The organism is Arcanobacterium buesumense, from assembly GCF_012563545.1.
In the GTDB taxonomy this organism is placed as follows: domain Bacteria; phylum Actinomycetota; class Actinomycetes; order Actinomycetales; family Actinomycetaceae; genus Arcanobacterium; species Arcanobacterium buesumense.
The window spans coordinates 1-230,686 of the sequence record NZ_CP050804.1; the positions used below are offsets into that span (position 1 = coordinate 1).

202 protein-coding genes, 3 tRNA genes, 1 pseudogene and 1 riboswitch (1 of these 207 cut by a window edge) are annotated in these 230,686 nt (G+C 48.7%); of the genes and pseudogenes, 118 read left to right on the forward strand and 88 right to left on the reverse strand.

All coding sequences use genetic code 11. The features are described 5' to 3' along the window. Window positions 1-54: 54 nt before the first annotated feature. The 11 genes from dnaA (at window position 55) to HC352_RS00050 (ending at window position 11,960) form a co-directional block, all read left to right on the forward strand. Complete coding sequence (gene dnaA, locus HC352_RS00005) at window positions 55-1,623, forward strand: chromosomal replication initiator protein DnaA (RefSeq protein WP_168917000.1); 1,569 nt, start codon at window positions 55-57, stop codon at window positions 1,621-1,623. 421 nt (window positions 1,624-2,044) lie between these two features. Further along, the gene (gene dnaN / locus HC352_RS00010) at window positions 2,045-3,163 is read left to right on the forward strand and encodes a DNA polymerase III subunit beta (RefSeq protein WP_168917001.1); all 1,119 of its coding nucleotides are present in this window, start codon (window positions 2,045-2,047) and stop codon (window positions 3,161-3,163) included. Window positions 3,164-3,168: 5 nt separating this feature from the next. Next, window positions 3,169-4,416 (forward strand): DNA replication/repair protein RecF, encoded by a 1,248-nt coding sequence (gene recF / locus HC352_RS00015; RefSeq protein WP_168917002.1) that lies wholly within the window; start codon window positions 3,169-3,171, stop codon window positions 4,414-4,416. Then, window positions 4,409-5,008 carry a DciA family protein gene (locus tag HC352_RS00020; protein WP_168917003.1) on the forward strand — a complete coding sequence of 200 codons (600 nt, stop codon included), beginning with the start codon at window positions 4,409-4,411 and terminating at the stop codon, window positions 5,006-5,008. Before recF ends, HC352_RS00020 begins: the two co-directional genes overlap by 8 nt. 259 nt (window positions 5,009-5,267) lie before the next feature. Next, on the forward strand, window positions 5,268-7,328 hold the full coding sequence (gyrB, locus tag HC352_RS00025; RefSeq protein WP_369801244.1) for a DNA topoisomerase (ATP-hydrolyzing) subunit B: 2,061 nt from the start codon (window positions 5,268-5,270) through the stop codon (window positions 7,326-7,328). 23 nt (window positions 7,329-7,351) lie between these two features. Further along, window positions 7,352-9,913, forward strand: a complete 2,562-nt coding sequence (gyrA, locus tag HC352_RS00030; RefSeq protein WP_168917005.1) for a DNA gyrase subunit A — start codon at window positions 7,352-7,354, stop codon at window positions 9,911-9,913. Window positions 9,914-9,955: 42 nt separating this feature from the next. Further along, entirely contained in the window at window positions 9,956-10,393 is a 438-nt protein-coding gene (locus tag HC352_RS00035; protein WP_168917006.1) for a DUF3566 domain-containing protein, read from the forward strand. Between the two features lie 107 nt (window positions 10,394-10,500). Then, window positions 10,501-10,574 (forward strand) — tRNA-Ile (locus HC352_RS00040). A gap of 23 nt (window positions 10,575-10,597) precedes the next feature. Further along, the gene (locus HC352_RS08945; protein WP_211080672.1) at window positions 10,598-10,717 is read left to right on the forward strand and encodes a DLW-39 family protein; all 120 of its coding nucleotides are present in this window, start codon (window positions 10,598-10,600) and stop codon (window positions 10,715-10,717) included. 22 nt (window positions 10,718-10,739) lie between these two features. Beyond that, window positions 10,740-10,812, forward strand: a tRNA-Ala gene (locus HC352_RS00045). 203 nt (window positions 10,813-11,015) lie between these two features. After that, the gene (locus HC352_RS00050) at window positions 11,016-11,960 is read left to right on the forward strand and encodes a DUF5996 family protein (protein WP_168917007.1); all 945 of its coding nucleotides are present in this window, start codon (window positions 11,016-11,018) and stop codon (window positions 11,958-11,960) included. A 130-nt stretch (window positions 11,961-12,090) separates the two neighbouring features. Here HC352_RS00050 and gltS read toward each other — a convergent pair whose 3' ends face one another. Next, window positions 12,091-13,326: a sodium/glutamate symporter gene (gene gltS / locus HC352_RS00055; protein WP_168917008.1), complete on the reverse strand. Its 1,236-nt coding sequence runs from the start codon at window positions 13,324-13,326 to the stop codon at window positions 12,091-12,093. Window positions 13,327-13,542: 216 nt separating this feature from the next. Here gltS and HC352_RS00060 point away from each other — a divergent pair, with 216 nt between their 5' ends. Further along, on the forward strand, window positions 13,543-14,115 hold the full coding sequence (locus tag HC352_RS00060; protein WP_168917009.1) for a GNAT family N-acetyltransferase: 573 nt from the start codon (window positions 13,543-13,545) through the stop codon (window positions 14,113-14,115). Between the two features lie 5 nt (window positions 14,116-14,120). Here HC352_RS00060 and HC352_RS00065 read toward each other — a convergent pair whose 3' ends face one another. Next, a complete protein-coding gene (locus HC352_RS00065) occupies window positions 14,121-14,810 on the reverse strand; it encodes a TetR/AcrR family transcriptional regulator (protein ID WP_168917010.1) in 690 nt (229 codons plus the stop codon). 117 nt (window positions 14,811-14,927) lie between these two features. Between HC352_RS00065 and HC352_RS00070 the strand changes: the two genes are divergently transcribed. Beyond that, window positions 14,928-17,852, forward strand: coding sequence for a YhgE/Pip domain-containing protein (locus HC352_RS00070; protein ID WP_168917011.1), 2,925 nt, complete (start codon window positions 14,928-14,930; stop codon window positions 17,850-17,852). A 102-nt stretch (window positions 17,853-17,954) separates the two neighbouring features. Here the strand turns inward: HC352_RS00070 and HC352_RS00075 are convergent, their stop codons facing one another. Continuing rightward, window positions 17,955-18,752, reverse strand: a complete 798-nt coding sequence (locus HC352_RS00075) for a CAMP factor family pore-forming toxin (protein ID WP_168917012.1) — start codon at window positions 18,750-18,752, stop codon at window positions 17,955-17,957. 357 nt (window positions 18,753-19,109) lie between these two features. On the opposite strand from HC352_RS00075, the gene HC352_RS00080 reads away from it, so the two are divergent. The 4 genes from HC352_RS00080 to HC352_RS00095 are packed head-to-tail and all read left to right on the forward strand — an operon-like array spanning window position 19,110 to window position 23,776. Beyond that, entirely contained in the window at window positions 19,110-20,768 is a 1,659-nt protein-coding gene (locus tag HC352_RS00080) for an L-lactate permease (protein ID WP_168917013.1), read from the forward strand. A 40-nt stretch (window positions 20,769-20,808) separates the two neighbouring features. Then, complete coding sequence (locus tag HC352_RS00085) at window positions 20,809-21,597, forward strand: (Fe-S)-binding protein (protein ID WP_168917014.1); 789 nt, start codon at window positions 20,809-20,811, stop codon at window positions 21,595-21,597. Continuing rightward, on the forward strand, window positions 21,597-23,129 hold the full coding sequence (locus HC352_RS00090; protein WP_168917015.1) for a LutB/LldF family L-lactate oxidation iron-sulfur protein: 1,533 nt from the start codon (window positions 21,597-21,599) through the stop codon (window positions 23,127-23,129). The genes HC352_RS00085 and HC352_RS00090 overlap by 1 nt, the downstream gene beginning before the upstream one ends. After that, window positions 23,126-23,776, forward strand: coding sequence for a LutC/YkgG family protein (locus tag HC352_RS00095; protein ID WP_168917016.1), 651 nt, complete (start codon window positions 23,126-23,128; stop codon window positions 23,774-23,776). The genes HC352_RS00090 and HC352_RS00095 overlap by 4 nt, the downstream gene beginning before the upstream one ends. 59 nt (window positions 23,777-23,835) lie before the next feature. Here the strand turns inward: HC352_RS00095 and HC352_RS00100 are convergent, their stop codons facing one another. Further along, a complete protein-coding gene (locus tag HC352_RS00100; protein WP_168917017.1) occupies window positions 23,836-25,137 on the reverse strand; it encodes an ROK family transcriptional regulator in 1,302 nt (433 codons plus the stop codon). A 178-nt stretch (window positions 25,138-25,315) separates the two neighbouring features. On the opposite strand from HC352_RS00100, the gene HC352_RS00105 reads away from it, so the two are divergent. The 4 genes from HC352_RS00105 to HC352_RS00120 are packed head-to-tail and all read left to right on the forward strand — an operon-like array spanning window position 25,316 to window position 30,387. Continuing rightward, complete coding sequence (locus HC352_RS00105; protein ID WP_168918535.1) at window positions 25,316-26,776, forward strand: xylulokinase; 1,461 nt, start codon at window positions 25,316-25,318, stop codon at window positions 26,774-26,776. 9 nt (window positions 26,777-26,785) lie between these two features. Beyond that, window positions 26,786-27,775, forward strand: coding sequence for an ABC transporter permease (locus tag HC352_RS00110; protein WP_168917018.1), 990 nt, complete (start codon window positions 26,786-26,788; stop codon window positions 27,773-27,775). A 60-nt stretch (window positions 27,776-27,835) separates the two neighbouring features. Continuing rightward, window positions 27,836-28,837, forward strand: a complete 1,002-nt coding sequence (locus HC352_RS00115; RefSeq protein ID WP_168917019.1) for a substrate-binding domain-containing protein — start codon at window positions 27,836-27,838, stop codon at window positions 28,835-28,837. Between the two features lie 5 nt (window positions 28,838-28,842). Further along, the gene (locus HC352_RS00120; RefSeq protein ID WP_247645197.1) at window positions 28,843-30,387 is read left to right on the forward strand and encodes a sugar ABC transporter ATP-binding protein; all 1,545 of its coding nucleotides are present in this window, start codon (window positions 28,843-28,845) and stop codon (window positions 30,385-30,387) included. A gap of 611 nt (window positions 30,388-30,998) precedes the next feature. Here the strand turns inward: HC352_RS00120 and HC352_RS00125 are convergent. The 8 genes from HC352_RS00125 to HC352_RS00155 form a co-directional block, all read right to left on the reverse strand. Further along, on the reverse strand, window positions 30,999-31,151 hold the full coding sequence (locus HC352_RS00125; protein ID WP_168917020.1) for a hypothetical protein: 153 nt from the start codon (window positions 31,149-31,151) through the stop codon (window positions 30,999-31,001). A gap of 50 nt (window positions 31,152-31,201) precedes the next feature. Next, window positions 31,202-31,411 (reverse strand): hypothetical protein, encoded by a 210-nt coding sequence (locus HC352_RS08950; RefSeq protein WP_211080674.1) that lies wholly within the window; start codon window positions 31,409-31,411, stop codon window positions 31,202-31,204. Between the two features lie 488 nt (window positions 31,412-31,899). Continuing rightward, the gene (locus tag HC352_RS00130; RefSeq protein ID WP_168917021.1) at window positions 31,900-32,322 is read right to left on the reverse strand and encodes a hypothetical protein; all 423 of its coding nucleotides are present in this window, start codon (window positions 32,320-32,322) and stop codon (window positions 31,900-31,902) included. A gap of 145 nt (window positions 32,323-32,467) precedes the next feature. Next, the gene (locus tag HC352_RS00135; protein WP_168917022.1) at window positions 32,468-32,830 is read right to left on the reverse strand and encodes a hypothetical protein; all 363 of its coding nucleotides are present in this window, start codon (window positions 32,828-32,830) and stop codon (window positions 32,468-32,470) included. A 51-nt stretch (window positions 32,831-32,881) separates the two neighbouring features. Further along, the gene (locus HC352_RS00140) at window positions 32,882-33,463 is read right to left on the reverse strand and encodes a hypothetical protein (RefSeq protein ID WP_168917023.1); all 582 of its coding nucleotides are present in this window, start codon (window positions 33,461-33,463) and stop codon (window positions 32,882-32,884) included. 272 nt (window positions 33,464-33,735) lie between these two features. Continuing rightward, window positions 33,736-34,734 carry an EamA family transporter RarD gene (gene rarD / locus HC352_RS00145; RefSeq protein ID WP_168917024.1) on the reverse strand — a complete coding sequence of 333 codons (999 nt, stop codon included), beginning with the start codon at window positions 34,732-34,734 and terminating at the stop codon, window positions 33,736-33,738. Window positions 34,735-34,853: 119 nt separating this feature from the next. Next, complete coding sequence (locus HC352_RS00150; RefSeq protein WP_168917025.1) at window positions 34,854-36,677, reverse strand: BCCT family transporter; 1,824 nt, start codon at window positions 36,675-36,677, stop codon at window positions 34,854-34,856. A gap of 143 nt (window positions 36,678-36,820) precedes the next feature. Further along, entirely contained in the window at window positions 36,821-36,958 is a 138-nt protein-coding gene (locus HC352_RS00155; protein ID WP_168917026.1) for a hypothetical protein, read from the reverse strand. A 704-nt stretch (window positions 36,959-37,662) separates the two neighbouring features. Between HC352_RS00155 and HC352_RS08955 the strand changes: the two genes are divergently transcribed. The 4 genes from HC352_RS08955 to HC352_RS00165 all read left to right on the forward strand — a co-directional run bounded on the left by HC352_RS08955 (window position 37,663) and on the right by HC352_RS00165 (window position 39,337). Continuing rightward, a complete protein-coding gene (locus HC352_RS08955; RefSeq protein ID WP_211080674.1) occupies window positions 37,663-37,872 on the forward strand; it encodes a hypothetical protein in 210 nt (69 codons plus the stop codon). 50 nt (window positions 37,873-37,922) lie between these two features. Next, complete coding sequence (locus tag HC352_RS00160) at window positions 37,923-38,075, forward strand: hypothetical protein (RefSeq protein WP_168917020.1); 153 nt, start codon at window positions 37,923-37,925, stop codon at window positions 38,073-38,075. A gap of 528 nt (window positions 38,076-38,603) precedes the next feature. After that, entirely contained in the window at window positions 38,604-38,771 is a 168-nt protein-coding gene (locus HC352_RS08960) for a hypothetical protein (protein WP_211080675.1), read from the forward strand. A gap of 17 nt (window positions 38,772-38,788) precedes the next feature. Further along, window positions 38,789-39,337, forward strand: coding sequence for a class C sortase (locus HC352_RS00165; RefSeq protein WP_247645254.1), 549 nt, complete (start codon window positions 38,789-38,791; stop codon window positions 39,335-39,337). Window positions 39,338-39,369: 32 nt separating this feature from the next. On the opposite strand, the gene HC352_RS00170 is transcribed toward HC352_RS00165, so the two are convergent. Next, entirely contained in the window at window positions 39,370-40,551 is a 1,182-nt protein-coding gene (locus tag HC352_RS00170) for a glycoside hydrolase 5 family protein (RefSeq protein WP_168917027.1), read from the reverse strand. Between the two features lie 2 nt (window positions 40,552-40,553). Then, entirely contained in the window at window positions 40,554-43,583 is a 3,030-nt protein-coding gene (locus HC352_RS00175; RefSeq protein ID WP_168917028.1) for an alpha-mannosidase, read from the reverse strand. A 171-nt stretch (window positions 43,584-43,754) separates the two neighbouring features. Between HC352_RS00175 and HC352_RS00180 the strand changes: the two genes are divergently transcribed. Beyond that, entirely contained in the window at window positions 43,755-44,768 is a 1,014-nt protein-coding gene (locus HC352_RS00180) for a LacI family DNA-binding transcriptional regulator (protein ID WP_168917029.1), read from the forward strand. A 27-nt stretch (window positions 44,769-44,795) separates the two neighbouring features. Further along, window positions 44,796-45,728 carry a carbohydrate kinase family protein gene (locus HC352_RS00185; protein ID WP_168917030.1) on the forward strand — a complete coding sequence of 311 codons (933 nt, stop codon included), beginning with the start codon at window positions 44,796-44,798 and terminating at the stop codon, window positions 45,726-45,728. A 104-nt stretch (window positions 45,729-45,832) separates the two neighbouring features. Here HC352_RS00185 and HC352_RS00190 read toward each other — a convergent pair whose 3' ends face one another. Next, complete coding sequence (locus HC352_RS00190; RefSeq protein WP_168917031.1) at window positions 45,833-47,107, reverse strand: AGE family epimerase/isomerase; 1,275 nt, start codon at window positions 47,105-47,107, stop codon at window positions 45,833-45,835. Between the two features lie 221 nt (window positions 47,108-47,328). Between HC352_RS00190 and HC352_RS00195 the strand changes: the two genes are divergently transcribed. Further along, window positions 47,329-47,670, forward strand: coding sequence for a hypothetical protein (locus tag HC352_RS00195; protein ID WP_168917032.1), 342 nt, complete (start codon window positions 47,329-47,331; stop codon window positions 47,668-47,670). Window positions 47,671-47,786: 116 nt separating this feature from the next. Beyond that, window positions 47,787-48,128: a hypothetical protein gene (locus HC352_RS00200; protein ID WP_168917033.1), complete on the forward strand. Its 342-nt coding sequence runs from the start codon at window positions 47,787-47,789 to the stop codon at window positions 48,126-48,128. An 84-nt stretch (window positions 48,129-48,212) separates the two neighbouring features. On the opposite strand, the gene HC352_RS00205 is transcribed toward HC352_RS00200, so the two are convergent. After that, window positions 48,213-48,953: a sulfite exporter TauE/SafE family protein gene (locus HC352_RS00205; protein WP_168917034.1), complete on the reverse strand. Its 741-nt coding sequence runs from the start codon at window positions 48,951-48,953 to the stop codon at window positions 48,213-48,215. A 183-nt stretch (window positions 48,954-49,136) separates the two neighbouring features. On the opposite strand from HC352_RS00205, the gene HC352_RS00210 reads away from it, so the two are divergent. From HC352_RS00210 to HC352_RS00220, 3 genes are all read left to right on the forward strand, one after another. After that, window positions 49,137-50,270 (forward strand): zinc-binding dehydrogenase, encoded by a 1,134-nt coding sequence (locus HC352_RS00210; RefSeq protein WP_211080676.1) that lies wholly within the window; start codon window positions 49,137-49,139, stop codon window positions 50,268-50,270. Between the two features lie 229 nt (window positions 50,271-50,499). After that, window positions 50,500-51,696, forward strand: coding sequence for a Gfo/Idh/MocA family protein (locus tag HC352_RS00215; RefSeq protein ID WP_168917035.1), 1,197 nt, complete (start codon window positions 50,500-50,502; stop codon window positions 51,694-51,696). Between the two features lie 96 nt (window positions 51,697-51,792). After that, entirely contained in the window at window positions 51,793-53,460 is a 1,668-nt protein-coding gene (locus HC352_RS00220) for an MFS transporter (RefSeq protein WP_168917036.1), read from the forward strand. Window positions 53,461-53,536: 76 nt separating this feature from the next. Here the strand turns inward: HC352_RS00220 and HC352_RS00225 are convergent, their stop codons facing one another. From HC352_RS00225 to HC352_RS00245, 5 genes are all read right to left on the reverse strand, one after another. Beyond that, a complete protein-coding gene (locus HC352_RS00225; RefSeq protein WP_168917037.1) occupies window positions 53,537-53,803 on the reverse strand; it encodes a hypothetical protein in 267 nt (88 codons plus the stop codon). A gap of 409 nt (window positions 53,804-54,212) precedes the next feature. Further along, window positions 54,213-55,109, reverse strand: a complete 897-nt coding sequence (locus HC352_RS00230) for a sugar phosphate isomerase/epimerase family protein (protein ID WP_440130162.1) — start codon at window positions 55,107-55,109, stop codon at window positions 54,213-54,215. 25 nt (window positions 55,110-55,134) lie between these two features. Then, window positions 55,135-56,121, reverse strand: coding sequence for an inositol 2-dehydrogenase (gene iolG / locus HC352_RS00235; RefSeq protein ID WP_168917039.1), 987 nt, complete (start codon window positions 56,119-56,121; stop codon window positions 55,135-55,137). Window positions 56,122-56,164: 43 nt separating this feature from the next. Continuing rightward, on the reverse strand, window positions 56,165-57,244 hold the full coding sequence (locus tag HC352_RS00240; protein ID WP_168917040.1) for a transaldolase family protein: 1,080 nt from the start codon (window positions 57,242-57,244) through the stop codon (window positions 56,165-56,167). A 189-nt stretch (window positions 57,245-57,433) separates the two neighbouring features. Further along, window positions 57,434-58,210: a GntR family transcriptional regulator gene (locus HC352_RS00245; protein ID WP_168917041.1), complete on the reverse strand. Its 777-nt coding sequence runs from the start codon at window positions 58,208-58,210 to the stop codon at window positions 57,434-57,436. A gap of 170 nt (window positions 58,211-58,380) precedes the next feature. On the opposite strand from HC352_RS00245, the gene iolC reads away from it, so the two are divergent. The 5 genes from iolC (at window position 58,381) to HC352_RS00270 (ending at window position 64,661) form a co-directional block, all read left to right on the forward strand. Next, window positions 58,381-59,367: a 5-dehydro-2-deoxygluconokinase gene (iolC, locus tag HC352_RS00250; protein ID WP_168917042.1), complete on the forward strand. Its 987-nt coding sequence runs from the start codon at window positions 58,381-58,383 to the stop codon at window positions 59,365-59,367. Further along, on the forward strand, window positions 59,367-60,233 hold the full coding sequence (locus tag HC352_RS00255) for a Cgl0159 family (beta/alpha)8-fold protein (RefSeq protein WP_168918539.1): 867 nt from the start codon (window positions 59,367-59,369) through the stop codon (window positions 60,231-60,233). Before iolC ends, HC352_RS00255 begins: the two co-directional genes overlap by 1 nt. Next, complete coding sequence (gene iolB, locus HC352_RS00260) at window positions 60,230-61,126, forward strand: 5-deoxy-glucuronate isomerase (RefSeq protein WP_168917043.1); 897 nt, start codon at window positions 60,230-60,232, stop codon at window positions 61,124-61,126. Before HC352_RS00255 ends, iolB begins: the two co-directional genes overlap by 4 nt. After that, a complete protein-coding gene (gene iolD / locus HC352_RS00265) occupies window positions 61,123-63,012 on the forward strand; it encodes a 3D-(3,5/4)-trihydroxycyclohexane-1,2-dione acylhydrolase (decyclizing) (protein ID WP_168917044.1) in 1,890 nt (629 codons plus the stop codon). The genes iolB and iolD overlap by 4 nt, the downstream gene beginning before the upstream one ends. 155 nt (window positions 63,013-63,167) lie before the next feature. Continuing rightward, on the forward strand, window positions 63,168-64,661 hold the full coding sequence (locus tag HC352_RS00270; RefSeq protein ID WP_168917045.1) for a CoA-acylating methylmalonate-semialdehyde dehydrogenase: 1,494 nt from the start codon (window positions 63,168-63,170) through the stop codon (window positions 64,659-64,661). Between the two features lie 81 nt (window positions 64,662-64,742). Here the strand turns inward: HC352_RS00270 and HC352_RS00275 are convergent, their stop codons facing one another. Further along, window positions 64,743-66,269: a M81 family metallopeptidase gene (locus tag HC352_RS00275; protein ID WP_168917046.1), complete on the reverse strand. Its 1,527-nt coding sequence runs from the start codon at window positions 66,267-66,269 to the stop codon at window positions 64,743-64,745. Window positions 66,270-66,302: 33 nt separating this feature from the next. Then, on the reverse strand, window positions 66,303-67,490 hold the full coding sequence (locus HC352_RS00280) for an ROK family transcriptional regulator (protein WP_168917047.1): 1,188 nt from the start codon (window positions 67,488-67,490) through the stop codon (window positions 66,303-66,305). A 189-nt stretch (window positions 67,491-67,679) separates the two neighbouring features. Here HC352_RS00280 and HC352_RS00285 point away from each other — a divergent pair, with 189 nt between their 5' ends. From HC352_RS00285 to HC352_RS00325, 9 genes are all read left to right on the forward strand, one after another. Then, window positions 67,680-69,485 (forward strand): peptide ABC transporter substrate-binding protein, encoded by a 1,806-nt coding sequence (locus tag HC352_RS00285; protein ID WP_168917048.1) that lies wholly within the window; start codon window positions 67,680-67,682, stop codon window positions 69,483-69,485. Window positions 69,486-69,584: 99 nt separating this feature from the next. Continuing rightward, window positions 69,585-70,544 carry an ABC transporter permease gene (locus HC352_RS00290; protein ID WP_168917049.1) on the forward strand — a complete coding sequence of 320 codons (960 nt, stop codon included), beginning with the start codon at window positions 69,585-69,587 and terminating at the stop codon, window positions 70,542-70,544. Then, window positions 70,544-71,407: an ABC transporter permease gene (locus HC352_RS00295; RefSeq protein ID WP_168917050.1), complete on the forward strand. Its 864-nt coding sequence runs from the start codon at window positions 70,544-70,546 to the stop codon at window positions 71,405-71,407. The genes HC352_RS00290 and HC352_RS00295 overlap by 1 nt, the downstream gene beginning before the upstream one ends. An 8-nt stretch (window positions 71,408-71,415) precedes the next feature. Further along, window positions 71,416-73,416, forward strand: coding sequence for an ABC transporter ATP-binding protein (locus HC352_RS00300; protein WP_168917051.1), 2,001 nt, complete (start codon window positions 71,416-71,418; stop codon window positions 73,414-73,416). A 5-nt stretch (window positions 73,417-73,421) separates the two neighbouring features. Beyond that, window positions 73,422-74,327: an ROK family protein gene (locus HC352_RS00305; protein ID WP_168917052.1), complete on the forward strand. Its 906-nt coding sequence runs from the start codon at window positions 73,422-73,424 to the stop codon at window positions 74,325-74,327. Next, window positions 74,321-75,598, forward strand: a complete 1,278-nt coding sequence (locus HC352_RS00310) for an alpha-L-fucosidase (protein WP_168917053.1) — start codon at window positions 74,321-74,323, stop codon at window positions 75,596-75,598. Before HC352_RS00305 ends, HC352_RS00310 begins: the two co-directional genes overlap by 7 nt. A 38-nt stretch (window positions 75,599-75,636) precedes the next feature. Then, window positions 75,637-76,296: a copper homeostasis protein CutC gene (locus HC352_RS00315; protein WP_168917054.1), complete on the forward strand. Its 660-nt coding sequence runs from the start codon at window positions 75,637-75,639 to the stop codon at window positions 76,294-76,296. A 24-nt stretch (window positions 76,297-76,320) separates the two neighbouring features. Continuing rightward, entirely contained in the window at window positions 76,321-77,202 is an 882-nt protein-coding gene (locus tag HC352_RS00320) for a glycosyltransferase family 2 protein (RefSeq protein WP_168917055.1), read from the forward strand. Between the two features lie 54 nt (window positions 77,203-77,256). After that, a complete protein-coding gene (locus tag HC352_RS00325) occupies window positions 77,257-77,994 on the forward strand; it encodes a glycerophosphodiester phosphodiesterase family protein (RefSeq protein WP_168917056.1) in 738 nt (245 codons plus the stop codon). A gap of 102 nt (window positions 77,995-78,096) precedes the next feature. Here HC352_RS00325 and rfbB read toward each other — a convergent pair whose 3' ends face one another. The 3 genes from rfbB to HC352_RS00340 are packed head-to-tail and all read right to left on the reverse strand — an operon-like array spanning window position 78,097 to window position 81,284. Continuing rightward, window positions 78,097-79,089: a dTDP-glucose 4,6-dehydratase gene (gene rfbB, locus HC352_RS00330; RefSeq protein ID WP_168917057.1), complete on the reverse strand. Its 993-nt coding sequence runs from the start codon at window positions 79,087-79,089 to the stop codon at window positions 78,097-78,099. Window positions 79,090-79,116: 27 nt separating this feature from the next. Then, window positions 79,117-80,349 (reverse strand): ABC transporter ATP-binding protein, encoded by a 1,233-nt coding sequence (locus HC352_RS00335; protein ID WP_168917058.1) that lies wholly within the window; start codon window positions 80,347-80,349, stop codon window positions 79,117-79,119. Then, the gene (locus HC352_RS00340; protein ID WP_211080677.1) at window positions 80,349-81,284 is read right to left on the reverse strand and encodes an ABC transporter permease; all 936 of its coding nucleotides are present in this window, start codon (window positions 81,282-81,284) and stop codon (window positions 80,349-80,351) included. Before HC352_RS00340 ends, HC352_RS00335 begins: the two co-directional genes overlap by 1 nt. A 169-nt stretch (window positions 81,285-81,453) precedes the next feature. Here HC352_RS00340 and HC352_RS00345 point away from each other — a divergent pair, with 169 nt between their 5' ends. The 3 genes from HC352_RS00345 to HC352_RS00355 are packed head-to-tail and all read left to right on the forward strand — an operon-like array spanning window position 81,454 to window position 87,025. After that, window positions 81,454-82,980 carry a hypothetical protein gene (locus tag HC352_RS00345; protein WP_168917059.1) on the forward strand — a complete coding sequence of 509 codons (1,527 nt, stop codon included), beginning with the start codon at window positions 81,454-81,456 and terminating at the stop codon, window positions 82,978-82,980. Further along, window positions 82,977-85,418, forward strand: coding sequence for a glycosyltransferase (locus tag HC352_RS00350; protein WP_168917060.1), 2,442 nt, complete (start codon window positions 82,977-82,979; stop codon window positions 85,416-85,418). Before HC352_RS00345 ends, HC352_RS00350 begins: the two co-directional genes overlap by 4 nt. A gap of 29 nt (window positions 85,419-85,447) precedes the next feature. Continuing rightward, window positions 85,448-87,025, forward strand: coding sequence for a DUF2142 domain-containing protein (locus tag HC352_RS00355; protein ID WP_168917061.1), 1,578 nt, complete (start codon window positions 85,448-85,450; stop codon window positions 87,023-87,025). A 20-nt stretch (window positions 87,026-87,045) separates the two neighbouring features. On the opposite strand, the gene HC352_RS00360 is transcribed toward HC352_RS00355, so the two are convergent. Beyond that, window positions 87,046-88,296 (reverse strand): lipopolysaccharide biosynthesis protein, encoded by a 1,251-nt coding sequence (locus tag HC352_RS00360; protein WP_168917062.1) that lies wholly within the window; start codon window positions 88,294-88,296, stop codon window positions 87,046-87,048. Between the two features lie 177 nt (window positions 88,297-88,473). On the opposite strand from HC352_RS00360, the gene HC352_RS00365 reads away from it, so the two are divergent. Further along, complete coding sequence (locus HC352_RS00365; RefSeq protein ID WP_168917063.1) at window positions 88,474-89,610, forward strand: glycosyltransferase; 1,137 nt, start codon at window positions 88,474-88,476, stop codon at window positions 89,608-89,610. 3 nt (window positions 89,611-89,613) lie between these two features. On the opposite strand, the gene HC352_RS00370 is transcribed toward HC352_RS00365, so the two are convergent. Together HC352_RS00370 and HC352_RS00375 are read right to left on the reverse strand one after the other, a co-directional pair. Beyond that, window positions 89,614-90,432 (reverse strand): LicD family protein, encoded by an 819-nt coding sequence (locus HC352_RS00370; RefSeq protein WP_247645198.1) that lies wholly within the window; start codon window positions 90,430-90,432, stop codon window positions 89,614-89,616. 132 nt (window positions 90,433-90,564) lie between these two features. Beyond that, window positions 90,565-92,352, reverse strand: coding sequence for an NTP transferase domain-containing protein (locus tag HC352_RS00375; protein ID WP_168917065.1), 1,788 nt, complete (start codon window positions 92,350-92,352; stop codon window positions 90,565-90,567). Between the two features lie 231 nt (window positions 92,353-92,583). Between HC352_RS00375 and HC352_RS00380 the strand changes: the two genes are divergently transcribed. From HC352_RS00380 to HC352_RS00395, 4 genes and pseudogenes are all read left to right on the forward strand, one after another. Next, complete coding sequence (locus tag HC352_RS00380; RefSeq protein ID WP_247645255.1) at window positions 92,584-93,288, forward strand: glycosyltransferase family 2 protein; 705 nt, start codon at window positions 92,584-92,586, stop codon at window positions 93,286-93,288. Window positions 93,289-93,291: 3 nt separating this feature from the next. Continuing rightward, a complete protein-coding gene (locus HC352_RS00385) occupies window positions 93,292-93,684 on the forward strand; it encodes a DUF2304 domain-containing protein (RefSeq protein WP_168917066.1) in 393 nt (130 codons plus the stop codon). 590 nt (window positions 93,685-94,274) lie between these two features. Then, a pseudogene (locus HC352_RS09155) lies at window positions 94,275-94,514 on the forward strand (N-acetylmuramoyl-L-alanine amidase family protein); the annotation flags it as partial. Next, a complete protein-coding gene (locus HC352_RS00395) occupies window positions 94,466-94,900 on the forward strand; it encodes a sunset domain-containing protein (protein ID WP_168917067.1) in 435 nt (144 codons plus the stop codon). The pseudogene HC352_RS09155 and the gene HC352_RS00395, both read left to right, overlap by 49 nt. 189 nt (window positions 94,901-95,089) lie before the next feature. On the opposite strand, the gene HC352_RS00400 is transcribed toward HC352_RS00395, so the two are convergent. Genes HC352_RS00400 through rfbD form a run of 5 tightly spaced genes read right to left on the reverse strand, consistent with a single transcriptional unit; the run spans window position 95,090 to window position 98,471 of the window. Further along, window positions 95,090-96,202, reverse strand: a complete 1,113-nt coding sequence (locus HC352_RS00400) for a glycosyltransferase family 4 protein (protein ID WP_168917068.1) — start codon at window positions 96,200-96,202, stop codon at window positions 95,090-95,092. A gap of 4 nt (window positions 96,203-96,206) precedes the next feature. Then, the gene (locus HC352_RS00405; protein WP_168917069.1) at window positions 96,207-96,632 is read right to left on the reverse strand and encodes a hypothetical protein; all 426 of its coding nucleotides are present in this window, start codon (window positions 96,630-96,632) and stop codon (window positions 96,207-96,209) included. A 13-nt stretch (window positions 96,633-96,645) separates the two neighbouring features. Beyond that, on the reverse strand, window positions 96,646-97,056 hold the full coding sequence (locus tag HC352_RS00410) for a helix-turn-helix domain-containing protein (RefSeq protein ID WP_168917070.1): 411 nt from the start codon (window positions 97,054-97,056) through the stop codon (window positions 96,646-96,648). A gap of 48 nt (window positions 97,057-97,104) precedes the next feature. Beyond that, the gene (locus HC352_RS00415; protein ID WP_211080678.1) at window positions 97,105-97,614 is read right to left on the reverse strand and encodes a hypothetical protein; all 510 of its coding nucleotides are present in this window, start codon (window positions 97,612-97,614) and stop codon (window positions 97,105-97,107) included. A gap of 8 nt (window positions 97,615-97,622) precedes the next feature. Next, entirely contained in the window at window positions 97,623-98,471 is an 849-nt protein-coding gene (rfbD, locus tag HC352_RS00420; protein WP_168917072.1) for a dTDP-4-dehydrorhamnose reductase, read from the reverse strand. Between the two features lie 131 nt (window positions 98,472-98,602). On the opposite strand from rfbD, the gene HC352_RS00425 reads away from it, so the two are divergent. Continuing rightward, complete coding sequence (locus HC352_RS00425; RefSeq protein ID WP_168917073.1) at window positions 98,603-99,220, forward strand: dTDP-4-dehydrorhamnose 3,5-epimerase family protein; 618 nt, start codon at window positions 98,603-98,605, stop codon at window positions 99,218-99,220. Here HC352_RS00425 and HC352_RS00430 read toward each other — a convergent pair. The 6 genes from HC352_RS00430 to HC352_RS00455 form a co-directional block, all read right to left on the reverse strand. Next, window positions 99,201-99,425: a serine hydrolase gene (locus tag HC352_RS00430; RefSeq protein ID WP_501981549.1), complete on the reverse strand. Its 225-nt coding sequence runs from the start codon at window positions 99,423-99,425 to the stop codon at window positions 99,201-99,203. The two genes, HC352_RS00425 and HC352_RS00430, sit on opposite strands and share 20 nt — an antisense overlap. Next, window positions 99,365-99,793, reverse strand: a complete 429-nt coding sequence (locus HC352_RS00435) for a serine hydrolase (protein WP_168917075.1) — start codon at window positions 99,791-99,793, stop codon at window positions 99,365-99,367. The genes HC352_RS00430 and HC352_RS00435 overlap by 61 nt, the downstream gene beginning before the upstream one ends. Before the next feature lie 262 nt (window positions 99,794-100,055). Beyond that, on the reverse strand, window positions 100,056-100,925 hold the full coding sequence (locus HC352_RS00440; RefSeq protein WP_168917076.1) for a glycosyltransferase family 2 protein: 870 nt from the start codon (window positions 100,923-100,925) through the stop codon (window positions 100,056-100,058). Window positions 100,926-100,931: 6 nt separating this feature from the next. Further along, window positions 100,932-101,807 (reverse strand): glucose-1-phosphate thymidylyltransferase RfbA, encoded by an 876-nt coding sequence (rfbA, locus tag HC352_RS00445; RefSeq protein ID WP_168917077.1) that lies wholly within the window; start codon window positions 101,805-101,807, stop codon window positions 100,932-100,934. A gap of 55 nt (window positions 101,808-101,862) precedes the next feature. Continuing rightward, complete coding sequence (locus tag HC352_RS00450) at window positions 101,863-102,816, reverse strand: DMT family transporter (RefSeq protein WP_168917078.1); 954 nt, start codon at window positions 102,814-102,816, stop codon at window positions 101,863-101,865. 176 nt (window positions 102,817-102,992) lie between these two features. Then, window positions 102,993-103,823: a hypothetical protein gene (locus HC352_RS00455; RefSeq protein ID WP_168917079.1), complete on the reverse strand. Its 831-nt coding sequence runs from the start codon at window positions 103,821-103,823 to the stop codon at window positions 102,993-102,995. Window positions 103,824-104,048: 225 nt separating this feature from the next. On the opposite strand from HC352_RS00455, the gene HC352_RS00460 reads away from it, so the two are divergent. Both HC352_RS00460 and HC352_RS00465 read left to right on the forward strand, forming a co-directional pair. Further along, a complete protein-coding gene (locus tag HC352_RS00460) occupies window positions 104,049-104,570 on the forward strand; it encodes a peptidylprolyl isomerase (RefSeq protein ID WP_168917080.1) in 522 nt (173 codons plus the stop codon). A 76-nt stretch (window positions 104,571-104,646) separates the two neighbouring features. Then, window positions 104,647-105,225, forward strand: a complete 579-nt coding sequence (locus tag HC352_RS00465) for a rhomboid family intramembrane serine protease (protein WP_168917081.1) — start codon at window positions 104,647-104,649, stop codon at window positions 105,223-105,225. 50 nt (window positions 105,226-105,275) lie between these two features. Here HC352_RS00465 and HC352_RS00470 read toward each other — a convergent pair whose 3' ends face one another. Then, on the reverse strand, window positions 105,276-105,545 hold the full coding sequence (locus HC352_RS00470; RefSeq protein ID WP_168917082.1) for a cell division protein CrgA: 270 nt from the start codon (window positions 105,543-105,545) through the stop codon (window positions 105,276-105,278). Between the two features lie 123 nt (window positions 105,546-105,668). Between HC352_RS00470 and HC352_RS00475 the strand changes: the two genes are divergently transcribed. Further along, window positions 105,669-106,598 (forward strand): class E sortase, encoded by a 930-nt coding sequence (locus HC352_RS00475; RefSeq protein WP_168917083.1) that lies wholly within the window; start codon window positions 105,669-105,671, stop codon window positions 106,596-106,598. Window positions 106,599-106,835: 237 nt separating this feature from the next. Here the strand turns inward: HC352_RS00475 and pknB are convergent, their stop codons facing one another. The 6 genes from pknB to HC352_RS00505 form a co-directional block, all read right to left on the reverse strand. Next, the gene (pknB, locus tag HC352_RS00480; RefSeq protein WP_168917084.1) at window positions 106,836-108,698 is read right to left on the reverse strand and encodes a Stk1 family PASTA domain-containing Ser/Thr kinase; all 1,863 of its coding nucleotides are present in this window, start codon (window positions 108,696-108,698) and stop codon (window positions 106,836-106,838) included. An 83-nt stretch (window positions 108,699-108,781) separates the two neighbouring features. Continuing rightward, on the reverse strand, window positions 108,782-110,227 hold the full coding sequence (locus HC352_RS00485; RefSeq protein ID WP_168917085.1) for a penicillin-binding transpeptidase domain-containing protein: 1,446 nt from the start codon (window positions 110,225-110,227) through the stop codon (window positions 108,782-108,784). Next, the gene (locus HC352_RS00490; RefSeq protein ID WP_168917086.1) at window positions 110,224-111,717 is read right to left on the reverse strand and encodes an FtsW/RodA/SpoVE family cell cycle protein; all 1,494 of its coding nucleotides are present in this window, start codon (window positions 111,715-111,717) and stop codon (window positions 110,224-110,226) included. Before HC352_RS00490 ends, HC352_RS00485 begins: the two co-directional genes overlap by 4 nt. Further along, window positions 111,714-113,000 carry a PP2C family protein-serine/threonine phosphatase gene (locus HC352_RS00495; RefSeq protein WP_168917087.1) on the reverse strand — a complete coding sequence of 429 codons (1,287 nt, stop codon included), beginning with the start codon at window positions 112,998-113,000 and terminating at the stop codon, window positions 111,714-111,716. The genes HC352_RS00490 and HC352_RS00495 overlap by 4 nt, the downstream gene beginning before the upstream one ends. Further along, on the reverse strand, window positions 113,000-113,458 hold the full coding sequence (locus HC352_RS00500) for an FHA domain-containing protein FhaB/FipA (protein WP_168917088.1): 459 nt from the start codon (window positions 113,456-113,458) through the stop codon (window positions 113,000-113,002). Before HC352_RS00500 ends, HC352_RS00495 begins: the two co-directional genes overlap by 1 nt. After that, window positions 113,455-114,153 (reverse strand): FHA domain-containing protein, encoded by a 699-nt coding sequence (locus HC352_RS00505; RefSeq protein WP_168917089.1) that lies wholly within the window; start codon window positions 114,151-114,153, stop codon window positions 113,455-113,457. Before HC352_RS00505 ends, HC352_RS00500 begins: the two co-directional genes overlap by 4 nt. Window positions 114,154-114,378: 225 nt before the next feature. Here HC352_RS00505 and HC352_RS00510 point away from each other — a divergent pair. From HC352_RS00510 to HC352_RS00525, 4 genes are all read left to right on the forward strand, one after another. Continuing rightward, window positions 114,379-114,462, forward strand: a tRNA-Leu gene (locus tag HC352_RS00510). 688 nt (window positions 114,463-115,150) lie between these two features. Beyond that, a complete protein-coding gene (locus HC352_RS00515; protein ID WP_168917090.1) occupies window positions 115,151-117,898 on the forward strand; it encodes an MSCRAMM family protein in 2,748 nt (915 codons plus the stop codon). 48 nt (window positions 117,899-117,946) lie between these two features. After that, window positions 117,947-119,440: a SpaH/EbpB family LPXTG-anchored major pilin gene (locus HC352_RS00520; RefSeq protein WP_168917091.1), complete on the forward strand. Its 1,494-nt coding sequence runs from the start codon at window positions 117,947-117,949 to the stop codon at window positions 119,438-119,440. Between the two features lie 110 nt (window positions 119,441-119,550). Continuing rightward, on the forward strand, window positions 119,551-120,513 hold the full coding sequence (locus HC352_RS00525) for a class C sortase (RefSeq protein ID WP_168917092.1): 963 nt from the start codon (window positions 119,551-119,553) through the stop codon (window positions 120,511-120,513). A 2-nt stretch (window positions 120,514-120,515) separates the two neighbouring features. On the opposite strand, the gene HC352_RS00530 is transcribed toward HC352_RS00525, so the two are convergent. Together HC352_RS00530 and HC352_RS00535 are read right to left on the reverse strand one after the other, a co-directional pair. After that, a complete protein-coding gene (locus HC352_RS00530) occupies window positions 120,516-121,346 on the reverse strand; it encodes a trimeric intracellular cation channel family protein (RefSeq protein WP_168917093.1) in 831 nt (276 codons plus the stop codon). 49 nt (window positions 121,347-121,395) lie between these two features. Further along, the gene (locus tag HC352_RS00535; protein ID WP_168917094.1) at window positions 121,396-122,304 is read right to left on the reverse strand and encodes a macro domain-containing protein; all 909 of its coding nucleotides are present in this window, start codon (window positions 122,302-122,304) and stop codon (window positions 121,396-121,398) included. 70 nt (window positions 122,305-122,374) lie between these two features. On the opposite strand from HC352_RS00535, the gene HC352_RS00540 reads away from it, so the two are divergent. Then, window positions 122,375-122,971 carry a ribonuclease H family protein gene (locus tag HC352_RS00540; RefSeq protein WP_168917095.1) on the forward strand — a complete coding sequence of 199 codons (597 nt, stop codon included), beginning with the start codon at window positions 122,375-122,377 and terminating at the stop codon, window positions 122,969-122,971. 54 nt (window positions 122,972-123,025) lie between these two features. Continuing rightward, window positions 123,026-125,137 (forward strand): S9 family peptidase, encoded by a 2,112-nt coding sequence (locus HC352_RS00545; RefSeq protein WP_168917096.1) that lies wholly within the window; start codon window positions 123,026-123,028, stop codon window positions 125,135-125,137. Between the two features lie 66 nt (window positions 125,138-125,203). Here the strand turns inward: HC352_RS00545 and mtnN are convergent, their stop codons facing one another. Continuing rightward, window positions 125,204-126,538 carry a 5'-methylthioadenosine/S-adenosylhomocysteine nucleosidase gene (gene mtnN / locus HC352_RS00550; RefSeq protein ID WP_168917097.1) on the reverse strand — a complete coding sequence of 445 codons (1,335 nt, stop codon included), beginning with the start codon at window positions 126,536-126,538 and terminating at the stop codon, window positions 125,204-125,206. Further along, entirely contained in the window at window positions 126,535-126,996 is a 462-nt protein-coding gene (locus tag HC352_RS00555) for an S-ribosylhomocysteine lyase (protein ID WP_168917098.1), read from the reverse strand. The genes mtnN and HC352_RS00555 overlap by 4 nt, the downstream gene beginning before the upstream one ends. 370 nt (window positions 126,997-127,366) lie before the next feature. On the opposite strand from HC352_RS00555, the gene nrdH reads away from it, so the two are divergent. The 3 genes from nrdH to nrdE are packed head-to-tail and all read left to right on the forward strand — an operon-like array spanning window position 127,367 to window position 130,174. Further along, the gene (gene nrdH / locus HC352_RS00560; protein ID WP_168917099.1) at window positions 127,367-127,618 is read left to right on the forward strand and encodes a glutaredoxin-like protein NrdH; all 252 of its coding nucleotides are present in this window, start codon (window positions 127,367-127,369) and stop codon (window positions 127,616-127,618) included. A gap of 22 nt (window positions 127,619-127,640) precedes the next feature. Beyond that, a complete protein-coding gene (nrdI, locus tag HC352_RS00565) occupies window positions 127,641-128,042 on the forward strand; it encodes a class Ib ribonucleoside-diphosphate reductase assembly flavoprotein NrdI (RefSeq protein WP_168917100.1) in 402 nt (133 codons plus the stop codon). After that, entirely contained in the window at window positions 128,039-130,174 is a 2,136-nt protein-coding gene (gene nrdE / locus HC352_RS00570) for a class 1b ribonucleoside-diphosphate reductase subunit alpha (RefSeq protein ID WP_369801246.1), read from the forward strand. Before nrdI ends, nrdE begins: the two co-directional genes overlap by 4 nt. Window positions 130,175-130,193: 19 nt before the next feature. Here the strand turns inward: nrdE and HC352_RS00575 are convergent, their stop codons facing one another. Then, window positions 130,194-131,351 carry a DUF418 domain-containing protein gene (locus HC352_RS00575; RefSeq protein ID WP_168917102.1) on the reverse strand — a complete coding sequence of 386 codons (1,158 nt, stop codon included), beginning with the start codon at window positions 131,349-131,351 and terminating at the stop codon, window positions 130,194-130,196. 87 nt (window positions 131,352-131,438) lie between these two features. On the opposite strand from HC352_RS00575, the gene nrdF reads away from it, so the two are divergent. Together nrdF and HC352_RS00585 are read left to right on the forward strand one after the other, a co-directional pair. Further along, the gene (gene nrdF, locus HC352_RS00580; RefSeq protein ID WP_168917103.1) at window positions 131,439-132,413 is read left to right on the forward strand and encodes a class 1b ribonucleoside-diphosphate reductase subunit beta; all 975 of its coding nucleotides are present in this window, start codon (window positions 131,439-131,441) and stop codon (window positions 132,411-132,413) included. A 123-nt stretch (window positions 132,414-132,536) separates the two neighbouring features. Further along, a complete protein-coding gene (locus tag HC352_RS00585) occupies window positions 132,537-133,106 on the forward strand; it encodes a low molecular weight protein-tyrosine-phosphatase (protein ID WP_168917104.1) in 570 nt (189 codons plus the stop codon). Between the two features lie 41 nt (window positions 133,107-133,147). Here the strand turns inward: HC352_RS00585 and HC352_RS00590 are convergent, their stop codons facing one another. Further along, on the reverse strand, window positions 133,148-133,603 hold the full coding sequence (locus HC352_RS00590) for a SprT-like domain-containing protein (RefSeq protein WP_168917105.1): 456 nt from the start codon (window positions 133,601-133,603) through the stop codon (window positions 133,148-133,150). Window positions 133,604-133,652: 49 nt separating this feature from the next. On the opposite strand from HC352_RS00590, the gene HC352_RS00595 reads away from it, so the two are divergent. Both HC352_RS00595 and HC352_RS00600 read left to right on the forward strand, forming a co-directional pair. Beyond that, window positions 133,653-134,597 (forward strand): GNAT family N-acetyltransferase, encoded by a 945-nt coding sequence (locus HC352_RS00595; RefSeq protein ID WP_168917106.1) that lies wholly within the window; start codon window positions 133,653-133,655, stop codon window positions 134,595-134,597. Window positions 134,598-134,648: 51 nt separating this feature from the next. Then, window positions 134,649-135,335 (forward strand): hypothetical protein, encoded by a 687-nt coding sequence (locus HC352_RS00600; protein WP_168917107.1) that lies wholly within the window; start codon window positions 134,649-134,651, stop codon window positions 135,333-135,335. Between the two features lie 3 nt (window positions 135,336-135,338). On the opposite strand, the gene HC352_RS00605 is transcribed toward HC352_RS00600, so the two are convergent. The 4 genes from HC352_RS00605 to hrpA all read right to left on the reverse strand — a co-directional run bounded on the left by HC352_RS00605 (window position 135,339) and on the right by hrpA (window position 142,500). Beyond that, entirely contained in the window at window positions 135,339-136,118 is a 780-nt protein-coding gene (locus HC352_RS00605; RefSeq protein WP_168918543.1) for an amino acid ABC transporter ATP-binding protein, read from the reverse strand. 15 nt (window positions 136,119-136,133) lie between these two features. After that, the gene (locus HC352_RS00610) at window positions 136,134-137,108 is read right to left on the reverse strand and encodes an amino acid ABC transporter permease (RefSeq protein ID WP_168917108.1); all 975 of its coding nucleotides are present in this window, start codon (window positions 137,106-137,108) and stop codon (window positions 136,134-136,136) included. Window positions 137,109-137,130: 22 nt separating this feature from the next. Next, window positions 137,131-138,045: a transporter substrate-binding domain-containing protein gene (locus HC352_RS00615; RefSeq protein ID WP_168917109.1), complete on the reverse strand. Its 915-nt coding sequence runs from the start codon at window positions 138,043-138,045 to the stop codon at window positions 137,131-137,133. 312 nt (window positions 138,046-138,357) lie between these two features. Further along, on the reverse strand, window positions 138,358-142,500 hold the full coding sequence (hrpA, locus tag HC352_RS00620) for an ATP-dependent RNA helicase HrpA (protein ID WP_168917110.1): 4,143 nt from the start codon (window positions 142,498-142,500) through the stop codon (window positions 138,358-138,360). Window positions 142,501-142,661: 161 nt separating this feature from the next. Here hrpA and HC352_RS00625 point away from each other — a divergent pair, with 161 nt between their 5' ends. Together HC352_RS00625 and HC352_RS00630 are read left to right on the forward strand one after the other, a co-directional pair. Continuing rightward, window positions 142,662-143,687 carry an endonuclease/exonuclease/phosphatase family protein gene (locus tag HC352_RS00625; protein WP_168917111.1) on the forward strand — a complete coding sequence of 342 codons (1,026 nt, stop codon included), beginning with the start codon at window positions 142,662-142,664 and terminating at the stop codon, window positions 143,685-143,687. 60 nt (window positions 143,688-143,747) lie between these two features. After that, window positions 143,748-143,936, forward strand: a complete 189-nt coding sequence (locus tag HC352_RS00630; RefSeq protein ID WP_168917112.1) for a hypothetical protein — start codon at window positions 143,748-143,750, stop codon at window positions 143,934-143,936. Here the strand turns inward: HC352_RS00630 and HC352_RS00635 are convergent. The 12 genes from HC352_RS00635 to HC352_RS00690 all read right to left on the reverse strand — a co-directional run bounded on the left by HC352_RS00635 (window position 143,933) and on the right by HC352_RS00690 (window position 158,322). After that, on the reverse strand, window positions 143,933-145,045 hold the full coding sequence (locus tag HC352_RS00635) for an App1 family protein phosphatidate phosphatase (protein WP_168917113.1): 1,113 nt from the start codon (window positions 145,043-145,045) through the stop codon (window positions 143,933-143,935). The two genes, HC352_RS00630 and HC352_RS00635, sit on opposite strands and share 4 nt — an antisense overlap. 28 nt (window positions 145,046-145,073) lie before the next feature. Further along, entirely contained in the window at window positions 145,074-146,312 is a 1,239-nt protein-coding gene (locus tag HC352_RS00640; protein ID WP_168917114.1) for an MFS transporter, read from the reverse strand. A gap of 29 nt (window positions 146,313-146,341) precedes the next feature. Further along, on the reverse strand, window positions 146,342-147,097 hold the full coding sequence (locus HC352_RS00645) for a GntR family transcriptional regulator (RefSeq protein WP_168917115.1): 756 nt from the start codon (window positions 147,095-147,097) through the stop codon (window positions 146,342-146,344). 9 nt (window positions 147,098-147,106) lie between these two features. Continuing rightward, the gene (gene pgm, locus HC352_RS00650) at window positions 147,107-148,789 is read right to left on the reverse strand and encodes a phosphoglucomutase (alpha-D-glucose-1,6-bisphosphate-dependent) (RefSeq protein ID WP_168917116.1); all 1,683 of its coding nucleotides are present in this window, start codon (window positions 148,787-148,789) and stop codon (window positions 147,107-147,109) included. A gap of 12 nt (window positions 148,790-148,801) precedes the next feature. After that, window positions 148,802-151,420, reverse strand: a complete 2,619-nt coding sequence (locus HC352_RS00655; RefSeq protein WP_168917117.1) for a lysylphosphatidylglycerol synthase transmembrane domain-containing protein — start codon at window positions 151,418-151,420, stop codon at window positions 148,802-148,804. Window positions 151,421-151,456: 36 nt separating this feature from the next. Then, window positions 151,457-153,640, reverse strand: a complete 2,184-nt coding sequence (locus HC352_RS00660) for a heavy metal translocating P-type ATPase (RefSeq protein WP_247645200.1) — start codon at window positions 153,638-153,640, stop codon at window positions 151,457-151,459. Then, complete coding sequence (locus HC352_RS00665; protein ID WP_168917118.1) at window positions 153,637-153,867, reverse strand: heavy-metal-associated domain-containing protein; 231 nt, start codon at window positions 153,865-153,867, stop codon at window positions 153,637-153,639. The genes HC352_RS00660 and HC352_RS00665 overlap by 4 nt, the downstream gene beginning before the upstream one ends. A gap of 85 nt (window positions 153,868-153,952) precedes the next feature. Then, window positions 153,953-155,416, reverse strand: coding sequence for a hypothetical protein (locus HC352_RS00670; RefSeq protein ID WP_168917119.1), 1,464 nt, complete (start codon window positions 155,414-155,416; stop codon window positions 153,953-153,955). A gap of 84 nt (window positions 155,417-155,500) precedes the next feature. Further along, window positions 155,501-156,187, reverse strand: a complete 687-nt coding sequence (locus HC352_RS00675; protein ID WP_168917120.1) for a DedA family protein — start codon at window positions 156,185-156,187, stop codon at window positions 155,501-155,503. Between the two features lie 13 nt (window positions 156,188-156,200). Then, the gene (locus HC352_RS00680) at window positions 156,201-156,605 is read right to left on the reverse strand and encodes a phage holin family protein (protein WP_168917121.1); all 405 of its coding nucleotides are present in this window, start codon (window positions 156,603-156,605) and stop codon (window positions 156,201-156,203) included. A 38-nt stretch (window positions 156,606-156,643) separates the two neighbouring features. Next, the gene (locus HC352_RS00685) at window positions 156,644-157,426 is read right to left on the reverse strand and encodes a YwiC-like family protein (protein WP_256367952.1); all 783 of its coding nucleotides are present in this window, start codon (window positions 157,424-157,426) and stop codon (window positions 156,644-156,646) included. 2 nt (window positions 157,427-157,428) lie between these two features. Then, window positions 157,429-158,322: a hypothetical protein gene (locus tag HC352_RS00690; RefSeq protein WP_168917123.1), complete on the reverse strand. Its 894-nt coding sequence runs from the start codon at window positions 158,320-158,322 to the stop codon at window positions 157,429-157,431. A 90-nt stretch (window positions 158,323-158,412) separates the two neighbouring features. On the opposite strand from HC352_RS00690, the gene aroD reads away from it, so the two are divergent. After that, window positions 158,413-159,189 (forward strand): type I 3-dehydroquinate dehydratase, encoded by a 777-nt coding sequence (gene aroD, locus HC352_RS00695; RefSeq protein ID WP_211080679.1) that lies wholly within the window; start codon window positions 158,413-158,415, stop codon window positions 159,187-159,189. A gap of 108 nt (window positions 159,190-159,297) precedes the next feature. Here the strand turns inward: aroD and HC352_RS00700 are convergent, their stop codons facing one another. Next, window positions 159,298-159,801 carry a phosphoribosyltransferase gene (locus HC352_RS00700; RefSeq protein WP_168917125.1) on the reverse strand — a complete coding sequence of 168 codons (504 nt, stop codon included), beginning with the start codon at window positions 159,799-159,801 and terminating at the stop codon, window positions 159,298-159,300. A 268-nt stretch (window positions 159,802-160,069) separates the two neighbouring features. Between HC352_RS00700 and HC352_RS00705 the strand changes: the two genes are divergently transcribed. The 4 genes from HC352_RS00705 to HC352_RS00720 are packed head-to-tail and all read left to right on the forward strand — an operon-like array spanning window position 160,070 to window position 163,552. Next, window positions 160,070-161,008 (forward strand): metal ABC transporter substrate-binding protein, encoded by a 939-nt coding sequence (locus HC352_RS00705; protein ID WP_168917126.1) that lies wholly within the window; start codon window positions 160,070-160,072, stop codon window positions 161,006-161,008. Next, window positions 161,005-161,763 (forward strand): metal ABC transporter ATP-binding protein, encoded by a 759-nt coding sequence (locus tag HC352_RS00710; protein ID WP_247645201.1) that lies wholly within the window; start codon window positions 161,005-161,007, stop codon window positions 161,761-161,763. The genes HC352_RS00705 and HC352_RS00710 overlap by 4 nt, the downstream gene beginning before the upstream one ends. Beyond that, window positions 161,745-162,689: a metal ABC transporter permease gene (locus tag HC352_RS00715; RefSeq protein ID WP_247645202.1), complete on the forward strand. Its 945-nt coding sequence runs from the start codon at window positions 161,745-161,747 to the stop codon at window positions 162,687-162,689. Before HC352_RS00710 ends, HC352_RS00715 begins: the two co-directional genes overlap by 19 nt. Further along, window positions 162,686-163,552: a metal ABC transporter permease gene (locus tag HC352_RS00720; protein ID WP_168917127.1), complete on the forward strand. Its 867-nt coding sequence runs from the start codon at window positions 162,686-162,688 to the stop codon at window positions 163,550-163,552. The genes HC352_RS00715 and HC352_RS00720 overlap by 4 nt, the downstream gene beginning before the upstream one ends. On the opposite strand, the gene HC352_RS00725 is transcribed toward HC352_RS00720, so the two are convergent. After that, the gene (locus HC352_RS00725; RefSeq protein WP_168917128.1) at window positions 163,549-164,220 is read right to left on the reverse strand and encodes a metal-dependent transcriptional regulator; all 672 of its coding nucleotides are present in this window, start codon (window positions 164,218-164,220) and stop codon (window positions 163,549-163,551) included. The genes HC352_RS00720 and HC352_RS00725 overlap by 4 nt on opposite strands. Window positions 164,221-164,316: 96 nt before the next feature. On the opposite strand from HC352_RS00725, the gene dcd reads away from it, so the two are divergent. From dcd to HC352_RS00750, 5 genes are all read left to right on the forward strand, one after another. Then, window positions 164,317-164,898: a dCTP deaminase gene (gene dcd, locus HC352_RS00730; protein ID WP_168917129.1), complete on the forward strand. Its 582-nt coding sequence runs from the start codon at window positions 164,317-164,319 to the stop codon at window positions 164,896-164,898. Between the two features lie 124 nt (window positions 164,899-165,022). Then, window positions 165,023-165,271 carry a DUF4235 domain-containing protein gene (locus HC352_RS00735; protein WP_168917130.1) on the forward strand — a complete coding sequence of 83 codons (249 nt, stop codon included), beginning with the start codon at window positions 165,023-165,025 and terminating at the stop codon, window positions 165,269-165,271. Between the two features lie 52 nt (window positions 165,272-165,323). Beyond that, a riboswitch (TPP riboswitch) is annotated at window positions 165,324-165,430 on the forward strand. Between the two features lie 63 nt (window positions 165,431-165,493). Continuing rightward, on the forward strand, window positions 165,494-166,570 hold the full coding sequence (locus HC352_RS00740) for a thiamine ABC transporter substrate-binding protein (protein WP_168917131.1): 1,077 nt from the start codon (window positions 165,494-165,496) through the stop codon (window positions 166,568-166,570). A gap of 29 nt (window positions 166,571-166,599) precedes the next feature. Beyond that, complete coding sequence (locus HC352_RS00745; RefSeq protein ID WP_168917132.1) at window positions 166,600-168,309, forward strand: ABC transporter permease; 1,710 nt, start codon at window positions 166,600-166,602, stop codon at window positions 168,307-168,309. Between the two features lie 13 nt (window positions 168,310-168,322). Beyond that, window positions 168,323-168,976: an ABC transporter ATP-binding protein gene (locus HC352_RS00750; RefSeq protein WP_168917133.1), complete on the forward strand. Its 654-nt coding sequence runs from the start codon at window positions 168,323-168,325 to the stop codon at window positions 168,974-168,976. Between the two features lie 4 nt (window positions 168,977-168,980). Here HC352_RS00750 and HC352_RS00755 read toward each other — a convergent pair whose 3' ends face one another. From HC352_RS00755 to HC352_RS00775, 5 genes are all read right to left on the reverse strand, one after another. Beyond that, window positions 168,981-170,375 (reverse strand): family 20 glycosylhydrolase, encoded by a 1,395-nt coding sequence (locus tag HC352_RS00755; RefSeq protein WP_168917134.1) that lies wholly within the window; start codon window positions 170,373-170,375, stop codon window positions 168,981-168,983. Further along, window positions 170,375-171,268 carry a carbohydrate ABC transporter permease gene (locus tag HC352_RS00760; RefSeq protein ID WP_168917135.1) on the reverse strand — a complete coding sequence of 298 codons (894 nt, stop codon included), beginning with the start codon at window positions 171,266-171,268 and terminating at the stop codon, window positions 170,375-170,377. Before HC352_RS00760 ends, HC352_RS00755 begins: the two co-directional genes overlap by 1 nt. Then, on the reverse strand, window positions 171,265-172,254 hold the full coding sequence (locus HC352_RS00765; RefSeq protein WP_168917136.1) for a carbohydrate ABC transporter permease: 990 nt from the start codon (window positions 172,252-172,254) through the stop codon (window positions 171,265-171,267). Before HC352_RS00765 ends, HC352_RS00760 begins: the two co-directional genes overlap by 4 nt. Before the next feature lie 32 nt (window positions 172,255-172,286). Beyond that, window positions 172,287-173,579 (reverse strand): ABC transporter substrate-binding protein, encoded by a 1,293-nt coding sequence (locus HC352_RS00770; RefSeq protein WP_168917137.1) that lies wholly within the window; start codon window positions 173,577-173,579, stop codon window positions 172,287-172,289. Window positions 173,580-173,903: 324 nt separating this feature from the next. Further along, window positions 173,904-175,229 (reverse strand): DUF4921 family protein, encoded by a 1,326-nt coding sequence (locus tag HC352_RS00775; RefSeq protein ID WP_168917138.1) that lies wholly within the window; start codon window positions 175,227-175,229, stop codon window positions 173,904-173,906. 76 nt (window positions 175,230-175,305) lie between these two features. On the opposite strand from HC352_RS00775, the gene HC352_RS00780 reads away from it, so the two are divergent. From HC352_RS00780 to HC352_RS00795, 4 genes are all read left to right on the forward strand, one after another. Continuing rightward, entirely contained in the window at window positions 175,306-176,628 is a 1,323-nt protein-coding gene (locus tag HC352_RS00780; protein ID WP_211080680.1) for an MFS transporter, read from the forward strand. A gap of 94 nt (window positions 176,629-176,722) precedes the next feature. After that, window positions 176,723-177,724 carry a lipid II:glycine glycyltransferase FemX gene (locus HC352_RS00785; protein WP_211080681.1) on the forward strand — a complete coding sequence of 334 codons (1,002 nt, stop codon included), beginning with the start codon at window positions 176,723-176,725 and terminating at the stop codon, window positions 177,722-177,724. Further along, on the forward strand, window positions 177,724-178,902 hold the full coding sequence (locus HC352_RS00790) for a carboxylate--amine ligase (RefSeq protein WP_168917140.1): 1,179 nt from the start codon (window positions 177,724-177,726) through the stop codon (window positions 178,900-178,902). The genes HC352_RS00785 and HC352_RS00790 overlap by 1 nt, the downstream gene beginning before the upstream one ends. A 99-nt stretch (window positions 178,903-179,001) precedes the next feature. Continuing rightward, entirely contained in the window at window positions 179,002-179,436 is a 435-nt protein-coding gene (locus tag HC352_RS00795) for a cupin domain-containing protein (RefSeq protein WP_247645203.1), read from the forward strand. A gap of 162 nt (window positions 179,437-179,598) precedes the next feature. Here HC352_RS00795 and HC352_RS00800 read toward each other — a convergent pair whose 3' ends face one another. Next, on the reverse strand, window positions 179,599-181,671 hold the full coding sequence (locus tag HC352_RS00800) for a prolyl oligopeptidase family serine peptidase (RefSeq protein ID WP_168917141.1): 2,073 nt from the start codon (window positions 181,669-181,671) through the stop codon (window positions 179,599-179,601). 323 nt (window positions 181,672-181,994) lie between these two features. On the opposite strand from HC352_RS00800, the gene dnaK reads away from it, so the two are divergent. The 5 genes from dnaK to HC352_RS00825 all read left to right on the forward strand — a co-directional run bounded on the left by dnaK (window position 181,995) and on the right by HC352_RS00825 (window position 186,855). Continuing rightward, entirely contained in the window at window positions 181,995-183,848 is a 1,854-nt protein-coding gene (dnaK, locus tag HC352_RS00805) for a molecular chaperone DnaK (RefSeq protein ID WP_168917142.1), read from the forward strand. Between the two features lie 75 nt (window positions 183,849-183,923). Beyond that, window positions 183,924-184,544, forward strand: a complete 621-nt coding sequence (locus HC352_RS00810) for a nucleotide exchange factor GrpE (RefSeq protein WP_168917143.1) — start codon at window positions 183,924-183,926, stop codon at window positions 184,542-184,544. Between the two features lie 41 nt (window positions 184,545-184,585). Continuing rightward, entirely contained in the window at window positions 184,586-185,584 is a 999-nt protein-coding gene (locus tag HC352_RS00815; protein ID WP_168917144.1) for a DnaJ C-terminal domain-containing protein, read from the forward strand. Window positions 185,585-185,641: 57 nt separating this feature from the next. Continuing rightward, window positions 185,642-186,310, forward strand: a complete 669-nt coding sequence (locus HC352_RS09145; RefSeq protein ID WP_168917145.1) for a heat shock protein transcriptional repressor HspR — start codon at window positions 185,642-185,644, stop codon at window positions 186,308-186,310. After that, window positions 186,307-186,855, forward strand: coding sequence for an NUDIX hydrolase (locus HC352_RS00825; RefSeq protein WP_168917146.1), 549 nt, complete (start codon window positions 186,307-186,309; stop codon window positions 186,853-186,855). Before HC352_RS09145 ends, HC352_RS00825 begins: the two co-directional genes overlap by 4 nt. On the opposite strand, the gene HC352_RS00830 is transcribed toward HC352_RS00825, so the two are convergent. After that, the gene (locus HC352_RS00830; RefSeq protein WP_168917147.1) at window positions 186,812-187,255 is read right to left on the reverse strand and encodes a DUF3806 domain-containing protein; all 444 of its coding nucleotides are present in this window, start codon (window positions 187,253-187,255) and stop codon (window positions 186,812-186,814) included. The genes HC352_RS00825 and HC352_RS00830 overlap by 44 nt on opposite strands. 196 nt (window positions 187,256-187,451) lie before the next feature. Between HC352_RS00830 and HC352_RS00835 the strand changes: the two genes are divergently transcribed. Further along, window positions 187,452-190,721, forward strand: coding sequence for an ExeM/NucH family extracellular endonuclease (locus HC352_RS00835; protein WP_168917148.1), 3,270 nt, complete (start codon window positions 187,452-187,454; stop codon window positions 190,719-190,721). A gap of 91 nt (window positions 190,722-190,812) precedes the next feature. On the opposite strand, the gene ybaK is transcribed toward HC352_RS00835, so the two are convergent. Further along, entirely contained in the window at window positions 190,813-191,328 is a 516-nt protein-coding gene (gene ybaK, locus HC352_RS00840; protein WP_168917149.1) for a Cys-tRNA(Pro) deacylase, read from the reverse strand. 14 nt (window positions 191,329-191,342) lie between these two features. Here ybaK and HC352_RS00845 point away from each other — a divergent pair, with 14 nt between their 5' ends. Both HC352_RS00845 and gluQRS read left to right on the forward strand, forming a co-directional pair. Then, window positions 191,343-191,837: a GNAT family N-acetyltransferase gene (locus HC352_RS00845; RefSeq protein WP_168917150.1), complete on the forward strand. Its 495-nt coding sequence runs from the start codon at window positions 191,343-191,345 to the stop codon at window positions 191,835-191,837. A gap of 53 nt (window positions 191,838-191,890) precedes the next feature. Continuing rightward, entirely contained in the window at window positions 191,891-193,045 is a 1,155-nt protein-coding gene (gene gluQRS / locus HC352_RS00850) for a tRNA glutamyl-Q(34) synthetase GluQRS (protein ID WP_168917151.1), read from the forward strand. Window positions 193,046-193,433: 388 nt separating this feature from the next. Here the strand turns inward: gluQRS and HC352_RS00855 are convergent, their stop codons facing one another. Next, entirely contained in the window at window positions 193,434-193,628 is a 195-nt protein-coding gene (locus HC352_RS00855; protein ID WP_168917152.1) for an antitoxin, read from the reverse strand. Window positions 193,629-195,167: 1,539 nt separating this feature from the next. Between HC352_RS00855 and clpB the strand changes: the two genes are divergently transcribed. Together clpB and HC352_RS00870 are read left to right on the forward strand one after the other, a co-directional pair. After that, a complete protein-coding gene (gene clpB / locus HC352_RS00865; RefSeq protein ID WP_168917154.1) occupies window positions 195,168-197,843 on the forward strand; it encodes an ATP-dependent chaperone ClpB in 2,676 nt (891 codons plus the stop codon). Window positions 197,844-197,918: 75 nt separating this feature from the next. Then, window positions 197,919-199,388, forward strand: coding sequence for an amino acid permease (locus HC352_RS00870; protein ID WP_168917155.1), 1,470 nt, complete (start codon window positions 197,919-197,921; stop codon window positions 199,386-199,388). Between the two features lie 73 nt (window positions 199,389-199,461). Here HC352_RS00870 and HC352_RS00875 read toward each other — a convergent pair whose 3' ends face one another. Together HC352_RS00875 and HC352_RS00880 are read right to left on the reverse strand one after the other, a co-directional pair. Next, on the reverse strand, window positions 199,462-201,303 hold the full coding sequence (locus tag HC352_RS00875; protein WP_168917156.1) for a coiled-coil domain-containing protein: 1,842 nt from the start codon (window positions 201,301-201,303) through the stop codon (window positions 199,462-199,464). Window positions 201,304-201,479: 176 nt separating this feature from the next. Continuing rightward, entirely contained in the window at window positions 201,480-202,559 is a 1,080-nt protein-coding gene (locus tag HC352_RS00880) for an inositol-3-phosphate synthase (protein ID WP_168917157.1), read from the reverse strand. Window positions 202,560-202,717: 158 nt separating this feature from the next. Between HC352_RS00880 and HC352_RS00885 the strand changes: the two genes are divergently transcribed. Further along, window positions 202,718-203,539, forward strand: a complete 822-nt coding sequence (locus tag HC352_RS00885; protein WP_168917158.1) for a serine hydrolase domain-containing protein — start codon at window positions 202,718-202,720, stop codon at window positions 203,537-203,539. Window positions 203,540-203,545: 6 nt separating this feature from the next. Here the strand turns inward: HC352_RS00885 and HC352_RS00890 are convergent, their stop codons facing one another. After that, window positions 203,546-204,349 (reverse strand): exodeoxyribonuclease III, encoded by an 804-nt coding sequence (locus tag HC352_RS00890; RefSeq protein WP_168917159.1) that lies wholly within the window; start codon window positions 204,347-204,349, stop codon window positions 203,546-203,548. A gap of 36 nt (window positions 204,350-204,385) precedes the next feature. Here HC352_RS00890 and HC352_RS00895 point away from each other — a divergent pair, with 36 nt between their 5' ends. The 8 genes from HC352_RS00895 (at window position 204,386) to HC352_RS00930 (ending at window position 211,663) form a co-directional block, all read left to right on the forward strand. Then, complete coding sequence (locus tag HC352_RS00895) at window positions 204,386-205,153, forward strand: SDR family NAD(P)-dependent oxidoreductase (protein ID WP_168917160.1); 768 nt, start codon at window positions 204,386-204,388, stop codon at window positions 205,151-205,153. 175 nt (window positions 205,154-205,328) lie between these two features. Beyond that, on the forward strand, window positions 205,329-206,180 hold the full coding sequence (locus HC352_RS00900) for a hypothetical protein (protein WP_211080682.1): 852 nt from the start codon (window positions 205,329-205,331) through the stop codon (window positions 206,178-206,180). A 116-nt stretch (window positions 206,181-206,296) separates the two neighbouring features. Beyond that, on the forward strand, window positions 206,297-206,695 hold the full coding sequence (locus tag HC352_RS00905; protein ID WP_168917162.1) for a (deoxy)nucleoside triphosphate pyrophosphohydrolase: 399 nt from the start codon (window positions 206,297-206,299) through the stop codon (window positions 206,693-206,695). A 40-nt stretch (window positions 206,696-206,735) separates the two neighbouring features. Further along, a complete protein-coding gene (locus tag HC352_RS00910; RefSeq protein ID WP_168917163.1) occupies window positions 206,736-208,367 on the forward strand; it encodes a DUF6119 family protein in 1,632 nt (543 codons plus the stop codon). Between the two features lie 50 nt (window positions 208,368-208,417). Beyond that, the gene (locus HC352_RS00915; RefSeq protein WP_168917164.1) at window positions 208,418-209,122 is read left to right on the forward strand and encodes an Eco47II family restriction endonuclease; all 705 of its coding nucleotides are present in this window, start codon (window positions 208,418-208,420) and stop codon (window positions 209,120-209,122) included. A 54-nt stretch (window positions 209,123-209,176) separates the two neighbouring features. After that, entirely contained in the window at window positions 209,177-210,439 is a 1,263-nt protein-coding gene (gene dcm / locus HC352_RS00920; RefSeq protein WP_168917165.1) for a DNA (cytosine-5-)-methyltransferase, read from the forward strand. A gap of 11 nt (window positions 210,440-210,450) precedes the next feature. Beyond that, window positions 210,451-210,954, forward strand: a complete 504-nt coding sequence (locus HC352_RS00925; RefSeq protein ID WP_168917166.1) for a hypothetical protein — start codon at window positions 210,451-210,453, stop codon at window positions 210,952-210,954. Continuing rightward, on the forward strand, window positions 210,947-211,663 hold the full coding sequence (locus HC352_RS00930) for a TrmH family RNA methyltransferase (protein ID WP_168917167.1): 717 nt from the start codon (window positions 210,947-210,949) through the stop codon (window positions 211,661-211,663). Before HC352_RS00925 ends, HC352_RS00930 begins: the two co-directional genes overlap by 8 nt. 89 nt (window positions 211,664-211,752) lie before the next feature. Here HC352_RS00930 and HC352_RS09160 read toward each other — a convergent pair whose 3' ends face one another. Beyond that, a complete protein-coding gene (locus tag HC352_RS09160; RefSeq protein ID WP_369801249.1) occupies window positions 211,753-212,547 on the reverse strand; it encodes a type IV toxin-antitoxin system AbiEi family antitoxin domain-containing protein in 795 nt (264 codons plus the stop codon). 333 nt (window positions 212,548-212,880) lie between these two features. Between HC352_RS09160 and fbaA the strand changes: the two genes are divergently transcribed. The 6 genes from fbaA (at window position 212,881) to HC352_RS00970 (ending at window position 222,192) form a co-directional block, all read left to right on the forward strand. Next, window positions 212,881-213,903 carry a class II fructose-bisphosphate aldolase gene (fbaA, locus tag HC352_RS00945; protein WP_168917168.1) on the forward strand — a complete coding sequence of 341 codons (1,023 nt, stop codon included), beginning with the start codon at window positions 212,881-212,883 and terminating at the stop codon, window positions 213,901-213,903. Between the two features lie 240 nt (window positions 213,904-214,143). Beyond that, window positions 214,144-215,802 carry a DUF4091 domain-containing protein gene (locus HC352_RS00950; protein ID WP_168917169.1) on the forward strand — a complete coding sequence of 553 codons (1,659 nt, stop codon included), beginning with the start codon at window positions 214,144-214,146 and terminating at the stop codon, window positions 215,800-215,802. After that, window positions 215,799-218,813, forward strand: a complete 3,015-nt coding sequence (locus HC352_RS00955) for a glycoside hydrolase family 2 TIM barrel-domain containing protein (RefSeq protein WP_168917170.1) — start codon at window positions 215,799-215,801, stop codon at window positions 218,811-218,813. The genes HC352_RS00950 and HC352_RS00955 overlap by 4 nt, the downstream gene beginning before the upstream one ends. A 129-nt stretch (window positions 218,814-218,942) precedes the next feature. Next, window positions 218,943-220,265 carry an ABC transporter substrate-binding protein gene (locus tag HC352_RS00960; RefSeq protein WP_168917171.1) on the forward strand — a complete coding sequence of 441 codons (1,323 nt, stop codon included), beginning with the start codon at window positions 218,943-218,945 and terminating at the stop codon, window positions 220,263-220,265. A gap of 65 nt (window positions 220,266-220,330) precedes the next feature. Continuing rightward, window positions 220,331-221,281, forward strand: a complete 951-nt coding sequence (locus HC352_RS00965; RefSeq protein WP_168917172.1) for a carbohydrate ABC transporter permease — start codon at window positions 220,331-220,333, stop codon at window positions 221,279-221,281. Further along, a complete protein-coding gene (locus HC352_RS00970) occupies window positions 221,281-222,192 on the forward strand; it encodes a carbohydrate ABC transporter permease (RefSeq protein WP_168917173.1) in 912 nt (303 codons plus the stop codon). The genes HC352_RS00965 and HC352_RS00970 overlap by 1 nt, the downstream gene beginning before the upstream one ends. Window positions 222,193-222,280: 88 nt before the next feature. Here HC352_RS00970 and HC352_RS00975 read toward each other — a convergent pair whose 3' ends face one another. Together HC352_RS00975 and HC352_RS00980 are read right to left on the reverse strand one after the other, a co-directional pair. Further along, complete coding sequence (locus HC352_RS00975) at window positions 222,281-222,739, reverse strand: hypothetical protein (RefSeq protein ID WP_168917174.1); 459 nt, start codon at window positions 222,737-222,739, stop codon at window positions 222,281-222,283. Beyond that, a complete protein-coding gene (locus tag HC352_RS00980) occupies window positions 222,723-223,733 on the reverse strand; it encodes a hypothetical protein (RefSeq protein WP_168917175.1) in 1,011 nt (336 codons plus the stop codon). Before HC352_RS00980 ends, HC352_RS00975 begins: the two co-directional genes overlap by 17 nt. A gap of 80 nt (window positions 223,734-223,813) precedes the next feature. On the opposite strand from HC352_RS00980, the gene HC352_RS00985 reads away from it, so the two are divergent. After that, window positions 223,814-223,951 carry a hypothetical protein gene (locus HC352_RS00985; RefSeq protein ID WP_168917176.1) on the forward strand — a complete coding sequence of 46 codons (138 nt, stop codon included), beginning with the start codon at window positions 223,814-223,816 and terminating at the stop codon, window positions 223,949-223,951. Window positions 223,952-224,066: 115 nt separating this feature from the next. Here the strand turns inward: HC352_RS00985 and HC352_RS00990 are convergent, their stop codons facing one another. Next, window positions 224,067-224,612, reverse strand: coding sequence for a hypothetical protein (locus HC352_RS00990; protein WP_168917177.1), 546 nt, complete (start codon window positions 224,610-224,612; stop codon window positions 224,067-224,069). Between the two features lie 372 nt (window positions 224,613-224,984). On the opposite strand from HC352_RS00990, the gene HC352_RS00995 reads away from it, so the two are divergent. The 4 genes from HC352_RS00995 to HC352_RS01010 all read left to right on the forward strand — a co-directional run bounded on the left by HC352_RS00995 (window position 224,985) and on the right by HC352_RS01010 (window position 229,854). Beyond that, on the forward strand, window positions 224,985-226,835 hold the full coding sequence (locus HC352_RS00995; RefSeq protein WP_211080684.1) for a phosphoenolpyruvate carboxykinase (GTP): 1,851 nt from the start codon (window positions 224,985-224,987) through the stop codon (window positions 226,833-226,835). Window positions 226,836-227,005: 170 nt separating this feature from the next. Further along, window positions 227,006-227,905: a phosphoribosylaminoimidazolesuccinocarboxamide synthase gene (locus tag HC352_RS01000; RefSeq protein ID WP_168917178.1), complete on the forward strand. Its 900-nt coding sequence runs from the start codon at window positions 227,006-227,008 to the stop codon at window positions 227,903-227,905. Between the two features lie 138 nt (window positions 227,906-228,043). After that, window positions 228,044-229,381, forward strand: a complete 1,338-nt coding sequence (gdhA, locus tag HC352_RS01005; RefSeq protein ID WP_168917179.1) for an NADP-specific glutamate dehydrogenase — start codon at window positions 228,044-228,046, stop codon at window positions 229,379-229,381. 104 nt (window positions 229,382-229,485) lie between these two features. After that, window positions 229,486-229,854, forward strand: coding sequence for a sterol carrier family protein (locus HC352_RS01010; RefSeq protein WP_168917180.1), 369 nt, complete (start codon window positions 229,486-229,488; stop codon window positions 229,852-229,854). Window positions 229,855-229,976: 122 nt separating this feature from the next. Here HC352_RS01010 and HC352_RS01015 read toward each other — a convergent pair whose 3' ends face one another. Then, the gene (locus HC352_RS01015; RefSeq protein WP_168917181.1) at window positions 229,977-230,210 is read right to left on the reverse strand and encodes a DUF3073 domain-containing protein; all 234 of its coding nucleotides are present in this window, start codon (window positions 230,208-230,210) and stop codon (window positions 229,977-229,979) included. A gap of 359 nt (window positions 230,211-230,569) precedes the next feature. Between HC352_RS01015 and HC352_RS01020 the strand changes: the two genes are divergently transcribed. Beyond that, on the forward strand, window positions 230,570-230,686 hold the 5' portion of the coding sequence (locus tag HC352_RS01020; protein ID WP_168917182.1) for a BldC family transcriptional regulator. Its footprint extends 75 nt past the window's final position; the window shows 117 of its 192 coding nt (coding positions 1-117); its start codon is at window positions 230,570-230,572; its stop codon lies beyond the right edge, outside the window.

The following is a 230,686-nucleotide window of genomic DNA, read 5'->3' on the forward strand; positions in this document are numbered from 1 at the left end:
ATGATTGATACAGACCAAAGGATATCTTTGGAAAACTATGCACAAGGGGAGACAATGTCAGACGGATCATTTGCACAGGATGCTTGGACAGCGGCCATTGAACTTTCTCGAGCTGAAGGACGCCTGTCTGAATCCCAAACTGCATTTGTTCGCCTAGCTACTCCACTTGCAATTGTCGAAGATCGATTCCTTATCGGCGTCGCTACTGAATTTACTCGTAACCTCATTAACACGAATGTTGCACAATCTTTAACGGAACAACTGTCTGCCATCGTTGGCCGGGAACTCACACTTGATATTTCTGTTGATCCAGCTTTATCAGAATCATCAGGCATGGCAACATCGACCTCGTCTACAGCTCCCCGGAAGACACAACCGGAACCGATATTACATTCTGTTCCTCAATCGCCTTCTGTCGATATTTCCCCTGCAGCCCAACCAGTTACACCACCGTCAGCTCCCGAACCAACGGAATTTTTCCCTACTCCGAACTACGATGCAACACCGTCGTCGCCAACTCCTTTACGTCGTCTCGATCCACGAACCCAAGAAACCCGTGATTCTGCGCGCCTGAACCCGCGCTACACATTCGAAACATTCGTGACTGGAGAATCAAACCGTTTTGCACACGCCACTGCGCTTGCCGTCTCGGAATTACCTGGCTCCACATATAATCCACTTTTCCTCTATTCAGATTCTGGAATGGGGAAAACCCACCTTCTGCACTCTATTGGCAATTCAGTCCAAGAAATGTTCCCCACGAAAAAGATTCTCTACGTTTCAGCTGAAGAATTTACCAACGCTTTTATTAACGCCTTGGCCAATGGTCAAATGCATAACTTTAAAGATCAATTTCGCACTGTTGATGTGCTTCTCATTGACGATATTCAATTCCTATCGGGACGTGATCGTTCCCGAACACTTGAAGAGTTTTTCCACACCTTCAACGCGCTCATTAACGCCAATAAACAAATCGTGATTACCTCCGATGTGGCTCCTAACCTTCTTGTCGATTTTGAAGATCGGATGATTTCACGCTTCAAATCAGGAATTACTGCAGCTATTGATTTGCCCAACCTCGAAACGCGTATTGCTATCTTGAACCGAAAAGCCATGGCAGAAGGTCTTGAAGTTCCACGTGATGTTATCGAATTTATTGCATCTCGCATCACCAGCAATGTGCGCGAAATGGAAGGTGCCTTACGCAGAATCCGCGCATTTGCCGATCTGACAAAGCAACAGATCACCCTTGAACTAGCCGAATCACAGCTCAAGGATATGATTTCTGATCCCAGTTCGATTCAAGTGACAGCTGGAATGATTGTGGCCCAAGTGTCGAACTATTTCGGAGTTCCGCTTGCTGATTTGAAATCCCCAACTCGTACTCGCACATTAACATTGCCTCGCCACGTCGCAATGTATTTGTGTCGAGAGCTCACTGATCTTTCTCTACCGAAAATCGCTGAAGAGTTTAACCGGCGCGATCACACTACCGTGATGAATGCAGTGCGAAAAGTTGAAGCACTGATGGCCGAAAAGCAAACAATTTTTACCCAAGTCTCAGAATTAACAACAATTATTAAAAACGCAGCGAAAGACCACGCACAGTTAGCTACCGAATAAATGAACCTAGCTAATAAACACCCGAAGACACACGAAAAAATCTAAGTTCAAAAGATAACGCTTCATAAAAACATCTTCTTGTGTGTTTTCATGTGGATAACTGTGGATAAAACCTGTGAATCTGTGGATAAAAACTACTCTCTTTTGTCTCATCCACATAATCACATGTTTTACTCGCAGAATATTCACGAATAATCCACGGTATGAAATAGCTATTTACCAACGAATAGTCAACTTATCCACAGTATCCACAGAGCCTATTACTACTACTACTTAAAGAGTTAATGACAACAATGGGCCGCCACCGACTGCGAGTAACTATCGAAAAAAAGAAACTGTCCACAAAATAGCATTTAAATTCCAGGCTTTGGCAAGTATCGCGTACAGTAATAAGTAGTAATTATGAGGAAAGTAGGTTGCGGTGAAAATAATCGTCGAACATGACGTCTTCACAGAAGCTGTTACATGGGTTGCACGTACCATTCCAAATCGGCCAGCAATTCCAGTACTTGCCGGTCTGAAAATTCAGTCGTCACAAAACGGTATTGTGTCCCTAGGCTCACGAGATTCTGATATTTCATCTCATGTTGATATTGAAGCAGATGTACTTTCTGCCGGAGAAGTCTTAATCAACGGACGGCTACTTGCTGATATTTGCCGGGCTTTGCCACGTAAACCAATCGAACTAACGCTAGATGGAACAAAGCTTGAGATTGAATGTGGATCTTCGCATTTCTCAATGAAAACCATGGCTAGTGAAGATTACGCAGACAGCACAGATATGCCACCAGTTGTTGGTACTGTTGACGGTTCTCAGTGGCTCGAAGCTATCAGCCAAGTCTCCATCGCTGCCTCAAATGATGATACTTTGCCACTACTTGTCTCCGTATGTCTGGAAATCAACGGCGATTCCATTGCTCTTATGGCAACTGATCGCTACCGCCTAGCTGTGCGAGAACTATCGTGGGCTCCGCAAGACACCACGATGTCGAAGCGAATTTTAGTTCGCGCCTCACGCCTTTTAGACATCGCCAAAGCACTCGGATCAGCAGGGCCAATCGAAATTTCCCTCTCTGATTCACTTATTGGATTTGCTGCTGGTGGAAAACAAAACACCGTCCAACTTATCGACGGCGAATATCCACAAGTTCTTTCCCTTTTCCCATCTGAAACAGCCGGATATATGGTGATGAACCGAGTCGATATGCTTGATGCAATTAAACGCTCACGCCTCGTCGTCGAAAAAAATGCTGCCGTGCGGCTTTCATTTACCGAAGGCGAAGTGACCATCGAAGCAGGCCAAGGCGATCAAGCCCAAGCTTCCGAAGCACTCGCGGCAGAAGTTGTGGGAGAAGATCTCAAGATGGCGTTCAACCCGATCTTCCTTCAAGAAGGATTTGCCGTCATGAACGGCGAAAAGGTCCGGCTATCAGTTACCCATCCAACGAAACCAGCAGTCATGACGGCTGAAAAAGACGGCGAATCTGATGAAGAATTCCGCCTTTTACTCATGCCGGTTCGCACGTTTGGTAATAACTAAGCGCCGTGTATATCTCCGACCTCGCGTTAAACGATTTTCGTTCTTATCGCGACGTTGTTATTTCCTTCAACCCCGGAGTGACCGTATTCATCGGTGAAAACGGGCAAGGAAAAACCAATCTGGTTGAAGCTATTGGCTATTTAGCAACTTTTTCCTCACATCGAGTCAATGGCGATACCAGTTTGGTTCGGCAAGGAGCATCCGCGGCAGTTGTGCGCGCCAAAGTTATGCACGGCCAATCACCAACCACTGTGGAAATCGAAATATTGGCCGGCAGAGCCAACCGGGCACGCATTAACCGAGGCAACGCCAAACCAACCGACGTCCTGGGAATCGTACGAACAGTCATGTTCGCGCCCGAAGATCTTGACCTCATCAAAGGAGATCCAGCCGCTCGTCGTCGATTCCTTGACGAGATCATGATTCAGCTACGTCCACGTATGGCACAAATAAAAGCTGATTATGCCAAAGTTGCCAAACAACGTGCCGCACTCTTAAAGACGTTGTGGAAAACTCGTCGTCGAACCGGAATCGTCGATGACACCACCCTCATTATTTTCAACCAACAGTTGGCCCAACTTGGTGCACGTATCATCGCAGAACGCGCACGTATCATCGCTGCGTTGCGGCCCCACGTCGAATCCTATTATCACGAAGTCTCTGGTGGAAAGGGCGTAGCGCGAATCGATTATGTTGCCAACGTCGACGAACGAACTGGTTGGCAACTCCCAGCCATCACTGCGCTCGAAAGTGATGACACCGGACAACTCGCCACAGATATAGCTACTCACGAAATCGATTTACAAGATGAAGCAGCAACTGAGCAACGTCTGCTAGCTGCGATGGATGAGTGGCGCGATCAAGAAATTGAGCGCGGCGTCAATCTTGTTGGACCACACCGAGATGACCTCGCACTATCACTGGGAACGTTGCCTGCTAAAGGTTTCGCTTCGCATGGTGAATCATGGTCCTATGCGCTCGCGTTAAGACTTGCCTCGTGGCAAGTCTTGCGTGACGATTCATCTGGAAATTGGGCCGACGACGGCGAACCGATTCTTATTCTTGACGACGTTTTTGCTGAACTTGATGCCCGGCGCCGCCAACGGCTCGCCACAATTGTTGGTCAGGGATCTCAAGTATTTGTCACTGCAGCAGTTGGTGATGATCTCCCAGAAGAACTCATCGGGCACAAATTCGTTGTCCATAACGGAGTTGTCCATAACGGAACAGTGAAAGAAGTAGCTGATGAGTGAGACAACATCGAGTCGCGTAACTCAAGCACGCCGGGAAGCTGCGCGTAAACACGGCGACATTTTGCCACTACAAATTTTGCACCGAGTCCGCCGTATGGCAGCCGATCAAGGATACGTGCGTCGCCGTAACACTTCTCGAGCAACACTGGCAGCTACTCAGCCAGAACCGATAGGTGACAAGCCATTAGTTCCTAGCCCAGGACAAGATGTTGGCTCGGGGGCACGTCCGTCCTATCGAGATCCACAACCTTTGTTTGTGTTGATAGAAAAAGCTATCGAGGAACGCGGTTGGAAAACTCACGTTGATGTGGCCTCTGTTGTGACGCGGTGGCCGGAGATTGTTGGCCCGGCTGTGGCTGCTAACTGCTCAGTTGTTGATTTCAGTGACGACGGCGTTTTGACCTTACAAGCGAAAACCGTGGCGTGGGAAACTCAGATTAGATCCTTGTTACACCATTTGGATGCTCGACTAGCTCAAGAACTTGGTGAAGGCGTAGTTAAAGAAATTCTACTCAACGGCCCTTATGTTCCTTCCTGGAAACATGGGCGATTATCGGTTCCGGGGCGTGGCCCACGCGATACGTACAGCTAGGTAGCTGACCAAAAACATGGTGCGCCGATAAAAATACAGGATCTCGCACCTAGCGTTGTGTATAAGCATGTTGTGCCGTATATCGAGATTTTATGCACCCGATGTTTTGCCAGTAAAAACGCGCTATAATGAGATAGGTTGGTTTGAGGTAGGTCCCTACCTTTTTAGGGGAGAAATCAAGCAGAGACGTTTTTACGCATGTTCTATGAAGTAGCACACAGTTCACTCGTGTGTGGTACTGGACATGTCATCACGAAGAATGAGGGGAAGTCTACGCGTGTCAGAAGAAAATAAGACCGAGACTACACACCATGCGGGTACGGTAGCTAAAGGTACCGAATACAACGCAGCAAATATTACTGTCCTAGAAGGTCTTGAAGCTGTTCGCAAACGCCCAGGCATGTACATTGGTTCTACTGGTGAACGCGGACTCCACCATCTCGTCTACGAAGTTGTGGACAACTCAGTGGACGAAGCCTTAGCTGGGTACGCATCCGAAATCACCGTCACCCTTCTTGATAATGGTGGCGTCAAAGTTGAAGATGACGGGCGTGGAATTCCAGTAGATATTCACCCAACGGAAGGCGTAGCAGCTGTTCAAGTTGTTATGACTGTACTACACGCTGGCGGTAAATTCGGTAATGGATCCTATGCCGTTTCTGGTGGTCTACACGGTGTGGGTATTTCCGTTGTCAATGCTTTGTCGGTACGGATGGATACTGAAGTTCGACGTGATGGATATGTATGGCGAATCTCGTATGAAAACGGTGTGCCCGTTGCTCCACTGGAAAAAGGTGAACCGACGGATAAGACTGGAACAACCCAAACATTTTGGCCAAATCCAGAAATATTTGAAACAGTTGATTTTGATTTTGATACGTTACGCCAACGTTTCCATCAGATGGCATTCTTAAACAAGAGCCTGAAGATTACCCTTGTTGATGAACGTGAAACAGCAGTGGTTGAGGGCGATGAAGTTACCGGGGAAGATAACGACGTCGAAAAGAAGCACACTTCTGTCACCTACCGTTACGATAACGGCCTTCACGATTACGTTACTTACCTGATCAAAACTAAGAAGGCTGAGCCAGTACACGCCGAACCTATCTATTTCGAAGCTGAAGATACCGAGCGGGTAATCTCCGTCGAAGTAGCAATGCAATGGACTAACGGATACTCGGAATCGCTACACACCTTCGCCAATACGATTAACACCACTGAAGGTGGAACTCACGAAGAAGGCTTCCGCACTGCACTGACCTCAGTCATCAACAAGTATGCGCGCGATAAGAACATTCTTAAAGAAAAAGACGCCAACTTGACTGGTGATGACATCCGTGAAGGGCTCACAGCCGTTATCTCCATTAAACTCGGTGAACCACAGTTCGAAGGTCAAACAAAAACCAAGCTGGGAAACACTGAAGCACGAACCTTCGTCCAGCAGACAACATACGCCCAGCTCACTGACTGGCTCGACATGCATCCTAATGAAGGCAAAGAAATTATTCGCAAAGCCCTTCAAGCACAAAGCGCTCGCCTTGCAGCCCGTAAAGCACGTGAAGCTACCCGGCGTAAGTCCGTCCTTGAATCAGCTGCGATGCCTGGAAAACTTAAGGACTGCACATCGAATAATCCAGAAGAGTGCGAAATCTTCATCGTCGAGGGTGATTCCGCAGGTGGTTCGGCAGTCAACGGACGCGATCCGAACCATCAGGCAATTATGCCGATCCGTGGAAAGATCCTCAACGTTGAAAAAGCTCGCCTCGATCGGGCGCTGTCTTCCGAATCAATCCAAAGCCTTATTACCGCATTTGGTACTGGTGTTGGTGAAGAATTCGATATTAACAAACTGCGCTATCACAAGATCGTCTTCATGGCCGATGCGGACGTGGACGGTCAGCATATCGCTACGTTGCTCTTGACCATGGTGTACCGCTACATGCGGCCACTCATTGAACATGGCTATATTTACCTTGCTATGCCACCGCTTTATCGCATCAAATGGACAAACGCCGATCATGAATACGTTTTCTCCGATAAAGAACGCGATATCAGACTCGAAGAAGGCCTTGCCGCTGGCAAGCGTTTACCTAAAGCTGAAGGCCAAGGAATTCAGCGATACAAAGGTCTTGGTGAAATGAACGATTCAGAGCTTTGGGACACCACCATGAACCCAGAAACTCGCACCCTCAAACGAGTCAGCATTGGCGAAGCAGCCGCAACAGACGAATCTTTCTCCATCCTCATGGGTGAAGACGTGGCCTCACGCCGGTCCTTCATCCAACGCAATGCCCACGACGTCCGCTTCCTCGACATTTAAGAATGGCTGGTTAAGAACAACCCATGACTGAAGAAATAGCAGAATACAACCACGGTCTCATCAAGGACGTCGATCTCCAACGGGAAATGGAAACGTCCTATCTGGACTATGCCATGTCCGTTATCGTCGGCCGTGCACTTCCAGACGTTCGTGACGGTATGAAACCTGTTCACCGACGCGTTATCTACGCTATGTGGGATGGCGGTTACCGGCCAGATTCCTCGTTTTCCAAGTCGGTGAAAATCGTTGGTGATGTGATGGGTAATTTCCACCCACACGGTGATGCCGCGATTTACGAAACTATGGTTCGTATGGTTCAGCCATGGAACCTGCGCTACCCACTGGTTGCTGGCCAAGGAAACTTCGGTACTGCCGGTGATCTTGGCGCCGCAGCTCCGCGTTACACCGAAGCCCGAATGGCACAACTTGCCGTTGAGATGGTCCGTGATATTAACGAAGATACCGTCGATTTCATCCCAAACTTTGATGGCTCTGTTCAAGAACCAACCGTGCTTACCGCCCGTTTCCCAAATCTCCTTGTGAACGGATCAGAGGGTATCGCAGTCGGTATGGCTACCCGTATTCCGCCACACAATTTACGTGAAGTAGCCGAAGGTGTTCAATGGTTCCTCGATCATCCAGAAGCGACCCGCGAAGAACTCCTCGAAGCTCTTATTGAACGAATCAAAGGTCCAGATTTCCCTACCGGGGCAACAATTCTTGGATCTAAAGGCATCGAATCGATGTACCGGACTGGTAACGGTTCAATCACCCAGCGTGCCGTTGTTGAGGTTGATGAAATCAATGGCCGTCAATCTCTTGTTATCACCGATCTGCCATACCAAGTCAACCCAGACCGCTTGTTGGACAAGATGGTTGAAGGTATTAAAGACGGTCGCCTGCCAGGTATCGCCGATATTCGAGATGAAACATCTGGGCGTGCCGGCCAACGCATCGTCGTTGTACTCAAGAAGGACGCCGTCGCTAAGGTTGTGCTCAACAACTTGTATAAGCACACGCAGATGCAAAACAACTTCCCGGCAAATATGTTGGCGTTGGTTGACGGTGTGCCGCGTACTCTTTCACTCGATGGCTTCGTACGTCACTGGGTTGATCATCAGATTGAAGTGATCCGCCGCCGTACCGAATTCCGCTTGCGGAAAGTTCTTGAGCGATTGATGATTTTGGAGGGCCTGGTTAAGGCTCTTGATGCGCTCGACGAAGTAATTGCGTTGATTCGTCGCTCACCAACTGTGGATGAGGCCCGCGAAGGCCTTATGACACTCTTGGATATTAACGAGATTCAAGCAGATCATATTCTCGCTATGCAGTTGCGCCGCCTAGCTGCTCTCGAACGTCAAAAGATTCTCGACGAGCGTGACGAAAAGATGGCAATGCGTGACGACTATCAAGATATTTTGGCTAAGCCAGAACGTCAACGCACTATCGTATCGGACGAACTCGGGGAAATTGTTGCCAAGTTCGGTGATGAACGCCGTACTAAGATCCTCCCATTTGACGGCGAAATGTCCGATGAGGATTTGATTCCAGAAGACGACGTGGTCATCACCATTACCCGCTCTGGTTTCGTCAAGCGCACCAAGGTTAGTGAATACCGCGCCCAACATCGTGGTGGTAAAGGAATCAAGGGAACTTCGTTGCGAGAAGACGATATCGTTGAACATTTCGGTATCACCTCCACCCACGACTGGCAACTATTCTTTACTAACCAGGGCCGGGTGTACCGCATCAAGGGTTACGATTTACCAGAAGGCGCTCGCGATGCTAAGGGACAACATATCGCCAACATGCTGGCATTCCAGCCAGGTGAATCGATTGCCTCGATGGTGTCGATCCGCAGCTATGACCAAGCAGATTACCTTGTGCTCGCTACGGAAGACGGTCTGGTGAAGAAGACCCGTTTGAGTGATTATGATTCGGCACGTACTGGCGGTTTGATTGCCGTTAAGCTACGTGAGCGCGAAGATGGAACCACTGATCGTTTGGTGGCTGCTCGTCTCTTAAATGAGGGCGACGACGTCATCCTCGTCTCACGCGGCGGACAGTCCTTGCGTTTCACGGCCGACGACGAAACCTTACGTCCGATGGGTCGTGCAACATCTGGTGTAACCGGTATGAAGTTCCGCGGTGATGATTGCTTGCTCGCAATGGATGTTGTTGACGAAGGCGCGGAAGTCTTCGTCGTCACTGAAGGTGGCTTTGCTAAGCGTACTGATATTGAACAGTATCGTGTTCAAGGACGTGCGGGTCTTGGTATCAAGGTTGCTAATGTGGTTGAGTCGCGTGGTGACCTCGTCGGAGCGCTTATCACTCATCCAGGTGATGAAGTGATGGTCATTATGGAATCTGGCAAGGTTGTGCGTTCTGCAGTCGAGGAAGTATCGCTGACTGGACGTAACACTCAAGGCGTTAAGTTTGCTACCCCGGATAAGGGTGACAAGATCATCTCCATCGCGCTCAATATGGAAAAAGACGAAGAAGATGAGGATGCGGACGATATCACCGTCGTCGAACCGGAATCTGCTACGGAAGATGACGCACAAGCCGTTACCGAAGTAGAATAAGCCTAATCGTGAAATACTCACACCTGGTCAATGGAGAACAACATGACAACCACAACTGACGAATCGACCTCGCAGCCAACAATGGTGCAAGAAGTCGTACCACATGAAAAGCACGAAGTCGGTATTCGCCGGGTCAAAATGACAATTTCACGGGTTGATCCGTGGTCGGCGCTGAAACTGTCATTCTTAGTGTCGGTAGCAATCGGCGTTATGATCGTGATCGCAACCGCCGTATTGTGGTTTGTGCTCGATTCAATGCACGTGTGGTCCCAGGTTGATGGTCTACTTAAAACATTGAACTCTGAGGCGTTGTTACAACTCGGGCAATTCATGGAGTTTGGCCGTGTTATTTCATTCTCAGTAGTTGTTGGCGTCATTGAAATTGTTCTCATGACTGCTTTTGGGGCGCTTATGGCTTTGATCTATAACGTTGTTGCCATGCTTGTTGGCGGGTTACACGTTACCGTTACGGACGAATAATCCGAGTAGCTCTGATAGAAAATGTGATGTGCATTGCTTGGAGCCGTTGTGGTTTGATTCTGGACTTAAAATTGAGTTAATCTAATTCGGCACGAAGAAATGCATAAGGGCCTATAGCTCAGTCGGTTAGAGCGCTACACTGATAATGTAGAGGTCGATGGTTCGAGTCCATCTAGGCCCACGCTAACGTAAGAAGGAGGAGAAATGAAGAAGTTCGTTCTCGTCACTCTTGCAGTAGTTGGGGGATATGCATTATTCCTCAAAGCATCGGAAACGATGCAAACTCAGGCGATGTGGCAGTCAGTCACAGATCCTGTAGACTAGCTTCGAACAGTAAGTTAGAAACGGGGCTATGGCGCAGCTGGTAGCGCATCTGCTTTGCAAGCAGAGGGTCAGGGGTTCGAGTCCCCTTAGCTCCACAGATAAAATCCCGGTAGGAAACTTCCTACCGGGATTTTTGTTGTATTGATATTCTGCAAATATTGCTAAGGTTTGCTGTTCTTCATGTTGTCTTGATTCTGCTGAAAGCTAGTTTGGACTAATATCTGCTTTCAAGGATGGCGGAGATTGATATGGTAGCTATTAATAGTTTGTGACACTGATTTAATGGAGATGACTTCTTATGACTACCTCGATTGCGCCTTCTGCTTGGCCAGAACTCCGGATTGATGATTGGACTGATACCCGCGATACATTGCATATGTGGACGCAGATTGTTGGCAAGATACGTATGCAGTATGCGCCACTAGTTAATCATTGGTGGCAAGTGACATTGTATGTATCGCCGGTTGGCTTAACAACGTCCTCAATCCCATTCGCGGGAGACGTTTTTGATATCGAGTTTGATTTTATTAATCATGAGTTGAATTTCCGCCGCTCTAATGGGCTACATACGAAGTTTGCGTTGGAAGCGATGACGGTAGCTGATTTTTATGCAAAGGTGCAGCAGTCTATGGCGGACATTGAAGTGCCGATGGATATTAGTGTTCTCCCGAATGAGGTTGATCCGGCAATTCCGTTCCCGGAGGATACTGTTCATAAGAGTTATGACAAGGATGCTGTTCAGCGTTTCTGGTTGCAGCTATCGAAGGCTCATATCGCGTTGGATGATTTCCGTGCTGGGTTCTTAGGCAAGGTAAGTCCGGTGCATTTCTTCTGGGGTTCTTTCGATATGGCATGTACTCGTTTTGTGGATAAGGAAGCTCCTGAGCATCCTGGTGGTATGCCAAATTGTGCTGATTGGGTGATGGTGGAAGGTTATTCGCATCATCTTACGAGTGCTGGTTTTTGGCCTGGGGGTGAGGGTGAAGGCCTGTTCTACTCTTATGCTTATCCTGTTCCAGAGGGTTATGCTCGCCAGAAGATTGAGCCTGCGGAAGCTTATTACAGTGAAGATTTCCATGAGTATGTTTTGCCTTACGAGGCAGTTCGTAAGTCTGATAATCCAGAAGAGATGGTTCGTCAGTTCTTGGAAAGCACGTATGCTTTGGCAGCTGATCTAGATGGTTGGGATCGGGACAAGCTTGACGCTGATCCGCATCGCCTAACCACATACATGAATCGGTAATTGTTTCAGATTGACTCTATCTATTTGGGTTGATTAAGTCTTTCGTAGCGCGTAAAACCGGGGCCTCCATAGTGCATTGCATATGAAGGCCCCGGAATGCGTTACTGTAAAAATGGGTATGAAGTAGTGGCTAGAAAATCGCTAAAAAGCCGATAATTGCCATAATGTTGAAGAAGTCAATAAACATTCCACCAACTACTGGCAGGACGAAGAAGGCTGTTGGGGATGGGCCAAACTTGGCTGTCACAGATTCCATATTAGCCATACCGTTCGGAGTTGCTCCCATTGCGAAACCAATATTTCCTGCTACGAGCACGGCAGCGTCGTATGTGGATCCCATTGCTTTGAAGGTAATAAAGCGTGTGTAAAGTACTGTCAAAATAACCTGAGCAGCCAACAGTACCACCAAGGCAAATGCTAAGGAGCCTAGCTCCCATAATCGTACTGACATGAGAGCCATCGCTAAGAAAACACTTAAGGTGACAGTTCCTAACATGTCGATTTCTTGATGTGGAACAAGCTCTTGAACACCGTTATCTTCTCCACCGGCCCGCGCGAAACGAAAATCGGAATACCAGCGCGCCAAGATACCACAGATCATCGGACCTAAATAGGCAGGGAATTGTGCCATCGAGGTCCATCCGCTGACTAACATATTTAATCCGTCAGTAACATAGCTACCGATAAACATGGCAACGAGTAACGCCATAAAACCAGTTAATACTCGTTCGGCATTTAACGGATGAACCTTTTCGTGGAGGAATGAATCATCAAATGTCGCATTGTCGTGCACATTGACTAGATCATGACGGCGAATAAGTCGTAACGCTACTGGCCCACCAAGTAAAGAACCGGCTACTAAACCGAATGTTGCAGCAGTATAAGCAATAGATTCCGCACCTTGGAATCCAGCTTCTTGAATAAGAGGAGCAATACCAGCAGAAGTACCGTGTCCACCTGTCATCGACGTCGAACCGACCATTAATGCTAAAGGTGCCGGGAGGTCAAGGAAGGGTGCTAAGCCAACAACAACCAGATTTTGGGCGATGACTAAGCCAATCGTTACGAGTAAAAATAGCGCAACTTTTGGACCAGCCTGCCGTAAAATCATTGGGCTTGCACCGAAACCGATCGAGGTGAAGAACAAGATCATGAAAAAGCTTTGAAGCGTGGTATCGAACTGGAAGTTTACGCTTTGAGTGAGGTGGAAAATGAGATTAACGATAGCGAAGAGGAATCCGCCAATCACTGGTGAAGGAATGGCGAAACGTTCGAATAGGGATACTCGCCGTCGAAGAAACCTGCCAAAAAACAGTAGTAGCACGGCGAATCCGATCGTTTGAACCATCGAAAACTCAATCGTCATATATACCTCATGGAAAATAGGGGATAATATCGGCAAGCCAGTAGGCTTGGAAAAAATCACTATGTTGAAAAATTAATAACTGTTGAAAATTACCATATATTATGAGGGTTTTCTATAACGTGTGAAATTCAGAGTCGGTCAGATGTAGATATCGATAATCTGTAATCAACTTCGCGAGTGACGAATTTGGTTGATGATTCGACTAAGATAAAGCTCATGTCTGATGTGTCTTTTCAAACTCTTACGTCAATACCATCACCGCAGTTGCGTGCCGATATGCTTGAGATGTGGCAGCGCAATACTGAGCTGGGTGCGGCGATCGGCGCACGCCCGGGCGATCCACGTAGTAGATATGAGGAGCTTCTTGCTGGGCATGAGCGAGAGATGGCCGAAGGTCGTGGTTGGCTTTATGTGATGTATGAGGCGGGCACGGAGCAACTTCTTGGTTTTGCGTGGTGGATTCTTGGTATTCCGGAAGGAAATCCGGCGCATATTGCGACGATTAAGCGACTACAGGTTAGCCCAGATTTTCATGGGCGCGGTTTGGGGCGCTTGCTGATGGACCATTTACATTCTGACGAGGTGTTGAATGGTTTAGGCGAAGGTGTTGATTTTTTGCATTTACAGTTCCGCGCTGGCCTAGGCTTGGGGCATTTATATGCTCGTTATGGGTATGAGATGAATGTTCGGTGGGATATGATTCGACGCAACGACGACGGATCCTACGATGGTTGGCTGGAAATGGTTCGACGCCGTGATGGCAAGCCGATGCCAGAGCCGCGTTGGTGATTGGCCTAGTTATCTTCTGGAACGGTGAGTTTGACGAGTACGTTTGGTAAGGTGCGCACAAGGTATGCTGTTAAGTCCTCGTCGTGATGTGTCAGTGCTAGGATCATAGATCGTTCGGCAAGCGCGAGAATCATATTGGCTAAATCCGGGCCGGATAAGATGCTGCGTCTGCCGATCTGTGCCAGTTTAGATTCGATACAGGCAGCGAGTTGTTTTTTGAAGGCTTCAGAGCCGGCAAATAGTGGGTTTTCGTTATCGCGAGCTCGCGCGAGATATGTTGAAAACTCGGTGAGAAGAAGATAGAAGTCGCGAGAAATTGGTAGTGCGGCGAGGATTTTTGATGCCAGTAGTTTTGTGCTGGTAAGAGTTTTGTCATCTGATGTTCCGTCAATGAGTGGGATGTCTTCGGTTGCGAAGGCGTCTATTGTGGTGGTGAGGATTCGTCCCCATTGATCGTCTGCTAGGGCTTGGATGAAGTGTTCCATGTCAGTGAAGTTTGAATAGAAAGCTCCGCGGGAAAATCCTGCTTCTTCACAGATATCGCCGACGGAGGTGCCGAGGATTCCTTTTTTAACGAAGAGTAGTGAGCCGGCTTGGAGAAGTTTTGCACGGGTGCGCTGGCGGCGAGCAGATAGCGGCATCGCAGCTAGTTTTTCTATTGTTTCGCGCCTAATCGAGCGGGCAGGGATTGCCATAGATACTCCTTCGTTTTCTGGAAATAGTCTACCCCATCACTGGATACAGGTGTGTATTGATAAATTTGGATACACACGTGTATCGTGTTTTGTGGTTAGGTTATAAGGAGAACAAATATGCTGACACGTCTCAAAGGACCACGGTTAGGAACCGCCATCGTTATTTTGGCAGTTGCGTTAATCCCGTTGCTTTATGCGGGGTTACTGACAATGACTTATCAAAACCCAACGAACCGGCTAGCAGATATGAAAGCTGCTATCGTCAACGAAGATCAGCCTTACACCGGCACTCTCGTGACTGGGAAAACGGAAACATTTTCGTTAGGTTCCGAATTAACTGATGCTCTTGTAAACCCCGAAAGTGGGGAAGACGTCGGCTTTACCTGGAAAGAAATGGACGAAAAAGACGCCAAAGTTCAACTTAACGACGAACGTATCCGCGCAATTCTCTATATTCCACACGATTTTTCCAAGAATGTCGCAAAAATCGGCACTGATATCGGATCATCAGCAACCCAAGAATTACGGTTAGTTACCGACGACGGCGTGAACTACCTATCGGGAACTATGGCGAAAACCGTCTCAGAAGCAATGACGAACCGTATCAACGAACGTGGCTCTACGCGCATCACCGAAAAACTCCTTATCTCCATTGAAAAAGTACGAGAAGGTCTTGTTGACGCATCCAACGGATCATCCACACTCGCCGAAGGAACAACCGCACTTACTGATGGCGTAGCGCAGTTTACTGACGGAATCAATAAATTAGCTAATGGAACTGGAGAATTAACAACCGGAACAGAGCGCCTCGTCGTCGGAATGAATGATCTTCTCAACGGAACTGTACGCCTCGATAACGGATTAACCGAGCTCAATTCGGGTGCTACCCGGGCAACAGACGGATCCCAAAAACTATCCCTAGGTTTGTCCCAACTCGATACCGGATTAAGCCAAGCTGCTACCGGTTCAACTACTGTCCACAACGGAGCTAACGAACTAGCAGCCGGCATGAGTGTCCTGGCCACCAATGCTGATAAACTCGGAACTGGAGTTCATCAACTATCTCAAGGCGCTAACCAACTTCTCCCAGCAATCAACTCCTACACGACTGGTGTTGACCAAGCATACGCCGGAAGCACACAACTACAGCAAGCCGCCGGTGCGCTACCATCAGCACTGAGTAAGCTACAGGCAGGATTAGGAAATCCAGGAGACTTCAATCCACAAAATCCACAATCTGCCACCACATCACTAACAGCAGGAGCAGAAGCACTCCACGCCGGATTAGGGCAATTACATGACGGATTAACCCAAGCTAATGGACAACAACCATCTGTGCAACAAGGTGCAAGCAAACTTGCCGATGCTAGCCAATTCTTGGCAACCTCCCTCGACTCAGTTGATGTTAGTAATGTGCCACAACTCGCTGCTGGTGCGAAGAAACTAGATACCTCACTTAGCCAATACACCGGAGGCGTAGATCAGCTTGCCGCTACATGTTTACCTAAGAATTCCCCACTCTGTCAAGGATTAGCGCAACTTTCTGCATCCTCAAAGCAGCTGCGCGAAGGAAGTAACATGCTTGCAGAGGGCACCGAAACCGTTGCAAATAAAGTTGAGACAATCGCACAATTCAAAGGTGCTATGCACGCTGTTGCTGACGGTGCACAGAACCTGAAAAACGGCGTCGATCAAGTAGCTGCAGGCAGTGAACAGCTCAATCAGGCAAGCGGTCTCTTGACGGCGAACCTCACCAAAGCCAGTACCGGAGTTAATGAATTAGCAACTAAGGTAGGTACATCGTCGTCAACACAGGACGGAACCTTAATGGGGGCAATTAATGATCTTCACAGTGGACTGGGGCAAATTAGTGGTCAGAATTCCACTAACTCAGCTCAACTGCGTGCCGGAGCAGCCAGCCTAGGTAATGGCATCGGAGAACTGAACGGTAAAGTTCCAGAACTCACCGGCGGTATCACTCAGCTTGACGCCGGCGCACAACAACTCGCTGACGGCACCAGCACGCTAAACTCGGGACTTAGCCAATTATCTTCCGGGGCTACTACAGCAGTCAGTTCGTCACAAGAACTAGCCCAAGGAATCGGAGTGCTGAAGGACGGTCTAGGTACAGCAGCGAACGGATCAAGCCAGCTACTTTCTGGCCTACAAACAGCTAACAACGGTGTAGCAACACTCAACACCGGAGCACACCAGCTCAATGACGGCACCCGCACAGCAAACCAAAAAGTTGGTGAACTAAGCCAAGGCGCAACGAAACTTGACCAGGGTGCTCACGAATTACGTGATGGTTTACAAGAAGGTGCTGACAAGATCCCATACCTGAACAATGTTGAACAAAAGAATGTTTCAGCAACCGCTGGGCAGGTAGCTAAAGTAACTCCAATGCGTGAACACGCGGTGGCAAATAATGGTGCCGGTTTCACCCCAATGTTCATGTCACTTGCTTTATGGATCGGCACTATTGCCTTGTTCTTAGTGCTCCCAGCTCTTGACCATGACGAACGCGCTCGGGGCCGGTGGGTACAAGCGGTGACGAAACCAGCCGTAACAGCTACTATTCTGGCTATTATTCAGGCAATCATTATGATGGTAGTTGTTAATGCCATGGGTGAGTTACAGGCAGCGAATATCGTTGGTTTGTGTGCGCTCGCGGTACTGACAAGTATTTGTTTCATGGCGATTAACCAAGCTTGTGTGGCAGCCTTTGCCTTCCGTGGCCGGTTCTTGTCAATCGTGTTGTTGAGTTTGCAGATTACATCTATGGGAGCAACATTCCCGATTGAAACGGCACCGAGGTTCTTCCAGTGGATTCACAACTTCTTACCAATGAGCGATACGCAGTTAGCGTTCCGATCTCTCATTGCTGGTGGCGGTGTTGATGGAATTATTGGCAAGACGGTGGCTGTTTTGATTATGTGGACGGTTATCTCGATAGCTATCAGTTTCTTTGCATCGAAGGTACGTATTGCAAAGAACAGTCCAGTTGTTCTTGATGAAGCATTAGCTCCAACAGCCGGGTGATACACGGGACGATAACAGTCAGTGCCTGGTGTGAGTAAAAAGGTCTCCCGCGACGTCATATTCGCGGGAGACCTTTTAGTTTATGAGGTTATAGAAAGACGTTCACTCGCCATCAAGTGCGGTAGCGTAAGCAACATCGAGTGATTCGATTGCGTCGCGTACTTGCTGAACGGTTGCACGGGCATTGAATTCAACGCCGACGGCGGCGGTGATCTTCTTATTGAGTGCGTGGTAGGTTGCGAACGACTTCTTGCCAAGAATGTTCTTGTCACGGTTCCAGCGAGTATCCCAGATCTTCTTGGTGAGATCAGACTTGACGTAGACGGTTGCGATATCGGTTGGTAAAACGTCTGGGTACTGTGAAACACGGTTGAGGACAGTCTCGAGATCTGCAATCGAATCCTTGAGCTGTGCGTCAGTTGCCGTGATGTTGGTTAGCCGGAGAACTGCACGAGTAATAGCGAAACCGAGTTCTGCGTGGGCAGCTTGAACCTTATTGTTGAGCTTGTTGACAGCCGTATCAATAGTGACGCCGATATTCGTGGCGAGTTCGGCGCGGGTGAGGATGGTTTCAGTATCGAAAGCTGCAATGTTTCCGGTTGAGAGGGCAATCAATTCACTCTTGAGTTCTGCCAAGGTAGCAAAGAGTTGCTTGAATTCTTTACTCCAAGCGACTTCAGGGCGCACCTCGCTGACTGCTTCGTTGATGGTAGTCATCGTTTCCGCAACTTCGGCAGCCTTTTCCTTAGCTTCCTCACGGACATTTTGTACGGAGGAATCATCGGTTGCTGCCATTGCGATATGAGCATTGGTTACTGGAGTGGTAGCGTATGCCGTGGTACCTGCCATTGGAAGGATCAATGAGGCCGATAGTGCTACTGAGATGATGGGCTTGAGCATCTGTATCTCCCTTGATGTGAAAATGCGGCTTCCAGTATTTCGATAATGAAATTCTGGGATGAAAGTATCATATAAAAAAACTGGCCAATAATTGAAGACCATTCTCATTTATCTCATGTTTTTGTCCATATACTGTGCTCTCTTAGTTATGTTTACGTCAATTTGCTAGTAAAGATGAATTAAAGAATGAAAGTCTTACGATTTTAATATCGTTGGTATATCAACGATTTGACGGGGTCGATAAATAAAATAAAAGAAAAACGGTCAAATAGGGGTTTTGCCGTTTGTCATAATCGCTAAGTTATCTGACAATGGAAGTAATCTATTACTTTTGTCCTAGGAGCGCATTTGTATTCAATGGCGATACAGACGGCCACTTTTGTCCCGTCCACAGAGTCCATAGCTGGCTCAACTGTTCTATCTGCACTAGTAGGAATTTTGCCCCTCGTGGCATTCTTCATCATGCTTGGCGTATTTAAGATGAAGACGCACTGGTGTGCTCTCGGCTCGTTAATCATTGCACTCGTTATTGCTGTGCTTGGTTTCCACATGCCGACCGCAATGGCTGCCAATTCTGCTCTTTTCGGTATCGCTTTTGGCATCATGCCAATCCTTTATATCGTTATTGCTGCAGTATGGCTCTATAACCTCACCGTTGATTCGGGTCGTGATGAAGATGTCCGAGCTGTCTTCGCAGCAGTTGGAAAAGGCGACATTCGCATCCAAGCCCTCCTATTAGGTTTCTCTTTTTGTGGTCTTCTCGAAGGGCTTGCTGGGTTTGGTGCGCCCGTTGCTATTGTGGCAGCAATGCTCGTTTCGTTGCGAATCAACCCAATTAAAGCCGCCTTAGTCACTATGGTCGGCAACGCAATTAACGTAGGCTTCGGCGCTATGGCTATCCCGATTACCACCGCCGGTAAAATCGGTGGCGTATCTGGAGGTGCCGTAGCAAACACGGCGTCGTCAATGACCCCATGGATCATTATCATGATCCCATTCTTACTACTACTGATTCTTGACGGTGCTCGCGGCGTTCGTCAGCTTTGGCATCTCGCTTTGCTACAAGGTGTAGTTACCGCCTGCGGTCATTTTGTGGCAGCCCATTTCGTTTCCTACGAATTAACAGCGGTGTTCGCTTCTTTGCTCGGTTTCGCGGTTATTGCTGGCGCGCTTGTTGTTTTGAATCCAACAACCCCAGAAGAGTGGCGTTCTGAAGCCTCTGAAGAAGGTATCCCAAGCGCTGGCCGGATCACACTGGCCCTCATGCCATACTGGCTCGTCGTCGTCATCTTCTCCGTAGCAAAGCTCTGGACTTTCGGCGTCAACATTCCACAAGCCCTAGCCAGTACAACAATTCCAGTGAAGTGGCCAGGGCTCTACGGATCTTTATTGAACTCAGCGGGTGAACCGTCGTCGGGCGCAATCCTCAGTATCCAAACGCTTGCCAGCCCCGGAACCATGATCGTCATGACTGCGCTCATCGTTTCGGTAGTCTACGGAATCTGCTCTTCTAGCCGATTCACATTCAGCTTCGGACGTGGCATTGCTGTTCTCGCCAATACCATTCATTCCTTGCGCTGGTCACTATTGACTATCGCATTGGTCATGGCCCTAGCGTATGTTATGAACTTCTCCGGCCAAACAGCTGCAATTGGTGCCGCCTTGGCAGCAACTGGCTCGGCTTTCGCTTTCCTTTCCCCAATTCTTGGCTGGATCGGAACTGCGGTAACCGGCTCGGCAACATCGGCAAACGCCCTCTTTGCGTCACTGCAGTCTACGGCAGCAACTGGCGCTAACCTTGATCCTCATATTCTTTTATCCGCCAATAGTATTGGTGGTGGCCTAGGTAAGATCGTTTCTCCGCAAAACCTTGCTATTGCTGCGACTGCAATCAATAAGCCGGGATCGGAAGCCGAAATTTTACGCAAGGCAGCCCCGTTCTCTATTGGCCTCCTGTTGGTCTTGTGCTTGCTCACGTTCCTTGCAACTCAAGGTATCGTGCCGATTGTACAGTGACCTCCGTCCACCTTTGATGCATCGATAAGAAAGAAAAGAAATGAAAGTAGCACTATTTGCAACCTGTATTGCGGATGCCATGTTCCCACAGGCACCGCAGGCAACTATGCATCTACTCAAGCGCCTTGGAATCGACGTGGACTTCCCCGAACGTCAAGCTTGCTGTGGTCAGATGCATATCAACACCGGTTATTACCCAGAAGCAATGCCCTTGATTAAGAATCATGTGGAAACTTTTGAACCAGTTCTTGATGGTGAATGGGACGCCATTGTGGTGCCTTCCGGTTCTTGTACTGGGTCAATTCGTGAACAGCAGCAGATGGTTGCCGATAAACTAGGTGATCACTCACTGGGTGTTAAAGCAGCAGCGATTGCCGCAAAGACGTATGAACTTTCAGAGTTCTTAATTGACGTCTTAGGAACTGACGACGTCGGTGCATACTTTGCACACCGCGTCACCTATCATCCAACCTGCCATTCACTACGCGTTGCAAAAGTTGGCGATAAGCCACTCCAGTTGCTACGTAAAGTGGGCGGTATTGATTTAGTTGATCTACCAAGTGCTGAATCATGCTGTGGATTCGGTGGAACCTTCTCACTGAAGAATCATGAAACATCGGCGTCGATGTTAACTGACAAGATGAACAATATTCTCGCCACCAAGGCTGATGTTCTGGTTGCTGGAGATTACTCCTGCTTGATGAATATCGGTGGTGGCCTGTCTCGTAACCGTGCAGGCGTACGGGCAATGCACCTCGCTGAAGTCCTTGCCGGTACCCAAGACGAGCCATGGGTGGCTCCTGAATCAACCACGAAAGCTGGTGTGTAATGGCTACGTTTTTAGGTTTACCTAAGATTTTTTCGAAAGAGGCTGAGCAGTGGGTTCAAGGCGATCCGCTTCCGGACCACACTCTAGAATGGGGATCATCGTTCCCTAAGGGTGCTGCAGTAACGCTGCGTGATAATCAGCTGCGCAAGAATCTGCGTCACGCAACAACTGTTATTCGTAACAAGCGTGCACAGCGTGTTGCGGAAATGCCAGATTGGCAAGCGTTGCGGGATTCGGCTTCGGCTATCAAACACAAGACGATGAGTAATCTTCCAGAACTCCTTGTCCAACTTGAAGAAAACGTTACAAAGCGTGGCGGTATTGTTCACTGGGCTCGAGATAAGAAGGAAGCCAACGAAATTATTCTCGGCATTTTACGGGAAAAGAACGCTACTGAAGTTGTCAAAGTTAAGTCGATGGCAACTCAGGAAATTAACCTGAACGAAGAGTTGGAAAAAGAAGGCATTATTGCCCACGAAACCGACTTGGCGGAAATGATCGTTCAGCTAGGTAAAGACATGCCATCGCATATTGTGGTACCAGCTATTCACCGTAACCGTGCGGAAATTCGAGAAATTTTCAACCGGGAAATGACTGATCTTGACGAGCCAATTGATACTACAGAACCGCGAGTATTGGCAATGGCTGCCCGTGCTCATTTGCGGGAATTGTTCTTAAAGACGAAGGTTGCTATTTCCGGATCAAATATGATGATCGCGGAAACTGGTACGCTTTCCGTTTACGAATCGGAAGGCAACGGCCGGATGTGTCTGACCTTGCCAGAAACTTTGATTTCGTTGGTAGGTATCGAAAAGCTTGTGCCTACCTTTAAGGACGCTGAAGTCTTCTCCCAGCTACTTCCACGTTCGGCAACCGGTGAGCGGATGAATCCGTATACCTCGATGTGGACAGGTGTTACTCCTGGTGATGGACCACAAGAGTTCCATTTGGTTCTCCTTGATAATGGCCGTACTAAGGTGTTGGCTGATGAAGTTGGCCGCCAGGCATTGCACTGCATCCGTTGTGCAGCATGTATGAATGCTTGCCCAGTTTACGAACATGTTGGTGGACACGCATATAACTCCGTTTATCCTGGACCAATCGGAGCTATTTTGACACCGCAGCTGTTAGGGGCAATGGATCATGATGATCCGGCGTCATCGTTGCCATATGCGTCGTCATTGTGCGGTGCCTGCTACGAAGTTTGCCCAGTCAAGATTAATATTCCAGAAGTTCTCGTTGATCTTCGTCATCGTATTACTGAGGCTAACCGTGGCGGAATTCCTGACGTATGGGATATTTCCATGAAGGCTAGCTCGAAGATTATGGGCAATGCGAAGGCTTGGACTGCTGCAACGAAGGGTGTTAAGGCTGGCCGTGTGATTGCCGGTAAGGATCGTAAGATTCATAATGTTCCTATCCCATTAGCAAACCGGTGGACCATGGTACGTGACGTTCCGGCTCCACCAGCGCGGACGTTCCGGGAATGGCTCAAGGAAGAAGAAAAGAACGCAAAGGAGAATGAGAAGTGAGTGCACGTGAAGAAATTTTGCAGCGTATTAAAGATGCGCTTGCTCTCTCCCAGCAGGGACCGGCACCAGAACCGCCACGGGACTACATCCAAGAAGGCGAGTTCCCACCGGGATCCCCAGAGGTTATTGACGATCTGATTGAAAAACTCGTCGATTACACGGCCGTGGTGGAAACCACGAACGAAGCAGGTATTCCGGATGCGATCGATAAGTTCCTTGAGGATGCTAGCTCTGTTGTTGTTCCACACGGTTTACCGGAATCGTGGAAGAAAGCTGCTGGGCGTCACGATCGTAACGTTCAAGAAGATTCTCGTGAAAAGGCACTCGGAAATTACGATTTGGATAAAATCGATGCGGTTGTCACCGCTTCCCGGGTAGCTATTTCGATGTCGGGCACCATTGTGCTGGATGGAGAGCCAGATCAGGGACGCCGAGCGATCACTCTGGTTCCAGATACGCATGTGATTGTGTTGCGGGCGAAGGATGTTTATCCAACAGTTCCACAGGCTGTGTCGATTTTGGATAAAAATCCAACTCGGCCGATCACGTGGATCGCTGGCCCATCAGCTACGTCGGACATCGAGCTTGTTCGTGTTGATGGCGTTCACGGACCACGTAATTTGCGAGTCATTATTGTTACTGACTGAGTCTTACTAGACCACAATCTCTGGCGGGGCACGATGAATCCATCATGCCCCGCCAGATTTTAAATCATTACTTCAGGAGTTTGGTCGACATCGTAATAGGTTAGTGCGTAAGAATCTGGAACGGTCCATGTATCTGGAGAATCGATAAAATTAAGCAACATTCGCCATGCTCCGCCTTCTGATGCTGCTCGTTCATCGCCTAAAGATTTTGAAACCTGTATTTGTTTAAGCGTGCTTGTTAGTACGCGTTCATCAATTTCTGCTTGTAGTTCTTTTTTCATATGAGGGAATAAGTCAGCAAATATTCCACCAAGGCGTACTTCAGGTAGGTCAAAAAGATTTAGGCTTGCGGCAATCGCTTTTCCTAGAATCGTTCCAACGTTACTCATTGCTGTTAAGGCTTGTGGATCTTTTCTATGTAAAGCGGCATATAAGTGGGCTATTGGTGCATCACCAGGAAAGCCAGCTTGTCTCATGATATAGCGGCGTCCAGCGACAGTTTCAAGACAGCCGGTAGAGCCACAAGAGCAAATAACGTCATTTTCAGTGACAGCTATATGTCCAATTTCTCCCGCAAATCCACGAGCACCAGTATAGATAACACCGTCACGGACTATTGCTGATCCGATACCGGAGGAACCGGAAATATATAGAAAGCTATTTTTTGAATCGTTATGACGTCGCAAGTGGATTAGTTCATTAAATCCCTCGAGATTTATAGAGTTTTCAAAATGAACTCTATATGGGTTTGAGTTGGTGAACTCATTAAGCATGTCCGGAAGAGAAATGTTTTTCCATGACATTGAAGGAGCAGAAAATAGTACTCCGTCGTTTTCCGAGACGAGGCCAGGAAATCCGCAAGTTATGCCTACAAGATTCATGTGGCTCGAACGGATTTGTTTTTCATGCTTTTTTAGGCTGTTGACCAAGAGTGGAAAAACGTTTTCCGGTAAGGGCTGGTCAATAAATTCGTGAATATGTTCCGATAAGATTTTTCCGCGTAAATCGACGATACACGTTCGAACGGAAGAGTCTGAAATTTCGGCTCCTATTGCGACGTGGGTGTGTGCGGCTGCGCTTAGAGGTACAGAAGGACGGCCTGCGCTAGTTGTACGCTCTGTTGGTTGTTCGACAAGAATTCCATAGTGAATCAATGTGTCGACGAGACGTGTGACAGTGGACTTATTGAGTTTTGTTGTAGCGGCAAGATCGGCACGAGATAAGGGAGTGTTTGATGTAATAGCCGCTCGAGCTAGGAGCGATAGGTTGTAGTTCCTAACTTTTTCAATGCCAGTACCGACAGGGGAACGCATAGAGTGTGTGAAGTGGTTTATTGTCATATTTTTTAAGCTCTTTTCCAATCTAATTATGCCACCACTATTTAATTGTTACATGATTTTATTTAATGTGATTATGGGTGCTCAGCTGACAAAAATAGCGTAACTGTGGATGAAATATAGCGTGTTTTGTTAAATCGTTGCATTTAATGTGACCCACGTCTATACTATTTATTGCAAGGAGCAACTAATGGAGGTTGTTATGCGTGAGCTAGTTGCAGGTGTTGATTCCTCAACCCAGTCATGTAAGGTCATGATCAGAGATGCACATACTGGCGCACTCGTGCGCTCTGGTGTGGCACATCATCAAACGGGAACAGAGGTATCTCCTGAAGTTTGGGAAAGAGCTTTACATGAAGCGATTTATCAAGCAGGTGGATTAGAAGACGTCAAGTCACTTGCTGTTGCGGGGCAACAGCATGGAATGGTCACTCTTGATGAACATGGTGAAGTGGTGCGAAATGCGATCTTGTGGAACGATACTCGTTCGGCTCAAGATGCGGATGATCTTATTTCTGAATTAGGTGATGGTGACTATTCAGAAGGAAAGAAAAAGTTTGTTGAACGCACGGGGATAGTTCCGGTTGCTTCTTTTACGATAACTAAGTTGCGTTGGTTGGCAAGAGAAGAACCTCAATCGTTAGCCCGAACAAGAGCTGTCTGCTTACCGCATGATTGGCTTACCTGGAAATTACGGAACACGACAGATCTAGACTTGTTAGCAACTGATCGGTCAGATGTTTCAGGTACTGGCTATGCTTCATCTTCGGCAGAGAATTATGATCGTCAGCTCTTAGGTTTAGCCTTAAAATCACAAGAGTCTGCCAACGATCTGATATTGCCAAACATTGGAAAACCCAATGAGATCATCGGAACGATGAGGAATGGCAAAAAGAAAATAAGCTTGGCTGCTGGGTGTGGTGACAATGCTGGAGCCGCACTGGGTCTTTCGATTGGCACTGGAGAAGCAGTGCTTTCAATTGGTACATCAGGAGTAGTGTCTTTAGTAAGCGATAAACCGGTTAAAGATATTACGGGTGCGGTTGCTGGATTTGCTGATGCTTCAGGCAGATATTTGCCACTGGTGGCTACATTGAACGCATCTCGAGTTGTAGATGCATATGCGAATTTATTAGGTGTTAGTCATCGTGAGTTTGATCGATTGGCCTTGAGTGCTCCACCGGGAGCAGAAGGATTAGTTTGTATACCGTATTTAGAAGGAGAGCGGACGCCGAATTTACCTCATGCGAGTGGTGAGCTTTACGGTATAAGGAATAATAATCTTTCACCATCAAATGTTGCTCGCGCAGCTATTGAAGGAATGCTCTGCGGGGTGAGCGAAGGCATCCATGCAATGCGGAGTTTGGGTGTGGATATTTCCCAAGTTACTCTCATTGGTGGTGGGGCAAGATCAGAAGCGGTGCGTCGCATTGCGCCAATTGTTCTTGGAATGCCGGTAAAAGTCCCGGAACGCGGTGAATATGTAGCAGACGGAGCTGCTTTGCAGGCTGCATGGGCATATTTTGGGCAGAAACATCCGCCAGTTTGGACACCACGTCTTTCCTCGGAGTTTTCGGGAACATACCATCCATTCATATTAGAGCGCTATCGCAATATTGCGCTGTCGGTACAAGAAAGAAAGCTGAAATATTTTCATGGTTAAGGAACCAAAATGAAAAATAAAAGAATTCCACAAGAAGTTGGCATTATTGCGGTCGTAATAATTGTTGGTGCGGTGCTGTCATTCGTAGCACCCGCATTCCGTACGGTCGACAATATGATGGTCTTGCTTTTGAACGGAACAGTTGTTTTATTCTTAGCTTTAGGACAATCTTTCGTTCTCTTAACAGGAGGAATCGACTTATCTGTTGGTTCTAATATTGCACTGACTGGAGTTATCGCCGCATTAACTATGCAAGCTGGTGTTCCGTGGTGGGGTGCGGCGATTGTTGCTCTTATAGTGGGGGCAGGAGTGGGCCTCTTTAATGGTGTTTTAGTCCACTGGGGTAATATGCCACCATTCATCGTAACGTTTGCAACATTTGGGATATCTGCATCAATCCCAAAAATTCTTACCAATGGGTCATCTGTGCCGATCGCAGATAAAATGTTTGCATTTTTTGGCCGAGGGTCAATCTTTGGAATCCCAGTTCCGGTAATTTTAGTAGCAATTGCTGCAATCATGCTGGGCCTGTATTTGAAGAAAGCCGCTCAAGGTGTGCATATTTATGCTGTTGGTGGCAATCGTGAAACAGCGAGGTTGTCAGGCATAAACGTTGGGAAAACGACGGTACTTGTATATGTGGTTTCTGGAATTTGTTCGGCTTTTGGTGGAATCATAACTGCATCACGGTTAATGGTCGGTTATCCAACAGCTGGAGCAGGTACGGAACAGTTTTATTCGATTGCATCTGCCGTCGTCGGCGGTGTAAGCCTATTTGGTGGTGTGGGAACGATTTTAGGTGCCGTGTTTGGTGCAATTCTTATTGCGGAAGTTTCCAACGGTATGAATGTTATTGGAGTTAGTGCATACTGGCAACCACTTGTTATTGGAGTAATTATTCTCCTTGGTGTTCTTATAGATTCGAATCGACGAAATATTTCAATTTTTTCACTTTTCAAAAAACGAAAAGGAACTGTTTCCGATGGCATAACTCATTAGAACTCAGGTCAATCAGTCAAACCAAATCAAAACAACGTTGTTTTTACTAAGGAGAAACCAATGAAGCGAAAAGTTATTCTCGCTGTTGTAGCTGCAGGAGCATTATCAATGAGCGCCTGTGGAGCTATCGATACAGGATCAGGAGAGGTAAAACCCGCAAAAGCTGGTGATGAAGCTACTTCCTTACCAGAGAGCTGTACGTCAGATTCGCCAATTTTAGGAGTCTTACTGCCAAATCTAACAAATCCATATTATGTTGCTATGCAGGAAGGATTTGAAGAACAGGGTAAAGAACAAGGCTTTACTGTTGATGTTTCTATCGCCAATGACGATGATTCAAATCAGTTAGCGCAAGCACAGGCTTTACTCCAGAAAAAGCCATGTGCTATTGCATTAAATCCAGTCAATTCAGATCCATCAGCGGCAATCGTCAAACTTGCTAATGACGCAGGTGTTCCTGTGTTTAATGTGAATGTGGGTGTTTCTGAAACTGCTATGAGTAATCAAGATGCTTCAATCGTGCAATATCTTGGTGCTGATAATGCAGGTGGTGGAACAGTTATTGGTGAACAAGTACTCAAAGACTTTGGGGATGATGCTGAGCTGCATGTTGGCTTAGTAACTGCGCCAGATCAAACTATTGTAGTCGAAAGAGATGATGCCTTTAAGAAAGCACTCGAAAAGAACAGTCATGCAACAGTTGATGCGACTGTTGATGGAAAAGTTCAGCTAGATACAGCACTTAATGTGACATCATCTATGCTTCAAGGAAATCCCGACATGAATGTAATTTTTGCTTCTACGGGACCTGCTGCACAGGGGGCACTTGAAGCAGTGAAAGCGTCCGGACGAGATGTTAAAGTCTATGGTTTCTGCGCTTCAGAACTACCACTGACAGAAACATACCCTGGTTGTGTTGCGCAAGAACCAAAGGATTACGGAAAACGTGTTGTTGATCAGATCAAGACGTTTATCAGTGACGGAAAAGTTGATGCTGAAATTTTACGTCCGTTGAAGTTGTTCGTAACCGGAGAAACTCCTGCGCCAGGTGAGGTTGGCTGATCAATATGAGTGAGAAGAAGATGCCCGTTTCTAAAGTTGGATTTCAGGCGGTGAATTTAACAAAACATTTCGCAGGCGTGCCAGCCTTGGCGGGCATCTCCTTCGATCTAAAGCCTGGTGAAATTGTTGGTTTGGTAGGGCATAATGGTGCTGGCAAGTCTACGTTATTGAAAGTTCTGGCAGGAGCTCATAAGTATGACGGAGGCGAGCTTTATCTTGATGGAAAGTCAGTGGTTTTTAATAGTCCCGCTGAAGCTATTAGTCACGGTGTGAGCACTGTCTATCAAGAACTATCGCTGATACCTAATTTAACGGTTCAAGAAAATATTTGGCTTGGAAGGGAACTATCTGGCATAGCTGGGTTACGAAAAGCAGAGATGCGCAAGTTTGCCCAACAAATGTTGGATGAGTTTCACCTAGAAATGGATGTTGATCGTTCGTTAGGTTCTTATCCAGTTGCAGCTCGACAAATGCTAGAAATAGCTATTGCAGCGACCAAAAATACTAAGTATCTGTTACTGGATGAACCTACGACTTCCCTTGAAGGCGAGCAGATCGGTAGGTTACTTGATTACGTCAAAGATATTGCGAAGCGTAAGAATGTTGGCGTATTGCTTGTTGATCATAAGTTAGATGAGTTGTATGAAGTCGCACACCGGATTGTAGCTTTAGTAGATGGCAAAGTAATCCTTGATGCTGACGCTGAATCAATTTCGCATGAAGAAGTAGTTCGGGCGATCGTTGGTGATGATATTGCAGATGCACAAGAAAAAGGTATGGATACTACACGAATAGGGAAAACTAGTGGTGAAGTAATCTTATCTGTTTCAGATGTTCATGGCCCTCATTTGCAGGGTGTCTCATTCGATGCGCGAGAAGGGCAGATCGTTGGGCTATACGGCTTAGTTGGTGCGGGACGTACTGAACTATTGCGCTCGCTTATCGGTGTTGAGCCGGTATATTCGGGTGAAGTTGAACTTTTCCGGGAGCGGTATATTCCTAAAAATCCGGCAGATGCGATGAAATGTGGTTTTGCGTATCTTACTGAGGAACGAAAAATCGATGGCATAGTTCCAGGAATGTCAAGCCCTCAAAATATTGCATTGCCAATTGTAACTCAGTTTTCAACAGGGGGGTGGATCAATAATGCCCGTTTATCAAAAATGACATCAGAATTTTTGAACCGATTACACGTTCGAGGTAATACGCAGGGGCCGATTGTTGCTCTGTCTGGAGGGAACCAACAAAAGGTCTTAATTGCGCGAACATTAGCTCAGCAACCTAAAATTTTGTTATTAGACGAGCCGACAAAAGGTGTAGATATTGGAGTAAAGTCGGAAATCCATTCGCTACTCAAATCAATGGTTGCTGATGAGGGAATGACACTCATCGTATCGTCTTCTGAAGAGGAAGAAATCCTTGAATTAGCAGATGTAGTGACAGTTTTTGCGCACGGTAAAACGGTTGCAAGTGAGATTCCTGTTGAGGACCTAACTGTTGCAAAACTTCGTGAGTTGGCCTGGATTGCAACAACAGAGTCAATAAGTTGATGAAACGCGAGGTCCCTCAGTATCGAGCTAATAGTTGACTCTCATCGTGCTTCGTAGAGTTTCATTTAGTTCTGATCTGGGTTAATGGAGGGGTTGCTATTAGAAAATCTGATAGCAACCCCTCCTTTGGATGGTGTTGAAACTATGCCAAATATGGAAGAATCTGAAATGCTCCGGGTTTGCTTCTTAGGTGTTTATCCTGTTTTCTATTGTTGCTGACATTTTTTGTTGTTGCCAGTATTTGTTCTCGATCTCGACTGGCGTGTGGTAATTAAGTGTTTGGTGTAGGTGCTTAGTGTTTCACTAATTCACCCACTCGAAGGTAGCGATCTCGACCTCGAGAGCATCAGCCCACCGGTGAGTATGGATGATTTCATTCTTGTATGAACCATTAACGTTTTGGGCTAAAGCATTATCGTAGCTATCACCCACGCTTCTAAGTAGATTCCACAATTCCTGTATCTATTAAATGCTGATGATAGGCCAGTGACACATATTATGAACCGTGATCTCAGTGGTGAACCAGCCCAGCAGTTGATTTCGCATTCCAGATTGCTTGCTTGAGTGCCTGTAACAGCAATGCTTTAAGTACGCATAGAATCTGATAACGCTCAACCAGCAATACGACGGGAAACCACGTTAGTAACAAACGCCGCATAAACAAAGCCCCTACTAGTTCGCACATAAGTAATATCAGCAACCCATAGCTGGTTCGGAGCAGTTGCACTAAAATTACGCTGTAGTAGGTCTGGGCGAATATCCACACTCTTGCTCTTTGTCGTAAGTTACCACCCTCTTGCCTTTACGCTTGCCCCTACCCTTGGCAAGAGCCATGATCGGGTTGGGTTTGCTCACGTCCAATAAAGATCCCACGGCGTTTGCGGACATGCCACATTTTCCTTACCCCATAGACCCCGTAGTTTTCAGCGTGAATCTGACTAACAATCTTGGTTCGCTCTTTATCTCGAACGCGGTGAGCTGAAGGCTTACGTGTCTTCGTATCACGGTAACCACGAGAAGACAAAAAGCCCCCTCCCTCACGCTCCCTATTCAACATCCGCAAATGAACTCGACTGTGAAACGATCACGATAGGTATCAATAACCGCGATCATTTCCGACGTTGGGGGCGAGTTCTGAGGCGAAAAAAGCTGACGCGGCTTATCTGAACTCATTCGTGTCACAAAGCTCGTGAACCTCTCGAAGTTGTCTGGAGTTATGCGTTATCAGGTCTTCCTCAGCACGTAAGGCCCGATCAATCTTGCGGGCTTCTTCCAACCATATACGGGCGGTGTGCCAGGAAACCCCAAGCTTTGGAGCCACAACCTGACACGCAGCATTAACCGATAGAACCTCTAGCCAAGGATCCTGTCCTCGATTAACCGGACAACCCTGTCCTTAGCCTCTTGATCAAATTTCTTCTGCCTACCCAAATCCTCCCATCTACTCAAACGGAAGGAAACCTAGACCATTTCAGTTTGACGGATTCCACCCATCCGAAAAGTGCGAAGTCATCAATAGATTTCCATCCTTACCGAGGATAGAAGATTCACTGGAAGGATTTGTACCAGGATATTGATCTTCAAACCCTGAAATACCGGATCCGATGCAATAGAACGTGAATTTCTCTGAAACACACTATCTGCTGAAGACAATCCAAACGGTCTTCCTGCAGACGGGCCAACTATTCCCTTTGAAATCCACTCACCACGATTGGTTTTAGACGGACCCCATTGAGCTAACGGACTATTCAAGGAAACCTGGAAATTATCTTTACTCACAACTCGCAAATATTTATGCGTTTCCGGATTCTGACCGATAGGTTGAGCTGATCCTTGACGTTGCCCGTACTGAACGAGCATATTGCCGTAATCGTCAAACTGGATATCCACATCTTTAAAAACCGGACGATCTTTCAAATTTGGCAATACTGGCATATCAACATGCCTAGATAGACGATAGTTCCATCTGGCTTATGGGCGAATAATTTAAGCTCATTGCCCCCTTGTGGATGATTAGCAACACCCTTACTAGGACGTGGACCACCGAAAATATACGAACCGTCAGGCGCCATTGCGCCAACTAAAATGCGGTACCGGCCTTCGAAATTGTGTATGCGCGCTCCGGATCTGTGTAGGAACCATTCGTTCCAGGGTAGCTTAGCTGACTTGTACCTGCTACCGAAGGATATATTGTTCCGCCGGTATTCTCTGAGACTGCTGTTGGCATTACATATGAACCCCCGTGGGTTGGATGTGATTGCCATTCAGCTTTTATTTCGCCTTTTCGTCCATCAACCGCATGCCAGTAGGCTTCATTTGGCGTTCCATCTGCAACACGATAATGCCACAAAAGCACATTGCCGTCATAATTCGAAGTATCGTTAACACTACCCGTTTCTAGCGCCCACATCTCTGGAGTGCCGTTAGATGAATATGTTGCCAAGCTATTAAAATGGCCTAGTCTGTTAGATATCTGGAAGTTTTGATACCGTTCTCAGTAGGTTTGCCCTTGGTCTCCTCTACGAAATGCCCAAGATAATGAATCGTGAGGAATATCGTAGGTGTTAACTACTCTACCGTCACATACTTCTTGAACCATTCCTTCGACAGCCATCAAAAATAGCGTATTTGGCGCACACTGATCGAAACTATCTAAAGTATTTCCACCCTTACCCCATAAAGCAGTTTTATCTGAAGCAAGAACGGGGAGAATATCATCTGCAAAAGAGTCCAGCAACAAAAGCTCATCATCTTCACTGGCGAAGGTCTTCTTCGGAATCCTGAACAACTTCTTCGGTGTCAGGGGTGATGTTTCGTCAGTCTTATTTAACTCTTCTTCTTGCTCAGGTTTAGTAGATTGAGAATCCTCATTATCGACACTAGGTACCTCTTGAGGCTGATCAACAGTTGGCGCCTCTTCATCTTGAGCCTGACTTGTCGCAACCTCATCACCGTGTTCATCACTATGCTCAATTGAGGCCAAGGCGTCTTGAGTCATCGGAACGATCGTCATGGAACCACTAACCAATAAGGCTAGTCCCATACCTACAAGTCGTTTCCAGCTTAATTCAGCCATCGTCAGTCCATCCAAAACACGTTAAAACATCAAATACGGATAATCTGATGTTATTTTTCAGTCACGACACTTGTGCCGTATTTCGGAAATACTACAGCTTCGGGGGGAGTCAATATATTTTAGAATGTTAGTCCCAAAAAATATTTAAATGAAGCATTGATGCTACAATGGTGAATACTCTTTTCGCGACATACCAGTAAACACACCCAATGCAACCACAAAACGTGATTCGCACTGCATAGTGGCTATGTTTATTTTTCACCCACCACGTATTAGCGGGACTTCTCCACAATCTTCCCTTTACGATTACGGAACAACCTAGCCCACGAATCCGGTTCCGTACGAGGCTTGCGCGGTCCTCGTCGTCGCCAAGGACGAACCGCCGGAACGGACCACCGCACCCGCTTAGACAACGCAATAACGCCGTCAACGCCAAGCAAGAAAACAGCCAACCAGATCCCCAAGTATGTCCACCACTGGGTTGGATCAATCCGCTCACCCAAAACCAACGCCACCACAATAACTAACACTGGCTCCACATAGGACAACAACCCAAAAATCCCATACGGGAGCCACTTAACCGCCAAAACATAAGAGATAACGCCAAAAACTGACAGGGCACCCAAGAACAATAAAACCGCCACGAGCGTCACTGACGAAAACACCGCCTGAATCGAATGACCACTCAACGCAACCCATAATGATATCGGTAACGCCAACGTCATTTCCCACGCAAGCGCCCCAACACCATCAGTCTCAAAATGACGGCGAACCACAAAATATGCCGGATAGCCAAAAGCAATAAAAGACGCGACCGGACCAATACCACCGGAACGCCACGCCTCATACGCCACCGCCATCGTAGCAATAACAGTCGCCACAACCATGAGCCGAGTCATGCGCTCACCGTAGAAAACTTTGCCAATAACCACCATCACCAGTGGCATCAGAAAATAGCCCATACCAACTTCTAGCGTTCGCCCCACCTGCGGCGCCCAACCAAAAAGCCACATTTGTGCAGCTAGCATCGGAGCACAAAAAGCGTAGGCAAGAAGCTTCTTGGGTTCTTCACGCACCCGTCGAACCTCATTAGTGAACCACGAAAAACGATGTGTCATCACCAAAACAATAAGGACACCTGGGACAGTCATAATCATGCGCCAGGCCCATAACTCCACACCGGTGAGCGGGGCAGTAAACGCTGCGAAAAATGAAAACATCGCAAAAGCGACGGAGGACAACAATGAGATGACGACGCCGCGACTAGACATGGGAAACCCCGCAATACAGTGGTGGAAAGGAGAAAATGTGGGCGGGACCCATAAGGTCCCGCCCATCACATTAGCGCGAATTATTCGTAACTACGCCAGTAACTCGCTGTGAGTTTGCACTACTTGCGTCCAGCTTTCGTTGCTACCTTATCAGCTGCTTTCGCAGCAGACTTAGCTGCTCCCTTTCCAGTTGGATGCTTCATCCGAGCCATCCGCTTCTTAGCCTGCTGGATTTCCTCACGCTCGCGCACATGGCGACGCTCAATTGCCAACTGGCGATTGAATCGCTCTTGCTCGCGCTGGTCCAGATAAATAACATCTGAACGCAGATCCTTAACGATAGAGAACATCAACGCAAACACCACGAAAAGGAATGGAGTTGCGGCCACAATCGTCACGCTTTGAATAGAATGTAACGCTTGGTCACCACCGGAAACCAACAAAGTCAAGCCAATCATCGCAGTAACCAGACCCCATGCTCCGGTCAACCATGGCGTAGCGTTCGCCCGGCCACCTTGGGAAAGTGACCCCATCACCGTCGACGCTGAATCAGCTGACGTGATAAAGAATGTGGCAAGCAAAAGCACAGCAACAATACCCATCACGAAACCGCCAGGGAGCGAATGAAGCAAGTTGAACAGTTGCGACTCGGGAACGCCGTCGGCATAAATACTTTGTCCCGCCTGCTCCATCGAAATAGCACTGCCACCAAAAATAGCAAACCATACGGTAGAAAGACCGGCAGGTACGAGCAAAACTCCAGTACAGAACTCACGGATCGTACGCCCACGAGAAATACGGGCAATAAACATACCTACGAATGGTGACCAAGAAACCCACCATGCCCAATAGAAGATCGTCCATGCCGAAATCCAGTCACCGGCAGTGCCGTCTGCAGCCGAAGCGGTTCGACCAGCCATCTCGAAGAACTGGGAAGCGTATGCACCTAGTGAGCCAGGAAGAAGGTTGAGCTGGATGATTGTTGGGCCAAGAACAAACACGAAGATCGCGAGCGCAGCCGCAAAAACCATGTTGACATTCGACAAGATACGAATACCCTTGCCAACACCGGACATCGCCGAAAGTAGGAAAGCGAGGGTGAGGACGACGACGATCGTGATGATCATGCCGGTACCCGGATCCTCGATAAAACCAGAGGCAGTAAGACCTGCTCGGATCTGCAGAGCACCCAAACCTAGGGAACATGCGGTTCCGAAAACGGTCGCGAAAATTGATAGCGAATCAATTGCTTTACCAACAAAACCATTGGCGTGCTTTTCCCCAATAAGCGGGGTGAAGGTGGCGGAGATAAGCTGACGGCGACCTACTCGGTAAGTCGAATAACCGATAGCAAGACCAACAATGGCATACATTGCCCACGGGTGGAGGGTCCAGTGGAACATGGCTGTTGCCATAGCTGTTCCAACTTCGTGAGCATTATGCCCGGGAACGCCGTCACGATAGAACGCGAGTGGTTCCGAAGCTCCGTAGAACATCAAGCCGATACCCATACCGGCAGCGAACATCATTGCGATCCACGAAGAATTGGAGAATTCGGGCTGTTCATCAGCCGCGCCTAATCGGATTGTTCCAAATTTCGACGCCGCGATAATGACGACGAACGCCACGAAAATGGTGGTGAACAAAACGAATGCCCAACCTAGATTATTGAGTACCCAGGAGAAGGCGACGCTAGACGCATTCGAAAAGGTTTCGGGTGCAGCCAAACCCCATACGACCACGCCGAGCACGAGGATCATGGCCGGGATAACCACGGACCACGCGATGGTGGTGTCGTCCGTTTCGGACGCTAATTCGATTGGTTTTTCTTGTATATCTGCAGCATTGATTTCATGCTCAACAGATAGAATTGCAGCTAGTTCCGACGTCGCACTCGACGTTGGATCTATTGGTTTCATATCATTGTTATCTTCACTATCCATATTGCCATTCTTCCGGAGTGCGCCTCCTTTTCCTAAGAATTAAGCCAAAAACGGCGCTTTTTCTGTCGTAACTCACAGATTTACTACCCAAAAAGGACAAACCGTCATTTGCGGTTTGCCCCTTTTAGGTAGTAATTTTCTTGTTAACTGTGCTTCCGTCGGCCAATAATACCCACTCCGCCCGCAAGGGCGAGCACTGTCGCAAAATTCTCGATCGAAGTAACTGGAGTTAGCGGAATAAGTGGCATATTAATCTTTAACTTTCCTTGTGCGTTTTCCAAGTTCTTTTCCTACTCTGACCTCTATGCCTGCGAGCTTCAATTACTACTCAGTTCCACTCAATTTGTTTTGCAGTTCAGCTAGTTTGTTAGCCTTATTCATTTTGATTAGCGCCACTTGAAAGCAACATTCCAATCCAGTCATGATGCTGGATATAACTAGTACATATTCAGTTGATTGTCATTATTTTAACCACTCACATCACAGTTAACGATTCGTTGAGTGTAGGTGTACAGCAAAATCCGAGAATATGGATTGAAATGGTCTAGGTTTCCTTCCGTTTGAGTAGATGGGAGGATTTGGGTAGGCAGAAGAAATTTGATCAAGAGGCTAAGGACAGGGTTGTCCGGTTAATCGAGGACAGGATCCTTGGCTAGAGGTTCTATCGGTTAATGCTGCGTGTCAGGTTGTGGCTCCAAAGCTTGGGGTTTCCTGGCACACCGCCCGTATATGGTTGGAAGAAGCCCGCAAGATTGATCGGGCCTTACGTGCTGAGGAAGACCTGATAACGCATAACTCCAGACAACTTCGAGAGGTTCACGAGCTTTGTGACACGAATGAGTTCAGATAAGCCGCGTCAGCTTTTTTCGCCTCAGAACTCGCCCCCAACGTCGGAAATGATCGCGGTTATTGATACCTATCGTGATCGTTTCACAGTCGAGTTCATTTGCGGATGTTGAATAGGGAGCGTGAGGGAGGGGGCTTTTTGTCTTCTCGTGGTTACCGTGATACGAAGACACGTAAGCCTTCAGCTCACCGCGTTCGAGATAAAGAGCGAACCAAGATTGTTAGTCAGATTCACGCTGAAAACTACGGGGTCTATGGGGTAAGGAAAATGTGGCATGTCCGCAAACGCCGTGGGATCTTTATTGGACGTGAGCAAACCCAACCCGATCATGGCTCTTGCCAAGGGTAGGGGCAAGCGTAAAGGCAAGAGGGTGGTAACTTACGACAAAGAGCAAGAGTGTGGATATTCGCCCAGACCTACTACAGCGTAATTTTAGTGCAACTGCTCCGAACCAGCTATGGGTTGCTGATATTACTTATGTGCGAACTAGTAGGGGCTTTGTTTATGCGGCGTTTGTTACTAACGTGGTTTCCCGTCGTATTGCTGGTTGAGCGTTATCAGATTCTATGCGTACTTAAAGCATTGCTGTTACAGGCACTCAAGCAAGCAATCTGGAATGCGAAATCAACTGCTGGGCTGGTTCACCACTGAGATCACGGTTCATAATATGTGTCACTGGCCTATCATCAGCATTTAATAGATACAGGAATTGTGGAATCTACTTAGAAGCGTGGGTGATAGCTACGATAATGCTTTAGCCCAAAACGTTAATGGTTCATACAAGAATGAAATCATCCATACTCACCGGTGGGCTGATGCTCTCGAGGTCGAGATCGCTACCTTCGAGTGGGTGAATTAGTGAAACACTAAGCACCTACACCAAACACTTAATTACCACACGCCAGTCGAGATCGAGAACAAATACTGGCAACAACAAAAAATGTCAGCAACAATAGAAAACAGGATAAACACCTAAGAAGCAAACCCGGAGCATTTCAACCAGTGGACTATATCCCACACTCGCAAGTTGGATATATCAATACAATCAATCGAAAGTATTTGACATATACTCTGAAGAAGTGGATCACATTTCCCCTTCAGCCGACGATCAAACCGAAGAAGCACACCGGTACAATGTGCTCTACAGTCAGGAGCGGATCTACGCTCCAACGCAAACAAGCCCACCGGCGTCGGAACATTCGATGACACAAGTACACGCAATTTTCGTGGATATCATGAACTACTGAGCATCAATGACACTGGCATCATGGGTCGAATCATCGTAGACAAAGCAGACCTTGATCTACCCATCTATCACGGTGCAACAACACAAAACTTACTTAAAGGTTCTGCCCATCTTGAAGGCACATCACTACCAATTGGCGGAATAGGCACCCGAACAGTTATTATTGGACATCGCGGTTTAGCTAGTGCCGAAATGTTTACCCACCTTGACCGGCTAGAAGAAGGTGACTTATTTTCCATAAATATTTTAGGAAGAGTGTATTCCTATAAAGTTATCGACATACAAGTCGTTTCCCCAGAAGAATCAGATTCAATCCGTCCGGTAGAAGGAAAAGATCTGGCAACACTCATCACATGCAAACCGCTGGGCATTAACAGCCACCGAATCCTTGTTACTGGTGAACGAGTAGACCCCACTCCGGCAGTTGAAGAGGGCCGAGCAACCAGTGCCTCGTACCTGCCACGATTCCCGTGGTTGCTCCTTGGTGGAGCAGTCCTGATTCTCATGTCGCTAGGAAGCATCACCCACTCAGCTATTGGAATATGGAAAGAAAAAAAGAAACAATAGCGACGAAGAATCGTAGAAATCAACGTAAATAATTAGCCCGATATTGATATTGCCGGTACTTCTCCCATCAAGGCACAGTCAATCCACTGATCGAAAAAATCATGGCACGCATCGGCGTGGTTGCGTGTTTGTGGTGTTAAATCAAGGGTTAAAGTCGGACGCTGGGCAGTGATCGGTTCTGCGTTGCGCCAAGTCGCAATAGCTTCACGATATGCCGAACCGATTGGCTTAATACGGCCATCTGCATCAAATAGTCCAAGAGTATGTTCTATCTCTGGGAAATCCGCCAATGATCGAGATACGTCATGGGAACACCACCAAGTAATCGCATTCAAATTCGGGGCAGTTCCACCACCATGAACACCCATAAGTCGCTCAATATTAGCAGTCAAAAACTGAGCCGAATCGCTAGGATCAACATAGTTTGACGGGGAGCCAATCTCTTGCAACCACACGGGGCGCTGAATATGCCCATAAGCCCGGCCCCAGGCATCCGCCAACTCGCACAAATACCGCGAAAACCACTCTAACTGGCTACTCCCACGTCCAAAACGTGGACCCACCTTACCAAACACCCACGAATGAACAGTAGTAGCATCACCAAAATTAACGGCCGACTCCGGATCGAACGGATGCCCAGTATCAAACCAAATATCGTCGTCATGAGTATGAACATGAGTAGCCTCCGGCCACACGTCACGAGCCACACCTAGCAAACGAGAAAGCCAGTCATGCGCCTGTACAGACGTTATCTTATGCTGCTCTGGATGGCGATCAGCTGCGAACTGAATAAACTCATTACCCAAACTCAAGCCACGCGCCCCAGGAACATCACGCAACCGAGACGCAAGCGCCTCAACAAGAGCCATCTCACCTGAAACCACATCCGGATCAGTAAAAATATTACGCCGATGCCACGAATTCACCCACGACGGCAAATAATCAAAAGACGACAGGTGCCCCTGCAACACATCCACATACGTATCCATACCACGCTCATGAGCAAGCTGGACAACCGTAGCAACGTCGTCGAGAGCCCGCTGGCGAATCAACGTACGGTTTGGTTGCAGCACTGGCCACAACGGAAAAATCCGAACATGATCCACGCCCAGTGACGCGATAGTATCAAAATCAGCCCGCACATGATCCGGATCAAAATCCAGCCAAGAATGAAACCAGCCGATCCGGGGCGTGTAGTTAACGCCAAATTTCATGTCTAATTCCTTTCTGCTGGAGTAATACGCAACGTGGCGATCTGGAACGGAGCAAGATCAAAACTATGCTTCCCCGCATGTGAAGATACCGTTGGTGCATCACCACTAGGGCGATAACACAAGTCAGTGGCCATCACCTGAACATCTGGCCAGGTCAGCGTCACATGCGCCGGGCCGCCAAGCCCCTCATAAAGTCGGACGACGACGTCACCACTCTTATCCGGCGCCATAGCAACCGATTCAACAATTGCGCCCGAAACACTAAACGGTGGCGTAATGTCCACAGGGACTTCACGCAATGGCAAATTCAGTTGCTGACCGTCAGCAATCGCTTGAGCCACCGAAGCCTGCGGGCGAATCCGGAAATTCCACGAGAACCTGCCTTGATCTTGGTTCGGATCAGGATAAACAGCAGACTTAACCAAAGTGGCACGCACAAGGCTCCATGTTCCGCGCCGGCCGGCACTATGCCGGGTAATATCCCACCCATACGTGGCATCATTAGCAATCGACCACGAAGTTTGCTCGTTACCCAGCCGAATCCAACGATGCGTAGAGACTTCAAACTTGGCACTATCCCACGAGGTATTCGTGTGGGTAGGCCGCTCGATATAGCCCATCTGGGTTTCGTACTGAGCCTTGCTGGTGTGGATGTTCACGGGGAAACCGAGTTTAAGAAGCTTTTCATGTTCATGCCAGTTAGCTTCAACATGGACGTCAATATAGTCTGCTCTCGGAGCTAGTCGCCATTCAATACTCATATCAGAATTACTGAATGAGGTGTGAGCACGGGCGCAAGCCACGCCGTCGTCGTCAATTCTGGTCCCATCAAACTCTAGTGGCAGAACCTGTTCGGAGCCTTGATAGAACGGATCAATATCCCACGCGTCCCACATATTCGGAAAGTCTTGGAATACGGAGAATTGGCCAGCTTTTTCTCCGGCTGGAAGGAAAGTGTGCCCGGTGGCGTCAGTGATTTGGGTGCACGCGCCGTCGTTGGCGAAATCGATGGTGAGAACACCATTGTTGATACACAATTCGCCTGCGTGGGCGCGATCACCAACGCCACCGGTGGTTTTGGTCGGTACTGCTGCACCTAACGGGGTAACGCCACGAGAGGAGAAAGAGGTGGCGTTAGCTAAGGCGTGGGCAGTAGGGCGACCCTCAGATAAGTAAGTGAATGCGTTAGCAATGAGTCGTTCGCAGGTTTCTTTAACTGAAGCGTATATGTCAGCGACTTCGCGGTAGACCCAGGCAACAGATGTGCCAGGAAGGATGTCATGGAACTGGCACAGCAAAACATTGCGCCAGAGCGCGCGCAATTCATCATGTGGATAGCTAGCGCCGGCAAGGGCAGCAACAGTACACCACAATTCAGTTTCACGCAGTAGCGCTTCACTACGGCGATTACCTTGTTTCGCAGCGATCTGAGAAGTAAACGTGCCACGATGTAGTTCGAGGTAAAGTTCGCCCACCCATACTGGGGGCTGTGGGAATTCAGCTTCGGCGCGTTCGAAGAAGTCGTGCGGGGATTCGCGTACGACGCGCGGAGCACCGCGGAAATCTTCGAGGCGGTCAAGGCGTTCCATCATTTCGCGGGTGGGGCCGCCACCGCCGTCGCCATATCCGTAGGGGAGGAGGGAGCAGTTTGCCTCGCCTTTATTCTTAAAATTCTCAACCGCATGGCGGATTTGCTCACCAGTGATTTCCGAACCGTACGTATCTGCCGGCGGGAAATGGGTGAAGATTCGTGAACCATCAATACCTTCCCACTGCAATGTGTGATGCGGGAAGACGTTGGTTTGGTTCCACGAAATTTTTTGTGTTAAGAAGCGGGTGATACCAGCTTCGCGAGCTAATTGTGGAAGGGCACCAGAGTATCCGAAAGAATCTGGGAGCCAGATTTCTTGACATTCGTAGTTGAAGGCTTCCCGGAAGAAACTGATTCCTTCTACTAGTTGGCGGGCCATGGCTTCGCCCCCGGGCAGTACGGCATCAGGTTCTACCCACATGGACCCAACGGGAACAATCGAGCCATCGTGTACGCATTTCTTGACGCGTTCAAATAATTCCGGGTCTTCTTCGGCTAGCCAGGCAACGTGTTGGGCGGCGGGGAGGGCGAACACTAGCCCTGTTCCGTCTTCGATGAGGCGGACGACGTTGGCGATCGTGCGGTTTACTTTGCGTTTGGTTTCCCGGATGGGCCACAGCCAAGCAGAATCAATATGTGCGTGGCCTACCGCCGAAAGACGATGAGCACCGGGCAGTGCTGGGCGTGCCAGAATCGGTGCGATTTCGGCGCGTGCGGCAGCCGCTGTGCCCGGAATATTATGAAGATCAAGACGGTCAAGAGCGGAGTTGAGAGCGTAGAGCGTTTCGTAATCATCATTGGTGAACGCAGCCACTCCCTTCGCCTCGAGTAGTTCGGATAGAACAGTGATATCGGTGGTGAGGTTGACGACGTCGGTATGGCGAATAACAACATCTGCTTGAGTGAGCCGGTAGCTATCGTGTTCAGAAGACGTGAGTTTATCGCCGTCGTAAGTAACTTGAAATGGCAGGACTTCAAGTAGTAGCGGGTTAGCGGCCGCTTCGATACTGAAATCAAAAGAGGTGTGTGGGGTTTGGGGGAGTGGAATCCATTGGTTGCGTGGGTTGAGAGCTTTTACGGTATGCCCGTGGCTGTCACGTACAAGCCCTTCGCTTTGGAAGCCAGCAGAGTGGTCTGCCCACCCGAGGTTGATTCGTGCTTCAACAGTATCCCCAGCAGGAATGTTATTGGGGGTGGTTCCGTGGATGTTAAACCAGACGGTTTGCCAGGGTTTTCCCCATGTCTGACCAACGTGTAGTGGGGTGAAGTGAGCCGACGACGACGGGTTTGCCGGTTCGCCGATAACTGTTTGGCCATCTACTGTTTCATCAGGGACGCGCCACGTTTCGATCTGTAACTGTGAAACTGGAGTGTATTGTGCTCGCGCGATTCGCTCGTTCAGTGTGCGCTTGATACGAGTGAGAAGTAGTTCGGCGTCCATGTCGACCTTTCAGTTGAGAGCATCATTGTTCCCGATGTATATTCAGATTAGTGACTAAACCGATTTAGAGCAAGTTTATTTGACCTAATAAGGAAAACGCTGATGTTTAAGCCTGATAATACTATGATAGAGGAAGTCGTAAAACCGTGTTAGAAAGCCAAAAGGTGGGTTATGAGTAGGAAAACAATCAAGGATATTGCCCAAGAAGCTGGAGTCTCTATCACAGCCGTATCCTTCGCCCTCAATAACCGCCCAGGTATCTCTGAACAAACCCGCGAACGCATCCTTGACATCGCAAACAAAATGGATTGGGTTCCTAACTCTCGCGCCCAATCTCTTTCCCTAGCGAAAGCAGACGCCGTAGGACTTTTTATCGCCCGCCAACCAGATTCCTATACAGCTGAGCGATTCTTCTTCAACTTTATTATTGGCTTACAAGAAACCCTCACCGCATACAATTACGATCTCGTATTCCATACCGGGCCGGACCTAGAAGCAGAAATAGCCACATATCGCACGTGGTGGGCACAAGGACGAGTTGACGGCGTCATCGTCGTTGATCCGATTGACGGCGATCCGCGAATCGAGATTCTCAACGAAATTGGGCTACCCGCCGTCGTCGTCGGAAATGATGTCCCAGACACGGCGTCAATTATCGGTGACGAAGCAGCAATCGTGACAACACTTGCCGATCACTTATCCGCCCAAGGCGCTCGAACTATCGGATATGTTACTGGTATACCAAGCCTTATTCACACCCAAGAACGTATCCGAGCCCTCGAAAACTATGCGCAAAAGCATGGCATGACTGCCGTTATTGCAAGTGGAACAAATGCAACCGAAGAAGCAGGTCGCAACGCGATTGCGGAACTCCTGGGGGCGCAAACCGAACCAGATGCCATTATTTTCGACAACGAAATCCTCACCCTTGGTGGTTTCAATGCGTTACGTGATGCCGGAAAAGACGTTGGTGAGGACGTACTGATCTGTTCGTGTGAAGACTCCCCGCTATGCCGAATTGTTACGCCATCAATTACCGTTATCAATCGAGAACCGGCAGGCATTGGACGTCGCGCTGCCACATTGCTACTCGAAGTTCTCAACGGTGCCACCCCACGCACAGAAAAACAAGAACCAGCGCAACTTATTGTTCGCGAATCGACACATAAACATATACCCCAGTAAAACCCTCTAGCTAAAAGGAAGAACGCCATGAGCATCCTTATTGTTGGCGAAGCAGTTATCGACATCATCAAATGCACAGATGGAAGCAGTGAAGAACATCCTGGCGGAAGTCCGGCAAATGTTGCCATCGGCGTGAGTCGGCTTGGTCTTCCTTCCCACCTATTGACGATGATTGGCAAGGATGCCCGCGGAAATACAGTTCGCCAATGGCTAGTAGCCGACGACGTTGCCACCACCGTAGTAGAAACAGAACGCACCGCCACCGCCGTTGCTACCTTAGACGAACACGGTGCTAGTACCTATACCTTCGATATGACGTGGGATTTACACGGATATGAGCCTGATCTTCAGGACGTTGATCATATTCATACCGGTTCTATCGCTGCTTTTATTAACCCGGGCGCCCAAGACGTGGCGCGGATTGTGTCGAGTGCACGGGAGCATGCCACGATTAGTTACGATCCAAATATTCGACCTGCACTCATTGACGATATGGCGACAGTGCGAGAACAAGTGCTGAGCTTGATAGCGCAGGCCGATGTAGTTAAATGTTCCGACGAAGATCTCGGCTATATGTTTGAACGTGAGGCGTTGAGCCAAACTGACGCTATTGAGCTGGCACGTACCTGGATTGAGCAAGGACGCACATCTGGGCATGGGCCACTGTTGGTAGCCGTGACTGCCGGAAAAGATGGTGTTATTGCGGTCAACGCTGCCGGCGAGCATGTTCATGTGCCGGCAGATCCGCAGGTGAAAGTTGTGGATACGGTAGGTGCGGGAGATTCCTTCATGGGCGCACTCGTCTATCAGTTAGCTAACTGTGGGTTGACTGGGAATAGGAATAAAATTGCCGAACTTGATCGAGAAACCATGCGAGAGATTGCAGTATTCGCGGCGCGGGTTGCTGATATTACCGTCTCGCGCGCTGGTGCCAATCCGCCTCGATTCGAAGAACTCTAGCTCTGTGGCCACCGTGGGATGGACCCACGGTGGCCACAGAGTTGAGGTTATAAGACGCTAGTAACAGACGTTAGTGGTAGCTGTTAATGGCTGTTGGGGAGGCCTTAATTTTGATTGGCCTCAGACAAGGCACCAGCAAAGCATGGGGTTAACCCTAATTCCGGCATAAGCACGCACTGAGCGGCATGGTACACGTCTGGTTTTCCTGGCCAGGTAATACCTGATGGGGTATTGGTACGATCAAGTTCGTGAATCCACCGGCCGGGAGACTCAATAAGGTATTCCTTGGCGTAGTCGAGGAATGTATCAAACCATAGCTGCATGTCAGCACGGAGATCACTATCACCTGCATGTTCGGCATAAGTAGCGAAAGCCGCCGCAGCTCCCAAGCCCTCACACACTGTCCAATGCATCCGTTCATGAACCACTGGCTTGCCATCAAAGTCTGTTGTATAAACAATTCCCGGAGCATCATCGGCGTCCCAGCCATCAGCCAACGCCGTCGTAAACAACGAATAAGCAGCTTGCGGAAGGCGCTCAACAAATTCTTGTAACTCAGGAGCAATATCGCCAGCAAGACGATTAATAGCAGCCCAAAAATGCAGAGCTAACCGTGCCCATTCAATACCGTGGCCCGGAGTTAAGCCAAAAGGACGGAACGGATCCGCTGGTTGATCTCGATTAAAATCCGGAAGGAGCTGCCATGATGAATCGAAATGTTCTGGAATACGCCAGCCGATCTTTTCAGCTTCACCCAACACAAAAGAGAGAATCGACGCCGACTTTTCTAGCCAACGTACGTCTGATGTGGCGTCCCAAGCAGCTAACGAAGCTTCCAATGTGTGCATATTAGCGTTAGCACCACGATAGTCTTCAGTTTCAGTAAAATCACGGTTCCACGATTCACGAGCCAACCCATATTCAGGCTCCCAAAAATAGGTTTCGTGCGCAGTTAGCGCAAGATCGTAGAGCTCTCGTGCGCCGGTTAAGCCTGCCTGGATGCCGGAACTGGCAGCGAGCAGAACGAAGGCGTGCGCGTAGGCTGCCTTACGTTCGCCGTCGTCCCCGAGAGGTTCGTTAGTGTCATAACGCAATGTTGTGAAAAAGCCACCGTGCTGTGAGTCGTAAAAATGGTGACGCAAGCAGTCAATGCCGTGCTGGGCGTAGGCACGGGCTGATTCGTCACCCGCTAACGTTGCAAGGCAAAAAACGTGCGTCATTCGGCAATTGATCCATAACTGAAGACCGGTAGCCCGATCAGCTTCGCCATTGGCGTCGAGAGTAGAAAAACCATGCTCACAACGTGATCTGCGAGCGAAATCGACTAATGCATCGAACTCTTGGGCGAGCCAGGCTTGGGTGGTTTCATCGGTGATCATAAGACTTCCTTGTCATATAAACGGTTTTACCGTCAGTAGATAGAACGCGTAGCTGTATTCTATCCGCTAATGAAAGCTTAACAAAAACGGTTTAGTTAAGCTAGGTGGAAAGACTGACTTATCTGATTTTGTGATAGTGTGAATTTGAAATACTGTCAAACTTAAAACGGTGTTGGTGCATGCTTAGACTCTGGGTAACGTTCCGGCATTAGAGGAGAAATATGAAGAAGCTTGTTGCTGGAGCATGTGTGCTAGCGTTTTCCATTGCCGGATTGGCTGGATGTTCTCAAGGCGTGGATAAAGAAGCTGTTAAGGAAAAGTTCTACACCAAATTTATTGAAGAAGTGCCTTCTGGTGAATTGAGTGACGAAAAGATTGAAGAGTTCGGTCATTGTTTAGTTGATGGAATATTTGACGAAATCAGTGACGAGCAAATTCAAGACTTCAGCAAAGCCCTAGATAAGGACAAAATCGAAGCAGGTGATCTTCCAGAAGGCGTGGAAGATACCGTTATGAAGGTTTCTAATGGTTGCGCTCAGAAGATTCTTATGGGAGATAATTAATCCCTCATAATCAGGTGGTAGCGTATTAGCCTGCCAATTAAAACCTAATACCTAATAAAAACTGTGCTGGTGCATGCTTAGACTCTGGGTAAAAGCTCCGGCATTAGAGGAGAAATATGAAGAAGTTTATTGCTGGAGCATGTGTACTAGCATTTTCCATCGCTGGCCTAGCTGGATGTTCCCAAGGCGTCGATCGGCAAGCGTTTAAGGATGAATTCTACAATGAGTCCGTCGCAAACGTTCCAGAAGGCGTTATGGATGATGACCAAGTTGAGAAGTACGGACACTGTTTAGCTGATGGAGTCGGTGATGAACTCAGCGATAAGCAACTTGAAGAATTAGCGAAAATCATTGATAACGGAAAGCTTGAACTAGCCGACCTTCCAGAAGGTGTTGAAGATGTTCTTGTGGAGCACACAACCAAGTGTGCTCAGACTGTTCTTACGGAAGACAAGTAATCCTTAGTGCTTCATTAAAAACTCTGGCTAATGGGTGTGCGCCGAAGCTGAGCTTCGGCACACACCCATTAGCTGCAGATATGCTTAAACAACTAAGTAAACTGAAGAAATAAGCGTCAGAATAATGATGCTTTGATTAAAGACTCTCTGACTGAAATAGGTGATAATTTTTCTGCCTAGTAGAGCACCGATAATAACAAAAGGAATTAAGTAGGGAAGAATGCTTAATATCGGTACGGTGAGAAGCCCCAGTCCGATGGTAAAGGGCAATTTCGTGAGATTTACGAGGAAAAAGAACCATGCCTGAGTTCCCAAAAACTGTGCTATAGGATAACCGGAGGCAAGGAAGTACAAGGACGTCACTGGTCCGCCGGAATTTGCAGTCATTGTGGTGAACCCAGCGAGCGAGCCGTAGAACCAACGGGCGATGGGTGAGGTCATATGGTTAGTAAATTTCTTGGTGTTATAAAAGCTAGATAAGACTGACATAAGTGTTAGTGAGATTAACATAATCCCGATATATTGACGAAGAACGTTTCCCGGGACAACAGTAAGGAAAACTGCTCCTATCGCTACCCCGATCAGCACTCCGGAAATGAGCTTCCGTAATATCACCCAATCGGCATATTTGTACCAGGTTTTGATAGCGAAGACGTCACCAACTAACAGCAGGATCAGTAGGGCTGCTGTTGATTCCTTTGGTGGAAGTATCACTGCAAAAATAACGACTGAAAGTGTGGTTAAGCCAGGTAAAGCTGTTTTTGATAAGCCAACAAAAAAGCTACCAATAATAAGCAAGCATAAGCCGGTTGTAGAAATACTCATGAAAATATAATACTATTTGTATGTAACAAATATTGCATTGTTAGAGTGATAGGGGAACGCTTTTCGCTACTGTATTTTATTCAGTAATTCCAACGAAAGGTGGAAATAGAGTACGCTCTATAGTTAGACTGAAATCGCTGTAATAAGCAATTAGTTCAGATTAATATTCCAACGGAGGGCATTATGTCTGTACAAATATCCGCAACGATGCGGGCCGCTGTTTTACGTGATCCGGCTATTGGGTTACAGGTCGAAACAATTAAAACTCCACGACCACGTGATGGTGAAGTCCTTATTAAGGTGACTGCTTGTGGAATGTGTCATTCAGATCTCCATGTTATTGGTGGAAAGATTGCTTTTCCAATGCCATGTGTCTTGGGACATGAGGTAACGGGGCAGATTGTTGAAGTCGGTCCTGGTAATGATCAGACTGGTCTTCGTGTTGGGCAAAATGTTGCTGGAGCATTTTTGATGCCGTGTGGCAAGTGTGAATATTGCGCACAGGGACGAGATGACTTGTGTGTGTTGTTTTTTGATATGAACCGCATTAAAGGCCAACTTTACGATGGTCAGACACGGCTTTTCGGTCTCGACGATGAACCAATTGCGATGTATTCTATGGGAGCTTTATCTGAGTACTGTGTTATTCCTTCGACCTCGGTGACTGTGCTTGAAGACGGAATGGATATGGTGGCAGGTTCAATTCTGGGGTGTGCAGCACTTACCGGGTATGGGGCAGTGCGTCGTGGCGCAAATCTGCAATATGGCGAAACTATTGCTGTTGTGGCTACTGGGGGTATTGGCTCGAATATCATTCAGGTAGCTAAAGCCTTCGGTGCGGCGCAAATCATTGCGATAGATGTCGATGATGAAAAACTTGAGGCGGCCCGTAAATTAGGTGCGACTGATGTTGTTAATTCGATGAAGCAAGATGTTCGGGAAGAAGTGTTTGCCCTTACCAATGGTCGTGGTGTGGATGTTGCTTTCGAAGCTCTGGGGCGGCCAGAAACATGGAAGTCTGCGCTTGATGCTCTTCGTGATGGTGGGCGTATGGTGCCAATTGGGTTGGGAGCAGGTGTTCAGACTGCTGCGGTGGAGATTAACCGGACGGTTCGGCGTTCGCAATCAATTTTGGGATCGTATGGTGCTCGTACCCGACAGGATTTGCCGACAGTAGTGAAGATGGCTTCACAAGGATACATTGATTACCGGCATATTGTGACCAGAAAGTTCTCATTAGAAGAAGCCGGCGAAGGTTACAAGTTACTTTCGCAGGGTAAGATTCAAGGTCGCGCAGTTGTTGACATGTCTTTGTGATTGCGCAAAGAATATCGGGTTGTGACCCCGTTAAGCAGGCTATGTATTAGCTATGGCGGAGTTTAACTTACATATAACACTTATTCTGCTTAACAATTAGATATTTGTTTGGTTAATGTTATAGACAATATTCGTAAATAAGCATACAATTAATCCTATTAACTCAGTGGCAATGACGCTATGAGGGAAAGTTTGCTTGTGATAAAGCGTGCATAGGAAGATTAGTAATATGGGTAAGAAAACCATTGGAGTGGGCGTAATATCTCTTGGTTGGATGGGACGCTTGCATACACGTAGTTACAAATCTATGGCTGAACGTTATCCAGAGTTGGATGCAGACATTCGACTGGTTTCAATGTGCGACCCAGTAGCGGAAAACAGGGATTTTGCACGTCATTCTCTCGGTTTTGAAAAAGCTGTTGAAGATTATAATGATGTCATTAATGATCCCGAGGTTGATGTAGTCTCAATTTGTTCTCCTAATTATCTACATCATGAAATTGCGTTAGCCGCATGTGCTGCCGGGAAACCGTTTTGGATTGAAAAGCCGATGGGTGTTTCAAGTAAGCAATCTGCGGAAATTGCGCAAGCTGCTCATGAGGCACAGCTCGTTACCTCGGTTGGATTTAATTATCGCCATACTCCTGCAGTGGAAGAGACAAGGAAACTTATTGGCGAAGGTAAGTTAGGCAAAATTACAAATGTGAGATGCTGGCTGATTGCTGACTATGCTTCTGCGCCAGAGGGACCATACACTTGGCGGTATGATCGTGCGCGAGCTGGGGCTGGTGTGATCGGCGATCTTATGAGTCATGGCGCAGATCTTATCCAGTATGTACTGCAAGACCGGATCAGTTATGTTTCGGCCTTGACCGGAACTTTTATTGATAAGCGGCCAATCCCAACTAAAGCAGGTGTAGGGCACTCGGGTTGGGAAGTTTCCGATGAACTCCACGATGTGGAAAATGAAGACTATGTTGCCACGTTAATCAAGACTGATAATGGCGTGGTTGGAACAGTTGAGTCGAGTAGAGTTGCAGTTGGACCACGGGCGGAATATGTTCTTGAAGTTTATGGGACAAATGGTTCTGTTCGCTGGAATTTTGAAACAATGAATGAACTTGAGGTCTGCTTGGGCCGTGAAGATAACGGCGTTCATGGGTATGTTCGCTCATTGGCAAGCCCGCACTATCCTCATTTTTCTCGTTTCCAACCAGGTGCTGGAACATCGATGGGATTCGATGACATGAAGGCGGTTGAGTGTTTTAAGTTTTTAGACGGTGTTTTATCTGGACGACAGATTGGGCCATCAGTTGCTGACGGATGGTCAGCAGCAGAAGTTGATGAAGCAGTTGTACAGTCAGCGGCAGATGGTTGCTGGCATGAAGTTGCACGAGTAGTTGGAAAGACAACATATAGCGGGTGATTTCCCGATATAAAAATACAGTTAAGTGCGGTTATATCGTAGTTGCAATGTGGGAACTAACTGAATTACCGCTTTACCATCACCAAAGGAGATCTGATGGTTAATCAACAAAGAAAACACGTCCCGATACAGGGACTAACTAAAAATGAGTTGCACGGCATGGTCAAGGAGACTCCTCCGTCTGGCAAGCATAGAGGAATAATTGCTATTGCAGGAATTGCAACTTTAGGTTCCTTGCTATTTGGTTATGATACCGGTGTCATCTCGGGTGCGCTTCCATATATGCACATGCCGTCAGGCGCTGGTGGCTTGGGATTGACGACGACGGAAGAAGGCGCAATTGGTGGCATTCTAACAATTGGTGCTGCTTTTGGTGCGTTGTTAGGCGGACGGTTGTCTGACCGTTATGGCCGTCGGTACAACATTATTGTTCTAGCGATTCTCTTTTTCATCGGCGCAATTGGAAACACTTTTGCGCCTAACGTTTGGGTAATGTATCCATTCCGGTTAATTCTTGGTTTAGCAGTTGGTGGAGCTTCGGCTACAGTTCCGGTTTATCTCGCTGAAACTGCTCCTAAGAGAATTAGAGGAACAATTGTTGCCCTCGATCAGTTAATGATTGTTACCGGACAACTTCTTGCATTTTCGATGAATGCTGCCATTAATTCCATGCATGGTGGTCCACAGTTGACTGTGACAGCAGATCCTACCGGACAAATTGCGGCCGGAGCATACACTTGGGAGTCACTCCAGAAAATGATTGAGCAGGTGACACATTCGACTGATATGAATATTATCCGTGACTTCGCCATGCAGTTGACAATTCAAGAGGGCAGTGGAAATGGTGCCGCTTGGCGGTGGATGATTGTTCTATGTTCCGTTCCTGCCGTTTTGCTGTGGCTAGGTATGCATTTTATGCCGGAATCGTCACGGTGGTACGTCTTGCGTACTGATGTATACGCCGCTATTGGTTCGTTGAAGAGAGTTCGTGAAGGTGAATCAGATCGTGCTGTGACTGAAGAAATATACGAGATGGTGGAAAATAGGCAAAAGGATCTTGCTTATTCTCGGGATAAAGGATTACGCGAAGTGTGGCGAACACCATGGTTGCGTAAGTTGTTGCTAGTGGGTATTTTCTTGGCGATAGTCAACCAGACAACGGGTGTTAATACGGTTATGTATTATGCGCCAAAGGTTCTTGGTTACGCTGGAATGGGGACTTCGGCTGCTATTACTGCACAGGTGGCTAATGGTGTGACGTCTGTTATTGGGGCAAGCATTGGTCTTATTTTGATTACTAAATTTACTCGACGCAACATCTTGATTTGGGACGTCAGCTTGGTAGGTGTCTCGTTGTTGACTATCGCGGGAATTTTCCACTTTGCTATCGCTCCTTATATGGATGCTGGTGAGATTCCACCGGCTTGGGCAGCCTATGCAATTCTTGGGACAATGGCATTCTTCATGCTTGTTGTACAGTCTTCTAATGGAACTGTTGTCTGGACGATGTTGGGTGAAATGTTCCCAGCTTCAGTACGTGGAGTTATGAATGGAACTGCAGTTTTCTGTATGTGGATAGTTAACGCAACTATTACATGGACATTCCCAGATATGATGAATAGCTTCGGTGGCGGTATAACATACACAATATATGGTGTTCTTAACCTGATCATTGCAATTGTGCTGTGGAAGATTATGCCAGAGACATCAGGTAAATCACTAGAAGAAATCGAAGTTTACATGGAGGAAAGGTACTCCAAGTAAAAGTACTCCAAGTAAGTAGCGATATATAGTTGTGCCCCTAGTCAAAGGACTAGGGGCACAACTATATGTCTTGAGATCAGTTCTGATGTAACCGGATATATAGATCCAAGAAAGCAAAGACAGATGTTACTAGTGCAGCGGTAATACCTGCGGCACATGCGATGAATGGAGTGCTTGTAGCAGTGCCAAGTACCACTGTAGCGAAGAGCATGATAAGAACGAGAACTGCCGGAATCGTGTTGAGATTAGGGGTATTTTTTAGGGTTGGCTCATCGGTAAAGGGGATCAACTCGATCGAGATGTCAGTTGATTGAATTGGTGTTTGTGTGAATAATGCTGTCATTTCCTTCTCCTGCGTCATTTGCGTCATTGTGAAAACCTGGGCGTTTATTGTGATTGCGACAATATTAGTGATAGTTACATATTGCAGTGTTGCCAATGTGGAACGATGAATCGTTAAATACTGCTTCCTGTCGTCAGATGTACAATTGTCAGGCCTGAATAGTTTTTCTGAAACTTTCCATCCCAGCGCCTCTTTTAGTTTAGTTGACGAGGTTATTGCGTTCAAGAAATAATCATGTTTGTTAGCTCACCCTCCGCATTTGTGACTAACATATTCAGAGGGTGGTTTCTCGGCATAAAAATGGAGGGAGAATCTCAGATTCTCCCTCCATTGGAGCTACTGACGAAACAAATCACCCAACCTATAGGAAAAGCTTCCTAGTGTCCGAGGGGGATGATGTGTATGTAGCTCAGTGTGCTAGAGCACGTAGGGCTTCGAATGACTTACGTGCATCGAGTACCGGACCTTCGCCAGGCGCCGGCTCGCCGTCGATCATAATGTCCTGTTCTAGAACGTAGTAGCCGTCAAACCCAACCTTATCCAGCTCAGCAACAATAGCAGTGAAGTCAATATCTCCTTCGCCGATTGGCGCGAACATACCAGCTTTAACTCCCTGGCCCCAGGTAAGGGTGCCTGGCAGAAGTTGGTCGGTCATGTCTTTGTGAATGTCCTTTGCGTGTACGATCTTGACTCGATCGGCATACTTCTTCACAAGCTCTACAACATCAGCACCGCCACATGCGAGGTGTCCAGTATCAAGGCAAAGACCAACTTGCGAGTTATCTAGAACGCGTTCGACTTCGTCGAGATTTTGTACCATTGTTCCCCAGTGAGGATGCAAAGACGCTGTTACTCCGCGTGCCGCAGCAACTTCGGTAATCCGCGATAGGTTGGTAAATAGGGTGTTCCAGCCGACCTCATCCAACACCGGACGAGAGTCATACCCATCTTGTCCTGAGTCGGCAGCAAGAATCAGATTAGTTCCGCCAGCAACTTCGAAAGCATCTAGTTCCCGCTCTACTGCAGGCATCGGGTCTAGATCAGGATCGTGCATGATTGCCAAAAAGAAAGATCCGACTGGCTCAAGACCGTATCCAGATACTGCTTCTGCTCGTGCTTGTGGCTCTTGTGGGAGCCAACCTTGTGGACCAAACTCGGTGGCAGTTAGACCCATCTCTTTCATTTCCGTAAGTACGCGCTCTGGAGATAGCTGATAACCCCAGTTTGGAACTTCGCATACTCCCCAGCTAATAGGTGCTCCGGCAATTTTCATATCAAATTCTCCTTTGAATTTTGTCAAGGACATGCCTTATATATGGTTTTGGTTGGTATTACAGGTAAACGATTTTTCCTGTTCGAGCAGACTCTTCAGCAGCTTCTGCGATGCGCAGAGCTTTAGCTCCATCTTCAATAGACGTAGCAGGCTTACGATTTTCTGAAATCGCGGCGAAGAACTCGTTCAGTTCGTGAGCATATGCTTCTTCATACCTCTCCAAGAAGAAGTCGAGGTAAACATCCTTAGCGTCAGTATGCTCACCGTTTGACACGCGAACTTGGGTGGAGCGCAAATTGTCTCCGTTGATCGTTGCCTTATCACCGAAAACTTCTAAACGCTGGTCGTATCCAGATGAACAGTGCCGAGAGTTAGTGATTGTTGCTATCGCGCCTTCGGAGTTGGTGAGGGTAATAACTGCTCCGTCGAAATCGCCGGTATCGGCTAGTTCGGGATCCAAGTTTTGTCCCACAGCATAAACTGAAACGATATCTCCTAAGAAGAAACGTGCAGTATCGAAGTCGTGGATAGTCATATCTTTGAAGATGCCACCAGAGACGGCAATGTATTCTTTTGGCGGAGCGGCCGGGTCACGAGAAATGATTGTCACCTGCTCTACCTTGCCGACAACACCGTCTTCAACCATCTTATGCATCCGAGCGAATGTTGGATCGAAGCGACGATTGAAGCCGATCATCGTGGTGTAGTCCAGGCCCTTGAGAGATTCCATAAGTTCTTCAACTTTGGCTGTCTCCATAGCAACTGGCTTTTCACATAGCGCAGGTTTACCTGCTTTGGCAGCTTTGAGAATATGCTCGACGTGGAGTGGTGTTGGCGAACAGATAATTACCGCGTCAACTTCGGAATCAGTAAACACGTCATCTGGATTGAGTGAATAGCGTACGCCATATTTCTCCGCCAGAGGTTTGACGGCAGCTTCCATCGGATCTGCGATAAATGTTAATTCTGCAGTTGGGTGTGCTTCGACAGTACGAGCATGGACTTGAGCAATACGGCCAGCACCAACTAGTCCGATTCGAATCATGATTTTTTCCTAACGTCTTTGTAAGGGATAGAGATTGTAGAAATTACTGTGCTGGAATGAGGATGTCTCGGATGAGAATATCGAGATCATTATCAGCGTTGAGGAATTGTCGTAACGTACGGACTGTTGGACCAAACGTTTCAAATTCTTCGAGTGACATTCCATCCGGCTCATAAGCGCGGTTGAAATCAGGAATTCGGCGTAGCTGCGTGAGGTAGTGCTCGGCTACTTCTTGGCTCATCTTCTCAACTGGTTCGTAGTCAGAATCATTGATGAGCTTTTGCCAGGAGAAAGGTGGGGAGACGACGAGATCGCCACCTTGGAACTCACTCCACTGAAGTACATTACGGAAAGCAGCAACCAGAACGCGCGCGCGATATCCGCGTTCATTGAAGATCTTGTATGCGCGTTTGACAGCAGCGACTCCGGCCCATTCTAGTGCTGAGGGGTCAAGGAAGATCTTGTCTCGCTTAACCACATGCTTGAGCCAATCATCTAGGCGGCCAACCATGATGGTGACCACTGGGCTCATCTGGGATACATCGTGTCCGGCTGCTTCGCGCTTTTCGAGTCCTCGTTGTATTGCCGCGGCGGCTTCAACTGCTTGCGGAACAGAGAAGGAAACTGTGACATTAATAGAGACGCCACGTTCTGTTGCCACCTCGATTGCTTCGATACCAGTTTTTGTTGCTGGAATTTTGACAATAATATTCTTGGCGAGGTTGTGGAACAACTCTGCTTGATCCGCTAGAGCGTGAGCATCGCGATGCAAACGAGGATCTGTTTGCACCGAGAGGCGGCCATCGTGACCGTTGGTCTTCTCGAATGTCGGCTCTAGTAACTTAGCTGCCTCAACTGACATATCCATCACAGCTTGCCAGCCGATCTGAGATTCTCCCCAGGTGGGGTGATCGGCAGCAATTTTCCGAATACGATCAGTCCAAATTTCTGGATGCTTCGCAATGGTTGTGTATGCGATAACAGGGTTACAGGTAGCTCCTACGCCACCGTAGGAAATTGACGTGCGCAGTTCTTCAAGATCAGAAGAATCATTCCACAGAACTGTATCGAAAGCTCTGGTAGCAGTTAATAATGGACCTGGTGTGTATTTAATATCTGACATAGGTTGCTCCTAAACTACTTAACGTAGGTCACGCAAAATGAGTCAACTCATAGTCACCCTCGTTGGTGACATCTCGTGTGAGATATACGTTACTGACATGGAGCGGTTATGTCAAGGCTTTGTTTGGTCATGTCATATTGAATTTATGATAACGGAGCATGTAGGTAGCGGAGAAGTGTGGAAACTTGCCTAGTTTATGGAGTTAACAAGTGGAAATGTCATCTTGTACTGCTGTGAGTCATAAACATGATTTCCGTGCTCAATAACCTTTCCCTGCGTATCGTATGCTGTTCTTTGCATGGTGAATAAGGCAGTGTGAGGCTCTATTTGGAGCATGTCAGCTTCGAGTTTGTTAGCATTCTTTGCACCTAAAGTCTGCGTTGCCGACACTGGGACGATGCCTTTGTGCCCAAAAGATTCGTAAAGCCCACAGCGGGACAGCTCAGTTAGTGAAGGGGCTATGCGGCTTGGGATTGTGTTGTTCAAAATTGCTAACGGATGATCGTCAATCCACCGTAGTCGTTGAATGGTTACTAGTTCCTCGTCTGGTTCGCAGTTAAGGAATTCGACTTCCTCTGGGGTGGCAAGGTGAATCTGGTATTTGAGGACTTCGGTGCGGGTGGCGTGTCCGGCTTTGACAAGATCATCATTGAGAGATGTTAATGCAAGTTGCCGATGGACATGAGAAGGAGTGACTCGTGTTCCAACGCCACGACGGCGAATAAGGAGTCCAGAATCGACCAGCTCTTGAAGTGCGCGGCGCGCTGTTGGGCGGGAGATATTGAGTCTCTTAGCCATCGAGATTTCATCTTCGAGTAGTTGATTGGGGGCAAGAGTCCCGTTTTTAATGAGCTGAGAGATAGGGGTGAGGATCTGTTGATAAAGAGGCTCGGCTGAATTTCTATCAAGTACAATATCTAGACTGTAGGGCGTATCGAGATGCGCATCCTTTGCATTATCTGACATGGGGATCTCCTTGGCTATAAATATATATTATGTAAAGCTTAACCCATTTTATGTAAAATACTGATTTCTAAAGGAAAAATCTATATTTGTAACATTTATGTTAGGATAATGACTTGACATATGCGGTCTTCCTGATTAAAAATGTGAAGTACGTGAGAAAGGAATCCGCAATGGCGCGTGAAATTCAATATCCCGAAGTAATTACCATGGGGCGATCCGGAGTAGATATATATCCTCTTCAGTCCGGGTTGGGATTAGAAGATGTTGAAACATTCGGAAAATTTCTTGGTGGCTCGCCAACAAATGTTGCTGTAGCAGCAGCACGGATGGGGCACACAGCAGCAGTTATTACCGGAGTTGGCGATGATCCCTTTGGGAAATTCGTTCGCAAGGAAATGTGCCGACTAGGGGTATCTGATCAGTTCGTGATTACCACCAAGAACTATAAGACACCAGTGACTTTCTGTGAAATTTTCCCCCCAGATACATTCCCGCTTTATTTTTATCGAGAGCCTTCTGCTCCAGATCTTCAACTGCGTCCTAGTGACGTTCCTATTGATGTAGTTAAACATGCCAAAGTGTTCTTAGTTTCCGGCACTGGGCTATCAGATGAGCCTTCCCGATCTGCCCACTGGGAAGCTTTGCGAGCACGCAAAGATGTTTCTGGCTGGACGGTTGCCGACCTCGACTACCGCCCAATGTTCTGGGAAAGCGAAGAAGTAGCGCAACGAGAGATCGGCTCCTTACTTGAGTACGTCAACGTTGCTGTAGGTAACAAAGAGGAATGTCGAGTAGCCGTTGGGGAAACAGAACCAGACAGGGCAGCCGATGCGCTACTAGAGTGCGGCGTTCAGTTAGCCATTGTTAAGCAAGGACCTAAAGGTACGCTTGCCAAAACCCGAGATTTACGGATTGAAGTTCCAGTAACAAAAGTAGACACACTCAATGGATTAGGTGCCGGGGACGCTTTCGGTGGCGCACTAGTGCACGCGTTGATTTCCGGTTGGGATATTCCTACCGCAATTCATTTCGCCTCAACATCGGGAGCCATCGTCTCTTCACGGTTAGAGTGCTCCACTGCAATGCCTTCAGAAGATGAGGTTCGTAAGCTCATGGTTCAGCGCAGTGAAACGGCACCAATAGTAAAGGAAATATGATGGTTCGGATACAAGATATTCCGGAAATTAGACTCCACTATCCACAAGAAATAGCAAAAAGATTAGCTTCACGTGCGCCGGGAACATTACCTAAAGATGGCCGCAAGATCATGATAATCGCATGTGACCACGCGGCTCGAGGCGCTTTAGGTGCTGGTCGCGATCCGATGTCAATGGCGAATCGAACCGAGCTACTGGAACGATGCGTTGCTGCACTTTCGCGTCCGGGAGTGGATGGTTTTCTGGGAACCGCTGATTTAGTTGAAGATCTAACGCTTTTAGGCGCCCTTGAAAATAAGCTTGTTTTCGGCTCAATGAATCGTACAGGTCTCCAAGGAGCCACCTTTGAAATAGATGATCGATTTGGATGCTATACGCCAGAAGCAATTGCCGAGAGCAATTTAGACGGCGGAAAGACTTTGACAAGAATCTGTTTTGAGGATCCAAGCACCCCACGCACCCTAGCTGCTACCGCACAAGCAATTAACAGCCTATCGATACGGAAGAAAATCGCGATGGTCGAACCATTTATTTCCCGATGGAAAGATGGCAAAATCGTCAACGATTTAACTCCGGACGCTGTTATCAAGTCAATTACTATTGCCTCAGCACTAGGAGAGACGAGTGCATACACCTGGCTCAAACTACCATGTGTTTCAGACATGGAACGGGTTATGGAAAGCACGACGTTGCCATCGCTGATTTTAGGAGGCGAAGTTTCAAAGGATCCGGAAAATACATTGAATAGTTGGGCTAAAGCAGTGGCTTTACCAAATGTGTGCGGTCTGGTTATTGGCCGTTCCCTTCTTTTCCCTCCTGATGGAGATGTTCAAACGGCAGTTGACAATGCAGTGGAGTTACTATGAGCGACAACAATAAATATGTTCTTCCCGCTGGAAGTACGGCGAATGGAAAATTTGATACGTATATTACTCCTGAAAAGGCTGGATGGGAGTTTTCCAGTTTGCGGATCGCCCAGCTTAACCAGGGCGAAACAATGACATATGAAACTGGTGACGAGGAAATCCTTGTTCTTCCATTAGTTGGAAGAGTAGATGTGGAAAGTGGCGAGAAGAAGTATTCGCTAGCTGGACGCGATTCAGTATTTACCGCGGTTACTGACTACATATACATTCCACGTCAGACAACTTTGACGTTGACGGCAACAAAATCTGGCCGCTTTGCACTTCCGGGTGCAAAAGCGACAAAAGATCTACCAATACGATACTGCCCGGCAAGCGAAGTCAATTCAGGCATCAGAGGCGCCGGAGTATGTTCTCGGCAAGTAAATAATTATGCGTTAGGGAACGACGTCGAAACCTCGCATCTTCTTGTTACGGAAGTTCTTACGCCAGGTGGAAATTGGTCTTCCTATCCGCCGCATAAGCACGATGAACATTCAGCTGAAGAACGGATCTTAGAAGAGATCTACTATTTTGAATTACGGCCAGGAGGCCCAGGCCGGGCAACGGACGGCTTTGGCCTTCAGCGGGTGTACTCTTCACCTGGAAAGAATATTGATGTTTGTACGGAAGTTCGTTCGGGTGACACCGTCGTCGTCCCATACGGATATCATGGTCCGTCCGTCGCAGCCCCGGGACATGACATGTACTATCTCAATGTTATGGCCGGGCCTGCAGAAGATTCAGTATGGATGATGACTGACGATCCAGTCCATACTTGGCAACGTCAAGCCTGGGAAGGCGACGACGTCGATCCGCGATTACCATTCATGCCTTTAACAAAGGAGAAGCTATGACGAACACTGTGCGATTAACAGTAGGCCAAGCAACGATCCGATTTTTAGTTAATCAATACGTAGAAGCTGATGGTGTTGAGGAACGTCTCATCGCTGGTGCTTTCGGTATTTTCGGACATGGAAATGTTGCTGGTCTAGGGCAAGCATTATTACAGAACGAAATTGATCCACAACCTGACGGTGGTTCGATGCCATACTACATGCCGCGAAATGAGCAGGGTATGGTCAATGCAGCCGCGGCATATGCCAAAGCGAAGAATCGTACCCAAACGTTGATGTGTACCTCGTCGATTGGCCCTGGTGCACTTAACATGGTCACGGGTGCTGCGTTAGCAACGACAAATCGGCTACCGGTTCTGCTGTTCCCTTCCGATCAGTTTGCTACTCGGGTACCAGACCCAGTTCTACAACAGATCGAAAATGCGCAGACTCTTGATACCTCAGTAAATGATGCATTCCGGCCGGTATCGGTGTTCTTTGATCGGATTAATCGGCCAGAACAGTTGCTTCCATCCTTGATGCAAGCAATGCGTGCCCTGACCGATCCGGCAGATACTGGTGCGGTAACTATCGCGATGCCACAAGATGTTCAAGCTGAAGCGTTTGACTTCCCTAAGGAGGCATTTGCGAAACGTGTCTGGCATATTCGTCGTCCTCCGGCAGAAGTCTCCCAGCTCGAACGGGCTGCTGAATTAATTCGGTGTGCGAAGGCTCCGATGGTGATTGCCGGCGGTGGCGTAATTTATTCGAAGGCTTCCGAAGAATTGCGAGAGTTTGCCCGAGTCACTGGAATTCCGGTAGCAGATACCCAAGCTGGCAAAGGTGCTATTAACTGCGATCATCCGCAAGCCGTTGGTGGTGTTGGGTCAACTGGTGGTGATTCGGCAAATCATTTGGCTGATGAAGCAGATCTCATTATTGGTATCGGTACCCGCTACTCAGATTTCACTACGGCATCGCGAACCCAGTTTAAGAATCCAGACGTTAAGTTTGTAAACATTAATGTCAAACCATTTGATGCGGTGAAGAATGGTGCCGAAATGGTTGTCGCAGATGCTCGTGAAGCATTGCGCGGATTAACTGATCTGTTGAGCGACTATCATGTTTCAGCAGAGTATGAGAAGCGTGTTGCTGACGAACGCCAGGCGTGGCTGAAGATTGTGGATGAGCTATATCATCTGGGGCATGGTCCACTTCCTGCGCAGATTGAGGTATTCGGTGCTCTTAATGAGATGATGAAGGATACTGACGTGCTGATCAATGCTGCCGGTTCGATGCCTGGTGATTTGCAGGCCTTGTGGCAAGCAAAAACCCCATCGCAGTATCACGTCGAATATGCTTTCTCAACGATGGGATATGAGATACCTGCTGGTATGGGTGTCAAGATGGCATGTCCAGATTCTGAAGTTGTTTCCATTGTTGGCGATGGAACTTATCAGATGCTTCCAATGGAATTAGCAACGGTAGCACAAGAAGGCCTGAAGGTCATTTATGTTCTTCTGGAAAATCATGGGTTTGCTTCCATTGGTGCGCTTTCTGAGTCGCGGGGATCGCAACGTTTTGGTACTCGATACCGCATGGGTGGCGGCAATCCGCACAACCAAGAAGGTGAGCTTATCCCGGTTGATATTGCAAAGAATGCAGAGTCTTGGGGTCTCACAGTTCTGCGGGTTTCCTCCATTGATGAATTTAAGGAAGCGTATCGTCAAGCTACGCAGATGACCACTGCAGTAATGATCTATATTGAGACGGATTTGTATGGTCCGAACCCGCCGTCGTCATCCTATTGGGATGTGCCGGTTGCACAAGTGTCACGTCTTGAATCGACTCAGCGAGCTTACCAAGAATACCGCGAAGGAGTGAAGCATCAACGGCACTATTTTTAAGCTTTAGTCACTGATTCTTCTCCTAATAGGTAAGGGGCCCGTGGAAAACCACGAGCCCCTTACCTATTAGCAATAAGAGACTAGGTTAAATGTCCTAACAAGTTACAATATTGTGATATATTTGTATTGAATGTTCGGCAATCAAAGGAGATGTCATGGAAATTATCAAACACTGGATAGACGGAAAGCCATATAGCGCAAACTCAGAGAACTATGCTGAGATAGAAAATCCAGCCACTGGCGAGATAATCCGTTCTGTTGCGTTAGCTACTGAGCAAGATCTTGACTACGCAGTGGAAATCGCGCGAAAAGCACAGAAAAAATGGGCTCAGACATCGCTAGCAAAACGTGTTGAAATCATGTTTAAGATGCGGCAACTTGTATTAGACCACCAAGACGAAATTGCCCGCGCCATCGTCGAAGAACACGGAAAAGATTATTCTGACGCCATAGGTGAGATTCAACGAGGACGCGAAACACTAGACTTCGCTTGTTCAATCAATGCCGCACTCAAAGGAGAATACTCTTTCGACGTCTCACGCGGGGTAGACGTCCACACAATTCACCAACCTGTTGGCGTTGTTGCCGGAATTTGCCCATTTAACTTTCCCGTCATGGTTCCCATGTGGATGCACCCAATCGCCCTAGCAACAGGAAATGCTTTTATCCTCAAACCAGCAACCCCAACACCTACTGCCTCACTCATCATTGCCCGACTTTATCAAGAAGCCGGACTTCCAGACGGACTGTTTAACGTAGTGGCCGGAACGCGCGACCTCGTCACCGACATCCTCAAACACCCCGGAATCGATGCAATCTCCTTCGTTGGATCAACGCCAGTAGCACACATTATTCAAGAAACTGGAACTAAATACGGCAAGCGAGTACAAGCACTCGGCGGAGCCAACAATCATGCAATCGTCCTACCCGATGCAGACTTAGACTTCGTTGCCCAACATATCTCGGCAGCCGCTTTCGGTGCAGCCGGTGAACGATGCATGGCACTTCCGGCAGTTATCGCCGTCGGTGGTATCGGTGACAAGCTTGCGATGAAAGTCAAAGAGCACGCCGAAAAAATTCGAGTCGGCATGGGACTTGACGAAGGTGTACAGATGGGACCAGTCATTAGCAAGGCAGCCAAAGAGCGCATCGTCAAACTCATTACAGACGCAGAAAATCACGGAGCCACGATTGTTCTAGACGGACGAAACATCAACGTTCCCGGATATGAAAACGGACATTTTGTTGGTCCGACGATTATCACCGATGTTACCTACGATATGGCCGTGTATAACGAAGAAATCTTCGGCCCAGTCTTGACCATCAATGACGTCGATAGCTATGAAGAAGCAATCGGAATAGTTAACGCCCAACCATTTGGAAATGGTTCTGCCATATTCACCAACGATGGTGGAATGGCCCGCCGGTTCCAATTAGACGTTGAAGCCGGAATGGTTGGCGTAAATGTTCCAATTCCAACCCCAGTAGCATACTACTCCTTCGGCGGATGGAAAGAATCCCTGCTCGGTGACCACCATATCCACGGCCCAGAAGGAGTTAACTTCTACACCAAGTCGAAAGTAATCACCACTCGCTGGCCATCGGAGCAAACATACTCTGCAACCATGTCATTCCAGCGAGAAGAATAATACCTACTAAAAACACTGGCTAATGGGTGTGCGCCGAAGCTTAGCTTCGGCGCACACAACATTTTCACCACCGATGAGATGTCAGTTACGGATAACCGTTAGCGAGACTTCTTCTGGATCATCAAAAGGGAACATTGGCCGGGCAATATGTGAATGACCTAAACGCGCCAAATTTTGATCCACCCCGCCCGGCGTCAACGCCAAAATCCAACCAGCATGAATATCATGCAAATACGGCTCCAAATAGCCAATCTTCACAATCACAATATCGGTTGTCTCCGGGTCAAGCCCCAATCGAGTAAACTGCTCACGCATCGTGTACTGGTTACGACGAGTTGTGACAATCAACCGCACCCCGCCAACAGCCAAAACCGCAGTAAGTAACCCAGCCGGATCATCTACCACATTCTCCACCACCGCAGTAAGGTCAACCGGTCCAGGCTCACGGGTATCAACCTTACCGCCAACACGCACACTCACCTCATTGCCGATCCCAGCCTCAGCAGCAACCGCCACCGTTTCCGGATCAAAAATAGAGGCAACAATAACGGACACCTTGCCGTCGATAGTCTCCCGGCGGGACAACACCTCAGCCAACGCCACAGTAACATCATCAGCGCCACCAGCCCCCGGATTATCACCCGAATCAGAAATGAAAAACGGTCGCAGATCAGAACCAATAGCCTTATCTAGCGCCACATCGATCTCATCAACAGGCGCCACAAACTCAAACTCATGACGAGCATCCCATGCCGCTTGCGCCAGCCGAGCCACGCCGTCGTCAAGAACATCCTGATCGTCACCATACGCAGCAAAAGCAGCGCAACAACGTGGCTGATCCGCCCACGCAAAACCAATCCAAAAACTTGCGTCGATCACCCCGTCAGTATGATCAGCGAACTCCGCAACCGCGTCATACAACCGCGCCGCTGGTTGCATACGCGTAGATGTCTTCTCCCCAGGCAACAAAATCGGCACATGAACCAACGCCTTCTTCGGCCGGCCCTTCCCAGAACGCACCCGTTCAACCAAGGTTCGTGCTGCGCGCTCGCGAGTCACCCACGCATCCTCATGCGGAGCCATTCGATAACATGTCAACATATCTGTTTGGGTAAACAATGTATGCGAGACATTACCGTGTAAATCCATACACGCCCCAACAAGAATATCGGACCCGATAGCCATGCGGATACCGTTGATGAGGTAGCCCTCGGCGTCGTCGAACCCCGGAACACTCATCGCGCCGTGAATATCAAAGAAAATCGCATCCAACGGGCCAGCTTCCGCTAACCGTTCACAAATCTCCCGGCGCCACGCCAAAAAAGTCGAAGACTCAAGAGGTCCACCTGGTAAGGCGGAGGCGTGCAAAACCGGTACCCATTCCACCCCTTCAGTCCACGGCCGATGCCCGGTAACCTGCCAGTCGTCGCCAGCCAAATGTTGTGGAACGTGACCCATCAGCGGGATGTCAGATTCGGTGATAAATGGGTAACGCTTGAGAAGTTCTTCGCCTCGGCGCACCGTGAAATCAGATTCAACGGATAGGTAGGGAGTAAATGTTGAGGATTCGATGTGAATCCCGCAGATAGCAATACGCATTGTTGTCATCTCCTTTGATTGGAATACGTATGGGTGGGCTGGTTAGGGCTGGTTAGGGGTAGTTTTTGTTTGGCGGGCGAGGATAGCCATGCCGATTAACGGTGCGTCTTTGCCAGAGATTGCGGTATCGACGGTCAGGTTTGCAGTAGACATAGGGAGGCATCGTTGGTAGAGCTCGGAGCGAATTCCGGCTATGAGTGTGCGTGTTTGCGAAAAAGATCCGCCAATAATAATGTGTTGCGGATTGAGGAAGTTTACTAATCCGGATAGTGCTTCGCCGATATATCCGCCGGCATTGCGCACCAGAGGAGCGGCAGTGACGTCTCCGCTTTGGGTGGCTTCAATAAGTTCATTGACGGTGGTGATCGGGGAATCAATTTGTGCAAGGTGGCGTAAGAGTGCAGCGCCGGAGGCGACGGTTTCGAGGCAGCCAGTGTTTCCACAACTGCAGATTGTTGGATTGGGTGATTGGACGCGGGTATGTGTTAGTTCTCCGCCGAATCCTTGATGGCCGCGAAAGACGATACCGTCAGCGATCCAGCTAGCTCCAATACCGGAACCTACTTTGACATAGATAGAAGATTCAGTGGTTTCGCCACGTTTTGTCCATTCGCCGATGGCGCCTGCACGGGCATCGTTTTCAACGATGGTGGGTAGGCCAGTGGCTTTTTTTAACAGTTGGGGAAAGTTCGTTTTGTTCCAGCCGGGCATGCGTGCAGCGCCGACGATGGTTCCATGGATGTCGACTGGGCCAGGAACTGCCACTCCGATAATTGTTGCTCGAGGCAATGTGGGGTTGTCTTGGTGGAGTTTTTTCCATGCGTGATGCAGGAGTGTGATGATAGCTTCTGGGCCGTCGTCGATCGAGAGTGGGAGATCGGCAGTGGCGAGGATTTTTCCGGTAAGTTTGGCGATTCCCACACGCGCGTGATGGGAACCGAGTTCGACGACGTCGGCAACATCGTGGAGCGGAGAAATGCGCAGGAGTGCTGCGCGACGGCCACCTGTGGATGTGGCGAGGCGGTATTCTTCGATGTCGTTTTGTTCGAGGAGGCGCCTTACACTTGCGTGGACTGTTGATCGTGGAAAGTGTGTTTTGTTGATGAGGTCTGTTCGAGATAGGGGCCCGTGGAGTAGTTCGCTCAAGATTGTTGAGTCGGTTGTGTTATTTGCGTCAGATAATGATGCTGAGTAGCTAGCTGTTATTGGTTTTAGTGTGATGCTTTCCAAAACACTCGCCTCGTTTTCTAGCGGTCAATCGTAACGAATACTCTTCGGTGTGTTTCAAGCCTAGCCTAAGTTTCCAAAGTTTGGAATATTTTTGTAAAAAGTCTACGAAGTTAGTAGGCAGATGGTATCGTGTAGATCACAGGCGGTTGGAGAGCCCGCCTACATATTTCTCAATGAGGAGAGACGACTATGCGACCATTATCGAGAGTAGCTAAGGTAGCTGCTTTTGCCAGTGCGATGCTCATGATCGCGTCATGTTCTGGCCAAACCGCTGAAAACAAGCCGGATAACGGCAACACTCAAGCCACTGGAGAAATCCAAGAAGGTGGCGATGTCACAGTAGCTTTACGAACCCCAACCTGGATTTTCCCAATTTCTGCGCCAGGAAAAACTCAAGGTGAAAACGGTATTTTCATCAACATGCTTTACAAGGGCTTTTACGAGTACAAGCTTGATGCAGATAACCAATTCAATCTTGATGACCGTTCTTTGGCTGAAGAACCAAAGGTCTCGGAAGACGGCCTGACATACGAATTGACGATGAAGCCATCGAAGTGGTCTGACGGGCAAGAAGTCACCACTCGTGACGTCGAATTCTGGTGGAATATCCTCAACGCTAACAAAGAAGAATGGTCTGGGTACCGCAAGGGCAACTTCCCAGATAATGTTGCCGAATTCAAGATCATCGACGATCACACTGTTTCTTTCACAACCACCGAAGCCTTCAACCCTGGTTGGTTTGTTGACAACCAGCTAGCTTCGGTTCGTCCACTCCCACAACATGTTTGGGGCAAGACGTCGGAGAGCGGAGAAATCGGTGACTTCGATCGGGATACTGAAGGCGCACAAGCCATCTTCGCCATGCTCACCGAAGCATCGAAAGATCTACAATCGTATGCAACCAATCCGCTATGGAAGGTTGTTAACGGACCATTCCAGCTTGAATCCTTCGTACCAAACGGAGAAGTCAAGCTCGTCGCAAACAAGAACTACACCGGTAGTGATAAGCCAAAGCTGGATTCGGTAACCTTGCGCCCATTCACCTCAGACGACTCCCAGTTCAACGTCCTACGTTCGGGAGGTATCGACTTCGGTTACATCCCAGCAGGATCAATCAACCAACGGACGACGATCGAGTCCCAGGGTTACACAGTTGAACCATGGGCAGGATGGTCAATCACCTACATGCCATTCAACTTTGCTAACCCGAAGTCCGGTCCGATCTTCAAGCAAAAGTACATCCGCCAAGCGATGCAGATGCTGATCGATCAAGAGTCGATTTCCAAAACTGTTTGGGCAGATACTGCAACCCCGACCTGTGGTCCAGTTCCACAAAAGCCTGGAACTGCTGGTTCTATGGAAGGCTGTGCCTACAAGTTTGACCCTGAAGGCGCAAAGAAGCTTCTCGAATCGCACGGTTGGAAGATCAACGCCGGTGATGTGAGCGTTTGTGAAAATCCAGGAACAGGCGACGACCAATGCGGTGAAGGCGTTGACAAGGGTGCAGAGCTGCGCTTCAAGTTAATTTCTCAGTCTGGCTTCCCAGCCACCACCCGGATGATGACAGAAATCAATTCTCGCTTCTCCGAAGTTGGTATCAAGCTCGATATTCAAGAAGTTCCAGATTCAGTAGCAGTTTCACAAAAGTGTAAGCCAGGTGAAGCATGCGATTGGGATCTGTCCTTCTTCGGATCGCAGTCCTCGTGGTACTACCCGGTCTATGCCTCCGGCGATCGGTTGTTCCAAACTGATGCACCAGTCAACCTCGGTTCATACTCCAACCCTGAGGCAGACAAGCTCATTGAAGCAACACTGCGTGCAAAGGACACATCCGCACTCGAAGCCTACAACGACTACCTCGCCGAAGATCTCCCAGTTCTTTGGATGCCAAACCCGGTAGCTCAAATCTCGGCATGGAAGAAGGATCTGGTTGGCGTTGGCCCACAAGATCCAATGCTGAACTTGTATCCACAAGATTGGGCACACACAAAGTAATCAATGCCATCTAAATCCATCAGGTACGTGTTGCACCGTCAGAACGGGTTTCACGTCTGGCGTGCAACACGTACCTGACTATGCTGTGAAGGAGAGGTTATGGTCCGCTACATTTCACGGCGACTGGTGCAATCGCTGGTTGTTGTCGTGCTCGTAACGATCATTACGTTCACAATTTTGCATATGCTACCTGGTGGGGCAGCACGATCTGCGCTCGGACTCCAAGCTACTCAAGAACAGCTCGATGCATATTCGCGCCAAATGGGATACGACCGTCCGCTTTACGAGCAATATTTCACCTATATTAATCAGCTTATTCACGGCGAACTCGGTACCTCTTTCGCTCTGAATATGGATGTTGCTGATGCGATTGCCCAACGACTTCCCAAAACAATGTTGCTGAGCTTCTTTGGACTGGTGCTCGCCGTCGTCATCGCAATCCCGTTGGGCATGCTACAAGCCTGGAAACGAAACCGGTGGCCGGACTACCTGATCACCGCTATCGCGCTACTGATGTATTCCACTCCGTTGTTCTTTATGGGCTTGCTTTTAATCGTTCTTTTCTCTCAAGTATGGGGAGTACTTCCACCAGAAGCACCACAAGGTTTCACGGTTTCGGAAATGCTATCCCAATGGCAAGGACTCATCTTGCCAGCCGTCACACTAGCAATCGTTTCGTTGGCTGCCTACACCCGTTACGTACGTTCATCGATGGTGGACAATCTTGAAGAAAACTATATTCGTACCGCTCGGGCTAAGGGATTATCGGAATCTCGTGTGGTTATCAAACACGCTATGCGCAATTCGCTTTTCCCGGTTATTACCTTGCTCGGTATGTCCCTCCCAGGTTTATTCTCTGGCGGCCTCGTGGTGGAGTCACTGTTTAACTATCCCGGCATGGGGTTGATGTATTGGCAGGCAGCTCAAGGTCGTGACTACCCGATTCTGCTTGCCGTAACCACAATTATTTCTATTGCGACGGTGATCGGTGCGTTATTGGCAGACATCATGTATGCCATCGCTGATCCACGTGTCCGTTACGGAGGAGGTGAAGCCTGATGAGTGGTAAGAATCCGAAAGGCATATTCCGGCAAAGTGTAGAAGTTTTTGTTTCTAACCGGTTAGCTGTTGTTGGGCTATCGATTCTCATTGTGTTTACACTATTTTCGTTCGTCGGCCCCTATATTTGGGTAACGGAACAGCAATATTCGTCGCTTTCAGATGCCTATCTGCCGTTGTCTGCTGAGCATCCACTGGGTACTGACGGTGTAGGTTTCGACGAACTGGGTCGCTTAATGGAAGGTGGTAAAACTTCTATCATTATTGGTTTAGCTGCCGGTATTTTGGCGACGACGATCGGCACAATTTGGGGAGCTATTGCTGGTTTCGTTGGCGGCTGGGTTGATTCAGCAATGATGCGTATCGTTGATGCGATGATGGCAGTGCCAGCTCTCTTCCTCTTCATTCTGATCGCCTCAGTTATCACGCCGAATGTTCCACTTTTGGTGTTAACTATTGGTGCGTTTGCGTGGTTGAATCCGGCCCGTCTGATCCGTGGTGAATCGTTGGCGTTGCGCTCGCGTGAGTATATTACGGCGATGCGTGGCATGGGTGGTTCTCCATTGCGGGCTGTTCGAACTCATATTGTGCGAAACGCTATCGGAACGGTGATTGTTAATGCTACGTTCCAGGTTGCTGACGCTATCTTGTATGTTGCCTACCTGTCCTTCCTCGGACTTGGTGTGCCGCCACCGGCAGCGAACTGGGGAGGCATGCTTTCTACCGGTATGAATGAGGTATACAACGGTCACTGGTGGTTGTTGTATCCGCCAGGAATCATGATTATTTTGCTGGTTGTTGCGTTTAACTTCGTTGGTGATGGGTTACGTGACGCGTTTGAAGTACGTTTGCGAAGCCGTTAGGAGAGATCATGACAAGTAAACCATTGCTCTCGATTGAAGATCTTCATGTGACTATTAAGCTTCGTAAAGGTCAAGTAGAGCCGTTGCGAGGTGTCAACCTGGAGGTTATGCCTGGTGAAACTCTCGGTATTGTGGGTGAATCCGGGTGCGGAAAGACCATGACTGCACTTTCGGTGATGGGCTTGTTACCGCATATGGGTAGTGTTTCTGGTGGGAAATTGACTTTCCAGGGACGTAACTTGCTCGACTTATCCGATAAGGATGCGCGGCGTGTGCGGGGTATGGAAATCGGAATGATTTTCCAAGATCCGCTCACCTCACTTAATCCGACAATGAAAATTGGTGACCAGGTTGCCGAACCGTTACGTGTTCACCGTGGCGTGTCGAAAGCTGAAGGCCGGCAGGCCGCTATTGACGTGTTGCGTAAAGTTGGTATGCCACGACCCGAAGCGATCGTTAATGATTATCCACATCAGCTTTCGGGCGGTATGCGCCAGCGTGTGATGATTGCGATGGCGTTGATTTGTCAGCCTGCATTGTTAATTGCTGATGAGCCGACGACGGCGTTGGACGTCACTATTCAACGTCAGATTCTTGATCTTCTTGACGAGTTGAAGAAAGAGTTTGATACGTCGGTTATTTTAGTGACCCACGATCTTGGTGTGGTTGCTGGGCGTGCTGATCGGGTAGCTGTTATGTATGCCGGGCGGGTAGTTGAAGTGGGAACAACGGATGAAATATTCACTAACCCGCAACATCAATACACACGTTCGTTGATGGCTGCGTTGCCGGAGAATACGAAAGATACTCGCCAGGAGCTGTATGCGATTCCGGGAATGCCGCCGTCGTTACGCGAAGAAATTGTGGGGTGTCCGTTCGCTCCGCGATGCCCGCGCGCACTCGACGTCTGCCACTCCGATACGCCAGAATTAGTTACGGTGACTGATAAAGACGGCCAAGTTCATTCGCATGCGTGTTGGAATCCGGCCGGTCCAGAACTCGAGCGACCGATTTCGATCCGAGAAAAGCGCGATCTGACACAGCGTCCAGTTATTTGTTCGGTTCAAAGCCTTTCGAAGCTGTATCCAGCGATGGGTGGCAAGATTGTTCGACGTCGAATCGGATCTGTACATGCTGTATCTGATGTTTCACTTGATGTTTACGAAGGTGAAACTCTCGGTATTGTGGGCGAATCCGGGTGTGGAAAATCAACGTTGGGTCGGGTCATTACAGCTCTTGAGCCTGCCTCCGAAGGCCATGTGTTGATTGGCGGAAAAGATATTGCGCAAGCTTCGCGACGGGATTTGAAGAAGATACGTCGCGATGTGCAGATGATGTTCCAAGATTCGTTTGCGGCAATGGATCCGCGCATGCGGGTTGACGAAATTTTGACTGAACCGCTCAAGATTCAAAAAATTGGCAACCGTGAAGACCAGCAGGATCGTGCCAATACGTTAGTGGGTAAGATCGGTATCGAACACGGGGCAATGTGGAAGTATCCGCACGAGTTTTCCGGCGGTCAGCTACAGCGTATTGGTTTGGCGCGTTCCTTAGTGCTCGAACCAAAACTGATCGTATGCGACGAACCTGTCTCGGCACTCGACGTATCTGTTCAAGCGCAAGTTTTGAACGTGATGCGCCGATTGCAAGAAGAACAATCATTGACCTATATTTTCATCTCCCACGATCTTTCCGTGGTCAAATATATTTCTGACCGGATCGCAGTGATGTATCTTGGCAAGATTGTTGAGATTGGTCCAGCGGCAGAAATCGTAGATAATCCGCGCCATCCCTACACTCAGGCACTTATTGAAGCGATCCCGGTTGCTGATCCACGGCATAAGCGCAAAGAAATCGTCCACCTGACTGGTGAACCAGCTTCAGCTATCAATCCTCCGGAAGGGTGCCGGTTTAAGAATCGTTGTCCGTTTGCTACTGAGCTGTGTAACACCGAACCTGTTTTGGTCGGTGGAGGACGTCAGGTTGCCTGCCACTATCCGTTGGGATGAGCAGCATGGACACATTCGATAGTTCAGTGCGCATCGGTGTTGATATTGGTGGCACGTCGATGAGTGTGGCTCGTGTGCTTGACTCAGGCGATATTGTTGGTCGCATCGATATCCCTAGTCCGGCACGCGAGTCAGGAGCTCGCGTAGTTGAAGAAATTACACGCATCGTCCGTCACAACTGGCCAGATGCACAATCAGTGGGTATCGGTGCAGCTGGTGTGATTGACGCAGAAGGCACGATCCTTGCAGCATCTGATTCGTTTAACGACTGGGCCGGGTTTGCGTTAGGTCAAGAAACCCAGCACGCTCTCGGCATTCCGGTGAGGGTTGAAAATGATGTCAACGCATTTTTGCTTGGCGAAACATATGCTGGAGTGCTTGCTGGAACGGATACAAGTTTAGGGTTGATGCTTGGCACTGGAGTAGGCGGTGCGATTATGCTTGATGGGCAGATCTGGCACGGCCCGCGCGGCGCAGCTGCCGAAATCGGGCACATGCCAGGTTTTGGTGACCTGCCATGTACATGCGGTGGACGTGGACATATTGAGACAACGTCCTCAGGGCGCGGAATCGCAAACCGCTACACGTTAACTACAGGCCAGCATGTTCAAAGCGCAGGCGAAGTTGCACAAGCCGCACGAAACGGGGATGCTACCGCCGTCAATATTCTGGTTGATGCGGGCCGATACGCCGCCCTAGCGATCATCCAGGCCGCAACAATGCTCGATCTGACTGCGGTTGTTATTGGCGGAGGAGTGACCCGTGACTGGGATTATCTTATGGAAGGAATCACTGAGGTAGCCACGAAATATCCACTTATTTCAGGTGCTCAACTTGATATTCATCGTTCTGTGTTGGGAGCAGATGCGGTCTTGATAGGTGCTGCCCGGAAAGGAGCACAGGCATGTTAAATTTTGACGAGCGAACTGGCTCACGTACCGACGTTGATTATCCGCCAACACCAGTCCCACACTGGTATCGAGACGCCAAAGTTGGAATTATGATCCATTGGGGAATCTATTCGATTCCGGCATGGGCGGTGACCAGCGACGAGCGGTTCAGTGCTGAGGAAGAGTATGCCTTCCATCGATATGCTGAATGGTATGGCAATACGGTTCGGATTCCCGGTTCGCCAACTGCTTTGTTGCATCGTGCCCGTTACGGACAGCGCAGTTATGAAGACTTGCTTGACCTGTGGACGATCAACGATGACGCCGTATCAGACATGATTGATCTGGCAGTTGCCGCAGGCGCACAATACGTTGTTCCAACGACGAAACATCACGACGGGTTATGCTTATGGGACACGCAAACGACGCAGTTTTCAACAGTTCATCGTGGCCCGCATCGTGATCTTATTGCGGAGTTTGCGCAGGCCACCCGGTGTGCCGGATTGCGTCTGGGGCTCTATTTTTCGGGAGCTTTGGATTGGCACGTCAGCGATTTCGGGCCGATTACCTCAGATGAGGAACTTTTCCAATTCCGGCGCAACGACGCTGAATTCGCCCAGTATGCAACTGCTCAAATACGCGAATTGATCAACCAATATTCTCCAGATTATTTATGGAACGACATCGATTGGCCCGACGGTGGAAAAGGCGAGGAACCTTACGGTCTCGCCCAACTTTTCACCTACTATTTATCTCATGTGCCGCACGGGCTGATTAATGACCGCTGGGGCGTGCCCGCTCAAGGTGTCCTCACCCGCGAATACCGAGACGTTGATGCGATGATGGAACGCCCTTGGGAAGCAGTGCGCGGACTGGGAAGATCCTTCGGATACAATGCCGACGAAGACGTCTCACTATCACTGAGTGGACCAGACCTTGTACGTTACCTCGTCGACGTCGTCGCCAAAAACGGAAACCTGTTGATTAATATCGGTCCGCGAGCCGACGGAACCATCCCTGAGGTACAACGGAACTCTTTAGAATATATGGGCCGTTGGTTAAAAATTTATGGTGAAGCAATTTATGATACGCGCCCATGGGGGCCAGGGGTGATAGAGGGCCGATACTATACCCAGCCGGCCTCGGCAAACGGTAGCAACGACGTCGTCTATCTACTCCACGAAACTGGACAAGACATTGTGCTCCCGGAACAATTACGCAACCATAAAATTACTCGGCTCGGTGATCCATCGGAAAACTGGCCGATAACGGTCGCTAAACTAGAGAAGTAGAAAAGCCATAGCTCTTCACTGGTTTCAAAGGAGATAACATGCTTGAAGTTATTGCGTTAAACGCCGAGGACACATTAGCCGCTGCCCGCGGTGGAGCTGATCGCATTGAACTCGTTGGCACAATGGACCAAGACGGTTTATCAGCGACCGTAAAGCAGGTTCAGCACATCCGCGAGGTGAGCGATATTCCGATCCGCGCCATGCTCCGCGACCGGGACGGGTTCACTCCGAAAAACGTAAGTGAACTAGCTTCGGGCGCTCGCGATCTTGTTGACGCCGGGGTAGAAGCGCTCGTCGTCGGATGGGTCCGGGAAGGCGAGTTCGACACCCACACATTGGCCGAGGTGCTCCATGACGTACCAGAATGCGAAATCACGATTCATCGTGCAATCGACAACGTGGCAGACTATGGTGCGGGCTGGAAGAAGATTCTGCAATTGCCACAGGTGACCAGTGTATTAACAGCAGGTTCGGCCACCGGTGTTGATACTGGAATGGAAAATTTATTAACTCAAGCAGTCGATCCGCGAATCGCTGACTTAATGATGATCGGTGGTGGACTGCGCCTTGAACATATTGACCGTCTCAAAGCAGCCGGTATCCGCAAATTCCATGTTGGTTCGCCGGTGCGTGGCGGTAATTTCGCGCAGCCAATAGATGTGCGACTCGTAGAACAGTGGGCGAGTGCGATTAGTTAATCGCTTGTGTTCTACAATAGACCTATGCTAGATACGTCTCCGGCAATCCACGTCGTCACAATTGCCTATAATCCAGGTCCAGAATTAGATGCGATGGTTTCTTCGCTACTGGACGCTGGTCAACATATTGACGATACGCCAGCCGATCTGACAATCCGTTTAACAATAGTGGATAACGGAACTGAACCAGCGCGAGTAGATGCGCTCGCGGAACAATACGGCGATCAACTGCAAATACGAGTTTTGCGTCCAGGAGAAAATATTGGCTATGGCCGGGCCGCTAATTTAGGGCTCGATGGCACAATCGAGCCATGGGTGTGTGTTGCTAACCCGGATACTGTTTTTCAGCCTGGCTCTTTGGCTAGGTTGGTTGCTGCTGGGCAACGCTGGCCACAAGCCGGTATTTTTGGCCCCCAACTATTGGAAAGTAACGGGGATGTTTACCCTTCGGCGCGGGCGTTGCCAAGTATTCGCAACGGGATTGGCCATGCCGTTTTCGCACACATTTGGCCTAAGAATCCGTGGACGCGGGCCTACCATGGCAACACCGATAACGAACATGTAGCTGGGTGGTTATCCGGAGCTTGCCTAGTGATCCGCACCCAGATATGGCGTGAAATTGGTGGGTTTGACCCGCACTATTTCATGTTTTTTGAAGACGTTGATTTAGGTAGGCGCGCAGGTGAAGCCGGATTTGCCAGTGTGTATGTTCCCTCCGCCGTCGTCGTTCATGAACAGGGAGCATCGTGGAAAGCGCGTCCAGCCCGCATGATCCACGCCCACCACAACTCGGCAAAACAGTATTTAACGGATGCATATTCAGCTTGGTACTATGCTCCGTTGCGCGCGATGCTTAGCGCCGGACTCGATGTTCGAGCTTGGTGGCAGACGCGTGGAAGAGATTAAGGCAAGCATAAGCGTGCCGAAAATATGCACAGCGAAACGCATAAGGAAAACACTATGGAACACACAATGCTTGAGCATGAAGTTATTGCACATCGCGGTTTGAACCACCGAGCACCGGAAAATACTCTGGCAGCTTTCCGGTTGGCAGCCGAAAGCGGATGCCGTTGGATCGAAACTGACGTGGATGTAATGGGTGACGGAACGCCGATTATCATTCATGACACTCGGCTAGATCGCACCACCAACCGATCCGGTTATTTCTATGACCTCCAATCCTCAGATCTACCGATCGATGCCGGTTCATGGTTCTCTTCTGAGTATGTGGGTGAACCTGTGCCCACACTGCGGCAACTAGTGGACCTTATGAATGAAACCGGCTTGAACGCCAATATTGAGCTTAAATCGAATGAGCGTGGCAAAGCGATGTCTATGCAGTTGATTGAAAATACCTTAGCTGAGCTGGATCGGTTGGATTCAGATCGAGAGGTAATTATTTCGTCATTTAATCACTTGTTGTTACATCATGTTCACGAACAGCGTCCAGACCTTCCGATCGGTGCACTATTCACAAAAGACAATTTGTGGCCTGACTGGCGTTCGATTCTGGAACTCGTAGGCGCAACCTATATTCATCCTGATGATGCCCACATGCGTCCAGAATATATTGCCGCATTCCGTGAGGCTGGATATGGAGTTAACGTGTGGACAGTCAACAGCAAAGCGCGCGCTAATGAACTGTTTAATTGGGGAGCGAGTGCTGTTTTCACTGATATTGCTGACGAACTTCTATAGGCGTATGCAATAAACGGGGGAATAGCGCAAACTGCATCAAATATGATCGCAGTTTGCGCTATTCCCCGATTTAGTGCTGTTGGTCAGCGGAGCTGGTAGATCTTACTGGCCGTTCTTGGCGTACTTAGCTTCTACAGCGTCCTTCGCTGGACGCCACCACGATTCGTTGGCCTTGTACCATTCGATGGTATCGTGGAGTCCATCAGCGAAGTTCTTGAACGACGGCTGCCAGCCAGTTTCTTCAACGAGCTTAGAGTTGTCGATCGCATAGCGTTGATCGTGGCCAGGACGATCATTGACATGGTCAAAATCGTCAGCTGGACGGCCGAATTCTTCTAAGATCATTTGGGTTACTTGAAGATTATTGAGTTCGCCATCAGCGCCAATCAAGTAGGTTTCCCCGAGGCGTCCCTTATTAATAATGGCCCAGACGGCAGTGTTGTGATCGCGTACGTGAATCCAGTCGCGTACCTGTTCGCCGGTTCCGTAGATACGTGGCCGGATACCATCCATCAGGTTAGTGACAGTTCGAGGGATGAACTTTTCGATGTGCTGGTATGGACCATAATTGTTTGAACAGTTCGAAATGGTTGCTTCGATACCGAAGGAACGTACCCATGCGCGCACGAGGTGATCGGAAGCGGCCTTCGATGAGGAATATGGGCTTGACGGCACATAAGGATCACCAGGGAGGAAACGGCGTGGATCGCCGATCTCTAGATCGCCGTAAACTTCGTCAGTGGAAATGTGATGGAAACGGGTGCCGTGACGGCGCACTGCCTCAAGGAGCTCGAACGTGCCAACGATATTGGAACGAATAAATGGGGATGGATCGTTGAGCGAATTATCGTTATGCGATTCGGCAGCAAAGTTGACGACGACGTCGGCATCCTTCACGAGCGGATCAACAGTATCGCGATCAGCAATATCGCCTTCGATAAGAGTGACGCGATCGAGGCCTGCGATTGACGCTGGGTTTCCAGCATAGGTGAGTTTATCTAGGACGACGACGTCGGCGTCGGGCATGCTTTCAACGGTTTGGTGAACAAAGTTTGCACCAATAAATCCGGCTCCGCCGGTGATAAGTACTTTCATTATTTCTCCTTGATTGTTTTGAACGTGTCAGTCCGTTTTAACGGTGATTTCGGGGAAAGCTTTGATTAAGCCGGAAGTTTTTGCGTCAGATCCTACTTGAAGAATTAGTGCGTTGGCCTTATGTGCCAGTGTTATGCCAGAAGAGTTGCTAATCAGAACATTGAAAACAAATTGGCCTTCGCCAAGATAGAAATTTGGAATCGTAATATCGATAGTTCCGGTAGATGAGAGCGGTGGAAGTTGTTGATCAAGATTGGCACTGTTCATAGTGAAAACCTTCGTGCCGTCGAGAGCTTCCACGATCAATTCGGCCGTGTAATCCTCTAGCGGTACCTGGGTGTCTAGATCTATGGAAATGGTCAGATTGTTACCTGAAAGGAAAAGGTCAACACCGCTAGGGAGTCTCGTAAAACCGCTAGCTCGGACATCAGTAATTTTTAGATTGTGGAGCGCTTCTTCAACTTCGGGTGAAATATTTGTGGATTTAGCCCGATCGACCTGAATCTGTTTTGCGTAAGATTTATGGAGAATGTTCATAGATTCCCGGGTAGGGCCGATCGTGATGAGTTCACCCTTTTGAAGGACAAGAGCACGATCGCACATTTCTACGATTTGGTCTGGTGAATGAGAAACCAAGATAATGGAACGTCCGTCGTCTTGGAACTGTCGGATACGTTCCATACATTTTCGTTGGAAAGGTTCATCTCCTACAGCAAGAACTTCATCAACCAAAAGAATATCGGGGTTTGAATGAACTGCAACTGAGAAAGCTAGGCGAACGTACATGCCAGAGGAGTAAAACTTCACTTGGGTATTGATAAAGTCAGAAATTCCGGAGAAATCAATGATGGAGTCTATCTGGGCATCGATTTCTTCTTCACTCAGTCCCATGATTGAAGCGTTAAGGAAGATATTTTCCATTCCAGTTAGATCGGGATGGAATCCTGCCCCAAGTTCAAGAAGAGCTGCAATGCGGCCGCGAACCTTAACGCTCCCTGAATCGGGGGAAATAATTCCGCCGATTAGTTTAAGGAGAGTTGATTTCCCAGAACCGTTGGCGCCAGTTAGCCCGAGGGATTCGCCGGCTTTTACTGCGAACGATACGTTATCGAGTGCAGTGTAGCGCTCGATGTGTTTACGGTTGCGACCTGCGTTAACGATACGTTCTTTGAGTGATTTATCTTTGCGTAAAACAAATTTTTTAGAGACGCTATCTACTTTGATAACATCTAAAGATTCTGATGGGGGATTAAAATTCATTATAGATCCTGAGCGAAATTACGTTGTGCGCGTGCAAAATAGCGTTGGGCAAGAATGCAGAAAACTATACCAATGCCAAGAACGATAAAGTTTCGAGCTAGTAAATCAGCAGGCAGTTGTGCTCCGTTGTCCATTCCAGCTTTCCATGTACCAGCTTGAAAAGCTGATACTGCCAATGTTATCGGATTCCAACTATAAATAATTGCGATGGTGCTACTTGCAACGTTAGCGACCATCTCATAAGAGTAAACGATCGGGCTTAGCCACATTCCGATGAGCAAGCCAACTTCAACTAGGTATTGAGTATCACGCATGCTGACGTTAACTGCGGATAACCATAATGCGAATGTTACCCCCCAAACAAAAAGAACTAGCGATGCTAGGGGGACATAAAGAATGAATTGTGTGATAGATATTCCACGTATAACTAGTGCCCCCACAATAAGTACAGCCATTTGAGCGCAGAAATTGACAAATGCGGCGCCCGCGCTGGCGAGAGGGAAAATTTCACGAGGGAGGTAAACTTTCTTGATAATTCCTCCGTTTGAAACAATCGACTGGGTGCCCATCGCAACAATTTCGTTAAATAGTGCCCATGCAGTTAATCCTGCAAAAACATAAACACCAAAATCTGGTATTCCGCGTTCTGCACCTAGGATTTTCCCGATCGCGAAATAGTAGATGAACAGTTGCACTAATGGACGGATTAAAGTCCAAGTGAAACCAAGGAAAGAATCCTTGTATTTCGCTTTGAGTTCACGACGGATAAGAAGCATGAGTAAGTTCCGATGGTTCCACACGTCGAGCCAAGAGGGGATTAAGCCGTGAATAAAGCTAGAATTTGGCGAAACTGTGCGCATCTCTTCATTGGCAAGGCGCGTAAACCTTTGCTGAGCGGACAGGCTCGGGTTTCGGTTGGCGTTATGTTCTTGCATTGATATCCAATCGTTTCAGTATTCTTAAATCTATATTAATGCTCAAGTGGCCAAATGGTAGACATGTGAGATAGACATAGTGAAATTTGAGGTATGTGCTCTGAGTAATCAGGGTAATCAAGGTAGCATTGGATATAGGTTATATCTTATTAAATCTAGGGAGATCGTAGTGAATTCACTGTTTGTTATTGGTGAAGATCAGAGTTTTTCACCGCAGTGGTCGACGTATCTGCAAAATGATGCGCGTGTGGAAAAAGCTGTACCTGGGGAGTTTACTAATGTGTTCGACCGCATGTCGTTCCCTGGTGTTGTTGTAGTAATCCCGTGTGTTTCAGCGATTCCGCACGAGCTGATCTCGACAGTTATGGATAATGGCTTGGAACATGTGCGTAACGGAGAGAATGTCGTTTTTTCTGGTAGTGGAGAAGAAGGTCAAGCTTTATCTACAGCTGCCGCCGCATACTTTTTTAATGCAGAGGACGTTCATTATATTGGTGGTCTCGATGGTTCGCTTGATGCGTTAACGATGGCGATGGATGTGATGTTCCGTCTAAATGCTCGGGGAAATTGTGTAAAGCGTTATTGTTTAGAGGGGTTGGAATCCTCTTTCCCTTCAGTCTTGACTTACATGAATGTTCTTTCACGGAATCTTGATCCACAGTTACAGGCATATGAACTTGCTCCTCTTATGTTAGGTGTTTTGTCAGGATCGATGGCTGATATCGATATTTTGGCATTAGATTTGCAAGCATCTCCTGGAGGTGAAAACAATCGCGAACTTAATATTCCTTCTCGTGCGCTGTCTGGGGCGCGGTTGCTTCGCAGGTGGACCAGAGGGATGAAGCGTACTAAAGCAGCAGGTGATATTAATTTCCCTATGAATCGCATTCCTGGAAAACGCTTGCCCGGACTTACCGCCTTTATTGATGAAATGTGGATGAGTACTGAGCTTGATCCGGCCTATATTTCGCTTTTGCGTGAATCTTTTGAAGATGTATCCCCGTATATCAATCCAGACGTTTTATTTGTTTGTTCACTAAAAAACGAAATGTCGTATAGTCGGATGATGCACGTTACCTCTCTTCTCTCTACTGATGTTTATGTATGGGATACAGATGGCAATGCGCTTTTTCTATGTTCTGAGGGGCATCTAACGGAAATCGAAAAACCCCAGAATATTTTTGAACAGATGTCTGTCATTGTTTTTGTTGGGGCCGCGTTACGTGAGGTCATTGGTGTCCGGAAAACACATGCAATGGTCCTTCTCGATATGACAACTACAGATATCTTGGCTCTTATGCGAGAAGATTACAGAAGTTTTACCGAAGGTGTGACCGAAACATCTGTACAAACATGGAATGAAACGATCGAGTACGCAGATCGAATTATAGTTTCGTCGACCCAACAACGTGATCTCTATCTGGGTTATATTGCTGGCCTTAAACGGTTAAATGCAATGGTTTACGACGAAGACCACGCCTACAATTCACTTGTTGCAGTGGAAGACGGAACAACCCAAATCGTCTCGGCCATCAAACATCCACGAAAATCACTTGATAATGTCGATTCCATCCCGCTCTATAAGAAGACTCCATACGGTATGCTCTCAAAGAGAACTGCGCAGGGTGTGGTAAGTGAGTTGGTAAAGAAATCAGGGGACATAGCAGATAGAGCGAAGGGAAGTGACCAGAAATGACAAAAGTTTCAGTAATCCTTGTCAATTATCGCGGCGCCCAAGACACGATCGATGCGGTGAAGTACCTACGTCAAACGTCCTGGCCACAAGATCAACTCGAAATTGTCATCGTCGAGAATAATTCTGGAGATAATTCTCTAGAGAAGTTACATGCAGAGCTCCCAAATGAAGTCATTGTTGATGCTGGGGCGAACCTAGGATTTGCAGGAGGGTGTAACTTAGGAGTGGCATCCTCGACCGGCGACGTTGTTGCTTTTCTGAACAATGATGCTCGGCCTGACGAAAACTGGATTGCGGCAGCAGTCGAACGCATTGAAGCTGATCCGAAGATCGGTTGTGTAGCGTCCAAGGTCTTAAACTGGGAAGGCGATAAGATCGACTATATTGACGGCTCGCTAACGTGGTTTGGAATGGGCTACAAGCGTGAAGCTGGCTGGGATTATACAGGTCAAGGAAGTATCGAAAAAAACGTGCTCTTCGCAACGGGAGCAGCTATGTTCGTGCCGCGTCACGTATATGAAAAGCTGGGTGGCTTCGATGAAAAGTTCTTCATGTTCTATGAGGATGTTGATTTTGGGTGGCGTGTAACCCTTGCGGGATACGACGTGCGTTATGTCCCAACATCGATTGCCTATCATCGCCATCATGTTTCGATGAATAAGTTTGGTAATTATCGTGAGCTTTATTTGCTTGAGCGAAATGCGTTGGCATGTATTTATAAAAATCTTGGACCAGAGCTTCTGCGTACCGTATTCGCTCCCGCAATAGCCCTCGCAAATGAGCGTGGTGCATCGCGTGGTGAAAAAGAAATAGGTGTCGCTAATGCGGATGCGTACGAAGGTACGCAAATTAAGAAAACTGCAGTTACTGGAGCTTACGCGGTTGCTTGGTTTAATCAAAATTTAGAATATTTCGCTGAGAAGCGAAAGGAAATTCAAGCAAATCGAGTGCGCAATGACGAAGAAATACTACCATTGATGCGGGTCGCGCTTGAACCACTTGAGCCGTATTCAGCTTACCTCAATGCCCATAAGCAGTTAGTTGAAAAATTTGCTATTGAGGATAAATTCTTCCATCCTTCGCGTATTTTGGTTGTTACTGGAGATATGCTATCGAAGAAAATGGCTGGGCCAGCTATCCGTGCCTGGGAAATGGCAAAAAGGTTAAGCGAAAAACATCAAGTTAAACTGTGCTCCACTATGGGTGTCGCTGGTGTTGAGTCAGTTGATTTTGATATTCATCTTGGACACGATAAAGAGCTACATGCCCTTGTTGAGTGGGCTGATATTGTTATTTTTCAGGGGTTCTTACTTGAAGTGGCGCCATGGATTATTGATACTGACAAAATATTAATTACTGATATTTATGATCCGATGCACCTGGAGCAACTCGAGCAGGCGAAAGACCAAGGGCCGAAGGGACGAGACGATACTCTATTGGCCAGTACTAATGCGTTGAACCGACAGATTGTCCGAGGCGATAGGTTCTTGTGTGCATCAGAGAAGCAACGGAACTTCTGGCTCGGTCAATTAGCTGCTATGGGCCGGATCAATCGTAATTTTATAGGCGCCGGTAATGGTCCTGAGTCTGTTATTGATATTGTGCCGTTTGGTTTGGATGAAGTACGTCCAGTACAGGATTATCACGCGATCAAGGGCAAGGTTCCGGGAATTTCCCTCGATGATAAAGTAATTTTATGGGGTGGTGGAGTCTATAATTGGTTTGATCCGCTTACACTGATTCGGGCTGTGAACATTTTGATACAAAAGCACGATAATGTTCGAATGTATTTCCTTGGGGTGAAGCATCCTAATCCGGCAGTGCCTAAAATGAAGATGACTCAGCAAGCAATGGATCTTGCTGATGAGCTTGGTCTGACTGGAAAATATGTTTTCTTTAACCATGATTGGGTGGATTATGACTCCCGCCATAATTACCTGTTAGATGCAGACTGTGGAGTTTCCACCCACTTTGAACATATCGAAACCCAATACTCGTTCCGTACTCGTATTTTGGATTATTTATGGGCTGGTTTGCCGATTGTAGCCACTGAAGGAGATTCATTCGGCAATGCTTTGGTTTCAGAGAATATCGGAATTTCGGTTCCACCAGAAGACGTTGATGCTCTGGCTGTTGCATTAGAGAGAGTCCTATTTGAGCCGGGTTTAGCAGAAGAGTTTAAGAAAAATATCGCTCGTTATTCAGTTCGATTCGAGTGGCGAAATGCACTTAAACCATTGCTTGATTTTGTGGACCATGCTCACCGTGCAGATGACCGTAAGACTGTCGAGAGTGATACTATCCGTGCCGATTTGCAGTTTGTGAAAGTGCCGTTTAATTTATCTCGCGATGCGAAACTTGTAGTTGAACACCTTAAAGCTGGTGGTCCAAAGTTATTAGCCGATAAAGTCCGTTCCCGACTGCGTAAGCTCTTTTAGCAGTCTGATATCTTGAGGAAATTCTGAAAATGCGTGAGAATAAACTTCGCCAACTTTGCTCGCGGTTAGATATACGTTCAGTTGGCTTAGTCATCGTAACAATGATTGCCTTCTTTGGAGCTGGCTTGGGTTGGGCAGTAGCTTCCCCGATCGGTGGCTCTCCTGATGACGATTTCCATATGGGGTCGATTTGGTGCCCAAGGCCTATTGGTCAATCGTGCGCGGTCAAGATGATCGATGGTGTTGAGAAGGTTCGAGTTCCAGTCCCTGTCGCTGCTGGAGCTGCATGCCACGCGTTCAAATCGGATAGTTCAGCTGCAGACTGTAATGTTGATATTTCCACCAACGAGTTGATGTGGAGCCACCGCTATGACAATGGTGACTATCCGACTGGTTACTATGCTTTTCAGCACCTTTTTGTTCAGGAGGATGTAGGCAAGTCTATTATTCTTATGCGTACGATTAATCTAGCTATCGCAGTTTTGTTAATGGGACTAATCGGCGTTTTTATTAGATCTGATCAACGTGCGGCGTTCTTGCTTCCAATGATGGTTTGTTGGGTTCCTATGGGGCAATATTTTATCGCATCAATAAATCCCAGTTCTTGGGCAATAGTAGGGCTTTATGGATTTGCGACAGCCATGTTTGGGGCGGCAACTGCTAAAGACTGGCGCCGCTGGGTTCTTTTAGGACTCGGTATTTTTTCTGCAGTTTTATGTTTGTCGTCTCGGAGAGACGTATCTTTTTATCTCTTTGTTGTCGCAGTTGCCTTCGTATTTGCCATCAAGTGGAATAAGAAGAATATTGTGCCTGCTGTAGTGACTGCTTTTATAGGGTTTGTAGGCGCATATTCGATAACCTTAGGTGGGCAGGCTAAGCATGTGACAGCCGGATTCGAGGCTGAGGGAAACCTGTTGCGAACTGCTGTTCACACGATTCTTGATTTCCCACGATATATCGCTGGGATGTTTGGTGTTACCTACGGCCCTGGTTGGTTCGATACGCCTTTAGACGGGCCGGTAACATACACTGCCCTCTTTGTTTTCTCGGGTGCATTAATGGCAGGACTGCGTTCTGGAACATGGCGTAAATGGCTGTCTGCGACAGTTATTCTCGGTGCCATGGGAGGAATACCTTTAGTCTTTATTCTTAAGGGAACATTTATTGGTTTTGGTGACTATCAACCTAGATATATGATTCCACTACTTGGTGTCTTGCTTTTCTTGCTTTTCGTTGTGGGAGCACAGCAAAAACGTATATTCGATCTACCACAGTTGATAATTGTAGGTGTGGCTGTTTCTGTTATTAACAGTATTGCTCTGCATATCGTCATGCAACGCTATATTTCAGGGTTCAAACCTCCTCATCTGTTTAACCTGAATAACAACATGGAGTGGTGGTGGAATATTGCAATTGCTCCGATGACTGTGTGGGTTTTAGCTTCAGTGTCTTTTGCGATTGGGGTAATGGTGGGTGTTGTGTTTATCCATCGCAATTCGTTTAATAGTGACGAGGTGCAGAAAGCTCTGATAATCGAGAGTGATAAAAGCATGAGCTATGGAGATATAACAGGATCTACAACAGCTCCGCAACGTGTTCTTATGTAAACGCGAAAGAAGCGTTTTATCTACTCTTCAGTGATAGCATCTTGAGGAAGCTTGCGATAGCTATACGCGAACACTATAACCATAACTATTAGGGCGCTTGAATACGATGCAGTGCCAACCCAACTTGGTCCATTGATTCCAAACATGCTTATGAACCATTGGGAAAGTGTAACGGTTAAAACTGCAGCGACTGCATTCCCAATGAATGCTCCCTTGTAGTTCCTTACAGTAATCAGCAGATCGTTCATAAACCATACAAAGGCAGTAATTAACGTAAATAATATGGCTGGTTGCAGGATGTAAGTATGCTGGCTAATGTCATTGCCAAATAAGATCGCTAAGAGCCAGTCGCCAAACACTAGCAAAAGAAGGGATAGTATTCCAGTAATGAGGAGGATAAATCCGGTTGTTTTTTTGATGAGTTTCAAGGCGGAGCGCTTGTCTGAATTTAACCGCTTGGCCAGCTCTCGAAGCAGTGGGCTGTAGACGTATGTGGCGCCCATTTGAACGATGAGTACTGGAGACGCTACAGAAGCATAAATTCCTAACGCATCGGTACCTAAGGAAATCTCCAGTTGTTGCCGGGGAATAGTCAGGACAGCGGTGCTCAGCACCTGTGAAATAACAAGCGGAGTTAGTGTAAAGAGTAGTTTTAGCGAGGGCAGGATATCAATAATAGGTGTAATGCCCTCGAACTTTGCCGCTTGAGGCGCATCATAGAAAGCTCCTACCAAGATTTCTGAGGCGGTCATAGCAATGATTGCCCAGATCAATGAATTTGTCGTCCATAGCGCCACACTAAATGATGCCAAATTTGTTATCCCTTGTAGGATATAGGAAATTCCAGAAATGTCCATGCGATAGTTGCGCCAATCAATTGCATGAAATACCTCAATAAAGTTGACTGTCAGAGAATAAATGAGGTACAAGAGGACTGGGATGAGGCTGGCAAAAGACGAGGTAATAATGGCGTAGAGACTACCAACCACAAATGCAAAGAGCGATGTGAGCACACGTAAGCCAACGTAATGATGAGATGAGCGTTCATTTTTTACGTCGGTGATTTGTAATGTGCGAAGGCGATAATCAGCAAACGGAAGGATGAGGTTAGATATTGACATGGAGATAGCTAAACTACCTGCAACATCAAATCCGGTTGAAAGTCGAACAGCAGCAATTGTTATAACGTAATTGCATATTAGTCGAATCATGGATCCAACCGAGTTCCATAGCATATTACTTTTAAGTGTTAGCTGTTTTTTAGTGCTCATATGCACCTCATATATCCTAGTATCTTCTCTATACCATCTTAGTGGTAGGGAGTTAAACACTGAATACTATAACATTAGGAGTATGTATAGGAGATTTTCGTGGACGCCTCTTCCGAAGTGACGTTCTTGATACCATGAATTTAGGTTATTGATATATTTTTGTAGGGAGATTCATTGGTGATTCGAATTTGTCATGTTATCGGCGCAATGGAACGAGCGGGGGCAGAAACATTTTTAATGAATCTGTATAGGTCGATTGATCGGTCTAAAGTGCAGTTTGATTTTCTAGTGCACACTGATCGTGAGGCGGCATATGATGCTGAAATTCTAAAGCTAGGAGGGCGAATCTTCCGGGCGCCGGCTATTACCCCAACGTCGTTAGCTCGTCTATATCCATTTTATAAAAAGTTCTTTGCTGACCATCCAGAAATGATAGTTGTTCATGGACATATTGGATCGGTTGCTGCATTATATTTGAGAGCTGCCCATAAAGCCGGACGGTATGCCATTGCACATTCGCATGCTCAGAACTATCCCTTAGATTTTTCGCAAGCTCTTTTCCGAATACTCGCATTTCCTACCAGGTTTGTGGCTGACTATTATTTGGGTGCGTCCTTTGAAGCTGGTCTTGATCGTTTCGGTGAAAAAATCGTGAATTCTCCACGATTTAAAATCATCTTCAACGGTGTTTCTGTACAGCTATATGCATATAGTGAAGAAAAACGTCGAAAGTTGAGGAAAGAATTAGAGATCAGCTCTGATGAACAGGTTTTGATCCATGTTGCTCGTTTCGATCCAGTGAAGAATCAGACGTTTTTGATCGATGTATTCAATGAATATTATAAATTAAACCCTCAAAGTCGGTTGTTAATGGTTGGAGGTGGTGGTTCGGAAGGGCCAACGTTACGTAATAAAATTGAGAATTATCAATTGACTGATGTAGTTAAGTTTCTTGGAATTCGTTCCGATGTTAATGATCTTCTCCAAGCTGGCGATGTATTTATTATGACTTCTTTTTCAGAGGGTATGCCAGTGGCGATATCGGAGGCTCAAACAGCTGGTCTTCCATGTATTGTCACAACGGGTTTTCCAGAGGCGGCAAACTGGAGCGGAGAAGTTCGCTTTGTTGATCTCAATGCAGGTATTGCGGCGTGGGTAGTTGCTATAAAGAATGCGTTCCAGCGCTCCATGGATCCACATTACATGCGCAGTGCGGGAGTGGAACGAGCTCAAGAAAACGGATTCGATATTACTACTACTGCCCGCTGGTTTGAAGACTTCTATATTGTAGAGGCATCGAAGCGAATCGGTTAGATTTCATTCCACTAGTTTTGGAGCGTAGGGGCCAAAAATAATCGATGATGCTTCATGGTTTTCCCGTTGACCTTCTGGCGGAATAGTCATGTAATCGCCATAACCGCGACTTAAAATTGCATCGTAGTCACGTGGAACCATGACTTCAATATCACCGAAGGGGACACGGCGTGCAGGGAATAGTTCATCGAGGGTTGCTGACCACCGTTGCGGATCGCGAGTGGAGAAATCTCCAAAAAGAGTAGATGAACTATGCTCGAATCGTCGAGCAGCTTTTTCCCACTTCTCAATTAATTTTGCGGGCTTAACGTGAGCTAGTCTTATCGACCAGTGAATAGCATGTAATGCGGCGTTAATTGCTAGTTTTGCCGGTTGCGGCACAGAGAGTATCGCGTTAGGGGTGCCCTGGAGATAGAGTAGCCTTCCCCAAAACCACGTGGCTTTATTTTGCTTAGCGAAATCTTGCGGTGAGTTTGGGATAGGATCGAGCGGAAAAAGATCTATGCCCAGTGGCATACTATAATCACGCTTTGCGGCCAAACCAGGTATGAACTCACTTTCCTTAAAGCCTAGAACGCCAAAAGTTTTTGGGTAATTACTGTCGGTACGTGAGTCGATCAAGACGTATTTTTCGTCCAAAATTTTCGGTGCGTGAGCGAAGAACTTATCATAATCTTCACGCAACATGCATATGTCGACGTCGTCGTCCCAGGGAATGAAACCTTGGTGGCGAATTGCACCAATGGCCGATCCTCCATAAACCACATAGCGTAAATTTAATTCAGCGCACACACGATCAAACTCATACAATACATCAGTCATTGCTAACTGGATTCGTTTTAGGGTTTTCGGACTATAACCGTTAGTCATAAGAATACTTTCTGTATCGAAAAGGGTAAGTCAGTAACTCCAAGTATAGGAAGCTAGTGGAAGATCAAAATAGGAGAGATGGACTTACTTAGCTGCTTCTTCGTAGCTGGCAAGCAGCTTGTCGACGTACTGTGAGGCATACTCGTAGTACGTTAAGAGCCATTCGCCGACGTCGTCTCCATCAGCTTCCTTTAGTAACGCCCATACGTAACAACACCAGCCAGCAAACACCACGTATGCCCAATAGTGTCTTTCTTCTGTTTGATTTGGAGTACGACCAAAATAGTATGTCAATGCCAGTTTTGCTCGTTCGTCGTCAATGTCGTTCGAACAAACAACCATTGTGCCAAAATCAGCTGCTACATCAGACATTCCGGCATACTCCCAATCGATCAAATTCATCTGACCGTCAGGAGTGATCAGGAAGTTCAATGGATAAAAATCGTTATGGCTGGGCACTGTAGGAAAACCGTCTGCATCAGCATACTCTTTGAGTTTCATAACTTTTTTACGCAAGTCCAAGTATCCCTGCGGCATAGAGGGGTCTATCTCGTGCAAAAGTTGCTCAAACTTCATCGCTTCTTGCACAAAGTCAAAATCTCTATCGAGAACAGCACCCGAGGTGTGCAGGTTGCGGATCATTCGCATCGCTTGTTGTAGCTCGTCGTCGTTCGTTACGTCAAGATTACGTATTTCGGGGATGTATCGGGAGATCTTCCATCCCTTGGCGACGTCAGCAGTGATGAAGGTTGAATCAAGTTGAAGATCACGAGCAAGTAAAAGTGCCTGTTTTTCAGCAGTACGATCAATAAGTTTATCCGTTCCAATTCCTGGATGGCGGTAAACGTATTCACTATCGCCAACCGAAAAATGGCATGAGAGATTAGTTAATCCTTGTTTAAGTGGGGAAAAATCTCTGATCTCAGTTTTCATACAACCTAATGCATTGGTGATATTGTCAAAGACTTCTGAATCAACGTTCTCGATAAATAGTGGGTCGAAGTCTTGAAGTTCATCAACTGAATCAAATTCGTTGATAATTCCATCAGGATACTTTCGAATAACCATTGAGAAATCTTTGATGTTCTCAATGAAGAGTGACTCCCATAGTTTAGGCGCTGTTTGTGGGAGGTGGTAGACACGTTCCAGAAGATCGCGGAAAGTTTCAGAAAAAGTAGAATCAAAATAGACATGCCCGAGCATAGTCCAGGCGTTTTCGCCACCAATGGTACATCCAGTTATGCGACCGCCTGGCCCCGTGCTAACACACCATTCATTTGTTGGACCATCAACATAGACTGCAGAATAGTATGCTCGATAAACATAAGGCTCGAAAGGATTCTCAACGAAATAATTGTCCGAGGAACAAATGTAGGTATTGGATAGTTGTTCACGCACTAACCACAGGGAACCATTGTTGTTGCGACTGGAATACTCTTTATTGACAATGATTTTGACACCATATTTTTCGATGAGATAGAAAAAGTATTCTTTTTTATATCCCACAACGACGGTAATGTCGTTAATCCCGGCTTCTTGTAGTTGTTCAATTTGTCGCTCAATAAGGATTTCACCACGCACTCGTAGAGTTCCTTTTGGACGTTCGTAGGATATCGGTGCAAAGCGTGAAGATAGCCCGGCAGCCATAATAATTGCGTTATGAACTCGATACGGGGCGAGGGCGTTGATTCCAGCGGGAGTTACTTTACGTTCTTTAGTATATCCAAGCTTTTCAAGTTCGCGCACTGCAATGTTTACACTACCTAATGAAGCGTTGGTACGTGATTGTAAATCTCTCTGTGAGAGTGCTGTGTCGCTATCGGATAGAACACGGAGGATTTCGAACTGAACCTGAGTTAGTGTATTAGTCATAGGAATTTCTTGTTGTTATGGGCGAACATTAATATGTTCAAATATATATTCTTAAAGGTTGAAAGTGAACGATTGTACTTATTGTGTAAGCGAATACTCAAAATAATCCCGAAAGAACCGCAATAAAATCGGGTCCTATGCCGGACTGGTTGCTATAATCAGCTGTGTTATTACTCAACACGTTAAGGATCGAGGTCTGAAAGAAACGTGGCGGATCCTGAAAAATTAACTATTGAAGAACGGAATATTGTCGGATGGTCAGAGCAACTTGCCCAGGAGAGCTGGCTAATCGTTCCTCTTTATAATGAAGCCAAAGTTATCAAAGGTGTTATGGAAGAAGCTCGCAAGACGTTTCCAAATATCGTGTGTGTTAATGACGGGTCAAATGATGATTCCGCGGAGCAAGCTCGGCTTGCTGGGGTAGATGTTGTTCAACATCCAATCAATCTCGGTCAAGGTGCTGCGTTACGCACTGGTCTTGATTATGCACTGTTGCAGCCGAATGCAAAGTATTTTGTAACTTTTGATTCGGATGGTCAGCATCGGGTCGTTGATGCGCAAAAGATGATCGTTCGACTTGCTACGGAACCTGTTGATGTGGTGATAGGATCTCGTTTTCTCGACGATCGAACTAATGCTGGGTTCCTAAAACGCCTTGTACTCAAAGCGGCGGTCTTGTTTCAGCGAATAACTACTGGAATGCAGTTAACTGATGCGCATAATGGGTTACGTGCATTGAATCGAACTGCTGCAAGACTCATTCGCATCAATCAAAACAGGATGGCGCACGCTTCAGAAATTGTCAGTGAGATTGCAGAGCATAAGTTGCGTTATGTCGAAGAGCCGGTGTTCATTGTTTACACGGATTACTCGCTTTCTAAAGGGCAGTCATTATGGAACTCGGTCAACATTCTTTCGGATTTGATGTTTAGGTGAGAAATGATGGATACTAACCAGATCATTATTAAATCAATTCTGATTATTTCACTTCTCGTAGTTGCGCTCGCGATTGTGATTCCAGGACGCAGTGCGCGCGGTCAAGCAATTAGACATCTTGCTTGGCTTCTCGGGTTAGCTGTGGGAGCTTTTGCAGTGCTATTTCCGCAAAGTACGGATATTGTTGCATCGTGGCTAGGGGTTGGTCGTGGGACTGATCTGGTTCTTTATATGTTTATCGTTTTCTTTATGGGGTTTGCGGTAACTACAAGTGCGCATGCGCGTAAAGCAGAGCGAACCTCAACTGTTCTAGCAAGAAAGATTGCAATTCTTGAAGCCGAGTTAGAGAAAAACGGTCATGTCTTTTTGCGTAGCAAGGATGATGAGGCCGCTTGAATCGAGCTGTTCTGTCTCTGAGTTGGATAAAGCCTCGGTAAGTAACAGTGTATATATTTAGGAATACTGAGGTTTGTGAATAGGGCTCCCATTTCTCACCATCCTAAATGATTAGTTTTATGGGGTAATGCTTGATGTTCCGTTGCTAGGAAACTTTGCAATCTCAGCTATGCAATAGCATTAACCAGTAGCGTAAACCGTATAGTTGCGTGGGTCGAAGTGTAAATATTGTAAGTAGATCTTATGTTTGAATCGAACGGGTCAACATGCCAAGTATCCTCTACTTTTACAATTAAGCTAAGGCGCTAATCTGCTTGAATGGGATATGTAGCATAGTTTCACTGAGTTGTAGATCACTATTCGATGAAAATGAGGAGATAATATGCGAACAAGTTATCGTGTAGTTGCAGGAATGCTTACTGCTTTCTTGAGTCTCAGTTTTTACTAATTCTGCAATTGTAACAGAAATGATTAATAACGCTTATATGAGCCACGATAAGGATTTCTTTTCTGTTCGCGACTCGGCGCTTCATAGCTGACAACAAAAAGATGGACGTTGGTTCTACTACGTCGACAATCGGCCAGTTTCTGGTTGGCTATCTGACAACGGCAATCGTTATTTCCTTGATGATGAAGGTGTTATGGTTACTGGCTGGTTGCAGAATCAACTAGGTGAATATTTTTATTTTGACGCTAACGGCTCAATGGCGACCAACCGGTGGATTCAGACTAACAACCGCTGGTACTATTTAGGCGATTCTGGAGTGATGCTAGTTGACCAGTGCAATTCGCAGATGGTCAATGGTACTACTTTAATTCTTCAGGAATAATGGCGACAGGATGGAACGCGGATGCTACTGGTTCCTACTACTTCTTTAGCACGTTCGGTGCGATGCTTTCGAATCAGTGGATTGCGTCGAACGGACAATGGTACTACCTAGGAAACTCGGGTGCGATGATGCGCAACGCGTGGATTGGTAACTATTATGTTGGTGCCGACGGCATGTGGATACCGCCCACGCCATCTGCTCCATCGATAAGTGACGACAAATATCCATGTCCGGCAGGCGCAACAATTAAAGGGAACCGTTCTGCAAAAGGCGAGTGGATATACCGTGTTCCAACGGGCAGATCTTACACAAGGACTCATGCTGAGGAGTGTTTTGCAACCGAACAAGAAGCGCGGGCGTCAGGTTACCGTCGTGCCGGTGATTAGACATAGTCTAGACACGTTAGGAAGCATCTAATTCTTCGCTGGAATAATATCTTGAGGGGTGCATCTGGTTCAAGACCGGAATGCATCCCTCAACAGTTTTGGTAAGGAAAATGTTGTTTTGCAGAGTTAATTCAACAAAGGGCGATGTGTCCTCATTAAGGTCTGAGGTTTTAGTTTCTTCGCGTGAATCTATAGTTCGCCGTCATGGTGAATGAGGTCTTTACAGGCAGTAGTGTAATTTTTAGCTTGCTCGGGCCATGTTAAATCTTGATAGATTTTTGGTTGTGCTTGAGGCATAGGGTCTTTCAGCAATGAACGCGTCGCGGAGACCATTGATTTAGTTGTTTTTTCTTCCGAAATAACTACAGGAGCCTGCTTTTCAGCGAGCATACGTGCGCCAGGGACCGGGAATGTCACCACACGGCCGCCTTCAGCTATGGCTTCAACAAGGGTCGTTTGGAAACCTTCAGATAACACGGTTGGATTGACGAGTGTCGCTCCAGCAAGACGCTCACGTACTTCGCCTGGAGTTACCCGACCAGGTGCAGTAACGATCCCGTTAAGGCCAAGAGCAGATATTTTTTCGCGCGCCGCACTTAACTGTGCGCCGTCACCTAATAGCTCGCCATCGACGTCGTAACCTTCCTTACGCAATTGGGCAACCACATCAAGAAACGTATCCCAACCTTTGCCTTCAACCATCCGACCGACAAAAACCAGATGGTTCGGACGATCCTGGTGTGCGGAGCGAGGCTTAGGTGGAGTAATAGCGTTGTAGAAGACTTCTGCGTGACGTCCGCTAAGCTTTTCCACAAACGTGGTGACGGCTTCTGAAACTCCGAAAACTTTTGTAGCGTTTCGCAGAATGTAGCGTCCCATCGTCAGATCAACAACCCGGGAGCCCAGCCAGACGATGGGGTTTTTGGTTGCCACGAAGCCGCTGCCATGTTCGGTGTGGATTACCGGAATCCCAGCTTTTTGTGCGGCGCGTAGCCCAACGAATGACATGGGGAAGAAGCGAGTGTGGATAGAAACGACGTCGATCCGGTTCTCGATTAGAAACTGAGAGATATCACGAGTAGCACCAAAACCGGGAACTGTAATGACATCAGCTATCGGCAGGTGAGCCTTACGGGTAATGACCTCAACGCCGTCATCTGACCGAGTTCCGGGAGTGTTTGAAATATTGAGTACCCAAACCTTGTGCCCGAGCTGAACTAGTTCGTGCGCGAGATTTTGGACATGGTACTCAACTCCACCGACTTTTGGCGGATAGTTGTTGACGATCATCGCGATTTTCATAATGTTATAGCTTGTTCATTTGGTTAGGTGTTGATATTGCATTAGCGGGTAATGATAACGGTAGAGTAATGGGATTCTTCCGTAATGGAACCGAAAAATAATGTACATATTGGCGTACGTAGGGGAATATCGCAGGATGTAGGGTGTCTTTAATAAATTGTTGTTCTTTGGCGGGCGTATCAGGGATATCGTCGTCGCTAGAATACTTGAACGTAACTCCTAATGTGAACTGCAAGTTAGCGTTTATGGTTTGTACAGTGACATCTGCCGTAAAAAGCAGGAGGTGGACGTCCATTTGTGGCACAGAAGAACTGATGGATATGGAAGTATTCACAGTCTGTTCTGCTGGAGGTGGAGCAACCTTATACTCTGAGTTACGATTCCCGGAAAAATCTAGAACTGAAATATCGTGCAATGCGTAAGTGGCCATTGTACTAATTTACCTAAACTGTAAAAGATGTTGTTTCAATAGTGTGTTTTGAAGAAGGCCAAGCGATCTCATCTGGCCCCCAGCTGGAGTCGTTCCCGTCCATGCTTGTATGGAACGTGCGTGTATTGTTAGAGCGGCTGTCTTCGCTGTTAATGGTATCGACATTAAACGTTATGTGTGCGCCAACTGCAATAGCGTATTCGATAAGCGTGGAAAGCGTGGGGTTACGGTTTTCCTGTTCGATTTTCGAAATGGATTGCCGGGAAACACCAAGCTCACGGGCAACATCGTCCTGGGTTAAATGTGATGCTTTTCTGATGGAGGTAAGTTTTCGGATGAGCTCTCTACGAGATTCCTCCATTTCTAGCGCACTGCACATATGTGGATCGGTAAGATCTATACCTAATGTTTCGTAGATGTTCATGGCTCCTCCTTTCTCATATTCTGTACTACATGACAAGTATGTGCAACTTTAAGGTTGCGTGTAGTACTGGCTGTGCCAATCATACGCTCGATCAAGAGCGTTTTTCGCGTGCTGATCTTGCTCTGCTAAGCCTTGCTGATTAGCTAATTTTGGTTCACAAAGAAGCAGCAGCAGAATGTGAGGGGCTAGGGGCTCGCAAAAATAGATCCGTAAGCGTTTTCCGGGGAATAGCTTTGTGCTGCCCTCGAATTGATTTTCCAACCGGATTTCTAATATTTTTCGGTCGGTTATTTCTAAAACATCCACATCGCCAATGCGGTGGCCGGCTCCATCGTGGTGGACGGGCGTCAACTGTCCGAGTTTAGCTTCAGTGAGTACAGTGACTAGGATAGCTTGAAGTTGCATTTTCTTCACTCGCGGAAGACTGTTAAGTAAGTCTTGGATTTCCTGAGAGAAATCGCCATAATGTCCGCGATAAAATTTGTATTCAGGTGCCCCATCACCACAAGCTCGGCCTGGAGGCCATGAACAAACACGGAAAACGGGTTCAATCGTCACGGCTAGTCTTAATCTGCTAACACTACCGACGCGGCTACCGCCCAGCGCTCTTTCCACTCGCCAATAGGTTCAACACCGATAGCAGTTAACGCATCGTGGCCGAGAGCCGAGTAGGAAGGACGCTTTGCCGGACGATCGAACGCAGCCGCCGTCGTTTCCAAAACCATCTCGGGATCCTTGCCAATTGAACGCATGATCTCTTTAGTGAAAAGATTCCACGAGGTTTCACCCTGTGAGGTGCCGTGATAGATGCCAGATGGCGCCTTAGCGTCCACCAAGCGAACAATAAGATCGGCTAAATCAACAGTCCACGTTGGCTGGCCAACCTCATCAGTGACAACCTTTAACGTGTCATGAGTCTGTGAAAGCTTTGCCATTGTTTTCGGAAAACAGTTGCCGTACTTGCCATATAGCCATGCAGTCCGGACAATCAAATAATCATCAGTGTAAGCTTGCACCGCCCATTCGCCGGCTACCTTGGTACGCCCATAGGCAGACATTGGATCGACCGGATCGTTTTCGCCCCACGGGGTAGAACCATCCCCGCGGAAGACGTAATCGGTAGAGATTTGTACTAACCGGGCACCGATTTGGGCACATCTGCGCGCTAGATTCGCCGGGCCGGTAGCGTTGACTCGGAACGCGGTGCCTTCATTTTCTTCTGCCGGATCCACAGCGGTGAAAGCAGCACAGTTAACGACGACGTCGACGTCGGTAACAACGGTATTCACCGAATCAACATCGGTAATATCAATATCGCCAAGATCAACGGCTAGCACCTCATGGCCGTCACGCTTAATCCGTGCTACCAGGTCAGTTCCAAGCATGCCTTTAGCGCCAACAACCATCCAAGCCATGGGTGTATCTCCTTTGCCGTGTTTTAGATATCGTACCCAATTCTACACGCACGTTTGGCTTTTAAGCTGTTCACCACTGCCAGGTGGCGTACACTTTTCTCAGAAGTAAACGTATCTTTCTAGGAGCCATTATGCTGATTGAACCACTTGCTATTGAAGGCGCATACCGCATTACCCCGAAGCAATTCCCGGATTCGCGCGGACTATTCCTTGAAGCGTTCAAACAAAAGACGTTTGTTGAAACTGTGGGCCGGGAACTTGAGGTTCAGCAGGTGAATACATCAGTGTCAAAAGCTGGCACGATTCGCGGTATTCATTTTGCCGATGTTCCACCGTCACAAGCTAAATATGTGATGTGTCCACAAGGGGCGTTACTTGATTTCGTGATTGATATTCGAGTTGGTTCGCCAACATTTGGCCAGTACGATTCAGTGCTACTTGACGACGTTGATCGGCGGGCTATCTTCATTTCGGAAGGCTTGGGTCACGCGTTTATTGCGTTAGAGGACAATACGGTTGCAACATACTTGTGTTCTGCGCCGTATGCGCCAGGCCGGGAGCACGGGGTTAACCCGCTATGTGAAACAGTTGGTATCGCATGGCCAACCGTTGATCGGGCGGGGCGTCCGATGGAGTTGCTTCTTTCGGAAAAAGATACCGATGCGCCAGGCTTGTTGCAGGCAAAAGAGCAAGGCTTGTTGCCATCATATGAGGAAGCGTTAGCATTCGTTAATTCGCTAAAGAAGTAACGATTTCTTGGTGGATCTTGTCAAGTACGGTGACTAGATCCACCAAGGTTTCTGTATCGTTAAAAGCAGTAGACATAACGGCAAGCACATACGTACCGTCATCGCTTTCTACTATTCCAGCATCGTTAAAGGCAAGATAGTCGCTCATGCTAATCCAACCGGATTTTGAGTAGGTTCGATACTTTTGATCAAATGCTTGGTGAATAAACGAGTTGTATGGCGAGACGAAATAACATTGACGTTATCGGCAAAAATAGCGAAAACATCATCACCGTAGCGGTCCCGCAATCCTGTATAAGAATCGTTGTCAGAAATATCGATTGCATTGTGCATCAGGGCCGTATCTGATTCATTTACCTCGTCTGGTAAGAATTTATTGACGGCGACGACGTAGGGTCCTTTAATCGTGCTGGCACCATAAAACTCTGCATCAGGCTGATAGGAAATTCCGTAGCCTGATGCTATGTCAATCATGACAAAGCCAACCGATAATTCTTTTTCTTCAATATTAGAAAGAACCGCATTGAGTTCAGCGAGGGTGGGTTCCGAAAGGGATATGTTTTCGGGGAACACCTCAAGTTCAGGCGATGTGCTGATAGCAATATTAGTGATGGGGAGTTTAGTGAAGAATCGAAAGTCTCTGTAGGTAACTTATCACTAGGTGTATCTGAAGCAGTTTGAGAGTAACTTGTCTCATCGTCGCTAGTGGTACATGCGCCTAATGTAAATGCACTCATGCTAAGCACGCAGACAAGAATGCACTTTTTATCACAGTAACTACCCTAACCATCATTTAACTAGATTAAGCAATTTTGTGCCTGTTCGTGACATTGCATTAATTAGGGATTTTCCCCATACGTCGCCGCAGACCATCACGAATGCCAGCGGTAATCATCCGAGCACGTTGGCGTCGGTGGTCGTTGGTTAAAATAGTAAAAACTGCAAATCGGCTAATCCAATATCCATAACGTATCCGCCATAAAAATGGTAAGTCATGGTTACGCATAAGCTCGAATGTATTGCGTGTTAGATAATAGTTCCGGATAGGAGAGTGAGTGTGGACAGTGCGTTTGCGCCCAGCAACTTTTATTCGCCCATCTCCTAACGAATGGGTTAACCGGACATGTGGAATGGCGAGTAGTCGATATCCTAAAGATCTGGCATGCATAGACCATGCCAGATCTACGTGATCAATAAAATAATCTGCTGGCATCAAACCGACATGACGTATAACATCAGCAGGAATCAAACATCCTGATGCTAATAAAAAGGCCGCTTCGATTGGTTTATCGTCAGGTAACGTAGATGGTCGTTTCGGACCCCAACGGTGATCAGTATAAACTAGAGGTTCCTCCCCATCGAATGGCACCGGACCTACAGCTCCAATTCCCGGGCCAAGGAAAGCAGCTAAGGTAGCCACCATCGTCGGCCCAGGTATTGAATCTTGATCCGATAAAATTACTGCATCAGCTCCATGATCTAATGCGTAATCGATGCCAATATTCTGTGCGCCGGCAATGCCAACGTTGCGTCCCAAGGCAATAAGAGTAGCACCTATGTCAGTGCATAGCGATGCTAGAGTGCTACTATCTCCTTCTGAATTATCAACAACTACAATCTCTGTGCATTGCGCTCTAAAACTATGTAATAGAGCAGAAATATCACCAGGATGATACGTGACGATAACAGCAAAAATATGCTTCAATTGTCCTTACGCTTCCTTACCGCGTGCCAGGATTCGCATCAAATATTCGCCATAACCAGACTTGCGTAATGGTTCAGCGCGCTCTGCTAATTCATCGTCAGTTAAGAAGCCCATCCGCCACGCAACTTCTTCTGGACAACCAATCTTCAGTCCTTGACGTGCCTCAACAGTGCGCACAAACGATGTGGCGTCAGCAAGTGAATCAAATGTTCCAGTATCAAGCCACGCCGTGCCACGAGGAAGAACTTCAACTGTGAGTTTTCCTTCGCGTAAATAATGCTTATTAATATCAGTGATTTCGTATTCACCGCGTGGGGATGGCTTCAAATTCTTAGCGATTTCGACGACGTCGTTATCGTAGAAGTACAAGCCTGGAACTGCATAATTTGATTTTGGTTGAGCTGGTTTTTCTTCAATCGATAGAGCTCGGAATTGATGATCAAACTCCACCACACCGTAACGCTCTGGATCATCAACATGGTAGGCGAATACTGCACCACCCGTTGGGTTGACGTGACGGCGTAACCGGGTGCCCATGCCAGGACCGTAGAAAATATTATCGCCTAGGACAAGAGATGCGGCTTCGTTGCCAATAAAATCTTCACCGAGGACGAAAGCTTGTGCCAAGCCATTGGGTTGTTGTTGTTGGACATAGGAAAGATTAACGCCTAGCTGTGACCCGTCACCAAGAAGGCGCTGGAATCCTTCTGCATCATGTGGTGTGGTGATGACGAGGATATCTTGAATACCGGCCAGCATCAGCGTGGTCATGGGATAGTACACCATTGGTTTGTCATAGACGGGCACAAGTTGTTTAGAAATTCCTTGCGTAATAGGGTGCAGTCGTGTTCCTGAGCCACCTGCCAGAATAATGCCACGCATAAATATCACCTTTCGTTACCGGATCGGTATAGAAGCCGTTCGATTATGCTTTCTATTATTCCGTATTTTCAGGTTTATTGGGTGACTTCTGTGAAGGGAACTGAATAAGTTCACGCCATTGGGAGGAGGCTGCCAAAACAGTGGCAATCAAAATAACTAGGCAGCCGATAACATCAAAAATAGATGGGAGGACTGCCATCAACGGGATAGCAAAGATAATTGCCCATGCTGAATAAGATATATTCAGTGCCATTGCGCGAGCTGCGCCAATAGTGTTGATAGCGCGATAATAGAATAAATAAGAGGCGGTTCCAGCTAACGCAGCCAGTACGATAATAGCGCTCGCGGGAGTGGAGACGACGGCGGAAAGCGCAGATAAATTACCAGATACAGGGATAACAATAAGTAAAAAGGCGAGACCAGATGTGCTTTGACGAAGATGCAAAGCTACATGGTTATCAACCGCATCATCACGCATACCCCACGCAAGGATAACTGCTTCGGAGCCCCAGCCCACAATGCATAAGACAGCTCCTAAAATACCAAGAGGTATTGATCCGGTTGTGGAATCAAGAGATGAAGAACCGAGGATAATAATGGCTATCAAAGCTACTGTGAGTGCCATTAGTTGGCGCACCCGCATTCGCTCTTTGAGGAATACTGTGGCCAAAAAAGTGCCAAGAGCCGGATAAAACGTCGATAAGATAGCGGTGTAGCCCGAACCAATATTGTTAATCGCAAGCGCATAACCACTCATGCCGATCGGACCGCCGAGGAGTGCGGCTCCGATAACTGCCTTACCGGCACGAGTATGGAGGGCTTGACGGGTATCGGTTAGCCGACCTTTGCTTGCCATCAATACCAGCATCAATATGGCGCAGAAAGAATCGTGTAGGGCGGCAGTTAGTAATGGACTGTTGGCATGGGAAAAGGTGGCCATACCGAGTGTGATGCCAAGGATGACTGTGTCAAGTCCCCATAGCATTCCAGAAAAAATACCCCAACGCATAGTGTTTACTATAGGAGGAAAAGTTTGTGTGGGGGATACCTTTTTCGTCTGTCGAGACTGAATGCACTAAAAGCTAGCGCATAATCGTATGGAGAATTCCGATAAACCGAAATTACGTGATGCGAGTGCGGGGCGGAGTCACAAGTGGCTCCGCCCCGCACAACAGTTAGTGTTGATTACTTATCCTCGAGATTCTCTTCAATCTTTTCTGCGACGTCGAGTGGAGTCACGGTTTCTTTGACATCTTCGACCGTTTGGGCAACATCGTCTTTAACTTCTTCAACAGTCTGGACAACATCTTCCTTGACTTCTTCAACAGTCTCTTGTGCCGGGGTAGCAAGATCTTCCCAGTAGGCGTCTGCCCATGGATCCTCAACTGGCTTTGAACGGGCCCACAGCATGTAGGCAGCGCCGAGCGCAGAACCCACTAGGACAGTTAAGCCGAGTGCTTTCTTGCAACGCCCCTTCTTTTCACTCTTTTTTGCGAGTTTCATAGCTTTCTTTTCTGCCTTTTTAGCAAGCTTATTAGCCTTTTTCAGTTCTCTCTTGGAAAGCTGAGCAACTTGTGCGGTGCGTTCATCGGCGCTAGCCTTAATTTCGGCTAGGGCTGCATCGGCTGCTTTTTTGGCACGTGGCAGGTAGTCATCTTTGACTCGATCTGCACTTTCGACGACGAATGCTTGGGCATCATCGACGTAAGGCTTGGCTTTAGTGACAGCGTCTTCAATGTATGGCTTAGCCTTGGTTACGGCATCTTCAACGTAGGGACGGGTGCGCTCATAAGCATCATGAGCTGCTTCGTTAGCCTTCGCAACTGCTTGTTGGGCAACTGGAACGAGTTTTTCAGCAGCTTCTTCGAGCCGTGGTTCTGCCCAGGTCCGAGACGTTTGGTACGCATCGGAAACTTTGGCAAAGAAAGATCCGGTTGCGTGAGCGGCCTGATCCTTGAGCTTTGCAACTTCATTTGCTGCCTTATCTGCGGCAGTCTCGCGCTTAAAGAAAGACATTGCACCACCTCCAGGTTTTCTTCGCTACATCTTTTTGCAGCGAGCCTTCTTCCCTTCCATTGTTTCACGAAAACGTAAGGTGGTGCACACGAATAACCTATTTTGCTAGGTTATGTTCGCGCTGAACCGAATTGCCGACGACGATATGGCGTGAATTTCGCTCTTAGCCTCTGTCTTTGGTGTCGATAGTGGTGTGCATGAGGAAGGTATGGGAGGATAAGGATTATGAAAGCACTAATGACAACATCTGTTGGTAATATTTCCATCGAACTTTTTCCAGAACACGCACCGCAAACGGTAGCTAACTTTACCGAGCTAGCCACCGGCAAGCGCGAATGGACTGATCCAGCTACTGGCGAAAAGAGTACTGAGCCACTCTATAACGGCACCATTTTCCACCGTGTTATTGACGGTTTTATGATCCAGGGTGGTGATCCGCTCGGTACTGGTACTGGCGGTCCAGGTTACATGTTTGATGACGAAATCTCAGCCGAAATCGATTTTACTGAACCATACGTTTTAGCAATGGCTAATGCTGGCAAGCGGATGGGCAAAGGAACAAACGGTTCGCAGTTTTTCATCACTGTTGCTCCTACGACCTGGCTCCAAGGAGCCCATACGATTTTCGGCAAAGTCATTGATGATGAGTCCAAGGCAGTTGTCGATAAGATTGCTACCACTGAAACCGGTCCGATGGACCGACCAATTGAACCGATCATGATTGAGTCAATTACCATTACTGAGTAATTGTGTGAGCCATGTTGATTTTTCCTGCCGCGCCATACAAGGCGTGGCAGGAATACTTTTACCGATGTGAGGATTTATGGCAAAGTTAAATATTCCCCCAGTAACAGCAGTGATGAGCGGGCTATGTATTCTTGCAACGTTACTATCGTACGTTTTCCCATACATTCTCTTTGACTATGCCTTCGTCCCATTTTTAGCATTCATTGAGCCTTGGCGGTTTCTAACTGGAGCTTTCTTGCACGGAGGTCTGATGCATATCGGCTTCAACGTTATGTCACTTATCATTCTTGGTGCAGAACTTGAACCAGCACTTCGATCATGGCGATTCGCTATTTTATATTTGGCCAGTGCAATTGGCGGGAATGGTGCAGTATATGCCTGGGCATTGTGGACCAATGAATGGAATGTTGCTGCTGTAGGTGCCTCGGGGGCAATTTTTGGATTATTTGGTGCGTTGGTTGTGCTTACTCGTGCGGTGCGAGCTGATCCACGTGGAATTATCGGTGTGCTCGTTATCAACGCCATTGTCGCATTCACTGCTCCACAAATATCGTGGCAAGCCCATCTAGGCGGTTTCTTAACCGGACTGATACTGACTGGCATATGGTGGACACTGTATCGTCGTCGGCAAAAATCGTCACGTAGCGGATGGTGAAAGAATGAGGCTCGCGCATATTGCGCGAGCCTCATTCGTAGATAACTGGGTTACTTCCAACCCATCGTCATCAAGAAGCCGGCCAGCATAAAACCGATACCAACAAATAAATTTCCATTACCGAAGCCAGGAATTGGCGCCTGGCCCTGGGAAACATACGCAATGACAATAATCAGCAAACCAATTATCGCTAAGGTCACCATTAATGGTGCCCACCAGCGTGGTGAGCGTGATATTTGCGGAGCAGGACGATCCTGCTTATTGCGTGCTGCAGCGATACGTCGCTCTTCAACCTTCTTACGTTTCTTAGATTCAGGCATTATTTTCCTCGCTAAAAGTGAAACTTCCGATATAAGACTATCGGTATTAACGCGTTCACGGTAGTTTAGACTCACAACTACCCGTATAGTGGGCAAGATGGAAAGACTGCGAAAGGGAAATCTGTGACGCAAGAGCTCAACCCGCGGCATGCGCATGAGCCGGTACGACGCCGCTCTGCATTACCGCGCGAAGCCCGGGTAAAATCAGGGGAAAGTGACGATCTTTTCATCACTCACGAAACTTTACAACACACGGCAATTGATCAAGAACCGGTTATGGTACAGCCAGCGACTCCTAAAAAAAGAAAACGTAAAACTTCTTCGATTATTATCGGAATCATAGGTGAAATACTTATCACATTTGGTTTGATCGTTGCTGGATTTATTGCTTGGCAACTGTGGTGGACATCAGTGCTCGCCAACCAAGTACAAAGTGAATGGCTCGATGAGTTCGCACAGCAAACAGGCAAAGCTCCAGCGGTGATTGCTGAACCAGTCAAGCAGGATCCACCACCGTTTACTCTCAATCCGAGACATGGCGAACTATTTGGAGTTATCCACTTCCCATCATTTGGAAAAGCCGCCACTCGAACGATGACTGAGGGAACCACTAATTGGGATATTCTCGATCACGGTGGTTTTGGTCATTATGAAGGAACTGCTTGGCCAGGTGAAGTTGGAAACTTCGCGTTGGCAGCTCACCGCAGAGGCAATGGTGACGCCCTGATGTTTGTTGAAGAATTCAAACCAGGTGATCCAATCATCGTCGAAACTGCGGATGCTTACTATGTCTATCGGATGACCGACCATGAACTCGTTACCCCGGATAAAACTCGAGTTATTCAACCAGATCCTTATAAAGCGCGAGAAGCTGAAGAAAATGGCACACAAGTGACCGAAGGGCCAACTAAACGACTGATTACGTTAACAACCTGCCATCCACAATACAGCTCAACACATCGCTGGATTGTTCACGGAGAATTTGACTACTGGATTAGCCGTTCGGAAGGTATGCCGAAAGAGCTTATTGAAATGAATGAGAAAGAAGGCTGATAATGTACGGTGCTTTATGGAGAATACTGCCCGGACCGAAATGGTTCAAGGCTATCGAAATGCTTGCGCTCTTTGCAGGTCTTGTCTTTATCTTGTTTCAATATGTCTATCCGTGGGTTTATTACAATAGCAACTGGTTTGGCACAACGGTTGGATAATATTGACATCTCCTGTGTATGAGTGTGGTCCCCGAGGAATCCTCGGGGACCACACTCATACACAGGACGACACCGGAAGTTATGGCTGATCGTCGCTGTTAGCTGGCGGCACCGGAGGTGGTGTTGGCGCAGTATCAGGATTGGTTGTATTGGAGTTATTTGAACCGGGCTGGCTGGGTGCTGGTGTTGGCGCTGGTGGCGGCGCTACTGGCTTCTTAGCTACCCAAAGCGTGACCTTGGTGTTGTAAGGCACTTTGCCTGGTGTTGGGTCCATACGGGAGATGGTGCCTTCATCAAAGGCTTGATTTTCTTCCGTATCGATCGTAATTGATGAAATCTTTAGTGTTTCATTCAAATACTGTTCGGCAGCTTCACGGGTTTGTCCGATGATACGAGAGGTCACTGATTGATCAATAACAATCTCACCTGAAGCAATCACGATATTAACTGAAGTACCGCGCTCGACTTGCTGGCCAGCAGCTGGCAAAGTATCAGTGACAACGTCTTTTGCATGTCCGGGAACATCCTTGACATCTACTCGGCCCACTTTAAGCCCAAGTTTTTCCAGCTCGCGCTTAGCTGCATCCTGATTAAAGTTCCCGGTTGCAAGGTCTGGAATCGTGACTGATCCGGCGCCCGAAGAAAACGAGACAGTAACCGAAGAGCCTTTCTTAACTTCTGTGCCAAAAGCTGGATCCGAAGAAACGAACTTACCTTCTGGAATATCTTTGTCTTCTTGGGGCTCACCTAAAACAAAAACTAAACCAATATCTTCAATTCGTTGCCGGGCTGAGACTTGATTTGTTCCTTCTAAATCCGGAACAATCACGACATCGGCTTTTTCAATATCCTCAGTTTTTCCACTTGACAGTAACGCCCAACCTAACCCAGTTACGGCTAAGATAAGCAAAATAACACCAAGAACAATAAGCACGGTATTATTTTTTTTCTCTGTGGCCACAGCCGGTGAGATACCGGTTTCGGTTAATGAAGGCTGAACAATAGTCGGTGAACCAGCAGGTGCTGGTGGTGTTTGTTGTAAAACCTGGGTATTCCAAGTTGCAGACGCTGGTGCGGTTACCTGACTACCACGTAACGCGAGGAGTAGATCGGAGCGCATATCAATAGCTCGTTGATAACGATCTTCACGTTTCTTTGCGAGTGCTTTCATCACAACACGATCAATATTCTCCGGAATATCAGGAGCAATTGTCATTGGTGAGGCTGGAAGTTCTGAGACATGCTGATAGGCGACAGCAACTGCCGAATCACCCCGGAACGGTGGCCGGCCGGTAAGAAGCTCATAAAGCAAGCAGCCAGTGGAGTACAAGTCAGAGCGTGAATCAACAACTTCACCGCGGGCTTGTTCTGGAGATAAGTATTGAGCCGTGCCAACAACAGAATTGGTTTGCGTCATTGTGGCAGACGAATCGGCCAATGCTCGCGCGATACCAAAGTCCATCACTTTAACTTTGCCATCGTTGGTGAGCATAATATTGCCCGGCTTAATATCCCGATGAACAATGCCCTCTCGATGGGAATACTCTAGCGCAGACAAAATGCCAACGGCGATTTGCACAGCCTCGTTAATTGGCAACGCGTCACCGTTTTTCAACAGCTCGGAAACGGTACGACCTTTAACATATTCCATCACAATATACGGCAACGAGATGTCAGTGCCATTATCTGATGTCATATGTTCTTCACCAGTATCGTAAACAGCAACGATAGACGGGTGGTTGAGTGCAGCAGCACTTTGCGCTTCGCGCCGGAACCGAGCCACAAAAGTTTGGTCGGTAACATGATCAGAACGTAAGACTTTAATTGCAACAGTGCGCGAAAGTCTCGTGTCATAACCGATATGGACTTGTGCCATACCGCCTCGACCGATGAGGTCGCCGACTTCATATCGCCCACCCAGCATACGTGGGATGTTTGTCATTCTTGCATTCCTTCCGGGATCACACAGCTGTTTTCTAGTCTGCCCTATCTTGAGGTGAAAGTGTGGGTAGGTATGGTTGCGATTCAGTCACGATTGACCACCGCATTAAATACTTCTTTAGCAATTGGTGCGGCTACCTTAGCGCCACTCTGTCCGCTTTCGACAAGGACTGCTAGTGCAACTTTTGGTGATTCTGTTGCGTCAAAACCAATAAACCACGCATGTGCTTCGCCGTCCGAACCAATTTCTGCCGTACCGGTTTTCCCAGCAATCTGCACATTGCTAAGACCGGCATTAGCGCCAGTTCCATTATTAACAACGCCAATCATCATCGAGCGCAAAATATCGGCAGTCGTTGAAGATATTGGAGTGGAGAATTGTGTCGGTTGAGTTTCAGAAAGAACTCCAAGATCAGCCGTCATCGTTTGATCAACAAGGTAGGGCTTCATGAGGGTTCCATGATTAGCTACAGCGGCCGATACCATAGCCATTTGTAGTGGAGAAACATTGACGTCGCGCTGGCCAAAAGAGTCCATGGCCAATGCGGCTGTATCATCTGGATAAGGAAACTTCGAAGGCGTTACCGCAAGAGGCACTGTTAAGTCTTGATTAAATCCAAAAGCAGTAGCCATTGCCACCATTTTTTCTGCTCCCACTTGCGTGCCACCGATAGCAAATGGCGTATTACAAGATTCGGCAACAGCCGTAGCAAAAGGAACTTGGCCAGAGCCGTCGCCACATTGTTGCTTGTAGGGATTAAAAATTTCGTGGGTGGTACCCGGTGGAGTAAATGAGGCGGGAGCATCAACAAGAGAATCTGCAGTCAATCCAAGATTTTCGATCATGGCAGCAGCAGTCACAATTTTAAACACAGATCCTGGTGGATAAAGATCGCCACCTAACGCCCGATTAATCAACGGACGACGTGGATCATTATTGAGGTTGTTCCAAGAATCGTTGGCACTGGCCCCATCGCGGGCAGCTAATAGGTTCGGATCATAAGTTGGTTTAGATACTAACGCCAAAATTTTTCCGGTTGCCGGTTCGATAGCGACGACGGCGCCACGCTGATCACCTAACGCATCCCAGGCAGCTTGCTGGACTTGTGGATCGATAGTGAGAGAAACAGCCCCACCTTGCGGTTGCCGGCCAGTAATTAACTGTTCGATACGCTGCGTGAATAAAGTTGAGTCAGAACCGCCCAAGACAGAATTTTCTTCACGTTCTAAACCAGTCATCGAATTAAACGTCGTCGAAAAATATCCCGTGATAGCTGCATAAAGTTCTGGCTGATGATACGTACGTAAAAACTTATATTCATCGTTGTATGCTTCGGAGGTTACAACGGGTTGACCAGCAACAATAATCGGGCCTCGATCAGTACCGTATTCGCGCCAGAGAGTGCGCACATTACGCGCATCAGCATTCAATGACGGCGCAGCAAAAAACTGAATATACGTCACCGCAGACATGAGCGTAACAAACATGACGATAATAATTGCAGACAATTTCTTTATCGCAAGATTCACGGCAAGTCCTCACTTTCAATCTGCGGGACGGTAGTTGTTGCTAACGAATCTTCTGGCGACGAATGTGTGGCAGGTTCGTCGTCTGATGTTAAGCTTGCGGGTAATTCACCTGTGCTGATGGTAGATAACGGAACCGACGCCGGAGTGTATGGCCGGCGCGCAGAATCAGACATGCGAAGTAAAATGCCGATAATAATGAAATTAGTTAGCAGTGCCGAACCACCTTTAGCTAAGAACGGCATAGCCAGACCGGTCAACGGTATAACGCGAGTAATTCCACCAACTACCACAAAACACTGTAATGCAATAGTGAATCCAAGGCCCGCAGCCAAAAGTTTGCCGAAGCCATCTCGTAGTGCGATGCCAATTTTCATTGCGCGGGTAACAATAACAACATATAACGACAAAATACCAAGCAAACCAACCAGACCAAGCTCTTCGCCCAGCGACGCAATAATAAAATCCGAATTAGCAGCAAACGAATTTGCTGGGCTACCTTCGCCAAGGCCCGTTCCAAACAATCCACCGGACGCCATACCAAACCAGCCCTGCACCAGCTGATAAGAACCAAACTCGGCGTTATAGACGTCGTTATCAAGTGCGTGAAGCCAAATTGTAAAACGTGCTTGGATATGAGGCATCACTTGGACGATAACGTAGACGCCTAGGGCCGATAGGGCACCACCGATCACAATCCATGAGGTCCGTTCGGTTGCCACATACAACATGGCAACAAACAAGCCAAAAAATAACAACGCGGTACCAAAATCACGTTCCAGCGCCAAAATTGCCATGCAGGTTAACCAAGCGATCATGATAGGCAACGAATGGCGTAATCGTGGAAAGTGAATCCCTAAAAACTTCGGTCCGGCCAGCGAAAGGTTATCTCGCTGGGTCACCAAATACCCAGCAAAAAATATCGTTAAGAAAATCTTGGCCAATTCGGCAGGCTGATAGGAAAATCCGGCGATATTAATCCACAGTTGAGCGCCGTAGACTTTCACCCCAAGCCCAGGAATAAGCGGCAAGATTAACAAGACAAGGCCCGCGATAAGCGAGGAATAAGTAAAGCGGCGCAACCACCGATGATCATGCAAGGAAGCAACCGTAGCCACCATCAATACCAAGGCCACCAGCGCTAAAATGAGCTGTCCGCCAGTTTCAGGACTCCCGCCGCGGGCCACCAGCTGAAAATCGATCCGGTAAATCATAGCCAGCCCCACCCCGGTTAATACGGTTGCTGCGGGAAATAAAATTGGGTCAGCATACGGGGCAAGACGTCGGATAATGAGGTGGCATCCGAGAAGAAAAGCGCCGCCAATGCCAGCTAGCCACTGAAAATTCGGCGGTAAAGAAGTATCGGGATGTGCCGAATTAACACCGTAGTAGACCAGTATCCAGGCACCTAAAATAATCACGTAGGACAAAAAGAGTAGCCATAATTCTTGATAACGCCCAGACTTTGCTGGTCGGGTACTCACGATGCTCATTGTGTATCACCTGAGGACTGCTGGTCTTTTTCCTCGGGGATCTTTGAACCCGGATCAGGAATCTTAGTGGGCGAAAGTGGATCTGGCAGGATGCGTTGTGCCGCTAAATCTTTGACAACCTTGCGGGCTTCGGACAGCGAACTACGTGCAATGGGAGTATCTAAACGTTGTTGTGCTACCGGGGTTAAATTGGTGACGTTGATACCGGTCTCCTCAAACAGATGTGATAATTCAACAGGCCCTAAAGTTTGCGGAATTCCTTTGAAAATAGCGACTTTACCATCTTCAATGCCAACGTAGTAGCGGGTTTGCGTCCACATATATCCGCCACCTAAAATACCAGCGAACGCCAAAATTGCCATAGCGCCAGCAGCTACGCGAGCAATCCAGCGGTGTGGTGGTTTTTCGACGTCGTTCGCAATAGGTTCTACTGGGCGAATAGATGCAGTTAACGCAGCAAGCTGGCCGGCCGCCGAATTGCCAGCCCGCGTGGGGCGCTGGCGGTCAACAGCGGCTGCTCCGACAATAATTGGGCCACGATCATAAGATGAGCTTGTGCCCGGACCGTCAACAACATCGGCCAACACAATCGTGACATTGTCCGGCGCGCCGCCGGCTAAGGCTAGTTCAATTAAGCGTTCACCGCATTCATCAAGATTTGAATATGACTGTAGGGTCAGTTCGATGGTTTCATCAGAGACAACGTCGAATAAACCGTCAGACGTTAATAACCAGCGGTCACCAGGCAGAGCTTCACGTACTGAAGCATCAACATCAACGGGATCATCGCTGGCGCCAACATTGCGCATAATGACATGCCGTTTAGGGTGGTGGAGGGCTTCTTCAGCAGTTAATTCACCGTGGTCAACGAGATACTGAACAAGGGTGTGGTCTCGGGTAATTTGAGTGAGCTTATTATTGCGCAATAAATAGGCGCGCGAATCGCCAACATGAACCATGCCGAGTTTGTTGGCAGTACGCAAAATAGCTGTACAGGTTGTTCCTAGGCCGGCAAGTTGTGGAATGTCGTCAACGAGGTGGAGGAGTTGTTCTTGGGAATAGTTGAGTTGTTCTTTGAGTAGCGCAATAAGATCCTCAGCTTGATGAGAATCATCGATTTTTGCCATATTTCCGACGACGACGGAGGAAGCCACATCGCCGCCAGCTGCACCACCCATACCGTCTGCTAACACCAATAGATGTGACGAGGCATAGCCGGCATCTTGGTTTGATTTACGAACCAGGCCGACATCGCTGAGCGCAGCATACTCAAAATGAATCATTAGCGTAACTCCATTGTGGTTTTGCCAATCACCACCGGTGTGCCAATTTCAAGTTGGACGGGGGAGACTATTTTTTGTGTTCCTACCCAAGTGCCATTTGTTGAATTGAGATCTTCGATCACCCACTGGTTACCTTCACTATAGAAGCGAGCATGGCGTGATGAGGCGTATCCGTCGTCAAGAACAAGGGCGCAGTCGGGGGAACGGCCAACGGTGATTGCCGATGCTCCCAGTGGAATAGCGGTACCGGTTAACGGGCCACGAACCACAACCAAATGCCGTGGAGTGGAAGGGGAAGAATCAGCACGTGGTGGACGGCTAGTGGTGATCTTGCGGCTACGTTCACGGATTGTTGTTCCGAAAATATCGTTGCGGATCGTCACCAACATAAAAATGATGAGAAGCCAAATAATGGCCAAAAATCCGAATCGTAAAAGGGTAACAACTAAGGCGCTCATTGTGGCTCCGGAGAAGTCCAAAACATAATACGTGTGCGGCCAATTGTAATCGTATTACCGTCAACTAAAGTTGCCGCAGAAATACGGTGGCCTTCCACAAAACTTCCGTTTGTGGAGTTTAAATCGGTAGCAATAACGCCCGACGGTGTTACTCGCAGCTCTAGGTGCTTGCGGGAAACGCCAGAATCATCGAGTTGAATATCGGCTACGGATCCGCGTCCGATCACTGTTACTGCGCCGGTTAAAATATAGCGTTCGCCATCGACGTCGATAATCGGATTTTGTGGTGAAGCATCGGCGGTTGTGGCTGGGGCAACCGGGCCACGCCGAGTGGAACATGTTACGTCAATTTTGCCACGTGATTGGGAGGCGGCTTCAGTGAACTCGATGGTCACCGGGCCTAAAAACACGTAAGCCTGTTCGCTTGCGTATTGCGTAGCGATAGCGACTAGTTCCTCACGTAACGAGTCTTCGTCCCATTCGGAAATCTTGGCGAAATCATGATCGGAGAGGGTGAGGGTGAACTCATTAGGGGACACCGTTCGGTCCCGGGAGACTTCGGCAGCCCGATCATCCATAGCTCGCTTGATTGCCGACGCTAACTCTACTGGTTTCACATCGGATTTAAACGCGCGCGAAAAAACGTTCTCAACGGCGTTCTCTACGCTCTTTTCGAACTTATCTAACGCACCCATACGCCAGCTCCTCGATTCATTTACCTATACTCACCATCATCACAACATCTATGTGAAGTGTGAATACACGACACTGCCTTAACTTTACGTCCTTTCCTACCCGGGTATCCACTAGCGCAAGTAAATAGCGAACAAGAGGTCAGTGTTTGGTGTGCGGAATCACTAACACTCGTGGTGGCGCGTTTGCGTTTGGTAAGGAAACGAATGTAAACTGACAAAGTTCTAGCTCGAGTGGCGGAATAGGCAGACGCGCACGGTTCAGGTCCGTGTGCCCGTGAGGGCGTGGGGGTTCAACTCCCCCCTCGAGCACTTGCATCCCCCCAGCACATCATGTGCTGGGGGGATTTGCGTTACGTATGACGTTTAGCCTAGTTAAAGGGTGTAGATGTTATTGATTATTCAGGTGTTCCATGAAAGAGGTCTAATCACTTTATCGGTTGTTTTAAGTTTAACCTAATTGCATGGTAGACATTCTTCTCTTTAAGTGTGGATTCAGGTGTTTTACTGTGTTAAGAATATGCGTTAAATTGATAATGTCTTATTTAAAATTGACTTGTGAAAAACACCACTAACTAATTTTTTGGCGGAAATGAGACACGGTTTTGATCGGGAATTACCGGTTGTGGATGTGGTTGAAGTTCGAAGAACAGGGACGAAAGTCTGTGATCTTGCGGGAAAGTTTAATCTGCCTGGAAAATCTTTATAGCTAAAAATTCTATATAACAATATTCTCAAAAATGCAAGTAGTCCGAAATGTCGGGGGGGGGGTAGGTATAAGGAGATTGTCTGATGTAGGCTGGCTACGTAATTAAAAATTGCTGGAGGTGACTATCGTCCAGTAATAGCCAACGACTAGGTTTGTGGTTCTACATTACGTGTGGTGTACATAATGCTCTTTGCTGCAGTAGAGTAAATCCACCGTTTTTGGGAATATTTCCTGGTTCTTTATCTCATGACTTTTAGTATTTCAGACACTGAGAGCTAGGAAGGAATGCACATGCAGAGAAAAAAGAGTGGACGCATTAGTGTGAGCTCACTTGTCTGTTCTCTAGTTTTAGCGCTGATTCCACTTATTGGTGTTCAGAATCTAGCTCAAGCAGAGTCTGAGGGTGGTGAGAATTCAGATATTGCCAGTACTGCAACGGTTACTGATACGCCGAAGACAGGCGCTGATTCTCCGACTCCAGCTATAGACGATAGTGAAACGTTGAAAGAGTCAGATGAACCCGAGCAAGCTGATGCTGAATCGCCAGAACTGAATGCGGTTGATGACGAAGATTTCTTCGGGCCAGAACCGCTATTAGCTGTGCGTGCTGCTGTTAATGATCCACTTCTCAACGCAGCTCATGTCTGTAACGATGGTGATTTCTTCACGCTCGGCTCCCGAGGCGAGGTGCGTTACATTAAATACGATCCAGTATCAAAAACCTCGAAAGTTGTTCAGACCATGGATATTCCGTTCGGAACGTTCAATTGGAGCAATAATAACGATGGTGGAATCCCTTCGCCTTCGGGAGCAAATTATCGCCCGAAATTCCCAGGAGGTGATGACGCCTACTTCGATGGCTTGGCAGTAAGTGGCGAAAGAATCTTTGCGCTTAGCCAGGAAGACAACAAAAGCGCTGATAAGAACGGCGTCTACGATAGAGGCGTCGTTATATATGAGTATGAAACCGGGCCGAAGCAGTGGTATGTCCATACCAGAAATGGGCGAGTTGAAAACTCGTGGGGCACGCAAACTTGGGATGGCGAAACCATTTATAAGGATCGTGTTCCGCAGGGATCACATGGCATTAATTCATCTCCGATCAAACCAACTTTTTCGCCAGGATACGGGGATACCGACGAAACTAACACCTTTTCTAAGGCTACTACGAATTTTCTTGCTGGAGCCCTCTACCCCGATGGGACCTATGTGTTCGGTGGAACAACTGGGAAAAGGAATGAAAAAGACAATACCACTGAGTTTAAAACATTCGCCCGGAAGCCAGACGGTACCATCGTATATCTAGGCCACACCAAGATATCTGCAAGCCACGATAATATGACTGGTGATTATGTTGTAGGTGAAAACGGTGATCTCTATATTGCGACCGTATCCCAAACAATTTCACTCTTTGGTCAGCCTGGTACTTACGAGGTGAGTCTAACCCGCGTAGCTGCTTCAGATATCCGTTCTAGCATTGATAATCCAGTAGCAACGTGGAATCCCGCTAAAAATAACTGGTATAGCTCCGGTAACAGGATTTTTAACCATTCACAGAATAATAGGCTGGGCACAACTCCTCGAGAAATAACGAGTGATCCCGTTTTTTCAAACATAACATTCAAAGACACCACGGCGTTCAAAAAGTTCACTATGGGAGGCTTGAGCGTTTCGTCGACCGGCAAGGTAGTAGTGAGTGTATACGGTACGGAAATAGTTAACTACCAAACTAAAAATACCTATACTCGATTCTATCAATTCGATCCCAAAACCGCTGATTCCCAAAACTTTGTTGCTACGGACGCACTATTCGATAACGATAATTACACTCCGATAAATATGTGGCAGATTGACGCTGGAAGCTCGAATAAGGGTGTTACAGACATGACTGGCTGCCCTATTCCTCTGCCAAGAGTGTCGTTCAAGGTGGACAAAGACATCAGCGGTGAACGCTATTCACCTGCGGATCAGTTTGAATTTAGTGCAGCTTTGAGTACGGGTGAAGAGTTTACTGGCGCCACTACTGGTACAACAACAGGTTCTCGCGAAGTTATCGCGGAACAAAAAGCACCAGTTGGTTCCGTTTTGACGCTAACTGAACGGTTTACCCAAGGTGCAGTGGTAGAAAATTACACGACCACTCTTACGTGTCGCGATGAAGCTGGCAAGACACATAACCCGAAGGCCGGAACGACAAACGAATACGAACTTACCGATGCTATTACCGGTGTGTTGACGTGTACCTTCGTTAACACAGCTAAACCTAAGCCTACCTATGAGTTCAAGATTCATAAAGTTCTGCAGACCGATAATGGTAATATCGCGGGAAATAATGTCGAGTTCGGACTCTACCGGGATAATAACGGCACTCGGGGTGCCTTAATCGAAAAGAAGGTAACTAACGCTCAGGGTCATACCTCGTGGACGGGGCTGTTAGCCGGGCAGTATTGGCTGGTTGAAACCCGTGCTCCGCAAGGATATCTGCCTGTGGCAGATAAGAAATACTTAGTCGATAAAGACACCGTTGTGAACGGCGTCTATACGGCTCCCGATATCGTCAATCTTCCTAATACACCTGGAATTTTGACTATCGAAAAAGTCGACTCCAGTGATGTCACTAGCCACTTGGCTGGTTCGGAGTGGAGTTTAGAAAAGTTTGCTGGTAACAGCTGGCAACCATATCTCACGATAGTTGACGACGTGTCGGCAGCTATCGGCGCGAACACCGTCGATCGCGATAACCGTGCCGGATATCTAAAGGTAGAGAAGCTACCGTTAGGTCAGTACCGTCTGACTGAAACACGCTCACCGGCGGGATATACGTTGCCGGTAGATGCGCAACGGATAAAAGAATTTACTGTTACCACTCAAGATTTTCGGTTTGAATACCAGATTCAAAACGAAAGATTCGTCGGTCCGACTCTTCCACTGACTGGCGGTCTGGGAAGAGATCTATTCCTCTTCGGGGGATATGGCGTGCTCATTGTAGCCGCAACCGTCATGTTGGTGTTTGGGTATAGACGTACAAAAACAAACTAAAACCAACAATAACCATTAGATACACACCGAATTTATTTAGGAGTTCATGTGAAGAAAAATAACGGAGTGAAGCGCCGGGGAGCAATCGTATCCCTCGCTTTAGCACTCGTCGCACCGTTTGCATTGATCGGAGGTACTGCTTCTGCAGTCCCCGGTGCTGGTGCGGCGCCCGAAGTTGGCAACATCGATACAACGAAACAAGGTAGCCTTACTGTCCACAAGTATGAAGCACCAGCATGGGATGCGGCTACCTATCCAAAAGATGGTACTGAACTTACAGCACCAGCTGGCGCTAAGCCACTTGCTGACGTAACCTTCTCAGTAAAGAAGATCAACAATATTGATCTCACTAAAAATGAAGACTGGGCTAAGTTAAAGCCTCTCCAAGCAGCCCCAACTCAAGCCGACGTCGCTGGAGTTGATGCTACAACGATGACCACCGCTAAAGATGGAATCGCAAAGTTTACTAACCTAGCACCTGGCGCTTACCTCGTTGAAGAAACTGCTGCTCCGGAGAATGTCACCAAGAAGGTTGCTCCATTCATCGTAACCGTTCCTTTCCCGGCAACGAATGAAAACTTTGCCAAGTCTGAAAAGGGCTGGATCTACGACGTTCACGTCTACCCGAAGAATGAAATCACAAACAAGCCTTCCAAGATCGTTGCTACTGATACGCCAACCACCAATGTCGGTTCCGATATTAAGTGGAAACTCACCGTTCCAGTTCCTCAGATCACCAAGAACTTCACCAAGTTCGTAGTCACTGATCAACTCGATGCTGCAGTTAAGCACTCAGCTAATAAGTTGCCTTCAGTTACCGTTGACGGTGCTGTACTTGATCCAGCAAAGTACACCGTTACCGGTGGAACAAAGGGTGGCCTTTTGACATTTGATTTCGCCAACGCATTTAATGAATTGAATGCTGCTAAGGGTAAGAACATCGTTATCACCTTCTACACCACCGTTGAGAGTGCTCCTACCGATAATATCGTTCCAAACAACCTGTTCCAGTTGACCTATAATGATGGTGACGGCAATGACAAGGTCACGCCACCGCCAGTCGATGCGGAGAAGCCAAAGGCTTACTTTGGTGATTTCAAGATCAAGAAGGTCTCATCCATTGGTGAGAAGCTCCCACTCAAGGATGCTGAGTTCACCGTTTATGCCTCCGAAGTTGATGCAACTAATAACGCTCACCCAATCGAAACTGTAGCTTCGGATGAAAACGGTATTGTCAACTTCTCAAGCTTGTACCGCGGCGCGGCTGCTGATGCAACCAAGGAATACTGGGTTAAAGAAACCAAGGCTCCTGCTGGTTACAAGTTGAATGAAACCGTTACCAAGATCACCATTACCGCCGATACCGGTAAGAACGATCCTGACACCACAATCGAGAACATTCCATACCAGCCAGGCGATGTCCCAGATCTTCCATTGACTGGTGCAGCTGGCAAGGTTCTTTTGATCTTCGCTGGTCTCGCAATCTTGTCCATCTCGGTAGGTACTGCATTCGTTACTCGCCGTCGCAAGACAAACATCTGAAAATACTAGCCATTAACTCTTAGTGGCTCCTTCAATCAAGCCTCCAAGATGTGCATACGTACTTCTTGGAGGCTTGATATGTAGCTCATCTTTAAAAGGACAGTAAACCCATGCGTCGTGTATATATAGGTAGAATAATCTCAAGTATTCTCGCAATCATTGGATTGGCAGTTTTACTTTATCCAAGTGCTGCTGCATGGACTAACCAGTACCATCAATCCAAACTTGTTGGCCTTGTTCACGAACAAGTAAAACACGTAGAACCAGCCGCACATGAACAAATAGAACAAGCACGGCAATACAACGAAGCATTAACATCAGGTGCTCGACTCGCTCCCAATACGAACATTCCACTTGGCGATATTCGACAAACCGAATCAGCTTTAGGGCTTCCAGATTATTTTGATATTCTCAACATTCAAAACTCTGGCATCATGGGAAGAATACTTGTTCCAGCTGCTGATGTAGATATTCCCATCTACCATGGAACCGATGAAAGTACCCTACTTAAAGGTGCCGGCCACCTCCAAGGCACATCCTTCCCCGTAGGTGGCGTAGGAACCCGTTCGGTGATCACGGCACATCGCGGACTCGCCTCCGCAACAATGTTCACCAATCTTGATCGAGTTGAGCTAGGTGACGAATTCACCCTCAACATCTTCGACGAAGTTCTCGTCTACCGCGTTATAGACGTCAAAGTCGTTGCCCCAGAAGATAGTGAACAAATCAAAGCAGACCCCGATCGTGACCTTGCAACACTCGTAACCTGTACGCCACTAGGAATTAACTCCCATCGTATCCTCGTTACCGGCGAACGCATCATACCAACCCCAATCGAGAACATCGAAGAAGCCTCCCAAGACTCATCTCTACCACGATTCCCGTGGTTCGCCGTCTTTTACACAATCTTCTTCATCGTCGCACTAGCCATCATCATTCACTCAATTCGCAAAATTCGTCAACTAAAAAGTGACGAAGCCACAAGTGAACGCCACGAAACCACTGATCCAAACCAATCTGGAACATCCAACGATCACGAACGATCCGACTCAACAAAGTCGCAGAGCCTATAAAACTATTCCCCGCGCAGATGGCGTGGAATATTACTCGCCTCATCTGGATTCCGGTGCCGAATCCAATGCCGATATTCTCGACCCGCCTGCGCTACCCCCTTAATATTCGCTTCAGAAACAATATGAGAATCAACAGAATGTTGTTGCGAAACATCGTCGTCAGTAATAAGGCGAGAACGAGAGCGTAACCAGCGCAACCGGGCCGAATATTGGCGTAAATCATAAGCATTACGAGGAAGTTGCCAATTAAAACGCCGCGCTAATAATCCAAAAATAGCGCACATAATAATCGCTGAGCCCATTCCAGCTTGATACATACCATTATATTGGAAAATAACCATCTGTGTCGCAGCTAATACCGAAAACGTCGCATATAGCGGACTACCACCAAAAATAGCTGGAGTACGGTTAACCATAACGTCACGCAACAAGCCACCCATAGTAGCCGTCACTACGCCTAAGAAAATAGAAGGAACCCAATCCAGCCCTGCACTCAACCCCTTCGATGCACCCGTAGCCGACCAACACCCCAACGCCAGCACATCAGCCAATGACAACATTCGTCGTGACCACTTGCCCTCAAAGGGAAATAAATAAGACAAAATCGAAGCAGCAAAAGCCCCGCCCAAATACCACGGATCAGTCAATGCCACCGGAAAACCAACCCCAAGCATGACATCACGAGTGATACCACCGCCCAATGCAGTTCCGGTACCCAGAACAAGAAAGCCGATCAGGTCATATCTCAGCACACGCGCCAAAGCAGACCCAATCAGTGCGTTAGCAATCACTCCAACAATGTCAACAAGACGAAAAAGGCTCTCTGGATCCATGACCTCATCCCAAGACGTAAAATAAAAATTTCAACAAATTCCCACTGGATTAATCCTCAATCCAAGTCGCCAGCAGTTTAAGCACTTTTTCTGCATCAGCATCGTTACGCAGTGAAAAAACAATCAGATCGAATGTTTGCTCGCGCTGATAAATCCACCGCTCCACCGCATTGAGTGCAATCCGTGTAGCGTCGGTTAATGGGAACCCGCCATTGCCAGTAGAAATACCAGGAAAAGCAATAGAACGAATATCGCCCTTAGCGTGAGCGAGCTCCATACAATTCCAGTAAGCTTTAAACAGCACATCCCGATCACGTTCAGTGACTGTTCCATGCTTAATTGCCGGGCCAGTAGTATGAATGACATACTTAGCAGGAAGACGATAACCGCGTGTAATAATCGCATCAGCAGGTTTCAAACCATGCCCACCATTAAGTTCACGCACCAAATTTGTGTCGGTACGCATCCATGGGCCGGCTTGTTCGTGAAGCGTAGAGTCTAAACAGTCATGAAGCGGAATCGGGCAACCATTAAGATCAGGCACAGCCGGATTAACTACAGCATCAACAACAAGTTGACGCATATCGCCACGATACAAAACGGTACACGGAGCAGGGCCGTAATCACAATATGGAAGCATATCAGATACACGCCGTAAATTAGATGCTTCAACTCGGCCATGCTTACCAACTTGACGGTAGAGCAAAGTATTAATTGCCCGAGAAGAAATAGGGTCTAATGGTTTAGCCTCACGTACCGCGAGTTCGGCTTGTAGCCAGCGAAAGAGACCTTCATCGGTGGATAGATGTGCTAATGAAGATGTGCCGGTGTAGTGTTTTTCGGTAATTCCAGCCAGTGCAGTCATGAGTAGGTCATAATCCGCCCGAGTATCATTTTTTGGCTCAGGAAAAGGTTCGTCTAGATGAATATCTTGCCGATAATCTGATAGTAGTAGCATTGTTTACCTTTCTCGTTACCTTAAGGATACCCGTGTTCGCGATCAAGAGCATGTGAGATAAACTTAGACTATGACTTTTTCACAACAGCAGTCTTTGGTTTCGGAATTTCCCGATATTGATCGTTCTTTTTTACTTAACGACGAATCTTCACCGCAACAAGCAACCGTTTTTCGCCTTCCGGAAGGGGCAAAAGAAACGCAGCTTGAAAGTCAGGTCGGGCACCCGTCGTCGGCATATGATCTGGTGATCGCAACTGATGGTGCTTGCTCTGGAAACCCGGGGCCAGGCGGGTGGGCTTTTGTCGATCAAACTTGTGGCTATGCAGTTTCTGGCGGAGCTAAACAAACGACGAATAATATTATGGAATTAACAGCAATGCTGCATGCGTTGCGATATGCCGGGGCCGAGCCCAATCTGCTACTTCGAGTGGATTCAAAGTACGTCATCGATTCAATGACGAAATGGGCAGTGGGCTGGCGTAAGCGTGGTTGGCGCAAAGCTGATGGAAAACCTGTTCTTAATCGAGAACTTATCGAAGAAATACTGAATTTGTATGAGGGGCGCACTGGGCGAACCGACGTCGAGTGGGTTCGCGGCCACAATGGTGATCCCGGTAATGATCTGGCAGATCGGTTGGCTGTGGAACAGACAGAAAAATACCGTTAATGCAGGGGAAAAGTGGTCCGAAAAAGCGTTGGAAGATGACGATAGGGTGAAAATATGACAGCACATGTAATGCACGCACCGCGATTAGCGAAAAAACCGATTACGCGTTCATTCCACGGTGATGATGTGGTTGATAATTATGAGTGGATTCGGGAAGAAAGCCCTGAAGTTCGGGCGCATATCGAGGCAGAAAACGCGTGGGCTGATGCGCGTACCGCGCATTTAGCTAGTTTGCGGGAAACATTGGTGAGTGAATTTGCCAGTCACACCAAGGAAGATGACGTCTCGGTACCCGTGCGCGATGGAGACTACTGGTATTGGCGTCGGACTTTTGCCGGAAAATCCTATGCGGCAGCTTATCGGTGCCCAGCGGCTAGTGAAGGTAATGGGAGTGCTGATATTCCGGATGTTAGCAACGTCGATGCACAGTTGCTCTACGATGCCAACGTGCTTGCAGAAGGTAGTGAGTTTTTCAGCATTGGGTTAGCATCTGTATCGCCAGACGGCCGATTGTTGGCTCTAGGCGTTGATACGGCCGGAAATGAAGAGTTTAGTGTGCGTCTGTCAGTTATCGATGAAAACCGCACTATCGATGAATCGTTAACCGGGATCGGTTATGGTTTAGCCTGGTCTGCGGATTCTACTCGTGTTTTCTACACTCGTAACAATGAGGCGTGGCGTTCTTATCAAGTGTGGATGCATACTGTGGGTAGTAGCGCCGATGATGACGTATTACTTTATCAGGATGATGACGAGCTCTTCGAGGTAGGCATTGATCAATCACGCGATGGGCGATGGCTTATTGTTCAATCCGAATCTAGGCTAACTTCTGAAGTACGCCTCTTTGCTACGCATGATCCGGCAGAAAATTTTGTTGTGTGCCCACGGCAAACTGGTATGTATTACACGGTTGAGCCTGCAGGTGCTTGTCTGCTTATTATTCATAATCGGGATAATGTGGATTTTGACTTAGCGGTGGCGTCACTGGGGAGTACTACGCCAGATTCGTGGCAACCTATTTATTGTGCTCAACCTGGGCAGCGTTTGAATGAAGTAGTGGCATTAAAGGATTTCGCTGTTGTTAATATGCGAGATGGTGGTGCGATGCAACTGCGGGCTTTTGCTCGTGTTGGTGAGGGTGCGCATGCGGATTCGTGGCAGCCTGGCGTTATCATCCCAACGGAAGAGCTGGCCACGATCACATTTTATGGAAATGATGTGTGGTCGGCTCGGGAAATTGGATTTAGTGTTGAATCGGTGTTGACACCAGAAACATTCCAACGGTGGAGTCTTGATTCTGGCCAGGTAACTACTGTTAAGCGCACTGAGGTGCCACATTATCGCCGCGATGATTATGTGCAATATCGGCAATGGGTGCCGGCAACTGATGGAGAACTCATCCCGATGACTATCGTTCATCGTGCTGATGTTGTACAAGATGGAACTCATCCGGGCATTATCTACGGGTATGGGTCGTATGAAATATCAATAGATCCGTGGTTTAGTCCAACACTGTTATCTGCCCTAGATCGCGGTGTTGTATACGCGGTTGCCCACGTTCGTGGTGGCGGTGAAATGGGTCGGGCTTGGTATGACAACGGAAAAATGCTCACTAAGCGCAATACTTTTACTGATTTTGTTACGTGTGCTCGGTGGTTAGTGGATAACGGACTCGTTGCCCACGATCGGCTTGCTGCTGAAGGTGGCTCGGCAGGCGGTCTTCTGATGGGCGCGGTTGCGAATTTAGCTCCGGAGGTTTTCCGTGTTGTTCACGCGATAGTGCCATTTGTTGATGCGTTGACCACGATCCTTAAACCAGAAATGCCGCTAACCGTAGGTGAGTGGGAAGAGTGGGGGAATCCGATTGAAAGCGCTGACGTGTATCGGTATATGAAGTCCTATTCGCCGTATGAAAACGTAACCTCTGTGGAGTATCCGGCAATAATGGCCTCAACATCTTTGAATGATATTCGGGTCAGCTATATTGAACCAACGAAATGGATTCAAGTATTGCGTGACACTGTCACAAATGATGAACATGAACGGCCTATTATTCAGCGCACTGAAATGGTGGCTGGGCACGGTGGCGGATCTGGACGCTACAAGAAATGGCATCAGCGTGCTGAGCAGTTAGCCTTTATCTTTGACCAAATTGGGGTGCGTTAGTTCGTAGTTGCTTGGCACGGGCACTTAAGATAGTGCGCGTGCCAAGCAGTAGTTTTCGCACGGATCTCACACGGTTGCGGCTAGTGCTTTACTCCAGGAACCAAAGTGCTGCCGGATCGCTGCCCCGGATGGTAAAGAAGGCGAAGCGTCTTTAGCAAATTCGGAATATCCGGCAAAGGATGGTCGCACACCGCGGTTGCGGGTATCGGCTATGTAGCGTTTCATAGCATCTTGATAATCTTGCGGTGAGTACTTCACCCCGCCGCGCACTCGTCCCGAGCGGGGCACTAGTCCAATGGCTCTTAATGCTTCATTCCAGTAGCCATCAAAGCGTTTAATAATGGTTTGGCTAGTTGGCGGCCAAGCAAATGTGCGTGTTTGCAGGTCTTGGGGAATTGAGTCAATAAATTCATCGCGCAACCGGTCATAATCGTTAGCGGTGAGGATCGAATGTGGATCGTCGACAGCAAGCGCTTTGCCGGCAGCAATCTGGCCAATAATCGTGGTGATCAGCGGTTCGCCAAAACCGTCAATATCGTTACGAACGATCTTCATGTCATCGCTATGCAGGATTGAAGTGTCGCCAGCTTCGAGATTGTAACGTCGCGCCAGCATGGCATAAAGAGCACTTCTGAGGGTGGGATGGGAAAAATACTGAGTTGTGCAACGATCAATAGAAACATATCCGCTTTCTTGTAGCGCGATACATGCTACCTTTGCTGCGGCTTTAGCAACATCGGATAATTCGGCGTGGAAGGAGACAGCTTGGTCGTCTGGGTCGCCACACAAATCTGAAATTCCTCGGATTGATACAAATGGGATACCCCATGCGTGAGCTACTTGGGCGCCAGCATGTGATTCCATATCCGCCGATAGGCCGGCAGGGAAAGCCTGCCGAGTGTCAGCAACATTAGCTTCGGTGACGAATGCGTCAGACGATAACATTTGGCCAATGCGAATCGGTGGCGTATTTTCATCGTGAGTAGCGACTGCTTTTTTAATTGCAGAAATCATGCGTTCATCGCCGTGGAATATGGCGGGTTGTCCCGGAACTTGACCGCGAACATAACCAAAGGCGCGTCCATCTGCACCACCGTTGATATATTCACTACCGACGATTACTTGTCCAACTCGCGAATCGCGTGCTAGGCCACCGGCTGATCCAATTGAGACGATTACTTTGGGTTTGTAATTAGCTAATGCCCATCCAAGTGCGCTTGCGCAGGCAGTCATGCCAACTTTAGTAATCATGGCTACTAAGCACATCTGTCCTTTTGACGCTTGATAGGCGGTTCCTATCGGGCTGGGGAGTGCTTTGACATTGCAGTTACGAATGAGGTCAAGGAATGGTGCCATTTCTTCATCCATAGCGGAAATGACGAGAGCATCAATGGTTTTCATGACGTGACTGCTTCCCATGTGGCACGCTGGTCGAGCATGGCTTTAACGGCGATTTGGGCGGCTTGCAGATCGTGGCAGGCTCCCCAACCGCATTGGATTTCATTGGCGGCTGGCACACTGGTAGCGGCCAGAATATCAGTGAATGTGGTTTCAATAAGTTCTAAAGTGTTGGCGATATCTGGTTCGCTGGCACGGATAAGGTAGAACCCGGTTTGGCATCCCATAGGGGAGAAGTCGACGACGTCATCGGCGTGATCGCGAACGTATTCGGCAAAGGAATGTTCGATGGAGTGGATAGCTGGCATGTCTAGGTGTGCTTGATTGGGTTGAGTGAAGCGCACATCGTATTTTGTGAGAGTGTCGCCATGGGGAAGGTGTTTCACATCAGCGATACGGACGTAGGGTGCGCTGACGTACCGGTGGTCGAGATTGAACGATTCGACGTTCATTTTAGGCATGGGGATTCCTTTTGTGTGGCCAGTTTTATACGGTATTCATTATACGGTGTCCAACTCAGACATGATAATGCTTTTTATTTTCTTTGCAAGGGGCTCGGTGGTGTGGTTATTAACGCATTGCGACGACGGCGTTGCCCGGCTGTGCTTTTTAGTATGAGGTGGTGTTAGTCATTGGGTGGTGGGCTGTCTCAAATGGCGTATTCCAGTTACGATTCATACGTGTCAGGTCCTTGATATGCCGATGATTGCACAAGTGATTATTGAGCGTGAGAAAAGGTGCCAAGCCACACCATCTAGTGGTTGAGCAATTTTTTATCACTAGGTGTAGTGTTAGGTAATGTATTTGGAAGTTTTGATTGAGGAGAAAAATATGTCCATCACCCTCTATACCAAGCCGGCTTGTGTTCAGTGCACTGCGACGAAGCGAGCTTTGCTGAAGAATGGACTTTCATTCTCTGAAATTGACCTCACCCAAGATCCGCAGGCGTTAGAAACTGTGAAGGCGTTGGGCTACCAGCAAGCACCAGTTGTCTTTGCAGATGGCGATCACTGGTCAGGTTACCGTCCAGATCTTATTAAGCGTTTAGCGGGGGTAGCTAACCCAGTTGCATTGCGCGCCTAATGCGCGTTGTAAGACTGTACTGATGGTTTATCTTGTTTATTTTTCGTCAACTACGGAAAACACGAAACGTTTTGTTGAAAAATTAGGATTTCGTGCTGATCGCATTCCGCTTATGCCACACGATGAGCCACTAGTCGTTGATGAAGATTATGTGCTGATTGTGCCGACGTATGGCGGTGGTAATCACCGAGGAGCAGTTCCAAAACAAGTTATTAAGTTTTTGAACGATGAGCGTAACCGAGCACATATTCGTGGTGTTATCTCAGGCGGAAACACTAATTTTGGGGAAGCCTACGGGCTAGCTGGCGATATTATTGCAGCCAAAACTCATGTACCGCATATGTATCGGTACGAACTGCTGGGAACTCCGGTAGATGTTGATAACGTGCGTAAAGGACTAACTCAATGGTGGAACGAATCATGACTGATACCGGTGAAGAATTCACTGCGGAAAATCTGGATTATCATGCGCTCAATGCGCAATTGAATCTCTATGATGCCCAGGGGCACATCCAGTTTGATGCAGATCGAGAAGCCACTCGCCAATACTTCTTACAGCACGTCAATCGAAATACGGTATTTTTTCACTCACTTGAAGAAAAACTCACGTATCTGATTGATGAGGGCTATTACGAACCAGAAGTTTTCGATGCTTACGATTCGGAATTCGTTAAAAATTTATATAAGCATGCTTACGCATACAAATTCCGTTTTTCTACTTTTTTAGGTGCGTTTAAGTATTACACTTCTTATACCCTTAAGACGTTTGATGGCACTCGTTATTTGGAGCGTTTCGAAGATCGTGTGGTGATGGTTGGCTTAACCTTAGCTGCCGGTGATACTACTCTTGCCACTCGTATTGTTGATGAGATTCTCAGTGGCCGATTCCAGCCAGCAACTCCAACTTTTCTTAACGCTGGTAAAAAAGCACGAGGTGAGCTTGTCTCATGCTTCTTACTGCGTATGGAAGATAATATGGAGTCTATTTCCCGCGGTATTAATTCGGCTTTGCAATTATCGAAACGCGGTGGCGGAGTTGCCCTCAATTTATCAAACCTCCGCGAACTAGGCGCGCCGATTAAACGTATCGAAAATCAATCATCAGGCGTGAATCCGGTGATGAAACTTCTGGAAGATGCCTTTTCTTATGCTAACCAGCTAGGTGCACGACAGGGTGCTGGTGCGGTCTATCTTCATGCCCATCATCCAGATATTATGCGTTTTCTCGATACCAAGCGGGAAAACGCCGATGAGAAGATTCGTATTAAAACTCTTTCTCTCGGCGTCGTCATCCCTGATATTACTTTTGAGTTGGCGAAGCAGAATGCTGATATGTATCTTTTTTCGCCTTACGACGTCGAACGTGTTTACGGAGTGCCGTTTACGGAAATCTCGGTGACGGAAAAATACGAAGAAATGGTTAACGATAAACGGATTCGTAAGTCAAAGATTAACGCCCGCCAATTCTTCCAAACACTTGCCGAAATCCAGTTTGAATCAGGATATCCGTATATTGTTTTTGAAGACACGGTGAATAAAGCCAATCCGATCGATGGCCGTATCACGATGTCGAATCTATGTTCTGAAATTCTACAAGTCTCGGAACCTTCCACTTACAATCCAGATTTATCTTATGCTCATGTTGGAAAAGATATTTCGTGTAATCTTGGCTCACTTAATATTGCCAAAACGATGGACGGGCCAGACTTTGGGAACAGTATTGAAACAGCAATTCGTGCACTGACTGCAGTATCTGACCAAACTGATATTGCTTCAGTTCCGTCAATTGCGCGCGGTAATGACATGTCACATGCTATTGGTCTTGGCCAAATGAACCTTCACGGTTATCTTGGCCGGGAAAAGCTTTTCTATGGGTCGCCCGAAGCTCTTGATTTTACAAATATTTACTTCTATACCGTGGCTTACCATGCAATCCGGGCATCTATGAATATTGCGCGTGAACGTGGGCAAAAGTTTGAAGGATTCGAACGCTCTGCGTATGCTGACGGATCTTATTTCAGTAAATATATCGAACAAGAATGGCTACCTGAAACAGATCGAGTTCGAGAACTATTTGCCAATATTTCTATCCCAAATCAAGATGATTGGCGCCAGTTACGCGACGACGTCGCAAAGTATGGCATGTACAATCAAAACCTTCAAGCAGTACCGCCAACCGGGTCTATCTCATATATCAATCACTCAACTTCCTCGATTCATCCTATCGTGTCAAAGATTGAGATTCGTAAAGAAGGAAAGATCGGCCGGGTCTACTATCCGGCTGCATACCTGACTAACGAGAATCTTGAATATTTCCAAGATGCATACGAAATAGGTCCGCAAGCCATTATTGATACTTATGCGGCCGCCACGCAACATGTTGACCAAGGCTTGTCACTAACGTTGTTCTATCCAGATACCGTTACCACACGTGACGTCAACAAATCCTACATTTATGCATGGCGCAAAGGTATTAAGTCACTGTACTACATGCGAATTCGCCAAGCAGCGTTAGATGGAACAGAAGTTGATGGCTGCGTATCGTGCATGCTCTAAACTGGTAGCGGGTTGTTGTTTATTTGCTGAATAACAACCCGCTACGCCAGGCCACCCACTCCAATGGACCACGGGAAAACTGCGATTTCCACACAGACGCAACGAACATCGTCGTCAACGACACAACAAAAAATCCAGTGAGCGAAAGCGACTGTTCCAAATCTGGGAAGAAATAAATAGCAACAACATGGCCACAGTAGCTCGTTAACGGTATCGATCCCATCGCGATCAACGGATATATCACATAATGTGCGGTAGAACCTGCCATCAAACACACTCCTAAAAGTGCAATAGCAAAACCGCCCGAACCAATCGTCTCCAAAATAGTTGCGCTATGCGGCTCAGCTGAAACAAACTCACCAAATGACGGGAAAACCCATCCGAGCGGCCCTTCGAGCGATCGCGGTGCGGCGTCACGCGCTAAAAGCGACGTTAGTGGATCCCACGGCATGTGTTGTGGCCAAGTATTTTCCCCGCCAGTGGCAATGTAGGACAGTCCATATCCCCCGACCATCAACACTAGACCGCCAGCAATAAGCCGCAACTGACGAGCCTGAGACAACATGTCACTGCGCCCGATCGCCAAACCAGCGATCACAAAAACTCCATACTGCAAGCCCGGATAAGTTCCGGTAATCATTACTGTCATAAAAGCTGAGTTAGGATCTGATCCCACAAACAATCCCCCAGCAGCCATTGCTGACTTGGCAAGAATAAGAAAAAGAGGGCCAGCAATAGCCCCAACACCGGCAATCCAAACCAGAGTGCGTACCGGCAAATGGGTGAACGGCAACGCTAACAACAACCAAAAACCATAAAATCCCAAGATAACAACTACCGGTGTTCCCAATGAGCTTAACAATCCACCAGCTAAAAATAACACCAGTGCTCGCCCTACAATACGTAACTGGGCTTTTCGCATCCGGTCACCTTCATAGGGTTCTTGACGTCCGGTCATCAAGGCTACTGACACGCCGGCCAACAATGCAAATACGATTGCAGAACGACCATCAGGAACCTGATTCAACCAGCCATCAAAAAACCCAGCTGGTTCATAGGCCGTCATATGCGCCCAAAACATGCCGAGAATTGCTAATGATCGCGCCAGATCAAGACCGATAATTCGGGTCAAGGTAGGCGATGGTACCGGGTACGAAGTCGGGTGCGTCGTCGTCATACGTCACATGTTAAACGCCCAGCGATGGCGTTGGAAGTACCAAGGTCCCATGAGATGATGGAGGTGAAACATCCAACGGAGGTAACAATGATTGAAAAAATTAAACTCGTCGAATCAGTGCACGCCATTAACTGGAACAAAATTGAGGACGAAAAAGACCAAGAAGTCTGGGATCGTCTTACTGGAAACTTCTGGCTGCCAGAGAAAATTCCGCTGTCGAACGATATTCAATCATGGAACACGCTCAAGCCGCACGAGCAGCTCATGACCACTCGCGTCTTCACTGGCCTGACTCTTTTGGATACTATTCAAGGAACTGTTGGTGCGATCTCGCTGATTCCAGACGCCGTCACGCCACACGAAGAAGCGGTCTACACCAATATTGCTTTCATGGAATCAGTCCATGCCAAGTCCTATTCCTCAATATTCTCCACCCTCATCTCATCCCAAGAAATCGAAGAGACTTTCCGCTGGTCTGAAGAAAATCCTTACCTGCAAAAGAAAGCAAAAATCGTACTCGACTACTACCGCGGCGACGATCCAGAAAAGCGAAAGGTTGCTTCCACAATGCTGGAATCCTTCCTTTTCTACTCCGGTTTCTATGCGCCGATGTACTGGAGTTCGCACGCCAAGCTCACCAACACGGCAGACCTTATCCGCCTTATTATTCGCGACGAAGCAGTCCACGGCTACTACATCGGATACAAGTACCAGCAGGCGGTGAAGAAGTCTTCGCCTGAGCGCCAAGCAGAGCTCATGGACTACACCTATTCCTTGCTCGAAGACTTGTACGAGAATGAAGAAGGCTATACGGAGTCGCTCTATGATGAGATGGGCTTGACTGAAGACGTCAAAATGTTCTTACGCTACAACGCCAATAAGGCGTTGATGAACTTGGGTTACGAAGCGCTCTTCCCAGCTGATCAAACAGCAGTTAACCCGGCTATTTTGGCTGCCCTTTCACCAAACGCGGACGAAAACCACGATTTCTTCTCCGGATCTGGTTCCTCCTACGTTATCGGAACAGCAGAAGCTACTGAAGACGACGACTGGGACTTCTGAGCCTAGTTGCTGGCATCAAATCTCGGGAAACGGTACACCGCTCTCAGGAGCGCTAGTGGAGAGTTTCCCGAGATTTTGTGTAGGTAGTAAAGTCGAGCTAGGTATGAAGTGAAAGGGTTAAGCATGAATATTTTGGTTGTTTGCACAGGTAATATTTGCCGATCCCCTATGGGAGAGATTGTTCTGCAATCGCAACTTGACGAAGCCGGCATCGCTGGGAATGTTACGTCTGCTGGTGTCTCTACTGAAGAAACTGGGAACCCGATTGATCGACGCGCTCAAGCTGTGTTACGAGAACATGGTTATGATATTCCACGCGATCACTATGCTCATCAGGCTACCCCGGCAGAACTTTTGCAGGCGGATTTGGTTTTAGCGATGACGACGGGACATGCGCGCTCGTTACGGCGCATGATGATCAATGCTGGGCTTGGTGAAGAACACATTTCCCGAATCCACTTGTGGCGCGAATTTGATGGAACTGTGCAGCCAGCTGATGCAGGCGCTTTTGGTTCAGGTGGCCCGTTGGAGGGCAAAGAAAAAGTTAAACCTGGGCGTGGCTCAGATTTCTACACCTCCGATGGTGAACTCGACGTCCTCGATCCTTGGTATGGCGACGCCTCCGGCTTCTACGACACGCTAGCGATGATCGAAGCTGGCGCTCGCGGGATTGTGGAATGGATACGGGAGTAGCCAGAGTCTAGTGCAGTGTGCTTTTCGGCGTCAGCGTGCTTTTATGTGGCATCCTTGCGCCGATACCACACGAACTGGTGGTGGGGTGAAAACGATCTAGGATGGCAGAGAGCGCAACTGAGGGGGCGGTTTGGGCGGCGGAACCGCTCAACATGATGCCCCGCCGGGCACACTCCAACCCAAGCTCCCGGAATATGTGGCGCATTGCGCAGTCTCACCTGTCCAGAACCACCAATCCGCACACATGTTTCTTGCCAAAGCCGATCGTGACCATGACCCGGACCAACAAGTACATGAGCGATCTCGTGAAGAATAGTGTCACGCACGGCGTCGGCATCTGAGGCTTGAGTCAGTGCACGCGATAACGTGATCTGTTTACGATCAAAATGCGCTGCGCCGGCACGCCGCTTCGCGCGGTCAAAGGCGAAGGACCACTCAGTTAGCCCATGAAACGCCATGAGTTCTTGGGCCAGTGCCCGCGCCTGCTCAATATCCATCCCTCTATCGTAGCGTTGTTGCCGGCCGGCACAATGCTAGAATGTCGGTATGGTTTTTCATATCGTTGTGCCCGAAGACTGGAAGCAAGCTTGCGGCCGCGGAACATATACGCAATCAACACGAGACTGCGATGTTGACGCGGTGGGTTTCATACATGCCAGCACATCGTTGGAGCAAGCTACCGCCGTCGCAAAATTTTTGTATGCAGACCGGGCGGACGCGTTCGTCGTCGCCATTGACGACGAGGAGGTGCGTAACGCAGGTTTCGAGATTCGTTTTGAACTAGGGGACCTGCAGAACCCGCAATCGGAAAAATTTCCGCATATTTACGGTGGCCCGCTTCCTATCAGTCTGCTCAATCCAATGATCGACGTCGACGGTGAACCACGAATTTGCCGTGAGGATATGCCAGAAGTTGCCCAGTTACGTCAGGCCGGTTGGCAGGTTGGTTCGACGTCGTGGGGTGCGCGCCTGAATCTTGGCGACGGCGCCGATTTATCCTCCTATCGAGACCACGTTGACGCTGTGATCCAGGCCGGATTTGAAATGCGGGAGCTGACTGGTGGCGATATGGCTGAACTTTCTGCGCTTGACCGGTTGGTTGCACCGGATTTTCCGTCCACTCCAGCTTCACACCACGAACCTTTGCCGCACAACTTTGGTGAGAAGGTGGCTGACCAAAGCGCTCGCGTCTGGGGTGCGTTTCAGGGAGATCGGATGGTTGGCTTCACTATTCTTTTTGATGCTGGACAGTGGTGGGAAGTAGACCGTACCAGTGTGCATCCAGATTTTCGACGTCGAGGCCTTGCCAAAGCGATGAAGGCGGCCTCCGTGCTGGAAACCTATGAACGTGGGGTACGCCAATGGGGAACCGGCGGGGCGAGCGTGAACCAGGCGTCACTACGGATGAACCAAGCACTTGGGTTTGAGCTCGAACCGTTGTGGCTGACGCTGTATCCACCAGTGACTGTGGGGCGGCTGCTTATACGATGACTGGGCTAGTGTGCCGGAAAATATGTCGGAGCTAGTCGTTATAATTGCGGTATGTCTGGAACAGATCTGATTTTACAAATGAGCCGTGCCGCACTACCTGCGAATCGCAACATTGATATCGCGCGGCGTATTAGTGCGGCAACCATGATGGGATTCTTATTTGGCGCGGTTGTTGGAATGCTGCTGTTTATTGATGAGGTTCCGGTAGAGCGGATGTTCTTTGTTCTTATTCCGGCCGTTATCCTCGGCGTCGTTGTGTATCTTTGTTGGCGTATCTGGCAGCCGCCACTTATTGAACCAACGCCAGTAGTTGCGCGTGTTTTAGGAACAACCGAATCGAATTATATTCGAGAGGTTCGCAGTGGCGGCCATCGCGGAATTCTTGTTCCAGTTGTGGCCATGCCGGTTGACGGGGGAACGCCCTTTAGATCGATGGTGACAGTTCAGGCGCAACGTGGGCACGACGTCGTCGAACCACCTGCCGGAACGTTACTTTCACTATTCCAAACTGAACCTGGAATCGGGGAGCTGATTAACGGGGAAGAAACTGCGGAACAGCGTGCATTGATAGAAAAACTCACCAAGCGTCCACGAATACTCTCCAACCGTGCCGAAATCCTGCCCATCCGGCGCGGTCCGCTAGAACGCACCCCACGTACAGCCGCCATCCAATGGTGGGCAAGTGCTGGGATCGCCACGTTTGCTGCTATGTTGTTCGTCGGATCGTTGCGTGGGTAATGCTCACACCACGCGAGTGAAGAATTCCTTCGCGCGCGCACTTTGCGGACGATCAAAAACATCTTCTGGCGTGCCAGCTTCGATGATCTTACCGTCGTCCATCACAATAACCTGATCGGAAACTTCGCGGGCGAAGCCCATCTCATGTGTCACCACAACCATCGTCATACCCTCGTGCGCCAAATCCTGCATCACTGCAAGCACTTCACCAACAAGCTCTGGATCTAGTGCCGAGGTCGGCTCATCAAACAACATTAATTCCGGTTCCATCGCCAACGCGCGTGCAATCGCCACCCGCTGCTGCTGGCCACCGGAAAGCTCAGCCGGATAGTGTTCCATTCGGTCAGCTAATCCAACTCGGTCTAGCAACTTCTCGGCCTGAGTACGTGCCTGTGCAACCGGCTTACCCAACACGTGAACCGGTGCTTCCATCACGTTCTCCAACGCCGTCTTATGCGGGAAAAGATTGAACCGTTGGAATACCATCCCGATTTTAGCGCGCTGCGCAGCGGCCTGCTTAGCGGTCAGCTCATACAGCTTGCCATCTTTTTCCCGGTAACCCATCAGCATGTCGTCAACATAAATCGATCCAGCCTGAATAGCCTCCAAAAGATTAATGCACCGAAGCATAGTAGATTTACCCGAACCAGACGGACCCAAAATTGACGTCACCGTTCCCGGCTGCACATCGAACGATACGCCCTTCAACACATGCAGATCGCCAAAAAACTTATGGACGTCGGTGACGCGCACCTTCGGCTTTGTTTCAAACACAGTAGTCATCATTAATCTCCTAAATCACGGAGTGTATTCGGCGAACGGATCATCCGTCGTTGTCTGTGAAGCATTGATCGCTGCTTGGCGACTTGCCCGAGTTTTCTTTGTCCCGCGTGCGTTTGCAGTGGACGACTCATTCGACGTACCACGCCCGTAAAACTTCTCCACATAATACTGGCCTACCATCAAAACAGACGTGACTGATAGGTACCAGATAGCGGCAACCAGCAAGAACGGAATTGGCTGGAAGGAAGAAAAACCACTCGCATTCGTCACATGAGTTAATTCAAGTGACAGTGGAACTGCCGTCACCAACGACGTCGTCTTCAACATTGAAATAGTTTCGTTGCCCGTTGGCGGAACAATAACGCGCATCGCCTGCGGCAAAATAATCCGCCACATGATCATGCCACTACTCATTCCAAGCGCTTTCGCGGCCTCTTCTTGGCCAGGATCTACAGAATTCAATCCGGATCGGACGATCTCTGCTAGGTATGCGCCTTCGTTAATGCCCAGCCCTAGCACAGCAAACAAGAACATTGTGTACTGGCGTTCGGCGAAAATATTATTCGGTGCGAAGGAGAAGAAATCAACCACGCCTGGAATTCCAACCGTAATAGTTGGAAAGAGGGTGCCGATCAGTCCCCAGAAAATCAACTGGGTGTAAATCGGGGTACCTCGGAAGAACCAAATATAGACGGTCGCCACTGAACGTAAGACTGGGTTATCCGACCGTCGCATGATCGCCATCGTCACTGCCAGGAGAATACCTAAAGACATCGCGGCCACAGTGAGTGCTAGCGTCCAAGCTACACCCTTGATGATCTGAATCTTGAACAGATTGCCCCACACAACACTCCACTGGAATTGTGGATTAGTGACAAGCTGGTTAATGATCGCGTACGTGATAATGGCGACGATTGCCGCCGAAATCCACCGTCCCCAATGGCGAACGGGGACAGCATGGATGAGTTTCGGGGTCTCGTGTGACGGCATGATTCGTCCTAGCTAGTGATATTTACTTGGCTGGGTTGAGGGTCACGGAGGTGGCAACGCCATCCTTGATTCCCCATGTTTCAAAAATCTTGGCAAGATCGCCAGTATCGATGAGGTGCTGCAAGGCTTTGCCAACGGCTTCAGTCGTTGGGTCACCCTTTGGTGTTGCGATTGCCAGACCGACAACGTCGAGTGGCTTACCGACCTTTTCAATCTGTTGGTTGGTCTGCAAGATGGCAAAATCAACAACTGGGGTGTCAGCAAACATAGCATCGAGCTGGCCTTGGGCAAGTTCGAGACTGATCCGTGGTTGTTCAGATTGCCGTTGGATTTGAATAGGCTTGTCTTTGCAGTCAGCTGTGTTCATGTCAGTTAAGTATTCATCCATGGCTGTGCCGGTTTGAACACCTACTACTTTGCCGCATACATCTGCTGGATCAAAGTTCTTCGGGTTGCCTGCTGGGACTGCCCACTGCAGGCCGGCTTCATAATATTGCGTTAAGTCAACAGCTTCTTGCCGCTCCGGGTTTACTGAAATAGCGGCAATGCCTGCTTCATACGTGTTTCCAATACCGGGGATGACAGCAGCAAATTCGGCGTTCTCCATAGTAACGTTAAGACCGAAGACTTTGCCAAGTGCGTTAGCTAAGTCAACATCGAATCCTTGCATGGTTTTGCCGTCTTGTCCATAAAATTCAGCAGGAGCGTAGAAAGCGTTGGTGCCGATGGTAAGTTTTCCATCCTTGGTGACGGATTCTGGCAATAGGGCGGCAATCTCGTCTACCTTTTCGATTGCGGAAACATCAGTAGCGCGCACATCGCCATTAGTAGCTACGGCGTCGGTGGCATCGGTGGATGATGTTCCAGCGTCGGAGCCACAAGCGCCCAGGGTAAGTAGTAGTGCAGCGGCGGCTGCGGTAATCTTCAGGGTTTTCATGGTTTCTCCTCGCGGATGGATTTTCGGGTTGGCATTGCGCCAATAATGAAAGTATATACATAACTCCGTATACTTATACAGTATTCTGTGAGTAAGATAGGGCACATTCTACGATTGTGTATGGAAAGATGTGCAGTAAAAGGGGCAATAGCGCAAACCTCGTCGTATATGAACGAGGTTTGCGCTATTGCCCCATTCGGTGCTGAAGAAAATGAGGAAGGAGTGAGTTTAGATGGGGTGTAGGTCGGCCTTGGTGGGATATGGGTGAATTCGGACAGGGTGCAGGCTGGAGTGACAGCCCAGCTAGTCCAGCTACCCGAGCAGTTTTCGGATTCGCTGCACGGACACCTTGCCATGAGTTCCTAACTGCTGGGCAAAAAGCGAAACACGCAGTTCCTCAATCATCCAGCGAGCCTTCACTAAAGCCGCGGCACGCTGCGGATCATAGCTTCCCATTGCCTGCCGTTCCTTATCAACTTCATCGCTAATTTCGCCAACCTGCCACGCCAGCGAATCATCAGCCGGATTCGTTGGTGCCTTCTCTAACCGAATTCGCGCGGCATTGAGGTAGCGCGGAAGATGCGCGAGGTACTCGCTTGGAGTTCTTCGAATAAAACCATCAGAAACGAGGCGGGTTACATAGTCACGAACGTCAGTTACCGTATTGATCAGTGCCAGCGAGGATGTGGTGCGCAATAAGCTATCAACCTCCCCGTATGCCTCCAAGACCCGAACCACGATCTGTGCGATCCGATAGATTTCATCTTCGAATCGGTCACGTAACCACGTACGTAGTGACTCATAGTCGCTACGATGACGGAGCGTACCTAGTGGTTTCTTATTTTCGTGAGCCCACTGGTCAGCCAGATTACGAATAGCAGCAACATGAAGATCAGTGATGAGCGCGCTGGTAGTGGGGTAGGTGGATGCCGCCATCGCTAAAGATTCGCGCCCGGTCCATCGGCTGGTGATACGTGCTTCTGGTAGGGCAAGCTCAGTAGTGAGGAGTCGGATAATCCCATGCCGGTGGTCGCGTACCTGTTCTGCCGGCTCAGCTAGTACTCGCAGTTCTACGCTAAAGCCGCTTTTCCCTGGCGTTTCAACTAAAGCGGGATAGCCGCGAATCGTCAGGCCATGAGCGCCAGTGGTTTCAATGCTAGCGGGAATTTCGTCACCATCAAGTTTCGGCCAGGTGGTGAGATGACGTTGAGTAAACGCTTCAGTTATCCCTGGTTCGGTTAACTCTGCTTCAAGAGCCTGAGAGACAGCTTTTTTGACGACGTGTTCGACGGCGGTGCGCGTTTGCGGAGCAAGCGAGCGTTGTAAATATTCGACGGAGTTTCCTTCATCCAACACTGCGCCACGTTCGGAGCGCACCCGGAAGTTAATAGTCAAATGTCCAGGCAATACGACATCCGCCCAGGAATCGTCTTCGATCTCGATTCCGCGCAGGTCGCGTACCGCCATAGTAAATGCGTCTTGGAAACTCATTGCACCGGTTTGGCCGTGCGCCACGCTTTCCCAGTCGGGAAGTTCGCTGCGAATTTGCCGAGCAACATCGGGTGCCGGCACGAGGTGACGCCGAATCCGTTTAGGAAGTGCCCGAATAGTAGCAATAACGAGTTCGTCGAGCATACCGGGAACAAGCCAATCGAAGCCATCATCGGTGAGTTGAGGAAGCAAAGTTACCGGTATGTCAATCGTGAGTCCGTCGGCATGTGAACCGGGCACAAAGGTATAGTCAATTGGCAACGTGACATCGCCTTGTACCCATTCAGTAGGGAAGTCGTCATCGGATGCATCGGTTTCGCCAAGCAAAAACTCGCGCGTGAAGGTGAGCAGGTCCGGACGGTTATGCCGTTCCTTCTTCCACCAGGAATCGAAGTGGCGTGCTGAGACGATGGACTCGGGGATGCGTTCGTCGAAAAATACGTATTGGGCATCCTCATCAGCTACAAGAGCGTGACTTCGCAACCGTTCTTCAACTTCGCGGGCGTCGTCGAGCGCGGCCTTGTTGTCTTTAATAAACCGGTGATGTGTGCGCCATTGGCCTTCCACAAGTGCGTGCCGGATAAACATCTCACGGGCAAGTTCACGTGCGGACGGTGTGCCAACGGAAGATAGTAACACTTGCCGATCGGCAGTAACGGTCAATCCGTAGAGTAGGACTTTTTCGTGTACTTTCGCCGCTCCGTCGCGGGTGGACCAGAACGGGTCGGAGTAGGTGCGTTTGATCAGATGTGCGCCCACCCGCTCGATCCAGGCTGGATCAATTTTGGCTACGGTGCGTGCAAAAAGCCGTGATGTTTCAACCAGTTCAGCGGCCATCACCCAGTCCGGAGTGCGCCGAGCAAGCCCAGATCCAGGCCAGGTGACGAAGTGGGTGCCACGCGCACCAAGATAGTCACGTTTGCGTTGATCGTAGGAGCCGACGTTAGAAAGCAAGCCTACAAGGAGGGAGCGGTGGATCGCATCAGCCGCCGGCGCATCAGCCGAAGCACCCACAGCTTTGACCGCATGGATGACATCGCGATGTTGGCTGACGTCGTTATGTTTGTCGCGTGCTTGCTGGATTTGCGCAGGGGTTGGCAGGGCAATGTTTTTCAGCGTGATGCCTAGCGGTTTGGCCAGTTCGCGCAACTGGGCGACGACGTCTTGCCACTCGCGGAACCGCAACCAGTTCACATACTCAGCTCGGCACATGCGCCGGAATGCGGAACCAGACAGGTCGCGTTGCTGGGTACGTAAATACCGCCACAGATTCAAGTAGGCTAAGAAGTCCGAGCTGGGTTCGGTAAAGCGGGCGTGAAGCTGATCGGCTTGCGCCTTATATTCGGCAGGGCGCTCGCGGACATCTTGGACGGACATGGCGGCAACCAACACAAGTACTTCGGTGGCGGCGCCATTATCTACCGCGGCAAGGAGCATTCGCCCCAGTCGCGGATCGATTGGTAATCGAGCAAGTTTGCGCCCAATTTTAGTCAGCACGGGAGTTCGGGTATCGGGTTCGAGGGCGCCGATTTCTTCCAATAGTTGGATGCCGGCGCGTACGGCTTTCAGGTCCGGCGGATCGATGAAAGGGAAGTCGGCAACCGTGCCTAATCCGAGCGATGCCATCTGTAAAATGACTGCCGCTAGCGAGGTGCGCTGGATTTCTGGCTCAGTAAATTCTGGCCGGGAGGTGAAGTCTTCTTCAGAATAAAGCCGGATAGCAATACCGTCAGCCACGCGACCAGAACGGCCCGAGCGTTGATTAGCAGAGGCTTGCGAAATTGGCTCAATGGGCAGGCGTTGGACTTTGGTGCGTGGCGAATAGCGTGAAATTCGTGCGGTTCCGGGGTCAATGACATAGCGGATTCCGGGCACGGTCAACGATGTTTCGGCAATGTTGGTGGCCAGCACGATGCGCCGATAGTTGTGTGGTTGGAAGATGCGTTGTTGTTCGGCCGCTGATAGTCGAGCGTATAGTGGCATGATTTCGACGGCTCCAGGTACGGAGGAGTGGCCGCCTGGTTCAATGAATCGGTTGCCGAGTTCGTCTTTGAACGCTTTGAATGTTTCGCGGATTTCGCCTTCGCCGGAGAGGAAGACGAGGATATCGCCAGGTCCTTCGTTCATGAGTTCGTCGGCGGCATCGATAATTCCGGTGATTTGGTCGTGGGCTTCTTCGCGACTGAGGTATTCGGCGTTTTCGCCGCTTGGCAGTGTCTCGGTTTCGCCGTCGAGCGGACGGTATCGAATGTCGACGGGGAAGGTACGTCCAGAGACTTCGATAACTGGGGCGACGACGTCGTCACCTCCGTTGTGAATAAACCGCCCGAAGTGTTGTGCGAACCGTTGGGAATCGATGGTTGCGGAGGTGATGATGAGTTTGAGATCGGGGCGTTTGGGGAGGAGTTGGGCGAGGTAGCCCATAAGGAAATCAATGTTGAGGGAGCGTTCGTGGGCTTCGTCGATGATGATGGTGTCGTAGCGGCGCAGCATCGGGTCGGATTGGATTTCGGCGAGCAGAATGCCGTCTGTCATGAGTTTAACGAGCGTGGTGGGGGAGACTTCTTCGGTGAAGCGTACGTGGTATCCGATTGGTCCGCCGAGTTCGACGTCGAGTTCGTCGCAGATTCGCTGAGCCACTGCGCGGGCGGCGATTCGTCGGGGCTGGGTGTGGCCAATCATTCCACTGATTCCGCGCCCGAGTTCGAGGCACATTTTAGGAAGCTGAGTGGTTTTTCCGGAACCGGTTTCGCCAGCGATAATCACGACTTGGTTAGCTGCGATGGCCGCCATGATATCGGCGCGCCGGGCTGAGACGGGAAGCTGTTCCGGATAACTGATGTCTGGGACGCTGGCTTTGCGGGCAGCGAGTTGTTCGGGGGTGAAGGGGCGTGGACCGCGTTGGGATTGTGCGTGGCGTCGAGGCCGACGGTGCTTGGCTGAATGGCATTTTTCGGTAGACATCGTGTTCTATTTTCTCACGTTCTTGGCAACTTGTCAGGGCTGTTAGTGTAGCGGATGTGGGCAAGGTGACGTGGCGAAGATGTGCTTGGGGGTGCGTGCTGGGAGGTGCTGGTTCTGTAGTGGTTTACACTTATGGATGCACGTGTTTTATGGAGGGTTGAATGAAATTTATTTGGGCGTTCATTTCACTGCTTATTGCCGGAGTGGCGTTGGTGTCACTGCGCCCCGATATGTTTCCGTATGTTAGTGATTTTGTTTTAATCACACCGATTGCGCAGATTATGTCGATGCGGTTTTGGATTGGTGCAGTACTGATTTTTAGTGCCGTGGTTTTAGCCGTGTTTGCGTTGGTACGATACAAGTTGCTGAACATGGGCCGGATTGCGGGATTGTTAGCATTGGTGTTATTTGTGGGAAGTTTTGGTCAATTTGGCGTCTTGATAGCACGCGGCGTGGCTCACCCAAGTCAATTGGCTCCGGATCGTGGAGTATCGTTTACTTCGCCAGGAAATGGTGAAATCACTGTGTTGTCGTATAACACGCTAGGTGGGAAGACGACGACTGAGCAGATCGTGCAACTGGTAGAAGATAACGGTGTTGATGTGGTTGTTTTGCCGGAGACAGGGCATAAACGTGGTCAGGATATTGTTCGCCGTCTTGCCGAACATGGCATGAGTTTCCAGCAGTTTGATACACATACATCGGAGTATGATCCAGAATTTCGCTCCACACTTCTTCTTGTTTCGACAGCGCTTGGTGAATACGAGCAAACTAATGATGCGCCGGTTGATTCAGCGGCAGTTTCGGCTCGTCCGGTTGATGGCAATGGTCCAGAATTGATCGGAGTGCATCCCATTGCGCCACTGCCTGCCTTGATGGATCAGTGGCGGGCTGAAACTTACGCGGTGTATTCGCAGTGCGACAAGACGAATTTTATTATGGCGGGCGATTTTAATTCCACGATTGATCATCAGTTAGCACACGGCTTTTCTTGTGGTGATGGGGCACGCGATGCAGGTTCGGGTGCGGTTGGTACCTGGCCATTGACTACCCCAGCATTATTATCTGCACCAATAGATCGAGTTCTTCATGACGGGCAACATTTTCAGGGCACAGATGCGGCGGTTGTGCAGGTTGGAGAATCAGATCACCGCGGACTTTTGGTTCGGCTCGGGCCGACGAAGTAGACTAATAGCAGGCACGACGGTTGTTTTGCTAGATAATTTGGAATAGAAAGAAGGACTATTATGCGATTAATGCGAACATTAATCATCGCTGGTGGCGCTTACGTGTTGGGTGCTAAGGCTGGCCATGAGCGTTATGAACAGATCGTAGACGTGGCTTCGAAGCTATGGAACTCTTCGCCGCTTGGTAGTTTTTCTGCTCCGAACCGAGACACAGTCAACGAAATCGTTGTTGAAGACGATAATCTTTAATAATTAAGCCGATGGCGACGAGCCAGAGTATCTAGCTCGTAGCCATCTTTACCGCGGATGATTGGTACGCCATCGTCCGCGGTATCTTTATCATCGCGGTCCTTACGATAGGCTTCGGGTGATCCGTGAGAAAGCACGTGCTCAACAGGGTTGAGTTCACGCAACGCGATTCCCCGTACCCGTGACGGGTGTTCACGGGCAAGTTCGTCATAAATGTGCGGATCGTTTTGTCCGTCGTCGCCAACTAAAAACCATTCAATATTTGGGAACATAATCAGCAGGTTACGTAGCTGGTTTTTCTTATGTTCTTGGCCAGAACGGAATAGGCCGGTAGGGGTGGGGCCCCAGTCCGTCAGGAGCATGGGACCGATCGGCAAGTCATTGAGCTGGATAAAGTTAAGAAATGTGGAATAGGTATTCCACGCACCGGTCGATAGATAGAAAACGGGTGCATCAGGAGTGTTTGCAAGAAGTGTTTGGTAGAACTTGCTCATACCGGGAACAGCTTGGCGGGTATTGGTGTGTTTAACAAAGGAGTTCCAGGTGGCGAGCATGGCTCGGGGAAGCCAAGTGACAACGATGGTGTCATCAATATCAGATATGAGTCCAAGCTTGGTATGGGGAGAGACGATCATCAGTGGAGCATTGACTGGCTCGCCGGCAACCGGAGTAATCAGTGCTTTGTGCCAGCCTGGTTGTAGTCCATGATTGTTGACGATGATATCCAAGTAACCACTTCGATCCGTTCGAGTGTGGATCGTTTGATCACCAATAGTAACAGTAACGGGTAAGAATCCGACTTGCGTGGTGAAGAACTGCCGCCAACCACGTTCTGCTTCAGCTGCTTTTTCCTGAGCTAACGTAGCAATTTCTTGGACAAGATTTCCGGCATATTTATGGGTCAAATTAGGTAAAAAGGGCAATGTGAAAGGTTTTTTCTCCGCTTGTGGGTCAGCCATGACTGCACGGGCAAGTACCCGAACTGCGCTAGTGGATCCATATCCGGTATAGCCAATGATTTGCGGAAGCCACCCAGCATGGCGACGTTTGACGATGCCACGGCGGTTAATCGTGTCTTCGATTGTGCGTGCAATATGTGCTAAACCCATAGGGGTAGTCTATCGAAACTTCGCTTGGTCATGTAGTACTCGGTTTGCAACTATGCGAACTGACTACGCCAGCAACAACAACCCACAAACTAGCCGCAATCAGCAATGCGCTCAGCGGAGAATCTGGCGTGTTGAGCAGGTAGCCCAACTGCAATCCACAAATCGTTCCAACAGCGCCAAAACTGTACGACCAACTCATGATGCGCGCGAACTGGCTTCCGCGGAAGAACACCTGGCGGTGCGTCTCGAGAATAATCACACGAGCCTTGTTGAAAAGCACATTGAAGAAAATAAACCCGATCGCGGTATAGAAATGAGCATTGCCACTCGTCATAAGAACGACGGCGATCACAATGTTCGTTGCCGAAAGACCAGCAGTCACCTGCAAGGCACGCTTCGTTGGAATCGCCTTAGAAATACGTCGTCCAACAAGCGGGCCGACAGTTGCTGCGCTACCGAAAGCAATCAACACCCACCCCATAGCCACCTGTGCCGAGCGATCACTCAAGTTCGCTGCCCACAAGAACACCAGCGAGCCAGTCAACGCTCCGATAACTTGTAAAACAAACGACAGTAACGGAGAAGCCGGGCCAGAACGGAACAAATCAAAGAAGAACTGACGTATCGGCAGGCGTGCACCGGTTGCGGAGAACTCTTCGTCGTCGGCATCAATCAACGCTGGCATAGCGTAAGTGTGCCGGGCCCACATTCGGAAACTGGCACCGGCAAGCGACAACACCGCGTTAGCAATAAAGAGAACCTGCACGGAAAGAACGGACACCCATGCGCCGGCCGGGCTGGCAACAACCAAGCCGATAAAGCCGAGCCAAGCGTACAGTGCGGCGTTAAACGACAGTGCGTGCTCTTCGGACTGTTGGGCGAACGCCGCGCCGTAAAACTCTTCGGCGATATCAGATACCGGTGCAAGGAAAAGATCGATCGCAATATATCCGATCAACAGCCACGTTCCAGGTATGCCGGTAAACATCAGTGCGACGACGGCGACAACCGACAGTAGAGCTTCAATGAAGTCAACGGTAATCAGCGTCGTATCCGGAGAATATTTCTTGAGGATATGCGCATAGAGTGGAAAAGCAAAAACACATAACTGTTCAGCGGAAGAAATCAGCACGAACGTGCCCACACTGACCTGGCCGGCAGCGGTGAGCGCGTTCCAGCCACCTTCAATGAGGCGATTACCTAAAACTGTGAGGATCAGGCCAACAACCATCACCCTGCGCACGCGGCGCAACGTTTGGAAAGACATGAGTACCTTTCTGGTGTAAAAACTAGTATTTAGGCATGCTCCCCGTGGGCAAAAACCGTCGATTCATAAGTATAGAGATCCCCACGATATGTGTGAATACCCCATTCAACAATATCTCCCGTTTCATCAAATGCGGTGCGGTTGATCGTCAATACTGGTTGGCGGGTGGGGATAGTGAGGAGTTTTGCGTGCCGGCGGGAAGGCTTTTCTGCCGTAACCGCTTGAGTAGTAGAAGCAATAATTGTCCCAGATTCGCGCAGCAATTCATACAATCCGCGTTGTTCCAGATCACCATAGCTGGGTGCAAGGTCAGCACGGATCCAGTTGTAGAGCACTGCGATTGGCTCCCCGTCACGATACCGTAACCGTTCGAGCTCAAGAATAGGGGTACCCGCGACGCAATCAAGACGCTGCGCCATCCGCGCAGTTGCCGGAACGACGTTATAGGCCAAAATATGGGTTGTTGGATGTTGGCCTCGCCGGCGTAGTTCCTCATTAAGAGAAGAAAGTTTGAGAAGCCGGTGGCGAGGCTTGGGCGCTACAATAGTGCCCTTGCCCCGCCGCCGGATCAGCAGCCCTTGCTCCACTAAGGTTTGCATGGCACGCCGGGCAGTTGGCCGAGAGACTTTAAGCCGATGCGCCATCGAAATCTCGTTTTCGATCACCGTGCCGGCAGTTAAATCACCAGCAATAATCGCGCGTTCGATCGGTTCCGATATCTGCACATGAAGTGGAATATCTGAAGTCCGATTGAGTTCGATCCGAGGTGTGTATGGGTGGAGCATAATGATTGGCTAGGATTCTAGCGCAGCAGCAACAACAGCCTTGGCTTCGTGTTGAACCCGTGCCAGGTGTTCATCACCATGGAATGATTCGGCATAAATCTTGTAAACGTCCTCAGTTCCCGACGGGCGTGCCGCAAACCAAGCATTCTCAGTTGTTACCTTCAAACCGCCAATCTTTGCTCCATTTCCGGGTGCCTCAACCAAACGCGCCGTGATCGTTTCTCCGGCAAGCTCAGTAGCAGTTACGTCAGCTGGAGCCAACGCAGCCAACTTAGCTTTTTCTGCCTTCGTTGCCGCCGCATCAATTCGGGCATACGACGACGCGCCAAACTCAGCCACCAGTTCGCGATGCAACTGCGAGGGGGTCTTTCCTGTGACGGCAGTGATCTCGGCCGCCAACAGATCCATAATCAGACCGTCCTTATCAGTGGTCCACACGGTACCGTTCTTCCGCAAGAACGACGCACCAGCAGATTCTTCACCGCCAAACCCGATCTTCCCAGAAATCAACCCCGGCACAAACCATTTGAAACCGACCGGAACTTCAACCAGTTCGCGTCCAATACTGCCCACAACACGATCGATTAACGACGACGACACAAGAGTCTTACCAACGCCAGCACCTGCTGGCCACTGTGGACGATGCGTGAACAAATAGTTGATAGCAACAGCCAAATAATGGTTCGGGTTCATCAACCCAGCATCCGGGGTGACAATACCGTGGCGATCTGAATCAGCATCGTTACCGGTAGCAATATCGAACGGTGAGCTACCAGAAGCGTCCGGCTTCATACGCTCTAGCAGCGAAGCCATCGCATACGGAGACGAACAATCCATGCGGATCTTGCCGTCCCAATCGAGAGTCATAAAACGCCACGTTGGATCCACGGTTGGATTCACAACTGTGAGGTCTAGGCCGTAACGTTCGCCGATCGCACCCCAGTATTCGGCCGATGCGCCACCCATCGGGTCGGCACCGATGCGCACGCCGGCATCCCGGATCACTTCAAGATCAATTATGGACTGCAAATCGTCAACGTAAGCAGAGAGGTAATCATGACCACGGGTTGTTTCAGCTGCCATGGCTGCTTCATAGCTGACGCGTGGAACATTGCGCCAGCCCTGACGCAGAATCTCATTCGCCCGGGCAGCGATGGCTACAGTAGCATCCGAATCAGCCGGACCACCGTGAGGCGGATTGTATTTGAAACCACCATCGCGTGGCGGATTATGTGACGGGGTGACGACGATGCCATCTGCTAACCCTGGACCAGAAGTGCGAACACCATCAAGAGTATTGGCGCCGTTCGCCGTCAAAATAGCTAACGAAACCGCCGGGGTTGGGGTCCACGAACGGCGTGCATCAATGCGCACTTCAACACTGTTAGCAGCTAATACTTCCAGTGCAGTTCGTTCGGCTGGTTCTGATAGGGCGTGTGTATCACGGCCAATGTAGAGCGGGCCGTCAATACCGTGCGCGTGACGGTATTCCACGATTGCCTGAGTGGTTGCCACAATATGGGCTTCGTTGAAAGCCCCATCAAAAGCAGAGCCACGATGTCCCGATGTACCAAACACAACCTGCTGTGCTGGGTTTTCTGGATCAGGTTCAATGTCATAGTAGGCGCTGATGAGAGCATCAACGTCAACGAGGTCAGATAATTGGGCTGGAGTTCCTGCGCGTTCGTTCATGACACTAGTCTACTAAATGTAATTGCGTTTCGTTGCAATCTGCAACGCAATCCATCCCAAAGGAACACGACCCCAGAAGGTAAACAATCGATACAGTACAGCAGTGGATAACGCTACCGAATACGGAATACCAGTCAGCACTAGACCACCAGTAAGAGCAGCTTCCACCGGCCCGATACCACCCGGAGACGGAACCAAGGAACCAACCGAATTAGAAACCAGATAGGTGACAGCTAAAGTAACTAACGGTAACTGATAGCCAAAGGACCCCAAGGCAAAACCGAAACAAGCAACGAATGCTACCGTCATAATCATCGACCCTAAAAACCCGAACGCCAACCGGCGCGGATGGGTTCCTAGCCACACCAGACGCGGCCAAATCTGTTCTACAGTAGGCTGAATTTTCGCAAAAATCCACGAACGCAACGGGCGGATAACGAAAATAGCACCAATAGCAACCAATGCCAACACAATACTGATTACGATTGACTGCGAAGGCATAGATAATGCCCCGAGTTCACCAGTTACGAGCGTCAACACAATCAAAGAGAAAACCGTGGTAATAAACTGTGCAAGTTGAACAACTGTTACAGTCGCCAATGCCGGTGCCGTATCCACATTCTTTTTCTGCAAGAAACGCAAATTCAACGCAGCCGGTCCAATACCAGCCGGGGCAACAAGAGTAACAAGAGAAGCAACAACCTGAATCAACACAGATTGACCTAACGGAATATGCTCTTGAGTGTAGGCCTTCAACGTAATAGCCGCTCCGAGATAGGTTAATAACCCGGCACCAAATGACAGCATCATCCACATTGGATTTGCGGCTTGAATAGCCAACGACAAGTCGGTGAAATTGACCGAGGCAGCCAAAAAATAAATCGCGAATACGCCAAGAGAAACAGTAATAATCGTCTTAGGCGAAAAGCGATTCAACTCCACCGGCTCCATCGAACCCGTATCCGGTAGCCGATCCTCTAAAGCTTGACGAATCCGCCCAATATCTTTCGATTTAGGGAAATCTTCCCGCGTCCGAGCCGGCATGATTGTTTTTTGCAACAGTGGAACAACCGACATAACACGTTCGAAAGGCATCGCACGGGTAAACGAATCAACAGCCCGGTCTATCCCCACAACTCCTGCAAGCATCGTTAAACCCTGAGCCAAATCCACAAAACGGACCGTTTCAGAAGTCAACAGAGAACCATCTTGCCAGTTTGTAATATGTAACCCGTCAGCAGTTAACCGCACACAACCGGCATGAATATCGCCATGAGATATCCCGCGTACATGCGCCTGCTGTAAATGTTGCCAAAAAGAATCAAGAGCCTCGTCAGTGATAGTTCGGCCATCGACGTCGTCAAGAAGTGGCGAATGGGAAACCCGGTAAACTACGCACACAGTGGAATCAGCGTGCGCATCACCAACAAAAAGCCGTGGCGAAACCTTCGCCTTTTCCGTCGCCAACTGCATGAGCACATGCTGTTGAGCAGCATCGTGTAACGTGCGCGACCCTTCCCGATAGGTAATTTTCAAACGCAACTGACGCCACAAATCCGCCATCGCCCCTACAATAAGACGATCTTCATCCAAGACATGCACATGGTAGACAAGATCTTGACGGTCACGAACCAGATATGTGCGCGAAACTGATACAGGCCGAAACATCGGATAGCTAGACCGAGCATGATAAGCCATTTCGCGGGCATTAACCCCCGATGCTGGACCAATCGTTGACGGTAGTGATTGAGTAAAAGCCGCGGACGGCACAAGCGCGTTATCCGCATTTTGCCACATCCGAGCCAAGCGTCGAATCGCTCCCGAATCAGTGTAACCAAGAGGGGCATAGCTCAGAACAGACCAGGCAACAACCTCATCACAGATTTCACTATCACAACGAATAATTTCCTGCGGATCAACACCCGCCCGCTTTATCAAATCAACAAAACGCGCCCCCGTCACCCGACGAGGAAACGTGCCAATAATGAATCGAACCAGTAAAGCAATCCCAACACCAAGTAAAACGGTAGCCACCGTACTTGGTAAATTCTGCCTGCCCTGCAACACAAGTAAAAAAGCCAACGCAACCGTCAAAATCCAGCCCCAGCGCACCAACCGAGACCCGCGGAACGTACCGGCAATAGTGAGCAACGCAGAAATGGCAGCCAAATAAGGAGTGGAGTCAGTGAACATGTGTAGTGGTGATACAACACTTGCGGAACGAGCATGAACAATCTGTTGGGCAATCATGCCCGTCATTGTCGTTAACGCAACCGTCACAATAGTCGCCAGCACGGCAGTGACAACGGTGCGCCACCGTCGTCGAAAAATTATCGTACCTACCACAGCCACCGGCACGAAGAATGAAACAAGGCCTTCCAAAATATTGATCGGAACGAAAAATATTTGTTCCACGAAACTTGAGGTAGCAGCACGCACATCACTAGTTACCCCAAGAACAGTCAGGCGAGCATACATGGATAACACAACAACAATGCCGATACTGGCAAACGCCCCGAGTGCGCCAATAAGATCAGCAGGCTGGCGCATCCAACGTTGCGGTGCGTCAACTAAAAGCACGCGCGTGGATGGATCGTCAGTCACCTCGGCCGTTGTTTGTGTTGTTTTCACGTTTCGATCTTACCGTGAACAATAACGCAAGGCAGATTATTGCGCGTTGCGTAACCGTAAGGAATTAGCTACCACGATCACTGACGAACTTGCCATTGCGATCGCCGCCAGTCCGGGTGCGATTATTCCGAAAACGGCTAGCGGGATAGCAATCAGGTTGTAGCCGAAGGCCCAGGCTAGGTTTTCTTTAATGATGCGTAGCGTCTTGTGGCCAATGCGCAGCATCTTTGGAATGACGTTGATACGTGATTCGACGATAGTGACGTCAGCACTTGCTTGGGCCACATCGGTTCCCGATCCCATGGCGATGGACAGGTCAGCTGCGGCGAGGGCGGCGGCATCGTTGATACCGTCGCCTACCATCGCAACTTTCTTGCCTTGGGCGTGAAGCTGAGTGATGATGGCGTATTTGTCTTCCGGTAACACGTTGGCATGAACGGTGGTGATTCCGAGCTGGTTGGCGATGGTGGTGGCACTGGCAAGATTATCGCCGGTGATCATCATTGGTTCGATGCCTTGTTCGTGCAACCAGGTAAGTGCTTCGATGGCGTCGGTGCGGATGGTGTCACTTAAGACAGCGTAGCCATAGAACTCATTGTGGCTACCGCAGGCGACGATCGTGCCCGGCTCGTCTAGGGGTGGAACCGGCACTTGATTTTCGCGCAGCCACGCAAAACTTCCGGCGTAGATCTGTTCGCCATTTAAGCGGGCGCTGAGGCCCCGGCCGGCTTCTTCACGAACATCGGTGACGGTGGCCGGTTCGACGCCGCGTTGTTGTGCGCCGGATACGAGTGCGCGCGCCAGGGGATGGTTCGAGTGGGCTTCGATGCCAGCAAGGATGGCGAGGGTATCGGTTGTGGTGTGGTTGACGACGTCGACGATGGCCAGTTCGCCGGTGGTGAGGGTTCCGGTTTTATCGAGTGCGATAGCGTCTAACGAGTGAGCGTTTTCCAAGGCTTCAGGGCCGGAAATGAGGACGCCATGCTGGGAGAGACGGCCAGAGCCGACCAGCAACGCGGTGGGGGTTGCTAAACCTAAGGCGCAAGGACAGGCGACGACAAGCACGGTGATGGCTGACGATAACGCCATATCGAGAGAGTTGTCGAAGACGAAGATGCGCACCAGCAAGGTGGCGAGTGCAATAAGGAGTACCCCGGGTACGAAAACGGAGGCGATTTGGTCCGCCAGGCGCTGGATAGGAGCTTTACCTACCTGTGCTTGTTCGAGGAGTTTGCCCATCTGTGCCAGCGTGGTATCGGAACCGACGCGGGTTGCTCGGATGCGTAACGATCCGTTGGTCAGGATGGTTGCGCCGATAACGGGATCGCCGTCGCGCACGTCAATCGGGGTGGATTCGCCGGTGATCAGGGAGGCGTCAACTGCACTTGTTCCGGAAACAACGATTCCGTCGGTTGGGATTTTTTGGCCAGTATGTACGGCGAAGATATCGCCGACGGCTAGCTCGGCTGCGGGGATGGTTTCATCAGCTTCACTGCCGTCGGCTCGTTGGACGAGCTGAGCTGAGGGTGCGCCGGTTGAGAGCAATAGCCGTAACGCGTCACCAGCTCGCCGCCGAGAACGTGATTCGAGCCAGCGTCCCAACAGAAGGAAGGTGACGATCATGGCTGCTGATTCGACATAGATATGTGTGTGGCCGTGCGCGTCGAGGCTGAGTAGTCCGCTCATTGACATGGTGTAGCCGATCTCGCCAGCACCGCCGAAGAATAGTGCCCATAGTGACCAGCCCATGGACGTGAGTACGCCTATGGAGACCAAGGTATCCATAGTTGATGCCCCGTGCCGGCCAGCAGCGAATGCGGCTTTATGGAAGGGCCATCCGCCCCAGAAAGCCACCGGGATTCCCAGTGTAGTGATAACCCATTGCCACCCAGCGAACTGCCAGGCGGGAATCATCGATAAGAAAATAATAGGAATACTCAAGATTGCCGACACGATAAATCGACGACGTAAGTCAGCACTTCGGGCAATAGAATCTGAATTATCTGGTACCTGATCGTGGATGATACTAGCACCGTATCCAGCCTTTTCTACTGTGGCAATAAGATCTGCTTCAGTAAGGTGTGGTGGATATTCGACGTGTGCACGTTCCGTTGCCAGATTAACGACGGCGTTGACGCCGTCGACTTTATTCAGTTTCTTTTCTACTCGTGCTGAGCATGACGCGCAGGTCATGCCGGTAATCTTGAGATCAATATTCACTTAGTGACAATGCTTTCTACAGTGTAATTGCCGGCTTCGCTGACGGCTTCGCGGATATCGTCGTCGGAAATTGGTGATGTGGAATCAAAGGTGACAACGGAGGTGGCTCCCGCGTTGAGCTGCACATCAATATTGGATACGCCAGTTAGTTCGGAAAGTTCATCAGTGACGTGCTGTGCGCAATGGCCACAGGTGAGTCCGGAAACGTGAAGAGTTGTTGATGACATGGGAAGTCCTTTCATTTTTAACTATTTCGCCCCGCCACTAATGATGACACAAGTAGCAGGGCGAAAGGAAGAGGGAGTGCTTAGGCTAGTTTTGGGTAGCTGAAATATTGGCAGTGAGATCAGTATTAGACGTAGCCTTCTGAGTTGCTCCGGCACCGAAAACACTGGTGGGAGTGGAGACCGAAAGAACCTTGGCACTGAGCCATTCGGGAACTTCATGACCGCTCTTTTCGACGATCGCTAATTCACTAAGCCACTGGTCTTGAGGTACTTGGTCAGCGTATGGAGGCTGGACTTTAGCGTTGAGCGAAACAGTTCCTTGGCCTTCTTTAACAGCATGAAGCACGATCGTGAAGAAAGGACCTTCGCCAGAAGCAATTCGCAGTTTCTTTAATTGGCGCAAATAATGCAGGATTGCTGTGGGGATCACTTTTAGGCGGGCGCCTTGGTCTTCCCCAAGTTTCGCGTTCGCTTCATAGACGACGTGGTCGCCAATTATTTGAACTTGTAAGGATACTTCAGTCCACGACGGCGGAGTGGTTTGGCCAAGGAGGTTAAAGACTTCTTGGACGAGTGCATTTTGATCTGTGATATTAAATGGTTCAGTGCGAGTTGCAGTGACTGCCGGACGGTCTGCAACTGACCAAGAAACCGGGGTGGCTTCTTGCTTTCCTTTATTTTCCAAGTGTTCCGGTGCCGCAAGTGCAGTGTAGGTGGCACCTGCCCAGCGTTGGAAATTGACCTGTGAACAGTAAGGGGCATCGGTGAGGAGTGAAACGATATGGAATTTTATCTCCCCATCCGAGGTGGACACTGCACGTAAAATACGCACTGGAATCCCCGATAGTTGGGCAACTGCTAACTGCGTGAAAACTCGAAGTGAATCATCATAAGCGATACGTTTTGCCCATAGTCCATTATTGAGTTGTTCGAAGCCTTCTTCATTGTCTGGAGCAAAAGGTGCAACAAGGGTGAGGGCAACGGGTTGCCCATCGACTACCTCAACATCACAAGGAATTTCACCCCAGTCGCGCTGGACAACAGCACCGGCATACGGAGAAGGGACCCCGGCAACAAATGATCCGGTTTCAATATTTTCCCAACCGAAAGCAATGCCGTGGTAGACCCCGCGCAAAACAGGTTCGGATTCACCAGGGAAGAATCGCCATAAGCGTGAACCAGCAGTTAACCGGCAGGGATCAAGGAGGAGGAGATCTGTGCGAACGCCGCCGCCTTCAGCAACACCAGTGCCATCATAAGGGGCAAAATCAATGACGCCACCACGAAATGCTTGCGGATGAAGAGGGCCTACAGCTTGGCGAGCATGGGTAAATGCATCAGCTGGTATATGGAGAACATCAAGAGGAGCATCATCGCTAAATGGCGAATCAGGGAAGCGTAGATGCAATAAATCTAGCAGTGCGCTTACGTCCGTCACCTCAGCGACCTCAGCGGCATCTACGGCAAAACCGGCAACAAGATCATAGCCGTGGTCAAGAAATGATTGAGCTTGGCTGTCTGAAACAGCGACAAGATATGTGGTAGTCACGTCGTACCCCTTCGTTGGTTTGTCTGATACCAACGATACCGGGCTAGTTCCTAAAGCGGTAATTCGCTAGTGTGCTAGGTGATATTACAGTTCGTGACGTTTGCGTGCCCGCAACCGTACGACAGTCCATCCCACAAGTGCAAGAACAACGATAACCGCCATAATCTTCGATGCTAGGCCAACGTATTGTTCAACTAATGACCAGTTTTCGCCCAACATGAAACCTGCTCCGATAAGGGCAGTATTCCAGATCAACGACCCGCATGTGGTGAGCACGATGAATAGTGGAATATTCATTTTGATGACACCTGCGGGTAATGAAATGAGGGAACGGAAAATAGGAAGCATCCGTCCGAAAAATACTGCCGGGCGTTCGTATTTTTCAAAAAATGCTTCGGTTTTATCGACGTCGGACTCTTTAGTTAATGGTAACCAGTTCAAAAACGCGCGGGTGCGCTCGCGGCCAAATAAATAGGCGATACCGTAAAGAATCAGTGCCCCAGCCAGCGATCCAATGGTGGACCAAAAAAGTGCCCCAAGAAACGTCAACGAACCGCCTTTTGAAGCAGTAAATCCAGCAAGAGGCAGAACAACTTCAGAGGGAATAGGTGGGAAAATATTTTCAATCGCAATGATTAAAGCGACGCCTAATCCGCCTAACTTATTCATCAGTTCAACTGTCCAACCAGCAATTCCAGATAAGTCTTGGGAGTCGCTTGCTTGTACCGCGGCAATGAATAACGACGATGAATACACAGAAGTTGTTAGCATGAGGTCTAGTATGTCATCGCTTGACGCCGGGCACGATAAGATCGAGAGCGGTGTTGACCACGGATATGAGTATTCCGCCAGCTAGTGCCCAAGCGAAACTTTCGATAGCGATACCTACTCCTAGTTGGGCAGAAATCCATGCCGTGAGAGCTAACATAAAGGCATTGATGACGACGAAGATCAGGCCGAGCGTCAGAATGTATAGTGGCAGGGATAAAAGTTTGACAACTGGACGAATAAAGGTATTAACAACTGCCAAAATTGCCCCAGCAATGCACACAGTTATTGCGGTGCGCAGGCGCGGATCTAGGGTGGAAAGTTGATCAAAATTTACTTCGCGGAGAGTGATTCCGCTGAGCATCAATGTTGTTACCCATAACGCTATTCCATTACATACGACTCGAATTAGAAACTTCATAGTTTCAGCTTATCAGGTGAGGATTTGCCAGGTGGCGATCACCCTAGGAGCGTCACAGTAACCGCGATAGATGCGATAATCTCGCCTATTCCAAGTATTTTTGCACTGACCCACCCGTGACGTTCACCCCAGGTGGGTACTGCCCAGGCGCGAATAGTTAATACGAGCCATACGAGTGTGTGCCAGGTGGATAGTTGTTCGTCGTCGGCAAACCAGAAACCGGTTGATGCGAGAGCCGATAAGCTGGTGAATAAGAGGTGCCAGATAACTGATAGTACTAGCCAAGAACGGTTGGCTCGCTGACGAATATTTGTTTTCACATAGAACACTGTTCCCAAAAAATACCCGAATACCAGTGTGGTCATCAGCCACATGTGATGCGGTGTTACTGGCGGATCGCCGGCCATACTTACCTGGTAGGAAACGGGAAGAAGTAACGATGCTGCTAACACTGTTACTGTGTCGTTGAGCATTGACCGGTCAGCACGGATAGCAGATTGCCAGAATGTGATGACAATTAACGGCAGAAAAATGGGAACCCAGACAAGCAGGTGTGGGGCAGTGAGGGCAAGGCTGACGCCTAGGATCAGACACGGAATTGTGTAGCTAATAACTGGAGGTAGAAATCGTTTTTTCCGTCTCGAACGCAGCCATAATCCAATGGCGAAAAAGTCAAAATATCCAAGCCACCATAAAGCGAGGAGGAGGACGTGACGCCAATTAAAACCACCAGCAACAATACCAAGGATCGGCGGAATAATGATCATGGCCCAAGCGCCATGATAATGAGGGATCCAACGCGCGGAGGATCTTGGGCGCATAATTAGAACTTCCGGAGGTTTTCCCGGCTGAGAGCAAAACCGTGACCGGTGAACTCAGACCAACACGTAATGCCACTCGATTCAACCGTGCACACATAACCGTGGTTAGCCAAGACAGTTCCGTAATCGTACTGGGTTTCTGCATCGACACGTGACAGGCATGTACTCAACGGTTCGTTCATTGCCGGGTCAATCCGCACTGTTGCGGGTTGACCACTACAACCGGACGGAGCTTGCCACGAATAATTATTGATTGTGCATGCAACACCGTCGGATTCAATCGAACAATGAATGTTTTCTAGTCCTGTTGTAAAGCGTCCGGTAGGTGTTTGTGCTCCTTGGGGTACGGGGCGTTGCCGAGTGATCCAGCTGGCGTCTTTCACGAGAGCGTTAATTTGTGGTGGGGCTTGTGGATCAACTAAGGCGTGTTGTACGGCTAATAAATGCGGGATGTGATCCCGGCAGGTGCGGTCCAGGGTGGCCAGCGCATCCGTCACTAGTTTTTGTGCTGTCTCATCCCATTGTTGGGATGATGTTGCGGCTAATACGAAATCAAAAATAGGCACAGCATCGGCCATCGGATCGCTACATGAGGAGGTTGTTACGGCATTGTTCATTTGTTCGCCGTCGAGCGGACTGGCTGCCGGATCAGGTTTGCTTTCGGGTGGGATTGTTTGTGGCTCAGCTTGTTGCGAAGGCGCGGAAGCGGTGGGCGGGTTAGACGTTTCGGCAACATTCCGGCCTTGCCCGATAACAAACATAAAGAGCAAAATAATAGCGACGACGACTAGGGCGCCTAGGCTTGCTAAAAAGAAATAGAACGGGCCTTTAGCAATCGGTAATGATGATTGTTCAGGGGCGTTGGCTGAATCGAACTGGTCGAGGTTGATCGACATATACTCCCCTTATCTCACCAATGTGTTGTGTTTTCACGGCACACTTTACCTGATAAGGAGACACTACGGTATCGTGGAACTAAAAGGTGAGTGCGAAGTAAAGGAGCTGGAATGATTTTTTCCCCTCACGCGCGAACGATTATTGTGCCGTTATTAGGTACGACGCCGGCAATGCTGGTGCAAGAAGCACATGATGCGCAAGAAGCCGGAGCTAATGTGGTTGAATGGCGCGTTGATATGCTCTTCGGTGATCATCCTAATTTTTCGTTTTCTCATCTTGGTTCAGAGATTATTCCACAGTTACTTCAGGCAACGAGCTTGCCGATTCTCCTTACTATTCGCACTGCGAAGCAGGGTGGAGAAATCAAGGTAAGTGATGGCCGTTACCGGCTACTTTTGGCAGAAATGCTTGACACCTTATTGCAATTAGGTGTGCCAGGTGAACGTATTGCGGTTGATATTGAATACTGGCATCGTGCGGCTCCGGACATAGCACGACGTGCCCAAGACTTAGGTTTTACTGTTGTGGTTTCAGATCATAATTGGATCGCTACTCCGGATACCGAAATTTTACACATAATGTTTGACGATATTTTGGCTATTGAAGGAGTGGTGGCCAAGCTGGCTGTTACGGCGCAGACTCCGGATGACGTTGAACGGCTTTTGCAAGCAACTCGGAACGTCACGCAAGAAACGGGCCGGATGGTGATTGCCGTGTCAATGGGGGAATTGGGCCGGCGGGCCCGTATTGAAGGCTGGAAGTATGGGTCAGTTGCAACATTCGCAGCTGTTTCCCGGCCCTCAGCTCCAGGGCAGCCGCATATTTCTGAGTTGTTAAATAATAGCGGTCAAGATACGGATAACTAGATATTTAGTCAGGGCAAACCTTATGGAGGGCAAACCTTATGGAGGGCAAACCTTATGGGAGGTTGGATCAGTAATGATCCAACCTCCCATAAGGTTTATGTCAAAGTTTTAGTTATTTGGTGTTACTGGTGGCTGTGAAGACCACGGGAATACGATCCACTTATCGGTTGGTTTCCATGAGAAATCAGGGTCAATTACCGAGCGTGGCTTATTGTAAATGACGGCGGAACGTACATCGGCTTCGAGCTCGGTGAGCATATCAACTGCCATTTTTAAGGTACGGCCGGAATCAGCAACGTCGTCAACAATGAGGAGTTTTTTGCCTTTAATTGATTCGGTATCAAGGAGCGGTTCGAGGAGAACAGGATCAGGCAATGTTTCTTCGATATCGGTGTAGAATTCGATATTCATTGCATCTGAAAGTTTAGTGCCTAGAGCATATGCGAGCGCACCAGCAGGCAAAAGCCCGCCGCGAGCAATAGCGATAATGACTTCTGGGCGGAAGCCTGAATCGGCGATGGTTTGAGCCAGTTCGCGCATTGCAACGCCAAACTGATCCCAAAGGAGAACTTCTTTTCCGGTCAAATCGGTGGTATCTGCATGGTATGCCATGGAACGATATTACCCCCTTGGTGCATTGTTGGCTTGCTAGGTTCGTATGATGAGAGGCGTTTCCCGGATTGTGGATACGTCGCCTAGCTGTTGAGGGTGGGGAAATGCGGGAAATAATGTTGGGATTGATAGAAAGCGAGACATTCGCCACGATTCTTTATAACTAAGGCCCCCCTAAGTTATAGTTTGAATGTTGTGTTAAGCGGGTGTCGCTTACTGCATGTTGTTATCAGACAAAATACTGTCCACGTTACTGAAAGAGTTTTCCATGAAGATTCGTTCCGCATTTAAAGCCGGATTTACCGCACTTGTTGCCGGTGCATTCATGTTGTCAGGATGTTCATCCGCGACTGAAGAAAAAGCCGATAAGCAGCTTACTGTGTTTGCAACAACCGGTTATATTGCTGACGCTGTCGCAAACATTGCGCCAGATGCCAAGGTTATTACAATGGTTGGTCCAGGTGGCGATCCGCACACATACCAGCCAACCACTAAGGACATCGAAGAGCTACAAAACGCTGATGTTGTACTCTGGAGTGGCTTGCACCTCGAAGCACAAATGCTCGATAAGCTCCAGTCTCTCGGAGATAAGCAGGTCGCCGTCGGTGAAACCCTTGATGAAAAGTACTTGTTGCCATGGCCAGAAACTGATGCCGATGGCCACGAGCTTCACGATCCACACATCTGGAACGATCCAGAAGCATGGTCGTTAGCGGTTCAAGCTGCTGCCGATAAGATCGCAGAAATCGATCCAGACCACGCTGATATGTACCAAGAGAACGTCACCAAGTACCGGGAAGAAATCAAGACAACAGTTGAAGAAGCAAAGAAGCTCCTCGATAAAGTAGCTGAACCACGCATCCTCATTTCCGGACACGACGCATTCAATTACTTCGGCCGAACCTTCAACCTTGAAGTTCATGCCACCGACTTCGTTTCTTCCGAAGCAAAGCTTTCCACTCAAGAAATCTCGGAACTTGCGCAACTCATTTCTGATAAGAAGGTTCCGGTCATCTTCCTCGATAACCTTGCAAACCCACAAGCAATCAAGGCTTTGCAAGAAGCTGTTCACGCTAACGGCTGGGATGTGAAGATTTCGGATGAAGAACTCTTCGCTGATTCTCTCGGCGCCGAAAAGGGTGTTGATACCTACTTAGGAACCCTTATGCATAACGCAAAGGCTGTTTCAGAGGCACTGTCGAAGTGAATCACGCACTAACAACTAACACACCGGCATGTTCGACGTCTAACATGTCGGTGTGTTACCGCGTTGATCCAGTTTTATTCGGCGTCGACTTCACTGTTCCAGAAGGTGTGGTGATGGGAATTGTCGGGCCAAACGGTGCCGGTAAATCTACCCTCATTAAAGCCATGCTTGGATTAGTGAAGCCATTAACGGGTTCCGCTCAATTCTTTGGCCAGCCCCTAGCGCGTGTGCGAGACAGAGTCGGATATATGCCGCAAAGTGTCTCAGTGGATTGGGATTTCCCAACTACTGTTATTGACGTTGTTACTATGGGTACTTACGGTAAGCTCGGCTGGCTCCGTCGGCCCGGACGTAAAGAACGCGCCCAAGCGCTCCAAGCCCTTGAAAATACGGGTATTGCAGAACTCGCCAATCGTCAGATTGGGGAGCTTTCTGGTGGCCAGCGGCAACGCGTATTCTTAGCTCGGGCACTAGTTCAACAGCCCGATATCTATTTCATGGATGAGCCCTTTCAAGGCGTCGATGCGAAAAGCCAGCGCGCTATCGTTGATGTTTTGCACCAATTGCGCTCAGAAGGAAAAACAGTGGTCATCGTTCATCATGATCTGAACACTGTGGCTGACTATTGTGACCACGTCACGTTACTCAATCGCCATATTGTTGCTTCCGGTCCATGTGAACAGACTCTGACCGATAGCAATATCCGTACCACCTACCAGGTGGCGGATAACGACGAATGGGCAAATTTCTCATGACTCTTGCGGAATTCTTTTCTGATCACACGTTTCGAATGGTTTTCTTCGGCACAATGATTATCGGATTTGTTGCGGGAGCTCTCGGTTCGTTTGCCTATTTGCGTAAACAATCAATGATCTCTGACGTCATATCCCATTCGGCGCTACCGGGAACTTTAGCAGCATTCTTAGTCTCCGTCGTCATCTTGCATACTGATGGTCGAAATATGCTCGCACTGATTATTGGCGCGATTATTGTTGGTACATCTGCCGTACTGTTCACACAATGGATTGTCCGCAACTCTAAAGTGCACGTAGATTCAGCAATGGCAGTGACATTATCGTTGTTCTTCGGTGCTGGCATGTTGCTTATGCGCATAGTTGCTGATGGTGCATTCCCCGGTAAAGGCGGGATCCAAGATTACCTATTCGGCAACGCGTCAACAATTACTCGCGAAGATCTCTACACCTCGTTAGCAGTTGGCGGAATCGCATTAGCAATCCTTGCGATTTGTTGGAAAGAATTCGCTATCCGTACTTTTGATCCAGTCCATGCAGCCATGATGGGAGTACGTGGCAAGCTTATCGATACGTTAATGTTTGCCACCATTGTGATTGCGTCAGTGATTGGTGTGCGAGCAGTTGGCTTGGTAGTGATGATTGCCTTTGTGATCACCCCACCAGCAGCTGCCCGCCAATGGACTACCCGGTTGGGATCCATGGTGATGCTTTCAGCTATTATTGGTGCGGTTGGTTCCGGAATTGGAGCTTATCTCGCAGTATCTCTTGGAAAAGTGCCAACCGGACCGATGATTGTTTTAGTGTTATTCGCAATTTTCGTGGTGTCATTAATATTTTCCCCACGGCGTTCACTAATTATGCAAGCACTTGCTCGGCAGCGTGCCCGTCGCGATCTGAAAAACTACTTATTAGGACGTCACGTATGAGCTTCGTCGTTGGCACTAGCCTTCTCGCTATCGTTACTGCACTCGTTTGCGCGCTACCGGGATCATTCATTGTTTTGCGGCAGAGCTCGATGCTTGTGGATGCCATGAGTCACGCTATTTTGCCCGGAATTGTTGTCGGTTATTATGTGACGAATGATTTCGATTCACCGTTGTTAATTGTAGGTGCGGCCGTTGCCGGTCTAGTTGTTGTCCTGGGTAACGATTGGCTAATGCGTTCCGGATTTGTTTCTGGTGATGCTCCGCAGGGGTTAATTTTCCCAATGCTTTTTTCAGTTGGCGTTATCCTGATTTCGCTCAACTTTGGCAACCTTCACTTAGATACCCACGTGGTGCTATCTGGAGATTTGAACCTAGCTGCTTGGCATCAGCTGACCATTGGCGGGGTGTCTATCGGCCCTAAATATTTATATGTGTTGCTCATTGTGTTCGTGCTGAACGCAGTTGTTCTTTGGTTCATGTATCCCCGGTTGAAAATCACCAGTTTCGATCCATCTTTCGCCAGCACGATCGGTATTCGTGCCCGGTGGGTGGACACGATATTCATGTTCCTTGTTGCCGTCACAGTTACTGCGGCTTTTAATGCGGCTGGCGCAGTCCTAATCATTGCATTAATGATTGCACCTGCTGCGACTGCTCGCCTCGTGAGTAATTCCATGAAACATATGCTCATTGGGACGATGGTGATTGCGGTTGCCGGCGCAATAGTTGGGTTCTGGATTGCCTACGTGTTACATGCGCCAACCTCAGCAGCTATGGCAGTGTGTTATGGATTGGCTTTTGCCACCGTGCTTATCGTTGGTAAAGCTGGACAGTTTGTGCACCAAGCTCAGCGGGTAGATTAAACTGGGCTGACCCAAATTGCCCGTAACGCGCCACTTCCTAATAAAACTGGGGAAGCCCCGTCGACGGCGATTTCGATTGATTCAGAATAAGGGGCCGGTGGTTTGGCATCGATAACGGCACCGTAAGTAATATTGTGACTTTCAAAGAAGCGGAGCAGTTCGGGGTCATTATCGGCAATACGTTCCACATGGAACCGTCCACCACCATCAATCGAACTCAGGAGAACTGCTTGGGGACGCACAATAGTGCCATCAGCTGCAGGAATAGGATCGCCGTGCGGGTCGCGTTTCGGATTACCAAGACGGTGTGCCATGCGTTCAACTAACACGTCCGACACTGCATGTTCTAATACTTCAGCTTCGGTATGAACCTCGTCCCAGGCATAACCGAGGACGTTAACTAAGAATGTCTCGATCAGCCGGTGGCGGCGTACCATAGCAACAGCTAATGCCTGACCTTTTTTAGTTAAGTGCACAGCTCCATAGGGAGCATGATTGACAAGGCCTTGGTCTTTGAGCTTGCGAATAGCATCGGATGCGGTAGAGATTTTAACCCCGGTACGAGCAGCTAAAAGAGATGCTGTAACTGGTTCGTCAGACCATTCACCCAATGACCATATTGCTTTAACATAATTTTGAGTGCTCTCAGATAATGCAGAAACCGCCATGTCTGCATAGTAACATGACTCCTATGTTGCCGGAAAACAAGAATATGTGTTGGCTAGTTTTCCACAGGCAGGCCAAAACAATGGCACAATAGAAGTATGCTTTTATCTGATCGCGATATTGCCCATTATGTTCGTGCTGGCCGGATCGAACTTGATCCGTGGGATCCAGCTATGATTCAGCCTTCAAGTGTGGATGTTCATTTAGATCGTCTGTTTCGACTTTTTGACAACCATAAATATGACGTGATCGATCCTGCTGTGGAGCAGCCGGATCTGACGCGGCTTGTTGAAGTTGATAATGACGGAGCTTTTATTTTGCACCCGGGTGAGTTTGTTTTAGGCGCAACCTTTGAACATATTTCCTTGGGCGACGACGTTGCTGCTCGGTTGGAGGGTAAGTCCAGTTTAGGCCGGCTGGGTTTGCTTACTCATTCCACGGCGGGTTTCATTGATCCGGGGTTTTCTGGGCATGTCACTTTGGAGTTATCAAATACGTCGACGATGCCGATTAAGCTTTATCCAGGAATGAAGATTGGGCAACTGTGTTTCTTTCAGCTGTCATCTCCAGCAGTTGAGCCGTATGGAGTTGGATCCAATCAGTCGCGGTATCAAGGCCAACATGGGCCAACTGCTTCACGCTCATATATGAATTTTCAGCGAATTGACGTGTCCCGTTAGCTCGGTTATGAGAGACGATAGGATCAACACGAATATGGTCGACGCTTATGCCCGAGTTTTCGTGACACGGTAAACTGGATTTGTGTGTCTGCTAGAGCTCGTGGCAGGCCAGTGAGGAAGGGAAATGATGAACCTCGGATACCGACTTATGGGTTTAGCGACCGGCGCTGTGGCTGGAATGGTTGCTCGGCAAGTTGTGACAATTGTATGGGAAAAAGGTTTTGGTAAGCCTACCCCGCAAGGTGATGAGACTGATGTTGATCTACCATTGGCGCAGATTGCGATATTTGCAGCTGTTACTGCTGGTGTCACTGCCTATGTGAATGAGGCAATGGGGCGCAAGACAGCGCAATGGTATGGCAAAGAAGACTAAAACGATTATCACCTACCAGTCGTCGTCGATGCTCTAGGCAATGGTAGGATTGTCAGTGTCACAGGGGAGCGCGAGTGCGCTGAGAGTGTGGAGAATATGCCACAGACCCTCATACCTGATCCGGGTTATACCGGCGTAGGAAGTTGAGTTCTCTCGTTGTTGGCATGGCTGCATACCGGTAGCTATACACAACAGGCCCTTCATAACGTAGTGATGGAGGATATGATGATTAATCGAAAAATAACTCTTGCGGTGCTCAGCGCTGGTGTATTGGCACTCAGTGCATGTACTTCAAGTGTGCCAAGCCAAAAGAATGCTGAGGAATCGAACCAGGGAAGCACTCAGAGCCTGGCTATTGTCAAGGTTGTCACTAATGGGTCATTCACCCTTCCAGATGAAGTGTTGGCTGATTTCACCAAGGAAACTGGAATGAAGGTTGAGCTGCTCGACGGTGAAGAGTCTGGCACGCTTGATTCGAAACTTATTTTAACCAAGGCTAATCCGGTTGGTGATGTGGTTGTTGGATTGACTGCCAACAATATTATCCAGGTTGCCGAAGCTGGTGTTTTTGACACCTCTGCGAAGGTTTCCGGCCCGGCAGGTGCAGAAAAGTATGCTGTTTCCGGTGCTGAGGGTGCTATTGCTTTTGATCGCTCCGATGCCTGCTTCAACTACGATATTGCTTATTTCAAGGACAAGGGTTTAACTCCACCAGCTGGCTTGGAAGATTTAGTGAAGCCAGAGTACAAGAATCTTACTGTTATTCAAGATCCGTCCAAGTCGGATACGGGCTTTGCTCTTCTTGCTTCCACTATTTCGCACTTTGGTGAAGATGGATATGTTGATTATTGGAAGCAGCTATTGGCAAATGGCACTAAGGTTGACGCTGGTTGGAAAGATGCCTATCAGGTTGATTTCACAGCTGGTGAAGGAAAGGGTGCTTACCCAATCGTGATGTCTTATGCATCCTCACCATTCTGGACAATCAACGAAGCCGGAGATGCTTCCAGCACGGCTAATGTTGCTGGTGGTTGCTACCCAGTTGTGGAATATGCTGGAGTGCTCAAGGGTGCTGCAAACGTTGAAGGTGCTCAAAAGTTCTTAGAGTGGCTGAGCACACCACAGATGCAGACTGTGATTGCTAAGGAAAACGTGACTTACCCGATCGATGAGTCAGCTGAGCTACCTAAGGGTATGGCTGAGTTTGCGCCACGTCCGGATGCTGTGAAGCCGTTGGATGCGAAGAAGATTGCTGAATCGAAGGAACTGTGGATTACCTCGGTGACAGAGTTGTTCTAGTTTCTTGCCGTTCTAGTTCATGATCGAACATGATGACAAAACTTTTAGTACAGCGCCCGCTTTTGTGGTGGGCGCTGTGCGCTAGTATCCCAGCTATATTTCTTGCTCTGTTCTTTTTTGCTCCCGTGGCAGATTTGTTGAGTCTGGGAGTTGCAGAGCTGATAGATAGTTGGCACAGTGGCGGGTTTACTGGGCTGCTCGGACAGTTTTCTAAGGCGCGCGTGGGGAGCGCGGTGGCAACCACTCTTGGTTTGGCGTTTGCTGGTACCGTGCTGTCAGTTGCGGTTGGGGTACCAGCTGCTTATGTTTTATATCGCACACGTTTTCCTGGGCAAAATGTGTTACGTTTTTTGATTGTTTTTCCGTTCGTTCTGCCAACAATTGCGGTTGCTACGGCGTTTCGTTCCCTGTACGACGACGGTGGACTGCTTGGTTTCCTCGGGCTTGCCGGTTCGCCGGTGCTTATTGTGCTAGCAATGATGTTTTTCAACATTTCAGTCATTGTGCGCACTGTGGGTGCCGCATGGAGTTCCCTGAATCCGAACTATGAAGCAGCGGCGCGGACTTTGGGAGCATCGCCTTTGCGAGCCTTTACCTCTGTGACGTGGCCGCAGCTAGCTCCAGCAGTGTATTCGGCATCAACTCTTGTATTCCTCTATTGTTCTACCTCCTACAGTTTGGTAATGATTTTAGGAACGACGCGCACTCGTACGTTGGAAACTGAAATCTATCGGCAAACCGTGCAATTCCTCAATCTTGGCACGGCTGCATTATTGTCCCTAGTCCAAGCAATCATCGTGGTTATGGCGTTGATTGTCTCTCAATGGGTGAGTAAACGAGCAACGGCGTCTGACGCAAACTCACGTTTTGTGCGCACGCCACCACGTATTACCCGTGTTCAACGTCCAATGGTAGTAGTGGTTGTCGTTATTGTCGTCGTATTAATTGTGCTTCCGATTCTCCAGGTCATTATTCGTTCATTGCGACGTAATGGTGAGTTCACGTTCGCCAATTTCACTGACCTTTTCCGTCCGGGTGCTGCGCGTTCGGTAGATTTTGCGATCGCGTCAACCATCTGGCAGTCACTATCAGCGGCTATTTATGCCACGGTGATCGCCGTTGTTATCGGAGTTACGGTATCGCTTCTTGTTACTCGTAAACTCCGGATTCGGCGGCATATATGGCGACGAATCACTGGATTTTATGATGCGTTGTTTATCTTCCCAGTGGGAATTTCTTCAGTGACATTGGGCTTTGGCATGCTTGTGTCCCTGGGGGGATCTTTGCGGTTCGTTGCTGATTCACCACTGTTGCTACCACTTACGCAAGCACTCGTCGCATTACCGATTCTGATTCGGACGATTGTTCCTATGCTCGATGGTGTTAATCGAAACCTTTACGGGCCAGCCCTTACCCTGGGAGCTTCTCGTTTCCGAGCATTTTTCACAGTTGAAGGGCCAGTTCTTGTCCGGGCGCTTGGGGTTGCTGCCGGTTTTGCGTTTGCGATTAGTATTGGGGAATTTTCGGCTACCTCATTTCTGGTGTTGCAACGCGAACCGACTTTGCCGGTCATGATTTATCAGCTTGTTGGCCGGGCGGGTGCCGCAGACCAGGGCATGGCCTACGCTGGAACAGTCATTTTGTGTGCAATCACGGCATTGGTGATGGTGATTGTGGAGATGTTAAGCAAGCCGGGCAGTTCGCGTATCCGGAGCAGTAAGCGTACCCCGGAGGAATGACGGAGAAAACAACATGAGTATGATTGAGGTATTGCACGTTAGCTTGACCTATCCTGATGGTTTTCATGCGTTACGGGATGTCAGTGTGCGGGTTGCACACGGTGAAATTGTTGCGTTGCTCGGAGCTTCGGGCTCGGGTAAATCTACGCTGTTGCGTGCGATTGCCGGGCTCGAACCAATCGACGGTGGTCGTATTATGGTAGGCGGACATGATATGGATGGCGTGCCGCCGCATCGCCGGAATATTGGCATGGTTTTCCAAGACGGGCAGTTGTTTCCGCATCGTAACGTGGCACGCAATGTTGGGTACGGTTTAGAAATGGCCGGAGTTAAGCGTAGTGAACGTGAAATACGGGTGTCCCAGATGCTCGACGTCGTCGGCTTGTCCGGGTTTGAAAAACGAGAGGTGGGCACGCTTTCCGGTGGTCAAGCCCAGCGGGTAGCCTTAGCGCGCTCGCTAGCCCCGCGGCCTCATGTTCTTTTGTTGGACGAACCGCTTTCTGCACTTGACCAAGAATTGCGGGAAAGGTTGGCGGTAGACGTGCGCCAGATTCTGAAGAAAGCCCAGATGACGGCCGTGTTTGTTACTCACGATCCAAATGAAGCCGCTACGGTTGCTGACCGTGTATTGCGCATGGCAGATGGCAAAATGAAAGAAAAAGAATAATCGATTAGGAAATCTGCCAGCAGCGTGCCGCAAACTCAGCTAGCGGTTCGCGGATTCCTGCTGCTACCTCAGCTGGAGTTTGCGCATCGGGCTGATCGGACCAGATTGAGAAGAATGCACCTACTAGCTGGTGTGGGTATCTGCCATTTTCCGGACGGATTTCTTGAACCGGAGAAGCTGAACCGTCCGCTGGTAGCTGCGGGAAAAGACCTGGATGCCAGTTCGCAGCCGCTATCCGCTCCGAGGTTGGATAACGATACCCAGCGTTTTGTCCTAAAACATAATAAAACAGTGAATCATTGAAATTAACGATCCGATAATTGGCGGCCAAAGCAGCTGAAACTGGGCGCATATCCGCATGCCAGTTGGTCCACCACGTCAACACGATCTCCGGATCGAGTTGGACAATGTTTCCCCGAAGCATTCCATCATTCCACACCCGGGGAATAAAACCGCGGGTCTTGAGATGAGTAGCAATCTGATTAACAAAATCTGTTAATAGATCGAAACCATTCGCATCTACACCGAACTTACGTTGGGCAGTTTGGGCCAACACGGGGTATTCGGAAATGCGCGCAAAATCAACAAACTCATCGCCCCCAAGATGCCAAGATCGGCATTCTTTGAAAAGATCAGCAAAATCATCGATCAGTGCACGTGCAAAATCAACTGCTTGAGGTAACGCAATATTAAGAGCATGGCCAGTATCTGGAATTGCTAACGGTTCGGCTCCAGGCGCTAGATGTGCGGGTGGAAGTTGTAATTCTGGAAAGGCGGACAATGCTTTTCTTAAATGTCCAGGCATATCCAACGAAGGAATAATCTCCACATACAGATCACGTGCCAGAGCGAGAATCTCGCGAGCTTCGGCACGCGTAATATGATGCTCGGAAACGATCTGTGGAAAAGCTTGAGATTCTAACCGGAACCCCTCATTTTCCGAAAAATGCCACTGGATAACACTAAGCCCAAGTGAGGCAGCTTCCCGGATACGATCTTTCATCCACTGGGCATCAAAATACTTACGAGCCGCATCAATATGCAAGCCGCGTTCAGCTACCAATGGTGACAGCCGAATTGTGCCACACGGGACACAGCCGTGTTCATCAAGCAAAGATAATAGGTGGCGCGTTGCGCGGAAAATTCCTACCGGAGCTGATACGGTGATAATGATTGTTGTTTCCGAGACGTCAATCATCGCATCTTCTGGATTATTAACCGATTGGGTAGCAACCTGCATAATAATCCGAAGCTCAGTATCCGCAGCATCGTCAATATTCGTAGCCAGTCCGCGTTCATCGAAATCAGCTATTAATCGCTGTGCTTCATGACGGGACATGGCATCGGAAACGATGGCAACCGTCGTCGTCGGAATCCACCCGCAACGCGCCTTAACCATTACTGCTTCACGCCACCTTCCTCGACGCCCTTAAAGAACTGCTTTTGCAATGTGGCGAACAGGATAATAATCGGTACCAATGCAATCATCGTGCCAGCCGCAATAACACGCGGATTAGCGGCAAAGTTAGAATTCAAATACTGCATACCAACAGTCAACGTGTACTTTGCTGGATCGGACAAGACCACCAACGGCCACAAGAAGTCATCCCATGCACCAATGAATGCGAACAAGGCGATAACTGAAACCATACCACGAATATTTGGCCAAACAATATGACGTAACCGTTGGTACGTGTTAGCGCCATCGATCGTTGCCGCATCCAACACATCCGGCGGGATCATGCGGCATGCCGCGGCAATCAACAACACGTTAATCGCCGAAATTGCACCGGGTAAGAACACACCCCAAAGCGTGTTTGCCAACCCTAACGACTTGACGGTTAAATACTGGCTTGTCAAAGTAACTTCGCCTGGCAGAAGCAGGGTAGAGAAGAAAATCGCCATGATGATTCCCTTGCCCTTAAACTTCAAACACCCCAGCGCATAGCCACCCAAGGTTGCAAAAATAATATTCGAAACAACTGTTCCTACACCGACAAGCAATGAATGCCAAGCGTAGCTAAGAACTGGGATAGTACGGAATACTTCGGCGTAATTCGACAGTGTTGGCTCTTGCGGAATAATCGTTGGTGGGAAATCGTAAATATTTTCGGAGGCTCCCTTAAATGAGGTAGATAACTGCCACAAGAATGGGAAAACCATTAATGCCAATACAGCAAACAACAGAACATACTTGCCGATCAGACCAGCCAACGACGGCTTCATGATGTCCGAGGAGCCGCGAGTGCGGAAGGCGCGATCATGGCGGACGAAATCAGTGGACGTGCTCATGCGGAGATTCCTTCCTTAACTGCGTTAGCTGCTGGCGCGGCAGCGGTTTGCTTGGCAAGTTTAAGAGTAGCTTTGTGGGCTTTACGAGTGCGGCGAGCTGCAAGGGCATCACGGAGCATATCGCCATTGTTAGAAATACCTACGATAAGAAGTGGGATTAATGTTAGGAGGAACAGGACAAGGGAGATAGCTGATGCATAACCGACCTGGCCGTTGAGGCCTTTACCGCTTGCCTGGATCAACATAACAACGCTCATTGCGCGCCCGCCGGGGCCACCTGAGCCATTGGATAAGACGTAGAGTTCAGTAAAGATACGCATAGCAGCAACGCAAATTAATACTGACACTAACAACATTGGGCCGCGCACGCCAGGAACTGTTACAGACCAGAACCGACGCCATTTGCCGGCGCCGTCAAGGGCGGCTGCTTCGTGTAGATCTCGGCCAACATTACCTAATGCGGCGAGGTAGACAACCATGTAGTATCCCAGGCCCTTCCACACGGTCAAGCCAATAGCACAACCGATTAAGAGCCAGCGATCAGACAAAAACTCTACTGGACGGTCAATCAAACCAAAGAATTTCAATGCTTCATTAATGGTGCCGTTGCCAGAGAAGAGGAACTCCCACACAATCGCCACCACAACTGCTGAGGCGATAACAGGGAAGTAGAATGTGGTACGGAAAAACCCGATACCAGGAATTTTATTGTGCACTAACAGCGCCAAGAGGAGTGGCAGGAATGTTAGTAGCGGTACACAGACGACGACGTAGACCAGCGATGTTGTCAACGCATAGATAAAACGTTCGTCGCTAAAAAGTGCATAGAAGTTTTGTAACCCAACAAACTTTGCTGGACGAAGAGGACGAGCGTCAGTAAACGCTAGTGCCACCGTGTTAAGGAATGGCCAGAGTGCAAATACAAGCACCCAGATCACTCCCGGGAGTGTCAATAGATACGGGGTATACCATTTTTGTCGTTTCATTCGCTCATCCCCTTCGTCTTAGTCATTAATGGTTACTTCTCAACGGCCTGCTGAGCGTGCTCAACAGACTTATCGAGAGCTTCCTTAGCGGTGATTTCGCCCTTCACAGCGAGTGCGATTTGCTGCTTGGCGAATGTTTCCATTTCGGTGGTGAACTTCGGGTCACCGGTCATCTTGGCTTTATCCATTTGCTTAGCGGCAAGATCGGTAGCGACCTTCTGCTGTTCGTGCTCAGCTTCAATAGCGAAGGTTGATGGATCTGCATTTGCGGCAATTGTTCCAGGGAAGAAACCAACTGCGAGCTTGACGAACTCGATCTGATTTTCGGTGTTGGTAACAAACTCAGCAAACTTGAGGGCAAGCTCAGGGTTCTTGGAATTCTTAGCAACTGAAATACCCTGAACGAACAATGGTGGGTTACCGAAACCGGCGGTTACTTGCATGTTTGGAAGCAAGGTTGGAGCGTTAACGGCAACGTCCTTGTCAATATAGTTCGGGCCAGCGGTAGTCCAGGCGGCAGTGCCCTTGTTGAAGTTGTTCACGTTTGCGTTGGCGGTACCGGCATTCTGGAGAGCTTCAGGGGAGATTGCGCCCTTCTTGTAGAGGTCAATATAGGTGTTGACGATCTCTTCAGCTTCTGGAGTGTTGAATGCGAACTTGCCATCCTTGACGATGTCTAGCTTGCCACCAGCATCTGACACCATGATCTGAAGACCCTTCGGGCTGGGGAGATCTGAGATGGTTTGGATGCCATCTTGGCCAAGCTTTTCAGCTACGGCCCACAGATCCTTGTAAGTCTTTGGAGCTTCGGATACGCCAGCTTTCTGGAGAAGCTCGGTGTTCCAGTAGTTTAGTTCAGTACCCAAGTACCATGGGAAACCGAAAGAGCCTTCAATACCATCAAAGGTGTAGGCTTCCACGCCACCAGGGACGTATTCGTTGATAATCTTGGACTCTTTATTCAAATCTACCAGCTGATCTACCGAAGCTAGAGCGTAGGCATATTCTGGTGGAAGGTTGATAACATCTGGTAGTTCACCAGACTCAGCTTGCTGGAGAACTTTATCCTCGTAGCCGTCACCTGGCTGATCGATCCACTTGACCTTAGCGCCGGGGTTGGCTTTTTCGAAATCAGCAACAAGCTTTTCGAAGTAGGGGGTGAACTTATCATTTTTGAGTGACCACGTTTGGAATGTGATTTCTCCGGTGGCACCTTCTTCTCCGCTGCTACCCTTGGCGTCGGTGGAGGCACTGCCACCGGTGCAGGCGCTGAGCAGAAGTGCGGTTGCGGCTAAGAAGCCGATGGAAGCGGAACGGATCTTCATCGATGTTCTCCTTGATGTAATGGTTACTGGCGGTTCTTCATTGAAATGCCGATTACCGTTTTGGTTGAGTATGGGAGATTCACTGAGTTTTTTGTGTATCTCTCATCACAACTAAACCGGTAAAGTAAGTCTAGTGTATCACCCAAGTCCGTCATTGAAAAGCGAAAAGGAAAGTACGCTAGTGCACTTATAGTTTTCCGAAAGCTCGACGAATCGCACTATCACTCGAAAACGGCATCAGCGCTCGCTTATTAATCTGCCGTCTAACGTGCAGATGGAGAAAAATGGCGGAACATGACTTACCACGCATGTTCCGCCTTAGGTTTATAAATTCGGGTTATATTTCAACGAATTAGGTTGCCATTTACTCTCTGAAGCAATAGAGATGCTCTGTGCAATTTGACCTTCTGCGCGAAGCTCCAATAAGCGTGGCACAACCCGATCGCGTAACGCCCACGGATCAATCGTATTAACGTAAATTTTTGTACCGCCCTCAAAGCCGGCTAATGTTGACACCCGCCACTTAATTAATACCTTCCACGGCATATTGACATCAGCATCCATAGGCTTGCAATGCCATTCTTCATTTGTTGGCACACCAGGTCCAGTTGCCGCATGCATTGCATGAATTAAGTCGCTCATAGCACGACGTTCGTCATCAGTGTGCTCCCATGGCTGGGATGCTGGCGATTTTGACCAAATTTCTAATGTCGGATAGCGGTGACCGAATCCGGCAATCGCAATCGCATGCTTATTTTCCGCCAAAATAAGATTATGGTAACCGGCATAATTGACGGCCGCTTCGTTGTATAAATTCGGATTTTGCCGAACCCGTTCAACTTCAATTTTGCCATTTACTGAACGCTGATCAATAGCCACAAGTTGTTTGTGGAGATGATCAAAAGATGCCCCTGCAGGTTTTAACCAGTTCTGGAAAACCTGCACGTAGCGGACATAGCGATTTTGTTGATAGAGATCGTGCATCGCGTCAACTGTCAGGCGAATAAACCACTCATGTTCTTGCGGAGTTAAGGTTCCTGCCGATGCTAATTGTGACGTGTCAGTAGCGTCTGGCACAAAATGATGACGGGCAACGATCAGATCGTGGCCACCACCAAACAACGGATATGCCAACTCGGTAATGTCTTGTTCTGTCAGTGCGGCAAATTCGTTGTCAGTATAGGTGTTGCGGAGTTTTAACCGCAGCACCTTCATAACATGGGAACGTCCAGCCGGATCTGCCATATATGCTTCAAGGCGCCCGCGAGCGCTCGCTGGTAGCCGATAGTCATAGTTTTTGGCCCAATAATCAAACGAGAGAATTTCAAAAAGGTTAGGGATACGCCGGAATTCCCATTCGCGAGTGAGCATATCGACGTCGGTTCCACGATAGACGACGGCATCATCACCCTTGCGGACAATGCGGGATTTTTCTGGCGGGGTCTCAAGGACTCGTTGAGTGCAAAAGGCACACGTATGGCCAATTCGGTTAGGGTCTATGGGGCGCACGTCGTCGTGAACAATGTCAATAGGGCGATCAGCTCGTCCTGGAATTGTCCACACTTCTGTTCCCGAAAACGGGTTAATTTGTTTAATAGTGCCGTCTGCCATTTTTGTGATCGGTGGCGGGAAAGAATACGTATCAACCATGTTTTTAGTCTATACGTGTGAGAGTGCACGTGGCTACAGCTTTCTTTTTATTTCACTGCCTGATAGACCTTGAATTGTGAGTAAAAATGTAGAGAAAGTGCGCCTGCCGCGCGAAATTTGGGTGATTGTTGCTGCCTCGGTAGCTATTTCCTTAGGGTATGGAATTGTGGCTCCAGTGTTGCCTCGGTTTGCTATTCATTTTGGGGTGACGACGACGGCGGCCACTTTCGTCGTATCGGCTTTTGCGTTTACTCGTCTCATTTTTGCTCCGGCTGCTGGCCGGCTATCTGGACGGCTAGGCGAGCGACGAATGTATCTACTAGGAATCTTTATTGTTGCGTTATCCTCGGCGGCTAGTTCGATTTCTCAGCAGTATTGGCATTTGCTCGTATTGCGAGGCGTGGGTGGATTTGGCTCGATAATGTTTTCGGTTGCTGCGATGTCACTCATTATTCAGCTAGCGCCACCGCATGCACGTGGCCGGGCCTCAGCAGCTTTCGGCGGTGGATACCTGATTGGTAATATTGCTGGCCCGGCAGTAGGCGCCCTGATTGCCCCATTAGGGTATCGGTGGCCATTTTTGATATATGCAGTGATGTTATTGATTGCCATGTGGATTGTGGCTTATGAAATTCCAGCCGACGGGCATCGTCGTCGAAAATTCCGTCAAGTCTGGTTAGCAAAAAGTGATGCCGACGCAGCTAACCAAGAAACGACACCACCAGTTAGCGATACGAAACCATCGGCCAAAGACGTCACTCATCCAGAACGATCGATGATGACCGTTAAAGAAGCCTTCCAAAATCGTCGTTTCCCACTGGTTCTATTGACCACATTCGTTCAAGGATGGGCCAATATGGGAATGCGGGTGGCTGTTGTGCCACTGCTTGCTGGCACGATTATGTATGGTCCTTCCTGGCTGCCGGCAGGGCAGTGGCTGGCTGGCGGGGCAATGACAGCATTCGCTTTGGGCAATGTTGTTTCTCTTCTGCGTGCTGGCCGGTGGGCCGATATCTATGGCCGCAGGGTCGTTGTGCTATGGGGGCTTATCGTATCGGGTGTCTTCACTATTGCGTTAGGATTTTCGGCATCTAGCGTATCGTTACTTTTGTGGTGTTTCTTTGGCGGGTTAGGTGCTGGCTTTATTCAGCCAGCGCAACAAGGCGCAATTGCCGACGTGGTTGGAGACCGGCAGGGTGGACGTGTCGTATCTTTTTTCCAACAGTTTAATGATTTCGGGACGATCCTAGGCCCGATTATTGCCGGCTTGATTATTGACTATTCGGGATATGTTGCCGCCTATATCGTTGGTGGAAGTGTTTTGCTTCTTGCTGCGCTAGCCTGGATTTTCTTCGATAAAGCCGAAAATGAACCAGGTGTGAATAAACAACGGTCTTAAGCCTTACCAGAACTTAACGAGTAAAAAGTAGTAGATAACATGCTAAGGAGTGCTCTTCGCGCTAGTTTCGCCGTCGTCGACTATCCTTGAAAGTATGTTGCTCGATAAAAATAACTCTCAACTAACCGAACGTTTCGATACTTTCATCGCTGAAAGTCCATATGGGAATGTGCTCCAAAGTAGGCCTTGGGCATACGTTAAGGCAGGCTGGGATAGTCATTATTTTTACCATGAAACTAATGGTGAAATTGATGCAACTCTCTCGGTGCTGTCGGTGATGGATTCACGTTTTGGTGCACGGCTATACTATGCTCCCCGTGGCCCAGTGTGCGATATGAATCGCCTTGATATTGTCACTGAGCTTATTGACGAAGCAGAAGAATACGCGCGTGAAAATAATGGCTTTTTATTACGTATCGATCCCAATATTGGTGATGACGAAAAATTACGACACACGTATGCGCAAGCCGGATATCCATTCCACCGAGATCCGGGCAATACTACCCAGCCGTTGATGAGTTTGATCCTTGATATTAATGGTCGTACTCCCGAGCAACTGCTTGCTGATATGTCTAAAAATACGCGCAAGAATATTCGTAAGTCGTACCGGTTAGGGGTGACGAATCGGGTTGGAAATCGGGAAGATTTGCCGGAGTTTTATCGCTTGTTTGAGATGATGAATAAACATCATGGAATTTCTTATCGCCCGTATGAGTATTTCGAGCGTCTCTACGATGCTTTCTCTGATCGTGTGCGATTAAGTTTTTCCATGTACGAGGGCCAAGCGATCACGACGTCGTTCCTTGTTACTTTTGGCCGGACAGCGCATGCACTCTATGGTGCTGATAGCCATGAATTCCAACTTGGCCAATCCTATCAGATCAATTATGAAGAGATTGCTTATGCTGCTGAGCAGAGCTGTGACTACTACGATATGGGCGGTATTTTCCATATTGATGAGGACAACGGTCTTTATCATTTCAAGCGCAAGTTTACTGAAGATAATATCGTGCACTGGATCGGCAATATTGATCGAGTTATCGACGCAGAAAAATATGAGTTGTTCCATGAACTCACAGGCCGGAAGGAAAACTGATGGTTGTTGTGCCGTTAGTTTTAGGGACAGACGAGAATTCTTATACCCAGGCACGTGCGTTTCATGAAGCCTATGGCCGCCAAGCAATCGTGTGTGGCGCTGGTGTTTTAGCACCATTTTATCGTTCGCAGATTGCTGAAGTTCATACGGCAACGGGTTTTTCTAACGATGTGCGGGTCTTTGCTGAACTCCTTAACGATGTGTGGGCGCGGCGTGCTCAAGACGTAGATTCTTTTTTGATGATTGCGCCGACAGAAGAGTATCTCCATATTTTGTATCGGTCGTTAGAATTATTGGATTTTACGCCAATTTTGCCTTATCCAGAGCCAGAATTGGGCACTGCTTTGATGGATAAAAGTTATTTCTATCAGCGCATGGAAAAGTTGGGTATCACTGTTCCGCAAACTTTAGTTGCTACTGTGGATCACATCGAGGATCGGGTTTTTGCGGGCGAGCAATTTATTAAAGCAGATGACTACGAGACGTTTGATTTATTTGATTTTCCGGAAAAGCATAAGGGATTTCATGCGCAAAATGCCGATGAAGCGATTTCTTATTTACGGGCTGTTTTTGCGTCAGGTTTTACTGGAGACATGCTTGTTCAGACTTATATCTCTGGTGACAATACTCAGGAGTTTTCAGTAAATGGCTATCGGGCACGTGATGGACGCACAGTTTTCGTGCAGGCACGTAGTGTCTTGACAGATATGCGTCCGATGTGGGTAGGCAATCACTTATTGTTGACTGATACTGATCGTTCCGATTTACAAGATTTATGTCAACGTGCGGTTGATGGGCTAGGGTATGTCGGATTCTTCAATATTGATTTTAAGGTTGATAGGGATTCTAATGTGCCATATATGCTGGAGATGAATACACGTCTTGGCCGGAGCTCGTATTACGGTTTACTTAATGGAGTTAACTTTATCGAGCATGCTCTGCGTGATGTTAATGGTGAGCCATTCCCAGATATTATTCGTCGACCGTTTTCATGGATTACTGCTCATCGCTCCCAAGTAGCGAATCAGTTAACTGGTGAAGCATTGGAATATTTCATGGAGCCAGAACGTTACATAAATACTGGAAACGCTCTTGACTATGCAGCTGATGATGATCCAGTGCGTCGTGAACGGATATTTACGTTACGAGAAAACATTGGCCGAAATCTTGGCTGGTGATGTGCTACGAGTGCAATAGTTTTGTGAACTACCTGACACATTGGCTATGTTGTGATTAGTATGTGACGCATATAAAATGCGTCCTGAATGAAAGGAAGAATGATGACGCAATACGCAGGTCAGTTCGACGATAAAGGTAAGACTCCTTACGTGGTAGATATTGAGAGTGCTACGTTAGAAAATACGACATTCCGCACAACGATGTGGACGGGTAGCAAGCTTCAGCTCACAGTGATGGAAATTCCAGTTGGTGAATCTATTGGTTTGGAAGTTCATCACGGTATTGATCAGTTCTTGCGGATTGAAGCTGGGCGCGGATTATGCCAGATGGGCCCTGCCGAAGATAATCTCGATTTTGAAGTTGAAGTTTCTGATGACGATGCTATTTTCGTACCAGCCGATATGTGGCACAACGTTACCAATATCGGTGACGAGCCGTTAAAGCTCTACACGATTTACGCTGGACCAGACCACGTTGCTGGTACTGTGCATCCAACAAAGGATGATGCAGAAGCTGATCCAAACGAGCACTGATAACGAATGACTGGTAAGTAGCTAATCTTGTGTGATACGCGTACTTCATAGGAGAGCGGAGCATGACAGCTAGAGAATAGAAGTTGTGCTTGGTGAGTTATCTTGAAGGTTGGGGTTAGGAGTTGTTCTCTCCTAACCCCAACCTTATTTTATTTGTGAGCTTTATGGGGCAAGAACGCTATCTAGGTAAGAGAAGATCAGTGCCATCACTTGTGCAGTTTGTTTAATGTCAGCCGCTCCAGCATGTCCTCCTTCGGTGTTTTCGTGATAGTAGGCGGTAAAACCGTGATCACGAAGTTTTTGATAAAACTTTCGAGCATGACCAGGGTGTACACGATCGTCACGTGTGGATGTGGTGATGAGAATTGGCGGATAAGGGCCTGATTTAACGTTATGATATGGCGAATAGTTGCGTAGATAATTCCAATCATCCGTATCAGGATTGCCGTATTCTTCCATCCATGATGCGCCAGCAAGAAGATGAGAGAAGCGTTTCATGTCCAGAAGTGGTACCCGGCAGACAATAGCGCCAAAATGCTGTGGGTATGTGGTGTACATATTTCCCATCAGCATCCCGCCATTAGATCCGCCAGTAGCTGCTAGTTGGGGCACTGTAGTGATGCCAGTTGAAACAAGGTCAGCTGCTACTGCTGCATGATCTTCGTAGGCCTTATGTCGATTTTCCCGGAGGGCTGCTTGATGCCATCGAGGGCCAAACTCTCCGCCTCCGCGGATATTGGAAAGGGCGTAGACATAGCCTTTTTCAAGCCACATTTTGCCATAAGTGGAAATGTATGAAGGAAGTCGAGATACCTCAAAACCGCCATAACCATCGAGCAGGGTACGAGCAGGGCGTTTGCCTTCAAGAACTTCTTCAGGGCCAACTACGAAGTATGGGATTTTAGTGCCATCTTGCGAAGTGGCCCAGCGTTGAAGCACTGTGAGCCCGGAAGTGTTAAAGCGATGTGGGCTTTGGCGTAGCTGGTGAAGTGATAAACCTTCGGAAGATACGTGGCCGTGAAAAAGGGTAGTTGGGTGCAGGAACCCGGAAGACGTAACCCAGACTTCGTCTGATGTGTGTGCGTCAACTGCAGCGATGCTGACAGTGGAAAATGGTGGAATATCAGGGTGTAATTCGGTCACGGCCCAGTCTCCTCCACTATTTGAGGCAAACCAGAATCGTTGCTGGACATTATCGAGGGAAGTGAAAACGATACCAGAGGAAACTGCTGTCATTGACAAAAGAGACGACGTTTCACTCGGACAGTATAGAACCTCGACGTCTTGACTTGTTGGCTTGTTGAGGGCGGTATGAGTGGGGATAGCAAGTAATGATCCGGCGCTGTAAATTGTGTCATTAAGTTCCCATGGGTAGCGCAAATCAATAATTGTCCAATCGCGCAGTGTGCTCACTATTGCAGATTCGGGAATGTGAAATTCTGCTAAGACATCATCTTTTTTACCTTGGCGAACCGTATCGATATTCACGTTCCATAAACGATCTGTGCGGAAGTCAGTGGCTCGACGGGCGATAAGTTTCTCGTGTCCGGGAGTGTGATCATAATATGCTCCAACAATGACATCGTTATATTCACCGCGTACAAATTCAACAGCTTCGGACAGGTCTTGCCCACGTGACCACAGTCGTGCTGATAAAGGGTATCCGGAGGCAGTAAGGGAATCAGGTCCGAAATCGGCACTAATGACAACAGTATTCCGATCGACCCAGCTCATTGCTCCTTTAGAATTTGGCTTAATGAACGCGTCAGGGCCCGTAACGAAAGAACGAGTTATTAAATCAAATTCACGAATAACGTTGGTGTCTGATCCACCCGGGTGCAATGAGATTAATGCTCGGTCATAGGTAGGGAAAAGAAGTTGAGCGCCACCAAATACCCATGACTGATCCTCATTTTTTCCCAGCTCATCAATATCAAGAAGAACTTCCCATTCGGGTTCGGTTTCTGGCGAAACATAGGCAAGGTAGGAATCGAATGAAGTACGCCGCCATAGCCCACGAGGATGATCGCCGTCGGTATAGAAGTTATAAGCATATTCACCACGTTTGTTGGCGAGGATAAGCTGATCCTTTGACGATAAGAGAGTGTCTAGTTGCTCTTGGCGTTTGGTGAACTCCGGACCGCTGAAATGGGTAACAGTTTCAGTAGAAACTTCTTTGGCCCATGCCATATTAGCCTCTGAAAGTTCTTCCAAATATTGGTACTTATCCTTCATCTTTTCCCTTCCCTATCGGTAATTGTTATCCTACCTGCCACCTCCGACATACTTTGATGTCACGGTGTCTAGTGGAGCACAGAATTACGCCGAATGAAATAGATACACATATCTTTCCTCGTCGTTCCTAATTGGAAAATATAAGAAAATAACGGAACGAAACTTCATTTCAACGTAACTGGGAATAAAATGCAACATGATGAAGTTGAGCTAAGTGGACTCAAGAATGAGTTAGTCGACTGGACATAAGTTCATTACTGATGCAAACTTGAGATGTAGAAGTTTTTAATGGCGCTAAGCGCCCAAGAAAAGGAGGCAAGTCCATGGCACGTGCAGTGGGTATTGACTTAGGAACCACAAATTCGGTAGTTACCGTCCTTGAAGGTGGCGAACCAACTGTTATCGCCAATGCTGAAGGTATGCGTACTACGCCATCAGTCGTAGGTTTTTCTAAGACTGGCGAAGTTCTTGTTGGAGAAATTGCTAAGCGTCAAGCAGTGAATAATGTGGAACGTACCGTTTCTTCAGTGAAGCGTCACATGGGTGAAGAGTGGTCGATCGATATTGACGATAAGACCTACACTCCACAACAAATCTCTGCTTTCATTTTGCAGAAGTTAAAGAAGGATGCCGAATCTTATCTCGGCGATACGGTTACTGATGCAGTTATTACTGTCCCAGCCTATTTCAATGATGCTCAGCGTCAAGCTACTAAGGACGCGGGACAAATTGCTGGTCTTAACGTTCAGCGTATCGTTAATGAGCCAACTGCAGCTGCTTTGGCATACGGTCTGGAAAAAGGTAAGGAAGATGAACTCATCCTCGTCTTCGATCTTGGCGGCGGTACATTTGACGTTTCGCTCCTTGAAGTAGGTAAGGATGACGATGATTTCTCCACCATTCAGGTTCGTGCAACATCAGGTGATAACAAGCTTGGTGGTGACGATTGGGATCAGCGCATTATCGATTGGCTAGTAACTCAGGTAAAGAATAACCATGGCGTAGATCTTTCCAAGGATAAAGTTGCATTGCAGCGGTTGAAGGAAGCTGCTGAACAAGCTAAGAAGGAACTGTCTTCGGCAACTTCAACCAATATCAACTTGCAGTACCTCTCAATGTCGGAAAACGGCCCGCTTCACCTTGATGAACGGCTTACCCGAGCAGCTTTCGAAGAGATGACAAAGGATCTGCTTGAGCGTACCAAGGCGCCATTCAAGAAAGTTATTGAAGATGCAGACGTGAAGATCTCTGAAATTGATCACGTTGTGCTCGTTGGCGGTTCAACACGTATGCCAGCAGTCACTGAAGTTGTCAAGGAACTTACTGGTGGTAAGGAGCCGAATAAGGGAGTAAACCCAGATGAGGTTGTTGCTGTTGGCGCAGCGCTCCAGGCAGGCGTGCTTTCCGGTGATCGCACTGACGTGTTGCTTATTGATGTCACCCCGCTATCGTTGGGTATTGAAACCCTCGGCGGGCGGATGGCTACGATGATTGAGCGTAATACTGCTATTCCTACGAAGAGTTCGCAGGTGTTCTCCACAGCTGAAGATAATCAGCCATCAGTATTGATTCAGGTTTACCAAGGTGAACGTCCGTTTGCTCGGGACAACAAGTTACTTGGCACCTTCGAATTAGGCGGAATTGCGCCGGCTCCACGAGGACGCCCGCAAATCGATGTAACTTTCGATATTGACGCCAACGGTATTGTTCACGTATCCGCGAAGGATCTTGGCACCGGTAAGGAACAATCAGTGACTATTACTGGAGGTTCTGCGCTCTCGAAGGAAGATATTGATCGTATGGTCAAGGAAGCTGAAGAGCATGCGGCTGAAGATGCCAAGCGTAAGGAAGAAGCTGATACCCGTAACACTGCTGAACAGCAGGTTTACAGCATTGAATCAGTTTTGAAGGATAATGCCGATAAGCTTGATGATTCTGTCACCACTGAAGTTCAAAGTGCAGTAGATGCGCTCAAGGAAGCTCTCAAGGGTGAAGATGTTGAAGCTATTAAGTCTGCTTCTGAAGATCTCAACACTAAGGCCCAGAAGATTGGCGAAGCGCTCTATGCCAAGGCTCAAGAAGAGCAGGCTGCCGGTGCTGCCGCCGCCGATGAGGCTCCAAAGGCTGACGATGATGTTATTGACGCCGAAATCGTAGATGATAACGACGCTAAGTGATCATTGGTTCCGGGGGCCGCGAGTACATCCGCGGCCCCCGGCCGTCACATAAAGTGTTATGAGAGAGGAAAGATCATGGTAGATGAACCAATGAACACCGCCCCTGAGCCAGAAGCGAATTCGACACCCGAGGTTGTGTCGCATGAGGCACAAGGTCAGCAAAACTTATCGGCAGATGAGACGTCTACTGCAGAAATGACTTCAGGCGTGAGTGCTGCCGACGATGGTGAACCTGAAATTTCGCAAGCTGATCAGGGGTTAATTAAAGTTGCAGAATTAGAAGAGCAACTTGCGCGCCGTAACGCGGATCTATATAACTTACGCCAAGAATATAACGGGTATGTGAAACGCTCGAAAGCTGAAGGATTAGTCCAGTACGATGCAGGAATCAATAAGGTTTTAGAGCTTCTCTTACCAGTTCTTGATGATATTGCCTTAGCACGTCAGCATGGAGATCTGGAAGGCCCGACTGGCGCAATCATGGAGAAACTTGAAGGTAGTCTCCGCACTAATTTCAAGATGGAACGTTTTGGGGCTGAAGGTGACCTTTTTGATCCCAATATGCATGAAGCCTTAATGGCTTCGACTTCGCCGGAGGCAACAGAAGAGCATATTGGCCAGCTTATCCAACCAGGATACAAAGTTGGCGATAAAGTCATACGGCCAGCACGAGTTGGCGTGATCAAACCAGAATGAGAATAATTTAGCGATACAACACCAGTGAGGAGGTGAAGCTAGTGGCAAGCCAAGATTGGATGAATAAGGACTTTTATGCATCTCTAGGGGTGCCAAAAACTGCATCCGCTGAAGAAATTAAAAGTGCTTACCGTAAACTTGCACGTAAATATCATCCGGATCGTAATCCAGGGGATACCGCAGCTGAAGCAAAGTTTAAGGACGTTTCTGAGGCATATAGTGTTCTCAAGGATGAACAAGAGCGTAAACAATATGATGCTATCCGCTCGATGTCAGGCGGTGCTCGCTTCACGCCTGGCAGTGGTGGCGGATTTGAAGATATTTTCTCCGGAGTTTTTGGCCAAGGTGGTACTAGCCGAGGTACGTACTCAACCATGGGGGACACCCCAGGGTTGGATGACATATTAAAAAATATGTTCGGGCAAGGAGCTCCGCAAGCAGACGGTACTGCAGGATTTAGCGGTTTTAGCGGTTTTGGCCGGCGCCCTTCTCGGGGAAGTGACGTGAAAGCGTCAACAAAACTCACATTCCGGCAGGCAGTTGATGGTGCAACAATCACCCTGAACATCAATGGAAAACCAGTTACTGCACGGATTCCTAAAGGAGTTGCCACCGGGCAAAAAATTCGTCTTAAAGGCAAGGGAAATCCGGGAAGTAATGGTGGGGAACACGGCGATCTGCTAGTAAGCGTCACTGTGGAAAAACATCCAGTTTATGAACTTCGTGGGCACGATGTTCATGTTGAAGTCCCGGTGTCCTTTGATGAAGCTGCGCTAGGAGCAATTGTTGATGTGCCTGTATTAGATGGCACAACAGTTAAAGTGAAAATACCAGCGGGTTCGTCCTCTGGTAAGACTTTGCGCATCCGAAACAAAGGACTCAAAGGGGCTAATGGTGCCGAAGGTGACATGTATGTGCATCTAACCATTTCCGTTCCTGCTGATTTATCAGATGAGGCGCGTCAGGCGATTGAAGATTATCGTCAAGCGATGCTGGATACTGACCCGCGGGCAGAATTTACTAAGATGGCTCATATCTAATGTAGTCTTACCCGTCGCACGCAGCGGCGGGTAAGATAATAAAAGGGAGGTGACACAATGGCAAAGGTAGCTAATAGTGCGCCAATTCTTACCGTATCCGTAGCCGCAGAACTAGCTGGAATGCATGCACAAACAGTACGGCAGTATGATCGGCTCGGGCTTGTTGTTGCCAAACGGACTCGTGGTGGTGGCCGGAGATATTCGCTGAATGATGTTGAGCGTCTGACTGAAATTCAACGGCTTTCTCAAGAAGAAGGCATCAATCTAGCTGGTATTGCGCGAATATTTGAACTACGTGATGAGTTAGCAAAACTTGCTAGTGCCAAATCGGCAATTGAACAGCAATTGATTGATTTACGCAACGAACATACGTTGATACAAGAACAAATTCGCACCCAGCGTGAACGCCAAGAACGAGTTTTTGCAGTTAATTCTTCGGGGCAAGTTGAAGCTTCTGGATCAATTGAGACGCTCCGGAGAACTCTCCGTGCTGCCCGTGAAGACGAACGCCATCGCAGCGCTCACACGGTTCAAGAAGTTCATGCCCATGATCGTGGTACTGCAGTTGTTCCAAGCAGTCAGCAACTTGATTGGTTACTAGAGTTGCTTGAACAACACATGTACGACCGGTTATCTCATCGGCAACTCAAACTTGTTGGGACTTCGTCAGTTACAAATGAAGACGACGATGCTGAAATTCTGGATGTGAATGAGATTATTCTGTGACAACTTTTAATGCAGCTGTCCTGGCGTTGCTTGATGCCAGTGTACGTCCGTGCCTTTTAGTTACGGTTAGAGCTACTCACATGCGTACTCATGCCGGGCAAATAAGTTTACCTGGCGGTGGAAAGAATAACGGGGAAACTCCAACTGAAACTGCCTTACGAGAAACCTGGGAAGAAGTGGGAATATTGCCTGCAGATATTGAGATCCGAGGCCAGCTTTCCGCTTTTATTGCACCCCGTACGGGCCACAAAGTTATTCCCATCATTGGCCAACTTGATAAGCCTCATTCTCACTACTCATTGCAATTAAACCCTAGTGAAGTAGCTAGTGCGCATTGGATCGCGCTAGCTGACCTAGCTGATCGTGAGAATCGCGGAACCTGGCAACGAGTTGAACGTACCGGACCTGGATTTCAACTTGATGAGCTAATGATCTGGGGTTTTACAGCCCAAATCATTGACCGGCTTCTTGCTGAAGTTGGAGCAGCACAACCCTGGGATGTCAGTCGGATTCTGGCGATTCCACAACGGTTCGACTTTCCGTAATGGAACGCAACACCTCATCGACATAGGAACGGAAAAGATCTGGATCAGTGTTGTGCCATCGTCGCTCGACGACGTCGAACGGATAAACAACCACCGTATTTTCCCCATGAACCCCGATCAACACTAGCGTGGATTGGTGACCGTCAGTCACGCTAGCCCACTGCATGCCAGTAGCTTGTTGTATATGAAAGCCCAAGGCTACTGCCAGAACGTCTAATGACTCAGACAGATCTTGACCTGATTTTTCTGTATCTGCAATCTGAATCGCACGTAACTCAGTAGCACGTACATCAATGCTATCTACTGAATCAAGAAGATTTTGGCGTTCAGCCAGTTCACCGGCATTGAGAATGCGCTGTTGCTCGGCGTCAGATAATTGACGGACGTGAATTTCAGACATGACATGATTTTATCCTATTGATAGATAAAAGAAACAGACATATCAATAGGCTATAGATCCCGGAGCGTTCAAAGTTTTTATGGTAGCAGTAAACATTTAATTAATAACGCGCTAGTATTTAAAAGTAAAAGTCTAAGAAGACGAAGTTGTTTTCTTAGCACGGTTATTTTTACTACAACTATGGGGTTGTGGTTTTATGACGAAGAAAGGTGAGCACGTGCGACTTTCGCGTTCACAAAAACTGGCTGCTATTTTTACAGCGCCCATTCTTTCCTTGCCGCTAACAGTGCTTCCAGCACAAGCAGCACCAGATAATAGCAACGTCGTCATCAACGAAGTATATGTTGATGGCACCGATAAAAGAGGCGAATTCCGGGATTATGTAGAGCTCTATAATCCCACTGATGCACCTATCGATCTCGGTAATTATGTGTTACAGGGATTTGCAAACTCTGGTAACAAATCAGGTGGTAAAACCGAATTGGCCGGAGAAATTCCAGCTAAAGGGTACTTCCTCGTTACTGCTGCTAAAGGAAAACCGGCCACTGAGCTAAACGCTGATCAGCAAACTGGAAAATTCAATATGAGTGCTTCAGATAAAGGAGCCTCTATTGGATTATTTACCCAAGATAGCGTGCCTGACAAACTTACTGCCGGAGCAGCCGCAGTCGACCTCGTAGGATGGGGTACAAAAGCTATTGGTGAAACCGAAGCGATTCAGGAAATTGCGAGAGGTTCTCAATCCTTCCAGCGTGCCAAAGCTGGGGTAGATACCGATAATAACTCAAAAGATTTTACTATCGTCGAAGCAACCCCAATGAGCACCAAGGGGGACGCAAAAGTTACGGCTCCGAGTGAGCCAGACCCAGCACCTGGCCAGCCAGACCCTGCACCTGGCCAGCCAGACCCTGCACCTGACCAGCCAAGCGAACCAGGTGAATCCCCAGCTCCTGATCCAGACCCACAAAAAATTCTCACCATTGCCGAGATTCAAGGTGAAGGTACAGATACCCCGCATGAAAAGGAAATCGTCACAACTCGTGGCGTGATTACTGCTGTCTATCCATACGGTGGATTCCAAGGTTTCTATATGCAAACCCCTGGAAGTGGCGGCTCCAAAGACGCAACTCCACAAGCATCCGATGGTATCTTCGTCTACGTCGGCAACTTCAACAACCTCAAGAACAACACCGGTGGAAAACCGGCAAAGCTTGAAATAGGAAATTATGTTGAAGTAACTGGACGCGCCAGTGAACGCTTCGGCTTAACCCAAATTAGCGTTTACAAAGAAGACCAGGGAACCGTTACTGATCAACCCAAAGACGAAACCATCCTCGCCCCACAACCAGTGGAAATTGAGAGCGTTCCAGACGATCCAGCAGAACGCGAAAAGCTCGAAAGCATGCTGGTGAAAATCACTGGCAAATACACAATTTCGGCAAACTATTACACTAACCGTCACGGTCGTCTTGATTTAGCGCCAGGTGAAGAACCATTCCGAATCCCATCAGATGCAACCGCAGATAAAGACCAGTGGCCAATACTCACTGAAAAGATTAACCGGGAACGCATTGCTCTTGACGACGGCGCCTCTATGGACTACACCGACCCCGGGAAAAAGGATAACCCGTGGCCAAACTACAAGTACCCCGTGCCATATCTTGACGTTAATAAACCGTTACGAGTAGGCACAGTTATCACTTTGCCACAGCCAATGATCCTCGATTATCGTGCAAACTCTGTAGGATATAAAAAGTACGAAGACCGATGGAATCTTCAGCCGACACGTCCGCTCACCGATGCTAAGGATCTGACAAACAACGAATGGACAAAATGGGTAGAGTTCACCTCAACTCGTCAACCAGCTCCACAATTCGATCAAGGTAATGTCACTATCACATCCTTCAACGTGCTTAACTACTTCACCACCCTTGGAAAAGACACACCAGGATGTAAACCATACGCAGCATACGATGGGACAGGTCTGACCAATCGACGTTGCGACCCACGTGGTGCATTTTCGGACGAGGCTTTCCAGATGCAACAGTCTAAGATCGTTAAAGCTATTAACGAACTAAACTCCAGCGTCGTCGGTCTTGAAGAAATCGAAAACTCCATCAAGTTTGGCGACAACCGCGATGCTGCGATCGCCAACCTCGTTACCGAACTGAACAAAGACGCCGGAAGCGAAAAGTGGGCCTACGTCCCATCACCAGCAGCGGAAAAACTACCTGACCTTGATGCACAAGATGTTATCCGCCTAGCCTTCATCTACCAGAAAGATACCATCAAGCCAGTTGGTGATTCACATGTCCTATACAACGGAACCCAATGGGCTTATGCACGGCAACCATTAGCGCAAAAATTCCAAGCCATTAAAGATGGGGCAGATGAAGGTAAGCCGTTCGTCGTCGTCATCAACCATCTCAAATCAAAGGGATCAGACAAAGACACTGTGCCAAACGATGGCTACCAAGGTAATAACAACAATATGCGTGTCAACCAAGTCACCGAAATGGCCCAATGGGTAGCACAAAACTTTGCTGACGATCCAGTATTTGTTATCGGTGACCTTAACTCCTACACTCGCGAAGACCCACTCGTGAAACTGGAAAAGGACTTTGGCTACACGTCTATCGCTGAAAAGATGGGTGTCAAGAACCACTCCTACCAATTCGGCGGTCTCGTTGGATCACTCGATCATGCGCTCGGCAATGCCAAGGCAATGGAGATGGTCAAAGCTGCTGACGTATGGAACGTCAACGCGATGGAACCAGTAGCATTTGAATATGCCCGCTGGAACTACAACATCAATTACAAAAACCTCTTTGACGGAGAATCGCCATACCGTTCCTCCGATCACGATCCGATCAAGGTTGCCATCGAGACTCGGGATTCCGTGCCGTGGACTGAGCTGACTCCAGCCAACCCGGTTGAGCCAGAACAGCCAGAGGCGACTGTAGTTGAGCCGAAGGCTTCGGTAGTTATCCCTGAGGCTTCCGATCCGGCAGCCTGTAAGACTCTCCCATTCGTAACGGTTGAACCTATGAAAGGCGTGACCTACAAGGTAACTGTTGACGGTAAGGAGATTGAGCCGGTTGCTGACAATGCAAACAAGTATGAATACCCGTACGGTAAGACCGTGAAAGTTGTCGCAACGGTTAAGGACGGCTTCAAGCTTGCTGATGGGGCAAAGACTGAATGGTCTTGGACCGCACCAAGCCGCGAAGAACTCAAATGCGAAGTGCCATGGACTGAGCTGACGCCAGCCAACCCAGTTGAGCCAGCACCAACACCGCAAGATCCGACACCAGTCCCACAAAAGCCACAAACCGAAAAGCAGAACAACAACTCTGCAACAACCGGACTGGCAAAGACCGGTATTGACAACAGTGGCCTAGTTGGACTAGCAGCTATCGCACTCATTGCTGGCGGAGCACTCATCGCTCGCCGTCGTCAAGCATGATGCCACACAAGATGTAACGTCTAACGTACTAACGACACAGCCAAAGGGCCCTAGCACACCGCTAGGGCCCTTTGCGATAGATCAACTAAACTCACCACTGTGCAATATCAGCTACCTGAGCTCCTGACACTGCGATAAAATCCGCCGGTACAATCCCCACCGACAAGGTACGCTTACCACCAGAAATAAGGATTTCATCCGCCATCAGCGCACACTCATCAAGAAAAATAGGGAACTGATGCTTTTGACCAAGCGGTGAAATACCACCAGTAACATAACCAGTGACCTTCTCCGCCTTACGCGGATCCATCATAGCCACCGACTTCACCCCGGCAGCTTTAGCCACCGACTTCAAGTTCAGCCGTGCGCTCGCCGGAACAATAGCCACAAAAACATCCCGACCCGATTCCACCATCAGCGTCTTAAAAACCGAATCAGGGTCACATCCGAGTATCTCTGCAGTATCACGCGCATAGCCGTGATCCATCGTCGTCGAATGCTCGTATTCATATAACCGAAACGAAACACTAGCCGATTCAAGCACCTGTAGCGCTGGCGTTCCAGAATGATGAGACTTGTGTTGTCCTGTTTTCTTCTTATCAGCCATGACACAATAAAACCATGAATAACCACGATCGTTTCTATCTACGCCCTGCCGCGCGTGTCGACGCTGAAGCCATCTACCAACTTCACACTGACATCCTGCGCGAAACCACCCCACAAAACATCCACCCCCACGACACCTACGACCACCTCGTCGAACTCCTGACCGATCCGGGCGCAAGTAGCATCTGGGTCGGCGAATGCAACAATGAAATTGTGGGATATGTACGCTCTGACGCCCTAGGCGCCGGCCGGAAACGAATGCTCGCACTAACGTGGCTTGGTGTACGAAGCGCTGATCGTCGTCGAGGATACGGCACCAAACTACTAACCGCCGCAATCGGAGACATGCCCGCATACGCCTTCACACCAAGCGCCCAAGTCACCCCGTTTCTCAACAAAAACGGCTTCGAGTCAATCAAAAACGACGACGAAACCCGCGCAATAATTCACGAACTACACCTGGCAGACACCGCTGAACCGCACTGCCACGTCATGACATTTTGGCGATGAAGTAAGCATTAAAATATTAATGCACAACAATTAAACGCATAGCGAGTAGAAAAATGAGCGGCCACGAAACCACCGTCGGCATCCCCACACAACACGCCGAAAAAGAGTCAAGCACTCCAGGAAAAGGCAGATTTGCACCATCGCCTACCGGAGACTTCCATCTTGGAAATCTGCGAACGGCCCTGCTTGCATGGGCCTTCGCGCGACACACCGGTCGAGATTTTCATATGCGCATCGAAGACCTTGACGACCGTTCCCGACCCCAATATATTCACCGTCAACTAGGAGACCTAGAAACACTTGGAATAGACTGGGACGGCCCAGAAATACGCCAAAGCCAACGGCTAGATCGATACGAAGAAATATATGCCGACCTACGTAAATCCGGCGCCTTGTACGAATGCTATTGCACGCGAAAAGAACTAGCAACACTCGCTTCCGCGCCTCACCAACCACCAGGATCTTATGCGGGTACATGCCGGAATTTGAGCGACGATGAGCGAGTGGCAGGGCGGGAGAAAATGCGCGTCGCCAACCGGAAAGCCGCATTCCGATTGCGCACAACAAACACCGAAATATGCCTCGAAGATCGCCAACTAGGTGTCTATCAAGCAATGATCGATGATTTTGTTATCCGGCGGGGCGATGGGGTCTTTTCGTACAACTTCGTTTCTGTTGTAGACGATGGAGAATTTGGGGTAACCCAGATTGTGCGCGGTGATGACTTACTCTCCTCAACACCTCGGCAAATATATCTCCAGCAACAGCTCGGTTATGCCACGCCAGAATATGCTCATGTCCCATTAGTGCTTAATACGGCAGGAGCTAGATTAGCAAAACGGGACGGGGCAGTGACGTTAAGTGAGCTTACTGAATTGGGATGGTCTGTTGGCGACATCATTGACCTCATTGCCAGTTCATTGGGGATGGGATGTGCGGCCTTATTGGGTGAGGCAGAGGTTACTTCACCGGCTGAGGAAGGTGTTGCTTCACTTGGTGAGGAAGGTGTTGTTTCACCCGGTATAGGAGGCACTGCGAACGGCTGTAAACAGACCGTTGACCTGCACGATGGTGGACACTGCCGATCTGATATTCGTACAGCTAGAGAATTTTTGACTGTATTCGACCCGAAACTTTTGCCACGCACGCCGTGGTATGTCGATGTTGCCAGGCTGGCTGAAGGGCCACAGGTCTGGTTTAGTGCATAAACATTGTAAAAATGGGGGCCTAGCGGTGCTTTATTGGCGGTGTGTCCTTTCGGTGGTGTGACTGCGCTTTGGCGAAAAGTGCAGTGAGAGTTGCCCGTGTGGCGGACCGCGCGGTGGTTCTTCAGCGACTTATCCATAGGTCCCCTGTTTTTCTTTCCGTTGGTGTGCTGTTTCTTGCTTCCGTCGTCCGCTGTCTCTTCCGCTCGGAATTCTGTGTAGATGAGGCGGAAAATGGTGGTATCAGCTCTTAAATACGAGTTCTCGAGACACTCGAGTGGAGGTGTCATGGGCAAATAAAGTGGGGGATGATGAGCACAGATGCTCATCATCCCCCACTGCTAAGGGTTGTGACAACATCGCGTGTTGCCACAACCCTTATAATCTAGATTTATTCGTTGCCGATTTTCGAATCTATGACATCCCGAACCTGAGAAATCTTATCTGCGTGATCGTCCCCAGTAGCCTTTTTCGCTGCTTCTTCAGCCTTATCCAGAGCCATATCTGAGATATCTTCGGCCTTTTCACTTTTAAGTATGTCTTTGTTATCGTTGAGTGCTTCTTTTGCCTTATCAAAAAGTGACATAAAAGCTCCTTTCCTTGGTTGTACCGGAGAAGACGAGCAAGAAGGATCAAGTCGATAAACAATAAGTCGTTGACCTGCTCAAAACCGGTACTATTCCCAAGGCTAACGAAAAACTAGTGAGATTGCGTATCCTCAACTGTTTTTCTGCTGTTTTATTCTGTTAGCGAACTCATGGGTGAATAAGCTGGATTTTTCCACTTGTGTAACCGGTGTTGAAGGAGATATCTAACCCACCTTTTTGTATTGTCCCATCGGCTCCAAACGTCTTCATAGGTCAAACGAATTGTGAGGTATCCGCGAATAAGCGCGCTATTACTGCGGTTTCTGTCTGTTTGATAGTTTATTGCAGAAGTGTGGTGTGCCCGGCTATCACATTCAATGATTAGCCGGGGTTTGACGAGTAGGTCTACTCTGCCAACGTTGTCAATCTGTGCTTGGGCCACGACTTTGAATCGTAAAGATTGAATATAGTTGCGCACCCGAGTTTCACTTCCGGATTGGCTATTAGAGATTAGGCGCGCGAGTATTTTTTGGGCGCGGGTTCGTGAAACGTTTTCCAACAGTTCCTTTGCTTGGTCACGGCGAATATAGCCTTTGTTAAGTGCTGATTCGAAAACGATTAATGCGACTTCAGTTGATTCATACGCGGCAACGTGAATGAGTGCAGTATCTAGTGGAACTATTCCGCAGGGGAGTTTAGTTTTCAGCGATCTACGAGTGGCTCCGAGAGTGAATGAGCACCGCACGAAATCTGGTACTGCTACTTGAAGTTTGTCGTGATGAGGTGTCCAAAGTCCATATAGTTTGCACGCGGATAATCCGGTTAGTGCGCCACGCCGCCGAACTGCGTTGACTAGATCTGGATGTGCGTCGGGCAGTGCATACCAGCCACGCCGAATGCGGTTTAGAGACCCATTGCGCATTGCCTTTTCGCGTTTTCTTCGTTTCTGCAAGCCAAGAAGCCACAAATCTCGGGTGCGGAAAACTCCGAGTCTTTTGGGTGATGGCTGCTGATAGATATTCATAGGAACAGTATGGCAACTTAAGCGAGCTCCCTGAGGATTGCTGAAAAATCTGTGGATAAGCCCCTTTTGCTGGCATATTGTGGACAACTTTGGGTAGGTGCGGCAAATAATTGGCCATCTGAGTCGGATACAGTTGTTTCCTCTGTCTGTAAAACTCGGTTATTTGGGCAGATGGTCAATATTGGAAAGCATTGCTTCATATAACCGAGTTTTCGGGACGGGGTAGGACGGGGTGGGATGTGATGGGGATGGATAGTGGTTGGAACGAGGCCGGGAAGGATAGCAGTATGGGCAGAGGGTCCAAGGTGACCACTGGCATGCCAGTTGAGTACATCTTCATCCCCCAGCTCCAGTATCACAGTCCCAGTTCCCAGCCTCAGCGTCCCCAGAATCACTATTAGGCTGATTAAAGTCTTGTCAATTAAGATTGAGTGGAATAGACTCAACTTTAGATACGTTTAACTAAGTAGCAGATGGCTGACTAGGTAATGAAGCCGTAGTGTGAAGGAGTTTTATGATGGATAAATTAACAACAAAGTCGCAAGAGGCATTAGCTGATGCGATTGATATGGCAACGCGGGCGGGTAATCCGCATGTTGAGCCAGCCCATTTACTTGTTGCGTTACTCAAGCAAAGTGGCGGTGTTGCTACTGCGTTACTTGATGCGGTCGGTGTTGATACCCGTCAAATCATTGAGCGCGCTCAAGCCCAAATAGCAAGTTTCCCTGGCGTGCAAGGTCAAACGGCAGCACAGCCACAGACCTCCCGTAATTTGTCACTAGTTTTATCTGACGCGGGCAAAGAGGCCACTGCCTTAGGTGATGCCTATATTTCGACTGAGCATTTGTTGCTTGCTATTTCAGCGAATCAGAGTTCTGCGGGTGATATTTTACGGTCGGCTAATGCCGGTCGGGAACAGTTGATAGCGGTACTACCAAATGTGCGCGGTTCAGCTAAAGTGACTTCACCTGATCCAGAGGGGACATTCAAGGCGCTCGAAAAGTACGGGACGGATCTAACTCAGATGGCTCGTGAGGGCAAGTTGGACCCGGTTATCGGCCGTGATACGGAGATTCGCCGAGTTGTCCAGGTACTTTCTCGACGCACTAAGAATAACCCGGTGCTGATTGGTGAACCTGGAGTCGGCAAGACCGCTGTTGTAGAAGGACTTGCTCAGCGCATTGTTGATAGCGATGTTCCTGATTCGCTTCGCGGTAAGCGACTTATTTCCTTGGATATTGCCGGTATGTTGGCGGGTGCCAAGTACCGTGGTGAGTTCGAGGAGCGCTTCAAGGCTGTTTTGCAGGAGATTAAGGAGTCCGATGGCGAAGTTGTCACCTTTATTGACGAGCTACACACGGTAGTTGGTGCAGGTAGTGGTGGCGACGGCGCGATGGATGCGGGCAATATGCTCAAGCCGATGCTGGCTCGTGGTGAGTTGCGTTTAGTTGGTGCGACAACACTTGATGAGTATCGGGAACATGTGGAGAAAGATCCAGCTTTAGAGCGTCGTTTCCAACAGGTGTATGTCGGTGAGCCGAGTGTGGAGGATACGATTGCGATTTTGCGCGGTATTGCTCCAAAGTACGAGGCTCATCATAAGGTGACCATTTCGGATGGGGCATTAGTTGCGGCAGCTACACTCTCGGATCGCTACATTTCTGGACGCCAATTACCAGATAAGGCGATTGATTTGGTCGACGAGGCGGCTTCCCGGTTGCGAATGGAGCTGGATTCGTCACCAGAAGAGATTGATGTTTTGCGTCGTCAGGTTGACCGGTTGAAGATGGAGAAGTCGTATCTTGAGGAGACTGATTCGGATGATGATGCCTCGGCAGTTGATCGGCTGGAGAAGCTGAACGCGGAGTTGGCTGATAAGTCTGAGGAATTGGCGTCGCTTAACGCCCGCTGGGAGGCGGAGAAGGCTGGTCGGAATAAGGTTGGCGATTTGCGTGTCCGCCTTGATGAATTGCGAACGGAATTAGAAAAGGCAATTCGTGAGGGGCGTTATGAGGATGCTGGCCGGATTCAGAACGGTGATATTCCACAGATTGAGGCTCAGATTCAGGCTGATGAATCGCAGAAAGCCAGAGTTGTTGACGAGGCTCCGATGATTGCGGAGAAAGTTGATGCCGATGGTATTGCTGACGTGGTTTCATCTTGGACGGGGATTCCGGTGGGTCGCTTGATGCAAGGCGAGATGGAGAAGTTGCTGACGATGGAAGATGAGATTGCTAAGCGTCTGATTGGTCAGCGTTCTGCAGTTGCTTCGGTGTCGGATGCTGTACGGCGCTCGCGGGCGGGAGTTGCTGATCCGCAGCGGCCAACGGGTTCGTTCCTGTTCTTGGGACCGACTGGTGTGGGAAAGACTGAGCTGGCTAAGTCGCTTGCTGAGTTCCTTTTCGACGATGAGCGGGCTATGGTTCGCATTGATATGTCGGAGTATTCGGAGAAGCATTCTGTTGCTCGGTTGATTGGTGCTCCTCCGGGATATGTTGGCTATGAAGAGGGCGGTCAGTTGACTGAAGCGGTTCGTCGCCGGCCGTATGGCGTCGTGCTCCTTGATGAGGTAGAGAAAGCTCATCCGGAAGTTTTCGATATTTTATTGCAGGTTCTCGACGACGGTCGATTGACCGATGGTCAAGGGCGTACGGTTGATTTCCGTAATACGATCTTGATTTTGACGTCGAATCTTGGTTCGCAGTTCCTGATCGATAGTGAGCTGGATATGTCGGCGAAGCATAAGGCTGTGATGGATGCTGTGCGTGCACATTTCAAGCCGGAGTTTTTGAACCGGCTGGATGATGTGATTATTTTCGATCCGCTTTCGGTTGAAGATATTAGTCATATCGTTGACTTGCATGTGGCTCAGATGGCGCAGTGGTTGAGCTCGCGACGGATTTCCTTGGAAGTTATGGATGATGCGAAGTCGGTTTTGACGTTGGAAGGTTATGATCCGGCGTATGGTGCACGTCCGTTGTGTCGGTTGATTCAGCGCGAAATTGGTGACCAGTTAGCTCGAATGCTTTTGTCGGGTGAGGTTAGCGATGGTCAAACTGTTGTGGTGGAGAGTGCTGAGCTTGATACCTCAATGTTTGATGAGGATTCTGATGCTCAGCAGATGGCCAGTGGGCGTTTGCCAGAGCATGGCCACAATCTCAAGCTTTCGGTGAAGAAGGAGGCTATGTGACGTTATTTATGGGAACTGTCCCAATGGGTGGACACCTGTAGGAATTGAGGTGTTCCGCCGGGTAAGCTCCTTTCTATGACAGAACACGAAAAAGCGGGCGAACAATCGGTGGGGGTTAACCAGACCCCTGCCGATTCAGCTATACCAACGAAACATATTCAGCTTAAACGTGGATTAACATCTGCTCAAGTGTCGATGATCGGGCTTTCCGGTGCACTTGGTACTGGCCTGTTTTTGGGGTCGGGATCGGTGATTGGCTATGGTGGCCCATCTACAGTTATTGCCTATTTGGCAGCTGGTTTTTTGGCGCTTGCGGTTGTGTGGGCGTTGGCGGAAATGGTATCCGTCCATCCGGTTCCGGGTGGTCATGGTGCGGTAGCCGCATCTTACCTAGGTCCTTATGGTGGATATGTGACGCGTTGGAACTTTGCGGTCACAATGTTGATCGCAGTGGGTGCTGAGGTTACTGCAACGGCAACATATTTACAGTTCTGGTTCCCGAGTCTGCCACTGTGGGTGGGCACGGTTTTGTGTTCGCTCTTTATTGTGGCGTTGAATTTGTTCTCAGTGCATCTGTATGGTTCGAGTGAGTACTGGTTCTCGATGATTAAGGTCATCGCTATCGTTACCTTCATTGCGCTCGGTTTGGCCCTGGTTCTTGGGCTGTTCCCAGGGGTGGAAGCAATCGGTACTGGTAATTTGACCGAGCACGGCGGGTTCTTCCCTAAAGGAATTTCGGGCCTTTTGGCGGCTATCTGTTTAGCTGTCTTCTCCTTCGGCGGTATCGAAAACGTCTCGGTTGGTGCAGCGGAATCCGAGCATCCGGAGCGTGACGTTCCACGTGCTGCACACACCATGATTTGGCGTCTGTTGTTGTTCTACGTGCTCGCCATTCTTGTGGTTCTCATGTTGCAACCATGGACGGAAACTGCTGGCTCACACGGCACGATTGACGAATCGCCATTCGTGCGGGCGCTCGATATTACGGGTGTTTCGGGTGCGGCGCATATTATGAATGCGATTTTGATTGTGGCTGCGCTTTCGGCAGCAAACGGCTGTTTGTACTCCTCAAGCCGCATGATCCATTCGCTGGCTAATGACCGTCAAGCCCCGAGCTGGGCTGCGGTGACGGCGAGTAATGGTTCGCCGCGTCGTGCAGTATTGATTGCGATGGTTGGCATGGTGTTAGCGTCCGTGCTGGCAATCGCTAGCCCAGCTAATGCGTTCTTGTGGCTCTACGGTTGTGCAACGATCGGTATTTTGGTCACCTGGGTGATGACCATGCTGACCCACATGGCGTTCCGTGCCAAGCGTAAAGCGGCCGGGTTGCCGTTGCCGGAGCATCGGTTGTGGGCGGCACAGATTGTTGCTCCGTTGTCAATAGTCGCCTCGGTTGCGATTTTCATCGGCTTGTACTGGCTGCTGCCAGTGGCCTGGTACGCCGGCATTCCATACATTTGTATCTTGACACTCTCCTACTTGGCGGTGCGTAGTGTGCATTCGATGCACATGCGCGATTTATTAGAAGAAAACCTTCGCAGCTAAATAGCTGAATGCAAATGTGGGGTTACATGCGCGATGTAACCCCACATTTATGTGCCACTTTTAGATAGTAGTTTTACCCTTGACGACGACGTCGGGAAACTCCTGCAGCGAGAGCGCCAAGACCGATCAACGTTCCCGCACCAAGTAAAACCTCTCCTGAGGCAACACCAGTTTGGGCGAGTTGAGCCGAAGCGTTGTGTTGAGCTCTGGCTGGCGTCTCCTGGTGAGCTATGGGCTTGTGCTCGATGGGTTGCGGGGTCGTTGGGATCTGCCCTGTCGGTAGACATTGTTCACTTTCGGTTTTCACTAAATTAGAGTGCACGATGCGTTGCGTATCTAGCTCGCGGGTAATCTTGTTCAACTCGCCAGCAGAATCACCAATGCGGTCCCGCAATTGTTCGAGATCTGCAATCTGGTGACGAAGCGAATCTAGTTCCGCTAGTGCATCATCGTGAGCTTTACGCACATTGTTTAATTCGAGGCGGACGTTATCTAGGTCTGCACGGGCCGTGCCGTGTGTCTCACGCAGTTTTTCAATATGTTGCGTTTTTGCGACGACGTCTCGCTCTTGTGCTTCTTTAGCTGACAATGCTGAATTGTAGGTAGGTTGAAGGCTATCGAGGTTTTCTTGCTCAGTGCTCAGGCGTGCTTTAAGAGGAGCTAGCGCTTGCTTGGCTGCTTCCAATTCTTGTTCACGGGCTGGGGTGTTATTGGCGATTGGATCTGCCAATGTTGCCAGCTCTCGTTCGAGTGCTTCTTTGTTCTTGGTGAGCGCGTCGATGGTAGAACGCTGGTCGTGAATTGCTTGCTCGGCTTGAGTAGCATCGCGGATCGCTGTTTGTAGTTCTTGTTCGACGACGAGGACTTGGCCAGCAACGTTACGAATTTCTTCTTCAAGTTCGGCTAGATCACTGCGAATTTTGGTAACTAGATTATTGAGGTTAGTAATATTGTCTTCTTGGAGCATACGCTTTCGTTGTTGGCGCTGCCGCTGAGCAGTAAGCTCGGCTACTTCTCGAGCGTTTTCTTGGCTTGGAGAAAGTTCTGCAATCTTATCGTCAAGCTTCTTAATTTCGGCGTCGGTCATATTCTTCAACGCCATTTCCTCGTCTTGTTGCGCCACTACATCTTCGAGATCCTTAGTTGTGTCACGAGACTTTTCAACCTTTTCGTCACTGACTTTCCGTAATAAGTTTAGGTGTTCTGTGGCTTTATCTCGTCCAGCTTGTGCTTTAGCGAGCCGGTCATTGAGTTCGTCAAGAGTCTGTGGTGCGGTTGCGAGCTGTTCAGTGACCTTCTTTAGCTCCTGTTCGGTTTGAGCGCTCTTGCGGGCTTGTTCGGCAACTGCGTCGCCATAGCGTTCTTTTTCTTCCTGCAATGCTTTTTCAGCGCTGGCAACGTTCGATTGTGCTTGACGAACCAGCTCGTTGGCTTGTGCAACTTTAGCGCGAGCTTTTTCTTGTGCGGTGGCAATAGGATCGAGTTTGCGCTGTGCATTAGCCAGTTCTTGGGTAGCGGCCGCTAATGCTTTGGCGTGCTCAGCAATTTCGTTATCTAGTCGCGCAATAGCAGAAGTGAGTTCCTCGATCCGCGCAGTTGCGCGTTCAATCTGCTGGTGAGCTGTAGAAATCTCAGCCCGCTTATTCTTCGTTGCTGTTTCTAGGTCAGCTAGCTTAGCTGTAGCGTTTTGCCGAGCATCTTGTTCACTGCGTAGCTGTTGAACCAACGCGCCGTGGCGTGCCTTGAGACTCTGCAGGCTTTGCTCATGTGAGACGACGTCTTTACGAGCCTGAATGCACTGAGTAGACAGTTCATGGGACGACTCAGCAAATGCTGTTCCGACGGGTTGAGTGATCGTGGTTCCGGCAATAATCAGACCCAGAACCGATTGTGTTGCATAGTGTTTAAAAATCATGGATTGAATGATAAAGAAAATATTTGCGCCTTTTCAAACTCTCATGTGGCGTTTCCGAATAATGTTTTCTTTATCGCAAAAATGGTATTTCAGATTATTTTTGCGCTGCAGCGAGCATAACGGTAAGGCGTGGCTGGATCTTTCCAGCCACGCCTTCGTTGTCGAGAACCGAGAGCTTACCGTTCGCGATTTCCAGCAATAAACTCTTCGAGGTGCTCGCGAGCGACCGAGTCACGCAACTGCTCCTTCGGTGACTTCATCAGGTAGGACGAAGCAGAGAGCAGGTTGCCGGAGATGCCACGATCGAGCGCGATCTTGCAGGCGCGCAGTGCGTCGATGACGATACCTGCAGAGTTTGGTGAATCCCAAACTTCGAGCTTGTACTCGATCTGGATGGGAACTTCACCGAAGGTGGTTCCTTCAACGCGAACGAATGCGAACTTGCGATCTTCGAGCCATGGCACGTAGTCAGATGGGCCGACGTGGATGTTGTGATCGTCAACTGGGCCGGTCATATTCGAGATGACGGCGTTGGTCTTGGAGATCTTCTTCGACTCTAGACGGTTGCGCTGCAGCATGTTCTTGAAGTCCATGTTGCCGCCCACGTTGAGCTGGTAGGTGCGGTCGATACGAACGCCACGCGATTCCATCAATGCGACGAGGTCGCGGTGGGAGATGGTTGCACCGAACTGGGACTTGATGTCGTCACCGATGATTGGCAATCCGGCGTCTTCGAACTTCTTGGTCCACTCTTCGGTGGAAGCAATGAACACCGGCAGGCAGTTAACGAATCCGCAGCCGGCGTCGATAGCGCACTGAGCGTAGAAGCGGTCTGCTTCTTCGGAGCCAACTGGCAGGTAGGAGATAAGCACATCGACTTTGGCGCCCTTGAGTTCAGCTACCACATCTACTTCTGGCGCGTCGGATTCGGTGATGGTTTCGCGGTAGTAGTCGCCGAGACCATCGAGGGTGTGGCCACGAAGGACTTTCACACCGGTTTCTGGAACGTCAGCGAACTTCATCGTGTTGTTTTGCGAGGAGAAGATGGCTTCGGAGATATCCTTGCCAACTTTTTCGCTATCAACATCGAAAGCTGCCACGAATTCGACGTCACCTACGTGGTATCCGCCGAAATTCACGTGCATTAATCCTGGGATTGGGGTGTTAGGGTCTGCATCTTTGTAAAACTCAACTCCTTGAACGAGTGAGCTGGCGCAGTTGCCGACTCCAACGATGCCTACGCGGATCTTGGACATATTTTCTCCTTCGGGCAACTCGCATATCGAGCTCACCAATTGTCAGGACATTATTGTAAGGACAATTAGAAGTATTCCTTGTTTCCGGATCGAATGCAAGCACTTATCCGTCTGAGCGTAAAATGTGGAAAATTCACAAAATGTGGAAAACTAGAACTATGTATGACGATTACTTAGGTTCTGACCATTTCTCCTTCGAGCGAGCATACATGACTCTTGCCCGCGCAACGACGAGCTCAGGCATAGAAATTCATGGAATAGCAGGCGATCCAGATACAGTTTTTTCCTTAGCTTCCGTCACCAAACCCATCGCCTCATGGGCGGTACTGGTCGCCGCCGAACGCGGCTTAATTTCCCTAGATGATCCGGCTGGCCCTCCTGGATCGACGTTTCGCCATCTTCTCGCCCACGCCTCCGGGCTACCTTCGGAGCCGGGCGAGGCGCTCACAGCCCCTGCCCGCCGGCGCATCTACTCCAACCACGGCTTCGATGTTTTAGGCAACGAGTTAGCGAATCGCGTTGGAATGAGCATCCAGGACTGGATAAGCCACGCCGTGCTTGAACCGTTGGGAATGGATGAGACAACAATCCCCGGATCGATCGCTTATTCCGGGCGCTCTTCGCTAGATTCCCTAGCGCGCTTCGCCATCGAAGTTCTCCACCCTACCCTGATCTCTGCCCAGCTCGCCGCCGCCGTCGCCACTCCACAATTCCCTGGACTGCCAGGCATTCTCCCCGGTTACGGCCGGCAAAAAGACAACCTGTGGGGTTTGGGTTTCGAGATTCGTGGCGAAAAGTCACCTCACTGGACCGGATCTGATTTTCCGACGACGACGTTTGGGCACTTCGGCCAGTCAGGTTCCTTTATATGGATAGATCCCAGTATTGGAAAAGCCGGCATATTCCTCGGCGCGCGCATGTTCGGCGCCGACCATGCCCATATCTGGCCCGAGCTAACCAATCAGATGCGGGCAGCTTAACGGGGTTTACGCGAACTCAACAATAACGGGAACGTGATCGGATGCGCCCTTGCCTTTGCGCTCATCACGATCAATCGAACCAGCAATCGCGTGGTCTGCGAGCGCTTCCGATGCCCACACATAGTCGATGCGCAGTCCTTCATTCTTGGGGAACCGCAGTTTTTGGTAGTCCCAGAACGTGTAGTTGGTAGCAAAATCGCGGGATACTTCGCGCATTCCGGCGTCGGCAAATGCATGGAATGCGGCGCGTTCGGCGTCGGTCATATAAATGTCGTCCTCCATCGCGGACGGATCCCACACGTCGTCGTCGGTAGGAATAACATTCCAATCGCCAACGAGCGCCAGATCGACACCCTGCCGGGTCTGATCTTGGGCGAAGTCACGCAAGGCGCGCAAAAACTCCAGCTTATAGAAATAGTGCGGATCGCCAACCGCGCGGCCATTAGGAACATAAAGTGACCACACATCGATCCCGCCCACGCTCGCGCCGATCGCACGCGCCTCTACCGGGCCGTTGATAAATGTGGAACCGTCGTCGGGAATACCCTTGGTGAACCCAGGCTGCCCGGGAAACTCGTAGCGCACATCGGATAAACCCACGCGGGAAATAATCGCCACGCCGTTCCATTGGTTAAGCCCATGGGCGGCGATCTCGTAACCGGCTGCCTCAATCTCGGCTGCCGGGAATTGCTCGGGTTTGCACTTGATTTCCTGCAACGCCAACACGTCTAAATCGTGACGTTCTAGGACGTTTAGGATGCGCTCGGCGCGGGCGCGGGCAGAGTTAATATTCCACGTTGCGATCTTCATGAGACCAGTCTACGGGGCAGGCGGTAGTCTTGTCGTATGGGACGAGCGTTGATTACCGGAGCAAGTGCAGGGCTAGGGCTCGCCTTTGCTCGCCAGCTAGCTAGTGATGGGCACGACGTCGTGCTGGTTGCGCGCAACCAGGAACGATTGGACGACGTCGGTGGCCAGATTCGAGAAACCTACGGCGTTGAGGTTGAAGTTATTGCCGCCGATCTTGGTGATGTGGCGGATACCCAGCGAGTGGCGCAGCGGCTGGGGGCAAGCGATGCGCCGATTAGTTTGCTGGTCAATAATGCTGGTTTCGGGCTGGGTCAGGATTTTGTGGGTGGATCCATTGCACGCGAACTTGATGGCTTGAATGTGATGGTTCGCGCAGTGATGATGCTCAGCCACGCGGCTGCCGAGGCGATGGTAGCGCGCGGGCGAGGCACGATTATTAATGTGGCCTCGATGACCTCGCTGACCGTGCAAGGCACATATTCAGCGCACAAGGCATGGGTGCGGACGTTCAGTGAGGGGCTGGCGGTAGAACTGGCTGGTACCGGGGTAGGGGTGACGGTGGTTAATCCGGGCCTGATTCGCACCGAGTTCCATGAGCGTTCCCACGTAGATTCGTCGCAGTGGCCGGCAGTGGTTTTTGCTAGCCCCGAGCAAGTGGTGCGGGCTGCGTTGGCGGCTGCCCGGGCGGGGCGGGTTGAAGTGACGCCGAGTGCACTCTACAAATTGGCGAGCGTGGTGGTGCGTCATGCCCCGCGCAGACTCGTGCGCAAGTTCGCCGGTCCGGGGCTTTCTGGGCGGGGGTAAAGCCTGAGATATTAGCTTGATATTGGCTTATGGAAAGCCGAAACGCGGGTGTTCAGCAAAGTGTGTGGGAAGTGAATATTATGCTTCAAATAGCGTATGGATGCTGATCAATATCATGTGTACATACGCTCTCTCAAAGACTGTCGTTCGTTTAAGATGAAAGGAAAGATAGGCTTTGACAAACCGGGAGCTAGCGTCGTTAACAATTCTTGCACTATTAATGCTTTTAGTTATTGTCGAAGCAATTAGAAAACCCAGCTTCCGGAAGGGCATTTGGAATCTATTTAAAGCCTTTTCGTGGAAATTGCAGGTAGCGTTGTTGTGCTACTTTCTATGTGCGGTGCTATCGATGTGGATTGCTTGGCAAATTGGTCTGTGGAAAGTTGAATTCATCAAAGAGTCTCTGCTGATGATTCTAGTTGGTGGAATTCCACTGCTCTATTTCAAACCGGTAGAGATGATCAGTGGTTTCGAATTGCTTAAAGCTATTTCGCAGAATGCTGTCGGTTTCACAGTAATTGTTTCTGCCTATTTCAACCTGGTTTCATTCCCGTATGTAGTTGAAGTTTTTATGCAGGTCGTTGTGTTTCTGTTGGGTGCTTCAAGTGCAGTCATCGAGCGAAAGAAATTAGGTTCCTTCACAAATCATTTCTTGCAAGGCGCTCTGATTCTTTATGGCTTTATATTTATTTTGTTGGTTTCTTTTAAGGTGTACAGTCATGCAGATTCAATTTATTGGTCGAAAGAAATAAATATTTTTATCCTTTCCGGTTTCTATCTCTTTTCAATGTTCCCATTCGCATATTTACTTGCGTTATATTCTGCGTTGGAACTCATCATTTCTCGGTTGAAAATGCGCAACGAATCTCTACGCGTGGGAGTTAAGGTGGCGGCAATTGTGGGTACAAGAGGAAGTTTGAAACTTGCTAAGTTATTTTGCTATCCCTGGCTAAATAAAATGGCTGAAGCTGAGAATTATAGAAACGCGTCGATCGTTATGCGTAGTTACCGAAAAGCTTTGCAGTAAACAGGGAATGATGAAGGTAGAGCAGATTTAGGTGGTGTTGCTAGGAAGATGTTTGGGAACATCCATCTGCTAACGTGGTCTTATAGTGCATAACTAGATGATTTTTGTGGTGAAGTATGGCGAAGAAATTAATTCACGTGGTCGGCGCTGTGTTTGTGCGTGATGACAAGATTATGGCTGCGCAGCGCGGCTCAGGGCGAGCTCTAGAAGGATATTGGGAATTTCCCGGTGGAAAGATCGAGCCAGGAGAGAGCCCGCAGCAAACACTTGCTCGTGAGCTGCGTGAAGAATTGCTTACTGACGCCGAAGTAGGTGAATTCATTGCCCGATCAGAGTATGAATACGATTTTGGAATCGTTTGGCTAGATGCTTACTTTGCAACTATTATAGGCAGCGAACCAACCCTGACTGAGCATCAAGAAATTCGCTGGCTGGGTGCAGAAGAACTATTCAGTGTGCAGTGGGCGCCGGCTGATATTCCGATTATTGAGAGTATTCGTTCACAGATAATCTAAATCGTTGCTGAGCATCCATTAAGATTTGAGGTTTAAGATCATGGGGAAACAGCGGTTAACTATTTATATGTTTCGCGAAAATGTTCAAGACATTGAAGATATATTCGACTTAGAGAGAAAGAGTCAAATAGGAATAGAGGTTTTTAAAATTCCAACAAATAATGCTTTTGGCTCAGACGGGTGCTTGTTTTATAAAAAACAGGAGGACAATACTCCAGCGTGGCTAAGCTATGTGATTCCTATCTTGGCAGAGGATCTTCCTGAAATGAAAACCAAAAGTATTTCTGCGTTGTTAGTAACCAGAGTGAAGGAACGAATTTTTGCAATCGCATTCGGATATGGGCGTTCTCTAATAGATCTGCAGAAAATTGAGTTTAATTTTGGTTTGCGTGTTGCCCTCAATTTAATTGATCCAAAACAAATTCGAAGTGTAGACACGAAGTTATTCGACGATTTGGTTCTTTCTGCAAAAATGCAAGTAAGCAGAGACGCTGGACTTGCATCGTTTAATGTAGACACGCAGCGGGATATTTTGAAATCGGTAGCAGGAAAGATCGATGGAAATGATTTTTTTAACACTATTTCCGGTAGTGATTCAGTGGTGCTCAATGCTGATATTGGTGCACTCAAAGTGCCGAGACTATTAGAACAGCTCCTCGAAGCGTATCAGTCCGAGGCGTATAAGAAAAATTTTGGTTGGGTTGATCATTTAGCGCTCGTACGGGATGAAAAAACCATTAACCTGCTCGATAACAAGTTAGTGGGCGAGTTAAGGTCAGGAGTGCTGGGCTCGACCCATTTAGCTTTACCAGATGTGCTGGATTTGGAGGATATCGACGCCTACAAGATTCAAGGAACTCGCGGAGTCGAGTACCCGGAGCTTGATTTGGATAGTTATTTAAAAGAGTTGGGAGACGCGCTTGACCAACTATCCTTAGAGAAGCTTAAAAGGTTTCATGTTTCAGTAAGATTTTCAAGAACTCAAGCATACGACCGACGTGGAACATTATACAGGTGCCTGGTTTCGGAGCAGAGACTGGAGCAGGGTGGGCGGCTCTATGTTTTGATTGAGGGACGTTGGTTCGAGGTTGACAAACTTTTGGTTGAAGAGGTCGATTCTTATTTAGAAGAAAGAATAACGTTTGACGCAAAGGGCTTTCCGGATGCAAAAGTTGGAGAAAAAGAGACGAATTATAATCAACGTTTGGTTAGAGAATCAGGCGGAGGATTACTTCTATTGGATGCTAAAGTATTTAGGCCACAAGGCGCGAGAACAGGTATCGAATTTTGTGATGTTTTATCCAAAGAAGGAGAGATTATCCACGTTAAACGAAAGTCGCGTTCATCGACTTTGAGTCACTTGTTTGCTCAGGGTACTGTTTCAGCAAAGACATTTCTGGGTGATCAGAGTTTCCGATCTGAGTTAAGAGACTATATTCGTGATCAAGTAAAAGTTGGGCACAGTGATGATTGGTCACAGGTGTTACCTGATATGAACGAATCTGTAGTGCCGAATAGATACTGTATCAGATATTTAATTATTGCGAAATCAAGTCGAACAGGCATGGACTGGTTGCCGTTCTTTAGTAAAATAACCCTTATTCAGAATACTAAAGAATTGCTACAGATGGGATACAAGGTCACTGTCGGTAGAGTTTCGGTAAGTGATTAGATGCTTGACATTGTGAAATGTAATCTAAGCAAGAGTTCAGGGAAGAGAATATGGGAAATAATCACTCATATGGTTTAGATTGGATCGATGAGGATGCGCTATTCGAAGTGACAAAAAAGACTTTTGATAAGGTCTTGAATCCTCAGCGGAAGCAGCCGCTTCCTCCAGATCCATTTACCATTATTGCACATGCGACAGTGATGGGTGGGAGCCTTACAGAGGCTCTAATGTTCGAAAAAGAGCGATCGCTCAATAAGACACTGTCAGATAACGTGGGATATTGGCATCAACGCGTTCTTGGCCTATCTCCAAATTGGCAGGAGACAGGTTCGTCTGGTGGCAATATAGATTTGAAGACCAATCCTGGATTTCTTCCTCCTTCTATAGGAAGACCTGTATATGCCGAAGTTAAGAATCGTTTTAACACTATCAAAGGTTCGGATCAGAAAAATCTGTGGGATGATCTTGAGCGTCATGTAAAAGCAAATGGAGCTGTCGGCTACGTTTTCCAGATAATTCCCAAAAAAGCTGAGAGGTATGATCAACCGTGGAAAGTGGCTGGCAGGCCAGTTCGGGAAGACATTCGACATTGTGACGGCGTGACTGCCTATGAGTTGGTATATGGGGAGCCGGAAGCGCTGTTCCAACTGTATCGTGCACTTCCTTTGATATTTAGAGATATTATCGGTAGCGATAGTCTTGTTGAGGGAGAGATTGCTGAGCTGTTTTTTAGATCACTACCTAGTGCGGAATGACACCTTGTTTATGGTAACCTTTACATAGGCAAAGGTTACCATAAGAGGTGTGTAGTGGAGAAAGTACAGATTGGTGTTGCTGCTCAAGAGCTTGGTGTGTCAGTAGATACAATTCGGAGATGGGCGAAACAAGGGCTAATAAAAGCTTCGCGAGGAGCGCGAGGTGATCGCCTTTTTAATGTCGATGAGATTGCTCGACTGCGCTGTAAACTCAATGGTGAGGGGTCACAGCGTACGTTTGAAGTTTTATCACGCGGCGAAATTTTCGAAGATGCTTCTTGTATTGATCTATTTGCGGGTGCTGGGGGAACTGCGCTTGGTTTCCATAATGCTGGATTGAATCATGTCTTCTTGAATGAGTTTAACAAAGAGGCCGTTTCTACTTTACGTAGTAATAGTGAAAAATTTGGCCTTAATTGGGATATATCCGATAAAGATGTACATGAAGTAGATTTCTCTACGATGAGTGCGCGAGTCATTCAAGCTGGATTTCCTTGCCAAGCTTTCTCTTACGCGGGGAAGTCTAAAGGATTCGCGGACACTCGAGGGACGTTATTTTTTGAGTTTGCAAGAGCGGTTCGCGATATACAGCCCGATATTGCAATTGGTGAAAACGTTCGTGGACTAGTGAACCATGATGGTGGAAGAACATTAGTCACGATGTTAAACACGTTCGATGAGCTTGGGTATGACATTAATTTCAGAATTTTGCGAGCACAGTACTTAGATGTTCCTCAAAAGAGGGAAAGACTGTTTTTGTTCGCAGTGAAGAGGGGAAAGAATCTCCCAATTGTGTTCCCGAAAGAGCAAGACTATATTATCACTCTGCGGGAAGCTCTCGAAGGAGTTCCGGATTCACCAGGTCAAAAGTATACTGCGAAAAAAGAAAAAGTAATGCGCCTGATTCCTGAAGGCGGTAATTGGCGCGATCTTCCCGATGAAATCCAAAAAGAGTATATGGGGGCTTCTTATTATCTTGGTGGAGGAAAGACGGGAATGGCTCGCCGTATGTCATGGAATGAACCTGCGCTAACTCTTACTTGTAATCCAGCTCAGAAACAGACTGAGCGGTGCCATCCGGAAGAGACACGTCCCTTTACGGTGCGAGAGTATGCTAGAATCCAAACTTTTCCTGATGAATGGGAGTTTAATGGGAGTGTAGCTGCACAATATAAGCAGATTGGAAACGCTGTCCCTGTGAATTTGGGTTACCACATGGGATTATGCGTCTTAGCTTCCCTTGGATTGATTCCGATCGATGAGACAATGGAAGTAGTTGAACCGTTACGTTTCCCTTATGGTGACTTAAGGAATTAAGATGTAATGCTATGTTCAGTAATGATCCGCAAAAGAGTGCATTAGCTGAGTTGCTTCGGCCTATCATCGCCAAGGTAGCTCCCGAGTCGATGCCATCATCTGCCCAGTACGATCCAGCCGGAATCACACAGCAAGCCCGCGAGCTGCGCGCCCTGCTTCTCAGCTATGACGGCGCGATCCTGGCTGGCCACGTCATGCTCGACCTGCTTGAAGAAAACGGCTACGGCCCGCTCGACGTCGAAATCCTTACGGTAGCACCCGAAAATCTAGCGCTCGCGCTCGCGATCCAACACGCAGCCGCCTCACGCGGGCTCGCCTACGACGTCGTCGTCACCGAAAACGGCGAACTCCTCGGCCCGGAGGCAAGCGGACGCACCGCCGTTGCGATCACACTTTTCGACGACGAAACCGCAACCGAACCAGGTATCCCGGTAGAAACACGGGCCGCACTCATCGGAACCGGACTCGCCGCATACCTTCCCTCAACCCTACAAAGTGGAGACCACCGTGAGTGAAACCCCAACCCAGCCAACCCCCGACGCAACCAACGACGAAGCCTTCGAATTTTGGGGAAACGGCGAAAAACCAGGTGGAATCACCGGGGTTGGCCCGTGGGAAGGCCCGCTCCCAGACGATCCGCGCTACGATCCAGAACTCCTCGCAAACGGAGACAAACGCAACGTCGTCGACAAATACCGCTACTGGAGCGTCGAAGCAATCCGCGAGGACCTCGCACGCCACTCCACCAAACTCCACATCGCCATCGAAAACCTCGAACACGACCTCAACATCGGATCCATCGTGCGCACCGGCAACGCCTTCAACGTCAGCGGCGTCCATATTGTTGGCCGCAAACGCTGGAACCGACGCGGCGCACTCGTTACTGATCGCTACCTCAACGTCCATCACCACGCAGACGTCGAAAGCCTAAAACAGTGGGCGCGGGACAACGATTATGTGCTCGTTGCAGTAGACAATATGGAAGGTTCAACGCCGATCGCCACCACTCCGCTACCTGAAAATGCACTCCTGATCTTCGGGCAAGAATCCAACGGGCTGAGCGCCGAACTGCTCGCCGCTGCAGATTGCGCCGTCTATATTCCGCAGTTTGGCTCCACGCGGTCCATGAATGTTGCGGCGGCGGCGGCAATTGCCATGCATATGTGGATTATGCAGCACGGGCCGGATGCGACTCCAGTGCCAGAAAGCCGGCCTGTACTTTAACGACTGTACATTCAGTTTGCATATTCGACAGGTAATCGCCGAAATTCCGGTTGCCGGTGCAAAAATGCAAACTGTATGCACAAAGGCTGCTATTGACGCCTTAGGATATCTAATAATTTCTGCTGAGTTTGCGGCCAGTCGTACCAAATTTGTTGATATGACAGGCGAACAACACGATAGCCAGAATGCTGAGCAGCAAGATCTCGTCGATGATCGTTTTCAAATGTACTTTCGGAAACGTGGTATTGACGGCCGTCGCATTCAATTATTGTTCGCCGATTAACTAGTAAGTCGACGAATCCCACATCAGGAATGTATGCCTGTGGAGTCAGTGAATAGTGGTGTTTTTCTAGGAAAAGTCTAACTCGCGTTTCACTTCCTGACTGTGCAGTGGGCGAGAATCGCAGAAGTTTGTTGCGAGTTCTGGCAGGTAGTTGTGCAATAAGACCCGAAACCGCATCAACAGACAGAAGCCGGTTATTGACTGCGGATTCGGCAATGATGAGAGAGGTCTCGGGCGAACAGCAGCGGAACACCGCGGAGATGATATCAGGGAGATCGAGCCGAACTTGATCCGTGGCGAAGGATTGTCGGTGACACAGTGCATGCGCTGGTGATTTTATGTTTCCACGCCGAGGATGATAAGCAATGTGTAGGCTCTTGGACGCTATCGGTGGTATCCACAGGGGAAATAGGCGACACGCGGAAATGCATGTGATTCTGCCCCCGGTTGCGATAGCACGAACTTCGCTTTGATCTGCACTATGGTCTGCGAACCAACCGCGAGCAAATCGCGAGAGTGCACCAGCGCCGACCAAACGGTCAATTGCCCGGCGAGAGTAGCCAGCAGCTCTTAATTGTTGATAGGTAAAGATCCCACCCATTCATCAATTGTCTAAAAATTCCAGTTGTTGCGCGGTAAGTTTTCCACAAGGTTCAGTCTGTAGGAGCTTGTAATCGGTCAAGTGAGCATAGAGTTTGCATTTTTGCACGGACTGGAGGAATTCTGACGATTATCTGTCAGATATGCAAACTGAATGCACGGTAGCCGAGATGCCGAAGTGTAGGTCGATAACACTGGTACGGAAACCAGTATAAAACTGAGCTAAAAATGCCATAGTGCACACTATTTCACGAACAGGACTGAGGGCTTAACAAATGAGCATAAATAGTGCGATAATGAAAGAGTTATAACCACTACAAGAGGAGTATTTCCCGTGGCAATCGCAACCCCAGAGGTTTACAACGAAATGCTTGACCGCGCTAAGGCCGGCAAGTTCGCATACCCAGCAATTAACGTTACATCTTCACAGACCTTGACCGCTGCAATCCAAGGTTTTGCTGAGGCAGAGTCCGATGGCATCATCCAGGTTTCCGTCGGCGGTGCAGAATACTGGTCCGGCACCACTGTTAAGGATCGCGTCGCTGGTTCCCTCGGCATGGCTGCATACGCACGCGAGATCGCAAAGAACTACGATGTTACCATCGCACTTCACACCGATCACTGTGCAAAGCAGAACATCGATTCATGGATCCGTCCAATCATGGAGCTCGAAGCTGAAGAAGTCAAGGCTGGCCGCCTGCCATTCTTCCAGTCCCACATGTGGGACGGTTCAGCTGTTCCACTCGAAGAGAACCTAGAAATCGCTAAAGAACTCCTTGAGCTTTCTGTTAAGGCAAACACCATTCTTGAAGTAGAAATCGGTGTTGTTGGCGGCGAAGAAGACGGCGTCGTTGGCGAAATCAACGAAAAGCTCTACACCACCGCAGAAGATGGCCTCAAGACCATCGAAGCTCTTGGCCTTGGTGAAAAAGGTCGCTACATTACCGCTCTTACCTTCGGAAACGTCCACGGCGTTTACAAGCCAGGTCACGTCAAGCTTCGCCCAGAAATCCTCGGCGAAATTCAGGCCGAAGTTGGCGCCAAGGTTGGCAAGGAATCCCCATTCGATCTCGTTATGCACGGCGGCTCTGGCTCAACTGCTGAAGAAATCGCAACCGCTGTTCGCAACGGTGTTATCAAGATGAATGTTGATACTGACACCCAGTATGCCTTCACCCGTCCAGTAGCTGACTGGATGTTGAAGAACTACGATGGTGTTCTTAAGATTGACGGCGAAGTTGGCAACAAGAAGCAGTACGATCCACGCTCGTGGGGTAAGGCTGCTGAAGCTGGCATGGCTGCTCGCGTTGTTGAAGCATGTGAGCGCCTTGGTTCCGTCGGAACAAAGATGCGCTGATTCTTATCACGCACACGCCTAGCGTACTGCGTTAAGTGCGCTAACAAGCTTAAAGAAGGCGGGTATTCAACCGAATACCCGCCTTCGCTTAATCGTTGGTATATCAAGCGAAGACCGATCCTGCAGGTGGTGAACGGTTGCAGGAGTATCGGATGAACGAATAAAATATCCGAAGTATCAAAATGGAAACAAGGGTGTTTCCCAACTAGTGTCAAGCTTACGGCTTGGGGAGGCTGGGCCATGGAGGCTCTCATCGTTGATGAGCTAACAAAAATTCTTCCTACACAACGTCCTTGCTCAGGTGAACTTTCACGCACGCGGTTGAGTAATGAACTATTTCAGTTTCAGATCGCATGGAATGAGTCTCCGCAAGGAATCACCCGAATAACTGCACCGATCACAATTTCGGCTGGGGAGGGTGCGACCGTCCAGTGTGAAGAAGCGATGCTCGTTCCGGTTTCTACCCCATATTTCACGGGAGACGACGACGGATATCTTATTTCCGCTCCAGCGCTAGTATCAGATGTTTTGCGCCCATTATCGATGAATAAGCACAGTGACGAGGATGAGGTAACAACATGGTTATGTCTCGCTCCGCAACGTCACCAGGGATGGAATAGCGTATGGGTGACAGTGCTAAATCCTGGGGAACAAATTAATGTCACGGTAGCGGGAATAGCATTGCCTGCAATCAAGGTGACAACCATTCCGGCAACAATTCCAGAACCGGATATCGTCAATACCCGTTGGTTCCATTGCGACTCGTTAGCTCATGTGGCAGGGGTGCCGGTATGGAGTGAAGACCATTGGCAAGTGATTGAAAACCAAATGATTGCAGCCCGGCGAATGCATGTCAATTGTTTGCTCATGCCATTGTGGACCCCGCCGTTGGACACTGCCCCGGGTCAGCGTCGCATGCCTACCCAGTTACTAGACATCACCCGCGAGGGTGATGGTAGATATTCATTCGATACATCGCGGGCAGTGCGTTGGCTCAACCTTGTGAAGAAACATGGTTTTAGCGCTATTGAAATCCCTCATATTTTTACTCAATGGGGAGCACAAGCGTGTGCCCAATTCTATATTCGGGACGGCCACGATGTTCACCCTACATTCGGCTGGGAAACACCTGCTACCGCGCCGGAATATCGCACATTTCTTGAGCAACTGATTCCGTTCGTTCGCCACTTCCTCGGCGAACACATGGAGCCATCCTCGCTCTACTTCCATATCTCTGATGAGCCAGCTGAAGACAATGTGGACACCTATGTAGCAGCTAGAGCCCAAGTACTTGATCTTCTTGACGGATGCCAAGTCATTGATGCGCTATCCGACGTGGCTTATCACGAACTGGTAGATACCGCCGTCGTCGCCACCGATGCGATTGATAAGTTTCGTGCCAACAACATCGAACCAGAATGGGTGTACTACTGTGTTTGCCAAGAAACACGGCTTGCTAATCAATTTATCGCCCAGCGCCCTAACCGCCACCGCCACATCGGTTTTCAACTGTATAAGGCAGGAACTCGCGGATTCTTACAGTGGGGATACAATTTTTACAATATGCAATTGTCTACCGGATACGTAGACCCATTCTGGGAAAATGATGCGGGTGGTGGATTCATTTCCGGTGATCCATTCATTGTTTACCCGGGGCCAGAAGGACAGGTGTGGGAAAGTATTCGCCACCGTATGGTCGGTGCTGGCTTCCAAGATTTAGCCGTCTGCCAATATGCTGAGAAACTTATTGGTCGCGATGCGGTACTCGATATTATCGATCCAGATCATGATGTGGATTATGCGCACGGATGGGTTCCGGAACGCGAGCTGATCCGTCGTCGTGAACGTCTCAACTTAGCGATAAAAACTCACCTACAAGAACAAGCGAAGGAACTATGAGCACGCAACAGCATATCCAAGAGATTTCCGCCTCCACTGGTATCCTAGTTCCTCCACGAACCTGGCGCCCAGCCACGGATTATCTGCATCACCTCTCATTGAACGGCGAATGGCAGTTTCGTCTCCATCCAAGTGCCCAGATAGATGAATCTCTCCCGTGGGAAACTATTACGCTTCCATGTCATTGGGTTTTCAGCTCCGAACGTGACGCGCAGAGACATCTGCTGTGGACTCGGGGCAAGCCGATCTACACCAATATGCAATTCCCGTTCGCACTTAACCCGCCACATGTGCCACAAAACAATCCAACGGGTGAGCATCGGCGCACCTTTGAAGTCTCAGCCCAAGTTCTCCAAGAGATCGCTTCTGGCGGGCGGGCGATTATTCGATTCCTTGGTGCTGAGTCCATTGCACAAGTCCGGGTTAATGGTGTTCCGGTCGCTATCCTGCGCGGCTCAAGGCTCATGCATGAAGTCGATATTTCTTCGGTAATCCGGGAAGGTACAAATACGATTTCGGTGATTGTTAGCCAATGGTCGGCGATGAGTTATGTTGAAGACCAAGATCAATGGTGGCTGGCCGGCATCTTCCGAGACGTTGATTTTTATGTTGAACGTGCAAGAAGTTTCCGGGATGTTCGTGTTCATGGAGATTATGATCCGCACACTGGCGCTTGCACTTTGCATATTCGCGTTGATTGCGACGACGACGGCTACACTTGCCGAATAGGGGAGCGCGAGTATGTGCTACGTTCTGGACGGTGGGAGAGCGTCGTCGTCGAATCTGCTTTGCCGTGGAGTCCAGATGCTCCACACCTGTATCCCATTACGCTCACAAATGCGGTAGATGAACGCACGATTCGGGTGGGATTCCGACGTGTCGAGGTGTTCCACGGGGATCGACCGCGGATTTTGCTCAATGGTAAGAAGCTAGAGCTACGTGGTGTTAACCGCCATGAAACTCATCCAGATAAGGGGCGCACCTTCGATCCAGACCAGCTCCGCCGTGACTTGACCATGATGAAACGTCACAATATCAACGCTATTCGGACTGCGCATTATTCACATGACCCGCGGTTCTACGATTTGGCAGACGAATTTGGTTTCTGGGTAGTATGCGAAGTCGATTTAGAAAGCCACGGATTTGTTTTCGGCGACTGGGTAGGCAACCCGACGGATTCTCCGCAGTGGCGTGCGGTGTATGAAGATCGCGCATTGCGTACGGTGTCTCGTGACTACAATCATCCGTCAATTATTATCTGGTCGCTGGGTAATGAGTCCGGATATGGGGAAAATTTGGCTCGTTCGGCGGCTCTGATTCGCCGGGAAGATCCGTCTCGGCCGATCCATTATGAAGGAGATTACGATGGGCGGATTACTGATATTCATTCCCGCATGTATTTGCCGTTAGAGCAGATTCATGCCATCTGTTCGGCAGACGGCGACGTGCCGATTTCCGATGTTGCAGTTTGGGGGCATGTGCGCCAGTTCCCGTTGATTAATTGCGAATATGCTCATGCGATGGGCAATGGGCCGGGTGCGTTGATTGACTATGACGAGTGTATCGACACATATGAACAGTATCATGGCGGTTTTGTGTGGGAGTGGCGCGATCATGGGCTTCGCACGTGGGATAACGGCCAGGAATACTTTGGTTATGGTGGAGATTTCGGCGAGCGTACGCACGATTCAAATTTTGTGATGGACGGTTTGGTTCGTTCTGACGACGTTCCCTCACCGGCGTTGGCTGAGCTTAAGGCTGTGTATGCTCCGGTGAAGTTGGTGGCTAGGGCAGAAGTCGGGCGGTTGATTGTCGAAGTCCGGAATCGTTTCCATGCACAGCGGTCTAGTATTCTCACCACGCGCGTCTATGTTGGTGATACTTGTTTGGGTGTGTTAGAGCATGATGTGGCGCCGGGGGAGCGGGAAACAATTGTGTGGGAGAACGCCTCGGTTTCGCCTGATGTTGTGATTGATCTTGTCTCGTGTCGCAACGAGGTTGCGGTTCCAGGGAACTCGTGGGAGGAAGAAGGCTGGGAGGTGAGCCGTGTCCAGATTCGCCCGCAGGTACGGCCGTTGAGCTATCCGACTGATGGATCGGTTACGCCGGCTTCGCAGCCGTTAGTATCGTTCGACGGTGATCGGCTAAGTCGTATCCTTGATCTTCCGGTGTCTGATATTCGGCCGTCGTTGTGGCGGGCGCCAACGGATAATGACGAGTCGCGTGGATTTGGGTCATTTAGTTTGGCAAGTCCGGGTAACACGTGGGGTGCTGGTTTAGAAGGTGCGCCGTCGTCAGCTGATGTGTGGCGTGCTTCCGGGCTAGACAAAATGGTATGTCACGAGTGGCAGACGGACTTTTCGGGCGATGAATATTGTGGATGTTTTGTGCGCGAAGAAGTATGGGCGAGCGATCAGTCCCCTTCGCGGGTGAACGTGGCCTGGCATTGGGAATGGGGTGTTTTCGACGACGAACCAGGTGTTCGACTTTCGGTGGATGTCATGCCGTCGGCCGGGTGGAAAGGTACGTGGCCACGAACGGGTATTCACCTTGCGATTCCGCGTCCACAACATGTGTCTTGGTTGGGGTATGGGCCGGGTGAGGCGTATGTGGATTCTCGCCAAGCGGTGACACTGGGACATTTTGATGCTGATCCGCAAGATCTGGAATTCGAATATGCGGTACCGCAGGAAAACGGGACTCGGATTGGTATGCGTGAGCTGACCTTAAATTATGACTCGTACACCGTCAGCCTTAATGCGCATCCGCATATTAGTTTGCCGGAGTATTCGGATTACTATCCATCGTTTAGTGTGCATAAGTATGACGAATTTGAGTTAACCGCGGCCCGCCATCCTTATGAGTTGGCGACAACTGAGGAGTTCTGGCATCTCTATATCGATGGCGGTCAGCATGGCTTAGGTTCTCGAACATGTGGTCCAGATGTCTATCCGCGTTCTGCGTGGACGCCACGGGCCGTGACGATCACCGTGGATATGAAGCGGGGATGATCGTCGTCGAAGGAGAAAAATACTACGACAAATCGCCTATTAATGTTACCGAGTTCACTTTTGTGTGAACAGCGGTATAGTGGAATGGCAGACAGATTATTCATTCTGAACTCAAAGGGGAGATAAATTATGACAACACTGTCGCGTCGCAGCAAAGTCGCTGCTGTTTTGGCTACAACATCGCTTGCAGTCGCAGGTCTTGCGGGCTGTTCGTCAGATTCGGATGCTAAGGCACCGTCGGCGGCTGATGAAAAGTCGGACGTCAAGATTGAATATGTTCACCGTCTTCCAGACGGAGAAGGCATGGTCAAAGTCCAAGAGATCGTAGATCGATGGAATAAAGACCATCCAGATATGATGGTTAAGGCAACTAAGTTCGATGGTAAAGCCTCTGATCTTTTCCAGAAGCTTCAAAAGGATGTCGCAACAGACACTGCTCCATGTCTCGCACAGCTTGGCTACTCTGAAGTTCCAGAAGCCTTTGTTAAGGGCATGGTAGAGGACGTTACCAAGCAGGCTGAAAAGTACAAGGATAATTTCTCGGGTGCTTATGGCCAGATGTCCGCTGGTGGAAAGGTTGTAGGCCTACCACAAGATACTGGCCCGCTTGTCTACTTCTACGACAAGGCAGAGTTTGATGCTCTTGGGCTGTCAGTTCCAACAACACTTGATGAGCTGAAGGAGACTGCTAAGAAGGCGGCGGAGCAAGGCAAGTTCATTCTTAACTTCGAGCCAGATGAAGCTGCTCACTGGCTATCGGCACAGGCCGCTGCAGTTGGCGATCCATGGTTCACCACTGAGGGTGATAAGTGGAAGATCAACACTCAAAACAAGGGCTCTGAGGTCGTTGCTAACTTCTGGCAAGAGCTCATTGATGCACAGGCAGTAAGCACAATTAACCGCTGGGATGACGCCTACACCAAGGCGCTAACTGACAAGAAGATCATTGGAAACATTGGTGCTGCTTGGGAAGCAGGCTTCATGCTTGATCCAGTTGTTCCAGAAGATGCTGAAGGCACTTGGCGAGTTGCTCTACTTCCAGACTTCGGTGAAGGTGTGAAGACTGGTCCAGATGGCGGCTCGGGTGTTGCTGTTATGAAGGGCTGCAAGTTCGTAGATGAGGCCATGGAGTTTAATAACTGGTTCAATACCCAGACCACGGACCTTGCAACACAGGGTCTTGTTGTCGCAGCTAAGGGTGATGTGACAACCCCAGAAAAGATCAAGCGCCAGTTTGGTGGACAGGATGTTTTCGCTGAGCTCGCTAAGGCTAACGAAGGTCTGAACCCTGATTTCCAGTACATTCCAGGCTACTCTGCGGTTGGCCAGAAGATGGTAGATACCGCAGCAAATGTGATTGATTCTAAGGGCAAGATTGCTGATATTTTTGCAGCTGCGCAAGAAGAGGCAATGAACACTCTGAAGAATCTCAAACTACCAGTTGTCGAGTAACGAGTAATCCGCCGCCGAAAGAGACGAGATTTTAAGGGACATAAAGAATATATTGAGGCGCAATTATGACAAGTGCATTAACAATCGATAGTTCGAGAAGACAGCATAGACGTACACGAGAACGTCATGAAGCACGAACCGGATGGATTTTTATGCTTCCGTTTGTGACGGGTTTTATATTGGTTTTTCTCTTGCCTATTGGCGCCTCAATATACTCGTCGTTCTTTCAAGAAGTCTCTGACGGCGGCGGACTCTACGGCGGAAGCGAGCTCGTTAAAGAGTTCGTTGGTTTAGAAAATTACTACAACACGGTAACAAGTAGTAGTTTCTGGATGGGAATCTTGCGGGTTATTCTCTATACCCTCGTCCAGGTTCCTGTCATGATTCTACTTGGATTGGCGCTGGCGCTTGTTCTTGATTCATTGCTGGTGCGATACGTTGCGATCTATCGGCTCGGCTACTTTTTACCGTTTGCTATCCCCGGTATCGTGGCTGCAATCATTTGGCTTTACATCTATACGCCAGAAATTTCGCCACTTATTGCGATCTTGAATTGGTTGGGGCTAGATGTAGACCTTATGAGTAAGAATCTTATTTTCTTCTCAATGGCGAATATGACGACGTGGACGTACACCGGCTATAACATGTTGATTTTCTTGGCGGCGCTACAAGCAATCCCAACTGAGCTTGAAGAAGCTGCTCGACTTGATGGCGCTACTGGGTTCCAAGTAGTGACAAAAGTTAAGATTCCAATGGTACGTGGAGCAGTACTTCTGTCGGTCCTTCTGTCAATTGTTGGCACGATTCAGTTGTTCAATGAGCCCACTGTTCTTTCTACTGTGAATCGGTGGATGGGCGCTGACTATACCCCGATGATGATGGCTTATAACACGATGATTGGCCAGTTCACCCCGTCTGGTGATGGCCCTGCTGCGGCAATATCGATTGTCATGGCAGTGATTGCGGGTGCATTGGCTGTGGTCTATGCGTTGATTGAGCGGAAGGTGAATGACTGATGGCAAGAATCATGACAAAGAAGCTGAGCGATGGTACTGAATACACTCCGTCGCGCGAGGGAATTCCGGCTCGTTCAATTGCGCCATCTGCAGTAGCTCGGTGGATCACTCGAGCAGTTCTACTGCTTGCTTTGGTGTACTTCCTGTTCCCGGTTTACTGGGTTATCGTTGCCTCGACCAAGACAAATTCTCAGTTGGTATCGACGAACGGGTTATGGTTTGACGATTTCAACTTGTTGAAAAACCATGACACGCTTATGGTCTGGACGCGTGGAATGTTTTGGCGGTGGGTATTTAATTCTCTGCTGTATTCAACTGTTGCCGGTGTTGTGGGAACGTTGATTTCGGTGATGGCCGGATATGCGACTGCTAAGTTCAAGTTTCCTGGCAAGGGAATAACGATGGGTGTGATCATGTCTGGTCTGTTGATGCCAGCTGCGCTCCTGACTATTCCGCTCTACATTATTTTCCACCACATGGGAATCACAAATACTATGTGGTCCATTATCATTCCGGCCTGTGTGAGCCCGTTCGGGGTATTCCTCGGCCGAGTCTATGCTCAAACATCTGTGCCAACTGAACTCATCGAGGCGGCAAGAATCGATGGAGCTAGCGAAGCTCGCATCTTCTTCACCATGGTATTGCGTTTGTTGGCGCCGGCTATGGTCACAATCTTCTTGTTCATCTTTGTGGGGACGTGGAACAACTTCCTTTTGCCATTGATGATGGTGACAGCCGATGAAATTAAACCAGTAACTCTTGGTCTGTATGGCATGATGAGCTATTTCGCTCCAGAAAAGGGAGCGGTCATGTTGGGAGCCCTGCTGGGTGTTCTCCCGTTGATTGTCTTGTTCCTTGCACTGCAAAAGTACTGGCAGTCTGGCCTTGCGGCTGGTTCTGTTAAAGGCTGAGTAGTCGAATATAAAGTGGTGGCCACGAACGCTACAGCGTTCGTGGCCACCACTTTATTGATTGACGCCACCTTTTATTGGTTAACGTTTAGCTATCGCGAACTTCCAGGTAGCTGGTGATTGCAGAGGCTAGTCCAGCAACGATCGCAAACCGGGAGTGCGCGAAGCGTTTACCTTTGGCACGACGGCGTTCGCCGCGTCGGAATATTGCTCGTTCAGTTAGAACCGATAACCATATTGAGCCAGCCAGTATCGCTCCTAAGGTGACGAATACGGGTGCTGTCATCTCTAGTTGTTCGGAGTTTTCTTCGGCGTCGGTTGCGACATCAGAAGTAGCTGTTTCCGTCGCCCGCGAACACATCTTGAGCTTGTGTTGGTCAAGCTGTGACGAGGCAACAATGCCGGCCGGCACAATGGTTGCCACGGATTTCACGAAGAATCGTGCCACCCGGGAACGAATCATATCCGGGCAGGCATAGTAAACGGTGACTCCAAGGCCGACTGCAAGTGCGTCTCGAGTTATGTGTGGATTAGCGGAGTTCGTCATCGGTAGGTTCTCCGAGATTACCAGTTTCCGGCATCGGGGTTGTATCCGGTGCTGGAGCACTTTGTGTGAAGTGGTCTTCGGTTGCTCCGGGATGTGATTGCATAGGAGGAATCGGCTGTGCTGATGGTGTTGCTGGTGCCGATGGTTGGGTATGCGAGGTGTTCTGAGTTGGAATTGTTGGTTGCTCAGATGGCATTGGGGTGCGGGTTACTGATCCAGGATCGTAATGCGGGGTGAAGCCATAGCCCGGAAATGGCATATCGGTTTGTTCTGGTTCTTTCTTGCGAACCATGAAGAACACTAAGATTGCAATGAGTGCGACGATGCCAAGTCCGATAGCAATCCACGCCCAAATTGGCACGCCATGAGAGGCGTTGGCTGGCGCGAAAAGGTCAGTGAAATCCGCATTTCCGCTCTTTTCGCCTTCAACGTAGATACCGTTGGCGATGATGGGTTCAAGGTTTTCGTAGATTGCCCGGTTGCCATCGATTGTTGCCCCATCAGCCTTGAGGATGTTACCAGGGGTTGCGACGACGATTCGCACTTCAACAAAGTCCATCAGCATTTGTGCTTCGGCTGGGATCTCGCCATTGGTGCCTTCGCGCATGTCGAGAATGAATGTTGAATCGGTTTCTTTGATTTTGTCGCCATCAATGATGGAATCGGGGGTGACAAAGCTGATTCGGCACCCGAGGCCTCCTTCAGATGGTACTTCGGAGACATTAAGTTGTTGTAGAGCCTTATCGATTTCGTCACCGGGGAGTTCAGAAAACTCTGGGTTGTTGCGCATTTCGGCAATGACTTGGTTGGCAAAGTCGTCACATGAAGAAATGTTTTGTTCGCCTAGGATTCCATATTGATCGTGGAATTCCATTGCGATGGTTGCGGTTCCATCTTCGTGGATACCTGCTCCGGCATCCAGATGGCAGGCGCCAAGGGAAAGGGTAACGACGGCGGTCATTGCGTAGGCTGATAGTTTACGTGGCAGTCTCATAATGGCCTTTCAAGTTTTGATTAGCGTATTGTCAAAAGTCTATTATATGAATAGTTAAATAGTGACCCCAGAGGAAGGTCATGTTGATTATTCTCTGGGGTCACTATGTGTTGAAGCGATTGATTATTGAAGATATGGTTCTTCGTCCTGATTATTGTCTTGTTTTTCTGGGTTGGTTGGCGATTGTGGATTGGGTTGTGGGATTGGTGCCAGAGTAGCGTTCCTTCGGCGAACGAAGAACATCTGGATGAGGCCAATCAAGCCACCAACTATGCCTCCAATAATGACACTTGACAAGAAAGACGATGAGCGTGATTTTTGTGCACTGTCTTTTTACGTTGTTGCTCCGGTGCTTGTAGAAGCCTTCGGGTCTTCTTTTAAGCCTTCTACAAAAACTCCATTAGCTATGGAGCTAAAAGATGTGAAAGTGGCAAGATTGCCATGTATCTCAGCTCCCTCGGCTTTAATGATATCGTCTGGCATAGTAATGGTCAGTGAGAACGTTCCTGCACTATCAAGCATTTGAGTCTGATCGGGTTGTATATCCTCGATGGCATCGATTTTGAGAATATAGGTATCATCGGTTTCTAATAAGTTTTTACCCTTGATGAAGCTTCCATCGGACGCGCTAGAAAAGCGACATTCCGCATTTCCTGCAGTGCTGGTGTCTTCAACTTGAATATCATCATTGCTTTGGTTGGCCTGAACTCTTACTGTGGTGAGCAGGTCGTCACAAGTTTCCCCGCCTCCTAATGTGGCCAGTATGCCTTCGTCGTCGTTAATGTAAATTACCGAACTGATATTACCGCTAGGATTAACGTCTATATCGAGGCTTGAATGGCAGGCGCTGAGTGATAATGCGGCTGCTGTGGCAAGCATAAATGAGCTAATTTTTTTGTTGTAAAGCCATAGGAATTCCTTTTAACGTTTTCATAGGTGATTTTAGACAATATTGGCAATTGTGGCAATAGTGGCGAGTGGGTATTGAAATATTAGTGTGTTGAGGTGGGGTTGGTGTGTCGATACATTATTAACTGTTGATAGTGCGTTGCGTCACTCATCATCTTTTAGCGAACAATAGTAGATCGGCCTTATTTCGAGAAAATGGCGGGAGAGTGGTCTTTCAGTTTGTGCTCTTTGTTTAATCAGTAATACTCGGGTCCGATAGTCCCAGTAATAATCGCACTATCCCGGTAGCATGGTTATTGGCATAAAAACCAAACGTCGTCGTCAACTCTAGGAGGAAAAAGGATGACTGGCATGTACACTATTGAGGCTGTCCGCGAAGGTGCGCCATCGATTGCCCCGGCCGATTTGGTCGAATGGGTTACCGAGGTAGCTAACCTGACCGAGCCAAAGAATATCGAGTGGGTAGATGGATCTCAGGAAGAATGGGATCGCCTCACTTCGATGATGGTTGAATCCGGAATGTTCACTCGCTTGAACCCAGAAAAGCGCCCGAACTCCTTCCTCGCTCGTTCGCTTCCATCGGACGTGGCTCGCGTTGAGTCCCGTACCTTCATCTGTTCTGAGAAGGAAGAAGATGCTGGCCCAACCAACCACTGGGCAGATCCAAAGAAAATGAAGGAAACCCTCATTGGAGAGAAGGGTGTCTTCCGTGGCGCAATGCATGGTCGTACCATGTACGTCATTCCATTCTCGATGGGTCCATTGGGTGGCCCAATCTCCCAGCTCGGCATCGAGCTCACTGACTCCCCATACGTTGTTGTTAACATGCGTATCATGACCCGCATGGGCATCAAGGCTCTCGAGCTAATCGCTGAAGGTAAGCAGTGGGTTCCAGCAGTTCACTCTGTTGGTTCACCTTTGGAAGAGGGTCAGGAAGATACCACATGGCCATGCAACGATGAGAAGTACATTACCCACTTCCCAGAGACCAATGAAATCTGGTCCTTCGGTTCTGGTTACGGCGGCAACGCACTTCTTGGTAAGAAGTGTTTCGCACTCCGTATTGCTTCAACGATGGCTCGTCGGGACACCTGGATGGCAGAGCACATGCTCATCCTGCGTCTAACTGATGAGAAGACTGGTCGCCAGTTCCACGTTACCGGTGCATTCCCAAGCGCTACCGGCAAGACCAACCTTGCTATGTTGCAGCCAACCATTGAGGGCTACAAGGTTGAGACCGTTGGTGACGACATTGCATGGATGCGTCCTGGTGAAGATGGCCGCTTGCGCGCTATCAACCCAGAAGCTGGCTTCTTCGGTGTTGCTCCAGGAACCTCGTACAAGACCAACCCAATGGCTATGGAAACCATGCGGGCCAACACCATTTTCACCAACGTCGCATTGACCGACGACGGCGATGTATGGTGGGAAGGTATCGACGGCGAGACCCCAGATCACTTGATCGACTGGCATGGTAATGACTGGACTCCAGAGTCTGGCGAGCTAGCTGCTCACCCGAACTCACGTTTCACCACTCCAGCATCCCAGTGCCCAATTATTTGCCCTGATTGGGAAGCTCCAGAAGGTGTTGCTATTGACGCAATTCTCTTCGGTGGCCGTCGTGCAACCAACGTTCCACTCGTTGCTGAGCAGTACACCCCAGCTCACGGTGTCTTCATTGGTGCTTCGGTTGCTTCAGAAGCTACCGCAGCAGCTCTTGATGTCAAGGCTGGCGCTCTACGTCACGATCCATTCGCAATGCTCCCATTCTGTGGCTACAACATGGCTGATTACTGGGGCCACTGGCTTGAAATGCAAGAAGAGCTCGGTGACAAGTTCCCGAAGATCTACCAGGTCAACTGGTTCCGCAAGGACGCTGAGGGCAACTACATTTGGCCAGGATTCGGCGACAACTCCCGTGTTCTCGACTGGATCGTTCGCCGCGTAGCTGGTGAAGTTGAGGCTATCGAAGGTATGACTGGTCTTTACCCGAAGCGTGAAGACTTCAACCTTGAAGGCTCCGGTGTTTCTGAAGCTGACTGGGAGACGATGTACACCCTCGATCCAGAAGCTTGGGAAGCTGAAACAGTCGAGACTGAAGAGTACTTCGCCAAGTTCGGCGACAAGGTTCCAGCAGCTGTTCGTGCAGAACTTGATGCTCTTCGTGAGCGCATTGCTGTAGCTAAGGCCTGAATTCTCTCGTTCTAGCTAGAGATCTGAGTGTGGCTCGGAGATATTTCTCCGGGCCACACTCATTTTTTGTATATGCACGTGATCTGGGGTTCTTTTAGGCTCCAGCGTGGCAAGATTCAGTCAAGAGAAGGTAAAATGAAATAAGTGTTCAGTCCAATGGAGGAGGAACCATGGTCGCATTTGCAGGTGGAGTTTCAATCCCCGGTTGGTCGCGTATTTATGCTGGAAAAGTACGCGATATGTATATTCCTATTGATCAGCAGTGGCATGCTGGGACTGAAACCATGCTTGTGGTTGCTTCAGACCGTATCTCAATTCGTGATCGGGTTGTGCCTACGATTATCCCAGATAAAGGGGAGATGCTGACCAAACTCACTTTATGGTGGTTTGACCAGCTGAAAGATATCGTTGCTACGCATGTTACGCCGGCCCAGGTGCCAGCTGAGGTGGCGGGCCGGGCAATGATTGTTCGGCGGTTGCGAATGTATCCCGTTGAATGTGCGGTTGCGGGATATTTAACCGACACGATGCTTGCGGAATATCATACGAACGGAACCGTTAACGGGATAAGGTTACCGGCTGGCTTGCAAGAAGGCGATCAATTACCTCGGCCACTATTCTTACCGGCGCGTAAAGGTGCAGTTGAGGCAGATGATGTTGATATTACCTTTGAAGAATTTGCCTACATCGTAGGTTTAGATGTTGCGCGCACTATTCGCTCAATTTCACTTGATACTTATGAACGGGGCCATGAGATTTGTGCACAAGCTGGAATTATTTTAGCTTCATGCAAACTAGAATTTGGCAGTTCAGCTGATGCTGGTGACGATTCCGTTGTTCTTGCAGATGAAGTCTTAACCCCCGATTCGGCAACTTTGTGGCTCACTGATGATTATGCGCCGGGACGGGCGCAGACAGCTATGGGTAAACAGTTTGTGCGCCGTTGGCTACTCAACACTGGTTGGGATCGAGATTCTGGTAATCCGCCACCGCCACTGCCACAACATTTAGTCAATGCTACGCAGGAAAGATATCGCACAGTGGTTCGTATGCTCACCGGAACAGATTAACTCGATTCACCTCACCGGTGTGTGCCATATGGTGTGCCATATGGTGAGATGAATATCTGAACAATACTCTCCAGTCTTTTCACATGTGCCCTTCAGGGTTTAATCTGTCCATGAGAAGAAAACGTGAAGGAGCATAATATGCACGCAGATATTGAAAAGGTTTATCAAGAATCTCTTCAACGTAACCCCACCCAGCCTGAATTTCAGCAAGCAGTTCGAGAAGTCATCGATTCGGTTGAACCGCTTATAATAGCGCGCAAAGATTACCAAGATGCAGAAATTCTTGCCCGAGTAATTGAACCAGAACGCCAGATTATGTTCCGTGTGGCGTGGGAAGACGATCAACGTCATGTCCGAGTTAATCGAGGATACCGTATCCAATTCAATTCAGCACTCGGCCCCTACAAGGGTGGTTTGCGGTTCCATAAATCGGTGACGTTGTCTGTTGTGAAGTTCCTGGGTTTTGAACAGATTTTCAAGAATGCGTTAACTGGCCAGGGCATCGGCGGTGGCAAAGGTGGATCGGATTTTGACCCACACGGCAAGTCGGACAGTGAAGTCATGCGCTTTTGTCAGGCATTCATGACTGAACTTTCGCGTCACATTGGGGCAGATGTTGATGTTCCAGCAGGTGATATCGGTGTAGGAGCACGTGAAATTGGGTATTTGTTTGGCCAATACAAACGCCTTTCGAACCGCAATGAAGCAGGTGTGCTCACTGGTAAGGGCTTAAATTGGGGCGGTTCGTTGGCACGTACTGAAGCAACTGGCTATGGTCTGGTGACTTTTGCACAGGCCATGCTCGGCGAGCAGGGCCTTGATATGGAGGGGATGAAAGTACTCGTCTCCGGATCAGGGAATGTGGCAACGTACGCGATTGAAAAAGCTCAGTCGTTAGGGGCCAAGCCGATTTCTATTTCGGATTCCTCGGGCGCAGTTTACGATCCAGACGGGATCGACGTTGAGCTTCTCAAGCAGGTTAAGCAGGTGGAGCGGGGTCGAGTATCAGATTATGCTCAACGACGCCCTAACGCGCAATTCCGGGCCGGAGAACGGGTCTGGGGGATTGCCGGTGACATCGCACTTCCATGTGCAACCCAAAATGAAATGAATGAAGCTGAAGTGGCTACGTTAGTAAAGAACGGCGTCAAGCTTATTGCCGAAGGGGCAAATATGCCGTTGACCCCGCAAGCAATCGAAGCCGCCCAAGCGTCACATATTCTTTACGCGCCCGGCAAGGCATCAAATGCTGGTGGTGTGGCCACATCGGCGTTGGAGATGCAGCAGAATGCTGGATTAACACAGTGGCCGTTTGTGAAGGTAGAAAATCGACTTGATAAGATCATGCTCGATATTCACCGTGAGTGCCTAGAAACCGCGCACGAGTTCGGTAAACCAGGGGATTACTTGGTAGGAGCGAATATCGCAGGCTTTAGGAAAGTGGCTGATGCGATGCTTGACCAAGGCATTATCTAATAGTTCAATGTGATCGATGACGGCCGGGGGTGTTTATTCATGCCCGGCCGTTTTATTTTTAGCTTGAGCGGTATCGGTATCGGATCGTCGTTAAGATAACGGATATGAAACGAAAAGTGAATCCAGCTGAGGGATTGGCGTTGGTGCGCCAATATGTTTACGAAGGGGAACTACCAACGCCACAGTTACGCACAGCAGTGCGGTTTGCTTTGGAGGAGTTCGCTAGTCGGCATCCGGGTAGGTCGGTAGAAATACGTATTCCGTGGATTGGTGCGGTGCAAGCAGTTGCTGGGCCAGTCCATACTCGTGGAACTCCACCAAACGTTGTGGAAATGGATGGGCCGACGTGGTTGAACATTGTTACTGGGCAACCTGCTGGAGGAGTTGTTCAGGCCAGTGGTGCTCGTGCAGATGTGATGCAGTATCTACCGTTATTTGGTCCAGGACAATTAGGGCAGGAACATAGTGAATAGTTGTTAGTGATATGACGACGATGATGGCTCCAGTTGCAAGAAACTCAGCTCACCGATGAGATGAGCGCAGAAATGATCCAGCCAGGCACTACGGCCCGGCTGGATCAGAATTCTGGCTGGATTCACTTATGCAGTGGCGTCCAATCATCTTCATCCCAATCGGCTGCTGGGGGCACCTCATACGAATCGTAATCAGGCCAGTCGCCATCCGAGGCATCGGTGGCGTTATCAGCAGACGAAGCGTTAGATTTTGCAACGAGTTCTCTTTCGAGTGCTGCATAATCCGTTTCCGGGCTGAAATACTTTAGATCGCGTGCAACTTTACGTTGTTTGGCTCTTTGACGGCCGCGTCCCATAGGGATCCGACCCCCCTCAACTCGTCTTGGGGCGACGCGGAGTGGCCCCATCATGTACATAATTGTTCTCGTTGATCTACTCTACAACGAATCGATACTTAAACTCTACGTGGGCGGGAATTTTTTACGATATTACTGTTGTGAAATGCATTTTGGCAATCGAATAATTCGGCGATGTGACCTATTGATAATAATTCCTACATCTCAGGTAGTGCGGCTTATCGAATAAATCAACTCTAGGTCGTACATATCTGCGCAAATATTCATTTTATAATGGAAATGGACAATTTTTTAATTCACGTATTTTACGGGGCAAATAGTTGTATGACATTGCACTGTAATGCGAAAGGAAAGATACAATGACTGAATTTGATACTGAGCTTATGACCCCTGCCGAAGTTGCTGCCCTTTTCCGAGTTGACCCAAAGACAGTAGCTCGTTGGTCAGATTCCGGAAAGATTCCATCAATTCGTACT

What these genes read in the sequence shown, in the direction of transcription:
- dnaA (WP_168917000.1), top strand. Translation starts at nt 55, where the DNA reads ATGTCAGACGGATCATTTGCACAGGATGCTTGGACAGCGGCCATTGAA.
- HC352_RS00020 (WP_168917003.1), top strand. Translation starts at nt 4,409, where the DNA reads ATGAGTGAGACAACATCGAGTCGCGTAACTCAAGCACGCCGGGAAGCT.
- gyrB (WP_369801244.1), top strand. Translation starts at nt 5,268, where the DNA reads ATGAGGGGAAGTCTACGCGTGTCAGAAGAAAATAAGACCGAGACTACA.
- gyrA (WP_168917005.1), top strand. Translation starts at nt 7,352, where the DNA reads ATGACTGAAGAAATAGCAGAATACAACCACGGTCTCATCAAGGACGTC.
- HC352_RS00035 (WP_168917006.1), top strand. Translation starts at nt 9,956, where the DNA reads ATGACAACCACAACTGACGAATCGACCTCGCAGCCAACAATGGTGCAA.
- HC352_RS08945 (WP_211080672.1), top strand. Translation starts at nt 10,598, where the DNA reads ATGAAGAAGTTCGTTCTCGTCACTCTTGCAGTAGTTGGGGGATATGCA.
- HC352_RS00050 (WP_168917007.1), top strand. Translation starts at nt 11,016, where the DNA reads ATGACTACCTCGATTGCGCCTTCTGCTTGGCCAGAACTCCGGATTGAT.
- gltS (WP_168917008.1), bottom strand. Translation starts at nt 13,326, where the DNA reads ATGACGATTGAGTTTTCGATGGTTCAAACGATCGGATTCGCCGTGCTA.
- HC352_RS00060 (WP_168917009.1), top strand. Translation starts at nt 13,543, where the DNA reads ATGTCTGATGTGTCTTTTCAAACTCTTACGTCAATACCATCACCGCAG.
- HC352_RS00065 (WP_168917010.1), bottom strand. Translation starts at nt 14,810, where the DNA reads ATGGCAATCCCTGCCCGCTCGATTAGGCGCGAAACAATAGAAAAACTA.
- HC352_RS00070 (WP_168917011.1), top strand. Translation starts at nt 14,928, where the DNA reads ATGCTGACACGTCTCAAAGGACCACGGTTAGGAACCGCCATCGTTATT.
- HC352_RS00075 (WP_168917012.1), bottom strand. Translation starts at nt 18,752, where the DNA reads ATGCTCAAGCCCATCATCTCAGTAGCACTATCGGCCTCATTGATCCTT.
- HC352_RS00080 (WP_168917013.1), top strand. Translation starts at nt 19,110, where the DNA reads ATGGCGATACAGACGGCCACTTTTGTCCCGTCCACAGAGTCCATAGCT.
- HC352_RS00085 (WP_168917014.1), top strand. Translation starts at nt 20,809, where the DNA reads ATGAAAGTAGCACTATTTGCAACCTGTATTGCGGATGCCATGTTCCCA.
- HC352_RS00090 (WP_168917015.1), top strand. Translation starts at nt 21,597, where the DNA reads ATGGCTACGTTTTTAGGTTTACCTAAGATTTTTTCGAAAGAGGCTGAG.
- HC352_RS00105 (WP_168918535.1), top strand. Translation starts at nt 25,316, where the DNA reads ATGCGTGAGCTAGTTGCAGGTGTTGATTCCTCAACCCAGTCATGTAAG.
- HC352_RS00110 (WP_168917018.1), top strand. Translation starts at nt 26,786, where the DNA reads ATGAAAAATAAAAGAATTCCACAAGAAGTTGGCATTATTGCGGTCGTA.
- HC352_RS00115 (WP_168917019.1), top strand. Translation starts at nt 27,836, where the DNA reads ATGAAGCGAAAAGTTATTCTCGCTGTTGTAGCTGCAGGAGCATTATCA.
- HC352_RS00120 (WP_247645197.1), top strand. Translation starts at nt 28,843, where the DNA reads ATGAGTGAGAAGAAGATGCCCGTTTCTAAAGTTGGATTTCAGGCGGTG.
- HC352_RS00130 (WP_168917021.1), bottom strand. Translation starts at nt 32,322, where the DNA reads ATGCCAGTATTGCCAAATTTGAAAGATCGTCCGGTTTTTAAAGATGTG.
- HC352_RS00140 (WP_168917023.1), bottom strand. Translation starts at nt 33,463, where the DNA reads ATGGCTGAATTAAGCTGGAAACGACTTGTAGGTATGGGACTAGCCTTA.
- rarD (WP_168917024.1), bottom strand. Translation starts at nt 34,734, where the DNA reads ATGTCTAGTCGCGGCGTCGTCATCTCATTGTTGTCCTCCGTCGCTTTT.
- HC352_RS00150 (WP_168917025.1), bottom strand. Translation starts at nt 36,677, where the DNA reads ATGGATAGTGAAGATAACAATGATATGAAACCAATAGATCCAACGTCG.
- HC352_RS00170 (WP_168917027.1), bottom strand. Translation starts at nt 40,551, where the DNA reads ATGAAATTTGGCGTTAACTACACGCCCCGGATCGGCTGGTTTCATTCT.
- HC352_RS00175 (WP_168917028.1), bottom strand. Translation starts at nt 43,583, where the DNA reads ATGGACGCCGAACTACTTCTCACTCGTATCAAGCGCACACTGAACGAG.
- HC352_RS00180 (WP_168917029.1), top strand. Translation starts at nt 43,755, where the DNA reads ATGAGTAGGAAAACAATCAAGGATATTGCCCAAGAAGCTGGAGTCTCT.
- HC352_RS00185 (WP_168917030.1), top strand. Translation starts at nt 44,796, where the DNA reads ATGAGCATCCTTATTGTTGGCGAAGCAGTTATCGACATCATCAAATGC.
- HC352_RS00190 (WP_168917031.1), bottom strand. Translation starts at nt 47,107, where the DNA reads ATGATCACCGATGAAACCACCCAAGCCTGGCTCGCCCAAGAGTTCGAT.
- HC352_RS00195 (WP_168917032.1), top strand. Translation starts at nt 47,329, where the DNA reads ATGAAGAAGCTTGTTGCTGGAGCATGTGTGCTAGCGTTTTCCATTGCC.
- HC352_RS00200 (WP_168917033.1), top strand. Translation starts at nt 47,787, where the DNA reads ATGAAGAAGTTTATTGCTGGAGCATGTGTACTAGCATTTTCCATCGCT.
- HC352_RS00205 (WP_168917034.1), bottom strand. Translation starts at nt 48,953, where the DNA reads ATGAGTATTTCTACAACCGGCTTATGCTTGCTTATTATTGGTAGCTTT.
- HC352_RS00210 (WP_211080676.1), top strand. Translation starts at nt 49,137, where the DNA reads ATGTCTGTACAAATATCCGCAACGATGCGGGCCGCTGTTTTACGTGAT.
- HC352_RS00215 (WP_168917035.1), top strand. Translation starts at nt 50,500, where the DNA reads ATGGGTAAGAAAACCATTGGAGTGGGCGTAATATCTCTTGGTTGGATG.
- HC352_RS00220 (WP_168917036.1), top strand. Translation starts at nt 51,793, where the DNA reads ATGGTTAATCAACAAAGAAAACACGTCCCGATACAGGGACTAACTAAA.
- HC352_RS00225 (WP_168917037.1), bottom strand. Translation starts at nt 53,803, where the DNA reads ATGACAGCATTATTCACACAAACACCAATTCAATCAACTGACATCTCG.
- HC352_RS00230 (WP_440130162.1), bottom strand. Translation starts at nt 55,109, where the DNA reads ATGTCCTTGACAAAATTCAAAGGAGAATTTGATATGAAAATTGCCGGA.
- iolG (WP_168917039.1), bottom strand. Translation starts at nt 56,121, where the DNA reads ATGATTCGAATCGGACTAGTTGGTGCTGGCCGTATTGCTCAAGTCCAT.
- HC352_RS00240 (WP_168917040.1), bottom strand. Translation starts at nt 57,244, where the DNA reads ATGTCAGATATTAAATACACACCAGGTCCATTATTAACTGCTACCAGA.
- HC352_RS00245 (WP_168917041.1), bottom strand. Translation starts at nt 58,210, where the DNA reads ATGTCAGATAATGCAAAGGATGCGCATCTCGATACGCCCTACAGTCTA.
- iolC (WP_168917042.1), top strand. Translation starts at nt 58,381, where the DNA reads ATGGCGCGTGAAATTCAATATCCCGAAGTAATTACCATGGGGCGATCC.
- HC352_RS00255 (WP_168918539.1), top strand. Translation starts at nt 59,367, where the DNA reads ATGGTTCGGATACAAGATATTCCGGAAATTAGACTCCACTATCCACAA.
- iolB (WP_168917043.1), top strand. Translation starts at nt 60,230, where the DNA reads ATGAGCGACAACAATAAATATGTTCTTCCCGCTGGAAGTACGGCGAAT.
- iolD (WP_168917044.1), top strand. Translation starts at nt 61,123, where the DNA reads ATGACGAACACTGTGCGATTAACAGTAGGCCAAGCAACGATCCGATTT.
- HC352_RS00270 (WP_168917045.1), top strand. Translation starts at nt 63,168, where the DNA reads ATGGAAATTATCAAACACTGGATAGACGGAAAGCCATATAGCGCAAAC.
- HC352_RS00275 (WP_168917046.1), bottom strand. Translation starts at nt 66,269, where the DNA reads ATGACAACAATGCGTATTGCTATCTGCGGGATTCACATCGAATCCTCA.
- HC352_RS00285 (WP_168917048.1), top strand. Translation starts at nt 67,680, where the DNA reads ATGCGACCATTATCGAGAGTAGCTAAGGTAGCTGCTTTTGCCAGTGCG.
- HC352_RS00290 (WP_168917049.1), top strand. Translation starts at nt 69,585, where the DNA reads ATGGTCCGCTACATTTCACGGCGACTGGTGCAATCGCTGGTTGTTGTC.
- HC352_RS00295 (WP_168917050.1), top strand. Translation starts at nt 70,544, where the DNA reads ATGAGTGGTAAGAATCCGAAAGGCATATTCCGGCAAAGTGTAGAAGTT.
- HC352_RS00300 (WP_168917051.1), top strand. Translation starts at nt 71,416, where the DNA reads ATGACAAGTAAACCATTGCTCTCGATTGAAGATCTTCATGTGACTATT.
- HC352_RS00305 (WP_168917052.1), top strand. Translation starts at nt 73,422, where the DNA reads ATGGACACATTCGATAGTTCAGTGCGCATCGGTGTTGATATTGGTGGC.
- HC352_RS00310 (WP_168917053.1), top strand. Translation starts at nt 74,321, where the DNA reads ATGTTAAATTTTGACGAGCGAACTGGCTCACGTACCGACGTTGATTAT.
- HC352_RS00315 (WP_168917054.1), top strand. Translation starts at nt 75,637, where the DNA reads ATGCTTGAAGTTATTGCGTTAAACGCCGAGGACACATTAGCCGCTGCC.
- HC352_RS00320 (WP_168917055.1), top strand. Translation starts at nt 76,321, where the DNA reads ATGCTAGATACGTCTCCGGCAATCCACGTCGTCACAATTGCCTATAAT.
- HC352_RS00325 (WP_168917056.1), top strand. Translation starts at nt 77,257, where the DNA reads ATGGAACACACAATGCTTGAGCATGAAGTTATTGCACATCGCGGTTTG.
- rfbB (WP_168917057.1), bottom strand. Translation starts at nt 79,089, where the DNA reads ATGAAAGTACTTATCACCGGCGGAGCCGGATTTATTGGTGCAAACTTT.
- HC352_RS00335 (WP_168917058.1), bottom strand. Translation starts at nt 80,349, where the DNA reads ATGAATTTTAATCCCCCATCAGAATCTTTAGATGTTATCAAAGTAGAT.
- HC352_RS00340 (WP_211080677.1), bottom strand. Translation starts at nt 81,284, where the DNA reads ATGCAAGAACATAACGCCAACCGAAACCCGAGCCTGTCCGCTCAGCAA.
- HC352_RS00350 (WP_168917060.1), top strand. Translation starts at nt 82,977, where the DNA reads ATGACAAAAGTTTCAGTAATCCTTGTCAATTATCGCGGCGCCCAAGAC.
- HC352_RS00355 (WP_168917061.1), top strand. Translation starts at nt 85,448, where the DNA reads ATGCGTGAGAATAAACTTCGCCAACTTTGCTCGCGGTTAGATATACGT.
- HC352_RS00360 (WP_168917062.1), bottom strand. Translation starts at nt 88,296, where the DNA reads ATGAGCACTAAAAAACAGCTAACACTTAAAAGTAATATGCTATGGAAC.
- HC352_RS00370 (WP_247645198.1), bottom strand. Translation starts at nt 90,432, where the DNA reads ATGACTGATGTATTGTATGAGTTTGATCGTGTGTGCGCTGAATTAAAT.
- HC352_RS00375 (WP_168917065.1), bottom strand. Translation starts at nt 92,352, where the DNA reads ATGACTAATACACTAACTCAGGTTCAGTTCGAAATCCTCCGTGTTCTA.
- HC352_RS00385 (WP_168917066.1), top strand. Translation starts at nt 93,292, where the DNA reads ATGATGGATACTAACCAGATCATTATTAAATCAATTCTGATTATTTCA.
- HC352_RS00400 (WP_168917068.1), bottom strand. Translation starts at nt 96,202, where the DNA reads ATGAAAATCGCGATGATCGTCAACAACTATCCGCCAAAAGTCGGTGGA.
- HC352_RS00405 (WP_168917069.1), bottom strand. Translation starts at nt 96,632, where the DNA reads ATGGCCACTTACGCATTGCACGATATTTCAGTTCTAGATTTTTCCGGG.
- HC352_RS00410 (WP_168917070.1), bottom strand. Translation starts at nt 97,056, where the DNA reads ATGAACATCTACGAAACATTAGGTATAGATCTTACCGATCCACATATG.
- rfbD (WP_168917072.1), bottom strand. Translation starts at nt 98,471, where the DNA reads ATGGCTTGGATGGTTGTTGGCGCTAAAGGCATGCTTGGAACTGACCTG.
- HC352_RS00425 (WP_168917073.1), top strand. Translation starts at nt 98,603, where the DNA reads ATGCTGATTGAACCACTTGCTATTGAAGGCGCATACCGCATTACCCCG.
- rfbA (WP_168917077.1), bottom strand. Translation starts at nt 101,807, where the DNA reads ATGCGTGGCATTATTCTGGCAGGTGGCTCAGGAACACGACTGCACCCT.
- HC352_RS00450 (WP_168917078.1), bottom strand. Translation starts at nt 102,816, where the DNA reads ATGCGTTGGGGTATTTTTTCTGGAATGCTATGGGGACTTGACACAGTC.
- HC352_RS00455 (WP_168917079.1), bottom strand. Translation starts at nt 103,823, where the DNA reads ATGTCTTTCTTTAAGCGCGAGACTGCCGCAGATAAGGCAGCAAATGAA.
- HC352_RS00460 (WP_168917080.1), top strand. Translation starts at nt 104,049, where the DNA reads ATGAAAGCACTAATGACAACATCTGTTGGTAATATTTCCATCGAACTT.
- HC352_RS00465 (WP_168917081.1), top strand. Translation starts at nt 104,647, where the DNA reads ATGGCAAAGTTAAATATTCCCCCAGTAACAGCAGTGATGAGCGGGCTA.
- HC352_RS00470 (WP_168917082.1), bottom strand. Translation starts at nt 105,545, where the DNA reads ATGCCTGAATCTAAGAAACGTAAGAAGGTTGAAGAGCGACGTATCGCT.
- pknB (WP_168917084.1), bottom strand. Translation starts at nt 108,698, where the DNA reads ATGACAAACATCCCACGTATGCTGGGTGGGCGATATGAAGTCGGCGAC.
- HC352_RS00490 (WP_168917086.1), bottom strand. Translation starts at nt 111,717, where the DNA reads ATGAGCATCGTGAGTACCCGACCAGCAAAGTCTGGGCGTTATCAAGAA.
- HC352_RS00495 (WP_168917087.1), bottom strand. Translation starts at nt 113,000, where the DNA reads ATGATTCATTTTGAGTATGCTGCGCTCAGCGATGTCGGCCTGGTTCGT.
- HC352_RS00500 (WP_168917088.1), bottom strand. Translation starts at nt 113,458, where the DNA reads ATGAGCGCCTTAGTTGTTACCCTTTTACGATTCGGATTTTTGGCCATT.
- HC352_RS00505 (WP_168917089.1), bottom strand. Translation starts at nt 114,153, where the DNA reads ATGGGTGCGTTAGATAAGTTCGAAAAGAGCGTAGAGAACGCCGTTGAG.
- HC352_RS00515 (WP_168917090.1), top strand. Translation starts at nt 115,151, where the DNA reads ATGCAGAGAAAAAAGAGTGGACGCATTAGTGTGAGCTCACTTGTCTGT.
- HC352_RS00525 (WP_168917092.1), top strand. Translation starts at nt 119,551, where the DNA reads ATGCGTCGTGTATATATAGGTAGAATAATCTCAAGTATTCTCGCAATC.
- HC352_RS00530 (WP_168917093.1), bottom strand. Translation starts at nt 121,346, where the DNA reads ATGGATCCAGAGAGCCTTTTTCGTCTTGTTGACATTGTTGGAGTGATT.
- HC352_RS00535 (WP_168917094.1), bottom strand. Translation starts at nt 122,304, where the DNA reads ATGCTACTACTATCAGATTATCGGCAAGATATTCATCTAGACGAACCT.
- HC352_RS00540 (WP_168917095.1), top strand. Translation starts at nt 122,375, where the DNA reads ATGACTTTTTCACAACAGCAGTCTTTGGTTTCGGAATTTCCCGATATT.
- HC352_RS00545 (WP_168917096.1), top strand. Translation starts at nt 123,026, where the DNA reads ATGACAGCACATGTAATGCACGCACCGCGATTAGCGAAAAAACCGATT.
- mtnN (WP_168917097.1), bottom strand. Translation starts at nt 126,538, where the DNA reads ATGAAAACCATTGATGCTCTCGTCATTTCCGCTATGGATGAAGAAATG.
- HC352_RS00555 (WP_168917098.1), bottom strand. Translation starts at nt 126,996, where the DNA reads ATGCCTAAAATGAACGTCGAATCGTTCAATCTCGACCACCGGTACGTC.
- nrdH (WP_168917099.1), top strand. Translation starts at nt 127,367, where the DNA reads ATGTCCATCACCCTCTATACCAAGCCGGCTTGTGTTCAGTGCACTGCG.
- nrdI (WP_168917100.1), top strand. Translation starts at nt 127,641, where the DNA reads ATGGTTTATCTTGTTTATTTTTCGTCAACTACGGAAAACACGAAACGT.
- nrdE (WP_369801246.1), top strand. Translation starts at nt 128,039, where the DNA reads ATGACTGATACCGGTGAAGAATTCACTGCGGAAAATCTGGATTATCAT.
- HC352_RS00575 (WP_168917102.1), bottom strand. Translation starts at nt 131,351, where the DNA reads ATGACGACGACGCACCCGACTTCGTACCCGGTACCATCGCCTACCTTG.
- nrdF (WP_168917103.1), top strand. Translation starts at nt 131,439, where the DNA reads ATGATTGAAAAAATTAAACTCGTCGAATCAGTGCACGCCATTAACTGG.
- HC352_RS00585 (WP_168917104.1), top strand. Translation starts at nt 132,537, where the DNA reads ATGAATATTTTGGTTGTTTGCACAGGTAATATTTGCCGATCCCCTATG.
- HC352_RS00590 (WP_168917105.1), bottom strand. Translation starts at nt 133,603, where the DNA reads ATGGATATTGAGCAGGCGCGGGCACTGGCCCAAGAACTCATGGCGTTT.
- HC352_RS00595 (WP_168917106.1), top strand. Translation starts at nt 133,653, where the DNA reads ATGGTTTTTCATATCGTTGTGCCCGAAGACTGGAAGCAAGCTTGCGGC.
- HC352_RS00600 (WP_168917107.1), top strand. Translation starts at nt 134,649, where the DNA reads ATGTCTGGAACAGATCTGATTTTACAAATGAGCCGTGCCGCACTACCT.
- HC352_RS00605 (WP_168918543.1), bottom strand. Translation starts at nt 136,118, where the DNA reads ATGACTACTGTGTTTGAAACAAAGCCGAAGGTGCGCGTCACCGACGTC.
- HC352_RS00610 (WP_168917108.1), bottom strand. Translation starts at nt 137,108, where the DNA reads ATGCCGTCACACGAGACCCCGAAACTCATCCATGCTGTCCCCGTTCGC.
- HC352_RS00615 (WP_168917109.1), bottom strand. Translation starts at nt 138,045, where the DNA reads ATGAAAACCCTGAAGATTACCGCAGCCGCCGCTGCACTACTACTTACC.
- hrpA (WP_168917110.1), bottom strand. Translation starts at nt 142,500, where the DNA reads ATGTCTACCGAAAAATGCCATTCAGCCAAGCACCGTCGGCCTCGACGC.
- HC352_RS00625 (WP_168917111.1), top strand. Translation starts at nt 142,662, where the DNA reads ATGAAATTTATTTGGGCGTTCATTTCACTGCTTATTGCCGGAGTGGCG.
- HC352_RS00630 (WP_168917112.1), top strand. Translation starts at nt 143,748, where the DNA reads ATGCGATTAATGCGAACATTAATCATCGCTGGTGGCGCTTACGTGTTG.
- HC352_RS00635 (WP_168917113.1), bottom strand. Translation starts at nt 145,045, where the DNA reads ATGGGTTTAGCACATATTGCACGCACAATCGAAGACACGATTAACCGC.
- HC352_RS00640 (WP_168917114.1), bottom strand. Translation starts at nt 146,312, where the DNA reads ATGTCTTTCCAAACGTTGCGCCGCGTGCGCAGGGTGATGGTTGTTGGC.
- HC352_RS00645 (WP_168917115.1), bottom strand. Translation starts at nt 147,097, where the DNA reads ATGCTCCACCCATACACACCTCGGATCGAACTCAATCGGACTTCAGAT.
- pgm (WP_168917116.1), bottom strand. Translation starts at nt 148,789, where the DNA reads ATGAACGAACGCGCAGGAACTCCAGCCCAATTATCTGACCTCGTTGAC.
- HC352_RS00665 (WP_168917118.1), bottom strand. Translation starts at nt 153,867, where the DNA reads ATGTCATCAACAACTCTTCACGTTTCCGGACTCACCTGTGGCCATTGC.
- HC352_RS00675 (WP_168917120.1), bottom strand. Translation starts at nt 156,187, where the DNA reads ATGCTAACAACTTCTGTGTATTCATCGTCGTTATTCATTGCCGCGGTA.
- HC352_RS00680 (WP_168917121.1), bottom strand. Translation starts at nt 156,605, where the DNA reads ATGAAGTTTCTAATTCGAGTCGTATGTAATGGAATAGCGTTATGGGTA.
- HC352_RS00685 (WP_256367952.1), bottom strand. Translation starts at nt 157,426, where the DNA reads ATGCGCCCAAGATCCTCCGCGCGTTGGATCCCTCATTATCATGGCGCT.
- HC352_RS00690 (WP_168917123.1), bottom strand. Translation starts at nt 158,322, where the DNA reads ATGTCGATCAACCTCGACCAGTTCGATTCAGCCAACGCCCCTGAACAA.
- HC352_RS00700 (WP_168917125.1), bottom strand. Translation starts at nt 159,801, where the DNA reads ATGGCATACCATGCAGATACCACCGATTTGACCGGAAAAGAAGTTCTC.
- HC352_RS00705 (WP_168917126.1), top strand. Translation starts at nt 160,070, where the DNA reads ATGAAGATTCGTTCCGCATTTAAAGCCGGATTTACCGCACTTGTTGCC.
- HC352_RS00715 (WP_247645202.1), top strand. Translation starts at nt 161,745, where the DNA reads ATGGGCAAATTTCTCATGACTCTTGCGGAATTCTTTTCTGATCACACG.
- HC352_RS00720 (WP_168917127.1), top strand. Translation starts at nt 162,686, where the DNA reads ATGAGCTTCGTCGTTGGCACTAGCCTTCTCGCTATCGTTACTGCACTC.
- HC352_RS00725 (WP_168917128.1), bottom strand. Translation starts at nt 164,220, where the DNA reads ATGGCGGTTTCTGCATTATCTGAGAGCACTCAAAATTATGTTAAAGCA.
- dcd (WP_168917129.1), top strand. Translation starts at nt 164,317, where the DNA reads ATGCTTTTATCTGATCGCGATATTGCCCATTATGTTCGTGCTGGCCGG.
- HC352_RS00735 (WP_168917130.1), top strand. Translation starts at nt 165,023, where the DNA reads ATGATGAACCTCGGATACCGACTTATGGGTTTAGCGACCGGCGCTGTG.
- HC352_RS00740 (WP_168917131.1), top strand. Translation starts at nt 165,494, where the DNA reads ATGATGATTAATCGAAAAATAACTCTTGCGGTGCTCAGCGCTGGTGTA.
- HC352_RS00745 (WP_168917132.1), top strand. Translation starts at nt 166,600, where the DNA reads ATGATGACAAAACTTTTAGTACAGCGCCCGCTTTTGTGGTGGGCGCTG.
- HC352_RS00750 (WP_168917133.1), top strand. Translation starts at nt 168,323, where the DNA reads ATGAGTATGATTGAGGTATTGCACGTTAGCTTGACCTATCCTGATGGT.
- HC352_RS00755 (WP_168917134.1), bottom strand. Translation starts at nt 170,375, where the DNA reads ATGGTTAAGGCGCGTTGCGGGTGGATTCCGACGACGACGGTTGCCATC.
- HC352_RS00760 (WP_168917135.1), bottom strand. Translation starts at nt 171,268, where the DNA reads ATGAGCACGTCCACTGATTTCGTCCGCCATGATCGCGCCTTCCGCACT.
- HC352_RS00765 (WP_168917136.1), bottom strand. Translation starts at nt 172,254, where the DNA reads ATGAAACGACAAAAATGGTATACCCCGTATCTATTGACACTCCCGGGA.
- HC352_RS00770 (WP_168917137.1), bottom strand. Translation starts at nt 173,579, where the DNA reads ATGAAGATCCGTTCCGCTTCCATCGGCTTCTTAGCCGCAACCGCACTT.
- HC352_RS00775 (WP_168917138.1), bottom strand. Translation starts at nt 175,229, where the DNA reads ATGGTTGATACGTATTCTTTCCCGCCACCGATCACAAAAATGGCAGAC.
- HC352_RS00785 (WP_211080681.1), top strand. Translation starts at nt 176,723, where the DNA reads ATGTTGCTCGATAAAAATAACTCTCAACTAACCGAACGTTTCGATACT.
- HC352_RS00790 (WP_168917140.1), top strand. Translation starts at nt 177,724, where the DNA reads ATGGTTGTTGTGCCGTTAGTTTTAGGGACAGACGAGAATTCTTATACC.
- HC352_RS00795 (WP_247645203.1), top strand. Translation starts at nt 179,002, where the DNA reads ATGATGACGCAATACGCAGGTCAGTTCGACGATAAAGGTAAGACTCCT.
- HC352_RS00800 (WP_168917141.1), bottom strand. Translation starts at nt 181,671, where the DNA reads ATGAAGGATAAGTACCAATATTTGGAAGAACTTTCAGAGGCTAATATG.
- dnaK (WP_168917142.1), top strand. Translation starts at nt 181,995, where the DNA reads ATGGCACGTGCAGTGGGTATTGACTTAGGAACCACAAATTCGGTAGTT.
- HC352_RS00810 (WP_168917143.1), top strand. Translation starts at nt 183,924, where the DNA reads ATGGTAGATGAACCAATGAACACCGCCCCTGAGCCAGAAGCGAATTCG.
- HC352_RS09145 (WP_168917145.1), top strand. Translation starts at nt 185,642, where the DNA reads ATGGCAAAGGTAGCTAATAGTGCGCCAATTCTTACCGTATCCGTAGCC.
- HC352_RS00830 (WP_168917147.1), bottom strand. Translation starts at nt 187,255, where the DNA reads ATGTCTGAAATTCACGTCCGTCAATTATCTGACGCCGAGCAACAGCGC.
- HC352_RS00835 (WP_168917148.1), top strand. Translation starts at nt 187,452, where the DNA reads ATGACGAAGAAAGGTGAGCACGTGCGACTTTCGCGTTCACAAAAACTG.
- ybaK (WP_168917149.1), bottom strand. Translation starts at nt 191,328, where the DNA reads ATGGCTGATAAGAAGAAAACAGGACAACACAAGTCTCATCATTCTGGA.
- HC352_RS00845 (WP_168917150.1), top strand. Translation starts at nt 191,343, where the DNA reads ATGAATAACCACGATCGTTTCTATCTACGCCCTGCCGCGCGTGTCGAC.
- gluQRS (WP_168917151.1), top strand. Translation starts at nt 191,891, where the DNA reads ATGAGCGGCCACGAAACCACCGTCGGCATCCCCACACAACACGCCGAA.
- HC352_RS00855 (WP_168917152.1), bottom strand. Translation starts at nt 193,628, where the DNA reads ATGTCACTTTTTGATAAGGCAAAAGAAGCACTCAACGATAACAAAGAC.
- clpB (WP_168917154.1), top strand. Translation starts at nt 195,168, where the DNA reads ATGATGGATAAATTAACAACAAAGTCGCAAGAGGCATTAGCTGATGCG.
- HC352_RS00870 (WP_168917155.1), top strand. Translation starts at nt 197,919, where the DNA reads ATGACAGAACACGAAAAAGCGGGCGAACAATCGGTGGGGGTTAACCAG.
- HC352_RS00875 (WP_168917156.1), bottom strand. Translation starts at nt 201,303, where the DNA reads ATGATTTTTAAACACTATGCAACACAATCGGTTCTGGGTCTGATTATT.
- HC352_RS00880 (WP_168917157.1), bottom strand. Translation starts at nt 202,559, where the DNA reads ATGTCCAAGATCCGCGTAGGCATCGTTGGAGTCGGCAACTGCGCCAGC.
- HC352_RS00885 (WP_168917158.1), top strand. Translation starts at nt 202,718, where the DNA reads ATGTATGACGATTACTTAGGTTCTGACCATTTCTCCTTCGAGCGAGCA.
- HC352_RS00890 (WP_168917159.1), bottom strand. Translation starts at nt 204,349, where the DNA reads ATGAAGATCGCAACGTGGAATATTAACTCTGCCCGCGCCCGCGCCGAG.
- HC352_RS00895 (WP_168917160.1), top strand. Translation starts at nt 204,386, where the DNA reads ATGGGACGAGCGTTGATTACCGGAGCAAGTGCAGGGCTAGGGCTCGCC.
- HC352_RS00905 (WP_168917162.1), top strand. Translation starts at nt 206,297, where the DNA reads ATGGCGAAGAAATTAATTCACGTGGTCGGCGCTGTGTTTGTGCGTGAT.
- HC352_RS00910 (WP_168917163.1), top strand. Translation starts at nt 206,736, where the DNA reads ATGGGGAAACAGCGGTTAACTATTTATATGTTTCGCGAAAATGTTCAA.
- HC352_RS00915 (WP_168917164.1), top strand. Translation starts at nt 208,418, where the DNA reads ATGGGAAATAATCACTCATATGGTTTAGATTGGATCGATGAGGATGCG.
- HC352_RS00925 (WP_168917166.1), top strand. Translation starts at nt 210,451, where the DNA reads ATGTTCAGTAATGATCCGCAAAAGAGTGCATTAGCTGAGTTGCTTCGG.
- HC352_RS09160 (WP_369801249.1), bottom strand. Translation starts at nt 212,547, where the DNA reads ATGGGTGGGATCTTTACCTATCAACAATTAAGAGCTGCTGGCTACTCT.
- HC352_RS00950 (WP_168917169.1), top strand. Translation starts at nt 214,144, where the DNA reads ATGGAGGCTCTCATCGTTGATGAGCTAACAAAAATTCTTCCTACACAA.
- HC352_RS00955 (WP_168917170.1), top strand. Translation starts at nt 215,799, where the DNA reads ATGAGCACGCAACAGCATATCCAAGAGATTTCCGCCTCCACTGGTATC.
- HC352_RS00960 (WP_168917171.1), top strand. Translation starts at nt 218,943, where the DNA reads ATGACAACACTGTCGCGTCGCAGCAAAGTCGCTGCTGTTTTGGCTACA.
- HC352_RS00965 (WP_168917172.1), top strand. Translation starts at nt 220,331, where the DNA reads ATGACAAGTGCATTAACAATCGATAGTTCGAGAAGACAGCATAGACGT.
- HC352_RS00970 (WP_168917173.1), top strand. Translation starts at nt 221,281, where the DNA reads ATGGCAAGAATCATGACAAAGAAGCTGAGCGATGGTACTGAATACACT.
- HC352_RS00975 (WP_168917174.1), bottom strand. Translation starts at nt 222,739, where the DNA reads ATGACGAACTCCGCTAATCCACACATAACTCGAGACGCACTTGCAGTC.
- HC352_RS00980 (WP_168917175.1), bottom strand. Translation starts at nt 223,733, where the DNA reads ATGAGACTGCCACGTAAACTATCAGCCTACGCAATGACCGCCGTCGTT.
- HC352_RS00985 (WP_168917176.1), top strand. Translation starts at nt 223,814, where the DNA reads ATGTTGATTATTCTCTGGGGTCACTATGTGTTGAAGCGATTGATTATT.
- HC352_RS00990 (WP_168917177.1), bottom strand. Translation starts at nt 224,612, where the DNA reads ATGCTTGCCACAGCAGCCGCATTATCACTCAGCGCCTGCCATTCAAGC.
- HC352_RS00995 (WP_211080684.1), top strand. Translation starts at nt 224,985, where the DNA reads ATGACTGGCATGTACACTATTGAGGCTGTCCGCGAAGGTGCGCCATCG.
- HC352_RS01000 (WP_168917178.1), top strand. Translation starts at nt 227,006, where the DNA reads ATGGTCGCATTTGCAGGTGGAGTTTCAATCCCCGGTTGGTCGCGTATT.
- gdhA (WP_168917179.1), top strand. Translation starts at nt 228,044, where the DNA reads ATGCACGCAGATATTGAAAAGGTTTATCAAGAATCTCTTCAACGTAAC.
- HC352_RS01010 (WP_168917180.1), top strand. Translation starts at nt 229,486, where the DNA reads ATGAAACGAAAAGTGAATCCAGCTGAGGGATTGGCGTTGGTGCGCCAA.
- HC352_RS01015 (WP_168917181.1), bottom strand. Translation starts at nt 230,210, where the DNA reads ATGGGACGCGGCCGTCAAAGAGCCAAACAACGTAAAGTTGCACGCGAT.